The sequence below is a fragment of the Rhizobium sp. Leaf262 genome (assembly GCF_001422245.1).
Lineage (GTDB): Bacteria > Pseudomonadota > Alphaproteobacteria > Rhizobiales > Rhizobiaceae > Agrobacterium.
The window spans coordinates 1-223,163 of the sequence record NZ_LMMM01000007.1 but is presented as its reverse complement, the minus strand read 5'-3'; the positions used below and the strand labels follow the sequence as shown (position 1 = coordinate 223,163).

General features: G+C 57.2%; 233 protein-coding genes, 2 tRNA genes, 5 pseudogenes and 1 riboswitch (1 of these 241 running past the window's edge). Of the genes and pseudogenes, 142 read left to right on the top strand and 98 right to left on the bottom strand.

The features are described 5' to 3' along the window. Together ASF29_RS10065 and ASF29_RS24325 are read right to left on the bottom strand one after the other, a co-directional pair. Positions 1–64, bottom strand: the 5' portion of a protein-coding gene (locus ASF29_RS10065) for a TlyA family RNA methyltransferase (RefSeq protein ID WP_062450544.1). Its footprint begins 689 nt before the window's first position; only the first 64 of its 753 coding nucleotides appear in the window; it begins with the start codon at positions 62–64; the stop codon falls past the left edge of the window. Positions 65–71: 7 nt separating this feature from the next. Beyond that, entirely contained in the window at positions 72–248 is a 177-nt protein-coding gene (locus ASF29_RS24325) for a hypothetical protein (RefSeq protein ID WP_156462599.1), read from the bottom strand. Between the two features lie 88 nt (positions 249–336). On the opposite strand from ASF29_RS24325, the gene ASF29_RS10060 reads away from it, so the two are divergent. Further along, a complete protein-coding gene (locus ASF29_RS10060; protein ID WP_062450543.1) occupies positions 337–2,358 on the top strand; it encodes a methyl-accepting chemotaxis protein in 2,022 nt (673 codons plus the stop codon). Positions 2,359–2,466: 108 nt separating this feature from the next. Here ASF29_RS10060 and dxs read toward each other — a convergent pair whose 3' ends face one another. The 7 genes from dxs to ASF29_RS10025 all read right to left on the bottom strand — a co-directional run bounded on the left by dxs (position 2,467) and on the right by ASF29_RS10025 (position 8,763). After that, entirely contained in the window at positions 2,467–4,389 is a 1,923-nt protein-coding gene (gene dxs, locus ASF29_RS10055; protein WP_062450542.1) for a 1-deoxy-D-xylulose-5-phosphate synthase, read from the bottom strand. 91 nt (positions 4,390–4,480) lie between these two features. Continuing rightward, complete coding sequence (locus tag ASF29_RS10050) at positions 4,481–5,404, bottom strand: pirin family protein (RefSeq protein WP_062450541.1); 924 nt, start codon at positions 5,402–5,404, stop codon at positions 4,481–4,483. Between the two features lie 258 nt (positions 5,405–5,662). Then, entirely contained in the window at positions 5,663–5,917 is a 255-nt protein-coding gene (locus ASF29_RS10045; RefSeq protein WP_042618153.1) for an exodeoxyribonuclease VII small subunit, read from the bottom strand. A gap of 2 nt (positions 5,918–5,919) precedes the next feature. Further along, a complete protein-coding gene (locus ASF29_RS10040) occupies positions 5,920–6,855 on the bottom strand; it encodes a histone deacetylase family protein (RefSeq protein ID WP_062450540.1) in 936 nt (311 codons plus the stop codon). A 27-nt stretch (positions 6,856–6,882) separates the two neighbouring features. After that, entirely contained in the window at positions 6,883–7,446 is a 564-nt protein-coding gene (locus ASF29_RS10035) for a biotin transporter BioY (RefSeq protein ID WP_062450539.1), read from the bottom strand. Between the two features lie 19 nt (positions 7,447–7,465). Then, on the bottom strand, positions 7,466–8,086 hold the full coding sequence (locus tag ASF29_RS10030; RefSeq protein ID WP_062450538.1) for an energy-coupling factor transporter transmembrane protein EcfT: 621 nt from the start codon (positions 8,084–8,086) through the stop codon (positions 7,466–7,468). Next, positions 8,083–8,763: an energy-coupling factor ABC transporter ATP-binding protein gene (locus ASF29_RS10025; protein WP_062450537.1), complete on the bottom strand. Its 681-nt coding sequence runs from the start codon at positions 8,761–8,763 to the stop codon at positions 8,083–8,085. Before ASF29_RS10025 ends, ASF29_RS10030 begins: the two co-directional genes overlap by 4 nt. Before the next feature lie 113 nt (positions 8,764–8,876). On the opposite strand from ASF29_RS10025, the gene ASF29_RS10020 reads away from it, so the two are divergent. Next, positions 8,877–10,067: a winged helix-turn-helix domain-containing protein gene (locus ASF29_RS10020; RefSeq protein ID WP_062450536.1), complete on the top strand. Its 1,191-nt coding sequence runs from the start codon at positions 8,877–8,879 to the stop codon at positions 10,065–10,067. A gap of 226 nt (positions 10,068–10,293) precedes the next feature. Here the strand turns inward: ASF29_RS10020 and ribB are convergent, their stop codons facing one another. The 3 genes from ribB to ASF29_RS10005 form a co-directional block, all read right to left on the bottom strand. After that, on the bottom strand, positions 10,294–11,394 hold the full coding sequence (ribB, locus tag ASF29_RS10015) for a 3,4-dihydroxy-2-butanone-4-phosphate synthase (protein WP_062450535.1): 1,101 nt from the start codon (positions 11,392–11,394) through the stop codon (positions 10,294–10,296). A 9-nt stretch (positions 11,395–11,403) separates the two neighbouring features. Beyond that, positions 11,404–12,501 carry a chorismate synthase gene (gene aroC / locus ASF29_RS10010; protein ID WP_062450586.1) on the bottom strand — a complete coding sequence of 366 codons (1,098 nt, stop codon included), beginning with the start codon at positions 12,499–12,501 and terminating at the stop codon, positions 11,404–11,406. A gap of 192 nt (positions 12,502–12,693) precedes the next feature. Then, on the bottom strand, positions 12,694–15,837 hold the full coding sequence (locus ASF29_RS10005; RefSeq protein ID WP_062450585.1) for an EAL domain-containing protein: 3,144 nt from the start codon (positions 15,835–15,837) through the stop codon (positions 12,694–12,696). A 294-nt stretch (positions 15,838–16,131) separates the two neighbouring features. On the opposite strand from ASF29_RS10005, the gene ASF29_RS10000 reads away from it, so the two are divergent. Next, positions 16,132–16,392 (top strand): DUF1344 domain-containing protein, encoded by a 261-nt coding sequence (locus ASF29_RS10000; protein ID WP_062450584.1) that lies wholly within the window; start codon positions 16,132–16,134, stop codon positions 16,390–16,392. 6 nt (positions 16,393–16,398) lie between these two features. Here the strand turns inward: ASF29_RS10000 and ASF29_RS09995 are convergent, their stop codons facing one another. From ASF29_RS09995 to ASF29_RS09980, 4 genes are all read right to left on the bottom strand, one after another. After that, a complete protein-coding gene (locus ASF29_RS09995) occupies positions 16,399–17,007 on the bottom strand; it encodes a histidine phosphatase family protein (protein ID WP_062450534.1) in 609 nt (202 codons plus the stop codon). Between the two features lie 167 nt (positions 17,008–17,174). Next, entirely contained in the window at positions 17,175–17,993 is an 819-nt protein-coding gene (gene fabI / locus ASF29_RS09990) for an enoyl-ACP reductase FabI (RefSeq protein WP_062450533.1), read from the bottom strand. A gap of 150 nt (positions 17,994–18,143) precedes the next feature. Next, a complete protein-coding gene (locus ASF29_RS09985; protein ID WP_062450583.1) occupies positions 18,144–19,232 on the bottom strand; it encodes a DnaJ C-terminal domain-containing protein in 1,089 nt (362 codons plus the stop codon). A gap of 218 nt (positions 19,233–19,450) precedes the next feature. Further along, on the bottom strand, positions 19,451–19,855 hold the full coding sequence (locus ASF29_RS09980) for an RT0821/Lpp0805 family surface protein (protein WP_244473528.1): 405 nt from the start codon (positions 19,853–19,855) through the stop codon (positions 19,451–19,453). 102 nt (positions 19,856–19,957) lie between these two features. On the opposite strand from ASF29_RS09980, the gene pdxH reads away from it, so the two are divergent. Together pdxH and ASF29_RS09970 are read left to right on the top strand one after the other, a co-directional pair. Beyond that, positions 19,958–20,578 (top strand): pyridoxamine 5'-phosphate oxidase, encoded by a 621-nt coding sequence (gene pdxH, locus ASF29_RS09975; protein ID WP_062450532.1) that lies wholly within the window; start codon positions 19,958–19,960, stop codon positions 20,576–20,578. A gap of 100 nt (positions 20,579–20,678) precedes the next feature. Further along, the gene (locus ASF29_RS09970; RefSeq protein WP_062450531.1) at positions 20,679–20,987 is read left to right on the top strand and encodes a MazG nucleotide pyrophosphohydrolase domain-containing protein; all 309 of its coding nucleotides are present in this window, start codon (positions 20,679–20,681) and stop codon (positions 20,985–20,987) included. Here ASF29_RS09970 and ASF29_RS09965 read toward each other — a convergent pair. The 4 genes from ASF29_RS09965 to ASF29_RS09945 all read right to left on the bottom strand — a co-directional run bounded on the left by ASF29_RS09965 (position 20,984) and on the right by ASF29_RS09945 (position 24,508). After that, a complete protein-coding gene (locus ASF29_RS09965; protein ID WP_062450530.1) occupies positions 20,984–21,655 on the bottom strand; it encodes an HAD family phosphatase in 672 nt (223 codons plus the stop codon). The two genes, ASF29_RS09970 and ASF29_RS09965, sit on opposite strands and share 4 nt — an antisense overlap. 3 nt (positions 21,656–21,658) lie before the next feature. After that, complete coding sequence (locus ASF29_RS09960; protein WP_062450529.1) at positions 21,659–22,096, bottom strand: VOC family protein; 438 nt, start codon at positions 22,094–22,096, stop codon at positions 21,659–21,661. Between the two features lie 364 nt (positions 22,097–22,460). After that, the gene (gene tldD, locus ASF29_RS09950; RefSeq protein ID WP_062450527.1) at positions 22,461–23,876 is read right to left on the bottom strand and encodes a metalloprotease TldD; all 1,416 of its coding nucleotides are present in this window, start codon (positions 23,874–23,876) and stop codon (positions 22,461–22,463) included. A gap of 113 nt (positions 23,877–23,989) precedes the next feature. After that, on the bottom strand, positions 23,990–24,508 hold the full coding sequence (locus ASF29_RS09945) for an invasion associated locus B family protein (protein WP_062450526.1): 519 nt from the start codon (positions 24,506–24,508) through the stop codon (positions 23,990–23,992). A 328-nt stretch (positions 24,509–24,836) separates the two neighbouring features. Here ASF29_RS09945 and coxB point away from each other — a divergent pair, with 328 nt between their 5' ends. The 12 genes from coxB (at position 24,837) to ASF29_RS09885 (ending at position 34,479) form a co-directional block, all read left to right on the top strand. Beyond that, positions 24,837–25,733: a cytochrome c oxidase subunit II gene (gene coxB, locus ASF29_RS09940; protein WP_062450525.1), complete on the top strand. Its 897-nt coding sequence runs from the start codon at positions 24,837–24,839 to the stop codon at positions 25,731–25,733. Between the two features lie 17 nt (positions 25,734–25,750). After that, a complete protein-coding gene (gene ctaD / locus ASF29_RS09935; protein WP_062450524.1) occupies positions 25,751–27,445 on the top strand; it encodes a cytochrome c oxidase subunit I in 1,695 nt (564 codons plus the stop codon). A 118-nt stretch (positions 27,446–27,563) separates the two neighbouring features. Beyond that, entirely contained in the window at positions 27,564–28,517 is a 954-nt protein-coding gene (locus tag ASF29_RS09930; protein WP_062450523.1) for a heme o synthase, read from the top strand. After that, complete coding sequence (locus tag ASF29_RS25035) at positions 28,517–28,648, top strand: hypothetical protein (RefSeq protein ID WP_062450522.1); 132 nt, start codon at positions 28,517–28,519, stop codon at positions 28,646–28,648. Before ASF29_RS09930 ends, ASF29_RS25035 begins: the two co-directional genes overlap by 1 nt. Positions 28,649–28,676: 28 nt before the next feature. Then, on the top strand, positions 28,677–29,276 hold the full coding sequence (locus ASF29_RS09920) for a cytochrome c oxidase assembly protein (RefSeq protein ID WP_062450521.1): 600 nt from the start codon (positions 28,677–28,679) through the stop codon (positions 29,274–29,276). Between the two features lie 202 nt (positions 29,277–29,478). Then, a complete protein-coding gene (locus ASF29_RS09915; RefSeq protein ID WP_062450581.1) occupies positions 29,479–30,354 on the top strand; it encodes a cytochrome c oxidase subunit 3 in 876 nt (291 codons plus the stop codon). 84 nt (positions 30,355–30,438) lie between these two features. Further along, entirely contained in the window at positions 30,439–30,822 is a 384-nt protein-coding gene (locus tag ASF29_RS09910; protein ID WP_062450520.1) for a DUF983 domain-containing protein, read from the top strand. Beyond that, a complete protein-coding gene (locus ASF29_RS09905) occupies positions 30,791–31,567 on the top strand; it encodes an SURF1 family protein (protein ID WP_062450519.1) in 777 nt (258 codons plus the stop codon). Before ASF29_RS09910 ends, ASF29_RS09905 begins: the two co-directional genes overlap by 32 nt. 24 nt (positions 31,568–31,591) lie before the next feature. Further along, on the top strand, positions 31,592–32,638 hold the full coding sequence (gene ispH, locus ASF29_RS09900) for a 4-hydroxy-3-methylbut-2-enyl diphosphate reductase (protein ID WP_062450518.1): 1,047 nt from the start codon (positions 31,592–31,594) through the stop codon (positions 32,636–32,638). 39 nt (positions 32,639–32,677) lie between these two features. Continuing rightward, entirely contained in the window at positions 32,678–33,646 is a 969-nt protein-coding gene (locus ASF29_RS09895) for a homoserine kinase (RefSeq protein ID WP_062450517.1), read from the top strand. After that, the gene (rnhA, locus tag ASF29_RS09890; protein WP_062450516.1) at positions 33,643–34,083 is read left to right on the top strand and encodes a ribonuclease HI; all 441 of its coding nucleotides are present in this window, start codon (positions 33,643–33,645) and stop codon (positions 34,081–34,083) included. Before ASF29_RS09895 ends, rnhA begins: the two co-directional genes overlap by 4 nt. Before the next feature lie 87 nt (positions 34,084–34,170). After that, the gene (locus ASF29_RS09885) at positions 34,171–34,479 is read left to right on the top strand and encodes a Dabb family protein (protein WP_062450515.1); all 309 of its coding nucleotides are present in this window, start codon (positions 34,171–34,173) and stop codon (positions 34,477–34,479) included. A 51-nt stretch (positions 34,480–34,530) separates the two neighbouring features. Here ASF29_RS09885 and ASF29_RS09880 read toward each other — a convergent pair whose 3' ends face one another. The 5 genes from ASF29_RS09880 to ASF29_RS09860 all read right to left on the bottom strand — a co-directional run bounded on the left by ASF29_RS09880 (position 34,531) and on the right by ASF29_RS09860 (position 38,750). After that, on the bottom strand, positions 34,531–35,427 hold the full coding sequence (locus tag ASF29_RS09880; RefSeq protein ID WP_062450514.1) for a zinc ABC transporter substrate-binding protein: 897 nt from the start codon (positions 35,425–35,427) through the stop codon (positions 34,531–34,533). Positions 35,428–35,442: 15 nt separating this feature from the next. Then, positions 35,443–36,315: a metal ABC transporter permease gene (locus ASF29_RS09875; protein WP_062450513.1), complete on the bottom strand. Its 873-nt coding sequence runs from the start codon at positions 36,313–36,315 to the stop codon at positions 35,443–35,445. Further along, complete coding sequence (locus ASF29_RS09870) at positions 36,312–37,055, bottom strand: ABC transporter ATP-binding protein (protein ID WP_062450512.1); 744 nt, start codon at positions 37,053–37,055, stop codon at positions 36,312–36,314. The genes ASF29_RS09875 and ASF29_RS09870 overlap by 4 nt, the downstream gene beginning before the upstream one ends. Positions 37,056–37,338: 283 nt before the next feature. Next, positions 37,339–37,824 (bottom strand): peroxiredoxin, encoded by a 486-nt coding sequence (locus ASF29_RS09865; protein ID WP_062450511.1) that lies wholly within the window; start codon positions 37,822–37,824, stop codon positions 37,339–37,341. A 77-nt stretch (positions 37,825–37,901) separates the two neighbouring features. Beyond that, complete coding sequence (locus tag ASF29_RS09860) at positions 37,902–38,750, bottom strand: protein-disulfide reductase DsbD domain-containing protein (protein WP_082453445.1); 849 nt, start codon at positions 38,748–38,750, stop codon at positions 37,902–37,904. A 159-nt stretch (positions 38,751–38,909) separates the two neighbouring features. On the opposite strand from ASF29_RS09860, the gene ASF29_RS09855 reads away from it, so the two are divergent. From ASF29_RS09855 to ASF29_RS09845, 3 genes are all read left to right on the top strand, one after another. Further along, a complete protein-coding gene (locus ASF29_RS09855; RefSeq protein ID WP_156462598.1) occupies positions 38,910–39,515 on the top strand; it encodes a YqgE/AlgH family protein in 606 nt (201 codons plus the stop codon). Positions 39,516–39,608: 93 nt separating this feature from the next. Beyond that, the gene (locus ASF29_RS09850; protein ID WP_062450508.1) at positions 39,609–39,800 is read left to right on the top strand and encodes a CsbD family protein; all 192 of its coding nucleotides are present in this window, start codon (positions 39,609–39,611) and stop codon (positions 39,798–39,800) included. A gap of 162 nt (positions 39,801–39,962) precedes the next feature. Continuing rightward, positions 39,963–41,099: a putative zinc-binding metallopeptidase gene (locus tag ASF29_RS09845; RefSeq protein WP_062450580.1), complete on the top strand. Its 1,137-nt coding sequence runs from the start codon at positions 39,963–39,965 to the stop codon at positions 41,097–41,099. Here ASF29_RS09845 and ASF29_RS09840 read toward each other — a convergent pair. From ASF29_RS09840 to thrC, 4 genes are all read right to left on the bottom strand, one after another. Further along, positions 41,078–43,924 (bottom strand): sensor domain-containing phosphodiesterase, encoded by a 2,847-nt coding sequence (locus ASF29_RS09840; RefSeq protein WP_244473529.1) that lies wholly within the window; start codon positions 43,922–43,924, stop codon positions 41,078–41,080. The two genes, ASF29_RS09845 and ASF29_RS09840, sit on opposite strands and share 22 nt — an antisense overlap. A 71-nt stretch (positions 43,925–43,995) precedes the next feature. Continuing rightward, positions 43,996–44,586 carry a GNAT family protein gene (locus ASF29_RS09835; protein WP_062450506.1) on the bottom strand — a complete coding sequence of 197 codons (591 nt, stop codon included), beginning with the start codon at positions 44,584–44,586 and terminating at the stop codon, positions 43,996–43,998. Positions 44,587–44,633: 47 nt separating this feature from the next. Beyond that, positions 44,634–45,932: a pitrilysin family protein gene (locus tag ASF29_RS09830; protein WP_062450505.1), complete on the bottom strand. Its 1,299-nt coding sequence runs from the start codon at positions 45,930–45,932 to the stop codon at positions 44,634–44,636. Positions 45,933–45,952: 20 nt separating this feature from the next. Beyond that, on the bottom strand, positions 45,953–47,350 hold the full coding sequence (gene thrC / locus ASF29_RS09825) for a threonine synthase (protein ID WP_062450504.1): 1,398 nt from the start codon (positions 47,348–47,350) through the stop codon (positions 45,953–45,955). A 242-nt stretch (positions 47,351–47,592) separates the two neighbouring features. On the opposite strand from thrC, the gene ASF29_RS09820 reads away from it, so the two are divergent. Continuing rightward, positions 47,593–48,135 (top strand): hypothetical protein, encoded by a 543-nt coding sequence (locus ASF29_RS09820; RefSeq protein WP_062450503.1) that lies wholly within the window; start codon positions 47,593–47,595, stop codon positions 48,133–48,135. A gap of 132 nt (positions 48,136–48,267) precedes the next feature. Here ASF29_RS09820 and ASF29_RS09815 read toward each other — a convergent pair whose 3' ends face one another. Further along, the gene (locus ASF29_RS09815; RefSeq protein ID WP_062450502.1) at positions 48,268–48,957 is read right to left on the bottom strand and encodes an HAD family hydrolase; all 690 of its coding nucleotides are present in this window, start codon (positions 48,955–48,957) and stop codon (positions 48,268–48,270) included. Positions 48,958–49,099: 142 nt separating this feature from the next. Here ASF29_RS09815 and ASF29_RS09810 point away from each other — a divergent pair, with 142 nt between their 5' ends. From ASF29_RS09810 to ASF29_RS09800, 3 genes are all read left to right on the top strand, one after another. After that, entirely contained in the window at positions 49,100–49,780 is a 681-nt protein-coding gene (locus ASF29_RS09810) for a GntR family transcriptional regulator (RefSeq protein WP_062450501.1), read from the top strand. 179 nt (positions 49,781–49,959) lie between these two features. Next, positions 49,960–50,532, top strand: coding sequence for a biotin transporter BioY (locus ASF29_RS09805; RefSeq protein ID WP_062450500.1), 573 nt, complete (start codon positions 49,960–49,962; stop codon positions 50,530–50,532). Beyond that, a complete protein-coding gene (locus ASF29_RS09800; protein ID WP_082453444.1) occupies positions 50,529–50,963 on the top strand; it encodes a DUF1284 domain-containing protein in 435 nt (144 codons plus the stop codon). Before ASF29_RS09805 ends, ASF29_RS09800 begins: the two co-directional genes overlap by 4 nt. Here the strand turns inward: ASF29_RS09800 and ASF29_RS09795 are convergent. After that, positions 50,953–52,038 carry a hypothetical protein gene (locus ASF29_RS09795; RefSeq protein WP_062450498.1) on the bottom strand — a complete coding sequence of 362 codons (1,086 nt, stop codon included), beginning with the start codon at positions 52,036–52,038 and terminating at the stop codon, positions 50,953–50,955. The two genes, ASF29_RS09800 and ASF29_RS09795, sit on opposite strands and share 11 nt — an antisense overlap. A 367-nt stretch (positions 52,039–52,405) precedes the next feature. Here ASF29_RS09795 and ASF29_RS09790 point away from each other — a divergent pair, with 367 nt between their 5' ends. Beyond that, on the top strand, positions 52,406–53,551 hold the full coding sequence (locus ASF29_RS09790) for a site-specific DNA-methyltransferase (RefSeq protein WP_062450497.1): 1,146 nt from the start codon (positions 52,406–52,408) through the stop codon (positions 53,549–53,551). 409 nt (positions 53,552–53,960) lie between these two features. Here ASF29_RS09790 and ASF29_RS09785 read toward each other — a convergent pair whose 3' ends face one another. From ASF29_RS09785 to mutY, 3 genes are read right to left on the bottom strand one after another with little or no spacing between them, the layout of a single operon-like run. Continuing rightward, positions 53,961–54,248 carry a putative quinol monooxygenase gene (locus ASF29_RS09785; protein WP_062450496.1) on the bottom strand — a complete coding sequence of 96 codons (288 nt, stop codon included), beginning with the start codon at positions 54,246–54,248 and terminating at the stop codon, positions 53,961–53,963. 15 nt (positions 54,249–54,263) lie between these two features. Beyond that, a complete protein-coding gene (locus ASF29_RS09780; protein ID WP_062450495.1) occupies positions 54,264–54,875 on the bottom strand; it encodes an HAD family phosphatase in 612 nt (203 codons plus the stop codon). After that, the gene (mutY, locus tag ASF29_RS09775) at positions 54,875–55,975 is read right to left on the bottom strand and encodes an A/G-specific adenine glycosylase (protein ID WP_062450494.1); all 1,101 of its coding nucleotides are present in this window, start codon (positions 55,973–55,975) and stop codon (positions 54,875–54,877) included. The genes ASF29_RS09780 and mutY overlap by 1 nt, the downstream gene beginning before the upstream one ends. Positions 55,976–56,055: 80 nt before the next feature. Between mutY and ASF29_RS09770 the strand changes: the two genes are divergently transcribed. The 6 genes and pseudogenes from ASF29_RS09770 to ppdK all read left to right on the top strand — a co-directional run bounded on the left by ASF29_RS09770 (position 56,056) and on the right by ppdK (position 66,361). Beyond that, a complete protein-coding gene (locus ASF29_RS09770; RefSeq protein WP_062450493.1) occupies positions 56,056–56,565 on the top strand; it encodes a DUF721 domain-containing protein in 510 nt (169 codons plus the stop codon). A 137-nt stretch (positions 56,566–56,702) separates the two neighbouring features. After that, a complete protein-coding gene (locus ASF29_RS09765) occupies positions 56,703–57,383 on the top strand; it encodes a DsbA family protein (protein ID WP_062450492.1) in 681 nt (226 codons plus the stop codon). Positions 57,384–57,626: 243 nt separating this feature from the next. After that, entirely contained in the window at positions 57,627–61,091 is a 3,465-nt protein-coding gene (locus tag ASF29_RS09760) for a chromosome segregation SMC family protein (RefSeq protein WP_062450491.1), read from the top strand. Between the two features lie 345 nt (positions 61,092–61,436). Beyond that, positions 61,437–61,940 (top strand): annotated as a pseudogene (locus ASF29_RS25095) (MCP four helix bundle domain-containing protein); the annotation flags it as partial. A gap of 90 nt (positions 61,941–62,030) precedes the next feature. Further along, positions 62,031–63,295, top strand: a pseudogene (locus ASF29_RS23925) (methyl-accepting chemotaxis protein); the annotation flags it as partial. A gap of 339 nt (positions 63,296–63,634) precedes the next feature. After that, positions 63,635–66,361 (top strand): pyruvate, phosphate dikinase, encoded by a 2,727-nt coding sequence (gene ppdK, locus ASF29_RS09750; RefSeq protein ID WP_062450490.1) that lies wholly within the window; start codon positions 63,635–63,637, stop codon positions 66,359–66,361. A 3-nt stretch (positions 66,362–66,364) separates the two neighbouring features. On the opposite strand, the gene ASF29_RS09745 is transcribed toward ppdK, so the two are convergent. Continuing rightward, positions 66,365–66,634 carry a hypothetical protein gene (locus tag ASF29_RS09745; RefSeq protein ID WP_062450489.1) on the bottom strand — a complete coding sequence of 90 codons (270 nt, stop codon included), beginning with the start codon at positions 66,632–66,634 and terminating at the stop codon, positions 66,365–66,367. Between the two features lie 294 nt (positions 66,635–66,928). Here ASF29_RS09745 and ASF29_RS09740 point away from each other — a divergent pair, with 294 nt between their 5' ends. From ASF29_RS09740 to ASF29_RS09730, 3 genes are all read left to right on the top strand, one after another. Next, complete coding sequence (locus ASF29_RS09740) at positions 66,929–67,849, top strand: DUF1499 domain-containing protein (protein WP_062450488.1); 921 nt, start codon at positions 66,929–66,931, stop codon at positions 67,847–67,849. Positions 67,850–67,932: 83 nt separating this feature from the next. Next, the gene (locus tag ASF29_RS09735; RefSeq protein WP_062450487.1) at positions 67,933–68,181 is read left to right on the top strand and encodes a hypothetical protein; all 249 of its coding nucleotides are present in this window, start codon (positions 67,933–67,935) and stop codon (positions 68,179–68,181) included. After that, complete coding sequence (locus ASF29_RS09730; protein ID WP_062450486.1) at positions 68,178–68,597, top strand: type II toxin-antitoxin system VapC family toxin; 420 nt, start codon at positions 68,178–68,180, stop codon at positions 68,595–68,597. Before ASF29_RS09735 ends, ASF29_RS09730 begins: the two co-directional genes overlap by 4 nt. Before the next feature lie 9 nt (positions 68,598–68,606). Here ASF29_RS09730 and ASF29_RS09725 read toward each other — a convergent pair whose 3' ends face one another. Together ASF29_RS09725 and ASF29_RS09720 are read right to left on the bottom strand one after the other, a co-directional pair. Continuing rightward, complete coding sequence (locus tag ASF29_RS09725; protein WP_062450485.1) at positions 68,607–69,515, bottom strand: MBL fold metallo-hydrolase; 909 nt, start codon at positions 69,513–69,515, stop codon at positions 68,607–68,609. Between the two features lie 15 nt (positions 69,516–69,530). Continuing rightward, positions 69,531–69,828: pseudogene (locus ASF29_RS09720) on the bottom strand (cupin). A gap of 172 nt (positions 69,829–70,000) precedes the next feature. On the opposite strand from ASF29_RS09720, the gene ASF29_RS09715 reads away from it, so the two are divergent. Beyond that, positions 70,001–70,075, top strand: a tRNA-Gln gene (locus ASF29_RS09715). Between the two features lie 548 nt (positions 70,076–70,623). Here ASF29_RS09715 and ASF29_RS23920 read toward each other — a convergent pair. Then, a pseudogene (locus tag ASF29_RS23920) lies at positions 70,624–71,402 on the bottom strand (DDE-type integrase/transposase/recombinase). A 280-nt stretch (positions 71,403–71,682) separates the two neighbouring features. Between ASF29_RS23920 and ASF29_RS09705 the strand changes: the two are divergent. From ASF29_RS09705 to ASF29_RS09605, 20 genes are all read left to right on the top strand, one after another. Then, positions 71,683–72,426: a glycosyltransferase family 25 protein gene (locus ASF29_RS09705; RefSeq protein ID WP_062450484.1), complete on the top strand. Its 744-nt coding sequence runs from the start codon at positions 71,683–71,685 to the stop codon at positions 72,424–72,426. Positions 72,427–72,458: 32 nt separating this feature from the next. Then, positions 72,459–73,814, top strand: coding sequence for an O-antigen ligase family protein (locus ASF29_RS09700; protein ID WP_082453450.1), 1,356 nt, complete (start codon positions 72,459–72,461; stop codon positions 73,812–73,814). Next, positions 73,804–75,720, top strand: a complete 1,917-nt coding sequence (locus ASF29_RS09695; RefSeq protein ID WP_062450483.1) for a nucleoside-diphosphate sugar epimerase/dehydratase — start codon at positions 73,804–73,806, stop codon at positions 75,718–75,720. The genes ASF29_RS09700 and ASF29_RS09695 overlap by 11 nt, the downstream gene beginning before the upstream one ends. A gap of 46 nt (positions 75,721–75,766) precedes the next feature. Next, a complete protein-coding gene (locus tag ASF29_RS09690; protein ID WP_062450482.1) occupies positions 75,767–76,678 on the top strand; it encodes an NAD-dependent epimerase/dehydratase family protein in 912 nt (303 codons plus the stop codon). Positions 76,679–76,733: 55 nt separating this feature from the next. Beyond that, the gene (locus tag ASF29_RS09685; RefSeq protein WP_062450481.1) at positions 76,734–77,312 is read left to right on the top strand and encodes a sugar transferase; all 579 of its coding nucleotides are present in this window, start codon (positions 76,734–76,736) and stop codon (positions 77,310–77,312) included. Positions 77,313–77,538: 226 nt separating this feature from the next. Continuing rightward, on the top strand, positions 77,539–78,279 hold the full coding sequence (locus ASF29_RS09680) for an ABC transporter permease (protein WP_062450480.1): 741 nt from the start codon (positions 77,539–77,541) through the stop codon (positions 78,277–78,279). Continuing rightward, entirely contained in the window at positions 78,269–79,615 is a 1,347-nt protein-coding gene (locus ASF29_RS09675; RefSeq protein ID WP_082453442.1) for an ABC transporter ATP-binding protein, read from the top strand. Before ASF29_RS09680 ends, ASF29_RS09675 begins: the two co-directional genes overlap by 11 nt. Before the next feature lie 29 nt (positions 79,616–79,644). Beyond that, positions 79,645–80,670: a class I SAM-dependent methyltransferase gene (locus tag ASF29_RS09670; protein ID WP_062450478.1), complete on the top strand. Its 1,026-nt coding sequence runs from the start codon at positions 79,645–79,647 to the stop codon at positions 80,668–80,670. A 160-nt stretch (positions 80,671–80,830) separates the two neighbouring features. Next, on the top strand, positions 80,831–82,906 hold the full coding sequence (locus tag ASF29_RS09660) for a glycosyltransferase (RefSeq protein ID WP_162237888.1): 2,076 nt from the start codon (positions 80,831–80,833) through the stop codon (positions 82,904–82,906). A 79-nt stretch (positions 82,907–82,985) separates the two neighbouring features. Continuing rightward, positions 82,986–83,966, top strand: coding sequence for a hypothetical protein (locus ASF29_RS09655; RefSeq protein WP_062450475.1), 981 nt, complete (start codon positions 82,986–82,988; stop codon positions 83,964–83,966). Beyond that, positions 83,963–84,868: a hypothetical protein gene (locus tag ASF29_RS09650; protein ID WP_062450474.1), complete on the top strand. Its 906-nt coding sequence runs from the start codon at positions 83,963–83,965 to the stop codon at positions 84,866–84,868. The genes ASF29_RS09655 and ASF29_RS09650 overlap by 4 nt, the downstream gene beginning before the upstream one ends. Before the next feature lie 2 nt (positions 84,869–84,870). Then, entirely contained in the window at positions 84,871–85,425 is a 555-nt protein-coding gene (locus ASF29_RS09645; RefSeq protein WP_062450473.1) for an HAD family hydrolase, read from the top strand. Positions 85,426–85,472: 47 nt separating this feature from the next. After that, the gene (locus ASF29_RS09640) at positions 85,473–86,999 is read left to right on the top strand and encodes a radical SAM protein (RefSeq protein ID WP_062450472.1); all 1,527 of its coding nucleotides are present in this window, start codon (positions 85,473–85,475) and stop codon (positions 86,997–86,999) included. A gap of 7 nt (positions 87,000–87,006) precedes the next feature. Then, positions 87,007–88,002: a kinase gene (locus tag ASF29_RS09635; RefSeq protein WP_062450471.1), complete on the top strand. Its 996-nt coding sequence runs from the start codon at positions 87,007–87,009 to the stop codon at positions 88,000–88,002. Position 88,003: 1 nt separating this feature from the next. After that, positions 88,004–88,957 carry a GDP-L-fucose synthase gene (locus ASF29_RS09630; RefSeq protein WP_062450470.1) on the top strand — a complete coding sequence of 318 codons (954 nt, stop codon included), beginning with the start codon at positions 88,004–88,006 and terminating at the stop codon, positions 88,955–88,957. A 1-nt stretch (position 88,958) separates the two neighbouring features. Next, positions 88,959–89,771 carry a transketolase gene (locus ASF29_RS09625; protein ID WP_062450469.1) on the top strand — a complete coding sequence of 271 codons (813 nt, stop codon included), beginning with the start codon at positions 88,959–88,961 and terminating at the stop codon, positions 89,769–89,771. Further along, complete coding sequence (locus ASF29_RS09620) at positions 89,768–90,733, top strand: transketolase C-terminal domain-containing protein (RefSeq protein ID WP_062450468.1); 966 nt, start codon at positions 89,768–89,770, stop codon at positions 90,731–90,733. Before ASF29_RS09625 ends, ASF29_RS09620 begins: the two co-directional genes overlap by 4 nt. A 36-nt stretch (positions 90,734–90,769) precedes the next feature. Further along, positions 90,770–91,942: a DegT/DnrJ/EryC1/StrS family aminotransferase gene (locus ASF29_RS09615; RefSeq protein ID WP_062450467.1), complete on the top strand. Its 1,173-nt coding sequence runs from the start codon at positions 90,770–90,772 to the stop codon at positions 91,940–91,942. Between the two features lie 30 nt (positions 91,943–91,972). Continuing rightward, a complete protein-coding gene (locus ASF29_RS23915; RefSeq protein ID WP_082453441.1) occupies positions 91,973–93,283 on the top strand; it encodes a sugar phosphate nucleotidyltransferase in 1,311 nt (436 codons plus the stop codon). Between the two features lie 3 nt (positions 93,284–93,286). Then, the gene (locus ASF29_RS09605) at positions 93,287–94,225 is read left to right on the top strand and encodes an NAD-dependent epimerase/dehydratase (protein WP_062450466.1); all 939 of its coding nucleotides are present in this window, start codon (positions 93,287–93,289) and stop codon (positions 94,223–94,225) included. A 451-nt stretch (positions 94,226–94,676) separates the two neighbouring features. Here the strand turns inward: ASF29_RS09605 and ASF29_RS09600 are convergent. From ASF29_RS09600 to ASF29_RS09590, 3 genes and pseudogenes are all read right to left on the bottom strand, one after another. Beyond that, positions 94,677–95,735 (bottom strand): annotated as a pseudogene (locus tag ASF29_RS09600) (IS3 family transposase). Positions 95,736–95,904: 169 nt separating this feature from the next. Further along, positions 95,905–97,554, bottom strand: a complete 1,650-nt coding sequence (gene mqo / locus ASF29_RS09595) for a malate dehydrogenase (quinone) (protein WP_082453449.1) — start codon at positions 97,552–97,554, stop codon at positions 95,905–95,907. 448 nt (positions 97,555–98,002) lie between these two features. Further along, on the bottom strand, positions 98,003–98,416 hold the full coding sequence (locus tag ASF29_RS09590) for a hypothetical protein (RefSeq protein ID WP_062450464.1): 414 nt from the start codon (positions 98,414–98,416) through the stop codon (positions 98,003–98,005). Positions 98,417–98,660: 244 nt separating this feature from the next. On the opposite strand from ASF29_RS09590, the gene ASF29_RS09585 reads away from it, so the two are divergent. The 6 genes from ASF29_RS09585 to ASF29_RS09560 all read left to right on the top strand — a co-directional run bounded on the left by ASF29_RS09585 (position 98,661) and on the right by ASF29_RS09560 (position 104,025). Next, positions 98,661–98,737: transfer RNA gene (locus tag ASF29_RS09585), tRNA-Pro, on the top strand. Positions 98,738–99,015: 278 nt separating this feature from the next. After that, a complete protein-coding gene (locus ASF29_RS09580; RefSeq protein WP_082453440.1) occupies positions 99,016–100,065 on the top strand; it encodes a LacI family DNA-binding transcriptional regulator in 1,050 nt (349 codons plus the stop codon). A gap of 350 nt (positions 100,066–100,415) precedes the next feature. After that, positions 100,416–101,930, top strand: a complete 1,515-nt coding sequence (locus ASF29_RS09575; RefSeq protein ID WP_062450463.1) for a CDP-glycerol glycerophosphotransferase family protein — start codon at positions 100,416–100,418, stop codon at positions 101,928–101,930. Positions 101,931–101,940: 10 nt separating this feature from the next. Further along, the gene (locus ASF29_RS09570; RefSeq protein ID WP_062450462.1) at positions 101,941–102,615 is read left to right on the top strand and encodes an HAD-IB family phosphatase; all 675 of its coding nucleotides are present in this window, start codon (positions 101,941–101,943) and stop codon (positions 102,613–102,615) included. Beyond that, positions 102,591–103,256, top strand: coding sequence for an NTP transferase domain-containing protein (locus ASF29_RS09565; protein ID WP_062450461.1), 666 nt, complete (start codon positions 102,591–102,593; stop codon positions 103,254–103,256). Before ASF29_RS09570 ends, ASF29_RS09565 begins: the two co-directional genes overlap by 25 nt. Positions 103,257–103,290: 34 nt before the next feature. Continuing rightward, on the top strand, positions 103,291–104,025 hold the full coding sequence (locus ASF29_RS09560) for a class I SAM-dependent methyltransferase (RefSeq protein ID WP_062450460.1): 735 nt from the start codon (positions 103,291–103,293) through the stop codon (positions 104,023–104,025). 76 nt (positions 104,026–104,101) lie between these two features. Here the strand turns inward: ASF29_RS09560 and cysN are convergent, their stop codons facing one another. Genes cysN through ASF29_RS09545 form a run of 3 tightly spaced genes read right to left on the bottom strand, consistent with a single transcriptional unit; the run spans position 104,102 to position 107,327 of the window. Continuing rightward, a complete protein-coding gene (gene cysN / locus ASF29_RS09555; RefSeq protein ID WP_062450459.1) occupies positions 104,102–105,577 on the bottom strand; it encodes a sulfate adenylyltransferase subunit CysN in 1,476 nt (491 codons plus the stop codon). Further along, positions 105,577–106,530, bottom strand: a complete 954-nt coding sequence (gene cysD, locus ASF29_RS09550) for a sulfate adenylyltransferase subunit CysD (protein ID WP_062450458.1) — start codon at positions 106,528–106,530, stop codon at positions 105,577–105,579. Before cysD ends, cysN begins: the two co-directional genes overlap by 1 nt. 29 nt (positions 106,531–106,559) lie before the next feature. Next, entirely contained in the window at positions 106,560–107,327 is a 768-nt protein-coding gene (locus ASF29_RS09545) for a phosphoadenylyl-sulfate reductase (RefSeq protein ID WP_062450457.1), read from the bottom strand. 524 nt (positions 107,328–107,851) lie between these two features. Between ASF29_RS09545 and ASF29_RS09540 the strand changes: the two genes are divergently transcribed. The 5 genes from ASF29_RS09540 (at position 107,852) to ASF29_RS23910 (ending at position 112,372) form a co-directional block, all read left to right on the top strand. Next, positions 107,852–108,877, top strand: a complete 1,026-nt coding sequence (locus tag ASF29_RS09540; RefSeq protein ID WP_062450456.1) for a sulfate ABC transporter substrate-binding protein — start codon at positions 107,852–107,854, stop codon at positions 108,875–108,877. A 136-nt stretch (positions 108,878–109,013) separates the two neighbouring features. After that, a complete protein-coding gene (cysT, locus tag ASF29_RS09535) occupies positions 109,014–109,871 on the top strand; it encodes a sulfate ABC transporter permease subunit CysT (RefSeq protein ID WP_062450455.1) in 858 nt (285 codons plus the stop codon). Further along, positions 109,864–110,736 carry a sulfate ABC transporter permease subunit CysW gene (cysW, locus tag ASF29_RS09530; RefSeq protein WP_062450454.1) on the top strand — a complete coding sequence of 291 codons (873 nt, stop codon included), beginning with the start codon at positions 109,864–109,866 and terminating at the stop codon, positions 110,734–110,736. The genes cysT and cysW overlap by 8 nt, the downstream gene beginning before the upstream one ends. A gap of 11 nt (positions 110,737–110,747) precedes the next feature. Continuing rightward, entirely contained in the window at positions 110,748–111,785 is a 1,038-nt protein-coding gene (locus ASF29_RS09525; protein ID WP_062450576.1) for a sulfate/molybdate ABC transporter ATP-binding protein, read from the top strand. Positions 111,786–112,117: 332 nt separating this feature from the next. Next, the gene (locus ASF29_RS23910; RefSeq protein ID WP_082453439.1) at positions 112,118–112,372 is read left to right on the top strand and encodes a hypothetical protein; all 255 of its coding nucleotides are present in this window, start codon (positions 112,118–112,120) and stop codon (positions 112,370–112,372) included. A 460-nt stretch (positions 112,373–112,832) separates the two neighbouring features. On the opposite strand, the gene ASF29_RS09505 is transcribed toward ASF29_RS23910, so the two are convergent. From ASF29_RS09505 to ASF29_RS09495, 3 genes are all read right to left on the bottom strand, one after another. Then, a complete protein-coding gene (locus ASF29_RS09505; RefSeq protein WP_062450451.1) occupies positions 112,833–113,837 on the bottom strand; it encodes an NAD(P)H-quinone oxidoreductase in 1,005 nt (334 codons plus the stop codon). A gap of 92 nt (positions 113,838–113,929) precedes the next feature. Continuing rightward, positions 113,930–115,735 (bottom strand): EAL domain-containing protein, encoded by a 1,806-nt coding sequence (locus ASF29_RS09500; RefSeq protein WP_062450450.1) that lies wholly within the window; start codon positions 115,733–115,735, stop codon positions 113,930–113,932. 161 nt (positions 115,736–115,896) lie between these two features. After that, positions 115,897–116,136: a type II toxin-antitoxin system ParD family antitoxin gene (locus ASF29_RS09495; protein WP_062450574.1), complete on the bottom strand. Its 240-nt coding sequence runs from the start codon at positions 116,134–116,136 to the stop codon at positions 115,897–115,899. A gap of 312 nt (positions 116,137–116,448) precedes the next feature. Between ASF29_RS09495 and betI the strand changes: the two genes are divergently transcribed. The 3 genes from betI to betA all read left to right on the top strand — a co-directional run bounded on the left by betI (position 116,449) and on the right by betA (position 120,560). Continuing rightward, a complete protein-coding gene (betI, locus tag ASF29_RS09490) occupies positions 116,449–117,075 on the top strand; it encodes a transcriptional regulator BetI (RefSeq protein WP_062450449.1) in 627 nt (208 codons plus the stop codon). A gap of 16 nt (positions 117,076–117,091) precedes the next feature. Continuing rightward, positions 117,092–118,555, top strand: coding sequence for a betaine-aldehyde dehydrogenase (gene betB / locus ASF29_RS09485; protein WP_062450573.1), 1,464 nt, complete (start codon positions 117,092–117,094; stop codon positions 118,553–118,555). Positions 118,556–118,907: 352 nt separating this feature from the next. Continuing rightward, a complete protein-coding gene (gene betA / locus ASF29_RS09480) occupies positions 118,908–120,560 on the top strand; it encodes a choline dehydrogenase (RefSeq protein WP_062450448.1) in 1,653 nt (550 codons plus the stop codon). A 3-nt stretch (positions 120,561–120,563) separates the two neighbouring features. Here betA and ASF29_RS09475 read toward each other — a convergent pair whose 3' ends face one another. Then, positions 120,564–120,863, bottom strand: coding sequence for a type II toxin-antitoxin system RelE/ParE family toxin (locus ASF29_RS09475; protein ID WP_062450447.1), 300 nt, complete (start codon positions 120,861–120,863; stop codon positions 120,564–120,566). Further along, positions 120,860–121,144, bottom strand: coding sequence for a YlcI/YnfO family protein (locus ASF29_RS09470; protein WP_062450446.1), 285 nt, complete (start codon positions 121,142–121,144; stop codon positions 120,860–120,862). Before ASF29_RS09470 ends, ASF29_RS09475 begins: the two co-directional genes overlap by 4 nt. 150 nt (positions 121,145–121,294) lie before the next feature. Between ASF29_RS09470 and ASF29_RS09465 the strand changes: the two genes are divergently transcribed. Further along, positions 121,295–122,647 carry a chloride channel protein gene (locus ASF29_RS09465; RefSeq protein WP_062450572.1) on the top strand — a complete coding sequence of 451 codons (1,353 nt, stop codon included), beginning with the start codon at positions 121,295–121,297 and terminating at the stop codon, positions 122,645–122,647. 2 nt (positions 122,648–122,649) lie between these two features. Here ASF29_RS09465 and ASF29_RS09460 read toward each other — a convergent pair whose 3' ends face one another. Next, a complete protein-coding gene (locus ASF29_RS09460) occupies positions 122,650–123,429 on the bottom strand; it encodes a DUF3750 domain-containing protein (protein WP_062450571.1) in 780 nt (259 codons plus the stop codon). A 73-nt stretch (positions 123,430–123,502) separates the two neighbouring features. Here ASF29_RS09460 and ASF29_RS09455 point away from each other — a divergent pair, with 73 nt between their 5' ends. Then, a complete protein-coding gene (locus ASF29_RS09455; protein ID WP_062450445.1) occupies positions 123,503–124,507 on the top strand; it encodes an asparaginase in 1,005 nt (334 codons plus the stop codon). A gap of 2 nt (positions 124,508–124,509) precedes the next feature. Here ASF29_RS09455 and ASF29_RS09450 read toward each other — a convergent pair whose 3' ends face one another. Next, positions 124,510–125,169 (bottom strand): glutathione S-transferase family protein, encoded by a 660-nt coding sequence (locus ASF29_RS09450; protein WP_062450444.1) that lies wholly within the window; start codon positions 125,167–125,169, stop codon positions 124,510–124,512. Positions 125,170–125,493: 324 nt separating this feature from the next. Here ASF29_RS09450 and ASF29_RS09445 point away from each other — a divergent pair, with 324 nt between their 5' ends. Both ASF29_RS09445 and ASF29_RS24320 read left to right on the top strand, forming a co-directional pair. Next, positions 125,494–126,963, top strand: coding sequence for a diguanylate cyclase (locus ASF29_RS09445; RefSeq protein WP_062450443.1), 1,470 nt, complete (start codon positions 125,494–125,496; stop codon positions 126,961–126,963). 122 nt (positions 126,964–127,085) lie between these two features. Beyond that, a complete protein-coding gene (locus tag ASF29_RS24320; protein ID WP_156462593.1) occupies positions 127,086–127,229 on the top strand; it encodes a hypothetical protein in 144 nt (47 codons plus the stop codon). A gap of 13 nt (positions 127,230–127,242) precedes the next feature. Here the strand turns inward: ASF29_RS24320 and ASF29_RS09440 are convergent, their stop codons facing one another. Further along, a complete protein-coding gene (locus ASF29_RS09440) occupies positions 127,243–127,779 on the bottom strand; it encodes a MarR family transcriptional regulator (RefSeq protein WP_062450442.1) in 537 nt (178 codons plus the stop codon). Positions 127,780–127,891: 112 nt separating this feature from the next. Here ASF29_RS09440 and ASF29_RS09435 point away from each other — a divergent pair, with 112 nt between their 5' ends. The 6 genes from ASF29_RS09435 (at position 127,892) to ASF29_RS09410 (ending at position 135,213) form a co-directional block, all read left to right on the top strand. Beyond that, a complete protein-coding gene (locus ASF29_RS09435; protein WP_062450441.1) occupies positions 127,892–129,418 on the top strand; it encodes an MDR family MFS transporter in 1,527 nt (508 codons plus the stop codon). Between the two features lie 81 nt (positions 129,419–129,499). Further along, positions 129,500–130,510, top strand: a complete 1,011-nt coding sequence (locus ASF29_RS09430; protein WP_062450440.1) for a ligase-associated DNA damage response exonuclease — start codon at positions 129,500–129,502, stop codon at positions 130,508–130,510. Positions 130,511–130,610: 100 nt separating this feature from the next. Further along, on the top strand, positions 130,611–132,236 hold the full coding sequence (locus ASF29_RS09425; protein ID WP_062450439.1) for a cisplatin damage response ATP-dependent DNA ligase: 1,626 nt from the start codon (positions 130,611–130,613) through the stop codon (positions 132,234–132,236). 117 nt (positions 132,237–132,353) lie between these two features. Beyond that, a complete protein-coding gene (locus tag ASF29_RS09420) occupies positions 132,354–133,301 on the top strand; it encodes an alpha/beta fold hydrolase (protein WP_062450438.1) in 948 nt (315 codons plus the stop codon). An 88-nt stretch (positions 133,302–133,389) separates the two neighbouring features. Beyond that, positions 133,390–134,283 (top strand): L,D-transpeptidase, encoded by an 894-nt coding sequence (locus tag ASF29_RS09415; protein WP_062450437.1) that lies wholly within the window; start codon positions 133,390–133,392, stop codon positions 134,281–134,283. A 195-nt stretch (positions 134,284–134,478) separates the two neighbouring features. Next, the gene (locus tag ASF29_RS09410; RefSeq protein WP_062450570.1) at positions 134,479–135,213 is read left to right on the top strand and encodes a L,D-transpeptidase; all 735 of its coding nucleotides are present in this window, start codon (positions 134,479–134,481) and stop codon (positions 135,211–135,213) included. Between the two features lie 313 nt (positions 135,214–135,526). Here ASF29_RS09410 and ASF29_RS09405 read toward each other — a convergent pair whose 3' ends face one another. The 3 genes from ASF29_RS09405 to ASF29_RS09395 form a co-directional block, all read right to left on the bottom strand. After that, positions 135,527–135,916, bottom strand: coding sequence for a hypothetical protein (locus tag ASF29_RS09405; protein ID WP_062450436.1), 390 nt, complete (start codon positions 135,914–135,916; stop codon positions 135,527–135,529). A 230-nt stretch (positions 135,917–136,146) separates the two neighbouring features. After that, positions 136,147–136,986: a hypothetical protein gene (locus tag ASF29_RS09400; RefSeq protein ID WP_062450435.1), complete on the bottom strand. Its 840-nt coding sequence runs from the start codon at positions 136,984–136,986 to the stop codon at positions 136,147–136,149. 64 nt (positions 136,987–137,050) lie between these two features. Further along, a complete protein-coding gene (locus tag ASF29_RS09395) occupies positions 137,051–137,497 on the bottom strand; it encodes a MarR family transcriptional regulator (protein ID WP_062450434.1) in 447 nt (148 codons plus the stop codon). A 193-nt stretch (positions 137,498–137,690) separates the two neighbouring features. Between ASF29_RS09395 and ASF29_RS09390 the strand changes: the two genes are divergently transcribed. Further along, complete coding sequence (locus ASF29_RS09390; protein ID WP_062450433.1) at positions 137,691–138,113, top strand: organic hydroperoxide resistance protein; 423 nt, start codon at positions 137,691–137,693, stop codon at positions 138,111–138,113. A gap of 102 nt (positions 138,114–138,215) precedes the next feature. On the opposite strand, the gene ASF29_RS09385 is transcribed toward ASF29_RS09390, so the two are convergent. Beyond that, positions 138,216–138,662 carry a MarR family transcriptional regulator gene (locus ASF29_RS09385; RefSeq protein WP_062450432.1) on the bottom strand — a complete coding sequence of 149 codons (447 nt, stop codon included), beginning with the start codon at positions 138,660–138,662 and terminating at the stop codon, positions 138,216–138,218. A 118-nt stretch (positions 138,663–138,780) separates the two neighbouring features. Between ASF29_RS09385 and ASF29_RS09380 the strand changes: the two genes are divergently transcribed. From ASF29_RS09380 to ASF29_RS09370, 3 genes are read left to right on the top strand one after another with little or no spacing between them, the layout of a single operon-like run. Then, complete coding sequence (locus ASF29_RS09380) at positions 138,781–139,509, top strand: thioredoxin family protein (protein WP_062450431.1); 729 nt, start codon at positions 138,781–138,783, stop codon at positions 139,507–139,509. A 10-nt stretch (positions 139,510–139,519) separates the two neighbouring features. Next, positions 139,520–140,008 carry a DUF1579 domain-containing protein gene (locus ASF29_RS09375; RefSeq protein WP_062450430.1) on the top strand — a complete coding sequence of 163 codons (489 nt, stop codon included), beginning with the start codon at positions 139,520–139,522 and terminating at the stop codon, positions 140,006–140,008. Positions 140,009–140,048: 40 nt separating this feature from the next. Further along, positions 140,049–140,828, top strand: coding sequence for a VOC family protein (locus ASF29_RS09370; RefSeq protein ID WP_062450429.1), 780 nt, complete (start codon positions 140,049–140,051; stop codon positions 140,826–140,828). Positions 140,829–140,892: 64 nt separating this feature from the next. Here the strand turns inward: ASF29_RS09370 and ASF29_RS09365 are convergent, their stop codons facing one another. Beyond that, entirely contained in the window at positions 140,893–141,330 is a 438-nt protein-coding gene (locus ASF29_RS09365; RefSeq protein ID WP_156462592.1) for a hypothetical protein, read from the bottom strand. Between the two features lie 76 nt (positions 141,331–141,406). Then, positions 141,407–142,300 (bottom strand): LysR family transcriptional regulator, encoded by an 894-nt coding sequence (locus tag ASF29_RS09360; RefSeq protein ID WP_062450427.1) that lies wholly within the window; start codon positions 142,298–142,300, stop codon positions 141,407–141,409. A gap of 127 nt (positions 142,301–142,427) precedes the next feature. Between ASF29_RS09360 and ASF29_RS09355 the strand changes: the two genes are divergently transcribed. The 3 genes from ASF29_RS09355 to ASF29_RS09345 are packed head-to-tail and all read left to right on the top strand — an operon-like array spanning position 142,428 to position 143,984. Further along, positions 142,428–143,159 carry an SDR family oxidoreductase gene (locus tag ASF29_RS09355; protein ID WP_062450426.1) on the top strand — a complete coding sequence of 244 codons (732 nt, stop codon included), beginning with the start codon at positions 142,428–142,430 and terminating at the stop codon, positions 143,157–143,159. 1 nt (position 143,160) lies between these two features. Beyond that, complete coding sequence (locus tag ASF29_RS09350) at positions 143,161–143,634, top strand: carboxymuconolactone decarboxylase family protein (protein WP_062450425.1); 474 nt, start codon at positions 143,161–143,163, stop codon at positions 143,632–143,634. Further along, positions 143,631–143,984, top strand: coding sequence for an Atu4866 domain-containing protein (locus ASF29_RS09345; RefSeq protein WP_062450424.1), 354 nt, complete (start codon positions 143,631–143,633; stop codon positions 143,982–143,984). The genes ASF29_RS09350 and ASF29_RS09345 overlap by 4 nt, the downstream gene beginning before the upstream one ends. 163 nt (positions 143,985–144,147) lie before the next feature. On the opposite strand, the gene ASF29_RS09340 is transcribed toward ASF29_RS09345, so the two are convergent. Then, positions 144,148–145,710 carry a helicase HerA-like C-terminal domain-containing protein gene (locus ASF29_RS09340; protein WP_062450423.1) on the bottom strand — a complete coding sequence of 521 codons (1,563 nt, stop codon included), beginning with the start codon at positions 145,708–145,710 and terminating at the stop codon, positions 144,148–144,150. Positions 145,711–145,922: 212 nt separating this feature from the next. Between ASF29_RS09340 and ASF29_RS09335 the strand changes: the two genes are divergently transcribed. Then, positions 145,923–146,315, top strand: coding sequence for a DUF937 domain-containing protein (locus ASF29_RS09335; RefSeq protein ID WP_062450422.1), 393 nt, complete (start codon positions 145,923–145,925; stop codon positions 146,313–146,315). Positions 146,316–146,421: 106 nt separating this feature from the next. On the opposite strand, the gene ASF29_RS09330 is transcribed toward ASF29_RS09335, so the two are convergent. Next, positions 146,422–146,847 (bottom strand): helix-turn-helix domain-containing protein, encoded by a 426-nt coding sequence (locus tag ASF29_RS09330; RefSeq protein WP_062450421.1) that lies wholly within the window; start codon positions 146,845–146,847, stop codon positions 146,422–146,424. A gap of 103 nt (positions 146,848–146,950) precedes the next feature. Here ASF29_RS09330 and ASF29_RS09325 point away from each other — a divergent pair, with 103 nt between their 5' ends. Continuing rightward, positions 146,951–147,709, top strand: coding sequence for an SDR family oxidoreductase (locus ASF29_RS09325; protein WP_062450420.1), 759 nt, complete (start codon positions 146,951–146,953; stop codon positions 147,707–147,709). A 197-nt stretch (positions 147,710–147,906) separates the two neighbouring features. Here ASF29_RS09325 and ASF29_RS09320 read toward each other — a convergent pair whose 3' ends face one another. After that, a complete protein-coding gene (locus tag ASF29_RS09320; protein ID WP_062450419.1) occupies positions 147,907–148,734 on the bottom strand; it encodes an aldo/keto reductase in 828 nt (275 codons plus the stop codon). 83 nt (positions 148,735–148,817) lie between these two features. Then, positions 148,818–149,999 (bottom strand): MFS transporter, encoded by a 1,182-nt coding sequence (locus ASF29_RS09315; RefSeq protein ID WP_062450418.1) that lies wholly within the window; start codon positions 149,997–149,999, stop codon positions 148,818–148,820. 134 nt (positions 150,000–150,133) lie between these two features. Here ASF29_RS09315 and ASF29_RS09310 point away from each other — a divergent pair, with 134 nt between their 5' ends. Next, positions 150,134–151,027, top strand: a complete 894-nt coding sequence (locus ASF29_RS09310) for a LysR family transcriptional regulator (RefSeq protein ID WP_062450417.1) — start codon at positions 150,134–150,136, stop codon at positions 151,025–151,027. A gap of 6 nt (positions 151,028–151,033) precedes the next feature. Here ASF29_RS09310 and ASF29_RS09305 read toward each other — a convergent pair whose 3' ends face one another. Then, positions 151,034–152,323 carry a pilus assembly protein TadG-related protein gene (locus ASF29_RS09305; RefSeq protein ID WP_062450416.1) on the bottom strand — a complete coding sequence of 430 codons (1,290 nt, stop codon included), beginning with the start codon at positions 152,321–152,323 and terminating at the stop codon, positions 151,034–151,036. A 172-nt stretch (positions 152,324–152,495) separates the two neighbouring features. On the opposite strand from ASF29_RS09305, the gene ASF29_RS09300 reads away from it, so the two are divergent. After that, positions 152,496–153,191, top strand: a complete 696-nt coding sequence (locus ASF29_RS09300) for a YafY family protein (RefSeq protein ID WP_062450415.1) — start codon at positions 152,496–152,498, stop codon at positions 153,189–153,191. A 47-nt stretch (positions 153,192–153,238) separates the two neighbouring features. Beyond that, positions 153,239–153,607, top strand: a complete 369-nt coding sequence (locus tag ASF29_RS09295; protein WP_062450414.1) for a VOC family protein — start codon at positions 153,239–153,241, stop codon at positions 153,605–153,607. On the opposite strand, the gene tam is transcribed toward ASF29_RS09295, so the two are convergent. Further along, positions 153,604–154,374, bottom strand: a complete 771-nt coding sequence (gene tam / locus ASF29_RS09290; RefSeq protein WP_062450569.1) for a trans-aconitate 2-methyltransferase — start codon at positions 154,372–154,374, stop codon at positions 153,604–153,606. The genes ASF29_RS09295 and tam overlap by 4 nt on opposite strands. A gap of 236 nt (positions 154,375–154,610) precedes the next feature. Here tam and ASF29_RS09285 point away from each other — a divergent pair, with 236 nt between their 5' ends. After that, positions 154,611–155,498: a branched-chain amino acid aminotransferase gene (locus ASF29_RS09285; protein WP_062450413.1), complete on the top strand. Its 888-nt coding sequence runs from the start codon at positions 154,611–154,613 to the stop codon at positions 155,496–155,498. Between the two features lie 126 nt (positions 155,499–155,624). After that, complete coding sequence (locus tag ASF29_RS09280) at positions 155,625–156,065, top strand: hypothetical protein (protein ID WP_062450412.1); 441 nt, start codon at positions 155,625–155,627, stop codon at positions 156,063–156,065. A gap of 76 nt (positions 156,066–156,141) precedes the next feature. Here ASF29_RS09280 and ASF29_RS09275 read toward each other — a convergent pair whose 3' ends face one another. Then, positions 156,142–157,041, bottom strand: a complete 900-nt coding sequence (locus tag ASF29_RS09275; protein WP_062450411.1) for a LysR family transcriptional regulator ArgP — start codon at positions 157,039–157,041, stop codon at positions 156,142–156,144. A 92-nt stretch (positions 157,042–157,133) separates the two neighbouring features. Here ASF29_RS09275 and ASF29_RS09270 point away from each other — a divergent pair, with 92 nt between their 5' ends. The 3 genes from ASF29_RS09270 (at position 157,134) to ASF29_RS09260 (ending at position 158,719) form a co-directional block, all read left to right on the top strand. Continuing rightward, complete coding sequence (locus tag ASF29_RS09270) at positions 157,134–157,742, top strand: LysE/ArgO family amino acid transporter (protein WP_062450410.1); 609 nt, start codon at positions 157,134–157,136, stop codon at positions 157,740–157,742. Between the two features lie 89 nt (positions 157,743–157,831). Beyond that, positions 157,832–158,374 (top strand): GNAT family N-acetyltransferase, encoded by a 543-nt coding sequence (locus ASF29_RS09265; protein ID WP_062450409.1) that lies wholly within the window; start codon positions 157,832–157,834, stop codon positions 158,372–158,374. A gap of 45 nt (positions 158,375–158,419) precedes the next feature. Then, positions 158,420–158,719, top strand: coding sequence for a hypothetical protein (locus ASF29_RS09260; protein WP_156462591.1), 300 nt, complete (start codon positions 158,420–158,422; stop codon positions 158,717–158,719). Between the two features lie 143 nt (positions 158,720–158,862). Here the strand turns inward: ASF29_RS09260 and ASF29_RS09255 are convergent, their stop codons facing one another. After that, the gene (locus ASF29_RS09255) at positions 158,863–159,195 is read right to left on the bottom strand and encodes a hypothetical protein (RefSeq protein ID WP_062450407.1); all 333 of its coding nucleotides are present in this window, start codon (positions 159,193–159,195) and stop codon (positions 158,863–158,865) included. 222 nt (positions 159,196–159,417) lie between these two features. Here ASF29_RS09255 and ASF29_RS09250 point away from each other — a divergent pair, with 222 nt between their 5' ends. The 8 genes from ASF29_RS09250 to ASF29_RS09215 all read left to right on the top strand — a co-directional run bounded on the left by ASF29_RS09250 (position 159,418) and on the right by ASF29_RS09215 (position 165,058). Beyond that, a complete protein-coding gene (locus ASF29_RS09250) occupies positions 159,418–160,020 on the top strand; it encodes a superoxide dismutase (protein WP_062450406.1) in 603 nt (200 codons plus the stop codon). Between the two features lie 97 nt (positions 160,021–160,117). Further along, the gene (locus ASF29_RS09245; protein ID WP_062450405.1) at positions 160,118–160,963 is read left to right on the top strand and encodes a metallophosphoesterase; all 846 of its coding nucleotides are present in this window, start codon (positions 160,118–160,120) and stop codon (positions 160,961–160,963) included. Between the two features lie 180 nt (positions 160,964–161,143). Beyond that, positions 161,144–161,779: a LysE family translocator gene (locus tag ASF29_RS09240; protein ID WP_062450404.1), complete on the top strand. Its 636-nt coding sequence runs from the start codon at positions 161,144–161,146 to the stop codon at positions 161,777–161,779. A 182-nt stretch (positions 161,780–161,961) separates the two neighbouring features. Beyond that, positions 161,962–162,393, top strand: a complete 432-nt coding sequence (locus tag ASF29_RS09235; RefSeq protein WP_062450403.1) for a cytochrome c — start codon at positions 161,962–161,964, stop codon at positions 162,391–162,393. A 76-nt stretch (positions 162,394–162,469) separates the two neighbouring features. Further along, positions 162,470–163,387, top strand: coding sequence for a cytochrome c (locus tag ASF29_RS09230; protein ID WP_062450402.1), 918 nt, complete (start codon positions 162,470–162,472; stop codon positions 163,385–163,387). 28 nt (positions 163,388–163,415) lie between these two features. Then, positions 163,416–163,674: riboswitch (cobalamin riboswitch) on the top strand. 149 nt (positions 163,675–163,823) lie between these two features. Beyond that, on the top strand, positions 163,824–164,006 hold the full coding sequence (locus tag ASF29_RS09225) for a CbtB domain-containing protein (RefSeq protein WP_062450401.1): 183 nt from the start codon (positions 163,824–163,826) through the stop codon (positions 164,004–164,006). A gap of 13 nt (positions 164,007–164,019) precedes the next feature. Further along, on the top strand, positions 164,020–164,733 hold the full coding sequence (locus ASF29_RS09220; RefSeq protein ID WP_062450400.1) for a CbtA family protein: 714 nt from the start codon (positions 164,020–164,022) through the stop codon (positions 164,731–164,733). Between the two features lies 1 nt (position 164,734). After that, positions 164,735–165,058: a hypothetical protein gene (locus ASF29_RS09215; protein ID WP_062450399.1), complete on the top strand. Its 324-nt coding sequence runs from the start codon at positions 164,735–164,737 to the stop codon at positions 165,056–165,058. Positions 165,059–165,099: 41 nt separating this feature from the next. Here the strand turns inward: ASF29_RS09215 and ASF29_RS09210 are convergent, their stop codons facing one another. After that, a complete protein-coding gene (locus tag ASF29_RS09210; RefSeq protein WP_062450398.1) occupies positions 165,100–165,684 on the bottom strand; it encodes a type 1 glutamine amidotransferase family protein in 585 nt (194 codons plus the stop codon). 98 nt (positions 165,685–165,782) lie between these two features. Beyond that, on the bottom strand, positions 165,783–166,271 hold the full coding sequence (locus tag ASF29_RS09205; protein ID WP_062450397.1) for a GNAT family N-acetyltransferase: 489 nt from the start codon (positions 166,269–166,271) through the stop codon (positions 165,783–165,785). A 400-nt stretch (positions 166,272–166,671) separates the two neighbouring features. On the opposite strand from ASF29_RS09205, the gene ASF29_RS24310 reads away from it, so the two are divergent. Beyond that, complete coding sequence (locus ASF29_RS24310; RefSeq protein WP_156462589.1) at positions 166,672–166,845, top strand: hypothetical protein; 174 nt, start codon at positions 166,672–166,674, stop codon at positions 166,843–166,845. 111 nt (positions 166,846–166,956) lie between these two features. On the opposite strand, the gene ASF29_RS09200 is transcribed toward ASF29_RS24310, so the two are convergent. Continuing rightward, complete coding sequence (locus ASF29_RS09200) at positions 166,957–167,370, bottom strand: helix-turn-helix domain-containing protein (protein WP_062450396.1); 414 nt, start codon at positions 167,368–167,370, stop codon at positions 166,957–166,959. 229 nt (positions 167,371–167,599) lie between these two features. Here ASF29_RS09200 and dmeR point away from each other — a divergent pair, with 229 nt between their 5' ends. After that, positions 167,600–167,872, top strand: a complete 273-nt coding sequence (gene dmeR / locus ASF29_RS09195; protein WP_062450395.1) for a Ni(II)/Co(II)-sensing transcriptional repressor DmeR — start codon at positions 167,600–167,602, stop codon at positions 167,870–167,872. Positions 167,873–167,888: 16 nt separating this feature from the next. Next, positions 167,889–168,863: a CDF family Co(II)/Ni(II) efflux transporter DmeF gene (gene dmeF / locus ASF29_RS09190; protein WP_244473526.1), complete on the top strand. Its 975-nt coding sequence runs from the start codon at positions 167,889–167,891 to the stop codon at positions 168,861–168,863. Between the two features lie 120 nt (positions 168,864–168,983). Here the strand turns inward: dmeF and ASF29_RS09185 are convergent, their stop codons facing one another. From ASF29_RS09185 to ASF29_RS09165, 5 genes are all read right to left on the bottom strand, one after another. Then, positions 168,984–169,262, bottom strand: a complete 279-nt coding sequence (locus ASF29_RS09185; protein WP_062450393.1) for a hypothetical protein — start codon at positions 169,260–169,262, stop codon at positions 168,984–168,986. 221 nt (positions 169,263–169,483) lie between these two features. Continuing rightward, the gene (locus ASF29_RS09180) at positions 169,484–170,581 is read right to left on the bottom strand and encodes a glycine betaine/L-proline ABC transporter ATP-binding protein (RefSeq protein ID WP_062450392.1); all 1,098 of its coding nucleotides are present in this window, start codon (positions 170,579–170,581) and stop codon (positions 169,484–169,486) included. After that, positions 170,574–171,482 (bottom strand): proline/glycine betaine ABC transporter permease, encoded by a 909-nt coding sequence (locus ASF29_RS09175; protein ID WP_062450391.1) that lies wholly within the window; start codon positions 171,480–171,482, stop codon positions 170,574–170,576. Before ASF29_RS09175 ends, ASF29_RS09180 begins: the two co-directional genes overlap by 8 nt. Before the next feature lie 273 nt (positions 171,483–171,755). Continuing rightward, on the bottom strand, positions 171,756–172,769 hold the full coding sequence (locus ASF29_RS09170; protein WP_062450390.1) for an ABC transporter substrate-binding protein: 1,014 nt from the start codon (positions 172,767–172,769) through the stop codon (positions 171,756–171,758). 824 nt (positions 172,770–173,593) lie between these two features. Further along, positions 173,594–175,693: a S9 family peptidase gene (locus ASF29_RS09165; RefSeq protein ID WP_062450389.1), complete on the bottom strand. Its 2,100-nt coding sequence runs from the start codon at positions 175,691–175,693 to the stop codon at positions 173,594–173,596. Between the two features lie 236 nt (positions 175,694–175,929). On the opposite strand from ASF29_RS09165, the gene ASF29_RS09160 reads away from it, so the two are divergent. The 3 genes from ASF29_RS09160 (at position 175,930) to ASF29_RS09150 (ending at position 178,150) form a co-directional block, all read left to right on the top strand. Continuing rightward, complete coding sequence (locus ASF29_RS09160) at positions 175,930–176,331, top strand: DUF930 domain-containing protein (protein WP_062450388.1); 402 nt, start codon at positions 175,930–175,932, stop codon at positions 176,329–176,331. 116 nt (positions 176,332–176,447) lie between these two features. Beyond that, positions 176,448–177,368 (top strand): dihydrodipicolinate synthase family protein, encoded by a 921-nt coding sequence (locus ASF29_RS09155; protein WP_062450387.1) that lies wholly within the window; start codon positions 176,448–176,450, stop codon positions 177,366–177,368. Between the two features lie 56 nt (positions 177,369–177,424). Continuing rightward, positions 177,425–178,150 (top strand): polysaccharide deacetylase family protein, encoded by a 726-nt coding sequence (locus ASF29_RS09150; RefSeq protein ID WP_062450568.1) that lies wholly within the window; start codon positions 177,425–177,427, stop codon positions 178,148–178,150. Here ASF29_RS09150 and ASF29_RS09145 read toward each other — a convergent pair whose 3' ends face one another. Further along, entirely contained in the window at positions 178,151–179,317 is a 1,167-nt protein-coding gene (locus tag ASF29_RS09145; RefSeq protein ID WP_062450386.1) for an AI-2E family transporter, read from the bottom strand. Between the two features lie 98 nt (positions 179,318–179,415). Beyond that, complete coding sequence (locus ASF29_RS09140; protein ID WP_062450385.1) at positions 179,416–180,276, bottom strand: VOC family protein; 861 nt, start codon at positions 180,274–180,276, stop codon at positions 179,416–179,418. A gap of 204 nt (positions 180,277–180,480) precedes the next feature. On the opposite strand from ASF29_RS09140, the gene ASF29_RS09135 reads away from it, so the two are divergent. From ASF29_RS09135 to ASF29_RS09125, 3 genes are all read left to right on the top strand, one after another. Then, the gene (locus ASF29_RS09135) at positions 180,481–180,891 is read left to right on the top strand and encodes a universal stress protein (protein WP_062450384.1); all 411 of its coding nucleotides are present in this window, start codon (positions 180,481–180,483) and stop codon (positions 180,889–180,891) included. Positions 180,892–181,016: 125 nt separating this feature from the next. Continuing rightward, positions 181,017–181,685 (top strand): hemolysin III family protein, encoded by a 669-nt coding sequence (locus ASF29_RS09130; RefSeq protein WP_062450383.1) that lies wholly within the window; start codon positions 181,017–181,019, stop codon positions 181,683–181,685. Between the two features lie 70 nt (positions 181,686–181,755). Next, positions 181,756–182,259: a GNAT family N-acetyltransferase gene (locus ASF29_RS09125; protein ID WP_062450382.1), complete on the top strand. Its 504-nt coding sequence runs from the start codon at positions 181,756–181,758 to the stop codon at positions 182,257–182,259. On the opposite strand, the gene ftrA is transcribed toward ASF29_RS09125, so the two are convergent. Next, positions 182,240–183,241, bottom strand: coding sequence for a transcriptional regulator FtrA (ftrA, locus tag ASF29_RS09120; RefSeq protein ID WP_062450567.1), 1,002 nt, complete (start codon positions 183,239–183,241; stop codon positions 182,240–182,242). The two genes, ASF29_RS09125 and ftrA, sit on opposite strands and share 20 nt — an antisense overlap. A gap of 89 nt (positions 183,242–183,330) precedes the next feature. Between ftrA and ASF29_RS09115 the strand changes: the two genes are divergently transcribed. Then, entirely contained in the window at positions 183,331–183,741 is a 411-nt protein-coding gene (locus ASF29_RS09115) for a rhodanese-like domain-containing protein (RefSeq protein WP_062450381.1), read from the top strand. Positions 183,742–183,815: 74 nt separating this feature from the next. Here ASF29_RS09115 and msrB read toward each other — a convergent pair whose 3' ends face one another. After that, positions 183,816–184,226, bottom strand: coding sequence for a peptide-methionine (R)-S-oxide reductase MsrB (msrB, locus tag ASF29_RS09110; protein ID WP_062450380.1), 411 nt, complete (start codon positions 184,224–184,226; stop codon positions 183,816–183,818). 193 nt (positions 184,227–184,419) lie between these two features. Here msrB and ASF29_RS09105 point away from each other — a divergent pair, with 193 nt between their 5' ends. From ASF29_RS09105 to ASF29_RS09060, 10 genes are all read left to right on the top strand, one after another. After that, positions 184,420–186,777 carry a putative monovalent cation/H+ antiporter subunit A gene (locus tag ASF29_RS09105; RefSeq protein WP_062450379.1) on the top strand — a complete coding sequence of 786 codons (2,358 nt, stop codon included), beginning with the start codon at positions 184,420–184,422 and terminating at the stop codon, positions 186,775–186,777. Next, the gene (locus ASF29_RS09100) at positions 186,774–187,193 is read left to right on the top strand and encodes a Na(+)/H(+) antiporter subunit B (protein ID WP_062450378.1); all 420 of its coding nucleotides are present in this window, start codon (positions 186,774–186,776) and stop codon (positions 187,191–187,193) included. Before ASF29_RS09105 ends, ASF29_RS09100 begins: the two co-directional genes overlap by 4 nt. Then, positions 187,193–187,570, top strand: a complete 378-nt coding sequence (locus tag ASF29_RS09095) for a Na+/H+ antiporter subunit C (protein ID WP_062450377.1) — start codon at positions 187,193–187,195, stop codon at positions 187,568–187,570. The genes ASF29_RS09100 and ASF29_RS09095 overlap by 1 nt, the downstream gene beginning before the upstream one ends. 17 nt (positions 187,571–187,587) lie before the next feature. Then, the gene (locus tag ASF29_RS09090; RefSeq protein WP_062450376.1) at positions 187,588–189,150 is read left to right on the top strand and encodes a Na+/H+ antiporter subunit D; all 1,563 of its coding nucleotides are present in this window, start codon (positions 187,588–187,590) and stop codon (positions 189,148–189,150) included. Beyond that, positions 189,147–189,626, top strand: a complete 480-nt coding sequence (locus ASF29_RS09085; protein WP_062450375.1) for a Na+/H+ antiporter subunit E — start codon at positions 189,147–189,149, stop codon at positions 189,624–189,626. Before ASF29_RS09090 ends, ASF29_RS09085 begins: the two co-directional genes overlap by 4 nt. After that, positions 189,623–190,012, top strand: a complete 390-nt coding sequence (locus ASF29_RS09080; RefSeq protein WP_062450374.1) for a cation:proton antiporter — start codon at positions 189,623–189,625, stop codon at positions 190,010–190,012. Before ASF29_RS09085 ends, ASF29_RS09080 begins: the two co-directional genes overlap by 4 nt. Further along, positions 190,009–190,356, top strand: coding sequence for a monovalent cation/H(+) antiporter subunit G (gene mnhG, locus ASF29_RS09075; protein ID WP_062450373.1), 348 nt, complete (start codon positions 190,009–190,011; stop codon positions 190,354–190,356). The genes ASF29_RS09080 and mnhG overlap by 4 nt, the downstream gene beginning before the upstream one ends. A 412-nt stretch (positions 190,357–190,768) precedes the next feature. Then, the gene (locus ASF29_RS09070; protein WP_062450372.1) at positions 190,769–191,197 is read left to right on the top strand and encodes a MucR family transcriptional regulator; all 429 of its coding nucleotides are present in this window, start codon (positions 190,769–190,771) and stop codon (positions 191,195–191,197) included. 213 nt (positions 191,198–191,410) lie between these two features. Beyond that, positions 191,411–191,830: a hypothetical protein gene (locus ASF29_RS09065; protein WP_156462588.1), complete on the top strand. Its 420-nt coding sequence runs from the start codon at positions 191,411–191,413 to the stop codon at positions 191,828–191,830. Beyond that, positions 191,823–192,638 (top strand): DUF6456 domain-containing protein, encoded by an 816-nt coding sequence (locus ASF29_RS09060; protein ID WP_062450371.1) that lies wholly within the window; start codon positions 191,823–191,825, stop codon positions 192,636–192,638. The genes ASF29_RS09065 and ASF29_RS09060 overlap by 8 nt, the downstream gene beginning before the upstream one ends. A 31-nt stretch (positions 192,639–192,669) precedes the next feature. Here the strand turns inward: ASF29_RS09060 and ASF29_RS09055 are convergent, their stop codons facing one another. Both ASF29_RS09055 and ASF29_RS09050 read right to left on the bottom strand, forming a co-directional pair. Further along, positions 192,670–193,086 (bottom strand): SufE family protein, encoded by a 417-nt coding sequence (locus ASF29_RS09055; RefSeq protein ID WP_062450370.1) that lies wholly within the window; start codon positions 193,084–193,086, stop codon positions 192,670–192,672. Between the two features lie 216 nt (positions 193,087–193,302). Continuing rightward, positions 193,303–193,746 (bottom strand): DUF5330 domain-containing protein, encoded by a 444-nt coding sequence (locus ASF29_RS09050; protein WP_062450369.1) that lies wholly within the window; start codon positions 193,744–193,746, stop codon positions 193,303–193,305. A 480-nt stretch (positions 193,747–194,226) separates the two neighbouring features. Here ASF29_RS09050 and ASF29_RS09045 point away from each other — a divergent pair, with 480 nt between their 5' ends. From ASF29_RS09045 to ASF29_RS09035, 3 genes are read left to right on the top strand one after another with little or no spacing between them, the layout of a single operon-like run. Then, on the top strand, positions 194,227–195,759 hold the full coding sequence (locus ASF29_RS09045) for a HAMP domain-containing sensor histidine kinase (protein ID WP_062450565.1): 1,533 nt from the start codon (positions 194,227–194,229) through the stop codon (positions 195,757–195,759). After that, entirely contained in the window at positions 195,731–196,681 is a 951-nt protein-coding gene (locus tag ASF29_RS09040; RefSeq protein ID WP_062450368.1) for a peptidoglycan-binding protein, read from the top strand. The genes ASF29_RS09045 and ASF29_RS09040 overlap by 29 nt, the downstream gene beginning before the upstream one ends. Before the next feature lie 12 nt (positions 196,682–196,693). Next, a complete protein-coding gene (locus ASF29_RS09035) occupies positions 196,694–197,038 on the top strand; it encodes a DUF1491 family protein (protein ID WP_062450367.1) in 345 nt (114 codons plus the stop codon). Positions 197,039–197,098: 60 nt separating this feature from the next. Here the strand turns inward: ASF29_RS09035 and ASF29_RS09030 are convergent, their stop codons facing one another. Further along, positions 197,099–198,076 carry a DUF2336 domain-containing protein gene (locus ASF29_RS09030; protein ID WP_244473525.1) on the bottom strand — a complete coding sequence of 326 codons (978 nt, stop codon included), beginning with the start codon at positions 198,074–198,076 and terminating at the stop codon, positions 197,099–197,101. Between ASF29_RS09030 and ASF29_RS24305 the strand changes: the two genes are divergently transcribed. Both ASF29_RS24305 and ASF29_RS09025 read left to right on the top strand, forming a co-directional pair. Next, complete coding sequence (locus ASF29_RS24305; RefSeq protein ID WP_156462587.1) at positions 198,006–198,245, top strand: hypothetical protein; 240 nt, start codon at positions 198,006–198,008, stop codon at positions 198,243–198,245. The genes ASF29_RS09030 and ASF29_RS24305 overlap by 71 nt on opposite strands. A gap of 540 nt (positions 198,246–198,785) precedes the next feature. Then, positions 198,786–198,995 carry a hypothetical protein gene (locus ASF29_RS09025; RefSeq protein WP_062450365.1) on the top strand — a complete coding sequence of 70 codons (210 nt, stop codon included), beginning with the start codon at positions 198,786–198,788 and terminating at the stop codon, positions 198,993–198,995. Between the two features lie 27 nt (positions 198,996–199,022). On the opposite strand, the gene ASF29_RS09020 is transcribed toward ASF29_RS09025, so the two are convergent. The 3 genes from ASF29_RS09020 to ASF29_RS09010 all read right to left on the bottom strand — a co-directional run bounded on the left by ASF29_RS09020 (position 199,023) and on the right by ASF29_RS09010 (position 200,714). After that, positions 199,023–199,565: a hypothetical protein gene (locus ASF29_RS09020; RefSeq protein ID WP_062450364.1), complete on the bottom strand. Its 543-nt coding sequence runs from the start codon at positions 199,563–199,565 to the stop codon at positions 199,023–199,025. Continuing rightward, positions 199,558–200,145 (bottom strand): DUF1214 domain-containing protein, encoded by a 588-nt coding sequence (locus ASF29_RS09015; RefSeq protein WP_062450363.1) that lies wholly within the window; start codon positions 200,143–200,145, stop codon positions 199,558–199,560. Before ASF29_RS09015 ends, ASF29_RS09020 begins: the two co-directional genes overlap by 8 nt. Positions 200,146–200,288: 143 nt before the next feature. Beyond that, complete coding sequence (locus ASF29_RS09010; RefSeq protein WP_156462586.1) at positions 200,289–200,714, bottom strand: Rrf2 family transcriptional regulator; 426 nt, start codon at positions 200,712–200,714, stop codon at positions 200,289–200,291. Between the two features lie 119 nt (positions 200,715–200,833). Here ASF29_RS09010 and ASF29_RS09005 point away from each other — a divergent pair, with 119 nt between their 5' ends. Next, positions 200,834–201,799 (top strand): alpha/beta hydrolase, encoded by a 966-nt coding sequence (locus ASF29_RS09005; protein ID WP_062450361.1) that lies wholly within the window; start codon positions 200,834–200,836, stop codon positions 201,797–201,799. 82 nt (positions 201,800–201,881) lie between these two features. On the opposite strand, the gene ASF29_RS09000 is transcribed toward ASF29_RS09005, so the two are convergent. Together ASF29_RS09000 and ASF29_RS08995 are read right to left on the bottom strand one after the other, a co-directional pair. Next, the gene (locus tag ASF29_RS09000) at positions 201,882–203,318 is read right to left on the bottom strand and encodes a sorbosone dehydrogenase family protein (RefSeq protein ID WP_062450360.1); all 1,437 of its coding nucleotides are present in this window, start codon (positions 203,316–203,318) and stop codon (positions 201,882–201,884) included. Between the two features lies 1 nt (position 203,319). Further along, positions 203,320–203,751, bottom strand: coding sequence for a DUF2231 domain-containing protein (locus ASF29_RS08995; protein ID WP_062450359.1), 432 nt, complete (start codon positions 203,749–203,751; stop codon positions 203,320–203,322). A gap of 517 nt (positions 203,752–204,268) precedes the next feature. On the opposite strand from ASF29_RS08995, the gene ASF29_RS08990 reads away from it, so the two are divergent. Together ASF29_RS08990 and ASF29_RS08985 are read left to right on the top strand one after the other, a co-directional pair. Further along, the gene (locus ASF29_RS08990) at positions 204,269–204,562 is read left to right on the top strand and encodes a hypothetical protein (RefSeq protein WP_156462585.1); all 294 of its coding nucleotides are present in this window, start codon (positions 204,269–204,271) and stop codon (positions 204,560–204,562) included. 51 nt (positions 204,563–204,613) lie between these two features. Beyond that, positions 204,614–205,105, top strand: coding sequence for an SMI1/KNR4 family protein (locus ASF29_RS08985; protein ID WP_062450357.1), 492 nt, complete (start codon positions 204,614–204,616; stop codon positions 205,103–205,105). 107 nt (positions 205,106–205,212) lie between these two features. On the opposite strand, the gene ASF29_RS08980 is transcribed toward ASF29_RS08985, so the two are convergent. The 4 genes from ASF29_RS08980 to ASF29_RS08965 all read right to left on the bottom strand — a co-directional run bounded on the left by ASF29_RS08980 (position 205,213) and on the right by ASF29_RS08965 (position 209,349). Next, a complete protein-coding gene (locus tag ASF29_RS08980) occupies positions 205,213–205,542 on the bottom strand; it encodes a contact-dependent growth inhibition system immunity protein (RefSeq protein WP_062450356.1) in 330 nt (109 codons plus the stop codon). 1 nt (position 205,543) lies between these two features. After that, positions 205,544–206,278, bottom strand: coding sequence for a hypothetical protein (locus tag ASF29_RS08975; RefSeq protein WP_062450355.1), 735 nt, complete (start codon positions 206,276–206,278; stop codon positions 205,544–205,546). Then, entirely contained in the window at positions 206,275–206,979 is a 705-nt protein-coding gene (locus ASF29_RS08970) for a hypothetical protein (RefSeq protein WP_062450354.1), read from the bottom strand. Before ASF29_RS08970 ends, ASF29_RS08975 begins: the two co-directional genes overlap by 4 nt. 189 nt (positions 206,980–207,168) lie before the next feature. Then, positions 207,169–209,349: a transglycosylase domain-containing protein gene (locus tag ASF29_RS08965; RefSeq protein WP_062450564.1), complete on the bottom strand. Its 2,181-nt coding sequence runs from the start codon at positions 209,347–209,349 to the stop codon at positions 207,169–207,171. Positions 209,350–209,534: 185 nt separating this feature from the next. On the opposite strand from ASF29_RS08965, the gene ASF29_RS08960 reads away from it, so the two are divergent. Together ASF29_RS08960 and blaOXA are read left to right on the top strand one after the other, a co-directional pair. Continuing rightward, positions 209,535–210,011 carry a YcgN family cysteine cluster protein gene (locus tag ASF29_RS08960; RefSeq protein WP_062450353.1) on the top strand — a complete coding sequence of 159 codons (477 nt, stop codon included), beginning with the start codon at positions 209,535–209,537 and terminating at the stop codon, positions 210,009–210,011. A gap of 252 nt (positions 210,012–210,263) precedes the next feature. Continuing rightward, the gene (gene blaOXA / locus ASF29_RS08955) at positions 210,264–211,076 is read left to right on the top strand and encodes a class D beta-lactamase (protein WP_062450352.1); all 813 of its coding nucleotides are present in this window, start codon (positions 210,264–210,266) and stop codon (positions 211,074–211,076) included. A 15-nt stretch (positions 211,077–211,091) separates the two neighbouring features. Here blaOXA and ASF29_RS08950 read toward each other — a convergent pair whose 3' ends face one another. Next, entirely contained in the window at positions 211,092–211,427 is a 336-nt protein-coding gene (locus ASF29_RS08950; RefSeq protein ID WP_062450351.1) for a type II toxin-antitoxin system YafQ family toxin, read from the bottom strand. Next, positions 211,424–211,699, bottom strand: a complete 276-nt coding sequence (locus ASF29_RS08945; protein ID WP_062450350.1) for a type II toxin-antitoxin system RelB/DinJ family antitoxin — start codon at positions 211,697–211,699, stop codon at positions 211,424–211,426. Before ASF29_RS08945 ends, ASF29_RS08950 begins: the two co-directional genes overlap by 4 nt. A gap of 346 nt (positions 211,700–212,045) precedes the next feature. Here ASF29_RS08945 and ASF29_RS08940 point away from each other — a divergent pair, with 346 nt between their 5' ends. Next, the gene (locus ASF29_RS08940) at positions 212,046–212,345 is read left to right on the top strand and encodes a hypothetical protein (RefSeq protein WP_062450349.1); all 300 of its coding nucleotides are present in this window, start codon (positions 212,046–212,048) and stop codon (positions 212,343–212,345) included. Between the two features lie 82 nt (positions 212,346–212,427). Here the strand turns inward: ASF29_RS08940 and ASF29_RS08935 are convergent, their stop codons facing one another. Next, positions 212,428–213,180 (bottom strand): hypothetical protein, encoded by a 753-nt coding sequence (locus tag ASF29_RS08935; RefSeq protein WP_156462584.1) that lies wholly within the window; start codon positions 213,178–213,180, stop codon positions 212,428–212,430. A 143-nt stretch (positions 213,181–213,323) separates the two neighbouring features. Here ASF29_RS08935 and ASF29_RS08930 point away from each other — a divergent pair, with 143 nt between their 5' ends. The 5 genes from ASF29_RS08930 to ASF29_RS08910 all read left to right on the top strand — a co-directional run bounded on the left by ASF29_RS08930 (position 213,324) and on the right by ASF29_RS08910 (position 217,307). Continuing rightward, positions 213,324–215,987, top strand: a complete 2,664-nt coding sequence (locus ASF29_RS08930; protein ID WP_062450347.1) for a heavy metal translocating P-type ATPase — start codon at positions 213,324–213,326, stop codon at positions 215,985–215,987. Next, entirely contained in the window at positions 215,984–216,394 is a 411-nt protein-coding gene (gene cueR, locus ASF29_RS08925) for a Cu(I)-responsive transcriptional regulator (protein ID WP_062450346.1), read from the top strand. Before ASF29_RS08930 ends, cueR begins: the two co-directional genes overlap by 4 nt. 22 nt (positions 216,395–216,416) lie before the next feature. Then, positions 216,417–216,617: a heavy-metal-associated domain-containing protein gene (locus ASF29_RS08920; RefSeq protein ID WP_062450345.1), complete on the top strand. Its 201-nt coding sequence runs from the start codon at positions 216,417–216,419 to the stop codon at positions 216,615–216,617. A gap of 65 nt (positions 216,618–216,682) precedes the next feature. Further along, a complete protein-coding gene (locus tag ASF29_RS08915) occupies positions 216,683–216,952 on the top strand; it encodes a type II toxin-antitoxin system ParD family antitoxin (RefSeq protein WP_062450344.1) in 270 nt (89 codons plus the stop codon). Further along, complete coding sequence (locus ASF29_RS08910; RefSeq protein WP_062450343.1) at positions 216,942–217,307, top strand: type II toxin-antitoxin system RelE/ParE family toxin; 366 nt, start codon at positions 216,942–216,944, stop codon at positions 217,305–217,307. Before ASF29_RS08915 ends, ASF29_RS08910 begins: the two co-directional genes overlap by 11 nt. Before the next feature lie 40 nt (positions 217,308–217,347). On the opposite strand, the gene ASF29_RS08905 is transcribed toward ASF29_RS08910, so the two are convergent. The 4 genes from ASF29_RS08905 to ASF29_RS08895 all read right to left on the bottom strand — a co-directional run bounded on the left by ASF29_RS08905 (position 217,348) and on the right by ASF29_RS08895 (position 219,934). Continuing rightward, the gene (locus ASF29_RS08905) at positions 217,348–217,596 is read right to left on the bottom strand and encodes a hypothetical protein (protein WP_062450342.1); all 249 of its coding nucleotides are present in this window, start codon (positions 217,594–217,596) and stop codon (positions 217,348–217,350) included. 47 nt (positions 217,597–217,643) lie between these two features. Then, positions 217,644–217,814 (bottom strand): hypothetical protein, encoded by a 171-nt coding sequence (locus ASF29_RS24675; RefSeq protein WP_200925529.1) that lies wholly within the window; start codon positions 217,812–217,814, stop codon positions 217,644–217,646. 66 nt (positions 217,815–217,880) lie between these two features. Beyond that, a complete protein-coding gene (locus ASF29_RS08900; protein ID WP_062450341.1) occupies positions 217,881–219,596 on the bottom strand; it encodes a GH32 C-terminal domain-containing protein in 1,716 nt (571 codons plus the stop codon). 62 nt (positions 219,597–219,658) lie between these two features. Then, on the bottom strand, positions 219,659–219,934 hold the full coding sequence (locus ASF29_RS08895) for a hypothetical protein (RefSeq protein ID WP_062450340.1): 276 nt from the start codon (positions 219,932–219,934) through the stop codon (positions 219,659–219,661). A gap of 85 nt (positions 219,935–220,019) precedes the next feature. Between ASF29_RS08895 and ASF29_RS08890 the strand changes: the two genes are divergently transcribed. Both ASF29_RS08890 and ASF29_RS08885 read left to right on the top strand, forming a co-directional pair. Further along, entirely contained in the window at positions 220,020–220,592 is a 573-nt protein-coding gene (locus ASF29_RS08890) for a YcxB family protein (protein ID WP_156462583.1), read from the top strand. Between the two features lie 57 nt (positions 220,593–220,649). Next, positions 220,650–222,134 (top strand): protein adenylyltransferase SelO, encoded by a 1,485-nt coding sequence (locus ASF29_RS08885; protein ID WP_062450338.1) that lies wholly within the window; start codon positions 220,650–220,652, stop codon positions 222,132–222,134. 433 nt (positions 222,135–222,567) lie between these two features. Here ASF29_RS08885 and ASF29_RS08880 read toward each other — a convergent pair. After that, positions 222,568–223,163: transposase (locus tag ASF29_RS08880; RefSeq protein WP_244473524.1), on the bottom strand; the 596-nt coding region annotated here is incomplete at both ends.

Sequence of the window (223,163 nt, the reverse complement as noted above, 5' to 3'; positions counted from 1 at the left end):
TGGCAAACAGGCCGCGCGATACCAGAAGCTGGTCCAGCCGGTGATTTTCAGATGAATTAGACATGGCCGTGTCAATGACTGTCAAATGCCCGCAGTGCAAGCCTTTTGTGCGGCGAAAGAACGGAATCGGCAGCCACTAAATCCATGAATGCAACATCGAAAATTAGTATTCTCCGATTTAAGCGAAAATAAACGGCTTTGCTGCAGTGTGCGGCAAAGTCGGATGTGAAGTCATCCGCTTCTGCCATGATGGCGGCCCTCCCTGATCAATATCGTGCCGTGTGCCCGGACTGCCTTATGCTCAGTCCAGCCGGAAGTGTGTCGAAAGAGCTCTCGATGTCATTGAAAAATCTTCCCATTAACCTCAAACTGGTCATCACCTTCATTGCGTTGATGGGCGTATGCCTCGTGGCGTCGGCTTTTGTCTTCCTGCAGACGATGGAAGCGAAGTCGGTCTCCGAGCAGCAGACCAACACCGGCAAAATCATGCAGAACGTCGATGGCGCCCTGGCGGCGATGCTGGAACAGGCCGTCAACCAGCGCGGCTTCCTGCTGTTTCGCAGCGATAGCACATACAAGGACGTGCCAGCACAGCGTGAGCTGATGCTGAAGAAACTGAACGACGCACGCGCACTGGCCGCCAACGAACCGGAGATCATCAAGTCCATCAACGAGATGGAAGCGACTGCCACGGTGTTTTACAAGGAACTTGCAGAGCCGCAGATGGCAGCCCGCAAGAACACCGAAGCGCCGATCTCCGAAATCATCGAAATTGGTCGCAATCAGGCAAAGGGTCAGCTCGACAGCTTCCGTGCGGCCGCCGCCAAGATCAAGGATCAGCTGAACGCAGCCTCCGCAAGTCAGGTCGCTGCGCAGGAGAAGGCCCACAACAATCTTGAGATCGCCCTGCTGGGCGGTGGCGCGATTGCCGGTGTTGTCGCTGTCTTCCTGATTTGGCTGCTCTCGCGAGCCATCGTGACGCCCATCGTGGCCATGACGGATGCCATGGGTCGTCTGGCCGGTGGTGAGATGTCCGTTGACGTTCCAGCGCTCGACCGTGGCGACGAAGTGGGCAAGATGGCGCAGGCCGTTCTGGTCTTCAAGGAAGCCGGCATCGAAAAATCGCGCCTGGCTGACGAAGGCGACCGCATGCGCAACGCCACCGAAGCCGACCGCCGTCGCAACGAAGCAGAAAAGGCACGCGCCGAAGCTGAACAGGCCTTTGCCCGTGATGAGCTTGCCAAGGGTCTCGAAGCTCTGGCTGACGGTAATCTGGCGTATCGGATCGAAACACCGTTTACCGATTTCATCGAACCATTGCGCCTGAACTTCAACAACTCGCTGGACAAGCTTCAGCACGCGATGCGCAACGTCGGCGAAAACGCTGCGGCCATCCATGCCGGGGCTGCCGAAATGCTGTCCTCTGCCGACGATCTTTCCCGCCGTACCGAACAACAGGCCGCATCCATCGAAGAGACGGCTGCTGCACTTGAAGAAGTCACGACCACCGTACGCGACAGCGCAAAGGGTGCAGAAGAGGCGAGTGCTCTGGTTCAGCGTGCCCGGGCAGGAGCTGAAAACTCCGGCACCGTCGTTCGCAAGGCCGTCGCCGCCATGCAGGAAATCGAAAAGTCGTCTGGCGAGATCACCAACATCATCGGTGTCATCGATGACATCGCTTTCCAGACCAACCTTCTGGCCCTGAACGCGGGTGTAGAAGCGGCCCGTGCCGGAGAGGCAGGCAAGGGCTTTGCCGTTGTCGCGCAGGAAGTGCGTGAACTCGCACAGCGCTCTGCCAATGCCGCAAAGGAAATCAAGTCGCTGATCAGTGCATCCAGCGCACAGGTCGAAAATGGCGTCAACCTCGTTGGTGAAACCGGCAAGGCGTTGCAGCTCATCATTGCCGAGGTTGAGGAAATCAACTCGCATGTCAGCACCATCGTCACAGCGGCACGCGAGCAGGCAACCGGGTTGCAGGAGATCAACACTGCGGTCAACACCATGGATCAGGGCACGCAGCAGAACGCGGCCATGGTCGAAGAACAGACTGCGGCAAGCCACGCGCTGGCACGTGAGGCCGAAGCGCTCAACAGCCTGATCGGCCAGTTCAAGCTGGGTGGCATGGCGCGCAGCACGACGGCGTTCGCACCTTCCAGCGCTCCCGCTGCACCACGCTCTGCAGCCGTTGCGCCCAAGCCGACATTCGCAGCCAAGCCGCGGCCTGCTGCGAAAATTGCCCAGCCCACCGCCCGTGCGGTTCCGTCTCCAGCCCGCGCGTTGGGACAGAGCCTCGCCAGCGCCTTTGCCCCAGCTGCGGCTGCAGCTCAGCCTGCTACACAGGACTGGGAAGAATTCTGAGACAATCTGACAGCTTGAAACGAAAAAAGCCACCGGAGCGATCCGGTGGCTTTTTTCTTGTTCCGACGACAGCGCATAACTCGTCGTCATCCGGTATCGACAATGCCACTAGGACGCGGCGACGCCGAGGCCCGACTGCTTCTGTCCCAAAGCGTTGAAGACAGTCGACACGATGCCCGCCCGGTCCAGCCCCGCATTGGCATACATGATTTCCGGCTTGGCCTGCTCGACCCACTGGTCGGGAAGCGTCAATGTGCGGACCTTGAGGCCCGTATCGAGAAGACCGGCGCTGGCCATGAAATGCAGCACATGTGCGCCGAAGCCGCCTGCCGAACCTTCTTCGATGGTGACGAGAACTTCGTGGTGGCTGGCCAGTTGGCGAATGAGATCAAGGTCGAGCGGCTTGGCAAAGCGCGCGTCTGCGACCGTCGTGGAAAGGCCAGCCGCATCCAGATCTTCCGCAGCAGCCAGGCATTCGGCAAGGCGCGTGCCGAAGGAGAGCAACGCGACCTTGGAGCCTTCCTTCATAATCCGGCCCTTGCCGATTTCCAGAATTTCGCCACGCGCAGGCATCTCGATGCCAACACCTTCACCACGCGGATAACGGAAGGAAATCGGGCCTTCATCATAGGCGGCAGCCGTGCGAACCATATGTTTCAGCTCAGCCTCGTCAGCCGCTGCCATCACCACCATGCCGGGCAGGGTCGCCAGGAAGGTCGTGTCGAACGAACCAGAATGGGTGGGGCCGTCAGCCCCGACGAAACCGGCGCGGTCGATCGGGAAGCGGACGGGAAGACCCTGAATGGCCACGTCATGCACGAGCTGGTCGTAACCGCGTTGCAGGAAGGTGGAATAGAGCGCGCAGAAGGGTTTGTAGCCATCCGCAGCAAGGCCCGCCGCAAAGGTCACCGCATGCTGCTCGGCAATGCCAACATCGAAGCTGCGGGTTGGGAAGAGTTCGGCCAGCTTATCCAGACCCGTGCCATTCGGCATGGCGGCGCTGACGCCGACGATCTTGTCGTCCAGCGTCGCTTCCTGGATCAACGCTTCGGCAAAGACGCTGGTATAGCTCGGTGCATTCGGCTTGGCCTTGGCCTGCGCGCCGGTGATGACATCGAACTTGTTGACGCCGTGATACTTGTCGGCAGCAGCTTCGGCAGGCGCGTATCCCTTGCCCTTCTGCGTCACCACATGGATCAGCACCGGACCCTTCTGGTTGTCGCGCACATTGCGCAAGACAGGCAGAAGATGGTCGAAGGAATGACCGTCGATGGGGCCGATATGGTAGAAGCCAAGCTCTTCGAACAACGTTCCACCGGTGACATAACCCCGCGCATGGGTCACGGCACGGGTAATGGCGCGGTCGATGGTCTTGCCGAGATAGGCCGTCAGCTTCTTGCCGAAATCGCGGAAGCCCATATAGGTGCGACCGGACGCCAGACGCGCCAGATAGGCGCTCATGGCACCCGTCGGCGGGGCAATCGACATGTCGTTATCGTTGAGAATGACGATGAGGCGCGCGTCCAGCGCACCGGCATTGTTCAGCGCCTCGAAGGCCATGCCAGCAGACATGGAGCCATCACCGATGACTGAGATGACCTTGCGGTTGCTGCCATCCAGCTCTGCTGCCACCGCCATGCCGAGACCGGCAGAAATGGAAGTGGACGAATGGCCAGCGCCGAAATCGTCATATTCACTTTCCGCGCGGCGGGTGAAGCCGGACAGGCCACCTTCCTGCCGCAGGGTGCGGATGCGGTCTCGACGGCCAGTCAGGATTTTATGCGGATAGCACTGATGGCCGACATCGAAGATCAGCCGATCCTCCGGCGTGTTGAACACCTTGTGAATGGCAATGGTCAGCTCCACAACGCCGAGGCCTGCACCCAGATGCCCGCCGGTGGTCGAAACGGCGTCGATCATCTCGTCACGCAATTCCCTGGCCAGTTGCGGCAGGTCGCGATCATCGATCGACTTGAGGTCGGATGGGAATTTCACCCGGTCAAGCAATGGTGTCTCTGGCATTCCGGTCAATCGTTCGGCCTTCGTCTCTATCGTTCAATTCCTTGCTACCAGATGGTGTGTAGCGCGGCCTTCGGCAAGATTTAAATCCTTTTAACGATTTTCAAGCCTGCGGCAAAGGGACAAACTCTTCCTCATCCCCCGGAACGATGTCGAACCGCCCCGTTCTCCACTCCTGCTTGGCTTGTTCTATGCGTTCTTTTGATGACGAAACGAAATTCCACCAGATATAACGTTTGGAATTCAGCGCCGCGCCACCGAAAATCATGATGTGGCATCCACTAATTCCGCCTTTCAGCGTGATGTCGTCGCCCGCGCGAAAGACGATCAGCTGATCGGCTGCAAACACGTCGCCTGCCACTTCCAGACAACCAGAGAGAATATAGATCGCCCGCTCCTCGTGATCTGCGCCGAAGGGAAATTTCGCGCCCGCATTCAAGGTCAGGTCGACATAAAGCGTATCTGTCAGCGTCTTGACCGGAGAAGCGGCACCCGCAAACGATCCGATCACGACCCGCCCGAACACACCGGCGTCATCGATCATCGGCATGGCATCGCGTCCCGTATGGGAAAATTCCGGCGCGATTTCTTCCTTTTTGTCGGGCAGGGCAAGCCAGGTCTGCAACCCTGACATGGACAGCGGCTGACCGCGCAGATTTTCCGGCGTGCGTTCCGAATGCACGATGCCGCGCCCTGCGGTCATCAGATTGATATCGCCGGGGCGGATCGTCAGTTCGGTGCCGAGACTATCGCGATGCTTGATCTCGCCGTCGAACAGATACGTCACGGTGGAAAGCCCGATATGCGGATGGGGCTTCACATCCAGCGCTTCTCCGGCTTTCAAAATGGCAGGGCCCATGCGGTCGAAAAAGATGAACGGACCCACCAGCCGACGATCCCGCGTCGGCAACGCGCGCCGCACGGCAAAGCCACCAATATCGCTCGAGCGCGGAATGATCAGATTTTCGATCGCATCGCAGGCAAAGGCATCGCCTGCGGCGGGGTCTCTTCCGGGAAAAAACGACATGGCAAATCTCCTGCGTGACTGGCGGATAGATTACCACGATTTGGGAGGCTGTTGAGGGTCTGATGATGAACGCTGTGTTCTCATGTTGGGAGAGGAGATAGGGCCCAAATCTGCATCATCCTTCTCCGTCACCCTCGGGCTTGTCCCGAGGGTCTAACGAACCCCAACATCAAACGTGGATAGATCCTCGGGACAAGCCCGAGGATGACGACGGTAAAGGGTCAGACCATCGGTCATTTGCCGAAAGGCAACCTAAACTTATTCCCCGTCCAGCGGCTCCACACCAACCGGCTTTCCTGCCCGATCCAGACGGATTTTCTCGATACGCTTTTCAGCGGCTGTCAGCAGGGTTTCGCAATGTTTCTTCAGGGCTTCGCCGCGCTCGTAGATGGCGATGGATTCGTCCAGTGCCACATCGCCGCGTTCCAGACGGGCGACAATGCTTTCCAGCTCGGCGACAGCCTTTTCGAAAGAATAACCGCTGACATCGGCTGTGTTGGCATTTTCCGTCATGTTCAACCCTTCATCATTCTCAAAATATGCATGGCTGCCGATTCCGCCAGCCCTTCCAGATCATAACCGCCTTCAAGCAGGCTGACGACCCGGTTGGCGGCAAATTTGTCGGCCATCTCCAGAATTCGCCCCGTCGCCCAGTCGAAATCATCCCCCACCAGATTGATCTGCGCCAGGGGATCACGGTGATGCGCATCGAAACCCGCCGAGATGATGATGAGATCGGGCGAGAAATCGGCAAGCGCCGGCAGCACGCGGGATTTGAACGCCTCGCGAAAATGGTCGCTGCCGGTATTGGGTGAAAGTGGCGCGTTGACGACATTGTTCTTGATGCCCGTCTCGCGCTTGTCGCCACTCCACGGGTAAAGCGGCATCTGGTGGGTGGAGCAGAACAGAACCGATGTGTCGTTCCAGAAAATGTCCTGCGTGCCATTGCCGTGGTGCACGTCCCAATCGACGATGGCGACGCGTTCCGCGCCATGGACCTTCTGCGCATGGCGGGCGGCGATGGCGGCATTGTTGAACAGGCAAAAGCCCATGGCCTTTTCTGTCTCGGCATGGTGGCCCGGCGGGCGGCTGGCCACGAAAACATTGTCGGCAGCACGGCTGAACACATCGTCCACCGCCGCCATAGCCGCGCCAATGCCGGTCAGCGCCGCCTGCAGGCTTTTCGGCGAGGCATAGGTATCGGCCTCGATGCGGTTGATTTCGCCGTCCTCTTCCGGGATTTGCCGCATGACCGAGATTAGATGGCTCTCGGGGTGGGCCAGCAACACGGCATCTTCATTCGCCTGCGGTGCTTCTTTCCGCTCCAACCGCTCGAAATTCGGATGCTCAAGCGCAATGTTGAGCGACCGCAGCCGGTCGGGTCGCTCTGGATGGCCCGCAGGTGTAATGTGTTCCAGGAATATCGGATGCTCGTAAAGCCGTGTGGCCATGGCGGTGACTCCTGAAAATGGGCAGCGTTATGCGCGCTGCGGCAGCAGGGGATATCCCGCCATCACGGCGCGGCCAGCGAGGGCTGCGAGAACGGCCTTGAGCACATCGCCGGGAATGAAGGCCATGGAGCCGACGAATGCCTTGGAAAAGCCGATGCCGGTCGCAAAGCCGAGATAGGTGATGCCGAAAGCATAGAGCACGATGACGCCACCGGCGACGCTCGCCAGAAAGAAGCCGAAGCCCTGTGTGAGGGGTGATTGATCGCGATTAACCAGACGCTCAGACAGATAGCCGGTGGTAAAGGCCGCAGCGATCCAGCCAATCAGATAACCGGTGGTCGGCGTATAGAAAATCGAGAGCCCACCGCGACCGCCAGACAGAACCGGCAGGCCAATGGCGGCGATGAGAATGGTGAGCAGGACCGCCAGCGTGCCACGCTTTGCCCCCAGCACCACGCCGGCCAGCATGACGCCCAGCGACTGTGCGGTGATGGGCACGGGAATGAAGCCAAGCGGAAGCGGCGGCAACAGGCCGAGCGCGATGATGATGGCTGAAAACAGCGAGATCAGAACGAGGTCACGGGTTTTCATTCTCAAGAGGCTCCCATCTTTAAATATCAGGAGACGAGGTTTGGCCCCTGAAACCGCGCGCGTCAATGGCATCCGCGATAGCATCGGCATCCTTCAACGTCATAATGATGAGCGGAACAAGGATCGTGTGCAGCCTCACCTTCATTCCACGCGCACGGTGAGCATCGCGCAGCGTCTCATAGCGATTTATGACCTCAGGCACGAAACGCACGACAAGTCCGACCGCCAGACCAACATCGACAGCCTTGGCAAGGCCCACTTTTTCTAGCGGACGCAGTGCAAAGGTGATTTCATCCATGAACTGAGAAATGCTGACGCTGGCCGTAATCGCCGTTGCCAGCAGCGTCAGCGCCGTCAGCCGCAAGAGAGCAATCGTCGCGTCCAGCACTGAAATCAGCAGGAAGCTGAAAACGGCGATGATGGCGATGGTGAGCAGAACGGGTCGCAGTCGCGCCGCGGTTTCCCGAAACCCCAGACGTGCCTGCCACAGCACCAATCCCGATATCATAACGGCAGCGAAGAGGAGGAGGGGAGCACGCGTGAGAAAGAGGGCGATGCTGAACAGCGCAAGGCCCGCCAGCTTGATGCGCGGCGATAGCTGGTAAAGCCAACCGCTTCCTTCGACGTGGAGGCTTCTCATGTCAGGGCCAGTTCACGGTAAAGCCGGATCGCCTCGGTGGGGGATGCATCGGCGTGCAGCCTGTTCTGATGGAACAAAAGCACGCGGTCGAAACTCTCCAGCAGCGGCAGATCGTGGGTGATGACGATCAGGTCCTGCTCCAGCCCCGCCATTGTCCGCTCCACCAGCGCACGGTTCTTGAGGTCGAGCTGGTTGGTCGGCTCGTCCATGATGAGGATTTTTGGATTGGTTATGGTCAGTGCCGCCAAGGCAGAAAGCTGCAATTCGCCGCCGGAAAGCTCATGCGCGCGACGCTTGGCCAGAGGCTGGATATCGAAGCGCTGCAAGGTGGCATCGACAGCAGCATCGATGGCAGCCCTATCCAGCCCCTTGTTTTTCAGGCCGAAGGCGATGTCGTCTCTGATAATGGGCAGAATGATCTGGTTTTGCGGGTTCTGGAAGATGAAGCCGACATCCTTCAAAACCTCGGACGCGTCCTTGACCGTATCCAGCCCATTGACGCTCACATGGCCGCTGGTCGGTTTCGTTAGACCATTGATCATCCGCGCAAACGTCGTCTTGCCTGAACCGTTGAGGCCGATGATGCCGATGCGCCGCTCGGTTAGGGCCAGCGTCAAGGGCTCGACCGCCGCTCTGCCTTCAAAGGCCACACCCGCATCGTGAAAACGAATATTCAACTGCCAGTCCCCAAAATGCTGTCGACGTTTCTATAAACGTTGGAGGTGCCGAGCGAAACAAGGAACAAAAAAAGAACATTGATTTTTCGGCTGAGCAACCATAGGCTTTTACCATGGCGATTCTGATTTCGAACGAAGCAGCACGACGTATCTTTCTGGCGCGACAGGGGCTTTCCGCATCGCCTAGCCGCGCCATGAGCAAGGCCGACCTGTTGAAGCTGATCACCGATATCGGCTTCGTGCAGGTGGACAGCATTGCCACCGTCGAGCGGGCGCATCACCAGATCATCTTTTCCCGCAATCAGACCTACAAGCGCCAGCACTTGACGGAACTGCTGGAGAAAGACCGGGCGCTGTTCGAACACTGGACGCATGACGCCTCCATTCTGCCCGCGACCTTCTACCCCTATTGGAAACACCGCTTCCGTCGCCGTGAACCGATCATTCAGGAGCGCTGGCGCAACTGGCACGGGGAGGGCTTCGATTCCGCCTTCGAGGAAACATATCGGCGCATTGCCGAAAACGGCCCCGTCATGTCGCGCGATATGAAGGCGGAAGGGCATCAGTCCGGCGGCTGGTGGAACTGGCATCCGTCGAAAACGGCGCTCGAATATCTCTGGCACACCGGCAAACTGGCGGTGGCAGGCCGTGTCAATTTCCAGAAAGTCTATGATCTGGCGGAGCGGGTGATCCCGGCTGAGCATCACGACCTGGATGTGCATCATGACGACTTCGTAGACTGGGCCTGCCGAGAAGCGTTAACGAGGCTTGGCTTTGCCACCTCAGGCGAAATCTCAGCCTTCTTCGATATCGTCACGCCGCAGGAATCCAAGCAGTGGGTGAGCGATCACCGCGATGAACTCTGCGAAGTCTCGCTCGCTTCTTCCGATGGTGCCAAAGAACGAATCTCCTACGCTTTCGAAGGCTTCACAGGCGAGGCGGAAGCCGGGATCGAGCCACCCAACCGCATCCGCGTGCTCAGCCCGTTCGATCCCCTGCTGCGCAACCGCGCCCGCACGGAGCGGCTGTTCGGTTTCTATTACCGCATCGAAGTCTTCGTGCCGGAGCCGAAGCGGCAATATGGCTATTACGTCTTCCCGCTTCTGGAAGGGGACAGGCTGATCGGTCGCATCGACATGAAGGCGGAGCGTAAAGTTGGAACGCTGGATGTGAAGCGCCTCTGGCTCGAAAAGGGCGTTCGTCCGTCTTCCGGCCGATTGGCGAAGCTGGATGCGGAGTTAAACCGGCTTGCCAAGTTTACCGGTGTTGAGAGTGTGCGGTATCTGGATGAGTGGCTTGGGTGAAAGGGCAGTGGGTCGGGTGATCCGCAAAGGTTTTCGCGTCCGTCACCCAGCACTTGATGCGGGGTCTAGCCAGCTCAAGTCTTTGGGCTGAAAAGGCTATTCTCGACGCGCGGACGCGCGTCGGCTGAATCCCGCATCAAGTGCGGGATGACTGAGGTAGATGTATTTCCTGCGCGTCAGCTCAGACCGCTCTCCCCTTCGAAAAAGAGAATGACGGAAGCATTCGTCACCCAATATCCGTCGAGCTGATCTGAATGCCAAAACCCTCTAGCCCGACATAGTGGCGTTCGCGGGAGGTGAGAAGCTTGATGGAGCTTATACCAAGCTCTTTCAGGATTTGTGCGCCAAGGCCGATTTCCAGCCATTCGTCGTCCCGCGAGCGGGCCTGTGCGTGGGCCTCATCGGGGTCGCGGGACTTGCGACGTCCGGCCACCTGGCCGACACCAACAGAGCCTTCGCGCAGGTAGATGATGACGCCACGGCCTTCGGCTGCGATCTTCTCCATGTAGTGCTGCACGGGCTGTTTCTTGCCGAAGATATCGTCGGCCACGTTTTCCGGGTGCAGGCGCACGGGAATATCGACGCCGTCGCGGATATCGCCGAAAATCACGGCCATATGCTGCATCGGGTCCCAAGGCAGGGAATAGGTCTGTGCTTTGGCGGGGCCGAAAGGCGTGTCGAGCGTGAACTCCGATTCCTTTTCGACAAGCGTTTCCTTGCGTTGGCGATAGGCGATGAGATCGGCCACAGACACCTGTTTCATGCCATGGGTCTCTGCAAAGGCGGAAACCTGCGGGCCGCGCATCACAGTGCCGTCGTCGTTCACCAGCTCGCTGATGACGCCGATGAGTGGCAGGCCTGCGAGTTTGCACAGATCGACCGCCGCTTCCGTGTGACCGGAGCGCATGAGCACGCCGCCTTCGCGGGATATCAGAGGGAAAATATGGCCGGGGCGGGTGAAATCGGCAGCACCCGCATTGGGGTTGGCCAGATTGCGAACCGTCACGTTGCGGTCGCTGGCGGAAATGCCGGTCGTCGTGCCGTGTTTGAAGTCCACCGAAACGGTAAAGGCTGTCGTATGCGCGCTGTCGTTTTCCGCAACCATGGCATTGAGGTTGAGGCGTTTCGCCTCTTCACGCGGCATGGGGGCGCAGACGATGCCGGAGGTGTGGCGCACGATGAAGGCCATCTTTTCCGGGGTGCAGTGCACGGCGGCAACGATGAGATCGCCTTCGTTTTCGCGGTCGTCGTCATCCATGACCACGACGATTTCACCAGCCTCGAAGGCACGGATAGCTTCAACGACACGCTTCTGATCATATGCCATGCTAGGTTCCTATTTCAAACGCCCGGTCTGGCCGCGGTCTCTGAGATAATGGTCGGCAACCGTGCAGGCCACCATGGCTTCGCCAATCGGTACGGCACGGATGCCGACACACGGATCGTGGCGACCCTTGGTACGCACATCGACATTGTTGCCATCGGCATCGATGGATTGACGCTCTGTCAGAATGGACGATGTCGGCTTGATGGCAAAGCGCGCAACGACCGGCTGACCGGTGGCGATGCCGCCCAGAATGCCGCCCGCATGGTTGGACAGGAAAAGCGGCTTGCCGTCATTGCCCATCCGCATTTCATCGGCATTTTCCTCGCCGGTCAGTTCGGCAGAGGCGAAACCCTCGCCGATTTCCACGCCCTTGACGGCATTGATGGACATGAGGTTGGAGGCGATATCCTGATCGAGCTTGGCATAGATCGGCGCACCGATACCGGCGGGGACACCCTCAGCCACGACTTCCACCACGGCACCGATGGAAGATCCAGCCTTGCGGATGCCATCGAGATATTCTTCCCACACCGGCACCATCGCCGCATCCGGGCAGAAGAAGGGGTTCTGATCGACCTGATTCCAATCCCAGTTGGCGCGGTTGATCTTGTGCTTGCCGATCTGCACCAGCGCGCCGCGCACGTCGAGGCTCGGCACCACCTTGCGGGCCAGCGCCCCGGCAGCCACGCGCGCAGCGGTTTCGCGCGCAGACGAGCGACCGCCGCCGCGATAATCGCGAATGCCGTATTTAAGATCATAGGTAAAGTCCGCATGGCCGGGGCGGAAACTTCTGGCGATCTCGCCATAATCCTTGGAGCGCTGGTCGGTGTTTTCGATCATCATCGACACCGGCGTGCCGGTCGTGATCATCGTCTCGCCGTCCTCATCCATCATCACGCCGGAGAGAACCTTGACGATATCGTCTTCGCGCCGCTGGGTCACGAAGCGGTTCTGGCCGGGCTTGCGCTTGTCCATCCACGCCTGCACCTCGGAAAGCGTGAAGCGGATGCCCGGAGGGCAGCCGTCAATCACACAGCCCAGTGCCGGGCCGTGGCTTTCGCCCCAGGTGGAAACGCGGAAGAGATAACCGAAGGTGTTATGCGACATGTGATCAAACCGAGCAGCGGCGTTCCACTGGCGAAACGCGTTTTCAGAAACAGGCTTTTTCATAGTGTAAAAAGCCGGGAAGGCAAAAGCCTTTCTTTTGCCGCTTCGGTTCGCGCCACGAGGCCTTTGCGCGAACATGTTTCGCCCGCAGCCGTAAGACCAGTTGAGAGCTGTAAAGGCGCCCCTATTCCATCAAGAGACCTTGCGCCACTGTTCAGCCCCGGCAAATTCGGAGAAGTCCGCTGGCGAAAGCGGCTTGGCGAACGCATAGCCCTGAACGATATCGCAGCCCAGCTGCCGCAGCAGCGCAGCATGTTCTTTCGTTTCGACACCTTCTGCAATCGTCTCGACGCCGAGAGACTTGGCAATATCGATAATCGAGCGCACGAGGGACCGTTCCTGCGGCGAGGTGAGAATTGGCATGACCAGCTGCCGGTCGATCTTCAGCCGCTTCGGTTTGAGGCGCAACAGGCTGATGATCGACGTATGGCCTGTTCCGAAGTCGTCGATTTCGATGTCGATGCCCAGCGCCTTGATACGTTCGATATTGTTGGCGGCGATATCTTCGTTCTCGTCGAGAAAAATTGACTCCACCAGTTCGAAGGTCATTTGACCGGGCTTGATCGGCAGTTGCTTGAGACTTTCGATGAGGTTGTCGTCGTGCAGGCGGCGAACGGAGACGTTGACGGAGACGCGCGGAACGTCGATGCCCTTGAGACGCCATATTTCCTGGTCCTGCAAAGCATGCTGAAGCACCACATGGTCAATGGTCGAAACGACGTTGAGCTCCTCGGCAATTTTGAGGAACTTGTCGGGGGTCAGAATGCCCCTGACGGGATGACGCCAGCGCACCAAGGCTTCCACGCCGGTCAAGGCATGGGTGGTCGCGGAAAATTGCGGCTGATACCACGCCTCGAACTCTCCCCGCTCAAGCCCCGCAAGGATTTCGTCGGCTGTGCGTTTATGGCTGACGATTTCCGCTTGCAGGTTCTGAGTGAAGAATTCGTAACGGTTACGCCCCGTGGCCTTGGCCCGGTAGAGCGCCAGGTCGGCGTTGATGAGCGTGCGGCGGGCATCGCCCGTTCCTGCCTCATCGAATGCAATGCCGATGGAGACACCGCACCGGCAGATAAAGCCCTCGAAGTCGAAGGGATGACTGAAGGCGGAAATGATCTTCGTTGCGATCGACTTGATATTGTCCCTGTCGGCCAAAGGCATGAGGATCACGAATTCATCGCCGCCGATACGCGCCACGATGTCGCCGGCCCGCACTGTTCGCGTCAAAATCTTTGCCGCATGGATCAGCACCGCGTCGCCTGCGGCGTGCCCCAGCGTATCGTTGATCTGCTTGAAACGGTCGAGATCCAGATGAAGAATGGCAAAACGCTTGCGCTCGCCAGATAGCGGCACTGACAGCGCGTCCAGTTCCCGGTCCAGCTTGCGGCGGTTTGCAAGACCGGTGAGGGGATCATGCAGGGCGTTGTGTTCGATACGGGTCTTGGCGTGCTCCAGCTCGGCATTCTTGGCTTCCGCCTCGTCCTTGGCGTTTTTCAGCTGCTCCGAAAGCAGGACATCCGCGGTGACGTCGAACGCGATGCCCACGATCCGTTTTGTACCGTCGCGCCTGTTGTGCACGCGACCAACGGCCTTGATGTAGCGCACGGAGCCATCCGGCAAAAGCACACGCTGGGTCGTGTTGCGGTCGGAATCGTCATCGCGGCGCAGGCCGTTTCCAAAGGCGATGGGCCGTTCCTCCGGGTGCAGGCAGGAGAGGTATTCGTCGCGCGTCACATGGCGGTTGTCCTGAGGCGGCAAGCCATAAAGTTCGCACATGCGATTGTCCCAGATCGCGTTGGAGTAGTCGAATGCCGATTCCCAGATGCCGCAATGATATGCTTCGAGAGCCAGTCTAAGGCGACCGGACGTCTCTTCGAGCTCGTGTTCTCGGCTGGACAGCTCCTGCAGCGCAAGCTCCAGCTCGGCATTCTTGATGTCGCTCGTATCCTTGGCCTCGCGAAGCCGCTGCGCCATGATCATGTCTGCCGTCACGTCCCACAATATGCCTGTGGTCTGGTGGCTGCCATCCGGTTTGGTATAGCTCGAGCCAGCGGAACGCAGATAACGAACCGTGCCGTCGGCTGCGGGTATGCGGTAAACTTCGGACGATGTCTGCTGTCTCGAGGAACAATTGAAGAAGAACCGCGCAGCCTTCGAGCGGTCTTCGACAACCAGCGCCGTCAACCAGTCGGTCAGCAGCATGTTCTGTTCCAGCATCGGAAAGCCGTGGAGGCTCGATGCGCGTTCGTCCAGGTAACAGCGCGAGGTATCGTTTTCGATTTCCCAAATGCCGATACTGGAGGAATCGATGGCGAGCTTGAACCGTTGCGAGAGTTCCAGCAGCTTGGCCTCTCGCGAACGCAGCGTCTTGATGTTCCGGTTTCGCTCCGACAGCAGCAATGCCGCCACGATGATGGGCAGGAGCATCGATATGCCGGCAATAGCAAGCATCGTGCGAAGCGATTGATAATAGGGCTTTACTGCATTCCAGCCCGACGCAGGTGTCGCGCGGATTTCCCATCGCGAACCGGGCAAGTCCACGGCCTTGACGAGCGGGTCTTCATGCAGCGGCTCGATCACGCTGCTGACGATTTCATTGGTGACGGTATCGCGGATTTCAAAGCGGATATCGTTGGACGTGCTGTCTAACGGCGACAGCGTGTCGTAGCCGATCCCCTGAAGAAGCTTGCGTCGATCGACGACCGCCATCACCAGATCGTCCTTTTCGCCACTGGCCACGGCTGCGGGCGGTACGGTGACGATGACAAGAATGGTGCCACCTTCCGCAGCTTCGAATATCTGGGTTTCCGGCAGGCGCTGTTCCTGGGGCAAGGCGGCCAGCTTTGCCAGCCGCTCGTTCAGCATCGTATCCAGCTGCTCCGTGGGAAAGCCGGATGCGGTTTGGGACGTGTAGAGTTTGTGGAGCTGGAAATCCTTTGCGAAACCGATGGCAATGAAGTGATGGGACTGCTGCAACTGGTAATCGGCAATCTTGTCAAGGCTTGGCGACGTGTCCGGAGAAAGGGTCGCGTAGTGCCCCAGCGATGTCAGCGTCGTGACATCGCTGCTCAGCCGCATGACAAGACTATCGTGCAAAAGATCGAGGGCGTATTGCGCATGCGTTTCGAGATCTTCGCGCAATGAGGCGGCGCTGCGATGATCGACCAGATTGAAGGCGGTGAACATGATGCCCGCCATGGCAAGAGCCAGAAGCGCTGCAACAATCCTTCGTTTTATGATTTCGTTAAGGCGTGCCCCAATATCAGCCAAAACACTCACGTAATAATCCTTCGAAATATCGCATTTTGCTCTGCTATACAGCGCAAAATACAATATATTCTGAATCCAAAACTATATCGGGTGTTTCATTTCGGTCTAATTTAACAACTTGGGAAACGGCGCTTCATTTTAGCGTTCCATTGAATGAAACGTTGCCTAAAGGCTTGATTAAAAGTTAAAATCCGTTCATCAATTATACCGAAAATGTCATGCTTGCGGGCGAATTCCGCCACATTCGGGAGGCAAATCTTGTCGCATATCAAGTTTTTCAGCAGCCTTAAGAAAGCTATAGCGATGCGTTTGATGATTGCCGCACTTATGGCCACAGCAAGTCTGTTTGCTCCGTTCAACGCGTTTTCGCAAAGCGTTGACGTCGAATCGACCATCAGCAAGGTGGATGTGAAGGGCCTCACCATCACATTGGCTGATGGCAAGAGCTACAAGGTGCCTGAAGAATTCAATTTCGACGGACTACAGGCCGGTGTGAAGGTTGTTGTTTTCTACACCGAGGTCGATGGCAAGCGCGTCGTGGACGACCTGGAAGTCATCCAGTAGGACGTCTCAGGCTTCGAGCGTCGCCTCGACCCATTCGGCAGTGCGCCTTTCGGTTTCCACCCTTAATATTCTGTCCTGCGGGATAGGAATGTCTGCGGCTTCGTCCTTTTCCATGCCGGTTACGAGCCGGAAAATGGAGCGAATGACGCCACCGTGGCAGACGCAAACTGTCTGGCGATCGACTGATGTCAGCCACGCGCCGATCCGCCAGGAGAGTATCTCATAGCTTTCGGCGTCCTCGCCTGGTGGAATGAAATCCCATTTTGCAGCCTTGCGGGCTCTGACCTTTTCGGGATGTTCTCGCTTGAGTTCGGGAAGCGTATGGCCTTCCCAGTCGCCGAAGGAGACTTCGACCAGGCGTGCGTCGGTGCGGTATGCAGCCGGGTCTAGCCCCATGGCACCGCGCAGCAATTCCATGGTTTCGCGCGTGCGCCCAAGCGGGCTGGCGACATAATCGAAGTCAAGCGCTGTTGGTCCGAGAATGGCAGCGAGGGCGTGCCCGTTCGCGACAGCCTGTGTTCGACCGAAATCATTGAGGGGAATGTCTTTTTGGCCCTGAAGCCTGCGGATCGCATTCCAGTCTGTTTGTCCGTGACGGATAACATAGACCAGCAAAGCGGCACTCCCGTTCATTCAGTCCGTTAGGATCGACTGCGTCGCGTCGCGAAACGTCGGCGTCGTCTTCAGGCGTAGGGCCGGGATCGCATCGCGTTACGGCCTCTGGGCGTTGATCGCACATGTCGCGCAAGAGTGCTTTACACTTTTGCGCGACATGCAGAATTTCAGTCTTTTACGACGGAGATGTCCGGTGCGTCCACCGCTTTCATGCCGATCGTGTGGTAACCGGAATCGACGTGGTGAACTTCACCCGTCACACCGGTGGACAGATCGGACAGAAGATAGAGCGCGGACTTGCCGACTTCCTCGATGGAGACAGTGCGCTTCAGCGGCGCATTGTATTCGTTCCACTTGAGAATATAGCGGAAATCACCAATGCCGGAGGCAGCAAGCGTCTTGATCGGGCCAGCCGACACGGCGTTGACGCGAATGCCGCGATTGCCCAGATCTACCGCCAGATAACGAACGCTCGCTTCCAACGCTGCCTTTGCAACGCCCATGACGTTGTAGTTCGGCATGACCTTTTCCGCGCCATAATAGGTCAGCGTCAACAAGGCGCCGCCATCATTCATGACCGGTTCTGCGCGCTTGGCAACAGCCGCAAGCGAGTAGACCGAAATGTCCATCGTGCGATTGAAGTTGTCGCGGCTGGTATCGAGATAGCGACCGGTCAATTCGTCCTTGTCCGAGAAGGCGATGGCGTGAACGACGAAATCGATCTTGCCCCAATGCGCCTCGATATTGGCAAAAACAGCGTCGATCGTTGTTAGATCCGTGACGTCGCAATGGCCGGCCATAAAGGCGCCAAGGTCCTGCGCCAGTGGTTCAACGCGCTTCTTCAGCGCATCGCCCTGCCATGTGAATGCCAGTTCAGCGCCAGCATCCGCACATGCCTTGGCGATACCCCATGCGATGGAGCGATTGTTTGCGACGCCCATGATGAGGCCGCGTTTGCCAGCCATGAGGCCGGATGTCTGAGCCATTGGATGCTCCCTATACTTAAATCGAACTTGCCTATGGCATAGGCCGAAGGCCGGTTCAAGCAGGACCGGGATCATCTCCCGTTAGGGAACGTAACAAAGAGTGCTTTGTTCACGGCTTTCCACAGCGGCCGTCAAGACTGGTGCGCAAACTTACAGATAAAGCCCTTCGCGCATGTGACGCATGAGGTCCATGACTTTCGCATCGGGGGTGTCCAACAGAACGATGCGCAGTTCCACGACGAGATCACCGTTGCCGCCAAGCCCGTCCTCAAGGCCTTTGCCTTCGACGCGAATGGCGCGATCCGAACCGGACCATGCAGGGACCGTTACTTTCAGCTCGCCGAATGGTGACTGAACGGCGGCCTCGCAGCCCAGCACCGCATCTGCCAGCGAAATGGGGAGCGTGGTGTGGATGTCGAAATTCCTGACGGAAAAAGGACCGTCGCGGGAGACGAGCAATGTGACGACGAGATCACCGCGGCTGGCTTCCGGCAGTTTCAATCCCTGACCCTTGAGGCGAACGACGTGGCCATCGCTCATGCCGGGCTCGAGCTGAAAGCGAACCTCCCGGTCTTCCGGCATGTTGAGCGTCACCCACTTCTTGTCGAGAAGGTCGGACACGCTGACCGTGGCTTCGGCTGTGATGTCAGGCGCCTTTTCAGGCGTCGCTGCCGTACCGCGAATTTTGCGCAGGATTGCTGCGAAGAAGCTGGTGGCCTGCGCTGCCGAGGCTTCCGCTTTTTCCTTGCGCTGTGCAGCGCTTTCCTCGGTCGTGCTTTCGGAGGTCTCGGCTTGCGATTCTGCCACCTTGGCCTTCGCGTCGGCGCCGAAGATACGTTCCAGCATGTCTTCGGCCGATTCCGGCTTTGCTGAATCCGCTGATGCTGCGGCAGCTTCCGGCTTTGCGGTGCGGGCCTGGGCTTTTGCCAGTTCTTCCATCAGCTTGTCTGCAGCCTTGGCGCGTTCCGCTGCCTGTTTGGCGGCCTCGCGCTGCTGCATGATGGTCTGCTCACGCTTTTTGCCTTCCGCAGCACGCCGCGCCTGATCGTAAAGACCACGTTTCTTGGGGTCTTTCAACAGATCGTAGGCCTGGCCTATTTCGGCGAAACGGGCGGTCGCGTCCGGGTCGTTGCGGTTCTGATCAGGGTGAACGGCCTTTGCCTGTGAACGCCAGGCCGCCTTGATTTCGTCCGATCCGGCATCTTTTTGCACGCCGAGAATAGAGTAAGGATCACGCATCCAGATCACCAGTTACGCTTGCCGGTCGCAGCCTGAAATTTTCGTCATGAAAAGCCTGCAACACGAAGAACACCCGTCTTGAACGTGCATGCCGTCTTTTACGTTGCATCGTTCGGTTTAAATCGAGTTCGACTGTCGCAAGAAGTTGCTAATCAGACCTTTACGGCCTGCGGGCAGGGGCCGGTGCCGCGCCCCTAACGGAAGACAGGGTAAATGTTTTATTTCTGATTGAAGCGCGTCATCAACCACTCGCCCGTCTCGGAAAGACAGGCCTGACCGCTGTAGCTCGCGACGCCTTCGAAGGAGTGGCGGGTCGTGTCGAAGTCGCGGCACACGAAGCCGGTCGTTCTGTCTTCGCGAATGGCGGTCACCACACCTGCGCTGCCGGTGGCGGCATTGGCCCAGGGCAAAGGCGAGTCGGAAATCTTCGCCAGATCGGCTGACGTGACCGCGTTGCGGATCGTTGCGTCATCCGAAAGCGTTTGGGTATTGGGCTGGTTGGGAACAGATGCCGTAGACAAGGACTTATCGACCTTGTCTCCACCGAAAAGATCGAGACTGACGCAACCGGTCAACACGACGAGCATAGACACAGTTGCGAAACTGCGCGCGACCGATGACAAGAAGCTCTTTGTTCGACTGTTCGACTTTGCTATGACGATCACCATCTTTAAACCAGAATCCATCTCTGGTGTGCAAATCAGCTCAGGAGCATTTTATTCAATATGTCGGAAAGCCGGTTAACATCCAGTGACTTTACTGAGGAAAATGAACCTTTCTCACTTTTTGCGGACTGGTTGCGCAACGCAACCACCGAAGAAATCAACGATCCGAACGCCGTGGCGCTCGCATCTGTTGACGAGGAAGGCATGCCCAGCGTGCGTATGGTTCTGTTGAAACATGCCGATGAGCGGGGCTTCGTTTTCTACACCAACTTCGAAAGCCGCAAAGGCCACGAACTGCTTGGCCAAAAGAAGGCGGCCATGTGCTTTCACTGGAAAAGCCTGCGCAGACAGGTGCGCGTCCGCGGCCTGGTGGAAGTCGTCAGCGATGCAGAGGCGGATGAATATTACGCCTCGCGTCCCCGTGGAAGCCGCATCGGTGCCTGGGCATCCAAGCAGTCGCGTCCGCTGGAAAGCCGTTTCGCATTGGAAAAAGCCGTCGCGACCTACACGGCGAAATATGCAGTTGGCGACATTCCCCGCCCGCCCCACTGGTCGGGGTTTCGCATTCAGCCCCTGACCATCGAATTCTGGCAGGACGGTAAATTCCGCCTGCACGACCGCGTCGAATTCCGCCGGGATACGCCTCAAGGCGATTGGTCAAAGGTAAGGATGTATCCGTGACCCATCATCATGCGGCGCGCTCACCAACCGTGCCGCATGATCCTATCGACTCAAAGAGAGAATCATGGTGAATAGTGCTGCATGAACAAAGGAGGAACGTATGTTCTCTAACCTCATGCAGCAATTTGAACTTGCCTCGGAAAAATATGCCCGCGCCAATGATATCGAGCGAGACCCTGACTGGTTTCTTCTGAAATTACAGGAGGAGGTCGGTGAGGTCACGCAGGCGTGGAACCGGCTAAGCGGTCGCGGGCGCAGCAAAGGCAAGACGCAGGAGGAAATGCGTCAGGATTTGTCGGACGAAACCGCTGATCTCCTCGGCCACGTCCTGCTTCTTGCCCACAAAAACGGGCTTGATCTCGAAGCCTCCATCAAGCGCAAGTGGCTTTTCGAGCCCGGTGCTCTCTAGCTCTGTACGGATTTCAGAAGCGCTGCCACGTCGAAAAGGCTGTCGCAGATCGCCACGCATTTCTCCCGCATGGCATCCGTAGCGGGTGCGACATCCGGCACCATGATCGTCTGGGTGCCGGCACTCCATGCGGACTGGACGCCGTGATAGGAATCTTCAAGCGCCACGCAATCCTTTGGATCGATCCCGAGACGTTCAGCGGCGGTCAGATAGGGCAGGGGCGATGGTTTCGGCTCTGCGTAATCACCACGGGCGAGGACGTGATCGAAGCGGCGCAACACATCGAAAGGACCAAGGTGGCGATTGACAGACTCGTGACCGGATGATGTGGCAATAGCCCGAGGCAGGCGGAGCTCATCCAGGAGATCGAGGATTTCGAAAACACCTGCTTTCAGCGCCACGCCGTCCGCCATCTTGATCGCCAGATGCCGAAGCCACGCGTCGCGAAAGGCATCCATCGGAAAATCCTGGCCGTATTCTGTGCGTATGGTTTTCGTGATGACATCCCACGGACTGCCGCAGACCCGTTGATAGACATCGACAGCCATGCCATGCCCGCCTTCATCGGATGCGGCTAGAAATGAATCCCGGTAGTGCTTCTCGCTTTCGATCAGCAACCCGTCCATATCGAAAATGATCGCCTTCGGTCGACGCAACAGCCCAGCCATCGTTTAACCGAACCGGAATGGGCGCTCGCCCAGGCTTTCGAATGGCCGGATGAGATACCCGTCCGGATCGGCGACGACGAACTGCCGATTGCCAACCTCCGTCTCCCCGCGCCGATACCATTTCTCTTCCAAGGGCAGAAACAGTGGAACTCGGGCACGTTCCAGCCGCTCGAGAATGACCTCAAGCGATGGCACCACCAGTTGCAGGTTCATACCCCGGCCGAATGGGTATTTCATGGGTGCGGTCTCATCTTCAAAGGTACGCCCGGCACCGATCTGATCGATCATCAGCTGCGCGTCGCCCAGCGCCAGATAGGTAAAACCTTCTTCAGGTCTTTCGTAGACCACGTGAAAACCAATGAGATCGCAATAAAAAGAACGGCTTCTCGGCCAATCGCTGACGGCCAGTTCCGGAACAAGGGCATTCGCTGTGAAAGTCATTTTTGGGCCATGTCACCTTTAAAAATACAATTGCTATAGCGCTTATGCGCAGAAAAGGTAACTCCAATAGGCCGGAAACGTTGCAGGTCGAAAATCCATTCAACGCGAACGTAGCAGCCTCAAGGCAACAAATGTGAGGATGATCATGAGCGGTGTGCTTATGCCAAAGCCGATCATCAATCCCAAATCGGCCACCTGCTCCGCGTTCTCCGCCCCGTAAAGTCCGACGAGCTTTTCGGCAAGTGGTTGCGGAAATTGCGGAAACCAGTCAGGTCGCGTGCGCCACAGATGTGTGAGAACGCTTGAGGCGACCAAGACCCATATCGACAATAAAGCGATTTTAGCGGGTTTGCGCAGCGCGCCGTTACGCCTTCGTGCCGCCCACGGTAATCTGGTCCATGCGCAGATGCGGCTGGCCGACGCCGACGGGCACCCACTGGCCTGCCTTGCCGCAATTGCCGATGCCGGTGTCGAGCTTCATGTCGTTGCCGATCATTGTCACGCGTTTCATCGCATCCGGCCCGTTGCCGATCAGCATCGCGCCTTTGACCGGTGCGCCGATCTTGCCGTTTTCGATGAGATAGGCTTCCGTGCAGCCGAAGACGAATTTGCCGGATGTGATATCCACCTGACCACCGCCGAAGGACACCGCGTAGATACCCTTCTTGACCGATGCGATGATTTCTTCCGGTGTCTTGTCGCCACCCAGCATATAGGTGTTGGTCATGCGCGGCATGGGCACATGCGAATAGCCCTGACGGCGTCCGTTGCCGGTGGCTTTCATACCCATCAGCCGGGCATTCTGCCGGTCCTGCATATAACCGACCAGCTTGCCGTTTTCGATCAACACATTGTAACCCGACGGCGTGCCTTCGTCGTCGACGGTCAGCGAGCCGCGGCGATTGTCGATCGTGCCGTCATCGACCACAGTCACGCCGGGTGCTGCGACCATTTCGCCGAGAAGGCCAGCAAAGGCCGAGGTTTTCTTGCGATTGAAATCGCCTTCCAGACCGTGGCCAACAGCCTCATGCAGCATCACGCCCGGCCAGCCGGAGCCCAACACCACATCCATGGTGCCCGCAGGGGCATCGATGGCGGTGAGGTTGACCAGAGCCTGGCGCAAGGCTTCATCCGCGCCGCGCTGCCAGTTTTCGGTTGTAATGAAATCGCCAAAGCCGACGCGGCCGCCGATGCCGTAAGAGCCGCTTTCCTGTCGGTCACCTTCGCCAGCGACCACGGAAATATTGATGCGGGTCATAGGGCGGATGTCGCTGACGCGATGACCATCGGCGCGCAGAATATCCACCACCTGCCAACTGGCGGCAACGCTGGCCGTTACCTGGCGCACCTTCGGGTCTTTGTCGCGCAGATAGCTGTCGATTTCGGTGAGAAGCTTGACCTTCTCCTCAAAGCTCGGCGCGCCGATCGGATTGTCGTCGCCGTAAAGCTTCTTGTTCGTTCGCTGCGGGGCGGCTGCATAGGAGCCGGAATAGCCTCGCGTCACAGCGCCGACCGCGTCGGAGGCGCGACCCAGAGCTGCCAGCGAAAGCTCGCCCGCATGGGCATAGCCCACCGTCTCGCCGGCGACGGCGCGCAAACCGAAGCCCTGATCGGTGTTGAAGCTGCCGCCTTTCAGGCGACCATTATCAAATGTCAGCGATTCCGCCTGCGCGTGTTCCACGAACAACTCGCCATCGTCGGCACCGGCAAGCGCTTCGGCCACCTTGGCGCGCAACTGCCCTTCATCGCAATCGAACAGGGTCAAAAGGTCTTGGGTCATTGCGTGCTCCGGTCCTGGCTTGTCTTTCGCAACGGATTATCCGAACCGCGTGACGCGTTTCGGCCCGATGCTACTGCGCATTTAAGTGCTGGAACCGCCACGCGCAAGATTGATCAGGGCAGGGCGTCGTAGCCTTCGGCAAAGCCGCGAAGTTCGATGGGAATGCCGACGCGATCCTGATCGACCGCTTCACGCAGTGCAAAGACGGCGTTCTTGCCCGCACGCAGTACCTTCAGCAGCTCGTCGTCGATATCGACCTCGACATAGCAACCTTCAGAAAAGCAGCGTGTGAAATAAGCACGGCCAATATTGTTATTGTCGATGTATAGTTCCATCCCGTCCTTCAGCAGCACACCCAGAGGGGCGAGAATGCGCAGGATGCGAGACTTTCGGTCAGCAGTCTTAAGGATGACGACGGAAAGGCCGACTTCCGGACGGTCATCGGCGATGACGTTTTGCATCAAGGCACATTGCTCTTCCGAAGCGCCAGCTGGCTTGTCGCAAATGACAGACCACGCGCCATGCGTCGATTTCGGTGTGCCCGGCTGTTGCTGGGCAAAGCCCGCAGCGGGAACAGTAAGGGAAAGACCGGCGGCGAAAAGAAAAGCGCGCGCAATCGGGGACAGACGCATGGATACCTCAGAATTCGAATCAGTGCCGCTATTTTGACTTGCCGTCAGGGACAAGGAAAGAGCCGCAATCCTCAATTCCAAGCGAGTGCGGCCAAAATAGGACTTTGCCGGCAGATCGCTTCGGGGTTCAGGCACCGCAAGCCGTCCGGCCCTGTGGTTTTAAGGCTCTCGCCTCTGTCGAAACCGGAACCTTTAGCGTTAAAAATGCATGGGTTGCCAACCAAGGCGATATTGCGGCGAAGGGCAAACTATGATTTGAAGTCTACTCTATATGCATGGATTCTGCGTTTGAGATTGATCATGATCAAGCGCGTGAGGGAGAGGTACCGTGACTAACAGGATTTACGCAAGCTTGGTGGGCGCCATCTGTCTGCTCACGGCTGTCGGCGCCCGCGCCGATCAGCCGCGGGACTGGCAAATGGGATTGCAGGAGGCGGCAACGCCCATCATGCATGAGATTCGCTGGTTCGAACAATATACGCTTTGGTTCATCGTTCCGGTCACGCTGTTCGTGCTGGCATTGTTGATTATCGTTGCGGTGAAGTTCCGTGCAGCAAAGAACCCGGTACCTTCCAAGACGAGCCACAACACTGCCATCGAGATCGTCTGGACGCTGGCGCCGGTCCTCATTCTCATGTTCCTGGCCTTTCCCTCGTTCAACCTGCTCAATGCGCAGCTGACGCAGCCGGAAAATCCCGATCTGACGCTGAAGGCGACCGCCACGCAGTGGCAGTGGAACTACGAATACACGGCCGCCGAGGGTGCCGAAGCACTGGCATTCGACAGCTACATGCTGAAGGAGCCGGATCGCGCCGCCGCTGGCAAGCAGGATGTTGCCCGTTATCCGCGCCTTCTGGCCGTGGACAACGAAATGGTCGTGCCCGTTGGCAAGACGGTGCGCCTGCTGGTCACCGCCGCACCGACCGACGTCATTCACGCCTTCGCCATGCCTGCCTTTGGTGTCAAGATCGATGCCGTGCCGGGCCGTTTGAACGAGACATGGTTCAAGCCTGAAAAGGAAGGTCTTTATTACGGCCAGTGCTCCGAGCTTTGCGGCAAGGACCACGCCTTCATGCCTATCGCCATACGGGTGGTTTCCGAAGAGCAGTACAACACCTGGCATGCCGCTGCCGCCTCAGATCTGAGCGGTGCGAACCGGGCGCTCATGGCTTCCGTGGATGGTGCGCCAAGCACCGTTCAGGTTGCCGAAAACGAAACCAAGTAAGGTAAGGAGTGAGGACAATGGCTGGACCATCCGCACACGACGATCATCACTCTCACGCCCATGACGTTCATCATGACGACCACGCGCACCATGCGCATACGCCGACCTTTGTTCAACGCTGGTTCCTGTCGACGAACCACAAGGATATCGGTACGCTCTATCTGATCTTCGCAATCATCGCCGGTATCATCGGCGGCGGCCTTTCGGTCGTGATGCGTATGGAGCTGCAGGAACCGGGCATTCAGATTTTCCATGGTCTCGCAACCATGGTCTATGGTTTCGAGGGCGACGCCGCTATCGACGGTGGCAAGCACATGTACAATGTGTTCACGACCGCGCATGCGCTCATCATGATCTTCTTTATGGTCATGCCCGCCATGATCGGCGGTTTCGCCAACTGGATGGTGCCGATCATGATCGGCGCGCCTGACATGGCTTTCCCGCGTCTCAATAACATCTCCTTCTGGCTCATTGTTCCGGCCTTCATCCTTCTGCTTTTGTCGCTCTTCGTTGAAGGACCGGCAGGCGCCTACGGTGTCGGCGGTGGCTGGACCATGTATCCGCCGCTCTCGACCAGCGGCATGCCCGGGCCCGCGGTGGATCTGGCGATCTTTGCACTTCACATTGCCGGTGTGTCCTCCATTCTGGGTGCCATCAACTTCATCACCACCATTCTCAACATGCGTGCGCCGGGCATGACCCTGCACAAGATGCCGCTGTTTGCCTGGTCGGTGCTGGTTACGGCATTCCTCCTGCTGCTCTCGCTGCCGGTTCTGGCAGGTGGCATCACCATGCTTCTGACCGACCGCAACTTCGGAACGACATTCTTCGCACCTGAAGGTGGCGGCGACCCGATCCTGTATCAGCACTTGTTCTGGTTCTTCGGTCACCCTGAAGTCTACATTCTGATCCTGCCCGGCTTCGGCATCATCAGCCACATCGTCTCGACCTTCTCCAAGAAGCCGATCTTCGGTTATCTCGGCATGGCCTACGCCATGGTCGCCATCGGTGCGGTCGGCTTCATCGTGTGGGCGCACCACATGTACACGGTCGGCCTGTCACTGGAAGCGCAGCGCTACTTCGTTTTCGCAACCATGGTCATCGCGGTGCCCACGGGCATCAAGATCTTCTCGTGGATCGCAACCATGTGGGGCGGGTCTTTGACCTTCTCGACACCGATGATCTGGGCCATCGGCTTCATCTTCCTGTTCACCGTGGGAGGTGTCACGGGCGTTCAGCTGGCCAATGCCGGTCTCGACCGTTCGCTGCATGATACATACTACGTGGTTGCCCACTTCCATTACGTGCTGTCGCTGGGCGCGGTCTTTGCGATCTTTGCGGGCTGGTACTACTGGTTCCCGAAGATCACCGGTTACATGTACAGCGAAAAGATCGGCAACCTGCACTTCTGGGTCATGTTCGTCGGCGTCAACCTCATCTTCTTCCCGCAGCACTTCCTTGGTCTTGCTGGTATGCCACGTCGTTACATCGACTATCCGGATGCCTATGCACACTGGAATGCCGTGTCGTCCTATGGTTCTTATATCTCTGCCGTGGCGGTCCTCATCTTCCTCGCCGGTGTATGGGAAGCCTTCGCCAAGAAGCGCGTGGCGGGTGACAACCCTTGGGGTGAAGGTGCGACGACGCTGGAGTGGCAGCTGTCATCTCCGCCGCCATATCACCAGTGGGAACAGCTTCCCCGTATCCGCTGAGGCATTTTGTCTAGGCGTCTATCGGAGCTGGACATGATAAATGTCAGTTCCACGCTCAGATGAAAGATACCAAGGAGCGCCGCAACCATGCGCGGCGTTTCCTATGAAAGCAGGAAAAATGACCGTTATCGACAATCGCGACACGCTGGAAATGGATAGTCTCGTGCTTTCCGAAGCAGGCGCGCGCGATTATTTCGAATTGCTGAAGCCACGCGTCATGTCGCTCGTGGTGTTCACGGGCTTCGCTGGCCTCGTCCTTGCACCCGGCACCATCAATCCGGTTCTGGCCGTGGTCGCGATCCTCTGCATCGCCGTGGGTGCCGGTGCATCCGGTGCGCTGAACATGTGGTACGACGCCGATATCGATGCTGTCATGACCCGCACTGCCAAGCGCCCCATTCCCTCGGGCCGCATTGCGCCGAACGAAGCACTGGCCTTCGGCCTGACCCTGTCGGCCTTTTCGGTCGCCATTCTCGGTCTTGCGGTCAACTGGTTTGCAGCCGGGCTGCTGGCTTTCACGATTTTCTTCTACGCCGTCGTCTATACGATGTGGCTGAAGCGCTCGACGCCGCAGAACATCGTCATCGGCGGGGCCGCTGGCGCTTTCCCGCCCATGCTGGGCTGGGCGTGCGTTACCGGCGGTATTTCGCTCGACAGCACCATCCTCTTTCTCATCATCTTTTTGTGGACGCCTGCGCATTTCTGGGCGCTTGCCCTCTTCAAGATGCGCGATTACGGTTCCGTCGGCATCCCCATGATGCCGAATGTGGCCGGTGAGCGTTCTACCAAGAACCAGATGATCGTCTATGCGGTGCTGACAGCTGTTGCTGCGGTCGCGCCCTATTTTACCGGTCTGGCCGGGGTGGGTTACGGCATCTTTGCTGCGGTTCTCAGCGTCATCTTCATCATCTGTTCCATCTCGGTGCGGCGCATGCCCGATGGTGACGAGCGCATGATGCAGGCCAAGAAGATGTTTGCCTACTCGGTCTTCTATCTCTTCGCCATTTTCTCCGGCCTGCTGGCCGACCATCTGGCGCCGTCGTTTCTGACGCTGTTTGCAGGAGCGGCATAATGGAAACCATCAAGCTCAACGATGCGCAGAAACGGTCGAGACGAAACCGCAATGTGGCGCTCGGTCTTTTGCTGGCCGCGCTCGTCGTTCTTTTCTACATCATCACCGTCATAAAAATCGGCGATTTCTAACCGTCGACGCACAGGAGGGGGAGGCGATATGGCAACAGAAACGACCACGAAGAGGACGAGCAACGGTTCGATCCTTTTGCTGTGCCTTGTTTTCGTCTGCGGCATGGTCGGCATGGCCTATGCCTCGGTCCCGCTTTATCGCCTGTTTTGCCAGGTCACCGGCTATAACGGCACCACCCAGCGTGTGGAGCAATATTCCGACCTCATTCTCGACAAGACGATGAAGGTCACGTTCGATGCCAACACATCGACCGGTCTCAACTGGGATTTCCGCCCCGTCGACAGGCAGGTGGAGCCGAAGATCGGTGAGACCATCCAGGTGACGTTCAAGGCAACGAACCGTTCGCCTGTCGCAACGACGGGCTCCGCCGTCTTTAACGTCACGCCGATGGAAGCCGGAGCTTATTTCAACAAGGTGCACTGTTTCTGCTTTACGGAAACGACGCTGCAGCCCGGCGAAACGCTGGAAATGCCTGTCGTGTTCTTTATCGATCCCGAGATCGTCAAGGCTCGGGAAACGAAGAACATCCATACATTGACCCTGTCCTATACGTTTTATCCGTCCAAGACGGAAAAACCGGTTGCGTCCTTGCCGGTAAAGACTGAACGTGAAGAGACGAAACTTTGAGAGTGGGAGGCACGGCCGGTTCCGGTCGTGCTGTGGCTGTGGTTTTCTTCATGAAGATCATGGTATCGAGTGAGACGAGCGCTTGGGCTGCAAATCGGAAACGATTTCAGCAGCCCGATGGGTAGATGAAGAGAGTGAGAGCGTGATGCGCGTCCTGCCGGATGCGCGGCGCTTTAGGGAAGAGCCTGCGGGGATCGATCACATGGCAGACGCACATCAGAAGAAACATGACTACCATATCATAGACCCCAGCCCATGGCCGCTTATGGCCTCGGTCGGTGCGTTCTTTCTCGCCTTCGGCGGCGTCTGCTACATTCGCTACCTGAATGGCGGCTCCTTGAAGCTGTTCGGGCTGGAATGGGCGCATCCGTGGCTGTTCTATATCGGCGTGGCCATCGTGCTTTACGTCATGTACGCCTGGTGGGCCGATACGGTGAAGGAAGGACATGAAGGGCACCATACGCCCGTCGTCTCGCTGCATCTGCGCTACGGCATGATCATGTTCATCGCGTCGGAAGTCATGTTCTTCGTGGCATGGTTCTGGGCCTATTTCGATGCCAGCCTCTATCCGCATGAAGCCATTCAGGCGTCGCGTGTCGAGTTCACTGGTGGGCAATGGCCGCCCAAGGGCATCGAGGTTCTCGATCCATGGCATCTGCCGCTCTACAACACCGTCATCCTGCTGCTGTCGGGCACCTGTGTCACCTGGGCGCACCACGCCCTGCTGCACAATGATCGCAAGGGCCTCATCAACGGTCTGGCCCTGACGGTGGCGCTTGGCGCATTCTTCTCCTTCGTGCAGGTTTACGAATACGTTCACGCGCCGTTCGACTTCAAGAATTCGATCTACGGTGCCACCTTCTTCATGGCGACGGGCTTCCACGGCTTCCACGTCTTCGTGGGCACGGTGTTCCTGCTCATTTGCCTGCTGCGCGCCATGAAGGGCGACTTTTCGCCCCAGCGTCACTTCGCTTTCGAGGCCGCCGCCTGGTACTGGCACTTCGTTGACGTTGTCTGGCTGTTCCTCTTCTTCGCTATCTATGTCTGGGGTGGCTGGGGCGCACCGCTGGCACATTGACAGTCCGTGACGGATTGAACAAAGGGCGGCGCGTGCCGCCCTTTGTTTTTCTGCGGACCCTATAGGCCAAACGACGAGGTTTCGATGACGCAGGACGGCGAAACGTTTCCCCCGGTAGACCCGGTCAAAGTCGGTCTGCGCGGCTGTTGCCCGCGCTGCGGCCATGGACGGCTGTTCGACGGTTTTCTGAAGCTGAAACCCAGGTGCAGCGCCTGCGGTCTGGACTACGCCTTTGCGGATGCGGGCGAGGGACCCGCCGTTTTCGTCATGCTGATCGTCGGCTTTCTCATCATCGGCATGGCGCTGTGGTTCGACGCGCGCTTTGCGCCGCCCGTCTGGCTGCATGCCTTGATCTGGATTCCAACGGCCATTATCCTTTCGCTCGTTCTGCTCAAGAAAATGAAGGGCATCATGATCGCTCTGCAATATCGCAACAATGCCAGTGAAGGCAGGCTTGATCGTGACTGATAGCGCGCTTGCCAAGCCTTCGCATCGCGGCCTGTGGTTTGCAGCCCCGCTCGTCCTGCTTGCCCTCATCATTCTGGTTTCGCTCGGCACGTGGCAGGTCAAGCGCATGTACTGGAAAGAGGCGCTTCTGTCCGATATCCAGCACCGTATCCACGCTGCGCCCGCACCTCTTGCGGATATCGAAGCGCTGGCGGCATCCGGTGGTGACATCGAATACCGCACTGTCTCGCTTTCCGGCACCTACGACCATACGAAAGAGCAGCATTTCTTCGCGACCTTCGAGGGGCAAACCGGCTATTACATCTATACGCCCCTGCGCCTGAGCGATGGTCGCGCCATTTTCGTCAATCGTGGCTTCGTGCCCTACGACCTGAAAGAGCTGTCGAAACGTCAGGCGGGAGACGTGGGCGGCGTCGTTTCGGTGGAAGGTCTCGCACGGGCGCGGCTTTCAGCCAAGCCGTCCAGCCTGCTGCCGGAAAACGATCTGACGAAGAACATCTATTACTGGAAAGACTGGTCGGCCATGGCCAGACGCGCCGCTATTCCACCGGCTGAACTCGTTCCGTTTTTCGTGGATGCCAACGCCGCACCCAATCCCGGCGGCTGGCCAAAGGGTGGCGTGACGCTGATCGATCTGCCGAATAATCACCTTCAATATGCGATTACATGGTACGGACTGGCGCTCGCTCTTGTCATCGTGGTCGGTTTTGCCTATGTCCGGGGCGTAAGAAATTCCAGGAAATGACGCAGGGAGGCTGAAGGAGAAGGAATGAATATCGCCGTTTCCAAACCACCTCTGACCATCAGGCTCTGTGGCCCGCGCGGCTTCTGCGCCGGTGTCGATCGCGCCATCCAGATCGTCGTGCTGGCCTTGAAAGCCTATGGCGCCCCCGTCTATGTGCGCCACGAAATCGTCCATAACCGTTATGTCGTCGAGGGTCTCGAGGCCAAAGGCGCGATTTTCGTCGAAGAACTGAACGAAATTCCCGCCGAACATCGCCAGCAGCCGGTGGTCTTTTCCGCCCATGGCGTGCCGAAATCCGTTCCAGAAGATGCGCAGGCCAGAAACCTGTTTTATCTGGATGCGACCTGCCCATTGGTCTCCAAGGTTCACAAGCAGGCCATGCGCCACCAGCGTTTGGGTCGCCACGTCGTGCTGATCGGCCATGCGGGCCATCCCGAAGTCATCGGCACCATGGGCCAACTGCCAGAGGGTTCCGTGTCGCTGGTCGAAACGGTTGAGGATGCAGCCCAGTATCAGCCTGCAGATACCGAAAATCTCGGCTTCGTCACGCAGACGACCCTTTCGGTGGATGATACGGCTGGCGTCATTGCCAAGCTTCAGGAACGTTTTCCGGCCATGCAGGCACCTGCAGCAGACAGCATCTGTTACGCCACCACCAACCGGCAGGATGCGGTCAAACAGGCAGCGCCGGGTTGCGATCTCTTCATCGTCGTCGGTGCGCCGAACTCTTCCAACTCCAAGCGGTTGGTGGAAGTGGCGCTGCGCGCTGGTGCCAAACGCTCCGTGCTGGTGCAGCGCGCCGCTGAAATAGACTGGAACGAGATCGGCGACGTGCAGACGGTCGGCCTTTCTGCCGGTGCCTCTGCTCCAGAGGTCATCGTCGACGAGATTATCCAGGCCTTCAAGGCGCGTTACGAGACGACGCTCGATCTGGCCGTAACGGTGGAAGAGACAGAGCATTTCCTCGTCAATCGTGAATTGCGCGATATCGAACTGACGACGCAGGACATGGCCTTCGTCAATGGCACCGCCAGCGATGCCCTGCCGCCGAAACCAGCACCTGCGGTTTGAGTTCTCCCATCCCGTTTTCCCCGCACAAGAGATCATAAATTGGCAGTCTACACCGATATCAGCGAAGACGATCTGAAGCATTTTCTCACGCAATATGATGTCGGTGAGCTGACCTCCTATAAGGGCATTGCCGAGGGTGTCGAAAACACCAATTTCCTGCTGCACACCACGAAAGACCCGCTGATCCTCACGCTGTATGAAAAGCGCGTCGAGAAATCGGACCTGCCATTCTTTCTGGGCCTGAAACAGCACTTGTTCGCAAAGGGCCTGTCTTGTCCTTTGCCATTGCCGCGCCATGACGGTGAATTGCTGGGTGAGCTTTCAGGTCGACCTGCCGCGCTCATCTCGTTTCTGGAAGGCATGTGGCTGCGCAAGCCAGAGGCCCGCCATTGCCGGGAAGTTGGCAAGGCGCTGGCCGCCATGCATGTCGCGGGTGAAGGCTTCGAACTCAAGCGCCCGAACGCGCTCTCCGTCGAGGGTTGGAAGGTGCTGTGGGATAAATCCGAAGCCCGCGCCGACGAGGTCGAGAAGGGATTGCAGCAGGAAATCCGCGCCGATCTCGATGATCTCGCCGCTCACTGGCCGAAGAATTTGCCAGCTGGCGTCATCCATGCCGATCTGTTTCAGGACAACGTCTTTTTCCTTGGCGACGAGCTGTCCGGCCTGATTGACTTCTACTTCGCCTGCAATGATTTTCTGGCCTATGACGTGTCGATCTGCCTCAATGCCTGGTGCTTTGAAAAAGACGGTTCCTACAACGTAACCAAAGGCAAGGCGCTGCTGGAAGGTTATCAGTCCGTGCGGCCCATGAGCGAAGCCGAGCTCGATGCGCTGCCACTTCTGGCGCGCGGTTCGGCGCTACGCTTTTTCCTCACGCGTCTCTATGACTGGCTGACGACTCCGGAGGGGGCGCTGGTGGTCAAGAAGGACCCGCTGGAATATCTGCGCAAGCTGCGTTTCCACCGTGGCGTCAGCAATGTTGCCGAGTATGGATTGACCGCACCATGAAGCATGTCGATATTTTCACCGATGGCGCCTGCTCGGGCAATCCGGGGCCGGGCGGCTGGGGCGCGGTCCTTCGTTACGGCGAAACCGAAAAGGAACTCTGCGGCGGTGAGGCCGAAACTACCAACAACCGCATGGAGTTGATGGCGGCCATCTCATCGCTCAACGCCCTGAAATTGCCCTGCGAGGTCGATCTCTACACCGACAGCGCCTATGTGAAGGACGGCATCACCAAGTGGATTTTCGGCTGGAAGAAAAAAGGCTGGAAGACCGCCGAAAACAAGCCGGTGAAGAATGTCGAGCTCTGGCAGGCACTGGAACTGGCGCGTGAACGCCACAAGGTCACCCTGCACTGGGTCAAGGGCCATGCCGGACACCCCGAAAACGAACGCGCCGACGAACTTGCGCGCAAGGGCATGGAGCCGTTCAAACGGCGGTAACAGACAGGTGTTTTACTGGGGTTGCGGATCGTACCGGCTAGCCTAACTATCACTGAACAATAAAATAATCAGGAAGAGGGACCCCCAATGATCTCACATTGCGTTTTCGTGCGCTTCAAATCCGCAACGGCCAGCTCTGAAAAACTGGCGATTTACGAGGCGATCACCGCGCTCAAGGATGTCATCCCCGGCATCATCGACGTCAAATGCGGGCAGAATGTTTCGTCCGAAGGGCTGAACGGTGGCTTTCTCGACGGTTTTATCGTCACGCTTGACAGCATCGAGGCGCGTGACGAATATCTTGCGCATCCGCAACATATCGACGTCGGCGAGCGGTTGATCGGTCTGACCGATGGCGGAGCGGCAGGACTGCTCGTTTTCGATATGGCTACATGATAGCGGTCTGCGGCGGAACGACCGCCGTAGACCGTCCAGACCCTCGATGCGTCAGCTGGACTTGGTGATTGCTGCTGCAATCTGCTCTATATTGTATCGGAACATCTTTTCATAGGTCGGTGCAGGTCCCTTGGCCTTGGAAAGAGACTCGACATAGAGCTCGCCACCGGGCTGTGCGCCCGTGGCCTTTGCCACCTGTTTAACCAGACGCGGATCGTTGGAATTTTCGAAGAAATAGGTCTTCACATGTTCCGTCTTGATCTGTTCGATCAGCTTGGCGACATCGCCGGCTGACGCCTCTGTTTCGGTGGAAACGCCAAGCGGAGAAAGGAACGTTATCTTGTACTCGCGCCCGAAATAGCCGAAGGCATCGTGGCTCGTCAGCACCTTGCGGCGGTCTTCCGGAATGGAATCGAACTTGGCATGGGCAAAGCTGTTGAGATCGTCGAGTTTCTTCAGATAGGCCTGCGCATTGGCTTTGAAATCATCCTTGTCGGCGGGATCGGCGGCTGCAAGGGCGGTTTCGACGTTTTCCACCCAGATCTTGACGTTGACCGGGCTGTTCCAGACATGCGGATCGGTTACGGTTTTCCCGTCCTCGTCCATCTCGCGGGTCTTGATGCCCTGCGAGACCGTGACCGGGGTTCCCTTATAGCCCGATGCGGAAATCAGACGATCCATCCAGCCTTCGAGACCAAGACCACTGACGAATACGACATCTGCGGCCTTCAGGTTCTTGGCATCTGAAGGTGATGGCTCGAACTCATGCGGGTCGCCATCCGGCTTGACCAGGCTGGTGACGGTAACATGGTTGCCACCCACCTGTTTGACCACATCCGCAAGCACGGTGAAGGATGCGACGGTCTTCAACTGCGCAGCGGAAACGGGTGAGGCGTAGGCAATGAGGGCAGGGATGGCAGCAGTCAGGAGCAGAGTTCGCGATAGCATGGCAGGTCTCCGGTGTTAGCCCTTCAGATGCGGGCGGGTGAAATAGCGTCCGGCCAGCCCCGCAGGCGCGGCCAGAATGGACAGTCCGTAAAGCAGGGTCGCGGCCATGATGATGGTCGGGCCGGAAGCCAGCTCGAGATGGTAGGACACCACCAGCCCCAGATAGCCGGAGACGGCAGCACTGAGTGCGGCCAGCATCAACATGGAAGGCAGGCTGCGCGTCCACAATTGCGCAATGGCGGCAGGCAGCATCATCAGTCCCACCGCCATCAGCGTGCCCAGAGCCTGAAAGCTTGCCACCAGATTGATGACCACGAGGATGAGAAAAAGGACGTGATATGCCGGCCCGCGCCCGCCAACCGCCCGAAGAAAGCCGGGGTCGAAGCATTCCGTGACAAGAGGGCGGTAAATGATGGCAAGAACGACGAGGGTGAGAGAGGTGATGATGCCGATCTGGTAAAGCGCGAACGAATCGATGGCCAGAATGGTGCCGAACAGCACGTGCAGAAGATCGACATTGGAACCGCGCAGAGACACGATCAGCACGCCGAGCGCCAGCGATGCGAGGTAGAAGCTGGCAAAACTCGCATCCTCCTGCAACGGTGTGATGCGGCTGACGATACCGGAGAGCAATGCGACGGAAAGCCCGGCGATCAATCCGCCAAAACCCATGGCCGTCAGCGAGAGTGACCCGGCGATGAGATAACCGATGGCGGCTCCCGGCAGGATGGCATGGCTCAGCGCATCGCCCATCAGGCTCATGCGCCGTAACATCAGGAACACGCCGATCGGGCTTGCCCCCGCCGCAAGGCATAAGCACGCAACCAGTGCCCGGCGCATGAACCCGTAATCCTGAAATGGTGCGATGAAGAGATCATAGGCGGTCATGCTGCGGGCTCACACACTTCGCTTTTGTCGTCCCACCGCTCGGCCATGATGCGGGCGCGCAGGAGATTGACCGGGGACATGGCCTGTTGCGTCGGGCCCCAGGCGATTAGCTCCCTGGCAATCAGCAGGGTATCGGGAAAATGCCTGCGCACCTGGTCGAAGTCGTGCAGGACGGCAATCACGGTGCGGCCCTCCGCATGCCATCGGTCGACAATCGCGAGTAGATCGCGTGTCGTACGGGCATCGATGGCCGTAAACGGCTCATCGAGAAGGATCAGGCGGGCATCCTGCATCAACAGGCGGGCAAATAGCACCCGCTGGAACTGGCCAGCGGACAATGCGCCAATCGAACGGCGTTCGAAGCCGCCCAGCCCGACCGTCGCCAGTGCTGCCTCGGCGCGTCTCTCATGGTGCTTGTCGATGCCGCCAAAGGCCCCGGCAATTTTCCAGGCACCCAGAAGCACCGTGTCCAGCACGGAAATGGGGAAGCGTCTGTTGATGTCGGCGGCCTGCGGAAGATAGCCGATCTCGGCCTTGCCGAGATCGTGCATGATGCGACCTTCCGATGGCCTGATATCGCCGATGATGGCTTTCAATAGCGTCGATTTGCCCGCGCCATTGGGCCCGGCAATGGCTGTCAGGCTGCCCTGTTCGAAACGGCCCGAGACATGATGTACGGCAGGATGCCGATCATAGGCGACCGTAAGATTGTCGATCGAAAGAAAAGCGGCATCCGTCATGGCAGCAGAACCGCCCAATATATGGCGAGCCAGAGCGGTGAAAGAATGAGCAAAGCGATGGCGAGGCGGGAGGGCACCGACTGACGAAGCAGGTGCGAAAGCGAAAGTCGATGCAGCATCTATCTGCTCACAATAATGTTATATTGTTACTGTTATGGTATAACAATTGCGGCAAAAAGAAGGTGGTGTAAAGGACCAAAAAGGCGGGATAACGGAAAAGGAAATAACGGTGCGTGGAATGTATGCGGGCGGGAAAAACCCGCCCGCTTTCAACGTCTCTTTATCAGAGCTGTTCGATCATGGTTGCAGCCGACGATACGGTTGCCTGGCCTGGATTGTCTTCGACGTTCAACGACTTGACCACGCCGTCCTCGACCAGCATGGAGTAACGCTTGGAGCGAACGCCGAGGCTGCCGGCGGAAAGATCGGCGTCGAGACCAAGGGCTTTGGTGAAGGAGGCGTCCCAGTCTGCCAGAAAATGGATTTTTCCCTGTCCGCCGGACGACTGGGCCCATGCGCCCATGACGTGCCAGTCATTGACTGAAATGACGGCGATGTCATCCACGCCCCGCGCGAGAATGGCGTCGCGGTTTTCGAGATAGCCGGGCAAATGGTTCAAAGAGCAGGTCGGTGTGAAGGCGCCGGGAACGGCGAAGACAACCACTTTCTTGCCGCCGAACAAGGCATCTGTGGTGGTTTCGACTGGGCCGTCGGGTGTCTTTTCCTTGAAGGTTGCGGATGGAAGTTTATCGCCGATCTTGATGGTCATGCTGTCGCTCCTGTGGCAATGATCAGGCGCGACTATAGAGGATGAATTGGCGGTGCCGTCAACGGATTCCGCTGCCCTTACTCCGGGAAATCCAGTGGTGCTTCCATCACCTGCTCACCGGATTTAACCAGAATCGTCCAGTGCTGTCCGCGCGGATTGTAGGACTTCGGCAAGCCCTTGATGTTCATGTAGAAGGACAGCTTGCGCTTGTCGCGCACCATGTTCTGCGGCTCGAAATAGGCGTAGCCCGAGGGTCCGGCAACAAAGATTTCCGTTTCTTTGGGGGCGTTTTCGGGCAGACGCAGTTCGACACCCAGCAAAGTCTTGTCTGGCGTGATGTGGAAATTCTGGACCTTGAAGTCGTCATTCGGCGGATGGGGCAGGGCGACCTTGGCAGCGGCGACCGCTTCGGTTTCGTCCTGCGTCGCCGCTTTCCCGTGGTCCTTGCGCAGTTCGAAACTGGCCTCGAAGGGAATGCAGATGTTCAGACACACGCCGATAAAGGCCGTCAACCTTGCGTTTTTCTCGTCTGATCCTGGCTGCGCCTGCAGGACGAAGGGCAGGCTGACGGAAGCATCGTAGCCGATATCGCTGATCTCGCCATTCTCGATGAGTTTGGGAACGGGAAAGTCCAGAGATGTCAACGTTGCCCCGCTTGAGGGATCAATGGTGATTTTCGGGGGGATGCCCGCTTCTCCGGGCTCGCGCCAATAGGTGATCCAGCCTGGCTTGAGTTCGATCTGCAAAGCGGCTTCGATGCGTCCGCTGGCATCGGCAGGCAGGCTGACGACACGCATGCGCCCGCCCTCACTTGTCTCCCACTGCGTTATGTCGGCCTGTGCCGGGACCGGGGGGGAGGCCAGTGCAAGTATGATTGTCAATAGCGGCACGGGGGCGCGAAGAAAGAGAGAGAGCTTGGCGTTCATGCTTTCGGTCTAGCCTAACATCCGAAAAGGGGCCAGTTACGATTTTGAGCAGGTCATCATTTTCGGTTGATTGATTGGCCTCTATGCCCCATCCTTGCCCGATGACCAACCACTATGCCGTACCTGTTCACGCCAGAGTACAGCAGACCGGAGGCTCCAGTGACTTTTTCGACCCTGATGGACAAGAAAGAACGTGGCTTCCTGGACGGCCACTTTCTGATCGCGATGCCGGGACTGGAGGGCGGCTCGTTCGAGCGTTCGGTGGTCTATATCTGCGCCCATTCCAGCGACGGCGCCATGGGCTTCATCATCAACCGCCCGCAGCAGATCACCTTCACCGATGTTTTGCTACATCTAAAGATGATGGACCAGAATGATGCCATCATGCTGCCCAACCGCACCCGGGAGTTCCCCATCCAGTGCGGCGGCCCCGTCGAAGCGGGCCGGGGCTTCGTCCTGCACTCGGACGACTATAATGGTGATTCCAGCATTCCCATCAGCGACGACATCTCCCTGACGTCAACGCTCGATATCGTCCGCGCCATTTCCAGCGGGCGCGGGCCGGACAAGGCGACCATGCTTTTGGGTTATGCCGGCTGGGGACCGGGGCAGTTGGAAAACGAAATTTCCAACAATGGTTGGCTGAACTGCCCCGCAAGTGAAGATCTGATCTTCGATCGCGCGCTGGATAACAAGTATGAGCGTGCCCTCGGCTTGCTCGGGGTCGACCCGCGCATGCTCTCTGCCGAAGTCGGGCATGCTTGAGACCTATAAAATTTAGCGGAACTAAACTTTGCTCTTGACGTTTTTACCTCGGTCGCCAGCGCCAAGTCTGGTTAAAAACTAGGGAGAAATATCATGGGTAGCACATCCGATAAGGTTGCAGGCAAGGCCAACGAAGTTGCAGGCAAGGTCAAGAAGAGCGTAGGCTCCGCCACTGGTAACGACAAGATGCGCGCTGAAGGCGCAGCTCAGGAAACCAAGGGCAAGGTCCAGTCCACAGCTGGCAAGGCAAAGGACGCCGTAAAGGGCGCCGTAGACCGTATGTAATTTTTCTGCCGGGCGTCCCCCGCCAACGGCAGTTCTTCCTAAGCGCATGTGCCGATATCGGCTCATGCGCTTTTTCATCTCTGTCCTTTCATTTTTTTCCGGCATCCGACCATTCAGAGACGCGAGATTCTCTTGGCGGATGCCTTGCTTCTGGAGCGGGAAATGCAGCTATTTTCTTGCGCTGCCTGCGGGCAGCCGGTTCATTTCGACAATCGTTCTTGCGTGAAGTGCGGGCACCGACTGGTGTTCGTTCCCGAGACGCTTTCCATGGAAGCAATCGAGCCGGCGGGCGAACCAAACTGGTCGCTGGTCGCAAATCCTCAACGGCAGGTCAGGTTCTGCGCCAACGAGGTCAACGATGTCTGCAACTGGTCTGTGGCTGCTGAAAGTGACAGTCGCTTTTGTCCAGCGTGCAGCCACAACAGGCTGGTGCCGGATGCCTCGACGCAGGAGGGCATCGAACAGTGGCGTAGCCTCAGTCAGGCCCAACGCCATCTTTTTTACTCCATCCTGCGCCTAGGGCTTCCACATCCCAACCGCGACGCCGATCCTGAAGGCGGCCTTGTCTTCGACTTCTTGGTCGACGAAGTCGCGCCTGACGGTTCGATCATCCCGGCCATGACCGGCCATGATGAAGGCTTGATTGCCATTCGTGCAGCCGAATCCGACGACGCAACTCGTGCTCAGATCAAAAGCAATATGAATGAGCCATACCGCACCATGCTCGGCCATTTCCGGCACGAGGTCGGCCACTTCATCTGGAACAAGCTGGTGCGCGATGCAAACCGGCTGGAAGCCTGCCGAGCCGTTTTTGGTGATGAGCGTGAAGATTACGGTGAGGCGCTGAAGCGCAATTATGAGCAGGGGCCGCAGCCTGGCTGGCAGCAGACCTATATCAGCTCCTATGCCTCGGTCCACCCGTGGGAAGATTTTGCGGAATGCTTTGCGCACTACCTCCACATCGTCGATACGCTGGAAACCGCGCATGCGTTCGGTATCGCAATCGAGCCTGAGGGACATGAAGAGCTGGAAACGGACGTAGCCTTCGAGCCTTACAACGCAAGAAGCGCCAAACAACTGGTCAACGCCTGGGTGCCTCTCAGCGTTGCGCTGAACTCCATGCAGCGCAGCATGGGTGAAGCCGACCTATATCCCTTCGTGCTGACGCCAGCCGTGGTGGAAAAGCTGGAGTTCCTGCATAAGCTGCTGCATGGCCGCGTGCCGGAAGACCCGCAGCAGAATTGGCAGCCAGCCCCGCAGCAGCAGGCCGAGCAAAATCAGGCTCTCTTGACCACCTGAAAACGCTCGCGCAGCAGCCGGAGCGCCGCATCCGGCGTGTCCGGTGTGCCGAACAGGAAGCTTTGCCCGTAGTGACAGTTCATGCGGGCAAGCTCTGTCGCATCCTCCGGCGTCTCGATCCCCTCGGCCACAACTTGCATTTCCAATGCGCGCGCCATGGCGATGATGGAGCGCAGCAGCACGTTGCGTTTGTCGCTGGTATTGGCAACCAACGCTTTGTCCAGCTTGATCGTATCGAACGGGAAGCGCGTGAGGTAGGCGAGGGACGAGTAGCCTGTGCCGAAATCATCCAGAGCGAGGCTGAGGCCTGTTTCTTTGAGCTTCGCCAGCACCAGACGCGCTTGCTCCGGGTTTTCCATCACGATGGATTCGGTCAGTTCCAGCTTCAGCTGTGCCGGATTGCAACGCGTTCGCTGCAACATGCTGCGCACGTCATTGTAAAGCTCGTTGTTCAAAAGCTGGGCACTGGAAATATTCACCGATATGAAAATCGGCAGTTTGTCGATGGCGTGCTGCCAATCCATCAGGTCGGTTGCTGCCCGCTCCAGCGCAAACATGCCCAGCGGCTCGATCAGACCAGAGGCTTCTGCCACGGGAATGAACTCGCTCGGCGGAATGTTGCCGCGTTTGGGGTGTTCCCAGCGCATCAACGCTTCGAAACCGGCCAGATCGCCATTATCGAGTTTGATGATCGGCTGGTAGGCAAGCGACAGTTCTTTGCGCTCGATGGCGCGGCGAAGGTCGCTCTCCATCTGCAAACGGTCAGTGCCCGACGTGCGGAAGGCAGGACGGAACGGCTCGACCCGGTTGCCGCCCGCCCGTTTCGCCCGGTACATGGCCAGTTCGGCATCGCTCAACAGGCCGGTCGCATTTTCCTGCTGGTCGATCCATGAGACCAGACCAATAGAAGCGGTGAGAATGATTTCGCGATTTGCGAAATTGATCGGCACCATGATTGCTTTGTTCACGGCATCGGCAAAATCCGCCACGCGCTGAGGATCGCGTTCCGACACGAGAATGAGTCCGAATTCATCGCCGGACAGACGGGCCAATGTATCCTGCGGCTTCAGCAGGCGACGCAGACGGCGGGTCAGCGCAATCAGAATATTGTCGCCAGCGGCAATGCCCAGCGTGTCATTGACCAGCTTGTAGCGATCGATATCGATGGCCATGACGGTCGGGCGAACGGTTTCGCCTTCCGGGGCCAGATTGAGAACCGATTGCAGGCGGTCGAGGAACACCTGTCGGTTGGGCAAGCCTGTCAGATTGTCGTTCAGTGCATCCTGCAACAGCCGCTCGACTGAGTTCTTCTGCTCGGTTATGTCGGTAATCGTGCCGACACAGCGGATGATTTCGCCGTTGGAACCCAGCACGGGGCGCGCACGGATCTGCAGCCAGTGGAAATGCCCGTCTTCGGCGCGAATGCGGAATTCGTGGTTCAGGCGGCCCTTGCGGTGGTCCAGCAGCACATCCAGCGTGGCCTTGAACCGGTCGCGATCGTCAGGATGCAGGCGCGGCAACCAGTTGCGCGCAGCGCCATGCATGGTGCCGGGATGAAGGCCGAGTTTGATCGAGACGTCGGGCGTGGTCACGATGCGGTCACGCGTGACGTCCCAGTCCCAGACCGTATCGCCGCTACCCGTCAGGGCCAACGATTGCCGTTCCAGATCGGAGAACAGGCCCTGCTGATAGGCACTGCCGGCGAAGGCATGCTGAATGACGGTAAAGCCGATCAGGAGAACAATGAGGACGAGACCACCGCCAAGTGCTGGCTGGACAATGTCATTGTCCAACTGCCCGGTAACCGTCAGCCAGCTTCCGAACAGCCAAACCAGAATAAGCGCCCAGGATGGCACGAGCAGGATGGCGCGGTCGTAACGGTTGAAACCGAGATAGATGATCAGCACGATACCGGCGGTCGCCGTCAGCGCGAAGGAGAGGCGGGCGATACCGGATGCGATAGACGGATCGTAGATCGCGACGCCGAACAGCGCACCGAGCCCGATGATCCAGGCGAATGTCGCGTAACCCAGATGCGCGTGCCATCGGTTCAGGTTCAGATAGGTGAACAGGAAAACCACAAAACTGGAAGCGAGCGCGACCTCCGCACCCGCGCGCCATATTCGCTCGTCGCTGGAGGTAACGGTGATCAGCTTTTCCAGAAAGCCGAAATCGACGCAGATATATGCCAGAACGGCCCAGGAAAGGGCCGCAGATGCGGGCAGAACGGAGGTGCCCTTGACCACGAAAAGGATCGTCAGAAGAACCGCCAGAAGTCCGGCAATGCCGAGAACGATGCCGCGATAGAGCGTGAACGCGTTGATCGTGTCCTTGTAGGCTTCGGGTTCCCACAGATAGATTTGCGGCAGCTGCGGTGTGGAAAGCTCTGCCACGAAGGTGATGACGGCACCCGGGTTCAGCGTGATGCGAAACACGTCCGCATCCGGGCTGGGTTGCCGGTCCAGCGCAAAGCCCTCACTCGGCGTAATCGCGATGATGCGCTGCGAGCCGAGGTCGGGCCAGAACAGCTTGGAATTCACCAGACGAAAATGCGGAGCGACGATCACGCGCTCCAGCTGTTCTTCCGATACGTTGGCGAGCGCAAAAACGGCCCAATCACCCTGATGCGCGGGCGAGGAGGCGCGCACTTCGATACGGCGGCGAATGCCATCGGGGCCTGGGGCGGTCGAAACCTGAAAAGCTTCGCCCTGATTTGCGTAGATATCGGTCGTCGCCGTCAGATCGAGCGCGGTGTCGTCGCGGGAAATCTTGACCGGCTCGAAAGCATGGGCTTCAGCGGCGAAAAATACGCACAGCAACAACAGAGGCGTGAAGCGCGCTGCGGCCACAAGACGTCCAAAACGGCGCAACGCAAGGCTAATATATGTCATCTATCCTACTGCGTCCCGCCGGGATTTGGCTTGTCGGAGATGAGGGAGAACATGACATGGTCCCGCCATTCGCCGTTTATTTTCAGATATTCCCGCAAGAGACCTTCCCGCTGAAATCCGGCGTTTTCAAGCAGCCGTATGCTTTTGAAGTTCTCTGGAATACAGGCTGCCTCAATACGGTGCAACTGAAGTCCGTTGAAGATGTAGGGTATTACCAGCTTTAATGCGGCAGACATATGGCCTTGGGCAGCATATGGCTGCCCCATCCAGTATCCGATCATGCAGCTTTGCGCCGCACCTCGCCTGATATAACCGATTGTGATGCCGCCCAGCAGCGTCCCATCCGATTTGAAAAGCAAAAGCGAAACGGCGACGCCCGAGGAAAATTCCTGGCCGTTGCGCGTCACCCGCACGCGAAAGGCGCTTTCCGTCAGCTCGTCGCCGCGCCAGCTCGGTTCCCATGGCTGAAGAAACTGCCTGCTTTCCGAACGCAGCTTGTACCATTGCCGGTAATCGGAATAACGGGGCAATCTCAACAGATAATCGGCGCTACGAAGTTCCGGCGTATCATTGTGACGGGAAAGAAAACGCAGCATGTAAGGTCAGACCTCATCCCACTTGCCACGGACTGCGCCGTCGGCCGTTAGCCGTTTGCCTTTATTTTGATGGATGGCGATGCAGAAAGCTCCGCCGTGATGTCCGAAAGCGGCGAGAGGTTTTCCAGCGGGCCGATGGCAGACAAGGTCGGAACCTTATCGAAAAACAGCCGTCCGGCAAGATCGGTCAGACGCTCCGTCGTGATGTCGCCCAGACGCGTCATCATTTCGTCATTCGGGATAGGACGGCCATAGAGCATCATCTGACGGGCGATCTGTCCGGCGCGGGCCGCTGGGCTTTCCTGACCCATCAACAGCTGCGCACGAATTTGCGCGCGGGCACGGTCGATTTCTTCCTGATGGATGGTCTGCGACGACTTGCGAAGCTCGTCGATGATGACAGGCACGAGTTCCGGTAGGTCGCTGCTGCCGGTGGCGGCATGAATGCCGAAAATGCCGGTATCGGAAAAGCCCCAATGGAAGGCATAGACCGAATAGCATAAGCCGCGATATTCACGCACCTCCTGAAACAGCCGCGAAGACATGCCGCCGCCCAGAATATTGGCCAGAATTTGCGAACAGTAGAAATCGCGGGCATGGTAGGCCTTGCCCTCGAAACCGAGAAGCACCTGCGCATCCATGAGGTCGCGCGTCTCGCGGATCTCACCACCCGTGTAGATGGCTTTTTCCATGACCGGCGTCGCAATGGGCAATTGCGGCAGGCCGGCGAAGCGTTGCTCCACCTGCTTGACGAAGCTTTCGTGATCCACCGCACCGGCGGCGACGACGAAAATACGGTCGGTCGTGTAATTGCGCGCCAGATAATGGCGGATCTGGCCGGTCGTGAAGGACTGCACCGTTTCAGGCGTGCCGAGGATGGGGCGGCCAATGGTCTGGTCGCGATAGGCGACACCGGAGAAATTGTCGAAGATCACGTCGTCGGGTGTATCGGTGGCAGCACCGATTTCCTGAAGGATGACGTTCTTTTCGCGCTCGAGTTCCGCCTCCTCGAAGGCCGATTCCGTCAGGATGTCGGCAAGAATATCGACGGCGAGCGGAACATGGTCTTTGAGGACACGAGCGTAATAGGATGTCGTTTCGGTCGATGTGGCAGCATTGACCTCACCACCGACATTCTCGATCTCCTCGGCGATCTGGCGGGCCGTGCGCCGTGCCGTGCCTTTGAAGGCCATATGTTCGAGAAGATGGGCGATGCCATGTTCATCGTCGGTTTCGTTGCGGGAGCCGGATTTGATCCACACCCCCAGAGCAACGCTTTCGAGGTGTGGCATTCTTTCCGTAACAACGGTCAACCCGGAGGCAAGCCGGGTCACATTTACACTCATAGTCAGACTTTCCGCGCTACTTAACTCTTTGCGCGAGCATGTTTGCCGATAAAAGTTTCCACGGCGTCCAGCTCAGCATCCAGAGTGTCGAAACGCTCCTCCCGGTTCATAAGATCAGCAAGCCATACTGGAAGCGCGGGATCGATTGCGCAAGCGGATTTTACAGCGGCAGGAAATTTCGCTGGATGCGCGGTGGACAAGGTGACCATCGGCGCGCTTGATTTCTCATGCTTTTTCGCCACGTAGACGGCGGTTGCCGTGTGTGGATCCAAGAGGTAACCGGTTGCTTCCAGCGTTTCGCGAATGGTGTCTGCAACCTGCTTTTCGGTGGCGCGACCGGCACGAAAATCGCGCTTGATGAATTTCATCGCCTTTTCAGGAATGTCGAAAGCACCGGATTGCTTTAGCCCATCCATAGACCGTTTGACGGCGGAAGAATCGCGGTCATAAGCTTCGAACAGCAGCCGCTCGAAGTTGGACGAGATCTGAATGTCCATCGACGGCGAGGTGGTGGCATGCACGCCCCGCATCTCGTAGCGGCCGGTTTTCAGCGTGCGCGCCAGAATGTCGTTGTCGTTGGTGGCAATCACCAGCTTGTCGATGGGCAGGCCCATCTGCTTGGCAACGTAGCCCGCGAAAATGTCGCCGAAATTGCCTGTCGGCACCGTAAACGAAATCTTCCGGTCTGGACCACCCAGCGAAAGGGATGCGGTGAAGTAGTATACCACCTGCGCCATGATGCGCGCCCAGTTGATGGAGTTCACGCCCGACAGCTTGACGCCATCGCGGAACTTTACGTCGTTGAACATCTCTTTGACGAGGTTCTGGCAATCGTCGAAATTGCCGTTGACGGCGATGGCATGCACGTTGGATGCGGTCGAACTGGTCATCTGGCGCTGCTGCACCGGTGACACTTTCCCATGTGGGAAAAGGATGAAGATGTCGGTGCGGTCACGGCCTGCGAAGGCATCGATGGCGGCGCCACCCGTGTCGCCCGATGTCGCGCCGACGATGGTTGCGCGCTCATTGCGCTGCGTCAGCACATAATCCATCAGCCGTGCGATAAGCTGCATGGCCACGTCCTTGAACGCCAGCGTCGTGCCGTGGAACAGCTCGAGGATGTAGGAATTTGGCCCGGTCTGCACCAGCGGCGCGACCGCAGGATGGCGGAAGGTCGCATAGGCGTCATCGATCATCGCGCGGAAAGTGTCGGCCGGAATTTCGCCGCCGGTAAAGCGGTAGAGAACTTCGAAGGCCACTTCCTGATAGGACTTGCCGCGCAACGCACGAATTTCCTTTTTCGACATGGTTGGCCACTTGCGCGGAACATAAAGTCCGCCGTCACGTGCCAGACCCGCCAGAAGCGCGTCGGAAAAACCCAGCGATGGGGCGCTGCCCCTGGTCGATACATATTCCACGAAATGGTCCCTTGTCGTCAGCCGCTCATCTGCCGGAAGCTCGTCAAAGAGCAGTTATCGAAAGCATTTTGCAAAATTCGGCCAAATCCGAACGCAACCAATCGATTTTCTCCAGCGTCGCTGCTATAGACCATCGCCGACGGGCTTGAAAGGCCATTAAACGGGTTCTTCGGTCCTGTATCGGGATAGTTTTTAGAGGGTTGAACAGAGTGACAGGGAATATTTTGCGTTTGTCCGCCGCGATGTCGGTTCTTGCCGTGCTCGCCGGTTGCAACTCTTCCAATCCATCGGAATCGATGGCAGTGAATGCACCCGCAGCTCAGGCCGTTACCCCTGTCGTTCAGGCTACGTGCCCGCCGATCACCATTCTCGATGGCACCGCCGTTCGCCGTGTCTATTCGGGTGGAGCAAAGGACGATCCGTCCAAGCTCGTCTATCAGGCTTCGCTTTCCGACACGACCCGCTCCTGCAGCATGAGTGACGCCACATTGACGGTGAACGTGCTTGCTCAGGGCCGATTGGTGCCGGGTCCATTGTCCAAGCCCGGTCGCGTTACCCTGCCGATCCGCGTGACGGTGAAGGACGGTGATGGCGAAATCTTCTCGCAGGTCACCAATTTCCCGGTCGATCTGCCAGCCGGCGCAGCAGGCACCCAGTTCATCTTCAACAATCCCAACGTCGCCATCCCCAATGCCCCCGGTGGTGCATCGCGCCAGACCAACGTCTTCATCTCGTTTGACGAGGGCGCCGGAACCGCAGGCTCCAAGAAGGGTCGTCGCGGGTAATTTCGGCAGGCAGTTTGAATGGCTTCAAAGCCCTGCGGCTTTCCGCAGGGCTTTGTTCATCCGACTGCCAGCCTTTGGCGCTCTGGCTTATTCCAGGCAATCTTCAGGGATTAACGTAACTGCATTGGCAACTCATGCCACGCCAGCCCACTGAGACAGCGCTTCAATCGTCGCGGGCAAATCCTGCATACGGGCGATCACGGTTTCGGCGCCTGCTTCTGTCAGTCGATCCGCATGGCTTGGATAGCTGTGGGATGCGCCGGTAAAACCGATGACGCGCATGCCTGCCGCCCGCGCGCCGGTGATGCCGTGTACGGAGTCTTCGATGACGACCACGCGGTCCGGCGAGACGTTGAACTGCTTTGCACCGTGCAGGAAGATATCCGGCTTCGGCTTGACGCGGTCCGGGCCAAGGTCCTTGGCCGAGTAGATGTGCCCTTCGAAGTAGGGCTTCAATCCGACCTTGCTCAGCATCATGTCCAGCCGATGGCTTGAGGAGTTGGAGCAAATGCAGCGGGGCGTCGTCAGCCGGGAGAGGGCGAATTTAACGCCTTCGATCGCTTTCACATCGCGTTCCAGCCGCGCATCCAGAAGCTTTTCGGATTTTTCAAGCAAAGACGCTGACAGGGGAATGCTGGCTTCGCGCTCGACTTCAAGCAGGATGTTTTTCCATGTCATGCCGGAGAAGCGTTCGCCCATCTCTTCGGTCGAGATCGGATAACCGGCATCCGTCAACAGGCGTGATTCCACCTGGGCGGCGATGATTTCGGAATCGACGAGAACGCCGTCGCAGTCGAAGATGATGAGGTCGAAGCCGCTCATGGGCTCTCCTTAACGATTTGGGTCGGGAAGATGGGCGCTTTTAGACCATGTCGGCTCCAAGCTCAACAGATGCCCACGCAAACCAGCCTTGACGCAGTCATCGCTTTCTCGACAATCTTTTTAAGGCATCCTATGTCAGGTTATGGCCAAATCGTTGAAGAAGAAACCGGAAGACACCATCGCGGCAAAGATCAGTCGTACGCTTGCGGACCGCATCGTGCGCGGCGAGTTGTCGCCGGGCGCTCGCCTGCGGCAGGATCATGTCGCCGATGAATTTGGTGCTTCGCATGTGCCGGTGCGTGAAGCCTTCCGCAGGCTGGAGGCGCAAGGCCTTGCAGTCAATGTGCCGCGAAGGGGCGTGCGCGTTGCCGATTTTGGTCTGGCAGATGTCCAGGAGGTCGCGGAGATGCGTGCCGCCCTGGAAGTGCTGGCTCTCAGGCACGCCATACCAAAGCTGACGTCAGCCATTCTGGATGAGGCGGAAGCCGCAACACTGGCGGGTGATCGGGCCATGGATGTGCAGCAGTGGGAGGAGGCCAACCGCCGCTTCCATCGACTCATTACCGCACCCTGCGGCATGCCGCGCCTGATGGAGGCCATCGACGGGCTTCACGCAGCGAGTGCCCGCTTTCTGTTTTCTGCATGGCGGGCAGGGTGGGAGCGCCGGACCGACACCGATCATCGGGCCATTATCGATGCCTTGCGCGGTAGGCGGGAGGAGGAGGCGTTACGCGTTCTTGCGGGTCACGTTCAGTGGATAGGACAAAGAGCCGTCCGTACATCGACAGGCTCGACCCGCGACGCGTTTGCCATCGTCGGATAAATTATAGATAATTTTCAAACTTTCTATCTCGATGATATCGTTATGTTTGCTGGAAATCCATCCACAGGCGAACGCTCAGAGTGCGACTGGATTCCGCTAAACCCTTTCTTTCATGTGTGAATCGGCGATACAAATCTTCCTGTGTTTTCAAATTATCTATAATTCAACAGGAGGACCTGATGTCCATTCAAATACCCGGTGCAAAAAGATCATTCCTTCATCCTTCGTCCCGATCCTTCGTGCAGCAGGCGCTTTTTGTGGTTGCGGGAACATTGGTGCTTGCCGTTGCGTCCAAGATCGCGGTGCCGATGGTGCCAGTTCCCATCACGATGCAGACCTTTGCAGTGACCATGATCGGCGCTCTCTATGGCTGGCGCCTCGGCAGTCTGACGGTGCTGGCATGGCTGGGTGAGGCCATGATGGGCCTACCTGTTCTGGCGGGAACGAGCACTGGTCTTGCACCCTTTGTCGGACCAACCGCGGGCTATCTCATTGCATTTCCGCTCATGGTGGCGATGGTGGGCCTTTTGACGGAGAAAGGGGCCGATGGTCGTCGCCCGGTTTCAGCGTTTCTGCTGCACCTCGCTGCCAACGTCCTTTGCCTTGCTCTTGGCTGGGCATGGCTTGCGGGCGTGGTTGGCGCACAAGCGGCATGGATTGCCGGGGTTGCCCCCTTCGTCATCGGCGCAATCCTGAAGTCGGCTCTGGCCGCCGCTGCACTCGTTGCAATACGCGGCCGGACCGCCAAGTGACGGTTCGCCTCAGAGCCCACCACCTTCTTTGCATGCTGACCTATGTCGGCAAAGGTTACACTCCCGGCTTCACGGTCAATTATGACCGTGTCGCTGCGCGCCTGAACAATGGCGAAGACATCGAAATCGTCTCAGGGCCGGACGATATCTGCGCTCCGCTGTTGAACGATTGTGAGGCTCACTGTTTCGCGAAAGGCGTCGTTGTACGGGATACAGCGGCGCTCGCGGGTATAGGCGCATGGCTCGGCAAAAGCCTGGAGGTCGGCCATCGTCTGTCACCCGAAGGAAGCCTCATCGAAAAGCTGCGGTCTGGCTTTCAGGCTGGCAGTCTCCGGCAGGCATGCGAAGGCTGCCAATGGGCGGGGCTTTGCGACCGGGTCATGGCGTCGGGATTTTGCGGCGTCAAAGTCGCGCCAACGGTCAGTCGGTAATGTTCAGATCGGTACGCTCGGCGGCTTTCACCGTGGCGGTGACTTCCTTCGGTTCACGCTTGATCTTGTCGTCATAGGTCACCTTCACGGAATAATTGCCGGGGTGCAGCGTTTCCTGATGTGTCGTGCCGTAACGCCCTGAAATTTCCTTCTGGGTACCCTGCAAGTCCTTGGTCGTTTCAAGAATATCGATGCGCTGTGCGTCGGGGGCTGTCACGGCCAGGACGCCCGCGTCCAGATTGACGGTGACATTGGTCCGCTGGCCGGCTTTGACGGAAAAGGGAATTTCCGCGCTCACCTTGCCCAGCCTGGCACGCATCACGAAATCGCCCGCGGGCATCTGCATCATCTTGTCGACACCATAGGTACCGGTAAGCGTGTCGCGGGTGCCATCCAATGTTTCCGTTGGCAGCAGGGTTTCGAAGCGAATATTATCCGTCTCCACCGCGCGACCGCCGTCCTTATAGACGGCATTGGCAATGACGACGCCACTTGGAATGATAAGGTCCTCGCTGACGGTTTCGCCTGCTTTTACGGTGATCGTCTTTTCGGCGCGCGCCGGGCCGATGCGCCCGTCCAGCTTCAGCTCGCCCGCGGGAACGAAGATTTCTTTCGAGCCGTAGATACTGTCACTGAAAGCCGCACCCTGTGTCACGTCGACACGTGCCTGTGGCTCGGCCTCCTTGCTGTCCTCGCTCCGCTTGGGGACGATGGTCAGTTGGGCGGCCTCGAAATCGACCTTCAGTTCGACCACGGAGCCGTCCTTGATTTCGACGGGCATTTCGCGGCTGATGTTTCCAAGGCCTGCAACGGCAATGTATTTCCCGGGCGGAAGCTTTTCCTCGAACGTCGCATCATAGGCACCGCCGACATTCTCGTCACTGCGCCCGCCAGCACTGTCCACCTTGTAAAAATCCCAGCGCACCTTGTCGCTGTTGCCGAGAGACGGCCCGCCCTTCACCAGCGCGGCGTCGGTGCGCACGTTGATCTGCGGCTTCGGAGCAGGCGGCGTTGCGGTTTGTGCCAGGGCAGTGCTGGCGAAAAGCGTAGTAACGACAATGATGGAAACGCGCATTCTGAAATTACCCCTGCAACCCTTGACCCTCGCCCACCATACAGATGGCGCGCAAAATTCCGAAATCACAACGTTAAAAGTGACGTCCGGTTCCATTACTCACCATTGAATTGCCAACGACTGAAAAACAACGCATCGATTCTTGACTCCAGCGAGGGCTAAATGGCTTACGCGCTCGCTAATTTCGCAGCGATAATCTGGCGCTAGGTCAGCTCTTTCCTACCCTGGGCGATGCCGGTGATTTCCGCACAAAGCGTATTTTTTTACGCACTTAGCCCATTTTCTTACAGCGCGTTCAGTCTTTGATAACCAACTTCGGTAACCATAAGCATCAGTTTAGTTGAGTAAGCGTATGGAGCGAGTACCAATGGCATCAGTGTTTCCGCTGGCCGATTTTCGGCGTGCCGGTTTTGATCTTGCAGGTGACAGCGATGCCTGGAAAGACAGCATCATCAAGGGTGACTGCGTGGCCGCGCTCGAGGCACTTCCCAGCCAGTCCGTCGATGCGATTTTTGCAGACCCGCCCTATAACCTCCAGCTGGGCGGCACGCTCCACCGCCCGGACCAGTCTCTCGTCGATGCCGTCGATAATGATTGGGACCAGTTCGCATCCTTCGAAGCCTATGACGCCTTCACCCGTGCATGGCTTTTGGCCTGCCGCCGTGTGCTGAAGCCCAATGGCACCATCTGGGTCATCGGCTCCTATCACAATATCTACCGCGTCGGTTCTATTCTTCAGGACATGAACTTCTGGATTCTGAACGACATCGTCTGGCGCAAGACCAACCCGATGCCGAATTTCAAGGGTCGCCGGTTCCAGAACGCGCATGAGACCATGATCTGGGCCAGCCGCGATGCGAAGGCCAAGAGCTACACCTTCAATTACGAAGCCATGAAGGCATCCAATGACGATGTGCAGATGCGCTCCGACTGGCTGTTTCCGATCTGCAGCGGCGGCGAGCGCCTGAAGGGCGATGATGGCAAGAAGGTCCACCCGACCCAAAAGCCGGAAGCCCTGCTGGCCCGCGTCATCATGGCATCCACCAAGCCCGGTGATGTCGTGCTCGACCCGTTCTTCGGCTCCGGCACCACGGGTGCGGTGGCAAAGCGTCTGGGCCGCCATTTTGTCGGTATCGAACGCGAGCAGGATTATATCGATGCGGCGTTCGCCCGCATCGCAGCGGTCGAGCCTCTGGGCAAGGCGGAACTGACCGTCATGACCGGTAAGAAGTCCGAGCCGCGCGTTGCTTTCAACGTTCTGCTCGAAAGCGGCCTGGTTCGTCCCGGTCAGGTTCTGACGGATGCCAAGCGTCGTTACAGCGCCATCATCCGTGCCGATGGCACGATCGCATCTGGCGGCGAGGCTGGCTCCATCCATCGTCTCGGCGCGAAAGTGCAGGGGCTGGATGCGTGCAACGGCTGGACCTTCTGGCACTTCGACGATGGCGAAACCTTGAAGCCGATCGACGATCTCAGAACCGTCGTTCGCAACGAAATGGCAAAGGCCGGATAAGAGCGATCCACCGCTTCGCCCTGCCATGCGGGCCATCGATGGCCCGACATGCTTCATCCGGTTTTAGTACCTTCAGTCCCGGATGAAGAGTGAGCAACGCCCGGCGTTTCCCAGCGTCGGGCGTTGGTATTTGTGCTAACCGTATTTTCTAAAATATATCAATTGCATGGCAAGTTTGGAGCAAGTAAGAGAGTTTAGCACCTTTGTCCAAGGGAGAGACAATGAAGCCGCTCGACGCATCCGCAGCGAAATCCAAGAGGTTTCGTGCAATCGAGATGCAAGAATAAAAAAGCGGTATTTTCCCAATACGACATTAACAAATCTGGCCGCTTGCGGCCGGACTGGTGCAGGTTGAAGACCGCCATTTTCGCCTGCACCAGACATTCTCTTTCCCCACGCTCAACGATGTCTATTCGTCTTTGCGAATGGTGTAATCGCGTGGAATTCCCTGCGTCACAATAAACCATTCCGAGCTTTTGATACGCTGTTGATGCGCGTCAAAAGCGGCCTGATCTGAAAATATCTCCGAAACGAGATATCGCCCTTCCACATCCGGGCTGGCTACGACTTCGAAGGCCATGCAGCCCGGTTCGGCAAGGGTAAGTTCAATGTGCAGCGGCAACGCGTCAGCCACGGCTTGCCGACGATCTGGCGGAACATCGATATGGCCTTGCAGATAAATCTTTTCGTCTGACATGGTTTCGTTCCCGGATCAGGCCTTGATGCCGAATTCGGCCAGATCGGCCTTCAGCTTTTCAGCACCGGTGAAATGCACGGCCTGCCATCCGGCAGCTTTTGCGCCTTCGACATTCGGGAATGAATCGTCAATGAAAATGCTACTCGCCGGGTCCAGTCCGAAGGTCTGCGCGTGCAATTCATAGATCGCCACATCGGGCTTGATCAGACCGACATCGCCCGACACGGTCACGCCGCGTGACAGGGTAAGGAAGGGGTACATCTTCTGCGCTTCGCGGAACGTGTCTGAGGCGAAGTTGGTGAGCATGGTCACGTCGTGACCTGACGCGATCAGGCCTTTGAGAATGGCGACAGAGTCGTCATAGGAATGCGAAACCATTTCGTGCCAGTGCAGGCGAAAGGCGCGGATGGTCTTTTCGTGGTCGGGATAGTGCTGCAAAAGCAGGGCTTCGGCCTCTTCCCATGTACGGCCCCGATCCTGTTCCAGATTCCATTCATGTGTGCAGACGTTTTCGAAGAACCACGCGCGTTCTTTCTCATCGGGAATGAGGCGGCTGTAGGGAATGTTCGGGTCGTAATGGATCAGAACCTTGCCGATGTCGAAAACGATGTGATTGATCTTGGTCATCAATTTTTCCTGCTTTTATCGAATGCGAGAGGAATAGCCTGAGAGATGGCTTTTTTCATCACCGTCGGCAGCGCCTGGGCATCAAGATTTGTGACCGGCTCCCACCATTCGTCATTGGCGCCAAATCGCGGTGTGCCGTGGATTTTGGCGCGGTAGATCGAAAGCCGAAGCTCGAAATGGGTGAAGACGTGCGTAATCGCACCTGCCGCCTCCCAATCGGCGTCGAACGGTGCATGCTCCACGTCCGTGCCGCCATCGATCCGCGCTGTCCATGCGGTTGTCGGCACCTCCGTCATGCCGCCCAGCAGCCCGGTTTCGATCCGGCGGCGCAGCAGGATTTCACCTCTGTCATTCACCACCACGAAGGCGGCACCAACGCGCACCGACTTTTCCTTCTTGGCCGCCTTCACAGGAAAGCGCTCCGGCTCATCCTGTGCAAGCGCCAGACAATGGCTGTTGTAGGGACAGAGCGCGCAGGCCGGACGCTTCGGCGTGCAGATGGTGGCCCCAAGGTCCATCATCGCTTGCGCAAAATCCCCCGGACGGTCGGCAGGCGTAATCTCCGCCACCTTCGCCCGCATCACGCCCTTGGAACCGGGCAGCGGGGCGTCGATGCAAAACAGGCGGGAAATCACCCGCTCCACATTACCATCCAGCACCGCCGATTGCCTGTTGAAGGCAATGGCCGCAACGGCTGCTGCCGTATAATCGCCAATGCCGGGAAGCTTCTTCAAGCCCTCCTCGGTATCGGGAAACACGCCGCCATGCTCGTTGGCAACGGCTTCGGCACATTTCTTCAGGTTACGCGCGCGGGCATAATAGCCAAGCCCCGCCCACGCAGCCATCACGTCCTCGCTGGGGGCAGCTGCCAGATCCTCGACCCGAGGCCATAGCGCCAGAAACTTGGCGAAGTAAGGCTTCACCGCCTGCACCGTCGTCTGCTGCAGCATCACTTCCGATAGCCAGACGTGGTAGGGATTGGCCCGCAAACCCTTGGCCGTCATCGGAGGCGAGGTGCGCCATGGCAGGTCGCGGTGGTGCCGGTCGTACCATGCCAGCAGCATGTCCGCGTAAGGCGGGTTTTCGATTTTATGAAGCATGGTTTGCTGTGGCCCTCGTATTGCGCCTATACTTGGTTCATCCGCTTGCGCCGATCAAGCCGCGAGTTGCAGAGGTGAGAATGAAAAAGCCCCGCAAAGGCGTTATACAGATTGCCGAAATCGCAAACGGCATCATCGATCCGGTTCTGGCGAAACGCGCTGGAATCAGCACGTCTTTGCTCGGCTCCTGGGATGAAATCGCAGGAAGCGATTTTGCAGATTGCACCCGCCCGGAAAAAATCACCTGGCCGCGTCGTGACGAGGGACCGGATCGCGGCGGCTATCAGCCCGGCGTTCTGACCATTGCCTGCGAAGGTGCGCGTGCGCTGTTTCTGACCCATGCACAGGGTGAGCTTATTTCCCGCATCAACGGCTTTTTCGGCTTTCCCGCCGTGCGCCAGATCAGGATCGTGCAGAAACCTGTTTCGCAGACGCTGAACCGTCGACCCAAGCCGCAGCCGTTGCGCGGCGATGCCGCCAGACGGCTTGAAGGCATGATGGAAGGCATTGAAAGCGAGGCTTTGCGCAAGGCCGTGGAGCGCCTGGGAACCGCCGTTATGCAGAAGCGAAAAGCAGGCCGGACGATTTGAAGCAGTCTTTCGGTCAAGACTGTCCTTGACTGGTCACAATTCTTTGACAAGAAGAAGAGAAATGGCCGCTTGTTCTGAACAAGTGGCCGCGATATCGCAATTGCAGACGATTCCAGTCTTTCACACATAGGTGCTTGATGCATTTTCCTGAATTCAATATCACCCGCCGCAATCTTCTGGGCGGTGTCGCCCTTGCCGCAGTGGCCGCGGCACTTCCTTTTGCCCTGACGCCCAATGCGGCACTTGCGCAGGATCTGCCAGAATCCTCCGGCAATGTGGACATGGCCGAAGTGCTGAAGCCGGGTCCGCTGCCGGACCGCGCGCTGGGTGATGCGAATGCACCGGTTAAGATCGTCGAATATATGTCGATGACGTGCCCGCACTGCGCGCATTTCCACAACACGACCTTCGAAGAAATCAAGAAGAAGTATATCGACACCGGCAAGGTCTACTTCATCATCCGCGAATTCCCGTTCGATCCGCGTGCTGCCGCTGCCTTCATGCTGGCCCGTTGCGCACCTGAGCAGCAGTATTACCCATTCGTCTCGATGCTGTTCAAACAGCAGCAGACATGGGCAACCGCGCAGGATGCCCGCGCAGCACTGCTGCAAATGTCGAAACTGGCCGGTTTTTCACAGGAGACATTCGAGGCCTGCTTGACGAACCAGAAGCTTCTGGATGATGTGAACGCAACGATGCAACGCGGTGCGACGGAGTTTGGCGTCAACTCGACCCCAACCTTCATCATCAACGGAAAGCGCTACGCTGGAGACATGTCTGTGGAAAATATGTCGGCTCTTGTCGACAGCCTTCTGTAAACCCTTCCGTTTCGACATGACGGGCGGCCCTATCAGGCTGCCCTCATTCCTGTGCCTGTCACAGGAATCCAGTGCGCCCAAGGACTTGGGCGCGAAAGACTCTGCTTTTGAAGAGGATTGTTCATTCACGGCGCAGACGCGCCGTGGCTGGATTCCTGTGACAAGCACAGGAATGAGGGGAGTGGGGTTAGCCGCTGTCCTGCCAAACAGGCCCTTATTTCTCTTGAAAACGGGCATGGCAGCATGAAGTTCAACAAGCTGGGCCTGCTCGGCTTCAAATCCTTTGTCGAGCCTTCAGAATTCATCATCGAGCCGGGCCTGACCGGCGTCGTTGGTCCCAATGGCTGCGGCAAGTCCAACCTTGTCGAAGCGCTTCGCTGGGTGATGGGCGAGAATTCCTACAAAAACATGCGCGCATCCGGCATGGATGACGTCATCTTTTCCGGCTCCGGCAATCGCCCGGCCCGCAACACCGCCGAAGTCGGCCTTTACCTCGACAATTCCGACCGCACCGCGCCCGCCGCCTTCAATGATGCCGATGAAATTCAGGTCACGCGCCGTATCGAGCGTGAGAACGGCTCGGTCTATCGCATCAATGGCAAGGAAGCCCGCGCCAAGGATGTGCAGCTTCTATTTGCCGATGCCTCCACCGGCGCACGCTCGCCGTCCATGGTGGGGCAGGGGCGTATCGGCGAACTCATCAACGCCAAACCGCAGGCACGTCGGCAACTTCTGGAAGAAGCCGCAGGCATCTCCGGCCTGCATTCGCGCAGGCATGAGGCGGAACTGCGGCTGCGCGCCGCCGAGGCCAATCTGGAGCGGCTGGAAGATGTCACGGCACAGCTGGAAAGCCAGATCGAAAGCCTGAAACGGCAGGCGCGACAGGCCAACCGCTTCAAGATGCTGTCGGCGGATATCCGAGCCCGCGAGGCGACTTTGCTGCATATTCGCTGGGTGGAAGCCAAACAGGCCGAAGGCGAGGCGGAAAGCGCGCTTAATCAGGCAACAAATCTGGTTGCCGAAAAGGCGCAACGGCAGATGGAAGCCGCCAAGGCGCAGGGTCTCGCCAGCTTCAAGCTGCCGGAACTGCGTGAAAACGAGGCCAGGGTCGCCGCCGCCCTGCAACGCCTGCAAATCGCCCGCACGCAACTGGATGAAGAAACCAACCGCATCCTGCGTCGCCGCGATGAGCTTGCCCGTCGTTTGACGCAATTGGGTGAGGATATCGAGCGCGAAGAGCGCATGGTCTCCGACAATGCCGAAATCCTCGCGCGTCTGGATTCGGAAGAAGCTGAAATCCTGGAAATTCTGGCTGACGCGGGTCGCACCTCCGAGGAAACCCGCGAGGCTTTCGAAGAGGCCGCCGCCAAGCTGGCCGAGAGCGAGCGGGTTTTCGCAAGCCTTACCGCAGAACGCGCCGAAGCCTCCGCCAACCGCACGCAGCTTGAGCGCACCATCCGCGATCTGGCCGACCGGAAGGCGCGGCTTGAGCGTCAATCCGCGGAAGCTTCTGCCGAAATCGACACTATAGACGAAAAGCTCTCCGGCCTGCCGGACCCTTCGGAAAAACGCGAAAGCGTAGAAGCCGCCGAAATATCAGTCGAAGACGCGTTGATCGTGGTAGAAGAAGCGGAAACGGCGGTAGCGGAGGCGCGTTCGGCGGAAGCCATGGCGCGCGGCCCGGTGGAAGCCGCCCGCAGCCGCCTGAACGCGCTGGAAACCGAAGCACGCACCATCTCCAAAATGCTGGCCGCCGGTGCTGTCTCCGGTTCGTTTACGCCGGTGGCGGAAGAGCTGAAGGTGGATCGCGGCTTTGAAGCAGCTCTCGGTGCTGCCTTAGGGGATGACCTCGAAAGCCCGCTCGACCCAGCCGCCCCGGCCTATTGGACCGCGAATGGCGAAGGTGCTAGCGACCCGGCGCTGCCGGATGGCGTGTCCTCTCTGCTGGCCCATGTCGCAGGCCCGGACGCGCTGAAACGCACCTTGCGCCAGACGGGTATCGTCTCAAACGTTGATGACGCCAAACGCCTGATGCCCGCGCTGAAACCCGGCCAGCGCCTTGTTACTAGGGATGGCGCGCTGTTTCGTTGGGACGGCCATATCACCAGTGCCGATGCGCCCGGAAACGCCGCACTTCGGCTTGCCCAAAAAAACCGTCTGGCCGAACTGGAAAGCGAGGTCGAAGAGGCCCGTTACGCTTTAGAGGAAGCGGAAGAGCAGCTTGCCGCCAGCGCCGACGAGATTCGTCTGGTGGAAAGCCAGCTTGCTGATGCGCGGGAGCGTAGCCGCCTTGCATCTCGCCAGTTGGTCGAAGCCCGCGATGCACTTTCCATGGCAGAACGCGCCTCCGGCGATCTGCTGCGCCGCCGCGATATCGTCTCCGAAGCGATCAACCAGATCGGTGGCCAGATCGAAGATATCGCCGTTCAGGAAGAAAATGCCCGCATCGAGCTGGAAGACGCTGCCGATCTGTCCGATCTCGATCTGCGCCTGCGCGAAAGCCAGCTGGAGGTCGCGACCGATCGCAGCCTTGTGGCCGAAGCCCGCGCGAAGCATGAAGGCCTGAATCGCGAGGCAGAGGCCCGCCAGCGTCGCATCAATGCCATCGCGCAGGAGCGTGGCACATGGCAGGCCCGTGCCGCCAGTGCCAGCGGCCATATCGCCACCCTGCGCGAGCGCGAAGACGAAGCCCGCGACGAACTTGCCGAACTGGATATCGCGCCGGAAGAATTCGATGAGAAGCGCCGCGATCTCCTGACGCAACTGCAAAAGACCGAGGAAGCCAGACGGCAGGCTGCCGACCAACTGGTCGAAGCGGAAAACCTGCAACGCGAGGCAGACCGCACCGCGACCATCGCGCTGTCTGAACTGGCGGAAGCCCGCGAAAAACGTGGCCGCGCCGAAGAGCGCCTCGTCTCCGCCCGCGAGAAACGTCAGGAAGGCGAACATCGCATCCGCGAAGCGCTGAATGTCGAGCCTCATATGGCATTCCGGTTGACGGGCCTGGCAGTCGATGCGCCCATGCCTGAAATCCGCGATGTCGAGCGTGATCTGGACCGTTTGAAGATCGAGCGCGAACGGCTGGGTGCGGTCAACCTGCGCGCCGATGAAGAGCAGGCCGAGCTTTCCGAAAAGCTGGCGGCGCTGATCAAGGAACGTGACGACATTATCGATGCCGTGCGCAAACTGCGCGCCGGCATCCATAATCTCAACCGCGAGGGCCGGGAGCGTCTGGTCGCCGCCTTCGATATCGTCAACACGCAGTTCCAGCGGCTGTTCACCCACCTCTTCGGCGGTGGCACGGCGGAGCTACAACTGATCGAATCCGACGATCCGCTGGAGGCTGGCCTCGAAATCCTCGCCCGCCCGCCCGGCAAAAAGCCGCAGACCATGACGCTGCTGTCCGGCGGCGAGCAGGCCTTGACCGCCATGGCGCTGATCTTTGCCGTCTTCCTCACCAACCCCGCGCCAATCTGCGTGCTGGACGAGGTGGATGCCCCGCTCGACGACCACAATGTCGAGCGTTACTGTAACCTGATGGACGAGATGGTGGCGTCTACCGAAACGCGCTTCGTCATCATCACCCACAACCCCATCACCATGGCCCGCATGGATCGCCTGTTCGGCGTCACCATGGCAGAGCAGGGCGTGTCGCAGCTGGTTTCCGTCGATTTGCAGATGGCGGAGCGGTTGATCGAGACCGTTTGACGCCTCGGAGCCGGAAATATTGAGGTTTTCTCTGGCAGATGACGTAACGTGAACTACTATGTTTCATCTATTAATGAGATATAATCTTCGCACATATTCTCTCACAGGCTGTATTTCGTTTGCTTGTGAATAAAAACGATCACCTTTTGATTGGTGCAATCGTCTTCTTGGAACTGCATTTGAGAAAATAACGAGCAATCTGCATATTTTATATGCATTATAGCTGTATTTCACATCTAATTAATTGTTCAGTATCACCATAAATCTCCAAATCGTGCATCTTAGCGGGGCCTGTCGTAAGAGCTGCCGACAATCACGGTAGATGTTTCATATTGGAGGCTCACCATGTCTATTCGCATTAAGCTCCTCTCCTGCATATTCTTGCTTGTTGCTATACTTTCTGCGACGTCGGGCTTTGCACTTTATGCTTTGAACGAAGAGTCGGATTTGACGCGCAGCATCGTGGCGGATCGGGTGGTGCCCATGGGGCAGCTTAAGTCCATTTCCGATGATTATGCCGTCAAGATCGTCGATACCGTCCACAAGGTGGATGCGGGAACGATGACCGGGGCAGAGGGAAGCAAGAATATTCAGGATGCGATGCAGGATATCGATAAATCCTGGAAGGATTACACGGCAACCTATCTCACCGATGAGGAAAAGCGGCTGGTTGCCGAGTTCGAAACCCTGCGCCAGACCGCCGACCCGAAAATCAAGGCAATCGGAGCGCTTCTGACCAGCGGCGATAAGAGTGAGCTCAGCAATTTTGCCAAGGTTGAACTGTATTCTATCGTTGATCCGCTCAGCAATTCCGTCTCTAAACTGACGGCGATCCAGCTGACTGCCGCCAAGGAGGGCATGCAGATCGGTGAAGATTTGCGTCTGTTCATCCTCAAGACGATGGCGGTTCTAGGTGCTATCGCTCTGATCATCGCCGCACTATCCGTCTTCATCGTCGTTCGTGGCGTCCTGAAACCGATCCAGGCAATGACCGGCTCCATGTCGGCCTTGACGGAAGGCAATGTCGAACTCGAAATTCCCGGGGCGGATCGGACGGACGAGATTGGTCAGATGGCCCGCAATGTCGTCATCTTCCGCAACAACGCCATCGAGCGTGCACGGTTGGAAACCGAAGCCGAAGCCAATCGTTCGCTGTCGGAAAAGGAGCGGATCGCCCGCGAAGAACAGAAGGCAAGGGAAGCCGCAGATACGAGTTATGCCGTCGATAATCTGGCCGATGCCCTGTCGCGGCTTGCCGATGGTGATGTCTCCTATCGCATCAGCCAGCCTTTCGTGCAGCATCTGGATGCAGTGCGCTCTAACTTCAACGCCTCTGCTGAAAAGCTGCAGTCGGCGCTGAGCCGGGTGGCGCAAAACGCTCGCGGCATCGATGCCGGTGCCAACGAAATCCGCTCGGCTGCCGACGATCTGGCCAAGCGCGCACCGAACAGCAGGCTGCATCGGTGGAAGAAACCGCAGCAGCGCTGGAGCAGATCACCACGACCGTGAAGGACTCAACCAAGCGTGCGCAGGAGGCCGGTCACCTCGTGGCCAGGGCCCGCACCGGTGCCGAACAGTCCGGCAATGTCGTGCGCAAGGCCGTGGTTGCCATGGAGCAGATCGAAAAGTCGTCGTCTGAGATTTCCAACATCATCAGCGTCATCGACGAGATCGCCTTCCAGACCAACCTTCTGGCGCTCAACGCCGGTGTGGAAGCGGCGCGTGCTGGTGAGGCAGGCAAGGGCTTTGCAGTCGTGGCGCAGGAAGTGCGTGAACTGGCGCAGCGGTCTGCCAGCGCTGCCAAGGACATCAAGGCACTGATCACCACATCGAATGCGCAGGTTCAGGAAGGCGTGCAGCTGGTCGGCGAGACCGGTCGCGCCTTGGAGACCATCGTTACCGAAGTGCAGGAAATCAACCGTCACGTGGTCGCCATCGTGGATGCGGCGCAGGAGCAGTCCTCCGGCCTGCAGCAGATCAACACGGCGGTCAACCAGATGGATCAGGACACGCAGAAGAACGCTGCCATGGTGGAAGAGCAGACGGCGGCCAGCCACGGCCTTGCGAAGGAAGCAGCCTCGCTGAACCATCTTCTGGGGCAGTTCAAGTTGGGTCATGACGGGCAGGGCGCCTACAGCGCCGCGCCGGTTCGGACGGCCACGGCCAGCGAACGTCCGGCGCTGCTTTACGGCGTGCTTCTGCTGNGACGGGCAGGGCGCCTACAGCGCCGCGCCGGTTCGGACGGCCACGGCCAGCGAACGTCCGGCGGCATCGCCTGCACGTGCGCTGGGCCGCAAGATCGCCTCTGCCTTCAACGGAAATGCGGCAGTCAAGGCGGACTGGGAAGAGTTCTGAAACGGTTGAAGTGATGCCAAAACAGGCCGCCCGCGATCACCGCGGGCGGCTTTTGTTTTGGATGATGGCCCTGCGCGCCGTATTTATGCTGCACTGCAATGGCAAGTTGCCGTGACTGGCGTTCCCAACAAAGAAACAATGCTGTAAAGGGTTGAAAAACAAGAACGCTTCTGGGTGGAGAGCGTAGTATGAAAAAATGGGTCTATACCTTTGGCGATGGAAAGGCCGAAGGCTGTGCGGGTGACGTTGCGCTGTTGGGCGGCAAGGGTGCGAACCTTGCTGAAATGGCGAGCCTCGGCCTGCCTGTTCCACCCGGCCTGACCATCATCAGCGAGGCCTGCGCGCGTTATCATCAGGGCGGTCGCTCCTTGCCTGAAGAGCTGAAATTGCAGGTCACAAGCGGCATTTGCGCCGTGGAGAGCATTACCGGTTGCACGTTTGGTGCAGGTCCCCAGCCGCTGTTGCTGTCCGTCCGTTCCGGTGCACGTGCCTCCATGCCAGGCATGATGGACACGGTGCTGAATCTCGGCCTCAACGACCAGACGGTGCAGGCACTGGCGGAAAAATCCGGCGACGCCCGCTTTGCATGGGATAGCTACCGCCGTTTCATCCAGATGTATGCCGATGTCGTCATGGGCCTCGACCACGAAATCTTCGAGGAAATTCTCGAAGACGAAAAAGGTCGCCTTGGCTACGAATACGATACCGAGCTTTCCGCCGCCGAGTGGCAGCATGTCGTCTCACGTTACAAGAGCCTCATCGAAGAGGAACTGGACGAACCCTTTCCGCAGGACACACAGGTGCAATTGTGGGGCGCCATCGGTGCCGTCTTTGCCAGCTGGATGAACACCCGCGCCGTCACCTATCGTCACCTGCACAATATCCCGGGAGACTGGGGTACGGCGGTCAATGTTCAGGCCATGGTGTTCGGTAATCTCGGCTCGTCATCGGCGACAGGCGTTGCATTTACCCGCAATCCCTCCACCGGCGAAAAAGAACTTTACGGCGAATTCCTCGTCAATGCGCAGGGAGAGGATGTGGTTGCGGGCATTCGCACGCCGCAATCCATCACCGAAGACGCGCGCATCTGTTCCGGCTCCGACAAGCCGTCGATGGAAAAACTGATGCCGGAGGCATTCTCGGAGTTCCTCGCGATATGCGGACGGCTGGAAAGCCACTACCGCGATATGCAGGATATGGAATTCACCATAGAGCGCGGCAAATTGTGGATGTTGCAGACCCGTTCCGGCAAGCGCACCACCAAGGCGGCGATGAAGATTGCCGTCGACATGGTGGCCGAAGGTCTTGTGACCACCGATGAGGCGATCTGCCGGATCGAACCGTCCTCGCTCGACCAGTTGCTGCACCCGACCATCGATCCCTCCATCGAACGGCCCATCATCGGCTCCGGCCTTCCGGCCTCGCCGGGTGCTGCATCTGGCGAGATCGTCTTTACTTCCGAGGAAGCGGTTTCCGCCAAGGCAGAGGGTCGCCGCGTCATTCTCGTGCGCATGGAAACCAGCCCGGAAGACATTCACGGCATGCATGCCGCAGAAGGCATTCTGACCACGCGCGGCGGCATGACCAGCCACGCGGCCGTGGTGGCGCGTGGCATGGGCATCCCTTGCGTTTCCGGCGCAGGCTCCATGCGGGTGGACGTGCGCAACAACGTCCTGATCGGCGTGGGCTGCATGCTGAAGCGAGGCGATGTCATCACCATCGATGGTTCCTCAGGTCGTGTGATGAAGGGCGAAGTGCCGATGACGCAGCCGGAACTGTCCGGTGATTTCGCCAAGCTGATGGAATGGGCAGACGCCACCCGTCGCATGACGGTGCGCACCAATGCCGATACGCCCGCCGATGCCCGCGCCGCCCGTGCTTTTGGCGCGGAAGGCATCGGTCTTTGCCGTACCGAACACATGTTTTTCGAAGGTGACCGCATTCAGGTCATGCGCGAAATGATTCTCGCCGAGCACGAAGAGGGCAGGCGGGCGGCACTCGACCAGTTGCTGCCCATGCAGCGGCAGGATTTCACCGACCTGTTCTCCATCATGCACGGCCTGCCGGTGACTATCCGTTTGCTGGACCCGCCTTTGCACGAATTCCTTCCGAAGACGGATGGCGAGATCGTTGAGGTCGCAGCGGCCATGGGCATGTCGCAGACGCTGTTTCGCCAGCGGCTGGATGCCCTGCATGAGTTCAACCCAATGCTGGGCCATCGCGGCTGTCGTCTGGCCATTTCCTATCCTGAAATTGCCGAAATGCAGGCCCGCGCCATCTTCGAAGCCGCCGTGGAAGCCGCCCGCCAGACCGGTGCGCCGGTCGTGCCAGAAATTATGGTACCGCTGGTCGGTCTGCGATCCGAGCTGGATTACGTTCGCGCCGTCATCGACCGTGTGGCCGCAGCCGTGGCGCAGGAAACCGGCATGGCGCTCGAATATCTGACCGGCACCATGATCGAGTTGCCGCGCGCGGCCCTTCGCGCCCATGTCATTGCAGAAGCTGCCGAATTCTTCTCCTTCGGCACCAACGACCTGACGCAGACGACCTTCGGCATCTCGCGTGACGATGCTGCCCGCTTCATCGAGACCTATCAGCGTAAGGGCATCATTGAGCGCGACCCCTTCGTATCGCTGGATTTCGATGGTGTGGGTGAGTTGATTCGCATAGCCGCAGATCGTGGCCGTCAGACGCGACCGGAACTCAAGCTCGGCATCTGCGGCGAACATGGCGGCGACCCGGCCTCCATCCATTTCTGCGAGGATGCAGGACTGGACTACGTGTCCTGCTCACCCTTCCGCGTGCCGATAGCGCGTCTCTCTGCGGCGCAGGCGACGCTTGCCATGGCGCAGAAGCGTGACACCGAAACCGTCTCGAAGGTCGTGCCGCTCAGGGCGATTCCGGCGAAGGTGTAAGGCTTAGCGGTTCTGCACGATGATGCGGCGTTCCACCACGACCGGACGATAGAACATGTCGCGGCTGGACTGCGCCTGCCAGGCGCGGGCATCGGCACGGCGGTCTAGGTCCAGATCCAGCAGGCAACCGGCCATCTGGTCGGTGTTGGGGCGGAAGCCATAACCGCGGCAGGTGGCCTCGTCACGCGCCCGCCGTTCCTCCGGGCTCAGCGTCTGGCAAGCCGAAAGCGCCATGGTTGCCGCAAGGGCACTAAGGACGATGGAAACACGCATGATGGTCACTCCCTGATCACAGCGACTGTGGCTGCTTTGCGCTCACTGATACGACTGTTTGAGCGCAGAGAAAAGTCCGATGCCGGGCAAAGGTTGCGTTTGGAAAACACGTCGCAGAAAAGTGTTTGCCGTTGCGCCATCGAAGGGTGGAATTATTCCATTCCAATCAGAAACCCATTATGACGGAATATCCTCGGCGATTCCACGCGAAACGCCATCTTTGAAATATGACGGCATGTCGTGCACATCTGTTCAACGGTTGCAGCGGCGGGATGCCAAGCCAGGTGCCGTTTTATGACTGTGCGTTTCGTTCGGCCCGTGTCCTTTGCGGCATATCTGTCCCGATATCTCGGGCTGTCGGCGCTCGTGCTGTTTCTCATCGCTGCACCTCTGCACCGCTTCGGCCCGCTCACGCTGCCGGATTTCATTTCGCTGACCCTCATTTCCGCAGCCATTGCCACTGTCGCGCTGGTGCTCGCCATCATCGGCCTGCAACGCCTCTGGTCTGCCGGTGCCAAGGGTGGGCTCTGGTCGTTTTACGCCATTCTGCTTGCCGCCATCCCTTTGGGCGTCGTGGCATTTGCAGCGTTTCTCTATTGGCAGAAACCGCATATCTATGACGTCTCGACAGACATTGCCGATGCGCCGAACTGGCTTTCCATTCCAACCGCCAACCAGCAATGGCTGCCACGCCCGACCATCATATCCAAGGCAGATCGTGATGCGCAGGTCGCAGCCTATCCAAGCCTTGCAGGCCACCGCTATGAAGGCGCGATAGACCGCGTCTACACCGCCGCCCGCAAGGTGGCGAAGGCCCAGCGCATCCGCATTGCCCACACCGATGGCCTGATCGGCTCTCTGCCGGATGTTCAGCCCGGCGTGCCCAGGCAGGACCAGACCGAAGGCACCAACGACACGCCCATCGACGAGTTGCCCACCAACGTTCCCGTACCACTGGCCCGCCCGGCAGAGGCTCCGGCCCCCACCTTCTTCAATGGCAGCGGCGTGGTGATGCTACAGGGAGAAATGCGCAGCCTTATCTGGGGCCTGCGCTTCGATGTCCTCATCCGTCTGCGCGAAGACACCGAAACCACGCTGGTAGACGTCCGCGTCGCCTCCCGCTTCGGCCCGCATGATCTGGGCATGGGCGCGGATATCGCCGAGGCCTATCTGGATGCGCTGGATGCGGAAATGCAGGGTTTGAATGATAATTGATGTAACAATGCCTCTGGTCCAATCTCGTTGAGAAAAGACATTCGTTGCATTATGTTTCAGCTGATGATGAACGAGGAAACGTGATGGCAAGCATGACGATCCCCAACATTGACGAGACTCTCAAGCGGCGACTGAGCGTTCGCGCTGCTCACCATGGGCGCTCGATAGAGGAAGAAGCGCGTGACATCTTGTCAGCTGCCGTTTCTGTCGATGAGGCGCAGAGCAGAAATCTTGCAGAAACAATACGTGCACGATTGCAAAAGGGCGCCGTGGAGATTGAAGTTCCGCCTCGCGACGCCATTCGTGCCGCCCCAGATTTCGGTGACGCTTGATTGTCCTCGACACGAATGTGATCTCCGAGCTTCTCAAGACTCACCCCGCTTCGTCAGTTCTGGATTGGTTTGACAGACAATCCTCAGCGTCCATTTTCACCACTGCTGTAACGGAAGCGGAAATCCTCTACGGCTTGCGGATGCTTCCCGAAGGTCGTCGCAGGCGCGAATTGGAAGCAGCCATATTGCCGATATTTTCCGAGGATCTGAGGGGAAGGGTGCTTCCGTTCGATAGTGATGCAGCAAATATTTATGCAAAAATTGCCGCAGACCGTCGCGCGCTTGGCAGGCCCATCAGTCAGTTCGATGCACAGATCGCCGCCATCGCAATATCACGGGGCGCATCCCTCGCAACGCGAAACGTGGCGGATTTTGACTTGCTCACGCTTGAGATCATTAATCCATTTGAGGACTAAGCCCTGTCGTCAACGGGGCAAATAAACCCCACCGAGCGAAGGTGGTCCATCCGTCTGCACTTCGCCTTTTTCAATCAGGTCTTCGATATGCGCCAGAACGGAAAGCGCCGCTGCACCGTGCAGGCGCGGGTCGGTGCTTCGGTAGATGATCTTCACCATATCGGGTATGGTCCGGTCGCCCGCCTTGATACGCGCCAGCACGGCCTTTTCCCGCATGCGCCTGTGCGCCCGCAACCCGCGCATGAAGGCAGTTGGGTCGTTCACCGGCCCGCCATGGCCGGGCAGAAACATCCGGTCCTTGCGCTTCAGAAGCTTCGCCAGCGAGGCCATGTAATCGCTCATCGATCCATCCGGCGGCGCGACGATGGTTGTGGCCCATGCCATCACATGGTCGGCTGAAAAGACGATGCCGCTATCATCGAGCGCAAAGGCGGAATGATTGGCCGTGTGGCCGGGTGTATGCAGAGCCGTCAGCGCCCATCCGTCGCCTGAGATGCTTTTGCCATCCCCCAACGCGATATCCGGCACGAAATCCGTGTCGGAACTCTCGGCAAAGGGATTGCGCTCACCCTCATGCAGAGGTCGTGCAGCCCGATGCGGACCTTCGGCCACCGTCAGCGCTCCAGTCGCCAGCTTCAACCGCGCCGCCAGCGGCGAGTGGTCGCGATGCGTATGGCTGACGAAAATATGCGTGACCTCGCGGCCCGCAAGCGCCGCCATCAAGGCCTGAAAATGCGCCTCGTCCTCCGGGCCGGGATCGATGACCGCCACGGATTTGTCGCCAACGATATAGCTGTTCGTTCCATGGAAGGTAAAGGCCGAGGGATTGTTGACGGTGATGCGCTGCACACCATCCGCCACGGGCACGGCGATGCCATAGGCGGGATCGAAGTCACGGTTGAATTCGGGGTCTGCCATCGTCTCAGTCTACGCTCACTTATATTCGATCTCGATGAAGGACATCGGCTTGCTACCGCCGTTGACGACATTATGCGAAATACCGGCGTCGCGCCGATAAGGCATTCCCTGCGCCACATCCACATGTCGGCTGCCGTTTTCTTCCTCGATCAAAAAATGACAATCCGTCATTGGCACCACCACGTAACCGAGACCATGCGTGTGGTGGCCGGTATCCGCGCCCGGCTCGAAAATCCCAGCGAATGATTCGCACAGCGGCATCGTCGAGCAACGTTGTGGGAATGGCGGGTGGTCGGGCCGAGTATTTGCTCATGGGGACTTCACCTGAAAGTGCGGGGACGGCAAGTGTTCTTCTGAACTAACATGAAGCGTCTGGTGCACCCACAAGAAATATTGTCTACACCTCAACTTAATGATTGCCGCTGGCAGTGCGCTTTGATAATCAGGCCCGGTTCAGGCAGTGGCGCTTCGCTTATCTGCCCTGGTGGGGCGTCGCCAAGCGGTAAGGCACCGGTTTTTGGTACCGGCATTCCCAGGTTCGAATCCTGGCGCCCCAGCCATGTTTCTACTTTTCGTATATTTCAATGTCTTAATGGAGCAAAGCGTGCTTCTACCGGAACAGTTCAACGGACCAGATTTGCAGAACATGATGCGGTGAGGCGTAGTCTTTGAGATTGCGGGTCATTTCAGGCGGAAAGATAGTGATACCGCAGGTCAAGGGGACTTCCCATAAATACCACTCGTCTAAGTCATTAGGGTTCGGCGAGCAGGTCATAGTGCCCGTACCCCTTGGATGGGAGGCTACCGGCGTGTAGGGCAGTTCCGCCTGCAAGCAGGGCAGATACGTCGTCGGTGAGTCGCGACGACAAACCGCCCAATGTATCCATCCTGCGATCCACTCCAGTCACGGTTGACCATGGTTCCCACGCGACCGCCCTCAGCCCCTTTGGTTCGAATCTGATAGACTTCAAGAGGCGATCACCCGCCAATTAACGGGCTTCAAAAGTAAAATTTTTTCGGCACTATGATCGAGGAAATTTTGAGGATAGAGCTGGCTCGGTTTGTCTGACTAGTTTCGGGAGTTTTGCTAAGTGGATTTCCGCCTCGATTATGCCGCCACCATCATTGGTGCCAGCGCGTTGAAATAGGCATGATCCGGCGTCTGCCGGTCACGGGATGAATGTGGGCGTCGGCCATTGTAGAGGTCAGGTTTGTCATAGCGATCCAGCGCCTCCTCCACTGCTTTGATGTAGAAATCCGCTTCCATCGTGATCGCACCCGCCACCACAGAACCCTAGGGCTGAACGAGTCCACGACGGCGCAGAGGTAGAAAAAACCGGGAGCCACCGGGACATAGGCTATGTCCACTGCCCACACCTAATTAGGTTGAGTGACCGCCAGCTTTCGCGGGAGGTAGGGATAGTTTGTGACCTAGCACTGGTTTGGATGTGTTCGGGCGACGGTATATCCGGCGCACTAGGGCAAGATCGCCGCTAGGCAAGGGACGAGACAGATAATAGACAGTGCCACGGCTGAATTCGAGAAGCTTCGCTTGGCGCACGACGGAGAGTTTGTGCTCGCCATCTATTATTTCTTCCGCCCCAGCAATCCCGCCTTGCCGAGCGCTCCGGCCAAAAAATCGTTCTCCAGTATCACTTCGCCAATCTCGGCGTGCTGCGTTTTTACATCGACGGCTGGAGCCGCTGGTTCCGCTTTCGCTTCATAGCCGAAACCCCTGTTGCTCCTCAAGGAACTGCTCTTTCCACTGTTTGATTTGGTTGGCATGCGCATCAAACTGCTGGGAATAGCGGCGCGCGCCACTTTTCTCTGAAAGCCGGGCTGTGGTTCCGAGGCGGTCGTCTCGTCACGGTTCCCTGTTCTCGGCATCTAAGCCGAAGGCAGGTAGAAATTCCACTTATCCCGGCTGTTCAAATTTGCCAAGCCAGCTCTAAGTTCCTTAGTATGTAGTTGCGTAAGATGGTGATTGCAATGAATTCAACCCAGCGTTTTCACCCAATGTCGCTCAGGAATGAGAGTTAAGTTGGGGAAACTATAAAAAAGGAAGTAATAATAATGTTGAATTGATATAGGCTTTTCATAAGTCTCGTATGAGCATTCGTTTGTGTGCCAGAAGATTCTCGAGAAATCTGGCCAGGTGGGTTGAAGTTTGTCTGATAAGATTGCAACTTATATTATAAATCTCGACCGATCGTCCGATCGGTGGAGTGCAATCTCTTCTCAGGCTCGGTGCGTCGGTATGCATGTCGAGCGTGTAATCGGAGTCGATGGACGAGAAGTCGAAAATGAGCAGCGAGTGGGTTTTGACGAAAAAGCATTTATTCGTCGGAATGGTCGGATTTTGCTTCCAGGGGAATACGGTTGCTATAAAGCTCACATCCGGGCTTTGGAACTGTTTTTATCAAGCGCAAACACGAGCGCTATTATTGTGGAAGATGATGTCGATCTAGATGTAAACATAATACCCAGAGCGATGGCTATCCAAAAATCGTTGCCAACTGCTGAGGTAGTGAAGCTGCTCAGCCACAGGTCGAAATTTTTTCGAGAGATGGTTGTGACTGAGTATGGTGACCGAGTGGGAAAATGTCTTCATGGACCACAGGGGTCAGCAGCATGTTATCTAGTCACTAGGGTGGGCGCAGCGCGGTTGCTCGCTACGATTCAGCGCATAAATTTTCCATATGATATTGCTCTTGAACGTGGATGGAAAACTGGCGTAAAGATTTTCACCGTTCAGCAAAATATTGTTGAGTTATCTGATCGTTCGCATTTCAGTCAAATCGCTAGTAGGGAAGAGTACCGCGCAGTGAAGGTGAAAGGTCTACGCAAGATTATCACACATCTTATTCGCGCTGTTGAATATGTCCGACGAATTAGGTACGCGCTGTCGTGATTGGCATACGAGACTATAGTAATACGCTTCTCATGCAGTTTCTTGTTGTCACTCTCTGGGTGTTGATGCTGTCCGTCACGCTCGTGGAAAGCGATGCGTATCGATACGCGGCTATAGTTTTGATCTTTTACGCGTTGTTCGGTAGTGTTAGGGAGGAAAAATATTTTCCTGGCGATTGGTTGGCTGCGTTATGTGTCCTGTCCGGGACGGTCGTAATCACACGCTTTATTATCGATTTGGCAATGACTGGTGAAAGGGGAGCTTCGGAATGGCTGTACGCTTTTCCGATATTGTTCCCCTTTTTAGGTAGCGCGTTAATCAAGAGTTGGCACGCGAGCAAGGGTGTCTTCTTTGCTTTTTTTTTGCTCGCTATGATCATGATAATTGTGTCGACGCAGTGGGTTCCGATTGCAAATGGAGAAAGGGGTTTTCCACTTTTCCACCACAATCCGATTCATGGCGCGGTTGGATGTGGGTTTCTGCTTGTCGGTGCATTTTACTGGGCAGCCCATCATTACGAAGTTGGCAGTTCGCGAACAACCAGAGCTGTGGTTTCAATCATTGCGAGCATCATTATCCCGCTTGCTTTATTCAATATTTACGGATCGAAGTCGAAAGGCGTATGGCTTGCACTGATCCCGGCTTTAATTTTGATGTTTCTGTCGATATTTATGTACTTGCGTGTCAAGACAGCGCTTATTGTCGTGGTTATTGGCTTGGTTTTGCTTTGTGGCAGCATTTATTGGGTCAGCGATCACCTTGTCGACGTCGTCGGGCCGACCGTAAAGTCGACTATGTCGATGATTAAGAATTTTGATGGTGGTTCGTCGGTCTTTACTGTTCTCGAGCAAACCACTGCGTCGCAAGATACACCGCCTTCGATGAATGAGCGGTTGCAACTTTGGTCTAATGCGCTTGAAGTTATCGCAGCAGCGCCAGTCTTCGGTAGTGGTAACGGCTGGTTAACGCTCTGGCATTCTACACATTATGCGGCAATTCCTTACACGCTTCTGCACAATGGATATTTCGAAATATTAGTGCGCCATGGTCTTTTCGGCCTCATCATCAGTGGCGTGATTTTTTTGACCGGACTTCATCGTGTCCACCGTGCCTCTAGCCAGGGCATCATCAGCAAAAGTGCGTGCGCGTGCTATGTTACATGTGCAATCTTCTTCGCGTTCACCATTCTCAGCAATTCAAACAACAGGTTAGCACTAGGAGAATCTTTTGCGCTTCTTTTTGGTGCGGTCTGTTTTGCTTGCTCAAAGATGATGCGCCTTGGACTTGCGTCGCATGATGATGGTGTATCCAGCCGTGGACATCAGGAGGTGCTGCTTTATCCACTACGCACCCCGATAAAGCGAAAAGGAATGAGGCATGATCGCTGACAAATACGTCGAGCATATCCTCAATCTTCCACGCTCCACAAAGCGAGCGCTGGCTCTGATTGTTGATATATCCCTATGCATTATAACGATCTGGTTGTCCTTCTGTTTTCGTATGAATAACTGGGTTGCCCTTTCAGGCGTACAGCTCCTGACGATCCCAGTCTCGCTCGCCATCGCTCTGCCTATTTTCATACGAATGGGACTTTATCGTGCGATATTTCGTTTTATCGGGTGGTCTGCATTCATTACAGTCATCAAGGCTATTACGGTTTACGGCTTGGCTTTCATGGCAATTTTTACGGCGATAAGTTTTCCGGGCATACCCCGTACGGTCGGTATCCTGCAGCCGCTGCTTCTGCTCATAGCCATTGGTTTGTCACGCTTCACGACAAGATATTTTTTGTACGAAGCCTACAACCGGATACTGAGGCTCAGTAATCAACGAAATATTTTAATTTACGGTGCGGGCTTTGAAGGGCGACAGTTTGGTGGAGCGTTGAGTCATAGTGCCGACCTCAGGGTCGTAGGCTATCTTGATGATGACATAAATCTGCACGGAAGCCTTATTGCGGGCATTAAAGTTTACAGCCCCGCCAACATCGTTGATCTGAGCGCGCGTCTAAACGTAAGTACAATTCTTCTAGCGCTACCAAAGATTAACCGCCAGCGTCGAAATGAAATCATAGAGCAGTTGCGGGGCGCGCGCGTCGCAGTGCGTACCGTTCCGGATCTCAATGCACTGACCAGGGGTCATGCACAGTATACAGAGATGTACGAGCTTGATGTCGAAGATTTGCTAGGACGGGCGCCGGTTTTGCCCGATCAGGCTCTGTTAGAACGCAATGTCAGAGACAAGGTTGTTCTCGTCACAGGGGCTGCCGGTTCGATCGGCAGCGAGTTGTGCAGAGGGCTGATAAAGTCGCGTCCATCTATACTTCTGTTATTGGATCAAAACGAGTATGGGCTTTACTCGTTGGAAAACGAATTGTTGCGGAAAAATGGCGATTTTTTGCAGGTCATCCCCTTGCTTGCAGATGTTCGCGACGAACTCCGGATCAAGACAATATTAGAGACATGGAAACCCACGACAGTTTATCATGCTGCCGCTTACAAGCATGTGCCACTTGTTGAGCAAAATCCTGTTGAAGGCGTCAAGACGAACGTATTCGGTACGTTGACCGTCGCGAAAGCGGCTATTGCCGCAGGTGCCGAGAGTTTCATCCTTGTCAGTACCGATAAAGCTGTCAGACCTACCAACGTCATGGGAGCTACAAAACGTCTTGCGGAAATCATCCTTCAGTCTCTTGCGGCAAACGGAGCACGTACGAAGCTGACCATGGTGCGTTTCGGCAACGTTTTGGGATCTTCTGGATCGGTGGTTCCATTGTTTCGTGATCAAATAAGGGCAGGTGGGCCGGTTACTCTTACTGACCCAGAAATGACCCGTTTCTTCATGACGGTTCCTGAGGCGACGCAGCTCGTCGTGCAGGCAGGTGCAATGGGTAAAGGCGGTGATGTTTTTGTCTTGGACATGGGAGAGCCCATCAAAATTATAGATCTGGCGCGGCGTATGGTGGAGCTGTCTGGGTTGACTGTTCAGGACGAAATGAATCCAGGTGGTGACATTCGCATCGCCACAACTGGACTTAGACCGGGTGAAAAGCTCTATGAAGAAATGCTGATCGGAGACATGACGGAAGCGACAGAACATCCGAAAGTCATGCGGGCACATGAACAGTTTTTAGAATGGAGTATTCTCGAACGTGAGCTTGAGCGCCTTGCTGCCGTTACTAGCGAAGGTGACGCAACAGGCGTCAAGCGGTTTCTTTGCGAGCTTGTTGAAGACTACCGTCCTCTCGCAAAGGTTGCGGATTATGTTCTGCAGCGTCAAAAGCAGGCTGGGTGATCGAAGTATCGCTCCGCTCGTGACGCTCTGATGACTGGAGTTTTTGATGTTCCTTGTTACGGGTGGATCTGGTTTCGTCGGGCAATATCTCGTCAAGTCATTGAATCAGCATGGTATCGCGTTTCGCGCCGCGAGCCGATCGGTGATATCAGGACATGTGCCTATCGGCGAAATCAACGGCTCAACCGACTGGACAGGCGTGTTGCGTGGCGTTGATACCGTCGTCCATCTGGCTTCATGCAACCAGAATGTCATCGATAAAAGGGAAGCTTCGGCGGCTGATTTCAGGTCGGTGAATCTTGACGGCACCATGCGGCTGGCCGAGCAGTCTGCGGAGAATGGTGTTGGGCGATTTGTATTTATAAGTACGGTCAAGGTAAATGGAGAGCGATCACCTCCATTATCTCCTTTCAAGGCTGATGCACCGCTCAGGCCTCAAACTGACTATGCCCTCTCGAAGTCGGAGGCCGAGCAGCGTTTGACAATCTTGACGAAAGAGTCAGGTATGGAGCTCGTCATAATACGCCCACCCCTCGTATACGGATGGGGCGCGAAGGGTAGCTTCAATATTCTTGTGAAGCTTGTTCGTAGTGGTTTCCCTCTGCCTCTGGCGTCGCTAAACAATCGGCGTTCGATAGTCTACGTCGAAAATTTAGTAGACCTGATCCTCATGGCATCGTCTCATAAAGCAGCCGTTGGGCAGACTTTTATGGTAGCTGACGGTCCCGGCTTATCGACACCAGACCTTGTACGTCAGGTCGCGCGTGCGATGAACCGTTCGGTAAGACTTTTTCCGTGCCCTCTATATCTGCTGCGAAACGTTGCGCGTGCGACTGGCAAGGGTGCTATGGTAGAGCGGCTGATCGACAGTCTTGAGGTCAATATCTCTCACACCAGATCTGTTTTAGACTGGACACCACCGTTCTCCCTTGAGGAAGGCATAAGGAGGTCAATTTGACGACCTTGCCATCTGGGACACCCTTGGAGACGAAAAGCGAGAAAAAGGCTCAGCTATGACGACAGAGATAGAAAAACGGGTAAAAAGATTTTTCGATATCGCGGTTGCGGCCTTGGGCTTGGTCATGTTCTCGCCGGTGCTGATTGTACTTATCGTCGCCATACGCCGCACATCGCCTGGAGGTGCATTTTTTCTCCAGGAACGTGTCGGTCGTCTTGAAGTTCCTTTTTTCTGCGTTAAGTTGCGTACCATGGTGCACGGCACTCCTCACGTGAGTTCCCACGATGCTTGCCAGTCGTGGATTACACCGCTTGGCAAAAAGTTGCGGGCGCTGAAGCTGGACGAGGTGCCGCAGTTGATCAATGTCCTGAAGGGAGAAATGAGCCTTGTGGGCCCGCGCCCATGCCTGCCAAGCCAGCATGACGTTATTGTGGCTCGCCGGTTTCACGATGTTTTTGATGTTCGGCCCGGCATCACAGGCGCAGCTCAGCTTCAGGGGATTGATATGTCTACTCCGGAAAAACTTGCACAAGTCGACGCACACTACATCAGGACCGCTAGGTTCTCTAAAGATATAGGGCTGCTCATTGCTACCGCTTTCGGTTCAGGCAAGGGGGACGCCGTTTCACGGTAAAGTTATAAAAGTATGATTTCTCGTCTCCTCGACGATATCTCCATCGGTGGGCCTATAGGACTCGTTAGGAAAGGCATCTGTTAGACAGGTGCTATGTGTGTCCGGAGCGGCGCTTTAAGTGAAAGGTTGAATATTGTCGAACTTCAAGGGGGGAAGCCGTTCTACATTGAACATCTTGTCCGATCTCGGTAGGCAGGTCACAAAAAGTCGCCACCTGATATGGGCCATGGCTTTGCGTGATTTTCAAACGCGCCATGTTGGCACTGTTGGCGGCGCCATCTGGGCTATCGTTCAGCCGCTTGCTCTGGTCGTGGTGTTTTACTTTGTGTTTGCAATCGGATTTCGTGTTCAAAGCCCGGAGAATACGCCGTTCATACTGTGGTTCGTGGCGGGCCAGGTCGCATGGACATTCTTCAACGATAGTCTGATGTCCATCACATCTTCGGTGTCAGCAAATGCACATCTCATTAAGAAAACGGTTTTTCCTGCGGAGATATTTGCCATCATCCGGATTGTTTCAGGCACGATCTCACACCTGATATTTCTTGCTATCTTGATAACGATGTTACTCTTTATGGGAATTCCGTTTCAGTTCGAGCGCCTTCTCGTTTTTTATTATTATGTTTCCATGGTTATTTTCGTTCTAGGATTGGGTTGGTTATTGTCTGCGCTGCAACCCTTTTTTCGTGACATCGGTCAGGCTTTGGGGATTGTGTTGAATGTTTGGTTCTGGGCTACTCCAATCGTATGGCCCGAAAATATCATTCCAGAGCAATATCACTGGGTGCTCGATTATAATCCGGCTTATTACCTGGTCACGGGATATCGGCAGTCCATGATTTATCAGTCCGTCGTCTGGCCTGACCTATGGAACACTGCCTATTTCTGGGCCGTCACGTCGATCCTGTTTCTTCTCGGTGCCGTTGTATTCAATCGCCTGAAGTCAGAGTTTGTCGATGTCATCTAATGAAATTGTAGGGTCAAGATTGTCAGAAAAAATAGCTGTTTCGGTACGCAACGTATCAAAAAAGTTCCGGCTTTTCGACAATCACGGAGATCGTCTCAAGGAAGCACTGCATCCTTTCCGGAAGACGTATCACCGTGATTTCTGGGCCTTGAATGAAATCGGTTTCGACATCCGCAAGGGTGAAATCGTTGGAATTCTGGGTCGAAATGGATCGGGAAAATCCACATTGCTGCAAATGATTTGTGGCGTTATGCGCCCCACAAGGGGCGAAATTGAAACAAAGGGCCGCATTTCCGCGCTTCTTGAACTGGGGGCGGGTTTCAATCCCGAGTTCACAGGGCGCGCCAATGTCATTCTCAATGGCGCGATCATGGGCTTCAGTGCGGATGAGATGAAGCTCCGAATGCCAGAGATCGAGGCCTTTGCTGATGTCGGTGATTTCTTCGACCAGCCCGTGAAAACCTATTCATCCGGCATGTTTGTCCGTGTCGCTTTCGCAGCGGCAATCAACATCGATCCCGAGATACTGATCGTGGATGAGGCGCTGAGCGTCGGTGACGCCAAATTTCAGCACAAATGTTACAACAAGATCGAAGGATTTCGGACTGCGGGCAAAACCATTTTGCTGGTTACCCATGACATCGGACAGATTACGGCTCATTGTGACCGCGCCATTTTGCTGGACCGTAGCCGTTTGTTGATGGATGGGCCGCCTCGGGAGGTTGTTGACAAATATATCGAGATGTTATTCGCCGACGAGGCTGCGCTCCAGCCAGCAGAGTATGAAACCAGCGCCCAGTTCGAAACGCATATTTCCTATCCGGCACCTAGAACGATTGATGACGCCATGTCTGGCATGCGTCTCGAGCAACGCGGTGTTTATTGCAAGGATGAATCCCGTTATGGTAACCTCGATGCGGAAATTGTGGATTGTGTTGTTGAAGCAGATGGTAAAATCGGCGCTGTGCAGATTACCACCGGTTCGGAGATAACTTTGCATGTTAAAGTGCGTTTTCATAAAGCAATCCAGCCACTTTATGGTTTCGCGGTAAAGTCACTCGCAGGCATTGAGGTTTTTGCAACGAACACGTTTATGCGTAAACAGGTCATGTCTACGGTGCCCCCTGGTGAAGAAAAGACCATTAAGATTGCTTTTCATATGCCTCTCCAAAGTGGAGACTATTTTTTCGACATAGGCGTTGCCGCAGTTGATGGAACTGACGGGGGACTAGCAGCCGATGTTCGTCGCTCTGTCATGATGTTGCGTGTTGCACCGAAACAGACGAAAAGCACGCATAATGGGTTAGTGGATTTATCAGCCAAGTTTGATGGTTAGTGCCTGATTGGCGGGAATGGAGTAATGTATTGACCGAAGAGCACGGCAAGAGTGAAATTTCGTCCCAATTTCAATTAGAGATATTGCGGCAAGGTCCTGCTGTCAGAAAAGCCTACATGGCATCGACAGTGTCACACCTATGCTCGAATGGTTTTAAACGGATTAATATCCTTGAACTCGGCGCTTGGGCTGGCGCATCTACTATCACTTGGGCACAGGCACTCAGAAAGTCTGGAGTGACGGGCCAAGTCCACTGCGTTGATATCTGGAGCCCTTATTTCGATCTAGAGGCTAATGATAGCAGCTTATATGCGGCCATGAATGAAGTAGCTGAAACAGGCGAAATATTCCGGATATTTGAAAGCAATTTAAGAGCCGCTGGTGTGTCTGACATCGTTGGTTGGACGAGAGGTACTACAAAAGATGTGTTGCCGACGATAGCTGATCAAAGCTACGACATCGTTTTTGTCGATGCTTCCCACATTTATAAAGAAGTGCTGTTTGACATCCGCGAAGCCAAACGCATCGTTGCGGATGGGGGTATTATTTGTGGTGACGACCTCGAACTCTTTATTGATCAGGTCGATGTCGACGCGATGAACGGTTTCATTGAACGTGGTATAGATTTCAAGTTGGACCCTGGCACAAAGACACCGTATCACCCTGGTGTAACAAGAGCGATTGCTGAAACATTTGATAAAGTCTCAATGCTTGAAGGCTTTTGGGCGATACAACGTCATGGTGAAGGATGGGCGCTGGTCGATCTTTCTACATTTGACGGTGAGATTCCAGATCATTTAAAAAGAGAGCAGACGGAAGAGATTGCTTCCGTGGTGACAGCTGAATGCGGGTATAATATCGTTAGAGCCCAAGGGCAATTTATAGGCTGTCGCCAATCGCTTGGCCCTGTCGACTTTACGATCCCATTGAGTTCTTTGGCACTTCGATATTCTCAGGATGATTTTATAATGGGGAGGCATTACAACGATGTACTTATAGCCATTTATAAAAATGAAATCTCACGATTGGAGATTGAGTTGGCTCAAACAAAGTGAGGGTTCTCTCTGCCAAGTTTCGTACTAGCTTTAGATTGGCAGGTAGTTCATATATCCCAACAAACAGTGCACAAGGTGATTTAAATACAAATCCTTATAGGTGTATATCCACGATAGTGGTAGATGGTGATATTGGTTTTTCTTTATTTGGTTGCAGTGAGTGCGAGAAACAGCTTTGAAAGTTGCGGTGCCGTGGAGCCTAACACATTATATTCCACTCAATGGATACCATCCACTTTATCGAGCCCTGTTCGATTTTGCGCCTCCTGAGATTGAGCTTCATGCATGGGACAATGTGCAGCTCCAAAGATATCTGGAGAAAAATGGAGTTGTTTGCGCACGCCTTTCTGGGCAGATCAAAAAAGCAGCGAAGAGCGATTCTCTCGAATCTGGTAGCACAGGTCGCGCCTATGGTGATTTTTTCAGTTCGAGCAATAATGTTTTTACGCAAATTCTGCAGGGGGATATTGAGTTTCATCATACTGCACCCTTCCCAAGTCTTAAGCGCCCTTTCATTTTTCATTGCGAGGCTTTTTCGCCAGTCTTTTTACCTTTGGCGCAGCAGGGAAGCGGAAAATTCGAAAACCATGCTGAGTTGAAGGCGCACTATCAATCAATTTTTGCAAATCCTCTCTGCTTAGCGATCTTCTCGCATCTTCCTGAGACACTGCGAAGCTTTGAGCAGTTTTTTGATAATCACGAAATCAGTAACAAACTTCGGCTTTCCGGAATGGGGTTAAGCGAGAAGTCGCTTATTGGTTTGAACAATTGCGAAAAAATGACTGGCAGCATTCCTCGTTTTTTGTTCATCAATTCAGCACACCAGAATCCAGCAAACTTTTTTAATAGAGGAGGGCATATTGCCCTCATGTTCTGGCAAAAATTCCGTGCAGAGGGACGGCGAGGCCGGTTGGTGCTTCGTTGCGACAAGCCATCAGCTGCTCTGCTAAAGAAGCACGGCGTAGATACTGACTTCGTTGAGTCCGAAATCGGTAAAAGCATATTGTGGGCGAAGGGTTACCTGGAAAATCATGAGATGAACGCCCTCATGGAGGCGTCTGATTTTCTTCTATTGCCCAGCGCTTCGTTGCATTCGGCATCGATACTTCAGGCGATGAGCGCGGGAGCTATACCCGTTGTAACCGACACGGTTGGGACGTCTCTTTATGTGACCGATGGAGAGAATGGCATCGTTCTTAAAGGAATGCGAGATGCGATATGGGTGCAGGACGAGGATACTGGGCTTATCGTCGATAGATATGATCGTATGACATCGTCTCTGGACAATTTGCTTGTAGGACAGCTTTGGACGCGCATCAGCGATTTACTGAACCACCCAGATGCGCTTTCGCGTTTGCGTCATCAGATGCAAAGTCGCGTCAAAAGTGAATTTTCCGGAGCCAAATTTGCGGAACAATTCTGGGGGGATGTTCGAAGCATAGCCGAGGGGCAAGACTTTAAAGTCAATGACTTAGATTCTTGGGTATCTGATATTCAAAAATGTGTCTTGAAAAAAGAAGACTGGACAAGAGTGTTTGAGAGCGTCCCGAGGCCTGTCCGTAGGGTCTTCACAGGGGATGGAATCATTCTCGAGTTAGGCGGTTCGTTTGTGCATGCTAGAGGGAATCCATCTTTGCGTCTGGAGGATTTTTCCGCGCTCCAGTATTACATGAATCCGGTATCACCTCGCTTGGCTTGGGATTACAGCCTAGACACTTTGGTCGAAAAACTATTGCAACACGATAGTTACGAAGAAGGGTACGGAAAATCTGCTATTCGTGCTTGGGTATCCCAAAAATTGCTGCCTTATCCAGAGCTGCATTCCCGTGTCAATCGTCGATTTATTCAAGCTGTACGCCTTAGGAGATCACTTCGCTTATCACTCAATCGTGCGGCTGCTTACAGGAAAAGACGGGCTCAAAAATCTGATTTACTGGAAGATACAGAGCTCGTTGCTCAAGACATAGATGGTTTCAATGTTATAAGGCATTATCATCTTTTCATCGCGATTCCATGCGCGGACGGTGCCTTTGACATGGAGCGCGTTCGTCGCGGAGGATACTCTGTCTCGATGACTTCCTATTCGCTCGAAGGGGCAACTAGGAAAATATTGAGACGCAGTTTGCACAATCGAGGACGATGGACGCTCTTGCTACATCGAACTGCAAAGCGGGTAAAAAGCCCTATTATCCGCAGGGTTTTGAAGTCGATGGGGAAATATTTTTTGAAAATATAGAAAATACGGTCGATAGTATATCTTAAAGTGATCGGCCTTTCACGGCATCCATCTGGAACGCGACTTGGAAAAATTTTGTATGCAAAGTACTCATCACAATGCCAAGCCAAAAATCAATCTTTGGGTCTACAATCACCCTGCGTTTGGTATCAGCGATCAGGTTGCTTTCTTCGTCTCCGCGTTTGAGCAGAATGGTTACGAGGTCGATGTCAGTGATCGCCCAAACAATGCCGCTCTCAATGTCGTCATCGAGAATTTTGCTCCGCACACAAAGCGCGTCTTGATGGAATTCTGCAATGAAAATAGCGCCAGAGTGGCGGTTATAATGACGGAGCACATAGATTTTGTAGGCTGGAAGATTCTTATTCACGGTGATCCGTTGTGGAGTCAAAATGACTACATGCAGCCGACAACACAGGTTACAAGATTAAGAAATCTGATCGCGTTGCAACCTTATCTCAAATGTTTCTTCGTACTCGGGGATTTGCCCGAGCTCCAAAATATTGACGAGATGATTTTGGATGTCGAGGTCCATAAAATTCCTTTTCCGACAATGCCAGTGGTTCAGATTGAGGGTCGACCTCCTGACTGCGATCTTCTTTTTACGGGTGTTCTGACTGATTACCGTCAGAGTTTCTTGACTGGCTTGTCGGCAATGGGCTTGGTTATTCAGTCGCCACCGGGCTTCGTATCGCATGAGAAACGCGACGAAATGAACGAGCAGTCGAAGTTGGTTCTCAATATTCCACAACGCAGGAGCTGGCGGTGGCTGTCTTCAATGCGAATTTTGGCTGCTTTGCGCTGCGGCCGGGCGACAGTTTCGCTCGGAACAAATGACACCTGTGAAATGGCGAAGTGCACCTACCAGATCGACATTGAGAAGGAAGATTGGCGGGAACTTTTGAGGTCATATGTTGGAGACTGGCGTGGACTCTACGAAAGAGCCCATGCAGACTACACTGCGATGGCGGTGGACTTTGAGCGGAGACACCCGTTCCCACATGATATGGTGGAATACTGGGCAATAACCGACAGGCTGTCGGGAAAGGCGACAGCGTGAGCAAACGGATTTCTCTGCTGCTTCCTACCCGTGGTCGGCGCAAACTTGTTTATCGTTTTCTCGAGAGTGTTCTCACGACTGCAGCGCATCCAGAAGAGATCGAGGTCGTGATTTGTGTGGATGACGATGACGTCGACAGTCATAATATCGTTTTCCCCGGACTGGCATTGAAACAGATCGTGGTGCCACGACAGAATATGGGGGCCTATAATGATATCTGCCTTGAACAAGCGAGTGGTGATATATCCATTGCTGTCAACGATGACATGATCGTTAGGACGCACGGGTGGGACGATAAGATACGATCCATGGATGCGGAATATCCAGATGGTATCTACCTCGCCTATGGGAACGATCTGTTCAAGGGCCGAAAACTCTGCACGTTTCCCATCATGAGTCGGCGGATGACGGATCTGATGTTTGCAGCTTATCCACGCATCTATCGTGGTGCTTTCATTGATGTTCATTTGATGGATATATTCAAACGCCTGTCGAAAATGGGATTCGAACGCTTCATATATCTGGAGGATGTCGTTTTCGAGCACGTTCACTATCGTGTCGATGCGTCAGTCCTGGACAAGACTTATACGGAGCGCCCTCGCTTTGGTGATGACCGTGTTTTTATTGGTCTTATCGAGCAGCGTGCAGCTGAGGCTCTGCGATTGGCCAATGCAATTTCGTCTCCCGGTGTTGGGCCTTTGGCGGAAAAAGCGCCTACTTATAAGCCGGTACCCCTTGGCCTTCTGTCCGCGCCGTGGACAATCTTGCGTTGTTTCGGGCTGGACGTAGGTTTACCATTTGCATGGCGGCTCCGCTTGCTTGTATGGATGGTTGCAAGGTTCTACTATTCGGTGTTGAAATCGCCTAGTCATTCCGAGGGCAATAGGCGTCTTGAAAGCTGAGCATGAAGAAAGCCGCATTGTTTCTGGACCGTGATGGGGTAATCAATGAAGATCTGGGATATGTTCACAAGGTTGAAAACTTTCACTTCATAGATGGAATATTCAAGCTTTGCCAGTATGCCAGAAAAGCTGGAATGATGATTTTCGTGGTTACAAATCAGGCTGGTATTGGTCGCGGTTATTATACGGAAAGCCAGTTTTACGCGTTGACAGAATGGATGGTCAGTCGGTTTTCTGAAGAAGGTGTTGCGATTGACGGCGTGTATTTCTGCCCCTTCCACCCAATTCATGGTATCGGTGAGTACAAAATTGAGTCGCTCGATCGAAAGCCTGGAGCAGGCATGATTTTGCGGGCTGCCGCCGAACACAACCTCGATTTGGAGAACTCCATATTGATAGGGGACCGGGAATGGGACATAGCAGCTGCCCAAAATGCTGGTATCGGGACTTCTGTGTTATTAACAGATCAGAACAATCCTATGCCGCCGACGCCAGATATTGTCGTCGCGAGTTTGCACGATGCGGTGAGATTGCTTTTCCCACAGTCAGTTGAATAACCAGTATCCTGTCAAGGTGCAGTCTGGGTAATCGGTAGGAATATATGATGGATGCGCTTTTTGTTAACCCAGATTCATCGGCTAAGGCCTATCAGGATTTAGCCAAAACTTTTGCGGCGATAGAGCCGCCCACATGGTCGTTGCTACTTGCCGAGTCCTGTCGTAGCAAAGGCTATGGGGTAGGAATTCTGGACTGTGATGCTGAGCGCCTCTCTCTTGAAAAATCCGTCAAGCGCATTGAAGAAGCGAAGCCCCGCCTGATTGTTATGGTTCTCTATGGACAGAATCCTAATTCTGGTACAACCAGCATGATCGGGGCCATTCAACTGGCGCGCGCTATCAAGGAGGCTGGCATTTTTGCCCCGGTCTGTTTTGTCGGATCTCATACGAGCGCTTTGCCAAGGGAAGTTCTCGCTTACGACTGCGTGGACCTCGTTTTGCTAAACGAAGGCGTCTATGCCCTTCACAATTTGCTGGCTTCAAATCTAAAGGATGACATCACTTCCATAAAGGGTATCGGGTACAAGGAGGCAAACGGCATCAGCAAGCCTTTGTTGGTTCTCAATCCGCCCGAGCGCGTCGTGCCGCAGAGCCATATGGACGCCGATCTTCCTGGTTATGCTTGGGACCTTCTGCCATATGAAGAAAGACCACTCGATCTTTACAGAGCGCATTTCTGGCATGCTGGCTTCGATCATCACAAGCGAACTCCCTTCGCTGCGATTTATACCTCCCTTGGCTGCCAGTTTGCATGCAATTTCTGCATGATCAACATTGTCAATCGTGTCGACAATAACGAACTCATCGATGCGTCGCACTCGCGAGGGATGCGCTTCTGGAGCCCCGAATGGGTGGCGCGCGAGATGCGCAAACTGGCGGACATGGGCGTAGAGACGCTCCGTATAAGTGATGAGATGTTCTTCCTGAACCGAAAGTATTATCTTCCCATTCTGGAAAACTGCATCGTTGAAGACTATGGCTTCAACATGTGGACCTATTCCCGCATCGATACCGTCAGGCCTGCCGCATTGGAGACATTCAAGCGGGCAGGCGTGAACTGGTTGGCGCTCGGCGTAGAAGCGGGTAATCAGCTTGTGCGACAGGAAGTTTCGAAAGGTACCTTCAAGGAGGTCAATATTCGTGAAGTTTGCAAGACGATTGCGGATGCTGACATCAATATTATTTCCAACTACATTTTCGGTTTCCCAGAAGACAATCATGAAACGATGCAGCAGACTCTCGACTTGGCGCTTGAACTTAACACAGAGATGGCGAACATGTATCCTTGTCAGGCTCTTCCAGGGAGCCCGCTGTATCACACCGTAAAAGAGAAGGGTTGGGATTTGCCATCAAGCTACGAGGCATTTGCTTTCCTGTCCTATGAGAGCGAGCCGATGAGAACAAATTACCTCACCGCAGGAGAAGTTTTGAAATTCCGGGACGACGCTTGGCAAACCTACTTCACCAATCCGGCTTATTTGGATCTCGTTCAGAACCGTTTCGGCACGGGTCAGCGTGAGAATGTAGAGGAAATGGCTAAAATTTCACTCAAGCGCAAACTTCTCGGGAATTGATGATGCAATGATCATTACCAAAACACCATTCCGAATCTCTTTTTTTGGCGGAGGAACGGATTATCCAGATTGGTACCGGGAGCACGGTGGATCTGTGCTTGCGACGTCGATTGACAAATATTGTTACATTACATGCCGACGGTTGCCGCCCTTTTTCGACCACAAACACCGTATCGTCTATTCTAAAATTGAGAATGTGAAGTCCATCAACGAAATCGTCCATCCCGCGGTCCGTAACGTCATGCAATGGATGAATGTAACAGAAGGCTTGGAGATTCACCATGATGGTGACTTGCCAGCTCGCTCAGGGCTTGGCTCCAGTTCCTCTTTTACGGTTGGTCTTATCCACGCGATCAACGCGCTTCGAGGACAATACACGTCTAAAAAGCAACTCGCGCTGGATGCCATTCATATCGAGCAGGAAGTTATCAAAGAACACGTAGGTTCGCAGGATCAGGCGAGTGCAGCGCTGGGTGGCTTCAACAGGATTGACTTCCTTCCTTCTGGCGACCTTGTTCACTCGCCTGTTATTGTTGAGAAGGAACGTCAGGATGCGCTTGAAGATCATATGATGCTGTTTTTTACAGGCATGACCCGTATCGCATCTGAAATTGCCAAGGCACAGATTGACAATATGACCAATAGGTACAGTCAGCTTAAGCATATGCATGCTATGGTTGATGAAGGGCTTTCTATCCTAGGTAGCAGGAACGCAAGCCTTGACGGTTTTGGGAGGCTGTTAGACGATGCGTGGAAATACAAGCGTAGCCTTTCGGCAAGTGTGTCTAATTCTGCTATCGACGATCTCTACGCAGCTGGTATCGGTGCGGGGGCGCTTGGAGGCAAGATATTGGGTGCAGGCGGCGGTGGCTTCTTGCTGGTGTTCGCTCGGCCTGAGGACCAGCCTAGAGTCCGCGATGCGTTACATAATTTGATTCATGTGCCGTTTCGATTTGAAAATGGTGGCTCAAGCGTCGTTCTCTACCAGCCGAACGGTTTTTAATATGTTCAATAAACACAGTCGCATTTATATTGCCGGGCATACTGGCCTAATCGGCTCGGCCTTTGATCGGGTTTTGAGCGAAAGGGGCTACACTTCTCTGTTGAAGCGTACCCATTCGGATTTGGAACTAACCGATAGCATCGAAGTCGATCGGTTTTTTGAGGAAACGAAGCCCGAATACGTTATTCTGACCGCTGGTAAAGTTGGTGGAATCCATCAAAATCAGGCGACGCCAGCTACGTTTATCGACACCAATCTGTCCATACAGCTGAATGTCTTGAAGGCGGCGCACAGAGCAGGTGTCGAACGGCTTGTCTTGTTCGGCTCCTCCTGCATGTACCCACGCGATTGCCCGCAACCTATGGCGGAGACAGCTCTCCTGACGGGTCATCCAGAGCCGACGAGTCTCGCCTATGCGATTTCAAAGTTGGCCGGCGTCCAGCTTTGCCATGCCTATAACAAGCAGTACGAGAGCAAGCGTTTCATCCCCGTGATTCCCAACAGTGCATACGGACCAAATGACAATTTCGATTCCGGTGTTGGTCACGTGCTTTCAGCCTTGATGGCGAGAATGCATCATGCGAAAAAAGATGGTTTGGATAAGGTTGTGCTTTGGGGTACAGGCTCTGCAAAACGTGAATTTATCCATGCGGATGACATAGCAAAAGCTGTCTTACACTTGCTAGTAATGCCGGAACTCAATATTGATTTCCCTGTTAATATCGGTAGCGGAACGGATTATGAGATTCGTGAACTTGCCGCGGCGATTGCACAGACAGTTGGTTACAAAGGCGCCCTCGAATGGGACACCACAAAGCCGGACGGCGCACCACGGAAACTGCTCGATTCTGGTAGGTTGCGTGACACGGGCTGGGCACCGGATGTTGAGTTTAAGGACGGTCTGGCAGACACCTATAAATGGTTTTTGACAAACGGACTTGGGCGGGAGGGATAGAATGGAATCGAACTTCCTGCGTGACAAGGCGCATTGGGTGTGGCGCGAGACACTTGCCGTTCATAGGCGGGCACCTGAAACGCGCATCGCGTCATCGCTCTCTCCAATAGAAATATTCGTTTCGCTTTACTATGGCGATGTCTTGCGCTTTGATGCCAGTTACCCGCTGAACCCGGAACGTGATCGTTGCGTTATCAGCAAAGGTCACGGCTCTATCTGTATGTATCCAATCCTTGCAGATCTTGGGTTCTTTCCGGCTGATGAATTACAAAAGGTCGGTATGGCTGGCGGAATTCTTGGTGGAATTCCAGACCCGATCATTCCTGGTTACGAAACGGTGAACGGTTCGCTCGGTCATGGTCTTGGCGTTTCAACGGGTATGGCCCTTGGCCTCAAAACGAAGAGTGCCAATCAGCAGGTTTTTGTTGTTTGCGGGGACGGCGAGTTGCACGAAGGTGCTTGCTGGGAAGCCATCATGTTTGCCGCGCAGCATAGGCTCGATAACCTTAATCTGATCATCGACAACAACCATATTTCGATGCTTGGCTTCACCGATGACATCATCTCCCACGGGAACTTCGCAGAACGTCTGAGGGTGTTCGGCTGGGAGACACAAGAAGTTAACGGTCATAATGTGGATGCCGTGTGTGCAGCCCTTAAGGGTATGAAAGCACAACGCAATGGAAAGCCGAAGGCCTTAATCGCAAATACTCTCAAAGGCCACGGCGTTCCGGGTCTTGAGAACCAACCTCTATCCCACATCATCAACCCAAAACCCGAAGTCATTGACACACTTCTTGAAAGCCTGACGTGACCGAAAAAGCAATTGCTATGCGCGACGCGCTTCTCATGCGAATTTGGCAAGCGATGTCGATGGATGAGAAAATATTTTTCACATGCGCTGATTTCGGCTCGCCTGTGCTGGATAAAATCCGTGAAGACTTCCCAAGTCGTTTCGTCAATGTGGGTATTGCCGAGCAAAATCTGATCAATATATCCGCAGGTCTTGCGCTGGAAGGCTATAAGGTCTTCGCGTATGCGATCGCGCCATTTATTACCATGCGGTGTTTCGAACAGCTTAGGGTCAGCCTGGCTTTGCTGTCTGAAGTCAGGCCGATGAATGTGAATCTCATCGGAGTGGGGGCGGGATACAGCTATGTAGTCTCCGGACCGACACATCAGTGTTACGAAGATATCACGCTGATGCGCGCGCTTCCGAATTTTCGGGTTTTGTCGTCATCGGACCATGTTACCGCTGCGGCGTTTTTCGACGTATGTTCGAATAATAATGGACCCAAATATATGCGTTTCGACGCACAGGTCTTGCCTGTGATCTATACTGAAGAGTTGGGCGCTCCCGATATGAGTGCGGGCTATCGTGTATTGCGCGAAGGGTCCGGAATTTGCATGATTTCCACCGGATATATGTCCCACACCGCGATGAAGGTCGCGGACCGGCTGAAAGAGATCGGTATTGATGCAACGCTTATTGATCTCTTCAACATAACCGGATTCGACCAATCGGCTGTTATCGATCTCATTTCGGCGCACAAAGGGTTGGTCACTCTGGAAGAAGGGTTCCGTGGACGTGGGGGCGTTGACTCAATGTTTTTCGAAATAGTTTCGCGTGGACGCCTTGACGTTCGGCAGCTCAATATTGGCGTCGAAGGAGGGTATCGCTTTGAACTCGGCACCAGATTCGAACTGCATGAACAGGTCGGAATTGGGGAAAATGCCGTTTATGATGCAATTAGAGACTTCGCTGCGACATTGTAACGACAAGACGACATTCAGTCTGATGCAGGAACCGACATGAAAAAATTTCCCTTGATGCGTAATAACATTTTGCGCAGTGACCTTGACGCAGTGATCGAACATCTGAAGCAGGATGACCCTATCCTCACCAATGGTCCAAATGCGCGCGCTTTTGAGGAAGAATGGAGTGAGTGGCTTGGAGTCAAATATTCTGTTTTCGTAAACTCTGGCTCGTCTGCCAATCTCATGTCGATGACGCTTTTGAAATTCGATCATCCTGAAGGTGGAGAGATTATCGTTCCACCATTGACATGGGTTTCCGATATTGCGTCGGTGCTGCAGACCGGGTTCACTCCTGTTTTCGCTGACATTAACCCACGTACGCTTGCCATGGATACCGATAGGATATTGGAGAAAATTACTGAAAAAACCCGTGCTGTCTTCCTCACACATGTTCAGGGTTTCAATGGTTTGACAGACAAGCTGATCAGTGAACTTGAGAAGCGACGCATTCCGCTGATTGAAGATGTCTGTGAATCCCACGGCGCACGACACAACAATGCTAAGGTCGGCAGTATTGGCATGATGTCGAATTTTTCCTTCTATTATGCACATCACATGAGCACGATCGAAGGCGGCATGGTTTGCACGAATGATGCCGAAACCTACCAAAAACTACGTATGCTACGGTCTCATGGCATGCTTAGGGAGAGTAGTGACGTTGACGTCAAGAAATCATATCTTGATGCAAATCCAGATTTGAACCCAGATTTCATTTTTGCGTTCCCCGCTTACAATATGCGCAATACGGAAATTGGCGGAATTCTCGGTCGCCATCAACTCAAGCGGCTCGACGATATCGTGATCCGGCGCAGCGAAAATCAGAAGCTGTTTTTCGAATTGATTGATGATAGCCGCTATCAGACCGATTTTGAGTTTGAGGGATCAAGCAATTACGCGTTCAACCTTATTTTGAAAAAGGCTGACCCGGATCTGATGTCTCGACTATCGAAGGCGCTGAACGACAATGGTGTGGAGTTCCGTCGCGGCAGTGCTGGCGGCGGCAACCAGCTACGCCAGCCTTACCTCAAAGGCCGTTTGCCGGCAGAAGCCTATGAGAGTTGCCCGTTGACCGACCACGTGCATTTTTTCGGGATGTATATCGGTAATTTTCCAGACCTTTCTGCCGCCGAGATCAAGGAAATTTGCTCCATCATTAACGCGGCCTGATCGTGAACAAGAATTGGCTGGGATAAGTTGATGGCAAACGCGGTTATCCTCGCGGGTGGACTTGGGACGCGGCTGAGGCAGGTTGTCTCGGATGTTCCTAAGCCAATGGCCCCTATCGATGGCAAGCCTTTTCTGGCTCATCAGATGGACAACTGGATGCGGTCTGGAATCGATCGTTTTGTGATTTCGGTGGGCTATCTCCGGGGAGCAATAGAGGAATATTTCGGAGACAGTTATCGTGGCGTTCCCATAAGATATGCCATTGAGGAAGCGCCAATTGGAACGGGTGGCGGTCTTTTGCTCGCTATGGAGCAATTGGATGATGACGAACCGTTTTTTTTGCTGAACGGCGACACGTATTTCGACGTCGACGCGCGAGAGATGATGGCCCTTCATAATGCCAAGGCAGCAGGAATTACTTTTGCACTTTTCAGGGCAACCGAGCCTGAGCGGTTTGGCGGGGTGAATGCCGATGCGGAAGGGCGTATTACGCAGTTTTTGTCTGGCAAAGCCCTGATTGGGCAATTAGCCAATGGTGGCGTTTACGTCATCGATCCTAAAACCATTACTAAAAAATTCCGCCCGGAGGGTCGAAGGATTTCATTTGAGGACGACATCCTCCCGGAACTTTTCGCATCCGGTGCTAGGTTTTTTGGGTTGGAAAGCAAAGGTAGGTTTGTCGATATTGGGGTTCCGAAGGATTACGCGATTGCACGAAGCATCATGTTTCAACAATCTGGAGATAGTGGAATGTATGGTGCGGAGAAACTTCTGAAGAAAAATCTTGAAGCTTCAATTGCGGCGAAGCAGAAAATGCTCGCTTCGCGAGAGCAGATGGAAGTCTTTGCTCGAGCCGCCGCCGCGGTTGTCGATTGCTATAAGGCCGGGGGACGCCTTTATATCGCTGGCAATGGTGGGTCGGCAGCAGATGCACAACATCTAGCTGCGGAATTCGTCAGTAAGCTTGCTCGCGACCGTGCACCTTTGGCAGCGGAAGCGCTGACCGTTGATAGCTCCATTTTGACTGCGATTGGTAATGATTACGGTTTCGACAAAGTCTTTGAACGTCAGATCGAGGGAAAAATGCGCGTCGGCGACATATTTCTCGGTTTCACGACGTCGGGTCAATCAGTCAATATTTTGAAAGGTCTTGAAGCCTGTAAGCGTCTGGGCATCACGTCAATTGTTTTCTGCGGTAATGACGGTGGGATGGCAAAAGAAAAGGCCGACTACTGTATTATTGCACCGGGCGAAACAACCGGTGCAATACAGGAAATTCACATTGTTCTTGCGCATTCATTGTGTGGTTGCGTCGAGAATGTCATATTTGAAGGGCGATAAAATATGAGCTACAATATTCTTGTAACGGGTGGTGCCGGATATCTCGGATCGATTTTGGTGCCAGATCTGTTGACAGACGGGCACAAAGTCACGGTGCTGGACAATTTCATGTTCGGCCAGTCGACCCTTAATCACGTCTGCAGCCATCCGAACTTTTCTGTTGTAAACGGTGATATTCGCATCCGTGACAATATAGCACCGCTCATCCAGCAAGCGGACGTCATCATTCCTCTCGCTGCCCTCGTTGGCGCTCCACTGTGCACCAAGGATCCTGTCGGTGCAAAAACGATCAATCATGATGCAATCATCATGATGCTAAAGTTGGTATCCAAAGAACAGATCATTCTGATGCCGACCACGAACAGTGCTTACGGTTCTGGGGACGATAACAATTTCTGTACGGAGGAATCGCCGCTTCGACCCATATCAAATTACGCAATCGAGAAGGTCGCGGTCGAGAAAGAGTTGATGGAGCACCCAAACGCCATCAGTTTCCGCCTTGCAACGGTGTTTGGAATGTCGCCACGGATGCGCATTGATCTGTTGGTTAATGACTTCACTTATCGTGCGGTAAAGGATGGCGCTGTTGTGCTCTTTGAGAGTCACTTTAAACGCAACTACATACACGTGCGTGATGTGTCCAAAGCGTTCCGACATGGCTTGGAAAACCATGCTGCGATGAAGAGCGAGATATACAATGTGGGCCTCTCAGATGCTAATGTTTCCAAGTGGGAGCTTTGCGAAGCGATCCGGAAACACATTCCAAAATTCACTTTCGTGGAAGCCGCGCTCGGTAAAGATCCCGATCAGCGCAACTATATAGTTTCCAATGAGAAGATTGAGGCGACTGGCTTTACGCCAGACAACTCCCTCGACTCCGGCATCGCGGAATTGATTAAGGGCTATACAATGCTGCGCAACGCGCGCTACGGCAACGTCTAAGGCCATAATCTTTAACCCGCTCGCCGTCGTTCTGAATTAAAGAGCCTGTCCGTGGGCCTGGTGCGTATACTACGGTCCATTCAGAGGTAGTTCGGTTTGTCTGACAGCTTCGGGCGTCTCGCCACGTGGATTTCCGCCTCGACCATGCCGCTACCGTCATTGGTTGCGTGGTTCACTAAGTCCGGGACAGTCTCGGGCGTGGATTAAGGGTTGATTTTCGCAAGCGCCGTTCTTGGATGCGTTTCGGTATTGTGACATGCCACCGAAGTTTCATCCGGCTTCGGTTAGAGCCTCGGCGGTTTTTGATAAGCCAAATAGTGCGGTAGGAGCAACCGGCGGAAACGCGAAGCTTCCACATTTCGTAATGTTGGAGCCGGTTGCGGCGATGATATCGGCATTGAGGTGCTCCCCGATTTTGGGCCAGCGGGAGCTGAAATTTTTAGGGGTTTTGTCAGGTCTGCGTTGGTGCCAATGAGCCGTTCATGAGCGAAATCGGCAACTCGTTGCCGATCGCGCTATGTGGCCGGAACTCGTTAAAGTCTCTACTCCAATCCGCCATCTTTGCTCGTGCCTCGTCAAGGGTCATAAACCAGTGAGCGTTCAGGCATTCAGCCCGGAACTTGCCATTAAAGCTCTCGATGTAGCTGTTGTCCGTTGGCTTACCCGGCCGCGAGAAGTCAAGCACGACGCCTCTGTGATAGGCCCAGAAATCAAGGTCTCGGGAGATGAATTCGCTGCCGTTATCGACGCGAATGGTGGCCGGATATCCGACCTTCTGGCATACCCGTTCCAGTTTCTGAACCACGTCCCCTCCCTTATAATTGAAACGCGCATCCACCGCTGGCGAGAAGCGAGAGAAGGTGTCAACAACCGTGAGAACCCTGATCTTGCGACCCGTGGCCAGTTGGTCATGAACGAAATCCATCGCCCAGACATGGTTAGAATGGGTCGGCTCCGTGCGCTCAGCCCACAGCTTCGCCTTCCGGTGTTTGGGAACTTTGTTGCGGAGCTGGAGGTCCATCTCCTTGTAAAGGCGATAGATTCGCTTCGGATTAACAGGCCAGCCGTCACGCTTTAGCAGGACATGAACACGACGGTAGCCATACCGCACGCGCGTTCGGCAGATGTCCTTGATCTTCAGCTTCAGCTCGGCCTGCTCGCCAAGCCTGGACTTGTAGACATACAGAGACCGGTCGATCTTCAACCCGGCGCAAGCGCGCCGGATCGAGACCTACCAGTCTGCCTTGATCGTGTCGACAAGCTTGCGCTTGCGGGCAGGCCTCAGAGCTTTTTTGACAGCACATCCTGCAGCATGGCCTTGTCCAGGGACAGGTCCGCCACAATCCGCTTCAGCTTGGCATTCTCTTCCTCAAGCTGTCGCAGCCGCTTCCATCTCCGAGGGGATTAGACCCGCGTATTTTTTGCGCCAATTGTAAAACGTCGCATCCGAACTGCCCGCCTTGCGGCACGCTTCTCCGATCGACGTACGTTTGCGTATCATCCAAGCCATGCCGCTATTGCGAAGGCGGCGAGGATCGCGACCATATTCCTCTGTTGGGAGGCTGTTAGCCTCATCAAATCACCTGATTGGCCAACTCATCATGCGGCACCTAAAACGATAAAGGCACGTCCTGAGACGTGCCTTTATCACTGCGCGTCAAAGCACTGAGGTCGAAAAATCAAAGCGCCATATCTGGACGCTTCACGCCGGGTTCGCCCGTTGCACCTGGGGCTGCGCTGACGGCGCTCATGTCGATCTGCGGCGGGGTGGGCAGTTGCAGGTGTTCGCTCGTATATGCCCATTCCTGCATGACCTTTTCGGGGTCCGCATTCAGCTTGGTGCCATAGCTTGGAACGATCTGGCGGATTTTGGCCTGCCATTCCGGGGTGGCGACCTTGTCCTTGAAGACCTTTTCCAGAACGTTGAGCATGATTGGGGCAGCCGTCGATGCACCCGGGGAGGCACCGAGCAAGGCTGCGATGCTGCCATCCTTGTCGCTGACGATTTCCGTGCCGAGCTTCAGCACACCGCCCTTTTCAGCGTCGCGCTTGATGATCTGCACGCGCTGGCCTGCCTGCCAAAGACGCCACTCATCCTGCTTGGCGCCGGGGAAATACTCCTGCAAGGCTGCAAAGCGGTCTTCATCGGAAAGCATCAACTGACCGGCCAGATATTCCACCAGCGGGTATTCATCGATGCCGACGCTCATCATCGGCCATGCATTGCTGATGGTCGTGGAGGTCAGAAGGTCGAAATAAGAGCCTTCCTTCAGGAACTTGGTCGAAAATGTCGCGAAGGGCCCAAAGAGAACGACGCGCTTGCCGCCGATGACACGGGTGTCGAGATGCGGAACAGACATCGGCGGAGAGCCGACGGACGCCTTGCCGTAAGCCTTTGCCAGATGCAGCATGGTGACATCAGGGTTTTCGTTGACGAGGAACGAGCCACCGACGGGGAAGCCCGCGTAATCGTCACCTTCCGGAATACCGGACATCTGGAGGAGATGGATGGCACCGCCACCCGCGCCGATAAACACGAATTTGGCGTCGACGGTGCGCTCGGAATCATCCCTGGTGTTGCTGTACGTCACGCGCCATGAACCATCCGAGTTGCGCTCGATGGCGGTCACTTCGCTGGAGACCTGCAGATTGAAGTTCTGCTGGGATTTCAGGTGCGAAACGAACTGGCGGGTGATTTCGCCGAATTCCATGTCCGTGCCGAGAGGAGACCACGTTGCGCCGATTTTCTGGCCGGGATCACGGCCTTCCATCATCAGTGGAACCCACTTCTTAATCTGCTCAGGGTCGCTCGAATATTGCATGCCGGCAAACAGCGGGCTGGCCTTCAGCGCCTCATAACGCTTTTCCAGATAGGAAATGTTCTCGTCGCCCCATACGAAGCTCATATGCGGCGTGTGGTTGATGAAGGAGCGCGGGTTTTTCAGCACGCCATTGCGCACCTGCCAAGCCCAGAACTGGCGGGAAATCTGGAAGGATTCGTTGATTTCGATCGCCTTGGAAATATCGATGCCGCCATTGGCGGTTTCCGGCGTGTAGTTCAGTTCCGCAAGAGCGGAGTGCCCGGTGCCAGCATTGTTCCAGCCGTTGGAGCTTTCCAGCGCCACCGCATCCAGACGCTCAAGCATCTCGATGGACCATGTCGGCTCCAGCTCATGCAACCATACGCCAAGCGTTGCGCTCATGATGCCGCCACCGATCAACAGCACGTCGACTTTCTTGTCGGCAGATTGCGCAAGGGCGGGTGCACCCGGCACTGCGGCAGCAGCCAGGCCAGCAAGGGCCGTGCCCAGAACCTGACGGCGATTCATGGTGAAATTGTCGTGCGAAAACCCGCTGCTCAGGCCGTTGCCTTTATCGTTTTTTGTCACGTCTTTTCCTACTGATAATTGTCAATTTGTGCGGCGCAATAACGCACAAAAGTCTGTAAGACAACTCGACATGCTTTTCGCTTTCGTCTTGCGGCCTGCGCCGGACCTGCCATCTCAGGGCCGCAAAATCGCCACAGGCCATGGCCCGCAAGCGTCATGCTTGCGGCGTTTTTCCTTGTTTTTCTAAGCTCTAGCAATGAGAGCAGCCAAAGGAACGCACATTCGGCGCACAGGGGCTAATCGTTTGAATTTGCAGAGGTGCGATAAATGCATAGCTGATCTGCGCGCTCTCTTTCAGCTATGCGCTGGCTTTGGGCGAGCAAAATTCTGACATGAAAAAGCCTGCCGGAATGAACGCGGCAGGCTTTTCGGTTCATGGTGTACAGCGTTACTCTGCTGCGAGGAATTCCGCGCAGTAGCTTGGGCCGTTGACGCCGGGACGGTCAGAAACGGTGCGAACAGAACGAATCTTGTAATCGCTGCCGACCACGAGCTGAACCGTGCAGGAGAGGTAAGAGGTGCGTGCGGACGAAATCTGGCGACCGCGCTTGCCGTCCTTGCCTTCTTCGAATTTGGCTGGAATTTTCGCCGTCTTGTAACCGCCGCGCCACGTAAAGGTCGTGGTGTTGCCGCTATCGACATCGCTCAATGGCGGGCCGTACTTGGCAAAGAAAACGCCGGCGGACTGACCCACCCAGCGCGTTTCCACGGCATTTTTAGGTGCCAGCGAAGGGGTGGTGGTGGTGCATGCCGAAAGGGCCATTGCCAGCCCTGCCAATGTGACGCTGCGAACAAACCGCATTGAAATTTCCTTTATACCGTGTCGGACGATGGGAGATGATGTCCCCTAGCAGATTTGTAACGGCGCGGCAGGGGCGACGAAGGCGCAATTGAATATTTTTTGCCACAATTGCTTTTTTGTAACGTTTCCTAGGTGTTTTGCCCGATTTCTGAGTGAGTTGCGGGTGCGTTTGACGTGTCATAAAAAATACAAACGGGCCGCTTGTCGAAAACAAACCGCTGGTCTATAGCATCGCTGCTGGTCACGGAGTGTAGCGCAGTCTGGTAGCGCACGTCGTTCGGGACGACGGGGTCGGAGGTTCGAATCCTCTCACTCCGACCAGAGATGGCAGCTTTCCTTCCTTCGGCATTTCAAAATTTCACTGTCAAGACGCATGTTCGGCCAAGGCTGATGGTGTGGAGCCGCAACTTTCGAGACTATTTTTGGGCGCGCTGCCATTTTCGTCGCTTATTACGCGAAAATCGAGGGGGTGTCGCAGATGGAATATGCCATATTGCTAAAACTGCTATCGTTTTTTCACTGCACTGCGCCCGGAAACGTTCCCGCCTTCTTCGGTTAGACCAGCTATCTGTCCAAACCCGACACGCCAAGGTTCATGGATGCCCCATAATCGCAAACGCAAAAGTGCTGTTAAAATCACGTTGCAGGACGTTGCGCGGGAAATCGGTGTCAGCGCGATCACGGTTTCGCGGGCTCTGCGTGAGCCCGACAAGGTGTCAGATGATTTGCGCAATCACATTCTCGGCGTGGTCAACCGGATGGGCTATGTGCCGGACCCGCATGCCCGTGCGCTGGCCAGCGGCACGAGCACTTTCATCGGTGTTCTCCTGCCATCGCTGTCACACCCCGCCATAAGCGCTGTCCTGAACGGGATCGAGGCGCGGATCAGGGGCACGGATTATCGCATCCAGTATTCAAACAGCCACTACGACCCGGAGGAAGAGGTGCGGCAGTTGCGCGCTTTCGCGGCTCATAATCCCGCGGGAGTCATTTTGGCCGGCACGGAACGGCTGGAAAATCTGGAGACAATGGCCAACGAGGCGGGCTGTCCGGTCGTTCAGACCATTGATTGCTCTCTGAAGATGAATGGGTTGGCAGTCGGCATCAACCACAGGCTGGCCGCCGCCGCCGCGACCCGACACCTTCTGGCGCAGGGCTATCGCCGGATTGCGATGCTTGGTTGCGGACACGACATACGGGTTCGCCTGCGGCAATCGGGCTATTGCGAGGTCATGCAGCAGGCCGGACTGTTCGATGAGGGTCTGATCGTGTGGCAAGATGCGCCACCCAGCATTCACCTGGGATCGCGGTTGATCCGCCGGCTGATTGAACAGCGGCCAGATGTGGATGGTGTGCTGTGCCACAGTGATGATCTTGCCCTTGGCGTGATCTTCGAAAGCCAGAGGCTTGGCATTCGTGTGCCTGATGATTTCGGCATTTGCGGCTTTAATGATCTCGATTACGCGACGTCGACAGAGCCGTCTTTAACAACGGTGCGCGTGCCGCGTTTCGACATCGGCTACAAGGCCGCCGATATGGTCATCACGCTGGGGCAGGGCGGCATCGTTCAGCAACGTACCACCGACGTCGGCTTCGAGTTGATGGAGCGCGGGACGACCAGACGCATGAAGAAAGCGGCTTCTGCCTAGCAAGGTATCACACCCGCAATTCTCCCCACTGCTCAAAGCAATGCGTTTCTCCTAAAGGAACTTTGATGCCCAGGACGCGTTAGGTCCTCAGATCAAAAGGAGAATAAAATGCTAAAGGCAATGGTTTTGTGGGCAATGGGTGTGCCTCTGGTGGTGGTCGTCCTTATCTGGATGTTTTTCTTTTAGGCATCTCACGATAAACTTGAACGACGTAAAAGCGCTGGTGCAAACCGGCGCTTTTTATTTACGTGCTACATGCGCAGAGTCAGGTTGAGGAAAGCTTCTCTTCATAAGTCTGGAACCTGATTATGCCGCCCTGATTTCGCAGGCTGGCGCACGGGGACCTACTTATGTCTGATGCCGACTTGATGCCTCAATCGTTGACCGACGTTGCCGCGAGCCTTGATGCTTTGCGTGAGCAGATGGACGTCGTCAGCAAGCAGGTCGAGATGCAGGGCGAAATTCAGCTCGAAATCGCGAAGTTGTTGCAATCTCTGCATTCGAGTCAGCAGTCCATTCCCGAGCAAATCATCGGAGGTGTCGATGCCTGCCTGAAGGCCCGTGACGGCGATAAGCTGCCCGTGACCAAGGATGTCTTCTCTCAGCTTGATGCTCGTCTGTCACATCTCATGGTCGGGATGCACACCCTCAAGCAGGTCTCGAACCTGACGTTGCGGGAGATTAGGCCAACTGAACAGGTCGTCCGTGTGGTTTTCATCGTGCAGTCGATTCCCATGTGGGATGCTCTGGTGGGCGTATACCAGGCAATGGTGGATGACGAGCGTTTTCATCCCATGGTCGTTTCGATCAATCACAGCCAATTGGGTCGCGGTGAATTTACCGGCGAAATGGACGTTCATAAGGGTCTTGATCTTCAGGGGATTCCCCACCTGCGCATGAATGTTGCGCCTTATGACGCTCTCGATATCCTTCGCAGCCTGCAGCCAGACGTCGTTTTCAGGCAGCAGCAATGGGATGTGCCCGTGCCCGCCGGCCTCCGTACGAATGAGATTACCTTCGCACGTATCTGCGTTGTTCCCTATGGGATGGGCGTATTGGCAAATCCGGAAGCGAAGAACGAAGAGGAAGAGGCCTACGAGGCCAATTACGATCAGAACTATCATCGCATGGCGTGGCGGGTGTTTTGTGAGACCGAGCAAACCCAGACCTATTATCGTTCTTTCCAGCATTCTGATCCGGAGAAATTCATTCTCAGCGGCTACCCAAAGCTGGGCCGGCTGTTGGAGGAAAGGGGTCAAGGCGAGTGGCCATTAGCAGAGCCGAACGGTCGAACCTTTCGTGTCATCTGGGCGCCGCACCACTCGCTGGCCGTACACGGCGCCGGTTTCGGTGTCTTTCATGAAATGCATGCCGATATGCTGGAATGGGCCCGTTCGAGCCCTGATATCCAGTTTGTTTTCAAGCCGCATCCGGCGCTGGACTACTCTGCTCCGCGCAGCGGCGTGCTGACACAGCAGAGCTATAACGCGTTCCAGCAGTCATGGTCGGATTTGCCCAATTGCACAATCTGCCGAGGCGACTACGCCAAGCTCTTCGATGCATCTGATCTGATGTTGACCGATGGCGTCTCATTTCTGACCGAATACCATCTCTTCCGAAAGCCTTTGATTTTCATCGACTCCGGTGTTCATGCCGCCTTCAACGCGCTTGGACGTCTGGCCGAGCGTGCAGCGCATCGCGTCCACACATTCCAGCAGATGAAGCAGGCAGCGTTGGACTACAAGCAGGGCAAAACATGGCAGCTTGAGGAGGAGCGGGAAGAGTTGCTCAACGTCCTCCTGCCATCGCCGGTCCCGGCCACGCGCGTTATTCTCGATTCCATCTTCAACGGCATTCATACGTAAAGGTTGTCCTATGTATCGCCAGGCGACACACGCCCAGACGTTGACGTTTCAACGCAGTCCCGCCCTTCTCAAGGGTGAGGAGCTTCAAACGGCTTTTGCATTCGATCTCGACGGCACCATCACCCGCGCCGAACTTCTCCCGATGATTGCCTCGGAACTGGGTCTGGAAGCTGAGATGCGGCTTCTGACCGAACTGACGATGGCGGGAGCAATCCCCTTCGAAGATTCGTTTCGGCTGCGCTTTGCCATTTTGCGCAGCGCAGGGCTTGATCGCATCAGATCCATCGTGTCCCAGGTGGAATTCGACCCCTATATCGAAGAATTCATCCGCCAGAATGTCGAGCGCTGCTTTGTCGTCACCGGCAATCTGGACCTTTGGGTCCAGCCATTGATGGAGCGACTGCACTGCAAGTTCTACACCTCGACGGCGATCACCGATGCTAACGGCCAGATCACCGGCCTCGATACCGTCATGCGCAAAAACGTTGCCGGACTTGAGTTGAAGGAACGCTTCGACAGGCTGGTGTCCATCGGCGATGGCTTCAACGATATTCCGATTTTCGATGTCGCCGATATCGGTATCGCCTTTGCCGGTCTCCACAGCGCGCCTGATGCGCTGGTGTCGGTTTCAAACTATGTCGCGCTGGATGGGAAGTCCTTATGTCGCCTGTTAAACACGCTGTAATCGCAGCTGCCGGTCTCGGCTCTCGCCTGGGCCACGGCAAGCCGAAGTGCCTGGTGGAAGTCGAAGGGGTCAAGATTCTTCGCCACCTTCTGCATCTTCTCAGCGACGTCGAAGACGTCCGCGTCGTCGTCGGCTTTGAAGAAAAGGAAGTCATCAACGAAATCCGGAAAATCCGCCCGGATGTCATGGTCGTGCGCAATCCCGGTTTCCGCGCAACGACAACGCTTCACAGCTACGAGCTGGGTGCGCGCCACATCAAGGGCGATTGCCTTTTCATGGATGGCGACATGCTGATCGAGGAGGCAAGCTTCAAGGCCTTTCTCGCATCCTGCACACCCAACACGCCACGTCTGGCGATTACCAAGACCAAGACGCGGGACGCGGTGTTCACCACGGTCGAGAATGGAATTGCCACCAGTTTCCGACGTGATGATCCTACCGAATACGAGTGGGCGAATATCTCCTGGCTGCCGAACGCGTTTTTCTCGGAAATCGGCAACACGGCGGTCTACGAGCAACTTCGCCAGTTTCTGCCGATGGCGACGCAGGAATTGATCGCTTACGAAATCGACAGCGAGCAGGATTTGTTGCTGGCCAAGGAAAACCTTCACCTTTTCAGCCTCCACGCCCTCGCGGGTTAATGGGCGTGATAGTCGAGCACGAGAGCGGGATCGCATGAGCAGAATTTACGACACGAAAGAAACCATTGACGGCAGGCAGGTTCAGACTTTCTTCAATTCGCGTGCGAAGAAAGAGCCGAATGCCATCGATGCGGTGATGCTGCAATCCGCTGGCTCTACTCTTGCCACGGATCGCGACAAGTTCGAGCGTGAAAACCTGCTGCCGCAGCTCGACAAGTCCGGAAAAGTGGTCGAGCTCGGCTGCGGTGCTGGCAGGCTGGCGTCATTTTACAGCAATGCAGGCCATCAATATCTCGGCCTCGATTTCTCCGACGAATTGATCGCGCGCGCGAATGCGGACGCTGCCGGAAACGGGTCCGTCCACTTTCAGGTTGCCGAAGTCCCCTATGTGAAAATAGAAGAGCTGAAGCTCGATCCGCCTTTCGACATGCTCGTCGTCACTGGTCTGATGATCTACCTCAACGATGAAGCGGTGCTCGACTCGTTCAAGCTGCTGGCAAAGCTGGCAGCGCCGAAGGCCAAGATCTATGTCCGCGAATCCCTCTCCGACATGGATATTCGTCTGACGCTGAAAGAGCATTTCTCGGATGAACTGGATGACGTTTACAACGCCATTTACAGAACCACCGCAGAATTGAAGGCCGTCATCGATGAGACGCTCATCGCAGGCGGCTTCCGCTACGATGTCTGCGGCGAATATGCCTTCCCGTCTGCCTTGCGCAACCGCACGGAAACCACCCAGCGCTATTTCACGCTGACGCGCGACTAAACGTCGTTCGCTTCCCAGGCATGAAAAAAGGCGCCGGTTTTGACCGGCGCCTTTTCGTTTGAGCATTCGTCAGATGTCAATCCAGCTCGTTCAGCACGCGGGACGCAGTCGCTGCACTTGTGCGGCGCAGTTCGATTTCGTCTCTTCGGCTGGAAAGCAGCTCGCTGGCCAGCAGGGCTTCTGCGAGATCGGCGGGCAGGGAGATGACGACGCGTTCGCCCTGCGAAATCTTGCCCGTGTCACTGCGCTTGCCCAGGATCATGCCGCCGGCCACCGTGTTGTTGGTGTCGGGGTCGATCAGGATGAACGAGCCGGTCGAACGGTTCTGGTCATAGGGATCGAAGATCGCCGTTTCATCGAAGGACAGGCGCACCTTGCCGATGGCATTCATGGCCAGCGTGTCTGCATGTGGCAGCCACTGGCCGTTCTTCAGGTCCAGCTGTGTCGTTGGCTGAACGCTGACGCGCTGGCGGCGGCTGCCGCTTTTCAGCCAGTAGCGTTTCGCAGGCTCGATGCCACCCGGCTGAAGCGCCACGATCTGGGCGTCGAAGGCATGGCCGGTCTGCGGCTGGGCTTCGATGGAGACGATCATATCGCCGCGCGACACATCCACCTGACGGTCGAGGACGAGCGTGATGGCATCGCCTGCAACGGCAGCATTGCGAAGCAGATCGAAAGTCACGATCTGCTTGACGTTGGCCACCATGCCCGACGGCAGGATGACGACGCTGTCGCCCGGCTTGACGGAGCCGCCAGCCACCGTGCCCTGATAGCCACGAAAACTTTCGCCGGGACGGGACACGCGCTGAACGGGCAGGCGGAAGCCGCCGGTCTGCGTGGTGCGAACGGTTGCCAGTTCCAGCGTTTCGGCCAGCGTCGGGCCCTCATACCACGGCATGGATGGTTTGCCGGAGAGAACGACGTTCTCACCCTTCAGCGCCGACATAGGGATGGACGTGATCTGCTTGATGCCAAGCGAAAGCGCAAATTCGCGGAAGTCGTGGGCAATCAGCTCGAAACCGGCCTTGTCGTAATTGGTCAGGTCGATCTTGTTGACGGCCAGAACGAATTGGCGAATGCCCATCAAGGCGGCAATCGTTGCATGACGGCGGGTCTGTTCGAGAATGCCGGTGCGCGCATCCACCAGCAGCACGGCGAGATCGGCAGTCGATGCGCCGGTTGCCATATTGCGGGTATACTGCTCATGGCCGGGCGTATCGGCAACGATAAAGGCGCGCTTGTCGGTGGCGAAATAACGATAGGCGACATCGATGGTGATGCCCTGTTCGCGCTCTGCCTGAAGACCGTCCAGCAGCAGGGCGAAATCGGGCAGGCCGAGATCGTTCTGCTTGCCGCTGTCGCGGTGAAGCGTGGCGGCCTGATCTTCCTTCACCGCCTTGGTGTCCCAAAGCAGGCGGCCGATCAGTGTGGATTTGCCGTCATCGACGCTGCCGCAGGTGATGAGACGCAGCGGGCGCGTGTCGCGCACGGCCCTTGCGGGCTCGACGAAAGGCAGAATGGTGGCGGATTGTGCGTTTGCGTTCTGTGTCATCAGAAATAGCCCTCGCGCTTTTTCTTTTCCATGGAGCCGGACTGGTCGCGGTCGATTGCGCGGCCCTGTCGCTCGGAGACGGTGGCGATTTCTAGCTCGGAGATGACCTCATCCAGCGTCGTTGCCTGCGAATGGATCGCACCCGTCAGCGGGAAGCAGCCCAGCGTGCGGAAGCGGATCATACCGTGCTGGACCTCTTCGCCCGGCTGCAGTTCCAGACGCTCGTCTTCGGCCAGGATCATCATACCGTCGCGTTCGACATAGGGGCGCTCAGCGGCGTAATAGAGCGGCACGAGCGGAATGTTTTCGGCCTGAATGTAACGCCAGATATCGACTTCGGTCCAGTTGGACAGCGGGAAGGCGCGAACGCTTTCGCCCTGACGAACCATGCCGTTATAGATGTTCCACAATTCCGGGCGCTGGTTGCGCGGGTCCCACTTGTGATCGGGCGTGCGGAAGGAGTAGATGCGCTCCTTGGCGCGGCTGGCTTCCTCATCGCGGCGTGCACCACCAAACGCGGCGTCGAATTTGCCGGCGTCGAGTGCCTGACGCAGGGCTTCCGTCTTCATGATGTCTGTGTAGAGCGCCGAACCGTGGGTGAACGGCGTTACGTTTTCGCTCGCGCCACGCGGATTGGTGTAGGAAATGAGGTCGAGATCGTATTCCTTGACGATATTGTCGCGAAACTCGATCATCTCCTTGAATTTCCACCCCGTATTGACGTGGAGAAGCGGGAAGGGAATACGACCCGGGAAGAAGGCCTTGCGCGCAAGATGCAGCAGCACGGACGAATCCTTGCCGATGGAATAGAGCATCACCGGATTGTCGAATTCCGCCGCGACCTCGCGGAAAATGTGGATCGCTTCGTTTTCAAGGGCTTTCAGATGGGGATCAAGCGGCTGCTTTGGTGTGCTGACACTTTTGCTTTCCGTTTCCGGAACTGCATTGGACATTGTAAACTCCGGCACTGTTCTGATTGTCATTATCGTTGTGAAGCGGTGGGCAGGGGAGAGGCTGACGCTGCCTCGGCCACATGCAGACCGCACTCGCGCTTTTCGTCATTTTCCCACCACCATCGACCGGCGCGTTCTGGTTCGCCGGGCTTGATGGCGCGGGTACACGGCTCGCAGCCGATAGAAGGGTACCCGCGGGCATGAAGGGGGTTGATGGGAATGTTTTCCGACGAAACATGCGCCTTGATCACATCGATATCCCAATCCGCAAGCGGATTGATCTTGATCAGATTGCGCTCGGCGTCGAATTCGGCAAAGGGCGTGGTTGCCCTGTTGCCTGACTGGCCACGACGAAGGCCAGTAATCCAGAAACTTGCACCATCCAGCGCTTTGGCTAGCGACACCAGCTTACGTACGTGACAGCAGGCATGGCGGGCCTCGACGCTGTCATAAAAACCATTCAGACCATATTTCGCAGCATAAGCGTCGATATCATCCTGCTCGGGATAAAAGCGCTTGATGGTGATGTCGTAGCGTTCTTCCGTCTCGCCGATCAGATTGACGGTTTCGGCAAACAGGCGACCGGTCTCAAGCGTTGCAACCTCGATGAGCAGACGATGCGTGCCGATGGAAGCGGTGATGACCTGATCCTCGATCCCCAGGCTGGTGGTGAAAACCGCACGCCCGCCGACGCCTGCTATGAAGGACAGGCGACCCGCAAGATCCAGCTTGGCGAGTGTGTCATCAAGTGATGCGACATCTTGGTGGGAAAGCGTATGCGACGTGCTGAGGGTCATTCCACTGGGTTCCGAACTCTACTGCTCGAAATATCCCTGAAATCGTGCCGGTTGGACAGGAATGGCTATGCTTGTCTGAGCATCGCAAGAGCAAATATCTCTCGCTCGCGCAGCATATGCGCAAAAGACTCCCAAAGACGCAAATCTAGGCCATTTTCCCGCGGGCATAAAAATCAGATTTGCAAGGAAATGCAAGAGCAATCGCGATATTTTCTGTAATTTTTGTAGACAATAGCGTCGGCGCGCGATTTTGGTCTGGCCGTTCGCCGTGTTAGACTTCGGAATAACATTTCCGTCACGGCAATTTTTATAAATTTCGAGGCGGAAATGCGGTAAAAATGCGAACTGGTTTTGCGCGTCGCTTGCATATCCACAAATTCCTGTTGCGTGTTTTGCGCGAGAGGCTGCGTGTTTATTGTCGTGCAGTCGAGCGGAAGGGAAACACTTTTGCAATCGCTCCAAGCCCGATTGACCGGAATGATCGAACAAGTAGTGTTAGGCGCAGAGCATCTAGGAGGGTAACGATGTCCAAATTTCTTTCCAGTCTGAGCGCAATTGCGCTGAGCCTGTCATTCACTCTGGGTGCAGTCGCAACGGCTTCGGCAGACACGAAACTTCTCAACGTCTCATACGATCCGACCCGCGAACTCTACAAAGACTTCAACGAAGCCTTTGCCAAGAAGTGGAAAGCCGACACGGGTGAAGACGTCACCATTCAGCAGTCGCATGGCGGCTCCGGCAAGCAGGCCCGCTCGGTGATCGATGGTCTCGAGGCCGATGTGGTCACGCTGGCACTTCAGAGCGATATCGACGCCATCGTCAAGAACAGCGGCAAGATCAAGGAAGACTGGCGCACCCGCCTTCCGCACAATTCTTCGCCTTATACCTCGACAATCGTCTTCCTCGTCCGCAAGGGCAACCCCAAGGGCATCCATAACTGGGGTGATCTGGTCAAGGGCGATATCCAGATCGTAACGCCGAACCCGAAGACATCGGGCGGTGCGCGCTGGAACTATCTGGCCGCATGGGCCTGGGCCAACGAGGAGTACAAGGGCGATCAGGAAAAGATCAAGGCTTACGTCGGTGAACTCTACAAGCGCGCTCCGGTGCTTGATACGGGTGCACGCGGCTCCACCGTCACCTTCGCACAGCGCCAGATCGGTGACGTGTTGCTGGCCTGGGAAAATGAAGCCTATCTGGCCGGTGAAGAGTTCGGCAAGGACGCCTTCGATATCGTCGTTCCGCCCATCTCCATCCTCGCAGAACCACCGGTTGCCGTTGTCGACGCTAACGTCGATGCCAAGGGCACCCGCAAGCAGGCCGAAGCCTATCTTCAGTATCTCTATTCGGACGAAGGCCAGAACATCGCGGCCAAGCACTTCTACCGCCCGTCCAATCCCTCCGTTGTCTCCAAGGATCTGCTCAAGCAACTGCCCAACATCAAGCTCGTCACCATCGACGATCCGCAGTTCGGTGGTTGGGCCAAGGCACAGCCGGAACATTTCGGTGATGGCGGCATCTTCGACCAGATTTACAAGCCCGCAAAGTAAGCGGATGATGTAACACGCCGAACGGGTCCCGAAATCGGGCTCTGTTCGGATCGGAGACAAGATCGACCGGCCACAAGCCGGTCGATGGCGCATAAGAGGGCGGCTGACGATGGCCCCCGTTTTACCCGGAGCCTTGATGAGCAATACCCCATCGCCCGCGAAGTGGAAGTGGCGTCAGTCGAGCGTCTTGCCTGGATTCGGCCTGACGCTGGGTTACACCATCACCTACCTCTTTCTCATAATTCTCATTCCGTTGGCCGGTCTGGTCTGGTCCACCGCGAAACTCGGCTTTGCGGATTTCTTTGCGATTGCGACCGACAGCAGAACGCTCAACGCTTTGCGTGTCAGCTTCGGCACCGCCTTCATTGCCGCTTTCGTCAATGCCATCTTCGGTGTGCTCATTGCCTGGGTTCTGGTGCGTTACCGGTTTCCGGGCCGCCGTTTCGTGGACGCCATCGTCGATCTGCCCTTTGCCTTGCCTACGGCGGTTGCCGGTATTGCGCTGACCGCGCTCTATTCCAATCGCGGCTGGGTCGGTGCGCTGTTCGAGCCCTTCGGCATCAAGATCGCGTTTACGCCGACCGGCATCGTCATTGCGCTCATCTTCATCGGCCTGCCTTTCGTGGTTCGCACGGTGCAGCCGGTCATGGAAGAAATCGACCGTCAGGTCGAAGAGGTTGCCGCAACGCTTGGCGCAAACCGTTTCCAGACCATAACCCGCATTTTGCTGCCGGGGCTGCTGCCCGCCATTCTCACCGGGTTTGCACTGGCTTTTGCCCGTGGCGTTGGGGAATATGGTTCTGTCATCTTCATCGCTGGCAACATTCCCTATGTCTCGGAAATCGCGCCGCTTCTGATCGTCATCCGGTTGGAAGAATTCAACTATGCCGCAGCCACCGGCATTGCCACGATCATGCTGATCATTTCCTTCTCCATGCTTTTCATCATCAATCTCATTCAGGCGTGGAGCCGCAAGAGGTACGGTTATGCCTGATCAAGCGCAGACGAATCATCCCCGACCGTTCCGCGATCCGGCCAGCGAGGCCCTGCCTGCAAAGCTGGTGCTGTTTGCACTCGCCTTCCTGTTTCTCGCGCTGTTTCTCGTGTTGCCGTTGGTGGCGGTGTTCGTGGAAGCGTTCCGCAAGGGTGCCGAGTCCTTCTGGGAAGCCATCGTAGAGCAGGATGCGCTTTCGGCCATCCGACTGACGCTGCTGGTTGCCGCCATCTCGGTTCCACTCAATGTCATCTTCGGCGTGGCAGCGGCGTGGGCCATCGCCAAGTTCGAGTTCAAGGGCAAGGCGTTCCTCATCACGCTGATCGACCTGCCGTTTTCCATCTCGCCGGTCATATCGGGCCTCGTCTATGTCATCCTGTTTTCATCGCACAGCGTGCTCGGCCCCTGGCTGAAAAGCTATGGCATCGAAATTCTCTTTGCGGTGCCCGGTATCGTGCTGGCCACCATTTTCGTGACCTTCCCCTTCGTCGCGCGCGAATTGATCCCGCTGATGCAGGATCAGGGCACGGGCGACGAGGAGGCGGCGATTTCGCTGGGCGCATCCGGCTGGCAGACCTTCTGGTTCGTGACGCTGCCCAATATCAAATGGGGACTGCTCTACGGCGTGCTGCTCTGCAACGCCCGCGCCATGGGCGAGTTCGGTGCCGTCTCGGTGGTCTCGGGCCATATCCGCGGCGAAACCAACACCATGCCGCTGCATGTCGAAATCCTCTACAATGAGTATAATATCGGCGCGGCCTTTGCGGTGGCGACATTGCTGGCTGGTCTGGCGCTGGTCACGCTCATTCTCAAAACCATTCTTGAAATACGCTTTGGCGCGGGCAACGCCGCCGGCAAGCATTGAAGGGCATGTCCATGGACGTCAAAGTTTCCAACATCACCAAGCAGTTCGACCGTTTTCCGGCACTGGACAATGTCTCTCTCAACATCCGTTCCGGTGAATTGATCGCACTGCTCGGCCCGTCCGGCTCCGGCAAGACGACGCTTCTGCGTCTGATCGCCGGTCTGGAGCAGCCAACGCAGGGACAAATCTTCTTCGGTGATGAAGATGCGTCCCATCGCTCGGTACAGGAGCGCAATGTCGGCTTCGTCTTCCAGCATTACGCCCTGTTCCGCCACATGACGGTGGCTGACAATATCGGCTTCGGCCTGAAAGTCCGCCCATCCTCCAGCCGTCCACCGAAAGCGGAAATCCGCAAGCGCGTCTCGGATCTTCTGGATATGGTCCACCTTCAGGGACTGGAAAAGCGTTATCCCAACCAGCTCTCCGGCGGTCAGCGTCAGCGCGTGGCGCTCGCCCGTGCCGTTGCCATCGAGCCGCGCGTGCTGCTACTGGACGAACCCTTCGGCGCGCTGGATGCCAAGGTGCGCAAGGAACTGCGTCGCTGGCTGCGCGAATTCCACGACCGCACCGGCCACACCACCGTTTTCGTCACACATGATCAGGAAGAAGCACTGGAACTGGCCGACCGCGTGGTCGTGATGAGCCAGGGCAAGATCGAGCAGGTCGGCACGGCGGACGATGTCTATGACACGCCCAACTCGCCCTTCGTATTCTCCTTCATCGGCGAATCCTCGAACCTGCCGGTGGCGATCCGTGATGGCCATGTGCTGTTTCAGGGAGAAAGCATCGGTATCAGAGAAGCCAATGATGGCGAGGGCGATCTGTTCTTCCGCCCCGAAGACGTGGTGCTGACGACCGATAAGGATGCACTTTACGGCAAGGTCACCACCTGTCGCCGTCTGGCCGGTACGCGCATTGCCGAAATCGATATCGCCAACAACGGACATGAGCCGTACCACCTCGAAATTGAGGTCCCTTTGGACGCAACCGTCGCCGTGGGCAATGATGTGCGTTTCCGCCCGACCCGCTGGAAAGTTTTCCGCAAGTAGCAAAAGCGGGCAAAGGAAAAGGGCCGCTTGCGGCGGCCCTTCCATGAGTTTGGTCGTTGTTTCAGACCCGAAACGTTTTACAACGTTCGAAGGGAAGGCGGATCAGGCCGAGGGCTGCCTCGTCAAAATCAAATCCTTTCCATTGCCTGCGACGAAGACCGAAATCTCATTAGACATTGGATCACCTTCCTTTCACTACGTTGAACATAAGAAGAAGGTAATACGATTCGCGGGGATTGCAAGGGGCCGATATCCCTTAGCGCATATTTACAATAAAGCGTAAATTACGTATTTTGCGTAATAGTTTGATTTCCATCCGAGGAGGCCTCGTTATGGCCCGTGTATTACAGGTTCCTGCAACAGCTTTTTCCCGTAGCTTCGGAAAATATAGGGATGAGGTCCACAATGTTGGCGTTATCGAAGTCACGTCGCACGACCGAGTCGTGGGTGCCTACATTAGCGCCAAAGAACTTGAGCATTTCAACGAGCTTAAAAAGCGCGAACGACATGTCATCCGCGTAGAGGATGCCGACGATGAATTGATCGATGCAATCAAACAAGCTCGATGGGGCGAAGTATCCGAGTGATCTATCCCGTTCCGACCCAAGGTCTCGTCGTTCGTTATAATTATCTATGGCACAAAGATTACATTGAAGGTCTAACCGACAGCGGAAAAGACAGGCCGTGCGCGCTCGTTCTGTACTCCTCGAAAAAAGGACATGCGGTCGTCGTACCCATAACTCACTCTCCACCCGAACTGGGTGAGGAGGATATGTCGATCATAATTCCACCCGGTATTTGCAAGCTGATAGGTCTAGACGAGCACGTAAACTGGGTGCGTGTCAACGAACTCAATATGTTCGATTGGCCTGGAAATCATCTCCGTCCTCGCCCAGATGACCCCTCGCGTTTTGACTATGGCATGATGCCAAAAGACTTTTTTGAACAAGTGCGAGACCGGCTTGTAGATTTGATGACACAGCGGCGTGTGGTTCAGACGAAACGATAAGGCAAACAACAAACCTCACACGCCGCTTAGATAGTCTACTATCCAGCAACCCGCATCACGATCTTCCCAATATGACCGCTGCTTTCCATCAGCCTATGTCCCTTTGCCACATGGGCGAAATCGATGACATCGTGAATGACGGGGGCAACCTTGCCTGTTTCCAGCAAGGGCCAGACTTGCTCCACCAGCTCGTCGCGGATGGCGCGCTTCTCGTCGGCGGTGCGGGGGCGCATGGTGGAACCGGTAACGGTCAGTCGTTTGACCATGATGGGGCGCAGATCGACCTTTTCGGCAATGTTGCCGCCGAGGAAGGCGATGATCGACAGACAGCCGTCCTTGGCCAGGGAGCTGAGGTTTTTCTCGAAATAGGACGCGCCGATCATGTCGAGAATGACATCGACGCCCTTGCCGCCGGTCGCCTCTTTGATGACGGCGGCAAAATCCTCTTCACGGTAGTTGATTGCCCGCTTGGCGCCGAGCTTTTCGCAGGCGTCGCATTTTTCCTTTGAGCCCGCCGTGGTGTAGACCTCTGCGCCAAAGGCCTTGGCGAGCTGAATGGCGGTTGTGCCAATGCCGCTGGTGCCGCCGTGGATCAGCACGCTTTCGCCCTCCATCAGTCCGGCCATCTGGAAAAGATTGGCCCAGACGGTGAAAAAGGTCTCCGGCACGGCTGCGGCTTTCACCGCGTCATAGCCCTTGGGGAACGGCAGGGCCTGACCGGCAGGCAGCACGCAATATTCCGCATAGCCGCCGCCATTTGCCAGTCCGCAAACGTGATCACCGACGCGGAATTCGGTCACGCCGTCGCCGATTGCGACGACTTCACCCGCGACTTCCAGCCCCAGTACAGGGCTCGCATCCTTTGGTGCGGGATAATTGCCCTGGCGCTGCGCCACGTCGGGACGGTTGATGCCGGCGGCCTCTACCTTCACAAGAATTTCGCCTGCTTTGGGCGAGGGGAGTGGCCCGGTTGCAAACGTCATCACCTCTGGTCCGCCGAAGCTGGGCAGATCGACATATCGCATGGTCGTGGGCAAAGTCATGGCAGGCCTCCGTTCGATTCATAAGCGGTGAACCTAAGCGAGATGCCGCCCTGATGGAAGGAGACGTTTTGCCGCGAGGCGTTATCGTCGTATCAGACGGCCTCTCCATAGCTGCACACCACAAGGCCGGAATCGCTCTCTTTCGCAGCCTTCTTGATGGCAGCGATCTCGCTGCCGATCCGCTCGGGATTGCCGATGATGAGCCCCTTGGGCAGTTGCAGCACACCGATGGAGCAGCGTAGCAAGCCAAATTCCCGCTCGTTGCCAAAACGGTCGTGACCGGTGATGACGCCCGCCGCCCGGTCTTCATCAGAATAAAGCCCGACGACATCGTCGTGAAAGTCACTCAGCAGCCGTTCGAGAATTTCCGTCATCTCGTCCTTTGTCCAGTCACAGACGCCGATGAAGAAGTCGTCGCCGCCGATATGACCGAGGAAACAGTCGCCGGAGAAGAAATAACGCTTCATCAACGCCGAAAACAGCGAGATGGCGTGGTCACCGACATGGAAACCGTATTTGTCGTTGAATGGTTTGAAGTTGTCGAAATCGCAGTAGCAGAAGAAACGGTTGTCATCGCTGTCGCTGCAACTAACGTCGATGAAATTGCTGATGGCGCGGTTGCCAGGCAAGGCCGTCAGCGGGTTCTGCTCCTGCGCCAGCTTCAACTGCTTTTCATTGATGACCTTGATCAGAGACGCTGCCGAAACGACACCGATATAGCGCATGTTTTCTGTCAGGATGACACAGGCGCTGCCGCCGGTATTGGCAAAAACATTCATCAACTGGTCGGCATCGGCATCCAGCCCCACGATAGGCGCGCCATCGACGAAGTGCGAGATCGTGCGCTCATAGACCTTGTTTTTCAGTAGGTCGCGGCCAAAGGGCTGGTAGATATATTCTTTCAGGTGGTGCTCGTTGATGACGCCGCGCGGCTCGCCATTGGCATTGAGAACCGGAAAGAAGGCCTGCGCCGGATTGCGGCGAAACAACTCGAACACGCTATCGATGGTGTCGTTTTCATAGACGGTCGGTAGCCGCTCGATCTGGCGTCGAATGAGAATTTCGTCCAGCGTCTGGCTGCTGCGGCGCACCTCTCCCAAATGCTGGAGATGCGGGAAGGAGGGTTGCAACTCGCTGACGAAGGTGGTGGGGCGCGAGATGAACCAGCCCTGCACCAGATCAACGCCATGCTCCCGGCAGGCCAGAAACTCCGCTTCTGTTTCGATGCCTTCGGCGATAACGCGCACACCCAGCACATGGGCAATGTTGACGATATTCTTCACCAGATGCCGCTTGCGCGGATTGCGGTCCACGCCGTCGATAAAATAGCGGTCGATCTTCAGGTAATCGACAGGATAGTCGCACAGCAGCTTCATCTCGCCATGGCCGACGCCGAAATCGTCGATGGCAAGTTTGAAGCCTTCCTTGCGCATACGGGCAATCAACGCGCTGAATTCCGGCACGCTGGTATTGTCGAAGCGTTCCGAGAGTTCAAAGCAGATGGAGGAGGGCGGTATGGACGCCTTGCCGAGATGTTCCAGCAGCTTGTCGAGAATGTGATCGCCATGCGGGATCAGGCGCACATCGAGATTGAGGAACAGCGTTGCAGACTGAAATTCCGGCAAGGTGGAAAACTTGGCAAGCGCACGCCCCGCCAGCATCTGCTCCACCGTCACCAACTGGCCGTCTGCTTCGATCTGGTCGAGAAGGTCGAGCGGGCTGGAAAACCCGATCCGATCAAAACCGCGCATCAGCGATTCATAACCGAAAACCGTGCCGGTGGTGGCTTCGACAATGGGTTGAAACGCCGTTTCCAGCACGAGTTTTGCCATCGACGCCATCTGCCCTGTGGCAAAACGCCTTATGACGTCAGGGTCGATCGCCGTCGACATCGTCATTCTCATTTTCTCCCCGCGCCCGTCAGTCGTGCAGGCACTTTTTCATAGGGAGGATGGCGCGGAGTTATCAACAAAAGCTTTCCGGCAGATGAAGCTTTGTTGAAGTTTTTATGACAAAGCAGCGACAGGCTAAAACAGCATGACTGAAAGCACTTAGCGGATCAGCCGTGGCGCTTCAGCGCGTGCGCTGCATAGAGTTCCGCTACGTTCAGATGTTCATTGGCGTTAAAGGCAGATGCGGACCCGGCACGACCGGCATTGTCACTCTTGCCCGCAGTTTCTACCCACAGCCTGAGTGCGGCGCGGATGACTTCGCTGCCAGATGCATATTGACCGCACTCGACGGCCTCGCGCATCTTCGCTGCCTGTTCCGGGGAAATGGATACGGTAACCATCGGCATCATGTCTCTCCCTGTTGATCAGTTCGCCTCGGGGGTCACCCTCTGGTCGAACCGTCATGGCCGTTTTGATGTTCTCCCACCGGCCAATCGTGAGTGAACTTGGGTATGAGGTATATTAGCACATAAACAGGTGCACCGGAAGAAACGGCCAACCGGCACTTCCGTTCCCAGCGAAACGTTTATTTTGCGGGCGACACGAAACTGCGGTGTCTTTGCTCATCTCCAAACAGTCGAGGCGGCGCCGGACGTGCTGAAATTTATTATTGATTGATCAGTCAATCAATAATAAATTGGCCGCAAAGGAGAAGGCTCATGCCGAAACTTGGAATGGAACCGGTGCGCAAAAAAGCGCTGATGGATGCCGCCCTGCGCACGATCGGTCAGCAGGGGTCGCTGAATGTGACCATGTCCGAAATCGCCCGCGAGGCAGGGGTCTCCACGGCGCTTGCTCATCATTATTTTGGCAGCAAGCAGCAGTTGTTGCTGGAAACGATCCGCAGCCTGCTGCGGGCTTTGCGGCGCGACGCCATTGCGGCACTCAGCCAGGCATCGGGTCCGCGCGCGCGGTTGAGCGCCATCGTGCGGGTTTCCTTTCAAAGTGACCAGTTCACCAACGAGACGGTTGCCGCATGGCTGGCCTTTTATGTGGAGGCGCAGCGCTCCGAAGAAATGCGGCGTCTGCTGGTGATCTACACCCGCCGCCTGCGTTCCAACATCATGGACAGCCTCAATCGGCTGTGCCCGCCGGATGACGCAGCGCGCATTGCCGAAGGGGCGGCAGCGTTGATCGACGGGCTCTATATCCGCCACAGCCTTCAGGCCGCACCGCTCGGCCTTTCCGCCGCGCCTGCGCTGGTGGAGAATTATTTCGACACGCAGCTCAAACCCTTTTCCGACGCGCCTTCTCTGGAAGGCAAGCCGTCCATTCGCATTCTTTGAGGACCTTTAGATGACATTGAAAGCCCAGCCAAAAGCCTCCCATTTCATCAATGGCGATTACGTCGAGGATACTGAAGGCACGGTCTTCGAAAGCATCTATCCGGCCACCGGTGAAGTCGTTGCAAGGCTGCACGCCGCCACGCCTGCAATCGTGGAGCGCGCCATTGCTTCCGCCAAGAAGGCGCAGAAGGAATGGGCAGCGATGAGCCCCACAGCGCGCGGTCGCATTCTTCGTCGCGCCGCCGATCTCATCCGCGAGCGCAACCGCGCGCTTTCGGAGCTGGAAACGCTGGATACGGGCAAACCCATTCAGGAAACCATCGTGGCCGATTCCACCTCCGGCGCGGACGCTTTCGAATTCTTCGGCGGCATTGCGCCCTCGGCCCTGAACGGTGATTACATTCCGCTCGGCGGCGATTTTGCTTACACCAAACGCGTGCCGCTGGGAGTTTGCGTGGGTATCGGGGCGTGGAACTATCCGCAGCAGATCGCCTGCTGGAAGGCTGCTCCTGCGCTGGTCGCGGGCAACGCCATGGTTTTCAAACCTTCGGAAAACACGCCGCTCGGTGCCTTGAAGATCGCCGAAATTCTGGTGGAGGCCGGGCTTCCCAAGGGTCTCTTTAACGTTATTCAGGGCGACCGCACGACTGGCCCGCTGCTGGTAGAACACCCGGATGTGGCCAAGGTCTCGCTCACCGGCTCCGTGCCGACAGGCCGCAAGGTGGCCGCTGCCGCTGCCGGTCATCTGAAACACGTCACCATGGAACTCGGCGGCAAGTCTCCGCTGATCGTCTTTGATGATGCCGATATCGAAAGTGCTGTCGGCGGGGCGATGCTGGGCAATTTCTACTCCTCCGGCCAGGTCTGCTCCAACGGCACCCGCGTTTTCGTCCAGCGCGGCGCAAAGCAGCGTTTCCTCGACAATCTCAAAGCCCGCACCGATGCGATGGTGATCGGCGATCCCATGGATGAGGCAACCCAGATCGGCCCGCTGGTCTCCAAGGCGCAGCAGGCGAGGGTTCTGGCCTATATCGAGAAGGGCAAAGCCGAAGGCGCGACCCTCATCACGGGCGGCGGTATTCCCAACCACGTTGCGGGTGAGGGCGCCTATGTGCAACCGACCGTGTTTGCCGACGTGACCGATGGCATGACCATCGCCCGCGAGGAAATCTTTGGGCCGGTCATGTGCGTGCTGGACTTCGACCACGAGGACGAAGTCATCGCCCGCGCCAATGCCACCGAATTCGGCCTCGCAGGCGGCGTTTTCACCGCAGATATCAACCGCGCGCACCGCGTGGTGGACCAGCTGGAGGCGGGGACGCTGTGGATCAACACCTATAATTTGTGCCCGGTGGAGATGCCGTTTGGTGGGTCGAAACAGTCCGGGTTCGGGCGGGAGAATTCAGCGGCGGCGCTTAACCACTATAGCGAGTTGAAGACGGTTTATGTGGCGACGGGGAAGGTGGATGCGCCTTACTAATCCGTGCGCTCCCCTGCTAAGGGAGTATCGGGATCAGTGGCTCATCCTCGTCCTTCGAGGCCCGTTTCACGGGCGCCTCAGGATGAGGATGAGAGCACGCGTTTCGCCCTCCGGCATTCCACAGCAACGCATGTTTTCAACCAGACAATGCAACGTCGCTCCACCTCATTTTTCGAGGCTCGTTTCACGGGCACCTCAGGATGAGGATGAGAGTAGGCGTCTCGGCCTCAGGCACCCTTCAGCAGCGCACGTTCGTAAACGAAATAAATGCACAACCTCTCTCCACCTCATCCTGAGGTGCCCGTGAAACGGGCCTCGAAGGACGAGGTGGCCACAGCAAAGAGCAACCACAATGCAACAAGCAGATTTCGTCATCGTCGGTTCGGGTTCCGCAGGCTCTGCCATGGCCTATCGCCTGTCGGAAGACGGTAAATATTCCGTCATCGTCATCGAGGCAGGTGGTTCCGATTTCGGTCCCTTCATCCAGATGCCTGCCGCCCTTGCGTGGCCGATGAGCATGAAGCGCTACAATTGGGGCTACCACTCAGAGCCGGAGCCGAACCTCAACAATCGCCGTATCACCGCGCCACGCGGCAAGGTCATTGGCGGGTCGTCTTCCATCAATGGGCTCGTTTACGTTCGCGGCCATGCGGAGGATTTCAATCGGTGGGAAGAGCTTGGCGCGCATGGCTGGGCCTACGCGGATGTGCTGCCCTATTACAAGCGCATGGAAACCAGCCATGGCGGCGAGGAGGGCTGGCGCGGCACGGACGGGCCGCTGCATGTTCAGCGCGGACCGGTGACGAACCCGCTGTTCCACGCTTTCGTCAAGGCCGGTTCACAGGCAGGTTTCGAGCTGACAGATGACTATAACGGCTCCAAGCAGGAAGGCTTCGGCCTGATGGAACAGACCATTCATAACGGTCGCCGCTGGTCTGCCGCCAATGCCTATCTTCGCCCCGCGCTGAAACGACCGAACGTCTCTCTGGTGCAGGGCTTCGCGCGCAAGATCGTCATCGAAAACGGCCGCGCCATGGGTGTCGAGATCGAGCGCCGGGGCGGGGTGGAGATCATCCGCGCCAACCGTGAGGTTATCGTCTCGGCCTCATCCTTCAACTCCCCCAAGCTGTTGATGCTCTCGGGCATCGGTCCCGCCCAGCATTTGGCCGCCATGGGCATCGAGGTCATCGCTGACCGCCCCGGCGTCGGGGCCAATCTTCAGGACCATATGGAATTCTATTTCCAGCAGGTTTCTACCAAGCCAGTGTCGCTTTATTCGTGGTTGCCCTGGTTCTGGCAGGGTGTAGCCGGTGCGCAATGGCTGGTGACGAAGGGCGGGCTGGGTGCTTCCAACCAGTTCGAGGCCTGCGCCTTTCTGCGGTCTGAACCGGGCCTCAAACAACCGGATATCCAGTTCCATTTCCTGCCCGTCGCCATTTCCTATGATGGCAAGGCGGCAGCGAAAAGCCATGGGTTTCAAGTCCATGTCGGCTTCAACCTGTCGAAGTCGCGCGGCAATGTCACGCTACGCTCCTCCGATCCGAAGGACGATCCTGTCATCCGTTTCAACTATATGAGCCACGCCGAAGACTGGGAAAAGTTCCGCCATTGCGTGCGCCTGACTCGGGAAATCTTCAGTCAGAAAGCTTTTGACGATTATCGCGGCCCCGAGATACAGCCGGGCGAGGGCATTCAATCGGATGAAGACATCAACGCATTCCTGCGCGAACACCTGGAAAGCGCCTATCACCCCTGCGGCACCTGCAAAATGGGCGACCGCAGCGACCCGATGGCGGTGGTCGATCCTGAATGCCGCGTCATCGGCGTGGAAGGACTGCGTGTCGCAGATAGCTCGATCTTCCCGCACGTCACCTACGGCAACCTCAACGGCCCCTCGATCATGACGGGAGAAAAGGCATCGGACCATATTCTGGGCAGACAGCCACTGCCGCGTTCCAATCAGGAGCCCTGGGTCAACCCGCGCGCGGCGGTGAGTGATCGATAGAGATCAGTGGTAATCGTCTTCGCGCTGGTGGCGGATGGCGAGGATGGAGACGGTTTCTGCGTCCTCGATTTCGATAAGGGCAATATAGCCTGATGAGCCAAAAGGTATCAAAAGTTCTCTGCGTCGTCCGTTGTCGCCAGCGATTTTGCGTGTCGCAAAAGGGAATTCCTTGAGGTTCTCTATCGTGCCGATGATTTTATCGAGGGCTTTTTCTGCCGTCGGGAAATCCTTTTCCAGAAGAAATTGATAGAGCCGCGTAATGTCGCCTCTGGCGGAAATCGTATATCGAAGATTGAAACTCAACGGCCAAGCTCTGCCTTTTTAGCCGCAAGCATTGCCCGCAGCTCCGCATGAACTTCATCTGCTGAATAATAAATTCCCGTCCGTTGTGATTCTTCCAACGACGCAATCCCACGCGCGATAAACTCCGCCTGCGATTTGCGAATTTCCACCTGCTTGCGAACGGCTTCTTCCATGAATGCGGAAAGCGTTTCGCCGTCCTTCAAAACGCTTTCCGCCTTGTCGCGAAATTCCGGCTCAACGCGTAGAGAAGGCAGTGTGGCAGTTTTTAAGGGTCGGCTCATAGACAATCTCCGCATTGCAATTGCGATGCGCAATCCTGCTCCTTTTCTGACCAATTGTCAAAAGACGCGGTTGAAATCGATGCCGCGCGGGTCGATAACGGGGGTCTCCTGACACATGTCAAATTCCCACCTCAAAATGTCTGGATCATCATGCCTGCCAAGTCCAAAAAGCTGAAAATGCTGCGTCGTACCCGTGTCGTGTGGGGATCGTGGCGTATCTGGAAACCGCGTGCCGTCTTCTGGCTCGGTGCACTGGCCGTCGGTGTCGTCAGTGTCGTGTTTGCCATATTGGCGGATCATGCCCAGCATCTCTTTTCAGCGGCAGTCTCGTCCGGGCAATATAGCTATCTGCTGCCGCTGGTGATCAGCCCTTTGGGCTTCATGCTCTGTGCGTGGCTTGCATTTTCCTATTTTCCCAATGCGCAAGGCAGCGGCATACCGCAGGCCATTGCGGCTCGCCACTTCCATGATGACGAGGATCGATCCCGCCTGCTGTCGCTGAAGCTGGCCTTCGGCAAGATCGTGCTGACGATCGCGGGCCTGCTCTCCGGGGCGTCGATTGGCCGTGAGGGGCCGACCGTCCAGGTGGGCGCGTCAATCATGCTTCAGGCCGCGCGCTGGGGCGGCATGGCGCAGGCGAGGGGCCTTATCTTGGCGGGTTCTGCGGCGGGCATCGCGGCGGCTTTTAACACACCTTTGGCCGGTATCGTCTTTGCCATCGAGGAGATGGGCAAAGCCTATGAAACCCGCACCAACGGTATCGTGCTGACAGCCGTCATTCTGGCCGGTCTGTCATCGATTGGGCTTGTGGGTAGCTACAATTATTTCGGCACCAGCGCCGTGATGGCGACCACTGCAATCGATTGGCTGCTTGTGTTAATCTGCGGTCTCGTTGGCGGCGTGCTGGGTGCGCTGTTCAGTTCCACAGCCGTAAAAATCATGGCGCGCATTCGCCGCTGGAGCCATGTGATGCCGCTGAAACGGCTGTTGATCGTGGCCGCAATTTGCGGTCTCTTGTCTGCCATTATCGGCATCGTCTCTGGTGGTACGACCTACGGCACGGGTTACGAACAGGCCCGCGCCGCCATTGAAGGACACGCCGCTCCCGCCATTTTCTTTATCGAAAAACTGCTGGCGACCTTCATGGCGATGCTGTCTGGCATACCGGGCGGCTTTTTCGCACCGTCGCTCTCGGTCGGCACCGCACTCGGCAGCACGGTGGCGGATATGATTGGTGCCAGCATTGGCCTTGGTGCCATCCTCGGCATGGCGGGATATTTCTCCGGCGTGACGCAGGCACCGATGACGACCTTCGTCATCATTCTGGAAATGACGGGAAATCACCGCTGCATGATCCCCATCATGGCCGCTTCGATGCTGGGCTATCTCACCTCGCGCATCATCATGCCGGAGCAGTTCTATCATGGCATGGCGCGGGTATTTATCGCCAACGTCATCCGTACACGGCGCGCGACACACCCGCCGGAACATGGAAGTGCTTGAGTTCAAGCGCTGGTCGGCTGTCTCTGTGGCGCAGGCTCGAAGGAATTGACGCCGAAATAACCCAGCCCCGGGATCTTGATGCCGGGGTTCATGACGTCGATACCAGCGACCAGCCCGAAAACATTGATTTCCAGCCCACTGCGCTGGCCCGCGGACACGCCGAAGAAGCCGCCGAGCGACAGGCTGATGTCCCTCCAGTCATCGGCGACATGAATGAATTTGCCATTGGGCAGATAGTCCCGACCCACAGCATCCGGCGGCAGCACCACGCCAAGTTCCGGAACGCTGCGAAGCACATGGGCCACGAAGGTGTTGGAGTTGGGGCCGGGATAGATGCGGTAGCCGCCTGCCTTGCCATAGGGATAATCGGCAATGGCTTTCTGCATTTTGGGGATAAGCCGTTCGGCCTCTTCGCCGTGTAGCTCCACTACAAGGCGCGGCATGTTGGAGTACCAATAGGCATCCGGCGCATAGGCGTTGCGGCGAATAGGCGTACCCCAGCCAACCTTGTCGTAGCGCTCGTAACTGTTCGCATTCTTTTCCTTCATCACGATCCAGGCATGACTGGCAATCGAACCTTTGAAGCCGCCGGTCATTGCGGAATAGACGTAGATCGCAGCAGGCTTGTCTGCGGGTGCCTCGGGCAGAATGCCTGCCGATGACCAGCGGGCGTTGCGATACCCGGTGGGATGATCCTTCATGGCCCAAAGGCCGGCGGACGCCAGCGCAGGAAGAAGAAAGATGAGGAAAAAGGCAAGCAGCATCCGTTTGGCGACTTTCAACGACGGGTCCTCGTGCATCGATCAAAGAAGTCCGATAAAATGATCTCAATTCCGTATTTTTTGAGGCCGACCCATGCACAACCCCGTTACCGTCGAAGTCACCAGAGGACATCTCGTTGAAAGCCGCCATCGCGGTATGGCCGTGGTGATTGATGGTGATGGCGATGTCCTGTTTTCGGCAGGCGATATCGAAGGTGGCGTGTTCCCGCGCTCCGCCTGCAAGGCCATGCAGGCGCTGCCGCTGGTGGAAAGCGGTGCTGCGGATGCCTATGGTTTTGGCAATCGCGAACTGGCTTTCGCCTGTGCGTCCCATTCGGGTGAAGATGCCCATGTTGCGCTTGCCGCAGCCCTGCTGGCCAAGGCGGGCAGAGATGTCGAGACGCTGGAATGTGGAGCGCACTGGTCGCTGGATCAGAAAAGCCTCATCCACCAAGCTCGCACGATGGACAAGCCAACGGCGCTGCACAACAACTGCTCCGGCAAGCATTCCGGCTTTGTTTGCGCCTGTGTTCATACGGGCACCGACCCGAAGGGCTATGTCGGTTATGACCACCCGCTGCAGCAGGACATCCGCGCTACCATGGAGGGCCTGACTGGCACGGCGCTTGGCCATGATAATTGCGGCACAGACGGCTGCTCCATTCCCAATTATGCCGTACCGCTAAAAAATCTGGCGCATGGCTTTGCGAAAATGGCGACGGGGCAGGGGCTTGAGGCAGGTCGGGCCAAAGCATCCCGCCGCCTGATCGATGCCTGCATGGCCGAGCCCTTTTACGTGGCGGGAACGGGCCGCACCTGCACCCGGCTCATGGAGATCGATCCGGGCCGCATCTTCGCCAAGACCGGTGCGGAAGGCGTATTCGTCGCTGCCCTGCCGGAAAGAGGCATCGCAATGGCGGTGAAATGTGAAGACGGCACCACACGCGCCGCGGAAGCCATGATCGCAGCGCTACTGGCGCGCTATGTCGAAAAGGACAGCCCGCAGCAAAGCGCGCTGTCTGGCATGGCAAACCGCTCCATGAAGAACTGGAACGGCATCCATGTCGGCGATATCAGGGTAACAGGCATCCTGAACTGAAGTCAGGCCGCCTCGTTGTCCCGCGCAGCCCACATGGCCTTGAAGGCCGGGCGGGACTGGCACCGTTCCAGCCACGCCTTGACCGACGGGTTGGCATCGAACAGCGGCGTATGGGCCTGAGCGTATCTCACCACTTCGGCGGCGTTCAGGTCGGCCACGCTGAAGCGGTTGCCCACCAGGTAATCGGCACCGGAAAGATGCTGATCGAGAACCTTGAAGGGTCTGCGCAACATTCGCGCCGCCACGTCTATCACCGCCTGTCCGGCATCGCTGGAGGCAAGACCTTCCGCCACGGTGGAGGAAATCTTCAATGCGTTGGTTTCGATTTCCGTTGCCGCGAAGAAAGACCATTGCATCATATGCGCGTCTTCGGCCAGATCTGCCGGTGCCAGCGAGGTGCCGTGCTTGCGCGCCAGATAAAGGTTGATGGCCATGGATTCGTAGAGAAACATGCCGTCGTCATCGATACAGGGAATGGTGCCCATCGGGTTGACGGCCAGATAGGAGGGCGTCAGCGTGTTGATCTTGGCGTCCGCCGCAAGTGGGTCGGCCAGCCGTCTGGCCTGAATGACAGGCACATGCTTGTATTTTAGCCCCAGTTCGCCAGCCAGCCAAAGCGTGCGCGTGGCACGCGATCGATAAACCCCGTAAATCGTCAGCATAAAAACCCCCTTCGTAAGTCGACGTGCAACCTATGGCCGTTGCCCGGAAAACGAAAGACGAATGTTGAGGCGCGTTTTATTTTTTGATAACCTAAAGCATCTATAGATTGCATTCCGGGTTGATTCAATTTATCAGCTATATTGTCGAATTATTGTTCTGGGATAAATATATTCACAATTACAGAGAGTGTTTCAGCACATCTTAATTGAGCATAAGTGATTCTTATCTAGCATCACTTATGCCGGACTATGTCCGTGAAGTATGTCTTCCGTATGCAAGATCAATGATGTACGGGGAAACTTGAGTTTAGAGGTTCTTGCGAAATGCGTGAAGATAACGGTGCTCGTTCTTTGAGCATGCAGGCATTGACGACGGAGTTTCTGAGTGGCGGTGTTTCCGACATCCGCCTGACCGATCTTTTGGACAATATACCCGAGATGGTATTTTTGAAGGATTCGGAAGGCTATTATACCTATATGAACCCTGCATCGCTGGCCTGTCTCGGCCATGAGCCCGATTTTCTGCGCGGACGGCGGCTGACGATCTACGATATGGCACCGCCCGAAGTTGCGCGGCGGCTGGATGAGATCGATCAGCACATTCTGGAAACCGGTGAAGGCATTTACGAGGCGGAACAGCGCGTCGCTGGCAAGGAAGGGCAGGTGCGCTGGTATTCTGGAACGCGCATCCCCATTCGCAACGATCGGGGAGAGATCGTCGGTATTGCTGGCATATCGAGGGATATCACCGCAGCCAAATGGCAGGAAACACTGAGACGAAGCCACGCGACGCTTCTGGAGATGATCGTTCGTGGCAAGCCGTTGAACGTGATTCTCGAGGCCATCCTCGGCACGGTCGAGACCATTCTGGAAAACCTGTCGGGCTCCATCCTGTTTGTCGAACACAACCGCCTTCGCACGGCGGCGGCGCCGTCCTTGCCCAAAAGCTATACGTCACTGATCGACGGCGTCGAAATTGGCCCGGATGTCGGCTCCTGCGGAACGTCTGCGTGGCGGCGCGAAGCTGTCTACGTCAGCGACACGTTTCAGGACCCGCTGTGGAAGAACTTCGTCGAGACGGCCATGCTGCATGGCCTGCGCTCCTGCTGGTCGACGCCGATCATCGGCAATGGTGGCGTTCTGCTTGGCACCTTCGCGCTCTATTCCGGCACGGTCAGAACACCCTCACAGCTTGAAATCGAAATCATCGATATGGCGACCAACATTGCTGGCATCGCAATCGATCAGCGCCGCGCCGAAGAGCGGGTGCATTTCATGGCGCACCACGATCCTTTGACAGGGCTTTGCAACAGAAACCTGTTCTGGACGCAGTTCAGCCGGGCAATCCACGAGGCCAAGCGAGAGCAGCGGCTGGTGGCCATCACCTATCTCGATCTCGACAATTTCAAGCAAATCAATGATGTGCACGGCCACGCGGTGGGTGATGAGGTGCTGCGCAGTCTGGCCGAGCGGATATCCAGCTGTATCCGCGCATCCGATGTCGCCGTGCGGCTGGGTGGCGATGAGTTCGCCATTATCTTCTCCAATCCCAAGCACGATGAGGAAGGCATTCTGCGGCGGCTGGAAACCATCCGTCAGCGAGCCGCCGAGCCCATCGAGCTCGATACCGGCTCGATATCGGTGACCTGCTCTTCCGGCACGGCCTTTTACCCCAGCGATGGCGAGACGCCGGAAGCCCTGCTCGCCAGGGCGGACGCTGCCATGTACGAGGCCAAGAAAAACGGACGCAACGGCGTACGTTTCTTCGATCATTCGGCCGGTTCCGGTATCTGACGGCTGCGGCATATTGCCTTTGCGCCATCACCGTATGGCGCTGACGCCCGCCGATTGATCTGGCGCAAATTTCTCTTCTCAGGAGGGTCTAAGCTTTCTCCATCAATCTGATGGAGCGAATGATGACCAATCCCCACACGATCTTGCAGGCGGCAGCAACGCCGATCTTCGCAGGCCTTGCCATCGTGCTGTTGTTGTCTGTCCGCGAAATGGAGAGTTGGAAGCGAAGGCGGCTGGCTGGCCACCACGTCGTCAGGGAGCACTAACGTCCGTCGTACTTTATTGTTCGTCTTTGACGGTCGCCGCCAACAGCGCCATCGCATCCGGTGCAAGGCGCTTTTCGAAGCGGCCGATGAAGCGGTCGAACAGGCGGGCGAAGTCCGCCACGTCCTGTTCCGGCCAGTCGCTAACGACATCGCGGATGATGCCGATCTTGGCGTTGCGCATCTCTTCCAGAATGCTGCGCCCGAAGGGCGTGATCTCGATGACGCTGCGCCGCCCGTCTTCCTGCGAGGCTTCCCGCTTCAGCAAATCCCTGCCCACCATTTCCGCTACCACGCGGCTGCCGCGGGAGGGGTCGAGGCGCATAGCCTCGGCAATCGCGCCGACCGTCGCCGGAGTGTCCGCTCGGTTTACGATATCCAGCACGTCAATATGCGAAAGCTCAAGCCCCGGTGCCAGCTTGGCGATGGTCATCCGTCCGATGATACGCCGCCCGATCATCAGGCGCATGCGTGCCATCGTGCTGCTGATCGCCAGCACGTCATCCTGATCGATATCGTCACGATCTTGCGAAAGTGAAGCCGGCTTGTTCATTGCTCGCGAATCCCTCGTTTGTCGTCATCAACATATCACGATCCGAGAAATATGCCATTGACATATATATGCGGAAGGCACATAAATTTTCATCAAGCGTGAGAACCCTTCCATGGATATGTCTATTACCCCTGTGGCACCCCTCGTCGCGGATCGTCGTCGCAGGCTCGTTGTTTTCTTCTTTTTGATGTTCGCCATGTTCATGGCGACGCTGGACAACCAGATCGTATCCACGGCGCTACCGACGATCGTGGGCGAGTTCGGTGCGCTGGAACGTTTCGGCTGGATTGGTTCTGCCTATCTTCTGGCAACAAGTGCGGTCATGCCGGTTTATGGAAAGCTGGGCGACCTGTTCGGGCGCAAATATGTGATGATGGCCGCCATCGTCATCTTCACGCTTGGTTCTCTCGCATGCGGGCTGGCCTGGTCCATGAATTCGCTGATTGCCGCGCGCGTCCTTCAGGGGCTTGGCGGCGGTGGCATCATGGTGTCGATCTTTTCGGTCAATGCCGATCTGTTCGAGGCGCGCGAGCGGGCGCGTTACCAGAGCTATTCCAGCCTCGTCATCATGGCGTCGGGTAGCGTCGGCCCGGTTCTCGGCGGCACGATGAGTGATCTCTTCGGCTGGCGCTCTATCTTCCTCATCAATTTGCCGATTGGCATTCTCGTGCTCACGGGTCTGGCCTTCCTGCTGCCCTATCGCCGACCGGATCGGCAGCCGAAGATCGACTATCTCGGCGCGATGTTCCTTGCGCTGACGATCACCAGTGTCGTTCTCTGGGCCGACAGCGCTGAACTTTTCGGCTCCATCTTCGCGTGGAAAAGCCTAGCCATCGTCGCCTTTGCCGCCGTGACCGCGTTTTTGTGGATACAGGTGGAACGCCGCGCGCCGGAGCCCGTGGTGCCGTTGCGGCTCTTCAAGGACAGCACCTTTCCGCTGTTCATGATCGTGTCGCTGGTCAGCGGCGGTCTGGGCATCGGCATGGTCAATTATTACGCGCTGTTCTTGCAGACCACGACCGGACTGTCGCCCTCGTCTGCGGGCCTGTTCTTCATCGCCATCACCGGCGGCATCGTCATGGGGTCGCTGACGGCGGGTCGTCTGATTTCCAAGACGGGCAGCTACAAGATATTTTCCGTCATCAGCCTGTCCATCGGTGTGGTCGCCATGCTGTCGCTGTCGCAAATGCATGCGGGAACACCGCTCTTCATCATTGCCATCATTCTGTTCGGACAGGGGCTGGGCGTCGGGCTGGGCCAGCAGGCCCCCATCATCGGCGTTCAGAACTCGGCGCCCAAGGCGGATATAGGCGCAGCAAGTGGCGCGGTCGCCTTGACCCGCATGGGTGGTGCCGCCATCGCCATCTCGATCTATGGAGCCATCATCTCCTCTAACCTCAAGGGCGTTGCCGTGGATATTCCCGGCGTCGGCAAGATACAGGAACTGACGCCGAAGATGCTGGCGGAGCTGCCTGCGGCCTCGCAAAGCGCCGTTGCCAATCTCTATGCGGGTGCGTTCACGCCCCTGTTCTATGCGGCAGCAGCCACGGCCGCCATCGGGCTCATTGCGGCCCTTGCCCTCAAGAATGTCAGGCTGCCCGCCACCATTACGGAAAAGCCCGCCGCTGCTATCGAGTGATGTGATGCAAAAGGTTGCGGCGTCAGGAACGTGTTGCCGCCGCACGCGTTTCCTCCTCAACGCCGCAACCGATAGCACCTTATGAAGCCAGATAAATTGCTCTATCCTACGCCGAAGGGGCTTTATTGCCCGGTTGGCGATTTCTACGTGGACCCTGTGCGACCAGTACCACGGGCGTTGATTACCCACGGACATTCGGATCATGCGCGGGCCGGGCATGCTAAAGTTCTGGCGACGCGCCAGACGCTCGATATCATGCGCATTCGTTACGGCGAAGATTTCACGGGTTCCGAGCAGGCCGTGGATTTCGGAGAGACCATCGATGTGAACGGCGTGACCGTGGGTTTTCATCCCGCAGGTCACGTCCTTGGCTCGGCACAAATTTCTATTGCCCATGGCGGCATCCGTATCGTGGCGTCAGGCGACTACAAACGCGGCGTCGATCCGACATGCGCCCCCTTCGAGCCCGTGCCCTGTGACGTCTTCATCACCGAAGCGACATTCGGCCTTCCCGTCTTTCACCATCCAAGGCCCAGCGCTGAAATCGCCAAGCTCCTGACATCCATCCGGCAGTTTCCAGAGCGAACCCACCTTGTCGGCGCTTACTCCCTCGGCAAGGCGCAGCGGGTCTTGCGCCTTCTGCGCGACAATGGTTATCGCGAACCCGTCTATATTCACGGCGCGTTGGCCAAGCTTTGCAACTACTATGTGTCGCAGGGCGTAGACCTCGGCGATCTGCGGCCCGCAACACTGGAAAAGAGCAACCCCGCGCAGTTCAAGGGCGCGATTGTTGTGGGGCCACCCTCGGCCTTTCAGGAGAAATGGGCCCGCCGTTTCAACGAGCCGCTGATTGCCTTTGCTTCCGGTTGGATGATGGTGCGCCAGCGCGCCAAGCAGGGCGGCGTCGAACTTCCTCTCGTTATCTCCGACCACTGCGACTGGCCGGAACTGCTGGAAACGATCAAGGAAGTCGCGCCATCGGAGGTCTGGGTGACCCATGGGCGGGAGGAAGCTCTGGTTCGCTGGTGCGAGTTGCAGGGCATTCCAGCCCGCCCCCTCCATCTGGTGGGCTATGAGGACGAGGGGGATTGATGGCGCAGAGTTCGCAGCTTACTCCCCTTCCGGGGAAGATCGGCAGGGCAGAGGGATATGACCGACCCACAGTTGGCCAACATGGGGAGTACCCCATCCCATGAAAGCCTTCGCAACCCTTCTCGACCGCCTGGTCCTCACCCCGTCGCGCAACGGCAAGCTCAAGCTGCTGACCGATTACTTTCGCGACACTCCCGACCCCGACCGTGGATATGGTCTGGCTGCCATTGCGGGGACGCTCGATCTCAAGAGCGTCAAGCCGGCGATGCTGCGCGAACTGGCCCTGGAACGAATGGACGAGGTCCTGTTTCGCTACTCTTATGACTATGTCGGTGACCTTGCCGAGACGATTTCTCTGGTCTGGGACACCAGTCGAAACGGCGATCAGCTACCGGTGGAAGATCCGGGGCTGGGCGAAATCGTCGATCTCGTCAATTCTCTGGGACGCACCGAAGTTCGCTCGGCGGTCCGCGATCTCCTCGACAGGCTGGAAACGTCTTCGCGCTTCGCCTTTCTGAAGCTGGTGACCGGTGGTCTGCGCATTGGTGTTTCGGCCCGTCTTGCCCGCCAGGCACTTGCCGATTTTGCGGGCAAGGATATCACCGAAATCGAAACGCTGTGGCACGGTCTGCAGCCACCCTATGAGCCGCTTTTTGCGTGGCTGGAAGGGGCAGCGGAGCGTCCGGTTCTCGCCACGCCAGCGATTTTTCATTCCGTCATGCTGTCTACGCCTGTGGGCGACAACGATCTGCAAAACCTCGACCCGCAGGATTTCGTTGCCGAATGGAAGTGGGACGGTATTCGCGTCCAACTGTCCCGTTCAGGTGAGACGCGCAAGCTTTATTCCCGCTCGGGCGACGACATATCCGGGGCTTTTCCCGACATTCTGGAACGGATCAATTTCGATGGCGTCATGGATGGAGAGTTGCTGATCGGCGGTACCGCGCGCTCCAACAATGCCACGCGCACCTTCTCCGATCTGCAGCAGCGCCTGAACCGCAAGACGGTGACCGGCAAGATGCTGGAGGAATATCCCGCCTTCATTCGTGCCTATGACCTTCTGTTCGACGGTGAGGAGGACATTCGCGGCGAGGTGTTTCTGAACCGCCGCGAGAAGCTGTCCCGCCTGATCGAGGACGCCCCGCACGATCGTTTCGATCTGTCGCCGCTGGTTGCGTTCTCGACCTGGGATGAGCTTGAGACTCTGCGAAAAGCGCCGCCCGATCCGGTCATCGAAGGCGTGATGATCAAGCGCAAGGATAGCATCTACCAAGCGGGCCGCGCCAAAGGCCCCTGGTTCAAATGGAAACGCGACCCCTTCAACATCGATGCCGTCATGATGTACGCCCAGCGTGGCCACGGCAAACGCTCCAGCTACTATTCCGACTTCACATTCGGCGTCTGGTCGGAAAATGAAGATGGCGAGCAGCTTGTACCCGTGGGCAAGGCCTATTTCGGCTTCACCGACGCCGAACTGGAAGTGCTGGACAAATTCGTGCGTGATAATACGACGGAGCGTTTTGGCCCTGTGCGCGCGGTGCGCGCAACGCCGGATTTCGGCTTCGTCCTGGAGGTGGCCTTCGAAGGCATAAACCGCTCCAACCGACACAAATCCGGCGTCGCGATGCGCTTTCCGAGAATAGCCCGATTGCGCGCCGACAAGCTGCCGTCAGAGGCGGACAGGCTGTCGACACTCGTGGCGATGATCGACGGAAAAGAGGCCTGATCGCGTGCAAATTCCTGTTGCCATTTTCGAAATTCTCGAAAGCTTGAGTGGACAAGAGCCTGAATTTGGTGATGAAATGCCGTTGGGGGACGTAAACGCAAATCTGGATAGTCGCAGATGACAGACAGGCATGTAACCTCTTCCGGCAGCGTCTTACCAAGCCGCATCACACGTCGCTCGCTTCTCGCTGGCGCCGCGGGTCTTTCGATGGCGGCTCTGCTGCCCGTGCCGGGTGGTGCAAGTCTCATAATGCCTGAAAACCTGCCGCTGGAGGCGGGGGATTACGCCGAGGCGCGCAAGCGGTTTCACACGCACCTGCTGCGCAAGATTTCGGCACCGGAGAAATCGTCGCCCCTTGGCACACCCGATGGCGGTACGCGGGTGACCTATCCCGGTGGGCCCAACGGTTCCATCGAGCTCGTTGCGTGGCTTTCGAATTACACGCCGTCCAAGACGCTTAAGCCGGCAGTGCTATTCCTTCATGGCGGCAATGCCACGGGTGATGGGCACTGGGCGCTGATGAAGCCCTATTGGGACGCCGGTTTTGTCGTTCTTCTGCCCTCCTTCCGCGGTGAAAACGGCCAAAAAGGAAATTATTCGGGCTTTTACGACGAAACGGCGGATGCGCTGGCAGCCGCATCCTATCTGGAGAACCTGCCGGGTATCGATCAGGACCGACTTTTTCTTGCCGGTCATTCCAACGGCGGCACGCTATCCCTGCTGGCATCCATGACGCGCAAGTTTCGCGCCTCCGTACCCATATCGGCCGGAGTGAATTCCTGGCGTTACTTCAATCGTTACTCGGATGAGCTTTGCTTTGATGGCAGCAATCAGCAGGAGTTCATCATGCGCTCGTCGGTGTGTTTCGGGCCGAGCCTGAAATGCCCGACACTGCTTCTGCGCGGCACGGAAGAGCGTCCCTTCGACGCCGACCACAAGTTGCTGATGGAGCGCGTGCGTTCTGCGGGAATGCAGATCGACAACATGCTTTTGAACGGCACGCATAACGGTGTGGTGCCGGGCGCGGTGGTGGAAAGCATCCGCTTCTTCAATCAGTTTGCCTGAAGCGCGTCCGAACTGACCGTTTCTCCAGCTTCGCGCCAGCCGGGCAGGGCATTGTCATTGGCAACGATGACTCCTGTGAAGCGGTGCAATGACAGCTCTACCCCTGAAAACCTGCCGTCGCCTTCTGTCGCTTGCGGCGCTCGCGGTGATGCCGCTTTTGAGCGGCTGTCTTTTTGTGACGGATACCAGCCGCATGAACCCGGATGTTTTCGTGCAGGAAACGGCGCCGGTTTTCAATTATAACAATGCCGGTTCGATTCCCCGTCCGCCGTTGCCGCCGACGCCGGGCTCCATCAACAGTCGGCCTCCTGATCTTTTCCGGTCGCAGTTCCAGCAGCTCTACGGTCCACCTTCTCCGTCGCGCCCTCCCGCGTCCGGCCTGTCTCCGGCCTATAGCAACCAGACGCTGGGCTATGGGCTGCCGGTTTCCAACCCGCTGCATCGGGTGATGTATGACCAGATCAGCGATGATGGTCATACGCTTCCGGCCATTCCCTATTCCCGCGTCGATCCGCGCTTTCTGCGTCAGGACGTGGACTACCAGACGGCTGAAGCGCCCGGCACGATCGTCGTCGATACGAAGCAGCACTACCTTTATCTCGTGCAGTCTGGTGGCAAGGCGGTCCGTTACGGCGTCGGGCTTGGCCGCGATGGTTACGCGTGGGCCGGTCGCGGCAAGATACAGTGGAAGGCCAAATGGCCGCGCTGGACGCCGCCGGACGAGATGGTGCAGCGACAGCCGGAGCTCGCTTCGATTTCGGCTGCCAATGGCGGCATGATTCCCGGTCTCAACAATCCGCTCGGTGCCCGGGCGCTTTACATTTTCAAGGACGGAAAAGACACGCTGTATCGCGTCCATGGTACGCCGGATTGGCAGTCTGTCGGCAAGGCGACGTCGTCAGGCTGCGTGCGCATGCTCAATCAGGATGTCATCGATCTGTACGACCGGGTGCCGCAGGGCGCGCCGATTGTGGTTATCTGATCACGCCTGCCAAGAATGCTTGCTGAAACGGCCAGTGTTGCATCCGCGCAACTGGCCTTTAGTCATGTATTAACTACTATACCAATACGTGATCTGTCGTGGAACAAACGACGTACAGCGAGATTGATGGATGGTTCCCGCAAACCCGCGTAACATCCGCCCCAGTCGCTTCGATGTGAGAAAAACGGCCTTATGATGAGCACCGACACAGACTTTTCCAGACGTACCTTCCTTTCCCTTCTTGGCCTTTCCTCTGCATCGCTTTTGGCGGGTTGCGCGTCTTCCGGCGTCCGACCTTACAACAGCGTTGAGCCGGGCAGCCTTGCCAGCAACTTCGCGGGCGATTTCCGCTCCATGTTTGCCGGCGGCATTTCGGATGCAGAGCTTGCCGTCATGTACGGCACCGTAGAGGATGGCGGCTTCGTCATTCCCGCCGTGCCTTATCAGAAGATCGACCGCCGCTACTATCGCCAGCGCGTGGTAGATCCAACCGGCGAGCGCCCCGGCACCGTCGTAGTCGATACGCGTTCGCGCTTCCTCTATGTCGTCGAGCAGAACGGCTCTGCCATGCGTTACGGCGTTGGGATTGGTCGTGAAGGCTTCGCATGGTCGGGCGAGGGCGTCATCCAGTGGCGTCAGAAGTGGCCGAAGTGGACGCCGCCAGACGAAATGGTCGCCCGCCAGCCGGAACTGGTCAAGTTCTCCTCCAAGAATGGTGGCATGCAGCCGGGCCTCAAGAATCCACTGGGCGCCCGCGCGCTCTACATCTTCCAGAACGGCAAGGACACGCTCTATCGTCTGCACGGTTCGCCAGAATGGAACTCCATCGGCAAAGCCGTCTCTTCCGGCTGCGTCCGCCTGATGAACCAAGACATCATCGACCTCTACGACCGCGTGCCAAACAAGGCACGGGTCGTGGTTTGGCAGTAATGATGACGGTGAGGGCAGCTTTGTGCTGCCCTCACTTCGTTGAAGCGCGAACGTTGCTTTACGACCGGCCCGGACGTATCTCGGGGGTCCGACACTCCAGAACGAATTGGTTACAAGCCTTCACGGCAACCTGGCTGATTGTCGTAGAGGTTCCAGAGTTCTGTCAGGCGAAGGTTTGACGGCAATGCTCCAGATTCGTATATGCCAAGCACATCAGCCCCCGTTTAGTGGCGGTGCCGGACTTGTACCAAATTCGTCAGAGTGGGGTTTCCGTGCGTCAAGCCAGTTTAAGGAACGTGGTCAGCTTCCCGTTTTAATTCTTCGCTGACGTATGGCGTTTGCGTCCACCGACAATCCAATAAATCCACCCGAAGGCGTATGTACTCAAGATAAAAGCTGACATTGGTACGATGAAGAGGCCAACAAAAAATGCATAGAAACCGGGGACTGCGAGCCATTGAACCAATGCGTCATCGCTATCTACCCCCGGGAGACAGAAGCTTCCAGATGTTGCGCAGCTAAACGACGAAGCCGACCCCAATAATGCCAAGTTTATACAAATCAGGACTGCTGCAAAGCGATTGAAATTAATGCCGCGCTCCAGGTTTTCTCCAACGATTTTGCCAAATGCAGCAGAGACCAGAAGGCCGCAAACAAGTGCAATTATCGGAAATTTTGCTATGAGAGGAAAGATAATTGTCATTCCACATCCTCAATCTACGACGAAGGATTTTTTATAAGCTTCCATGTTGATCAAATGGTAAACGAGGATGCGGAGCCCTTACGGGTAGCCGGTTCGGGCAAAATCCGAAATTCACTTTTAGTGGGCTATTTCGTTTTAGCATAAGTAAGACGACAGTAAATTGCCGTACCTGACGCCGACCTCTCCATCGGCGCATTCACCCTGTCATGCATCGTCCACCGCTTTTGATTCTATTCAGCCACAGCGCGTCTGTCTTCCGGTATCGGATATCGCTCCCCATTATAGACAAGACGCATTGTCTGCGGCTTGCTGGTGACGGTCTTGTCTTTGCATTCATTGTCTTTTTCGACGAAGCTGGTCCTTGTGGATTTCGTTTCAACCAATGTTATGTCAGCGTAACCATTGGTTCTTTTAGAGCTCATCGCAAGCGTGCTCTCACTCGACTGAAACTCACCGGCGCAGTTCGTGTCCCATTCGCCCGCATTCTGTGAAACGATCAGGCCATCGAGTACCGGGCGGAGCGAACCATTTTCTATGACATACAGCCACAAGCCCACGCCATAATAAGGGTTTGGCCTGGAGCTGCCGGTGGTCGATATACGCAAGCCGAAGGCCGTCTGTTCTTGTGTGAGCCTGTAGCGCGCCGTGTCGAATTCGACTGCACTGATGCTTACAGCATCGTCTGTCATCCTGTCGGCAAGAAGCAGGCGATGTTTGACCGCTAAACTGGCCGTCTCGATCACCAGAAGTTCGAGGTCGCCTATGGTTCCGTCATCATTTGTGGACTTGATCAGGGGCACCGCGACCAATGCGAGTTGAGGATTTGCCGGCCAGACACGGCATTTCACCGTGTGCGGCGTGTCACCGATGGTTTCGCCGTCGTTGATCTGGATTGTCGATCCGCCGAATTGAAATGTCGTTTCGTCATTCTTCTGCGCGTCAGGATAAGCGGTGCGGATTATGGTCTCAACCCTGCCGCCGCAACTCGAACTCTCGCCTGCCTGTGCGTCGAGCGCTGGGACGCCCAGGATAGCGGATAAGAGGATAGCCCTGGCAAATTGAGCAAGCATTGGTGAGTTCCGTGGGATGGATTGGCCGTGCGTGACAGTATCGGGATCTCGCCACGTTTCAAACCTAGTCCTTCACCAAATTCTCCTTCAACGCATTCAACCGGTCCCGCAGCTGCCCCAGCTCGTCAAGGCTGCACCCCGTTGCCTCACCGATCGAGCGCATGACGTTGGCTGCTTTCTTTTTCAAATCCGCACCTTCTGGCGTCAGCGCAATCAGCACCTGACGTTCGTCCACCGTGCCGCGCTTGCGGGTGATAAGCCCGGCTTGCTCCAACCGCTTGAGAAGCGGGGAGAGTGTGCCGGAGTCCAGTCCCAGCATTTCGCCCAGCGTCTTGACGGTGGCGGTTTCCTTTTCCCACAGCGCCATCATGACGAGATATTGCGGATAGGTGAGGCCGAGCGGCTCGAGAAGCGGCTTATAGGCGCGGTTGAACGCATGGGCTGCGCCATACAGCGCAAAGCAGATTTGCAGGTCTAGCCTCAAAAGGCCTTCCATCGTTCCGTCGTCCATCGTGTGAGCTCCAAATGCGGCTGAGTAGGGAACAATTTATCCCGTCACTCGGTTCCTGCCGCATGCAACAAGCAATGCAATCTCCATATCACCAATCGCAGAAAGAGAAAACATTCTCAATGTGCAAAATTATATTGCGCACAATTTAATTGTGAGCTATATGAAGTCCAGCATCACACAAAGGAGCAGTGACATGGCAATTCTCTACACGACGAAGGCAACTGCAACAGGCGGCCGCGCCGGTAACGCCAAATCGGAAGACGGTGTTCTCGACGTCACGTTGACGGTGCCAAAGGCGCTTGGCGGTGACGGCGCGACCGGCACGAACCCCGAGCAGCTTTTCGCAGCCGGATATTCGGCCTGCTTCCTTGGCGCGTTGAAAAACGTTGCCGGCAAGGAAAAGGTAAAGATTCCTGAAGACACGACTGTGACAGCAAGCGTTGGCGTCGGCCCACGCGAGGACGGCACCGGCTTTGGCATCGACGTTTCGCTTTCCGTCAATATTCCGGGTCTGGACAAGGAAACGGCAGAAAGCCTGGTGAAGAAGGCGCATATCGTATGCCCATACTCCCACGCCCTGCGCACCTCTACGGAAGTTCCTGTTTCCGTCGCCTGAAGGCTTCAGAAATGACGACGATGGAAGGGCTGGCCTTGTGCCGGCCCTTTTTCGTTGAACGGCCAGACACGAAGGTCGCTATCTGGCCGTCTACCGTGAACGTCACCTGATATCCGCAAGATCCCGGCGAAGCCGATCTGCGTCGCCGCTGGCGATCTGAGCCTCGACCTCTTCGTGAGTCTGTGTCCATACGGGCAGGGCAGACATCAGAACCGCCATGCCCTGTTCGGTCAGTCGCAGACGCTTGCCGCGCTTGTCCCTCGGGTCTGTCTCGATGGACAGAAGCCCACGTTTTTGAAGAGGCTTGAGGGCCGCGGTCAAGGTTGTTCGATCCATTGCCAGAAGATTGGCCACCGGCCCCATGGGCGGTGGCTCCGGCCTGTTGAGCGACATGAGCAGGGAAAACTGCCCATTTGTCAGCCCGAGCGGTTTTAGTGCGGTGTCAAAGCGCCGTGCCAATGCACGGGCAGCACGCTGCGCATGCAGGCAAAGACACGTGTCCTTGACGAAAACAGTAGTGGAAAAAGGAATCGCGGTTGCGTTTGACATCAGCAATATATGTTGATATCAACGTAAATAGTCAAGCATTATGCTTGCAGGCTTTGCGTAATATGGTTTGCCGTGATGGCGCGTCTGCCGGGAGGGCGGGCGACAGGAGGAGAGTGCCATGCAAAATGCCGTCGTTTCCAAGGAGAAGTGGCTGGAGGCGCGCCGGGCGCTTCTGGCGCAGGAAAAAGAACTGACCCGCGCCCGTGACAGGCTGAACGAAGCGCGCCGCGCTTTGCCATGGGAGCTTGTTTCCAAGGATTATTCCTTTGATACACCTGAGGGCCGCAAGTCGCTGGAAGACCTTTTCGGCGCAAGCAGCCAGCTGATCGTTTATCATTTCATGCTCGCCCCGGACTGGGAAGAGGGCTGCGTCGGATGCTCGTTCTTCGCAGACCATGTCGACGGCGCGATCATTCATCTGCAACACGGCGACGCCGCTTTCGTCGCTGTTTCCCGCGCGCCGCTGGCCAAAGTCGAGGCCTACAGGAAGCGCATGGGCTGGAAATTTCCATGGGTTTCGGCAGAGGGAAGCGACTTCAACTATGATTACCAGGCATCCTTCAGTGATGACGACGTGGCATCGGGCACCATAACCTATAATTACACGGATATGCCCGCCATGGGTGAGCTGAAGGACCTCCACGGTATCAGCGTATTTGCCAAGGGAGACGATGGCCAGATTTACCACACCTATTCCACCTACGCCCGCGGTGCGGAACAGACACTGACGACGCTGATGCTGCTGGACCTCGTGCCCAAGGGCCGCAACGAGGAGGGCACCATGGACTGGGTGCGCCGCCACGACCAGTATGAGGACGCGCCGAAGGCCGCCAGCTGCTGCCACTGAGGAGAAGACCATGAAATGCGCAGAACCGCAGAAGGAACACCAGTTCCTGCACCGAATGGTCGGCAAGTGGAAAATAACATCGACCACCAGCGATGCCAATTACGATCCTGACGACCCGGAACAGTGCTTCACGGAGACCGTGCGCTCCATCGGCGGTCTATGGATCGTTGGCGACAGCAAGGGCAGGATGCCGGACGAATCGCCCATGACGGCGGTTCTGACCATCGGGTTCGACCCCGCCAAAGGCCGGTTTGTCGGCTCATGGGTCGGCTCCATGATGACCAATATGTGGGTCTATACGGGCTGGCTGGAGCCGGATGGAAAGACACTGGTGCTGGAGGCCGAAGGGCCGAAATTCGATGGCAGTGGCGATATGGCGCTTTATCGCGATGTCATCACATTGCACGATGATCATCACCGGACCTTTGCAAGCAGCAGTCGCCAGCCGGATGGCAGTTTCAAGGAATTCATGTCGTCGGAATTCCACCGCGTCGAATAGGCAATTCCGGGAGAAAATCCCGCCAATGTGGAGTGATACAATGTCTGGTACCCACGGAAAATTCATCTGGGCGGAGCTGATGACGCCGGACAAGGATGCCGCTGGCCGCTTTTATAGCCATGTCGTTGGCTGGGAACTGAAGGATTTCGGCTCGCCGGAAATGGGCTATAAAATCTTCGAGGCCAATGGCGTCGGCGTTGGCGGCATGATGGAGCTGACCGACGAGCACAAGGGCGAGGGCATCCCACCCAACTGGACGCGCTATGTGGCGGTGGATGATGTGGATGCCACAGCCAGGCTGTTCGAGGAAAAAGGCGGCAAGATCATGCGCCCGCCTCAGGACATCCCGGAGGTCGGCCGTTTCGCGGTGGTAACGGACCCCTTCGGCGCAGTGTTGTGCATCATGAAGCCAAAGCCGATGGATAGCAGCGGCTTTCCCGAAGACACCAGCGCGCTCAACGGTCACGTCGGGTGGAACGAGCTTTTCACCGATAATGTCGATGCCGCCATGGATTTCTACGGCACCGTCTTCGGCTGGGAGAAGAACCATGATGTCGACATGGGCGAAATGGGGCCATACCGCATCTTCGCCCACAAGGACAAAGCCTTGGGCGGCATCATGAAACGCCTGCCACAGGTGCCTGTCTGCCATTGGGGCTATTACTTCAATGTCGATGGCCTCGACGAAGCCATCACCCGCGTCAGCACTGGCGGCGGCAAGGTCATCAATGGACCGATGGAAGTGCCCGGCAACACGTGGATCGCCAATTGCATCGATCCGCAGGGCGCGTATTTCTCGCTGGTGTCTATGCGAAAGTAGTGTTCGATAAAGCGCAGGGGATTACGCGGCTCGGCCTCTTCCAGCGTCCGGGTCGCGTTCCCCTCTAGAATGATATTATGCGTGTTTCGACAATAAGAACGCATCCTGAAGGGCAGTGCAGTCGCGCATGAACCGTCGCGGTGGTGCCTTTCCACCGTCCGGCGCAGATCATGTCCGGCTCCGTCGCGGTTTGATCTGGAGCAGGGTGGTCCAGACCGAGGGCATCACAACCTGCCCTGAGCGCCGGGATCGCGCTTTCGCCATTGGCAGCAACATCGAATTCCTGCCGGGCTATTTCGGGCATTGTGCCGTCTGCCAATGTGATGTCGACGGGAGATTTGGGCCGGAGCGTTAGATGCCCAGCATTGATGAACGCTTCGAGCAATGCGGATGTCGGCGCGGACGGCAATCTGCTCCAGCTCAATTGTGCAACGAGCAGAGTAGCTGTCAGCGCGATCGAGCAGATCACGAAGAATGCAATTTTCGATACCCTGTGGCTCAAATTATCCCCAAACAATCCATGCCCACGCACTCTCTCTGGTTGATGAATTCGGATTCTGGCGCGGGTGTGACGTGTCTCACACCCTCGGCAACCGCATGTGATCGATAAAGGCCCTCAGCTTCGGAGCCAGATTTCTGCGGCTGGGATAATAGAGGTAGAAGCCTGCGAAGCTTGGAGAGTGGTTTTCCAGCATGGATACGAGTTCACCGCGCTCGATATAGGGGCGGAAGGTCTCTTCCATGCCGAAGGTGATGCCGGCACCGGCGCAGGCCAGCTTGATCATCAGCTGCATGTCATTGGTGGTGAATTCGGGCTCGACCGCGACGGCAAATTCGCGGTCATCCTCGGCAAATTCCCATCGGTAGGGAGCAACCCCCGGGCGCGGTCTCCAGCCGATGCATTTGTGATTGATCAGGTCGCGGGGATGGGCGGGCGGGGGGTGTTTGGCCGCGTAGCCCGGCGAACAGACGGCAAGCTGCCGCTGTTCGGTGGAAACCGGCACGGCAATCATGTCCTGTTCGATCAGCTCCCCAAGCCTGATGCCTGCGTCGTAATGTCCGGCGACAATATCGAACTCCTCATCCGTGACCACGATATCCAGCTGCACATGCGGATGCGCTTCGGCGAAACTGGCCAGCAGCGGACCGGACAGAGCGCGCTCGGCAATGGAGGAAACCGCCAGCCGCAACTGACCGCGCACCACACCGCCCAGAGAAGAAGTGGCCTCTGCCGCCTGCACGAGATTGCCGATGGAAGGCGAGACATCGACATAAAGCTGCTGTCCGGCTTCCGTCAGGCTGACACTGCGTGTCGTGCGATGCACGAGTGCAATTCCCATTGTCTCCTCGAGTTTGCGGATCGTCTGGCTGACAGCTGAGCGCGTCACGCCGAGGCGATCTGCGGCAGCGCGGAAATTCCGCTCGTCTGCCACCATGCAGAAGATCGAGAGAGCATTGAGGTCGATGTTCATTGGTTAGCAAATCTACCCAGCGCGTTAAACATTGAGGCGGTTATCGCGACAATGCCACTGGACTATCTTGCTTGCAACAGCAGTTCTTCCAGAAGGAGGAGCGCTGGAAAGCAAAGGAGATCAAATCATGGCATTGAACAAAGTCGTTCTCATCACCGGCGCATCCAGCGGTATCGGCGTCGGCATTGCCCGCGAGCTTGCAGCAGCGGGAGCAAAGCTGGTTTTGGGCGCACGCCGCGTGGACCTTCTTGAAGCGCTCGCAGAAGAGCTTCGCAAGCAAGGCGAAGATGTTGTCGCCCATCCCCTAGATGTGACCGATCGCGCCAGCATGGAAGCCTTTGCAGAGGCTGGCCGCAAGGCTTTCGGTCCAATCGACGTCATCGTCAACAATGCGGGCATCATGCCGCTGTCTCTTATGTCGTCGCTCAAGGTCGATGAGTGGGACCGCATGATCGACGTCAACATCAAGGGCGTGCTGTACGGCGTTGCCGCCGTCTTGCCCGAGATGACCAGCCGCAAGTCCGGCCAGATCATCAACATCGCATCCATCGGCGCTCTCGCGGTTTCGCCCACGGCTGCGGTCTATTGCGCCACGAAATTCGCGGTGCGCGCCATTTCGGATGGTCTGCGCCAGGAAAACAAGGACATCCGCGTAACCTGCATCCACCCGGGCGTGGTGGAAAGCGAACTGGCAGGCACCATCACCGATCCCGCCGCTGCGGAGCTGATGAAGGGTTATCGCTCCGTTGCACTGAAACCCGAAGCCATCGGCCGCGCCGTGCGCTTCGCCATCGAGCAACCTGACGATGTCGACGTCAATGAAATCGTCGTTCGTCCAACTGCAAACCATGGAGGCTAAAATGAAAATCATCTTTCCATTCGCCCTTGCCGTCGTAACGTTGGTGGCCGCCACTGCAGCCTTTGCCAATCCCGAGCAGCTGGAAGACAGGCTGCAACGCGGGGATCAGGTGATCCGCACGCTCAACAACGGCGAGCCGCAGCAGAATCTCGAACGCATGCGGCAGGAATTTCCGTTTCTTGCCGAAGCGACAGAAGGCTATGCGCTGGGTGAAGTCTGGTCCCGTCCGGGGCTGGACAACCGCACCCGCCAGCTCGCCGCCGTTGCCGTCATGGCGGCCCTGGGTGAGCGCAACTTGATGAAGGTCCACGCCGGATACGCGCTCAATGTCGGCGCGACCGATGATGAGCTGAAAGAGATGATCTACCTCGTCACGGTGCCGGCAGGCTTTCCGAAGGCGATTGCGGCCTCGCAGACGCTGTCCGAACTTTTTGAAGAACGCCGCAATGCGGCCAGTAAAGGAGCAGGCGAATGACCATTCTCTCCACATCCATCGCTGTCGCCCTGGCGGCAGCATCCATTGAAGCCGACCCGCAGCGGTCGGCCCCAGTCCTGAAAACCAGCACGGCGGACCAAACAGCCCAAGCGCAAAGCCATCCCTATATCGGCATGTGGGTAACGGGAGATGGCCGCATCCGGCAGGAGCTGCTGCCCAATGGCCGTTACGATGAGGCGCGAGGTACCCGCAAAAGCGCCTATCAGGGCCGTTACGAGGTGAAGGGCAACCGCATCGAGTATTGGGACGATACGGGCTTTACCGCGGATGGCGAGTTCCGTGACGACGTGTTGTATCACGGCGGAATGGTATTTTACCGGGAGAAGTAACGACAACACTCCCTCATTCCTGTGCTTGTCACAGTAATCCAGTCAGCCCAAGTCCTTGGGCTGAAAGAACGTCTTCGTCGCGCAGACGCGCAGCACTGGATTCCTGTGACAAGCACAGGAATGAGGGGCTGGGCTTCCGTCCCGCGCGGGAACGACGACAACCCTACCGCCGCAAACTCCCCAAAATACCGCGCACCAGCGCACGCCCGACCGAACTCGCCACGGTGCGGGCCGCGCTCTTCATCGCCGCTTCGATCACCGTTTCGCGCTGATAGCCGCTGGTTTTGCGAGCGCCGCCGGTGGTGGAGGCTTGCTTGGGCTCCTCGTCGCCGAAGCCGGGCAGTTTCCAGCGGCTTGCCGCCGTGTCTGGCTGGCTGGCCTGTTCTTCGGCGGCACGCTTTGCAGCCTCCGCCTCGGCGGCTTTCTGAGCCCGGGCGGCCAGAAGTTCGAAGGCGGATTCGCGGTCCAGGTCGGTGTCGTAGACACCGGCAACCGGGCTGGTGCTCATGATGCTGCGGCGTTCGTCATCGCTGACGGGGCCGACGCGGCCAGATGGCGGGCGAACCAGCGTGCGCTCCACGATGGAGGGCGCGCCCTTGTCGCCCAGCGTCGAAACCAGCGCTTCGCCGGTGCCGAGTGTTGTGATGGCATCTGCCGTGCTAAAGGCCGGGTTCTGGCGGAACGTATCGGCTGCGGTTTTAACGGCCTTCTGCTCGCGCGGCGTATAGGCGCGCAGCGCATGCTGCACGCGGTTGCCCAGCTGGGCCAGCACGGTTTCCGGCACGTCCAGCGGGTTCTGCGTCACGAAGTAAACGCCCACGCCCTTGGAGCGGATGAGGCGGACGACCTGTTCCACGCGCTCCACCAGCACGCGGGGTGCATCGTTAAACAGCAGATGCGCCTCGTCGAAGAAGAAGACGAGCTTCGGCTTGGTGGGATCGCCCACCTCAGGGAGCTCTTCGAAGAGTTCGGAGAGCATCCACAGCAGGAAGGTGCCGTAAAGGCGCGGATTCATCATCAGCTTGTCGGCGGCCAGAACCGAAATCGTGCCGCGACCATCGCTGGTGGTGCGCATGATATCGGAAATCTTCAGCGCCGGTTCGCCGAAGAAGTGTTCCGCACCCTGCTGTTCCAGCACCAGCAGCCCGCGTTGCAGCGAGCCGACCGAGGATTTGGAAATCAGGCCGAACTGGTTGGAAAGCTCCGACGCATGTTCACCCATGTAGTTGAGCAGCGCCTGCAAATCCTTGAGATCCAGCAGCGGCAGACCACCCTGATCGGCAATCTTGAAGGCGATGTTCAGCACGCCTTCCTGCGCTTCCGATGCATCCATCAGGCGCGCCAGCAGAAGCGGTCCCATTTCAGCAATAGTGGCGCGCACGCGGTGGCCTTTTTCGCCGTACAAGTCCCAGAAAATGACCGGAAACTGCTCGAAGGCGAGATCGGTAAAGCCGATCTGCTCGGCGCGTTTCGTCACCCAGTCCTTGGCCTCACCCTTGGCCGCAATACCGGAGAGGTCGCCCTTCACGTCGGCGCAGAACACCGGCACGCCCGCCTTGGCAAAGCCTTCCGCCAGCACCTGAAGCGACACGGTTTTACCCGTGCCGGTGGCGCCGGTGATGAGGCCGTGGCGGTTGCCGAATCTCAAGTCCAGATATTCGCCCTTGTTGAGGGTGTCGTCGGGATTGCGGCTCGTTCCGATATAAAGCTTTCCGTCCTGCAGCATCTGGCGATCCCTCCGGTATAGCGGGCAATGGCTGCCCTTTATCCATTCTTTGCAATATACTTATAGGAACTGTTTCCGGCCTCAACAACTGTTTGATAAGGTTGCGGGCAAGGCAGCGAAAAACGGGGGTAAGAGGCAAGGCACGGCCTTGAGTCTGTCTGTCAATTGTTTTACGTTGACGTGAACGTCATTTTCGCATCCAGGAGGAATATATGAGCGAAATCGTCACCCAGGTCGCCGATAGAGTGGGCATTGCGCCTGATCAGGCGGAAAAAGCTCTCGGCATGATGCTGGGTTTCCTTCAGCGCGAGGCCGATGATGCGCCGGTTGCCAAGATGATCGAATCCATTCCCGGTGCACCGGAACTGGTGGCCCGTTTCAACGGCGAAGGCCAGGGCGGCGGCGGTCTGCTGGGCGGTCTGATGAGCGCCATCGGCGGCGGCGGCATCATGGGTCTCGGCCAGCAGCTGATGAGCCAGGGCCTCGGCATGGGCGAAATTTCCGCTCTCGCCAAGGCAACGATTTCGATTGCCCGGGAACATGCAGGCGACGAAACCGTGGATCAGGTCATCGCTTCAGTTCCAGGTCTCAGCCAGTTCGCTTAATCGGATGGATCTATCGTGCATCCTTAAAGGGTGCACGATAAATAGGTCCCTCATTCCTGTCCTTGTGACAGGAATGCGTGCAGAGAGCGTGGCAGTCGTTCTGAACTCATTTCAGGCGCGGAGGGTGTTCGCTGAACGCTTTCCGCGCCTTTTCTATGTCCGCATGGTGCGTTTCGGCCCATATCCACACGCCACAAAATGCAGCGCCGAGGCTCTTGCCCAACGGTGTCAGGCTGTAATCCACATGCGGCGGAATGACCGGGTGGATGACACGCTTCACCAGCCCGTCACACTCCATCTGCCGCAGCGTTTTCGTCAGCATCTTCTGGCTGATGCCGCTGACATGGTGGCCGATCTGCGTGAAGCGCAGCGTGCCGTGCTCTTCCAGAACCTCCAGAATCAGCATCGTCCACTTGTCTGCCACCTTGGCGATGATGTCGCGCACCAGCGCCTCGATGACCGGATCGGTCTCATCAGGCGGAGGTGACTTGCGCTTTTCCTCTATGATGTCATCGGCCAGATGCCTTTTCATGCCGACACTCTCCTTCGGGTAAGTATAAATCTTTCGGGTGCCTACTACCCATGGGAGAGCAATCTATCTACCTTTTGTCCCAGTAACAAGGAAGGACATTCCCATGAACGTCACAGGCAACACCATCCTCATCACCGGCGGCGGCTCCGGCATTGGCCGGGCGCTGGCGGAAGCATTTCACGCGCTTGGCAACAAGGTCATCATCTCCGGTCGCCGCGCTGAGGTGTTGAAGGAGGTCTCGGCCGCCAATCCGGGCATGGCATGGGCCACGATGGATGCGACCGATGCGGCAGGCATCAAGGCTTTCGCGGATAAGCTTATCGCCGACCACCCCGATCTCAATGCCGTTATCAACAATGCCGGCATTATGAAGAACGAGGATATCAAGTCAGCACCCGATTATCTTGATATCGCCGAGGAAACCATCGCCACCAATCTCCTCGCGCCCATTCGCCTGACGGCGGCGCTGCTGCCGCATTTCCTGACGAAGCCGAAGGCCGCGGTGCTGACAGTCTCATCCGGTCTCGCCTTCGTGCCCATGGTGGCCACACCCACCTACAGCGCCACCAAATCCGCCATCCATGCATATTCCATGGCCATCCGCGAGCAGCTCAAGGGCACTTCGGTCGATGTCATCGAGATCATTCCACCCTATGTGCAAACCACATTGCAGGGCGACCACCAAGCCACCGACGAACGCGCCATGCCGCTCGATGCCTATATTGCCGAAGTCATGGACATCCTGATCAACCAGCCGGAAGCAACGGAGGTGGTGGTAGAGCGCTGCAAGCCGCTGCGTTTTGCCGCGCAGAACGGCAATTTTGATCAGGTGTTTGGCATGGTGAATGGGTTGCATTCTTGAGATGGTGAGGGCGGCGAATAGGTCGTCCCTTGAGAACACCGTCACCCCGGCCTTGAGCCGGGGTCCAGCCAACCCAAGTCCTTGGGTTGGAAAACTCTTTGACCTGACAGACGTCAGGTCGCTGGATTCCGGCTCAAGGCCGGAATGACGGAGAGTATTGGGCAGCTGTTGCCGTTAAGCCATCGACTAGCGCAGAACTACTTATCCCATTCCGGCGCCAGATGACCCGGATTGACGATCCGGCCATCCGCCTTCGCCAGTGCAAAAATTGCCTGCATCTCATCACTGGACAGTTCAAAATCAAAGATGTCGTAGTTCTCCTTCAACCGGCTTTCCGTCGCCGTCTTGGAAAGTGCGATGACATCAGGCTGCTGCACGGCCCAGCGCAGCGCGACCTGCGCGGCGGTCTTGCCGTGTTTTGCACCGATGTCCTTCAGCACCGCATCGTGCGGCACCTTGCCGTCAGCCATCAGGTAGTAGGCGGTGATAGAGACACCATGTCTGCGGGCGGCTTCGATGACCTTGGTCTGGTCGAGATAGGGGTGATACTCGATCTGGTTATTGGCAATCGGCACGTCGGAAAGCTTCACGGCTTCTTCCGTCAACGCGACGTTGAAGTTGGAAATACCGATGTTGCGGACCTTTCCGGCCTTGTGGACTTCGTTCAGCGCGCCGATGCGCTCGGATAGCGGCACATCGCTTTTTGGCCAGTGCAGCAGAAGAAGATCGACATAATCGGTCTTAAGCTTGGTCAGGCTTTCATCCACGGATTTTATGAAGTCGGCGTGTTTGTACTGATCGACCCAGACCTTTGTCGTGAGGAAGATATCGCCACGCGCAATGCCAGAATTGGCTATGACTTCACCCACGGAAGCCTCGTTCTTGTAAATCTGCGCAGTATCGACATGGCGAAAGCCGAGCTTCAGAGCTTCCGGCAGAATGCGATGGACGTCTGCATCAGGCATGCGGAATGTGCCGAAGCCGAGAGCGGGAATATTTGCGCCATTGGCGTTCACTGTGTGCATGGTTTTCTCCATTTTGGGAGTGGGCCCCGCGAAGATGCGGGGCGGGAATGGTATAGGGATAAGTGTGTCGGCAGCGGTTTGGTTCAAGCCGCGTGGGAGAGATTTGTCTGACGACGGTCGAGCGAGCTGCTTAAAATCGTCAGGCCAAGTGCGCCTGCGACCAGAATGGCACCCACCCACGGCGTTGCGCCAAGACCGAGCGATGAGGCGACAACGATGCCGCCGATCCAGGCGCCAACGGCGATTCCGAGATTGAAGGCCGCGATGTTGAGAGCTGAAGCCACATCCACCGCACCGGGGCGGAAACGCTTGGCCAGTTGCACCACATAAAGCTGCAAGCCTGGCACGCTGGCAAAAGACAGGAAGCCGAGAGCAACGAGCGTCACCAGAGCGGCAGGTGCAGACGGTGCGGTGAAGGTGAAAAGAACAAGCACGAGAGCCTGAAAGGCAAACAGCCATGCCAGCGCCTTGACCGGATCGCGGTCGGCAATACGGCCGCCGCCCAGATTGCCTGCGGCAATGGCGAGACCATAGAGTACGAGTACGAGGCTGACCGTGCTTTCCGCAAAGCCGGTGATGTCCTGCAAAATGGAGGCGAGGAAGGTGAAGGTGACGAAGGTGCCGCCGTAACCGAGAGCCGTCATGCCAAAGACGATCAGCAGCCGTCCGGAACCCAGAACCCGAATTTGATCCATGATGCTGGCGGCAGGTGCTTTCTTGAGATTATCAGGCAGCAGCGCTGCGATACCCAGTAAGGCGATGACGCCAAGTGCAGCAACGGCCCAGAATGTTGCGCGCCAGCCCAAGGTCTGGCCGATCAGCGTTCCCAGCGGTACGCCTGTGACGATGGCAACCGTCAGGCCCATGAACATCATGGCAATGGCCGAGGCACGGCGGTTTTCCGGCACCAGATCGGCGGCAATGGTTGCACCGACGGAAAAGAAGACGCCATGCGCAAAGGCCGAGATGACGCGCGCCACCAGCAGCATTTCATAGCTGGGGCTCAGCGCAGCAGCGGTGTTGCCGATGATGAAGAGCGCCATGAGGCCCAGCAGGAGGGGCTTGCGGTTTATGCCACCAGTCAGTGCGGTAATGACAGGGGCGCCGAAGGTGACGCCGAGCGCATAGACCGAAACGATGAGGCCTGCCAGAGGCAGGGTAATGTGAAGATCGTTTGCCACGGTGGGCAAAAGTCCGACGATGACGAATTCGGTGGTGCCGATCGCATAGGCCGCAATCGTCAATGCAAAGAGAGCCAGTGGCATGGTCGTGTCTTTTCTGCCCGGTGAACGGGCGATGGAGCTGAACGATGTGTTGGCATCAGATATCGGCTCAAACCACTTGTTTGATAATCCCGATTAATCGATAATCATCTGTGAAATGAAATCACAGGTGATGAATGGACAATCGCGCCGGAGAAATGGAAGTTTTTGCGCTGGCTGCCGATTTGAAAAGTTTCTCGGCGGCGGGTCGGCGGCTGAAAATGTCGCCGTCCGCCGTCAGCAAGCTGGTGTCACGGGTGGAGGAGCGGCTGGGCACACGCCTGCTGGTGCGCTCCACGCGCACGCTGGAACTCACGCCGGAAGGCGAGATGTATCTGCGCCGCGCCCGCCGCATCCTGAAAGACATCGAAGAGACAGAGGAGCTTGTCGCGGGTGGGCGGGAGGAGGCGCAGGGGCTTTTGCGGGTCAATTCGTCGGTTGGCTTTGGCGAGCGTTGCATTCTGCCTCTGCTGGGGGAATTTGCCGACAATCATCCCAAAGTGCGTCTCGATCTGACGTTGACGGATGGTGTGATCGATCTGATCGGAGAACGAACCGATATCGCCATCCGTGTCGGCCCCATGCGGGACTCGTCGCTGATGGCGCGCCGCCTTTATTCCAGCCGAAGGGTGATCGTCGCGTCGCCGGAGTACCTGAAGAAGCGCGGCACGCCACGCACGCCCACAGATCTGGAGCAGCACAATTGCATCGGCTTCAACTTCAAGCCCAGCCTCGACGAATGGCCGTTTCGCGACCCTGCAACCGGGACGGCTTACAGCAGAACCGTGACCGGCAGCATTCAGGTGTCGAGTGGCTCCATCAAGCGGCAATTGTGCCTGCTGGGTGTCGGCATTGGCCGCATTGGCGAATTTCATGTTCGCCCCGATATCGAGGCCGGAAGGCTGGTACCGATACTGGAAGACCATAATGGCGGCGACATCGAGCTGGTTCACGCCGTCTACGCCGGACACGAGCATCTTGCTGCCCGCATCCGCGCTTTCATAGACTTCCTCGTCCAACGGATCGAGTAAAATGCTTCAGCTCGTCAAACGCGGAGAGGTGATGATGCGCTTGAACAGGGCGGACATGGCGTCGCTGATGCCTTCCGTCGGGCTGACTTCGAAGTAGAGGCCGGGGGAGGCGCATTCCTGCATCTTGGAGCCGATCTGCGATTGGAATGGGCTGATCCAGGTGTTGTACCAGTCGTTCGTGGGCAAGGGCAGGTAGGTGGTGTAGAGAACTGCGATGCGGTAGCCCTTGTTTTTCAATGCTGTGCAAAGTTTGGTGTCGATGGGTTCCTGACAGCGCCCGCCGTTCAGCTTCTTGGTGCAGCCTGTCGGCTTGTAGCTGTCGCCGACGCCGTCGGAGACGAAGAACACGACCTTGTCGGGTGTGGCGGAGCTGGCGCCGTTGCCGGGCTTGCCGATCTTGTCGGCAATCTGCGTCATCGCCCGGTCGAAATCCGTCATCTGGTCGTTGTTATAGCCCTGAGAGGGAATGGACATGAGGTCGATATCCGCCGCCTTCTTTTTGGCATTGGCAAGATCGGCGCTCAGTGGTGAAACTTCCAGAAGCTTGGTGTCTTCGGCCTTTTCACCAAAGGTATAGACCGCCATTCGATATTGGTTGACGTTCTTTCTGGTCGCGACGGCAGTGTCCATCAGACTGGCGGTAGCCTTGGCCACGACGTTGATGCGCGTCGTCACGCCCAGTTTCTTGGCCTTGAAGTAATAGCTGTTCTGGTCGGCCACGCCGTCTTTGACGATGTGACAGGCAAAAGCGCATTTGTCGCTGGTATTTGCCACCAACGTCGCAACGTCGGATGGCGTTGCGCCCACGCCCATGGAAGGGGTATTGTCCAGCAGGAGATAAAAGTCGCTGAACATTTCCGTTTCGTATTTCGCCGTCGCCTTGCCGGAGACGGTGACGAACTGCTTGCCCAGAATGCGCGTCAGCGACGTGTTGACGGTCGCCTGAAAGGCGACGGCGGCCTGCACCACATTCCCGACCTTCTCCACCGACACATCGACGGATTCGACCTCGAAGTCGTTGCGGCCCACGGCATCGCTTTTGAAGAAGTTCATGGCTTCATCATCGGGAAGAACGATCGCGCCATCGCCGGACATTTTTCTGGCTGCTTCCACATGTGCGGACATTTTTGCGACCGCAGACAGCACGGCGGCATCGGCTGCCTGCTGCAGATCGGCCTTGACCTCCATGGCCTGGCTGATATCCAGAGCAACCCCGGCCGCGCCGAAAATGGGCACAACCATGAGTGCGGTAAGAATACCGAAGTTACCTGATTTATCTTGCCAGAAATTTCGCACGTTCTACCCCAGCGTTCGAATTTTTCGCAAGCATAGCCGGGTATAATTGAAAACTGGTTTCCTAAAATAACTAACGGCTGGTGAAAATATTGCATTAATACATTGATATTTATGTATTATATGATGCTTTTAAAGTTTTGTGGCAATAGCAACGGCGACGCAAGGAAACATCGTGTCACGCTCCCAGCGTCTTTTAGACCTTCTTCAATTGCTGCGAACCCATCGCAGGCCCGTCAGTGGCGCGGAACTGGCGAGCCAGACCGGCATCAGCCTGCGCACGCTCTATCGCGATATCGCAACCTTGCAGTCGCAGGGCGCCAATATCGAGGGGGAGGCGGGTGTGGGCTACGTGCTGCGGCCCGGCTATCTGCTGCCGCCGCTGATGTTCAGCGAGGCCGAAATCGAGGCGCTCGTGCTCGGCTCACGCTGGGTGGCAGGCAGGGCGGATGGCCCGATGGCTGTCGCGGCGCAGGCGGCGCTGGCAAAGATCGCCGCCGTCCTGCCGGAAGAACTGGGCGAGGAACTGGAAAACTCCACGCTTCTGATTGGCCCCGGCAAGGTGCTGGACATGGCGCATGTCGATCTCGGCATCCTGCGGTCGACCATCCGCGGCCAGCTCAAGGCGCGCATCGATTATGCCGATGAAAGCGGGCAGAGCACGCAGCGAATGGTATGGCCTTTTGCACTGGCATTTTTCGATCAGGTCCGGGTGCTGCTGGCATGGTGCGAACTGCGCCAGGATTTCCGCAGCTTCCGTGCGGACCGCATCACGGCCTTCGAGCCCGGCTCTACACGATATCCCCGCAATCGCCAGTCGCTTCTGCGCGAATGGCGCGCCCGCCAGCAAAAGACTACTGACAGAAACTGACAGTCGCTCGGTGCACGTTCGCTCCATCGTCACAAGGAGACAGAACGATGAACCACCCGAACTTCACAATCCTCTTCGTAGAAAATCCGGTCGAAAGCACCGCCTTTTATCGCGACCTGTTCGGCGTCGCGCCGGTCGAAGCGTCACCGACTTTTTCCCTTTTCATCCTGCAGGGTGGCCTGAAATTCGGCATCTGGTCACGCTACATGGCAGAACCCGCCGTCACCGTGACCGGCGGCGGGACGGAAGTGGTCTTTCAGGTCGCGTCAGACGGTGACGTCGATGCACACCATCAGGAATGGAAGGCGAAGGGGATGACCATCCTGCAAGAACCGGCCACGATGGACTTCGGTTATACCTTCGCAGCCGCAGATCCCGATGGGCACCGCCTGCGCGTCTACGCATTCCACGGCTAGCGCTTGACCGCCACGATGAACAGTCGTGGAAACCGCAGCAACCGCCGCCCGTCTGCCATGGGTGGATAGGCGGCGTCGATGCGCGACAGGTAGTCGGCGAGAAAGGCTTCCTGGTTCTCCGCGCCCGCGGCTTCTAGATAGGGTCGAAGCCCGGTGCCTTTCACCCATTCCACGATGGCCTGCGCATTTTGCATGGGGTGATTATAGATGCTGTGCCAGACATCGACACGCGCCGATTTCGGCGAAAGCCTGTCGATATAGTCTGCCGGTGATGGCAGGGGACGCCGCCGCAGCCTGCCATCCTCGAACGCCGTCCGCCACGGGCCGGATGCTCCTGTTTCCTGCATCAGCAGATGCGTCGGCTCGTTGAGATTATCGGGCATCTGCACGGCCAGCACGCCGCCGGGCTTGAGGTCGTCCATCAGCGAGACGAGAATGTCGGGATGGTTGGGCAGCCACTGAAAGACGGCGTTGGCATAAAACAGATCGGCCTTTTCCCGTGGTCGCCAGGTGGCGAGATCGGCCTTGATGAATTCGGTATTGGGCAGTCTCAGGCGGGCCTTTTCCAGCATGTCGGCATCGCTGTCGACGCCGGTGATGACATTGACGCCGAAACGCTCGGCCAGAAGCTCGGTGGAGTTGCCGGGGCCGCAGCCCAGATCATATCCCGTTATCAACCGCTCCAGCGGCACCTGCGCCAGCAGATCGCTGGCGGGACGTGTACGTTCATCTTCGAATTTGAGATATTGTTGCGCGGACCAAGCCATCTCGCACTCCTTTTGCAGGCAATCAACATCGCATGTGATTGTGACCGAAGACAGATATGGGTCATCAAAAAACGTGATGAGTTCATGCATGTGCGTGGTGAAATAGCGCAATAAATTCCAAGAATTGAACCTCTTTGCTGTAACTTTCCGTCAATTTTGATGATTGACGCCATTAAGTCTTGACGCATAAGCCTGGGAGGCATTCATTCCCCTGCAAAACAGTCAAGGAGAATGTCATGTCCGTCGATACAGCACCTCGCTCCCCCACCTGGACCTATGTCGATGGCCAGTGGTTGCCGGGTAATCCGCCGCTGATTGGGCCGACATCGCATGCCATGTGGCTCGCCTCCACCGTGTTCGATGGTGCCCGTTCCTTCAACGGCCTCGCACCGGATCTCGATCTGCATTGCCAGCGCGTCAACCGCTCCGCCGTCAATATGGGTCTGAAGCCCACCATGACGCCCGAAGAAATCGAGCAACTGGCGCTGGAAGGGGTGACCAAGTTCGACGGCAACACCGCCATCTATATCAAGCCGATGTATTGGGCCGAACACGGTGCCCCCGGCAGCGTCGTGGCACCGGATGCCGCCTCCACCCGCTTTGCCCTGTGCCTGTTCGAAGCGCCGATGGATGCGGGCGCACCCGTTACGCTCACCGTCTCATCGCTGCGCCGCCCATCGCCGGAAACGGCCATGACGGATGCCAAGGCGGGCAGCCTCTACCCCAACAGCGGTCGGGCCATTCTGGAAGCGCGTTCGCGCGGGTTCAGCGGCGCGCTGATGCTGGACATGAACGGCAACGTCGCCGAGACATCCTCCGCCAACGTCTTCATGGTCAAGGATGGCGTGGTTTTCACGCCGGTCCCGAACCGCACCTTCCTCGCCGGCATCACCCGCGCTCGCGTCATGATGCTGCTGCGGCAGGCCGGTTTCGACGTGCGCGAGGCAACGCTGTCCGTGCAGGATTTCCGCGAGGCGGACGAGATTTTCTGCTCCGGCAACTATTCCAAGGTCTCACCGGTGACGAAGCTGGACGAGCGTGAGTTGCAGGCCGGTCCTGTCGCCCGCAAGGCGCTGGATCTATATATGGAATGGGCGGCCTCCGCGAACGTTGAGGCGGAGTGAACACCGGATCACTCGGTGCTTTGTTTTGAGTTTGAATACAGCAGCCGCGCGTATGGTCGCGTGGTAGACGGTGTAATCGAAACCTTAGACTGATATTTGATAGGTTCACGTTTTAGGGGCTAGACGATGGGCGGCATAAACTGGGAGATCGTGTCAGCATTAGCAAATGTCGTAATGGCCATGACTGCGGTAATCGCCGCGTGGTATGGCTTACGTCAGTACCGTGCCTCTCTGCGAATTCAAGAACTAGAGCAGATCGACAACATCTATAGGTCTGGCATCGATGTCGTGACCAATAATCCCCCAAAAGAATGGGACTTCGCATCTATGAAGCGGGTGATAGATCACCTTGAACTTCAGGAGAGACGCATCGCTTATGGTCTTATCAGCGCCCGAGCGTTGGAGTTCTATCGTGATGCAGCCTCGATCAATGGCGATTTTGTTGACATACCTGCCGATAACCTAAAACTCATCAGGTCAATCTTGCAGGCTGATCTGAGAGGATACCGCCACCTTATTGCTTCATTACAAAAAAATCAGAAAACGGCTTATATCGTAGACTGGTGACAGTCCCTAAACTTGAGCGCGTTCTACCCCCTTCACCGTTTCAAGATGGTGTGCAGATCCATCCCAATTTCGTAGCTTATTGCACCAACACCCCACGCGCCGCATCCACCACGGCCTGCGTCAGCGGCTTCAGTTTGTCGGCGGCCAGCCGGTTGACCTGCCAGTAGAGCGGTATGTCGAGCGGGGTATCCGCCACCAGTTCCACCAGTCTTCCCGAGGCCAGATGCGGGGCGGCCAGCGCGTGCGGGTTCATGCCCCAGCCCATGCCCAAAAGGGCTGCATCCACGAAGCTTTGCGTGGAAGGCAGCCAGTGGGTGGGGTGCACCACCGGCGCACCGAAAACCTTCGACACCCATTGATGTTGCAGCCGGTCCTTCTGGTTGAAGGTCAGTGCTGGCGCCTGCGCAAGCCGGGCTTCCGTCACCCCGCCGGTAAAATAGCGGGTCATGAATTGCGGACTGGCTGTGGCGTGGTAGCGTAACGACCCGAGCGGCGTCACCCGGCATCCCTGCACCGGCTTGTCGAGGCTGGTTACGGCGGCCAGGACCCGGCCGCGTTGCAGCCAGTCTGCGGTGTGGTCCTGATCGTCCACCGCGATATTCAGCAGATAGTTCAGCTCCGTGGCGAAGCCGGAAATGGCATTCAGAAACCAGGTGCCGAGACTATCGGCATTGGTGGCGATGTGGAGGGTTACCTGCTGCCCCTGCTGGTCCGGTGACAGCAAAGCGGGCAATTGTCCGAAAAGCTCGGTTTCCAGCATGCCCACATGCTCCATGTGACGGCACACCCACTCGCCTTTTTCGGTCGCCGTGCAGGGGCTGCCGCGCAGAATGAGGACGGCACCCAGCCGCTCCTCCAGTTGCTTGACCCTTTGCGAAATCGCAGAGGGCGTCACATGCAGCGCCTGCGCGGCGCGCTCGAAACTGCCTGTCTGTACCACCATCGCCACTGCCCGCAGCGCCGCATAATCCAGCATGTTGAAATTAGCCTGTCTTAATCAAGGTAAGCAGCCTTAACTGGATTAAGTCTCTTTCGCCACCTATTGGGAGAATGGAAAGAGGGTGAGGGATGGATTTTTCGACATATATGACAGGCCTGACGATGGGGCTGACACTGATCGTGGCCATTGGCGCGCAGAACGCCTTCGTGCTGCGACAGGGGCTGCGCGGAGAACATGTTTTCGCGGTGGTGCTGACATGCGCTCTCTCCGACGCCGTCCTTATCACCGTTGGGGTCACCGCCTTCCGGCATGTCACCGCAATTCTGCCCGCGCTGGAACCGGCCATGCGCTATGCCGGTGCGGCCTTTCTGTTCTGGTACGGCGCAAAAAGCCTGCAATCGGCGCTGGGTCCGGCCAATGCGCTCGTCGCCGCATCCGGCACCGGCGCCGCGCTGTCGACGACGCTTGCCACATGCCTTGCGCTGACATGGCTCAACCCGCATGTCTACCTCGATACAGTCGTGCTTCTGGGTACGATTTCCACGCAGTTTCCCGGCTCGCAACAGGCTTTCTGGGCGGGTGCGGTCACGTCTTCGTTCCTGTTCTTCTTCTCACTGGGCTACGGCGCGCGCTGGCTGCGACCCGTCTTCGCCAACCCGCAGGCGTGGCGAATTTTGGAGGGCGTCATTGCGCTCACCATGTGGCTGATCGCCATCAAGCTTTTGACGGGTGGCTGAAACGTAATGCCATCAGCAAATCCATTTGTCTTTCGACAGGCGCTCATGCCAATCTGCATCCAGCCTCAATGCATTCAGGACTGCCCGCAATGACCTCCCCCGAAAAACCCGCCGTGACGATCCGCCCCTGTGAAGAGGCCGACATGGAAACCATCACGGACATCTATCGCCACGCCGTGCTGTATGGCAGTGCCAGTTTCGAGATCGAGCCGCCATCGGTCGAAACGATGCGTGAGCGCAGACAGGTGCTGCTATCGGGTGGCTTTCCCTATATCGTGGCCGAGGTCGAGGGCACGGTTGCGGGCTATGCCTATGCCGGACCGCATCGCGCCCGCCCGGCCTATGGCGCGACGGTGGAGGATTCGATTTATGTCGATCCCAACCGCAAAGGCCTCGGCATCGGCAAGACATTGCTGCTCGCCCTCATCGACGACGCTACAGCCAAGGGCTTCCGGCAAATGGTGGCGGTGGTCGGCGATTCCGACAATGCCGCCTCCGTCGGCGTCCACCGCGCCGCCGGTTTCGACATGGTCGGCACGCTGAAATCCGTCGGCTGGAAACATAACCGCTGGCTGGACATCGTGCTGATGCAACGCCCGTTGGGCGAGGCGGATACCACGCCGCGTTTCTAGACTCGATCGAGTTGGATACAAGACGCTAGCGTCATACGGTAGCACTTGACTGAAGAATTTTCAGCGCGTTACTCATCAGTATTAAAGCTGGGGGTGATAATGATACTGACTAGGATTGGTCTCGCAGGGGCTTGGCTGGTTTTGATTTCGGGCGGCTTGCGGTTGGTGATTGCGTTTTATGTCGCCTCGTTGGATGATTTAGCTCAAGCCGCGATGCTGAAAGCGCAGTACCTCGGATCAAGGCAAATCGGCGAAATAATCGATAGAACGACGATTGTTATGGTGTGCGCCATAGCGCTAGGAATTCTTGCAGAGATTAGTAGATCCATCCATCGCAAGGGATGAATGGCGAGACAGCTGCGCTGCAGAACAGATGACTGCTCTCAGTTATACCCATCTCGTACAAAATGGGGCGGGTCTTTCGGCGCCGCCCCTTTTATTTTTGCGCTTTAGTTCCGCAGAGTAACTTCGACGTCAAGTATTGATTATCAGGGCTTGGTCGAGCCCGGTAGTTCCACCTTCACCGTGTCGCCCGACAGTTCGCTGCCAAGTTCCACCGCCTTGGTTTTCTTGTCGTAGACGCAGATGTGGCTGATCGTCGTGGCGGTTCCCTTCGCCTTGCCTGTCAGGATTGCAAGCCCATAGTTCTCACTGCCGGTTGGATCGACCACAGCTTTTGCGTCCATGATCATGTCCTTGGACGCGTCGAGACACTTGGCCTGAACATCGGCGGCAAATTCCTGCCAGGCGCTGTCCGAGGAGGCTGCGGCGGGTAGGGCGATGAGGCTTGTCAGCGCCACGGCCAGAAGCTGTCGTTTCATGGTCATACTCCTTTTCTATGCTTCGCCCTGAAGCGAACGGATTTTCTTGTTTCGGTACGGCAGCGTCGGGTTGAAAAGTGTTTTCCGCAGGGCATGAGGCGAATTTTCCCTTTTGCCGGAACAATTTGATATTTCACAGGTTGCCTCGGATGACGTCCGCTCTTATGGTCCGGGCACACGGTTTCAAGGAGCGGTCACGCCGCTGCAACAAGGAGTAAAACCATGGCTTTTGAACTTCCAGAATTGCCTTACGACTACGACGCGCTTGCGCCTTACATGTCGCGCGAAACGCTCGAGTTTCACCACGACAAGCACCACAAGGCCTATGTGGACAACGGCAACAAGCTTGCCGCCGAAGCCGGTCTCGCAGATCTTTCGCTGGAAGAAGTGGTCAAGAAGTCCTTCGGCACCAATGCTGGCCTGTTCAACAACGCTGCCCAGCACTACAACCACGTCCATTTCTGGAAGTGGATGAAGAAGGACGGCGGCGGCAACAAGCTGCCCGGCAAGCTGGAGCAGGCTTTCGCGTCTGACCTCGGCGGCTACGACAAGTTCAAGGCAGACTTCATCGCTGCCGGTACGACACAGTTCGGCTCCGGCTGGGCATGGCTGTCCGTCAAGAACGGCAAGCTGGAAATCTCCAAGACACCAAACGGCGAAAACCCGCTGGTTCACGGCGCAGACCCGATCCTCGGTGTCGACGTATGGGAACACTCCTACTACATCGACTACCGCAACCTGCGTCCGAAGTACCTCGAAGCCTTCGTCGATAATCTCATCAACTGGGATTACGTTCTGGAGCGTTACGAAGCCGCTTCCAAGTAAGGTCTGCCTTACGGAATTCTGCAAACACCCGGCCTCAGTGCCGGGTGTTTTCGTTCTGTCATATGCGTGTCATTCGCCCGGCCTATGCGGGGGCATCATGACAGACACATCCGCACCGCTCTTCTCCTTCGGCATCGTCGCCGATCCCCAATATGCCGATATCGCGCCGCGCCCGGACATGGGCCGTTATTACGCGGAAAGCCCGCGCAAGCTGGCGGAAGCCATTGATGTGTTCAACGCCCATGACCTTGCCTTCGTCGTCACGCTGGGCGATATCATCGATCGCGGTTGGGAGAATTTCGATGCGATTTTGGGCTGTTATGACAGGCTCAGCCACCGCTCGGTTCTCTTGCCCGGCAACCATGACTTTGCCGTCGCGCCGGAATATCTGAGCCAAATCCACGCACGCCTTGGCATGCCGTCGCCATGGTATGATTTTTCCATCGGCCATTTCCGCTTCGTGGTGCTGGATGGCAATGACGTCAGCCTGTTTGCCCCGCCACCCGGCGACCCGCGCCGGGCGCTGGCCGAGAAGAGACTGGCCGGTCTGCAGGAAGCCGGTGCCACCAACGCGCAGGACTGGAACGCTTCTTTCAGCGACGAGCAATTGCACTGGCTGGCAAAAACGCTGGATGCAGCCGATGCGGCGCTCGAACACGCCATTCTGTTTTGCCACTATCCGCTCTATCCCGAAAATTCGCACAATATGTGGGACGCGCCTGATGTGCTGAACCTGCTGGCCGCGCATCCAAGCGCCAGGGCCTGGTTCTGCGGCCATAACCACACCGGCAATTACGGGCAGTTGGGACATACGCATTTTCTCAACTTCAAGGGCATGGTGGATACGCTAAGCGAAAACACTTTCGCGATTGCCGATCTCTATGCAAATCGCATCGAGATTCGCGGATTTGGCCGCGAAGACAGCCGCACGCTCACGCTGTGAACGCCTCATCTTACGACATGTTCGGTGCCACACGTTGTTGCGCTGGCAGGCGAAAACGCATCGCCAGCGAGATGATTTCACCACACATATTCATTTGATATTCCCCGGAAAACCGGATGATTTGGCGCGATATGGCGGACCAATCATTTCGCGACGGTTATATTTTCAGGAATACTCACGATGACTTACACCGAAAATCTCTGGCTTTATTTCTCGCTCCTGTTCGGCATCATCATCCTGCCGGGCATCGACATGCTTCTCGTCCTGGCAAGCTCGCTGACCGGAGGCCGAAAGGCAGGACTTGCCGCCACATCCGGCATCATGGCGGGCGGGGTCGTGCATTCGCTGTATGGTGCTGTCGGCGTCGGGCTTCTTGCCAGCCTCATGCCCATGCTGTTCACGCCGCTGATGATCTTCGGTGCCGCCTATATGGTCTGGGTCGGCATCGGCCTCATGCGCAGTTCCATCGTGGTGGAGGGGGATGAGGTGAGCGCCAGCGCCTCGGCCCGCCGGGCGTTCCGGCGCGGTATCGTGACATGCCTGTCCAACCCCAAGGCCTATCTTTTCATGATGGCCGTCTACCCGCAATTCCTAAAGCCGATCTACGGCCCGGTCTGGATACAGGGCATCATCATGGGGCTGATGACGGCGGGGACCCAACTTGCGGTCTATGGCACACTGGCGCTGACTGCGGGCAAGAGCCGTGATTTGCTGGTGTCTTCACCGCACATTACCATTCTCATTGGTCGCGCTGCGGGTTTGCTGCTGGTTGTCATCGCCGGTTTCACCCTGTGGGAGGCGATTTCCAGCCGGTGATATGCGCCTGATAACGCTTCAAAAAATCACCGGAATGTGACTTCTTTTTGCCATGGGAAGCGGGCATCTTCGTTTCGCCAATAGCATAGCTTCGGCGCACAGGCTCGGCTGTGCCTTGGCACGGTATTTTAGATCAATTGATAACATCCACCCCGCAGCATGCGGACCCCAGGAGAGAGACGATGAAGCTTAGAACCATTGCCGCATCCATTATGATCGGCTGTCTTTGCGCCGGTGCGGTTTCCGCAGCCGGCGAGGTCGAAAAGCGCGAAGGGCTGATGAAGGGCATCGGCGGGGCCATGGGCGCACTGGGTGCCATCGCCAAGGGTGAAAAGCCTTATGATGCAGATGCCGTCAAGACGGCTGTCACCACCATCAGCACCAACGCCAAGGCTTTCCCGGACCAGTTCCCGGCAGGCTCTGAAGGCGGCGCAGCATCGCCTGCCATCTGGCAGAACTTCGCGGACTTCAAGACGAAATCCGAAAAGCTCGGCACGGATGCCGATGCGGTTCTGGCGCAATTGCCGACGGATCAGGCCAGCGTCGGCGCAGCCCTCAAGACGCTGGGTGCCGATTGCAGCAGCTGCCACCAGACATACCGTCTGAAGAAGTAATCTGTCATCGCCAAGGTCCGCCATTCAACCGGCGGGCCTTTTTGCATTTTGAATTTTGATTGAATCGGAGAAGGCGATGGCTTCCATCTGGGCGAAGCTGGCGGGTGGCGCCGTTGTTGCGGGCGTTGCCGGGTTCGGCATTTTCATGTGGGTCACCGCGCCTCAGCGCCAGCCACCGAGCCATTGGGCCAATCTGGGTGAGCCCAATCTCGCAAACGGTGAAACCCTGTTCTGGGCAGGCGGCTGCGCCAGTTGTCACGCCGCCCCGGATGCCAGCGGCGATGGGCTGAAGACGCTGTCCGGCGGGCAGGCGCTGCCAAGCCCCTTCGGCACCTTCCATATGCCCAACATCTCGCCCGATCCGCAACACGGCATCGGCAGCTGGACGGTGGCACAGTTCGGCGATGCCATGACGCGGGGCGTGGGTAAGGACGGCGAGCATCTCTACCCATCCTTCCCCTATAATTCCTATGCGCGGATGACGCCGCAGGACATCAACGATCTCTTCGCCTATCTGAAAACGCTGCCCGCCAGCACCAATGACGCGCCCGGCCACGATCTGCCGTTTCCCTTCAATATCCGCCTTGCGCTGGGTGGCTGGAAGTTCCTGTATTTCGACAAGGGTCAACCGCGCGTCCAGTTGGCAAATGCGGGTGCAGACGTGGTGCGCGGCCAATATCTGGTGGAAGGTCCCGGCCATTGCGGCGAATGCCACACCCCGCGTGATGCGCTGGGCGGTTTCCTGAAGGGAAAATGGCTGGCCGGTGGCCCGAACCCGGAAGGCGAGGGCACCATTCCCGATATCACGCCCGGCTCTCAGGCCATCGGTTCATGGACCCAGGCCGATATCGCCAACTATCTGGAGACCGGCTTCACCCCGGAATTCGACAGTGCCGGCGGCTCCATGGTCAAGGTTCAGCAGAACATGGCCCGTATTCCCGCCGAAGACCGCAATGCCATTGCGGCTTACCTCAAGGCGCTGCCGCCGCAGTGATGGCCATTGACTCGGCGTAACATCCACCGGATAACAGACGCGTGATGGTCTTTCCGGGTTCGCCCGGAAAGTGAAAAGGGAACACGATAGAAGCGACTGCTTTGATTCGTGGCTGCCCCCGCAACTGTGAGCGGATAGCCTGAAGACGAAAAGCCACTGATCTGGCGCATCGACGCGAAATCCTCTCCGATTTCGTAAAGTACGATGCGAATACAGGAGGATCGGGAAGGTGTTTTCAAGGTTACGACCCGTGAGCCAGGAGACCTGCCATTGCGTGAAGTGTCGTCAATACCGGCGGGGTGTCCGGGCAAGCACGGTTGGCAGGTCGGTTCGTCCGGCCCAAAGACCATGTCTCTCTTTTCCCCGTGGTGAATGTTGAATGCGGTCGTGCGGCGTTTGATCAGAACAGCGCCCACCCGCACAGGAAAGGGTCACCATGTCTATCCAGCAGAATACGGCGTCATCTGCCGTTTCATCCAAAACATCGAAAATCGCGCAATCGCTGACGGCAGCCGCACTTGGCCTGTTCATCGTCGGCTTCGTGGGCTTTTCGCATGTCGAAGCCGTGCACAATGCGGCGCATGATACGCGCCACGCCAACGCCTTCCCTTGCCATTGAGGGGAGGGGAACCATGCCATTTTTCCGTAATATCGTCTTTACCGCCGTTCTGGTGGGGCTAATCGCGGGTCTCGCCGTCAGCGCCATGCAGGCCATCGGCACCACGCCGCTCATTCTTCAGGCGGAAACCTTCGAGAATGCCGGTGGCGAAGCTGCCCCCGCCCACAGCCATGATGCGGCAACACCTGCCGACCATCATCATGATGCAGAAGCATGGGCACCTGCCGATGGCTTCGAGCGCAACGCCTATACCATCGCCGCCAATGTGCTGACCGCTATCGGTTACGCGCTCGTTCTGACAGCGCTTATCTCGATGCGCAGCACGCAGGGCGGCTGGCGTGAGGGCCTGTTCTGGGGTCTTGCCGGTTTTGCCGCCGTCATGCTCGCCCCGATGATCGGCCTGCCGCCGGAACTGCCGGGCAGCCCGGCCGCTGCGCTTGAAGCACGGCAGATCTGGTGGATCGCAACCGTGGCTGCAACGGCAGGCGGCATTGCGCTGCTGGCCTTCAAGCGCAACGAGCCATGGGCCATCATCCTTGCCGTGGTGCTCATCGTTGCGCCGCATGTCGTCGGCGCGCCGCTGCCGCCGGAAGGCGAACATGCGCTGGCACCTCTGCCGCTGGAGCGCCGCTTCGTGGTTCTCGCCACCGTCACCAGCTTCGTCTTCTGGCTCATCCTCGGTTCCCTGAGCGGGTTGTTCCTCAAACGTTTCGAGACGGCGAAATAACATGACGCAACCTAGGGAAAACGCGGTGGAATGGAGTGACGAACTCCAAGCACTGCGTTTTCCCGTCCCCGGTCATGGCGCGCTCTGCGCCATGCATCGGCTGGCCTTCAAGGCGCTGCTCGCGTCAGAACCGGAGAAAGAGGCTTGCCTGCGGTTCTTCGGGGATAATCAAGCGGCGTTTCTGGCGGCCGCAACCACCAAAATCAACCGCCTTGCTTTGCCCGCTGACCGCAGCCTTCACATCAACAGCCGGGACCTGCGCCGGGCGATGAACGGTCAGGGTCGCGACAGCCCATCGCGTCTTTGCCGGGTGATGGATCGTTAGCATCACAGGTTACGCGCAGGCGAGCCTTTGCCGGATCGGCATCAAGCTTGTGGCTGCTCGGACAGGTGCTCCGCGGAAAAAGGCGCGATTTCTGCTTGCGCTTTCCCGCTCCAGAGATCGAGTGCCTTCAGCACTTCTGTTGCAAACGTAACCGGTGCCGTGCCGGGGGCCGTGATGATGCCTTCGTCGCTCACCGCCTGCGGCTGGTCACGATAGTAATCTGTGCCCTCATAGGCGTCGTAGCCCTGATGGGAGGCCAGCGAGTTGCCAGTATGGGCGACGGTGTTCAGCACGCCGGTTCCCGCCAGTGCACTTGCCGCAGCACAGATGCCCGCAACCACACGGTGCCGGGCGCGGAAACGGTGGACGAGATCGGTAAAATCAGGTGCGGCACCCTTTTCCCAGATCAGCCCGCCGGGAATGACCAGCGCATGGATCGTCTCCGGGTCGAGTTCGTCGTAGGACATATCAGGCGTGACATTCAGGCCGCCCATGGACGTCACCGGCCCGCCATCGGGCGTCGCCGTCACGATATCGACGCCGAAATAGCTGCGGGCCATTGCCGTCAGCATCGCCGGTTCCCAATCAGCATAGTCCTCAGTCAGCGCCAGGGCGATACAAGGCATTTTCATCTCCCGCAATCAACCACGCCTGCGATCATAAACCGAAAAGCGGGTGAGCAAAAAGTCCGAAACAGGGCGAATGGTTCCCTTGTGGAAACCGTCTAAGCCAACGCCTGCATGAAGCGCATGCCTGTAACAGGGCGGGGGACGAAGTCCATGTTTTCGTAGAATTTGTGGGCTGCGAAATTGCCCGTGGCAGCGCCCACCGACAGGAAGTCACAGCCGCAGCGCTTGGCCACATCCCGCGCGCGGCCCACCAGATGCTGGCCGGTGCCGTGACCGCGATGCCCGTCACGGACGAAGAGATGATGCAACTCCATGCCGCGACGGCCTTCCTGCGCACGGTAGAGCGGCACGAGAATGGCGTAACCGATCAACTCACCATCCGCTTCCGCCACCAGTGCGGTAATCCACGGCATCTGTGCGAATAGATCGCGCTCCAGCTTCTCCGGCGTAATCGCCGCCGCATCGCCATGGTGGGCGGCCAGCAGCGTGATCATCTCGTTCAGTTCAGGCAAATCCGCCTTGCGCGCACCACGAATGGTCACGACAGGCGGTCTCGGCAAAGTCAGAAGGCTGTCCTCAGTCATTTTCTCGTCCTTCGGTTTCTGGTGTAGTGCCGTCAGGACGTTTGAAAACAACAAAGCCGCCTGACGGCGGCTTGTTGACAAAGTGATCTGTCGAGCCGCCCTTAAAGGAAGGCCCAAAAATACGTGCAGGAAATGGGTGCGCGTGCGTTGATCATGGGGGATTAGATGCGCTGGAATTGGAATTGTGTCAAGTGCGATTTGAAGTGGGACTGGACGTCACCCTCATTTGCTCGAAGGGACGATGGATCAAGGCAGCTCTGCATTTCGCGCTGACGGGAAGAATTTGGTCAACAAATGCGCTGCACAATCGGAAAAACCGTAGCTACTGATGCGCGCGCGGGGAACCTATGCTCAACTCAAAGACTTATGGAATGCGCGCTGCAGTTCGGGAGGGTGGATTATGACAGTCGTTTTCGAAGTCATCCTTGGAGCGATGATCGGATGTGGCCTGTTAGGGATCGCTTTTTTCTTAGGAATGCGTAGCGCTGGCAAATCGCGCCTGCCAGACCAAAAGGAAAACAGCAGTTCCGAAACCGTCATGGGCTCGAGCATTCCGAACTCGTTTGGCAATTGAGCAGTCGCTTCATCAGTCATATTGTAGAAAAAAACGCTCAGCGCACGTCCAGTGAAAGCACGATATTAGAAGGTCGCTGACTTCAAGATGGTACAAGCACTTGAAGCATTCTCAATGCTCGTGCTCACACAATCCATGATCCGACAACGCTCGAATGACATAACAATCCTCGATCGAATGCCCGTCGCAGTGTGACACAATGCGCTCTAGCTCGTGTTCCAGCTTTTTCAGCTTGGCAATCTTTTCGCGCACGGTGGCGAGGTGGTCGGTGGCGATGCGGTCGGCACCGGCGCAGGGCATTTCGCGATGTTGGCTGAGCGCGATCAATTCGCGGATGGCATCGATGGTCAGACCGAGATCGCGCGCGTGGCGCACGAAGGCGAGACGTTCCAGATCGGCCTTTTCATATCGCCGCTGGTTGCCCTCGGAACGGTCTGCCTCGTTCAGCAGGCCCATCTGCTCGTAGTAACGGATCGTCGGCACCTTTACGCCCGTCCGCTTGGAAAGATCGCCGATGGAATACATTGTCGCTCACCTATATCTCTAGCTTCTAGAGATATAGGTGAAGAGAGAGGTCTGCGCAACGAGATGAGCGGTTTGCGTTGGTTTCAGCATTCGCGGTTTGCCTTGCTTAGTTTTGCCGTTGAGTCATGCATCGATGGCCTGCGCATAGCCTCGTGTTTCGGTCGCGTTGCTTTTTACGATCCGACCAGATAATATACCCCCCTATCCTATATTTCCGAGGCGGAGATCGATGTCCCATACCATCCGAGACAAGGACAAGCTTCTGGCGCGGATTCGGCGCATGAAGGGGCAGATGGAGGCGGTGGAGCGGGCGCTGGAGGGCGGGAAGCCCTGTGGTGATGTTCTGCAACTCCTCGCTTCGGTGCGCGGCGCTCTCTCCGGGCTGACGGGAGAGGTGATGCAGGATCATCTTCATGAGCATGTGCTGCATGCGGACAATGACGAGGAGCGTGCCAGGGCGACGGAAGAGCTGGCGCAGGTTCTCAAGACCTATATTCGGTGAGGTGAAGGCGATGGCAATGAGTGCACACAGCCATGCGAATGCGACGCATGATCACGTTTTTCTGGGGGCGGACCACGAGCGCAACGAACGCCGCGTCTGGGCAGTCATCGCGCTGACCACGGTCATGATGGTGGCGGAAATTGCGGCGGGAAGCTGGTTCGGCTCCATGGCGCTGACGGCGGATGGCTGGCACATGTCTACCCATGCCGGTGCGATGCTGATTTCCGCACTCGCTTATCTCTATGCTCGCCGTCAGGCCCAGAACGCCCGCTATACCTTCGGCACCGGCAAGTTCGGTGATCTCGCAGGATTTGCCAGCGCAGTCGTGCTGGGCGTCGCCGCCCTGATGATTGCATGGGAAAGCCTGTTACGCTTCTTTGCACCGGTCAAGATCGATTTCAACCAGGCCATTGCCGTGGCGATGATCGGCCTTGTCGTCAATCTCGTCAGCGCGTGGTTGCTGAAGGACGATCATCATCACAGGCACGATCACTCCCATTCCCACTCTCACGGTAGCCACGCCCATCACGGCGAACATGCCCATCATGGGCATCATGCCGGCAAGGACAACAATCTGCGGTCCGCTTACCTGCATGTTCTGGCCGACGCACTGACATCTGTTCTGGCCATCGTTGCGTTGCTTCTGGGCAAGTGGAACGGTTGGACCTTCCTTGATCCGGCCATGGGTATCGTTGGCGGCATTGTCATCGCGCGCTGGTCCTGGGGGCTGCTTCGGTCCACCGCATCGGTGCTGGTGGATGCCGTGCCCGAGGCGCAGGATGTTTCGCAGGAAATTCGCGACGCCGTCGAAACGGAGCAGGAGCAGATCACCGATCTTCACGTCTGGCAGGTGGGGCCGGGTCATCACGCGGCCATCGTTGCGATCCGTTCGCAAGCACCGCAGTCGCCGTCATTTTACCGGCAGAAGCTCGCTGCAATCCATGAGTTGTCGCATGTCACGGTGGAAGTCAGTTCAACGCATCCGGCCTGACGGAGCGGTAAAAGGCGGTGCCGCTCGATACGCGGCCTGCCTGTGAAATTTTAACGCAAAATAAACTTGAAATATGTCTGCTGGCGAAACGGAACACCGGGATTCGCCGGGTCGCTGATATCAGTGTTCCGTATAGGCCTGACGATACCAGGCAGAGTCGAGCTGCGAGGTCATTTCAACGGTGCCCTGGGCAGCGCCTGTCTCTGCGGTCGCGTCATTGCTGACGGTCCACAAAACATTGGCGAGCGATGTCGATTCCAGAACGTTCACGAAAGAAATTCTGCCGCCGGACAGCGCCGACTGCTGCTGTTCTGGCGCGACCGTTTCCGTCTGGCGCTTTTCAATCTGTTGAGAGCGGCTTTGATGCGCTGATCCGCCGATATTATTATCGATATTCATTGCAAGCCCCTTCCTTGAGCAATTAACGATTTGTTAACGGCTGAAGCTTGCGCGAAACTTGCGTGAATGCGTTTACGGCCCGATCGACGCTTGACAGCATCAAAAGTGCTGCTTCGTTTTTGCATTTTAGGGGCTTGCAAATCGAGAAATCGGCGATTTTGACCGATTCCCTTACGGAAGGTCCCCTCCGCTGCGTGAGTCGCGAAGGGGTGAGTCGGGAATTACGCCACTGATTTTTCCGAGTCCTTGGCGGTTTCGACGGGCTGCGGCTCTGGCTGCTGTTCCGGGCCCACCTCCTGCGTCGCAGGCGTCACCATGGCTGCCACCAGCGTCTCGATGCCGATGCTGCCGACCGTCTTGCCGTCCTCGTCCACCACCTGCGCGGTGGTCTCGTTGGCGTCGGTCATGTCGCGGGCGATGTTTTCCAGCGTGTCCGTTTCCAGAACCGACAGGCTTTCGGGTGCTGAGGTCGCGGGCTCCATGACGGTGGTGGCCTGAAGCACGCGGCCACGGTTCACGTCACGCACGAAGTCGCTGACATATTCATTGGCCGGATGCTGGATGATGCTCTGGCCATCGCCCTGCTGTACCATCTCGCCGTCTTTGAGGATGGCAATATGGTCGCCCAGCCGCAAGGCCTCGTCCAGATCGTGGGTGATGAAGACGACGGTCTTCTGAAGCTCCTGTTGCAGGTCGAGCAGCATAGTCTGCATGTCCACACGGATCAGCGGATCGAGCGCGGAATAGGCCTCGTCCATCAACAGAATGTCGGCGTCGTTGGTCAGTGCCCGGGCCAGACCCACGCGCTGCTGCATGCCGCCGGACAGCTGGTTCGGATAATAGTCCTCGTATCCGTCCAGACCCACGCGGGCCAGCCAGTGGCGACCCTTCTCGATGCTGTCCTTGCGCGGCACGCCCTGAATATCCAGGCCGTAGACGCTGTTTTCCAGAACCGTGCGGTGCGGCAGCAGGCCGAATTTCTGGAACACCATCGCCGTCTTGTGGCGGCGGAAATCGCGAAGGGCCGAGGTGCCCATGCTGCAAATATCCTGCCCGTCATAGAGCACTTCACCCGCACTCGGCTCGATCAGCCGGTTGATGTGGCGGATCAGCGTCGACTTGCCGGAACCCGACAGGCCCATGACGACGGTGATCTTGCCGCCCGGCATGGTGATGTTGATGTCGTTGAGACCGAGAACGTGGTTGTGCGTATCGTTCAGTTCGGCCTTGCTCATGCCGTTTCGAACGGCCTCGAGGTGCCTCTCAGGGTGAGAGCCGAAGATCTTGTAAAGATTCCGGATTTCGATGTCCTTAGCCATGCTGAACCTCGCGATATTTCTGCAGACGCTTGCCGAATGCCTGACTTGCGCGATCGAACATGATGGCGATGGCCACCAGCGCAAAGCCGTTCAGAAAGCCGATTGTGAAGAACTGGTTGTTGATGGCCTGAAGCACGTTCTTGCCCAGACCGCCGACGCCCACCATGGAGGCGACCACGACCATGGCCAGAGACATCATGATGGTCTGGTTGATGCCGGTCATGATGGTGGGCAGCGCCAGTGGCAGCTGCACATTGAGCAGCTTCTGTGTGTTGGACGAGCCGAAGGCATCGGCCGCTTCCAGCGTTTCCCGGTCCACCATGCGAATGCCCAGATTGGTCAGGCGGATCATCGGCGGAATGGCGTAGATCACGACCGCAATCAGGCCCGGCACCTTGCCGATGCCGAAGATGACGACGACGGGGATGAGGTAGACGAAGCTCGGCATCGTCTGCATCACGTCCAGACCCGGATTGATGAAACGCTGAAGCCGCTCTGACCGCGCCATGAGAATGCCCAGCGGCAGGCCGATGATGACCGCGATCAGTGTGGCAATCGCCACGATAGACAGCGTCGTCATCGCATCGCGCCACAGACCGACTGCCCCGATCAGACACAGCGAAATGGCTGTGCCGAGCGTGATGCGGAAACTGCGCCCAGCCAGATGAACCAGCGCCAGCAGGCCGAGAAAAATGATGATCCAGGGCGTCTGGATAAAAAAGCGTTCGGATGCGTTCAGGAACAGCTGCAACGGATGCACGACCGTATCGATGATATCGCCATAGCTGCGAACAATATCGCGAAAGCCGTCATCGATGGTCTTGCGTGCCACGCGCATCGTGCCGTTGCTGATGGCCGGAAACTTGCACAGCATATCCGGCAGGAGATTACAGAGGGCCATTTTTATTGTTTTCCCTTGTTTTAGATGGAGAGGCTTGTTCTTGATGGAGGGATTTGTGGGTGTGGCTTACCCCCCTCTGTCCTGCCGGACATCTCCCCCACAAGGAGGGAGATCAGCAGGACGCGCCGACATCGCTTCTGTCTCGCCGTAAGAGGTGTGCGAAAGCTTTCAGCGAGTCGATCTCCCCACCTGTGGGGGAGATGCCCGGCAGGGCAGAGGGGGGTAGCTACGCGTGAGGGGGCTGCGATCAAACCGCAGCCCCCTCCCAACCCATCAGATCGAAGCCTTGATCTTCTCAGCCACCTCGGGCGAAACCCACTTGGTCCAGATTTCCTCATGGTTTTCGAGGAAATACTGCGCACCGTCTTCATTGGTGCCCTGGTTTTCGTCCATCCAGGCCAGCACCTCGGCAACGGTGTCGTTGCCCCACTGGCGCTTCTTGATGTAGTCGACGGCCGGACCTGCCTTTTCGGCAAATTCCTTGGTTACGACCGTAAACACCTCAGCCACGGGATAGGCGTTGGGCTTGGGGTCGGCGCAATCGGGCTTGGCGATGCAGTTGTCATAGGCCTCGCGGTCCAGCTCTACGCCATCCTCCAGCTTGACCATGTCGTACTTGCCGAGAATAGCCGTAGGTGCCCAGTAATAACCGAGCCAGCCCTGCTTCTTTTCGTAAGCATTGGAAATCGAGCCATCGAGGCCAGCGCCGGAGCCGGTGTCAACCAGCGTAAAGCCCTTGTCGGCAGCTTTGCGCGCCTTGAAAAGGTTCGCCGTCGTGGGCTGGCAGCCCCAGCCGGGCGGGCAACCGAAGACAGCACCCTTGCTGGCATCTTCCGGTGCCGGGAAAAGCTCGGGATGCTTCAGCGCATCTTCGACGGTTTTGATGTCGGGGTGGGCATCGGCCAGATATTTCGGAATCCACCAGCCTTCAACGCCGCCATCGGTCAGGATTTTGACTTCCTGAATGAGATTGCCGGATTTGACGGCGTTTTCGTAAGGTGCGCCCAGCGTGTTCACCCACATTTCAGGCGCCATATCCGGCTGACCTTTTTCATTCATGGAGGTGAAGGTGGGTGTGGTGTCGCCGGTCACGACATCGACCGTGCAATCATAGCCGTTTTCCATGATGAACTTGTCGACATAGGCCGCAACACCAGCGGATGCCCAGTTCATTTCTGCGATGGAGATATTGCCGCAGGTCTCAGCGGCGTTGGCGGTGCTTGCGCCAGCAGCGGCGGCAAGGGTGAAGCCCGTGACAAGAATGGTCGAGGCGAGGAGTTTCTTCATTGTAAGACCCCCAAGTCTAATGCAGTGTTTATGTGAGGCATACCGGGGCACTGCAAAGCCCGGCCTGCCAGAAGCGTCGGCGCGACATCGAAACGACACCGCTGCCAGAACGCAGAGCTAAAGCCATGGAGCGTGGATTTCACGAGCATGCGCTTGCGAAAGCTCCAGGGCAAAATGACATGCGCGGAAAGATGAGTAAAAACCCATCAAAGAACAGCCGCTAAGACGCGACGAAGAAAGCCGCAGTCACCGCGGCGGAAAAGCGCATAAATATGTCAACGGTTTTTATAATACGGCGAGAAGATGATATTGCAACGCAAAATGCCGCATTGCAGCCATGCGCGGTGCTGCGGAACCATCTTGGATGATTTGTAATGCTTCGCTAGTTACCGTTTTTTACTGAGAAAGTTCGAAGCTAGACTGCATAAAAAATTAAAATGCAATTAATGTGAAATATATATTCAAATAACTTTGAATTCGGATTTTTGTGGAAAAAAATCTCAAATAAGTCATTTCGAGAAGTATTTTTCTCCCAAATGCGGAGAATTCGTCATCCTTGGGCTTGTCCCGAGGATCTAATCACGCTTCTGCGGATGCAACGTGACAGATGCCCGGGACACCTCGGACTTGATCCGGGGACCGAGCATGACGGAGGGAAGAGTGAGGCAAACATCCCACATGTTCCGTCATTCCGGCCCTGAGCCGGAATCCAGTCAGCCCAAGTCCTTGGGCTGAAAGAACTCTTCTCGACGCGCAGACGCGCGTCGGCTGGACCCCGCATCAAGTGCGGGGTGACGGAGGGGATGTATATGCGTCACAAAGCCTCAAACGGCAGCCTTACCCGCCACCTTCAACGCAAACGCATACTCGAACGCAATCTCCTCCAACCGCTGGAAGCGCCCTGACTTGCCGCCATGCCCCGCCGCCATATTGGTCTTCAGCAGAATAGGCGCTTCGCCCGTCGTGTGCTCGCGCAGCTTCGCCACCCACTTGGTCGGCTCCCAGTAGGTCACGCGCGGGTCGGTGAGGCCGGAGATGGCCAGAAGCGGCGGGTAAGGCTTTGCGCCGACATTGTCGTAAGGCGAGTAAGCGGCGATCCACTGATATTCCTCTTCCGACTCCAGCGGGTTGCCCCATTCGGGCCATTCCGGGGGCGTCAGGGGCAGGGTGTCGTCCAGCATGGTGGTCAGCACGTCCACGAAAGGAACGGCGGCGATGATGCCGGCGAACTTCTCAGGTGCCATATTGGCAACCGCCCCCATCAGCATGCCACCGGCAGAACCGCCTTCCGCGATGATGCCGCTGTAGGAGGTAAAACCGTCCTTCACCAGATGGTCAGCCGCAGCGATGAAGTCTTTGAACGTGTTCTGCTTATGCTCCATCTTGCCGGTTTCATACCACTCGAAACCCTTGTCCTTGCCGCCGCGAATATGGGCCACGGCATAGATGAAGCCACGATCGGCCAGCGACAGGTTGTTGGTGCTGAAGGAGGCCGGAATGGAGATGCCGTAAGCGCCATAACCATAGAGCAGGCAGGGGGCGGAGCCATCCAGCGGCGTATCCTTGCGGTAAAGCAGGGAGACGGGCACCAGCGCGCCGTCATGCGAGGTCGCCATCACCCGGCGTGTCACGTAGTCTTCCGGGTTGTGGCCGGACGGCACTTCCTGTGTCTTCAGAAGCGTGCGCTCACGCGTCACCATATCGTAGTCGAACAGCTGGCTCGGCGTCGTCATGGAGGAATAGCTGAAGCGGATGACATTGGTGTCGTATTCCGCCGCACCATGCAGCCCTAGCGAATAGGCTTCCTCGTCGAAGGCAATGGCGTGTTCTTCACCGCTCACCCGGTCGCGGATGACAATGCGTGGCAGGCCATCGCGGCGTTCCAGCCAGATCAGGTGGCGGGCATAGGCGTCGATATCGAGAATGAGGCGGCCCGGCTCGTGCGGCACCACTTCCGTCCAGTTTTCCTTGCCCGGTGCGGTGACCGGCGTCTGGCAGATGCGGAAATCCTTGGCGTCGCCGTCATTGGTCAGAATGTAAAAGACATCGCCGCCTTCACACAGCGAATATTCGATGCCTTCCTCACGCTCGGCCACGATCTGCGGCTCCGCGGTCAGATCCTTGGTGGAGAGAATGCGATATTCGCTGGTCTCATGGTCGTGAATGTCGATGAAGATGAAATCATCCAGCACGGATGCGCCCACGCCCATGAAGAAGCCGGAGTCTTTCTCCTCATAGACCAGACGGTCGGAGGATTGCGGCTGGCCGATGATGTGGTGGAAGACCTTGGACGGACGGTGGTTTTCGTCCTGAAGCGTATAGAAAAAGCTCTTGCCATCCGGTGCCCATGCGCCACCGCCTGCCGTGTTCTCGATGATGTCATCAAGGTCGACACCGCTCTCCATCTCGCGAATGCGCAGCGTGTAATATTCCGAGCCCTTGTCGTCATAACCCCATATACCCCGGGCGTGGTCGGAGGACTGGTCGAGACCGGCAAGCCGGAAATAATCCTTGCCCTGCGCTTCCTTGTCGCCATCGAGCAAAACATGCTTTTCACCACCACCGCGCGGGGTGCGGAAATAATGCGGCTGCTCGCCACCGGTCACGAACAGTGTTCCGTAGGCGTAAGGACCATCATTGACCGGCACGGAGGAATCATCCTGCTTGATGCGGCCCTTCATCTCCTCGAACAGCTTTTCCTGCAACGGCTTGGTATCGGCCATGGCCGCTTCCATATAGGCGTTTTCGGCTTCGAGATGCGTGCGGATGGCCGGGTCCAGCAGCGTCGGGTCCTTGAACATGGCCTGCCAGTTATCCGCCCGGAACCACGCGTAGTCATCCGTGCGGGTGATGCCGTGATGCGTGTCGCTCTGCGGCTTCTTATCGGCAACGGGCGCTGCGGGCAGGTTTTTGAAAATGGACAAGGGAAACTCGCTTTCGTGGGAAATCAGTCTGCGTAACCAAGGATGTAGAGTGCTGTCAGGGGTGGATCAAGGTTGAAAATCAGGCAGACAGGATGTGAGGCTGCACACAATTCCGTCCGCTTTCGATCACAATTTCATACTACATCGCAAATCTGACACATCCATGTCGATGGTGTCGATCAGTGGGTTTACCCAGCGAATCAAAAAGAAGAAACGAAAAGCCCGAACAGGATCACATGCAAAAGCTTCTCCCTGCCGCCCTTCTTGCAGCCTTTGTCAGCCTGCCGGCGGCCATGCCGGCACTGGCCATCGACGCCAATGTCCTTCGCCAGTTGAATGTTTTGGCTCCCGAAGAACGCCTCGAGCAGCGCTGCGATATCGAAGCGATGGAGCGCATTGCCAAGGAGCAGAAGGGCATGAAGCCGGACAAGGTCATCGCTTATGCCTTCGGCGATCCCGATGTGACGTCCGACAGCATCAAGGCGTCCGGCGCCGTTTTCCGAAGTGCAGGAGAATGGTATCGCCTGCGTTACAAATGCCAGATCACCCCATCGACGCTCGGCATTCGCAACTTCGACTACAAGGTCGGCGACAAGGTTCCGGAAGCACAATGGGCCAAGCATTATTTGTACGATTGAGCCAAAACGTCCCGTTGCCGATCGGCAACGATATCTAACTGATTTCTTATTGATATTGCCCCCTGCTGAATTGCCGCTTAATCCTTGTGACAGAGGGTTTTTCAGGGGCAGGTTGCATGAGTGTGCGTTTTCACGGGCTTTCGGCGTTTCCGTTGACACCTGCGGATGAGGAAGGGCGGGTCGATACCGAAGCGCTGTCGCGGCTGGTCGAACGTCTTGTCGCCGCCGAAGTCGATACGGTGGGTCTTCTGGGCAGCACGGGAAGCTATGCCTATCTGTCGCGTTCGGAACGGTTGCGCGCCGTTGAGACCGCAGCCGAATGCATCAAGGGCAGGAAGCCGCTCATCGTCGGCGTCGGCGCGTTTCGCACCAGGGAGGCTGTAGCGCTGGCGAAGGACGCAGAGGCTGCCGGAGCGAATGCGCTGCTGCTGGCACCGGTCTCCTACACGCCGCTGACGCAGGAAGAGGCCTATCACCACTTCGCCGCCGTCGCGAGTTCCACAGCCCTGCCTCTTTGCATCTACAACAATCCCTCGACGACGCATTTCAACTTCAGCGACGAGCTGCTGGTCAGGCTCGCCTATATTCCGCATATCCTGTCGGTAAAGATGCCGCTGGCGGCGGACATGGAATTCAAGGCCGAACTGGATCGTCTGCGCCCGCGTTTGGGCGATGATTTCTCCATCGGCTACAGCGGTGACTGGGGATGCGCCGATGCCGTGTTGCAGGGGGCAGACACCTGGTACAGCGTGATCGGCGGACTGTTGCCGGTGCCGTCCCTGCGGCTTCTTCGCGCAGCCCAGTCTGGCGACAGCGCCGAGGTCCAGCGCCTCACTGCTTATTTCGAACCGCTTTGGGCCTTGTTCAAGGAATTCGGCAGTTACCGCGTGGTCTATGCGGCAGCAAATCTTCTGTCGCTTACCCATCGTCAGCCGCCGCTGCCGGTCATGCCGCTCGGTGTCAGCGATTGCGCGCGCGTGGAAGAGACTCTGGCAAAGCTCAGCGAGCTGGATGCCCTGCCGTCTGCCACGCCATAATTCCGGCGTTTTACGGGCGGCATTCCATGCTCGATCCCGATGGAAACCTGTTTGAGATGATGAAACCTCTTTTGATTGCCGCGACCATGGCCGCGATAGCCGCCCCCGCTTTTGCCGGGACAGGCCTTGTCGAACCGACGCTGAAGATGCAGCCGGGAAAGGCATCCGCGCCGCGCGTCGCCATCACGCTGGATGCCTGCATGGGCAAGACGGATTTCCGCATTCTCGATACGCTGGTCAAGGAGCAGATCCCCGCCACCATCTTCGTCACGGCCCGTTGGCTGCGGCACAATCGGGACGCGCTGGCGGTAATGCTGGCGCATCCCGACCTGGTTGAAATCGAAAATCACGGTGAAAACCACATTCCTGCCGTCGATAAACCCGTATCGATCTACGGAATCGCCGCTGCTGGCTCGCAGGCTGCCGTGGAACAGGAAGTGGAGGGCGGCCGGCTCGCCATCGTTGCCGCCACGGGCCACCAGCCACAATGGTTTCGCGGTGCAACGGCCAAGTACACGGCCTCGTCCATGAGCACCATCAACCAGCTGGGCGAACGGGTCGCAGGCTACTCTATCAACGGTGATGGCGGCTCGTTGCTGGGCGCTGCCGTAACCGCCAAGCATATCGCCTCGGCAAAGGATGGCGATGTGGTCATCTCCCACATCAACCAGCCCACGCACGAAGCCGGCGAAGGCGTCGTCAAAGGCCTGCTGGCGCTTAAAGCCCGTGGCGTTGTCTTCACGCGCCTCGACAGCCCGGCCTTTACCGCACCGTCGAACTGATCAAGACGGCAGGTTCGGAACTACCCGGCGCGAGGGGAAGAGCTCGCGCGCGATCGTCATGCCGATGAGCGACAGGGGCAGGGCCAGCATGGCACCGGCGGCACCCCACATCCATGTCCAGAAAATGATGGCGACGAAGACAAGGAAAGGGTTGATTTCCATGTTCTTTCCGACAACCGCCGGAAAGGCCAGATTTTCCATCAGCAGGTGAATGGTGAAGAAGATGATGGCAGGCAGGAGACCCAGAATCAGGCTGTCATGGGTCAGGATACCGCCAATGGTCAGCGCCAGTGTCATGGCGGTAATGCCGAGAAACGGCACGAAGCTGGACAGAAAAGCAAACAGCCCCCACAGAAACGGCATGGCGAGACCACCGGCATAGGCAATGACGACCATCGTCGCACCCAGCGCGGCATACATCATCGAGGCGGTCGCGAAGTAGGAGCTGAGAACCTGCTCGATGGAGGCAATGGTGCGGATGGTACGCAGACGCTGATGGCGCTGCGGAAAGGCCATGATCATCGCCTTGCGCAGCCGCACGCGGCTATAGAGAAACAGCAGAAGCGCCGCGAAGAAGATAAGTCCCTGCACGATGGCTGGCGTAATATTGGAGCCGATGACGGAAATAATGTCGCCGCTTCGCGAAATCAGCGATTCCATCGACATGGAGCTCAAGCTGAAGGTGGCCGCCGAAACGTTGAGCCAGCGTAGGCTTTGCAGGTAGGGCACGAAGCGGTCGATCGCCTTTTCGACGATGCCGGGGCCTTCCGCGGCCAGCGTGGACAATGGATCGATCAGCGAGTTGATCACCACAAACAACACCAGCGCGACGGCAGACGACAGAATGAGCGCCACGGCAAAGCCGGGAATCCCATAGGAATTGAGCTTGCTGGCGGCGACGCCGAGGATCATGCCCACCACGATCGCCATGACCACGGGAATGAGAATGATCGACAGAGAATGGATCACACCCATCAGAATGATGGCAAAGATGCCGACGATGGACCACGCCACCGCCACATCCAGTGCTTCCCGACCCAACGGCTGCTGGCTTCTCTCGTCGTCCTGGGCAGAGCCCAGCGCCCCGCGCATGAACGGGTCTTTATGATCGGCGGCGATGATCGTCCGCTCCGCCTGTTTTCGGTTGGTAATCGTCTGGTCATTCATTGAGCAGTCCCCCATCAGGGCATATAACGCTCAACTTATATAGCGGTTCCAGTGACTTGAAGATTTGTCTCCGCCGTCAGGAGGAGACAAATCGCGTGTCAGGCGGAAAGCTTCAGCCCGATGCCCCAGGGGTCCTTGAGAGCGACGCCGTCGCTCTGCCGTTCGGTGGCAATTTCCAGCCGGTCGAGGGCAGCCAGCGCACTGTCCAGCGAGGCTTTCTCGTTGAATCGCAGGGTGTAACCGGACAGGCCCGTCATGCTGTCGGAGCGCGCCTGTGCGCCCCTGCTGTTCCAGATATTGGCAGCGACGTGATGGTGGTAGGCGCCGGCACCGAAGAAGCTTGCGCCGGGGTATCTGGCCATGATCTTCAAACCCAGCACATCCTGATAAAAGGCGTCGGCCTGCGGAATATCGCCGACCTGTAGGTGGATATGGCCAATGGCCGTGCCTTCCGCTGCCGTGGCAAAGGTTGCTTTCGGCGCGCTGTCGTAGAGTGCCTGCAGGTCGAGCCGCAGGGTCGACATGGCGACGGTGCCATCCGGTTGATAGCTCCATTCCTGCGGTGCACGGTCGCGATAGACCTCGATGCCGTTGCCCTCAGGGTCGGCCAGATAGAGAGCTTCGCTGACGAGATGATCGGACGCGCCCTGAAGCGGCACATTGTTGTTCGCCGCATGCTTCAGCCACAAAGCCAGATCTTCGCGGCTGGGCAGAAGGAAGGCCGTGTGAAACAGTCCCGCAGCTCCGCTGGGTGCGCGTCTGGCGTTCTGCCCGGCGGTCAGCGTCAGAAGCGGCTTGCCACTCACACCCAGAACCTCGCCATTGGCGGATTTCTCGATGACAGACAGTCCGATGATCTTCTGGTAGAAGGCAGATACCTTCGGCAAATCCTCCACCACCAGATGGGCGTGGCCGACATAGGCCGGTCGCGTCAGCGCAAACATCGTGTCTTCACTCATTTCATCCACTCCAATCGAACTTCGCCTTCGCGGCGATATGAAGCCAATATGCGCGCGATCAATCGTTCATGAAAGATGATCATTTGGTGATGCAGCGTACACTAATTGTTGACGATGAAAGCGGTGCGCTTTGACTCCGATCAATTCCATCCGTGTGAGGAACGTGTAAATTAGCGATGGATCAAAAGTCTGAAGGAGACAGCCATGTATGCCAAAATCCTTGTTCCCGTCGATTTGAGCGCCACTGAAAAGGCTGAGAAGATTCTCAGGAAAGCCGAGAGCCTGCTCAATCCGGATGGTGAAATCGTGCTGTTGAATGTGGTCGAGGATTTGCCCAACTATCTCGCCATAGACCTGCCGGTCGATCTCATCGAAAATGCCATCAAGGATGCCCGCGACAGGTTGGCCGCGCTGAAACAGAACGCGCCGCGGGTGGGGCTGGTGGAAATTCGCAGCGGCGCGCCCGCACGGGAAATCCTGGCGGCAGCTGTCGATTTGCATGCCGATCTCATCATCATCGCCTCGCACACGCCTGACCTGACCAACTATTTCATTGGCGCAACGGCTGATCGCGTCGTGCGTCACGCCAAATGCTCGGTGCTGGTCGACCGATAGATTGGTCACTCGGGATAGACTTTTGCGACAGGCGTGAATGCAAAGTGATCGCCTTTCGCACCGCTGGTCTTGTTCCCGTCTCATATTGCCTGCATGATCCGTGAACTACCATGCGGGAACAGAATATGAGTGAGCTTTGGCGTTTCGGACGCCGCTATGATCTTCCGGAAATCGTCGCCGATGGCATCGTCCATGGCGTTGGAATCGTCTTTGCGCTGATTGGCGCGACGGCGCTGATTTTCTACGTCACGCTATGGGGCAGTATCAGCGCCATCGCCGCCGTGTGGATTTACGCGCTCGGGCTGGTGGCCTGTCTGTCGATTTCCTTCACCTACAACATCTGGCCGCATTCCAACGTGAAATGGTATCTGCGCAGGCTGGATCATTCCGGCATCTTCATCCTCATTGCCGCAACCTACACGCCCATTCTTCAGCGCGGCATCGAAGATCCCTTCATTGCGGTAACGCTGGCTGGCATCTGGGTGGCGGCGCTGTCCGGTATCATGCTGAAATGCTTTTTTCCGGGCCGATTCGACCGCCTGACGATCCTGCTTTACCTCGCCATGGGCTGGAGCGGGGTGATGGTGGCCGATCGCCTGTCCTATCACCTGCCGCCGCTCAGCCTCTGGCTGATCGTCATCGGCGGGATCATTTATTCCATGGGCGTCATCTTCCATGTCTGGGAACGCCTGCGGTTCCAGAATGCCATCTGGCATGGCTTCGTTGTCACGGCTGCCGCCGTTCATTACGTAGCGGTCATGACCAGTTTCAGCATGACGCCGATCGTCGCCTAAAACCGCTGTACGCCGTTTGATCCTCATGCTCTATGCTGCCAGCAAAATTTGATTTGCAGCGAGTAGAAGCATGACCATCGAACGGCGCGACGCCACTCTCGACGACCTTCCGGCCATCATGGACATTTACAACGACGCGGTATTGAACACGACCGCGATCTGGAACGAGGTGCTGGTCGATCTGGACAACCGCAAGGACTGGTTCGAGGCCCGCAAGGCGCGCGGTTTCCCGGTCATCGTCGCCATCAGAAACGGTGCCGTGGCGGGGTATGCTTCCTACGGGGACTGGCGCGCTTTCGATGGCTACCGCCACACCCGCGAACACTCCGTTTATGTCCACAAGGACGCGCGGGGTGCCGGCATCGGCAAGTTGCTGATGCAGTCGCTGATCGAACATGCCACGGCCAATGGCGTGCATGTCCTCATCGGCGCCATCGAATCGGAAAACATGGCCTCTATCCGCCTGCATGAAAGGCTCGGCTTTCGCGTCGCAGGCCAATATTCCGAGGTCGGACGGAAATTCGACCGCTGGCTGAACCTCACCAGCATGGAACTCAAGCTGCCGGTCGGGTGAGGCTCTTCGTGCCGAATCGTTCGCGATAGGCCGCAGGCGTCGTGGAAAATTGCTGGCGGAAGTGGTGACGCAAATTGGCGGCGCTGCCAAGTCCGCTTGTCGCCGCAATGGCCTTGATGCCCAATCGGGTGGTTTCCAGGAGATCCTTGGCTTTGGAAAGCCGTTGCAGCAAAAGCCAACGGGCAGGCGTCGTTCCCGTTGCAGCTTCGAAGCGGCGCAGAAAGGTGCGGCTGCTCATGCCCGCCCGGTCGGCCAGACTTGCCACGGTATAATCGCGGCAAAGTTCGGCACGCACTGCATCCAGCAGCGGCCCCAATCTTGCCTTTTCATGCGTTTCGGGAACCGCTTTCTCGATAAACTGCGCCTGTCCACCATCGCGGTGCGGCACGACGACCAGACGACGCGCGACCATATTGGCAGCCTTCGTACCGAAATCCCGGCGGATCAAATGCAGGCAAAGATCGATGCCCGCCGCACTTCCAGCCGCTGTCAGCACGGTGCCACCATCCACATAAAGCACGTCCGGCAAAACCTCGATCTCGGGAAACCGCGCCTTGAGGCTGTCGGTGTAGCGCCAGTGCGTGGTGGCCTGCCTTCCGTTCAAGAGACCCGCCGCCGCCAACACGAATACGCCGGAGCACAGCGACAGAACCCGTGCCCCGTTCGCATGGGCTGCGCGAAGAGCCGTGCACAGGGCCTCCGGCACCGGCTCATGAATGCCGCGCCAGCCCGGCACGACGATGGTGCCTGCCTGTTCGATCAGGTCCAGTCCGCCATCTGTGGTAAAGCGCATGCCGCCCACCGCACGCATCTCCCCATCATCCACTGCGGCGACGGCGAAGCGATACCAGTCATCACCCATCTCCGGTCGCGCAAGGCCGAAGACCTCAACGGCCACGCCGAATTCGAAGGTGCAAAGCCCGTCATAGGCGATGGCAACGACAAGGCGGTTCTGTGGTGGTGCTTCGTGCGGTTTTGGCATGATGTTTACGATATATGGCAATCGTGCCACCTGCCAGTCTTTTTACGCCCGTTGTAAAATCCGGGCCATAAGTCAGGACAGGAGCACTCATGAGTTACGTATCGGACATTCCAGCCGCACCATCGCAGACAGCCATAGACCATTTCTCGCACAGGCTTGCCGTCGAAACCGATTGTGCGGATGTCTTTGCCTCGATGAAAAATGGGGAGCAGGACTTTGTTCTTCTGCATGTCGTGGGGTCCCCGGAAACGTTTGCCCGCAGGCATATCCCGGGTGCCATCCACCTTCGCCATGCCGACATGACGCGGGATCGCATGGCGCAGTGGCCGCCTGAAACGCTGTTCGTTGTTTACTGCGCCGGACCGCACTGCAACGGGGCAGATCGCGCCGCCTTGAATCTTGCCCGCCTTGGACGGCCGGTCAAGATCATGATCGGCGGTATAACCGGCTGGGCGGATGAGGGCTTTGCTTTTGCGTCAGGAGAGACGGAAGCAGCCTGACCGTGAACGTCCATTATCGAAAAAGCCACGCCATCCTCCAGGGATGGCGTGGCTTTTCATGTTGACGCAAAAGCTTAATCCTGCGGTTCGAACACCATCGAATGGCCGTTGATGCAGTAGCGCAGGCCTGTTGGCGGCGGGCCGTCGGGAAAGACGTGGCCGAGATGGCCGCCGCAATTGGCGCAGCGAATTTCCGTGCGCACCATGCCGAAGGCCGTGTCGCGATGTTCGGTGACTGCATCCGGTTTCACCGGCTCGAAATAGCTCGGCCAGCCGCAACCGGCATCGAATTTCGTGTCCGAGATGAACAGCGGCTCATCGCAGGCTGCACAACGGTAAAGCCCTTTTTCAGTGCTGTTCCAATAAGGGCCGGTAAAGGGGCGCTCCGTGCCGTGCTCGCGAAGAATGCGATATTGATCGGCGGTGAGTTCCTCGCGCCATTGCGCATCGCTCTTGGTGATTCTCGGGGATTTGAGATCGCTCATCGGGAGATCCTTTCGTTTGCGACAAAGATAGTGTCGAAGCGCGCGCGATAAAAGAGCAGGGCGATCTAACAGGTGATAAACACATCGTTTTGGCGTTTATGACCGAAAACGGTTGAGGTCCCGTCCTCCATGGCCTAATTGAATCACTCAAAATCGGGCCGCACAAAAAGCGCGGCGGGGGCTGGGAGACGAGATGATTGCCAATGTCACGGCGCTGACATTCGTTGTGCTGTTTTTGCCTTTCGTCATGGCAGTGTGTGCGCCGCTGGCGGTTGACCGGCTGGGCCATCGCGCCGTCTGGCTGCTGGCGCTGGCGCCCGCGCTCGCCTTCATTCACTTTCTGGGCTTTCTCCCCGCGATTGCGGCAGGGGAGGTCATCACCGGCGGCTATATCTGGGTGCCGAGCTTCAATCTCAGTTTCTCCTGGTTTATCGATGGACTGTCGCTGACATTTGCGCTGCTGATCACCGGTATTGGCGCACTCATCGTGATCTATGCCGGCGGCTATATGAAAGGCCACCCGCAGCAGGGGCGTTTTCTGGCATTTCTCCTGATGTTCATGGGCGCGATGCTGGGCGTCGTCGTCTCCGACAGCCTGCTGATGCTGTTCGTCTATTGGGAACTGACGTCGATCACCTCGTTCCTGCTCATCGGCTTCGACCACAGGCGCGAAGCTGCGCGCCGCGCCGCGCTGCAGGCGCTGGTGGTGACGGGCGGCGGTGGGCTCGCCTTGCTGGCGGGGCTGATCTTCATCTGGAACATCAGCGGCACCACGCAGCTTTCGCTTCTGGTCCACGGCAATGACGTCCTGCGCCAGAGCCCTTTTTACTTTGCCACCCTGCTGCTGGTGCTGGGCGGTGCTTTCACCAAGTCGGCACAGTTCCCGTTTCATTTCTGGCTTCCAAACGCCATGGAAGCCCCGACGCCCGTTTCTGCCTATCTGCACTCCGCCACCATGGTAAAAGCAGGCGTCTATCTGCTGATGCGGCTCAATCCGGTCATGGGCGAAACGGTTGCCTGGGAAATCCTTCTGCCCTTTTTCGGCGGATTGACCATGCTGGCCGGCGCGCTTCTGGCCCTTCGCCAGACCGACCTGAAACTGATGCTTGCCTACACGACCATGTCGTCGCTGGGCCTTCTCGTGATGCTCACTGGCTTTGGCTCGGATTATGCCATCGAGGCGGCGGTCCTTTATCTGGTGGCGCATTCGTTGTTCAAAGGCGCGCTCTTCATGGTCGTGGGTACCATCGACCACGAAACGGGAACGCGGGACGTTACGAAGCTCTCGGGTTTGCGCCGGGCCATGCCTCTCACTTTCGCCGCCGCATTCGTCGCAGCTCTGTCCATGGCAGGCTTGCCACCTTTGTTCGGCTTTCTGGCAAAGGAAGCGATCTATGAAGCGCTGGCTCATACCAATCCCCGTGCCATCCTCTTTACCGGTATCGCCATCCTCGGCAATGCCGCCATGCTGGCGGTCGCCTTTGCAGTGGGCCTGAAGCCCTTCATCGGCAAGCCACCGAGGACGCCGAGACAGGCACATGAGGGGCCGGTGCTGCTGTGGCTTGGTCCCGCTGCGCTGGCGCTTTGCGGCTTCGTTTTCGCCCTGCTGTCAAATCTCTTTCATGCCGGTATCTCGACACCTATGGCCGTTGCCATTGCCGGCGAGCCCCGTTTGGTCGAGATGTCGCTGATACCGCATATCGGCGTTCCGCTGGCCTTGTCGCTGTTTACTGTCGCGCTCGGCGTCATGATCTACACCAGGCTGGCCGCAGTGCGCGGTCTCATGGTCCGTACGCTGGCCGCCATCGGCCCCGGACCGGACAAGGCGTTCGATGTCGTTCTGTCGGCTTTGGTCCGGTTTTCCTTTGTGGTAACGCGAACGATCCAGCCCGGCAGGCTGGAATTTTACGTCACCGCCATCTTCGGCGTCATCGCGCTCGCTCTTCTGGTCCCGCTTTTCGCCTATGGCGAATTGCCCGCCATGCCCCTCTGGCCGTCGCAGATGAAGTTCCACGAAATCACCTTTATCGCCATTGCTGTCATCGGCCTCGTCGCGGTGCTGACAGCGGCCAGCCGCCTGACGGCGATCGTTGCGCTCGGCATTCAGGGCTTTGCAGTGGCTGTGCTTTTCCTGCTGTTCGGTGCGCCGGACCTGTCGTTTACGCAGTTCATGGTGGAGACGCTGTCGGTCGTCATTCTGACCCTGGTCATGACACGTCTTCGGTTGTCGCCATCCGATCATCGCGGCCTCGGCCAGAAGCTGTTGGACGGAACGATTGCGGTGGCCTGCGGCACCGGCTTTGCCCTGATGCTGCTCAAATCCACGCAGTCTCCATTCGATACCGCGTTGACGGATTTCTTTAGTACCTATTCCAAGGTCATCGCCCACGGCAACAATGTGGTCAACGTCATCATCGTCGATTTCCGCGGCACCGATACGTTGGGCGAAATCGCCGTCGTCATGGTCACGGGTCTGGCCATCCTCGCCCTCATTCGCATTCGCAGCGGGCAGAAACCGGCACAAGTGGACGAGACGGAGGGCAGGGCATGAACACGCTGATTTTCCGCACGGCCGCACCCGTCATCACCAGCCTCATGATCCTGTTTTCGATCTTCGTTCTCCTGCGCGGTCATAATGAGCCGGGTGGAGGTTTCATCGGCGGATTGATTGCGGTGTCGGCGCTGGCGATCTACGGGATCGCCTACGGCGTTGTCGCCGTGCGCCGCGCCATCGTCTTTCATCCTCTGTCGATTGCCGGTTTCGGGCTGCTGCTCGCCACGCTCTCCGGCGTGGTCTCGGCCTTTGTCGGCGTTCCCTTCATGACCGGGCTTTGGGTCACGCCAAGCCTTGCCGGTGTGGAGGTGCCGCTGGCAACGGTGATGTCTTTCGATATCGGCGTCTATCTCGTCGTGGTCGGTGGCTTCACGGCCATTGCCCTTGCACTGGAAGAAAGGGAGCGCGACTGATGGAAGCCGTTTTTTCGATTCTGGTCGGCCTGTTCTTTTCCGCCGCGATCTACCTGATGCTGTCGCGACACAGCATTCGCCTGCTGTTGGGCATCGCGCTGTTCGGGAATGCCGTCAACCTGTTGCTGTTTACCGCAGGCAGGCTGACGCGCGAGGTCCCGCCGATCATCGGTTCCGGTCAGGACACGCTGTCGCCAGCGGCTGCAAATCCACTGCCGCAGGCCCTCATCCTGACGGCCATCGTGATCTCCTTCTGCTTCTTCTGTTTTCTTTTGACCCTCGTCTGGCGAGCATTTCAGGAACTGAAAACGGATGACACCAACGAGATGCGGGCTGCAGAACCGGCCCGCGAACCTCTACCGCCGTTGGGCTATTGAAAGCGAACACCACAGACATGGCCGCATCCGGTTCTCCATCCATCGATCTTTCGGCAGCGCTGGTCATGCAGGCGACGCCGCTGTCCGACTGGCTGATCATCGCCCCGGTTGCCCTGTGCATCTGTGCAGGTGCGGTCTTGATGATGGTGCGTCACGCAATGCGCCTTCACAGTCTCATCGCGATTGCGGCGCTCGCCATTCTGGTCGTCATCGATGCGGCCCTTTTGTGGAAAGTCATGACGAATGGGCCGTTCACGATGGTCATGGGCCGGTGGCTTGCACCGTTCGGCATTGCCTTCACCGCCGATCTCACAGGCGCGGTTCTGGCGCTGACAGGGGCGATTGCCGCACTTGCCTGCGCGGTGCATGCTCGTGGCGATATTGACCACGCATCGACACGCTACGGGTTCTACCCTTTCCTCATGCTGCTGATGGCAGGCGTGAGTGGCGCGTTTCTGACCGGCGATATCTTCAATCTCTATGTCTGGTTCGAAGTGCTGCTGGTGTCATCCTTCGGTCTCATCGTGCTGGGGTCGAGCAGGGAACAGATCGACGGAGCCCTGAAATACGCCGTCCTCAATCTGATCGGCACCACGCTGTTTCTGATCGCGGTCGGTTATCTCTACGCGGTCTTCGGAACGCTCAACATGGCCGATATCGCTGTGAAGGTGACGGCAGACGATACCAGCGCCCCGCTGATGACGCTTGCCTGCCTCTTTCTGCTCGCCTTTGCGATGAAGGCGGCGGCCTTTCCAGTCAATTTCTGGCTACCCGCGTCTTATCATACGCCGAAAGTGGTCGTGTCGGCGCTGTTTGGCGGATTGCTGACCAAGGTCGGAATCTACGCCTTGCTGCGCGTCATGATCATGCTGTTCCCGGTGCAGCGGGAAGAACTCAGCATCGTCATTGCGGCCATTGCGGTGCTGACGATGATACTCGGCGCCATGGGGGCACTGGCCCAGAACGATCTGCGTCGCGTTCTGGGTTATGTCGTGATTTCGGGCATCGGCACCATGCTGGCTGGCCTAGCCATCGGTTCGCCCGCGGCCGTTGGCGGTGTCGTGTTTTACGCCCTCAATTCCGTGGTTCTGATGACGGCGCTTTATCTCGCCGTTGGTCATGCCGCCCGGCTGGGCGGTGCATGGATGCTGTCTGATCTCAGTGGCCTCTACGCCAGAACGCCGTGGTTTGCGGGGCTTGTTCTGGCGCTGTTTCTCGCGGGGTCCGGCCTGCCGCCATTTTCGGGATTCTGGCCCAAGGTGATGTTGACCAAGGCTGCTATCGATATCGGCGCCTGGTGGCTGGCAGCGTCCATCCTTGTCTCCGGGTTCCTTCTGACCATCGCCTTTGCACGCATGTTTCTGTTGTGTTTCTGGCGCTCCTCACCGCCGGGCATGAAGGAGGTGGCACCTCTCGAGACCGTGCCATCCTTCGTTCCGCTGGTGGCACTGACGGCGCTCGTCGTCGGCTTCGGCCTGTTTCCCGAGAGCATCATGCAGCTCAGCCAGCAGGCGGCGGACCAGCTTGCAGACCCGTCTGCCTATATCCGCTCCGTCTTTCCACCAAGGGGCATGCCATGAGCCTGTATGTCGTCGGTTTGCTTTTCGTCATTGTCTGGCTTGCCATCACCGGCAGCTTCACCATCGCCAATACGCTGTTCGGTCTGCTGGCCGCAGCCCTGTCTCTCGGCATCGTGCGCCATCAGCTCGCCAACAGCCAGACCCATTGGGGTCGCGTTCCCGCCATCCTGTCGCTGGCCGCGCTGTTCATCAAGGAGCTGGCGCTCTCCGCCTGGACGGTGGCCAGATTGGTCGTCAGGCCAAAGCTGGTGCTGACGCCGGGAATTTTTGCCTATCCTCTGACGGTGAAAACCGATTTCGAAATCACCTTGCTCGCCAATCTCATTACGCTGACACCCGGAACATTGTCGGTAGACGTTTCGCAAGACCGCAAGACGCTGTTCGTTCATGCCTTGGATTGCAGTGATGTGGAGGCGACCAGGACGTCGATTGCTGAGGGATTCGAGCGCAAGATCATGAGGGCGTTTCGCAAATGACACCTGAAACGCTGGTCTCCGGCGCAACCCTCATCGCTTCGGTCATCCTGTCCGCCGCCTTTCTGGCCACGGTCTACCGCGTGGTCATTGGTCCGACACTGCCCGATAGGGTGATCGCACTGGACATGCTGGTCGGCATCGCCATTGGGTTCCTTGCCGTCATCGCCATCCGCACCGGCTTCGATCTCTACGTGGATATCGCCATTGCGCTTTGCCTCGTCGGCTTTCTTGCGACAGTTGCGTTCGCCCGCTTCATCCTGTCGCGCCAGCCGGAAATAGGACAGCGACGCAAGGTGGTGCTGGATGGCACCGATATCCTGCCGTCGCGGGTTCGGGCAAAGCGTTCGCGCTCCCGCAGGAAGACCGGAAAGAGAGGCCGTTCATGAGCTGGGTCGTTGCCATTGCCGTCGCGCTGCTGCTCGTTTCCGGTGCGTTGTTTTCACTTGTCGCCAGCATTGGTATCAATCGTTTTCCCGATCTTTATACTCGCATGCATGCCGCATCCAAGGCAGGAACAGTCGGTTCAGGCCTGCTTCTTCTTGCAGTGGGCATCAATGCACTTGAACTGGCCATTTTCGCACGTGCTTTGATCGGATTTTGTTTCGTTATTCTCACTGCCCCAGTATCCGCACATTTGCTTGCCAAAGCTGCGCGTCAGGCCGGATACCCTCTGGCATCTGCAACTGTAATAGATGAGATGGAAGTAAACCGTAAGTTGAAGCGACGTTAATGCTTTATTATAAACTCCATTGAAATTTCAACATACAGTCGGGTTTTGTTACCCGTGATTTTTTATATGTAGAATAGGCTGCTTTTGGTCTGGATTATTCCAAAATAATAATTGGACTTTTTTTGGTTTGATGCTATCCACGACAGGTAAAGTAGATGATGTTGATTTGCGTCATGCGTTACCGATAGTCCGGTTCTATATTTTACTGGTAGCTAAGTTATTCTTGTTGGAGAATATCTGGATATTCTGTCGTTTTTCGCAGTCATCGTAAGCATCGCCTCTGTTCCATTCGGATCGAAAAAGAGGCGTTTATCTTTCGATAGACGCAAGTCAGTGGGCATGGGTTAACTTCATTTCGCGGGGCAATCGGGCTGGACCGATGCCGGTGAAGATATGAACAGGAGACAGATAAATGACGGAAACTACATACGGCGGCGCTCAGGATCTGCTTGTCGAGCTGACTGCGGATATCGTTGCTGCCTATGTTAGCCACCACGTCGTTCCGGTAACGGAGCTTCCTGGCCTTATTTCCGATGTGCACACGGCACTCAGCGGCACCTCCACACCTGTTGTGGCAGCCGTGAATGTCGAAAAGCAGAAGCCTGCGGTCTCTGTTCGCAAGTCGGTGCAGGATGATCAGATCATCTGCCTGGAATGTGGTGGTTCTTTCAAGTCGCTCAAGCGTCACCTTACGACGCATCACAACATCAGCCCGGAAGAGTACCGCGACAAGTGGGATCTGCCGGTCGATTACCCGATGGTCGCACCAGCTTATGCAGAAGCGCGTTCGCGCCTGGCAAAAGAAATGGGCCTTGGCCAGCGCCGCAAGTCCGGCCGGTAATCAAGCGCCCCTTCGATCAAAACGAAAAGCCGGTCCTCGTGACCGGCTTTTTTATGCGCGCTTATCAGATGGGATTAAGAAAATAATCCTTTTGCAAAATCCATATTGTAAATAAGCGAATTGAAACCTGCTATTTTTCTCATGTAGTCCAGAGATTGCATAGGCGATTTTCATGGTGTATGAATTAATTCCTATTTGTAGAGGAGTTGCAGCATGCCCCTGAATTCCGGTCTGTCCGGCACGGCCTCACCCGTTGCCCAACATTATCCCGTCTCCACCGCCTTTGCGCCGAGGCCACCCGTGTCCATGGCCAGCCGTGCCGCCTGCCACCGCGTTCGCCAGATTACCTACGACATGTTCCTCGATATCGTCGACCGTGACCTCGTGCGTCGCGACCGGCGTCACGCCATGGCGCATATTCGCCAGATTGCGCTCTACGTCAGCCATGTCGCGCTGTCCTTGCCCATGTGGCAGGTGGCAACCTGCTTCGGTCGCGATCAATCCACGGCCAGCATTACCTGCCAGAACGTCGAGGACCGCAGAGACGATCCCGCTTTCGATGCCTTCGTAACAGCAGTGGAAGAGGCCGTCAGGCCGCTTGCCGCGACGATCGAGGCACAGGATCATGAGTAAATCGCGCGGGAATGAGAAACAGATCAACGCGGCAATTGTGCGTGTCCTGCGTTTCATCGGGCGCGGGGCGGCCTCCATGACGCAGAGCGGAGCTTTCATCGAGATCGCCTGCGACCGTTCGTCCGAGACTCGGCGGCTGGATCGGGCCGTGCTCGACCACGGGCTTTCTGCCGGTCTCTGGCGCATCGCTGACGGCCATCTGCTTGCAGAGCCTGCCGCCAGCGCCTTCATCAAGCGCGCCATGCTGAAGGAGAGGGATGAAATCTTTCAGGAGCAGCACCGCCTGAGCGACGCGGTCTGCCTGGAGATCGAAGGCCAGCGACAGACCGTGCGGCGCAACGAGCTGTCGTCGCCCATGCTGGTCTTGTCACGGCTGAAGGATCGTGACGGTCAGCCGTTCTTTCCCGCCGACACGCTGGAGGCAGGCGAGAGGCTGGCGCGTGATTTCCATCGCGGTCAGCTCAGCCCGAGGATTACCGCATCCTGGGAACCACGTCTGGCAAAGCGCACGAAAGGGCAGGGCAATGGCGGGCAGGAGCTCAGCGACACGGCTCTGGCCGCTCGCACCCGCTTTTCCCGCGCCGCAGATGCCATGGGTCCTGAACTTTCAGGCGTTGCCATCGATGTCTGCTGTTTCGAAAAGGGTCTTGAACTGGTGGAGCGCGAACGACAATGGCCGGTGCGTTCGGCAAAACTCATGCTGCGCACCGCGCTGCTGGCCCTTTCCCGGCATTATGCGCCACCGCAACCACAGCGCAACCGCGAAAGCCACCGGTGGGGAACCGAGGATTACCGGCCCAATCTATAGGCAGGACTTGCGTCGTGATCCGACCGCCGCTTCACGCCGCCAGCAGCTGCGCCTCGCCTCGAATGCGGTTGATCATCGAGCGCAGGCCATTTGCTCGCTGCGATGACAGATGCTCCACCAGTCCGATCTTGCCGAAGACCTCGATGGCGTCGAGGTTGGCGATCTCGGAGGCGTGCTTGCCGGAATAGACGGCAAGCACGATGGCGACGAGGCCGCGCACGATATGCGCGTCCGAATCGCCTTCGAAGGTCAGCACCGGGTCGCTGCCGCCATCGCTATGGCTGACAACCCAAACCTGGCTGGCGCAGCCCTGCACCTTGTTTTCCGAGTTTTTCTTTTCGTCCGAGAGGTCGGGCAGTTCCTTGCCCAGCTCGATAACATAGCGGTAGCGGTCTTCCCAGTCGTCGAGAAAAGCAAAATCATCCAAAATCTTGTCGAGAGACGCCATGTGTCCGTTATCCGCTGTTTCAACTGCATCAGAATGCACGCTTCGTTACCATATAGGCGAAGGTCTCCGATAATTGAACCGCCGTGCAGACGAAAAAAAGCCCTGCAACGAACGGATCGGGCAGGGCTTGCAAGTCGGGCAGTCAGGCGGCTCAAGCATGAGCCGCAAGGGTGGAGAAGGCGCGGGCCTTCACGAACATGAAAAGTATGCGCCAGATCAGGTGGCGGGACGACGCTGTGGCATGGGAACGTAAGGTTGCGACTTGATGACGGTGCCGGTTTTGATGTCGTCGCTTTCATGATCCTGCGCAATGTCGATGGTCGTGGTGGCAGGCACGGGCGTTACAGGGGCGGCAGCGGTCGCGGTCTTCGCGGTGGGCTCGCTGCCAGCCAGCTGAGCGTCGATCAGTTGGTAGGCGACCTTTGCGCCTTCGCGGGCTCGTTCACCCAGCGCATGAAAGGTTTCGGCACCCTTCTCGCAGACTTCAGGCTTTTCGACGCAGATGGCGCTGACATAGTGGTAGGCTTCGCTGGCTGCCGAGACGGCGCTAGCGATGTTCATCGAGGAGGTCTGTGAATTGCTGTTGCTGGAGCTACCGAAATAGGACAGCGCCACCAGAACCAGCGAGAAGAAGATCGATGACTTGATCAGAAACCACATTGTGACACTACCCTGTTTGACGTCGCCCTTTGCGGGTCATCCGTGTTTGCCCTGTTGTTCGGGCTTGGAATCACCCTAGAGCCAACAGACCAACAGCGATTTGCAAAAACCGGCAGGATTTAATTCAAATTGTATCTATTTGTTCCGTGGCAGGACGACGAAAGCGATTTCCCTACAAGTTTAATCAAGGCCATTAAGCATAATTGCGGCGCTGGCCCGCAATTGCAGGGGATAACGGCGCGGGCGCCTGCCACAAAGATTAACGCAAAGCGAAAAATCCAAGAAAATCCTTCGCTTACCCGTCATTAACCATGAAACACGAAGTCTTGCGCAAATGCCCCGAAATGGGATTCCACAAGGCTTTAAGCCGGGTGGAGACCCCGTCTTTTAGCCTTTCTTTAAGCCGCGGGCCTCTATTGTCGGCCATGGTTAAGGGCCGTCACGCCCATTTTGGAATTCGGTGTTCAGGTATTGCGTAACATAACGGAAAAAGCGATTGCGTTGATCGATCATGCTACGGGCATGTGGCTTTCGCGCATGGAAGAAGATGCCAGCGAACGGGTTGCGACGGTTCATGCCCTGCGCCGCCTCGTGGCATTCGGCATCGCCGCTTTGCTGGTCCTGCCTGCCGTCTTCTGCCTTGCCTTTCCCGTATCCGTCGCGCTGCCCCTTGGCGTCGCTTCCGTTTTTGCCGTCTTTCTGGCCGCTGCCGCATTCCTTCTTGCGCTTCACAGACCGCAGAGAACCACTGAAACCGTATCCGCGCCCGCAACAGGCAACATGGTAGCAGCCTCGCAGGTGCCCGGCCTTTTGCTGGTGTTTGATGAGCATGGCGTTGTCAAAAGCGTGTCAGGCCGCGATGTCGGTCAATTCCCGTCGAAATTTCAGCATTGCGCCGGTCATTTCTTTGCAGAGCTTGTGCATGTTTCCGACCGCATCGGCCTGATGCAGGCATTCGATGCGCTGCGCCAGGGCAATGACAGCGCGATTGCCGATCTGCGCTTCGACAATACGGTTGCCACACGACAGACCCAGTTCCTCCACGCCCGTATGGATATGACGGCGCAGCGCGATCACATGGGCCGGTTGACCGGTGTCATTGGCCAGCTTCGCGATATCACCGAGAAAGAACTGTTGCGCAGCGAAGTCGCCCGCAAGGCGGCGGAAGCCGAATCGGCCAATGATGCCAAGTCCCGCTTTCTGGCTGCCGTCAGCCACGAATTGCGCACCCCGCTCAACGCCGTGCTCGGCTTTTCGGATATTCTTGCCGGTGAGTATTTCGGCAGGCTCGAGAATGATCGCCAGCGCGAATATGTCTCGTTGATCCGCCAGTCAGGTGCTCATCTCCTGTCGGTTGTCAACACCATGCTGGACATGAGCAAGTTGGAAGCGGGCCGCTACGAGCTGCAGATGGAGCCATTCCGCATTGCCGACGCCGTGGCCACCTGCGAAGCCATGCTGGGTCTTCAGGCCAAGCAGAAGGGCCTGACGCTCACCAGCCGCATCCAGCGCGATATGGGCGAAGTCATTGCCGATCAGCGCGCCGTACAGCAGGTTCTTATCAATCTGGCAGGCAATGCCATCAAGTTTACCGAATCGGGTGGTGTGGTCTCCATGGACGCATCGCTGGAAGGCGGCATGCTGAAGCTGACCGTCAGCGATACAGGCATCGGTATTGCCGCAGACAAGATGGCGTTTCTCGGCCAGCCCTTCATGCAGGTGCAGAACGAATATACCCGCCGCTATGAGGGTACGGGCCTTGGGCTCGCCCTCGTCAAGGGATTGGTGGAACTGCATGGCGGGCGCTTTGCAATCGCCAGCCGCGCCGGCGAAGGCACCGTGGTCACGATCCTGCTGCCGGTCGATGGCTCCGGTCAGACGATCGGTGGTGATCGCGACGGTACGGATGGTCCGGTGGAGTTTCCACCGCGCCTGCGGCAGCCGGTTGCGGTTGCTGATGAAATGAAGAAGGAGGATGTTGCGGATGGCCGCGCCAAAGCGAAAATCGCCTAGGAAAACACCGGCTCGCAAGGAGCCCGGTATCGTTTCTGTGGCAGCACTCGCCATAGGACAGCAGATTTTGCAGCATCCCAGACTGGTCGGCGGCTGCACGGCCTTTTTCGTCGTTTTCGGCTTCGTGGCCGCCAATGCGCTCTGGTATCAGCCGGGCCATCACCCATCGCCTTTCCTGCGCACCCGCGATGAAGAAAATCCCAACGGCATCGCTGGCTATCGCCTTGCGTCAGGCCTTGGAGAGCAGGGCAACGTCACGACATTTCGCATCGAACGACAGACGGATGCGCCGCAGCCCGTGCCGCCCTCCGCCCCAGCCGTGCGGCCCGATGATGCGCCCGCCTTGCCCGCCCAGACGGCACAGGCACCCCACCAGCCATCCGAACTGATTGCCGAAATCCAGCGCGAACTGTCCCGGCGCGGCCTTTATGAAGGTGCTGCCGATGGCATGATCGGACCGCGCACCACGGCGGCCATTCTCTTTTTCGAAGAGACCGTCGGCATGGAGCCGACCGGTGAACCGACGAGCCGTATTCTTTCAGCCCTGAAGATCGACAGCGCCACCACCGTTGCTGCCATACCCAAGGCGCTGCCGCAGGATCGCCCTGCCAGCGCAAATACCGGCGGCGTCGCCATCGATCCCGTTGCCGCAGCCATTCGCAGCGCCGAAGCCAAGCAGCCAAAGGCGCAATCGATCTCGCTGACATCGGGCGATACACCCAAGCCGGTGACGAAGGACATGGTGGCGAAGATTCAGCAGGGTCTCGTCAACATCGCCTATGCGGATGTGAAGGTGGACGGCATGGCCGGTGAACAGACACGCACCGCCATCCGCAATTTCGAGAAGCACTACCGCCTGCCTGAGACCGGCGAGCCCAATGAGGCCGTGCTGAAAAAGCTGAAATCCATCGGCGCTTTGTGATATCGCATCACGATGCGTCTCAAATCAGAAATTTTCGTTTCCGCCCTCATGCGCCGCGTGTTTTCCGCCGGCGACTTCGCCGCGATCGAGCAGAAGGGTGCGGATGCGGCAGGTGCCATCTTCATCCGCCAACGCCTGAGAAACGGCCTGCAAACCCTGTACGGGCCTGCGCCGCAGAGCTTTTCCGACGATGAAGAGGAGAGGGCGGAGCGCCGGTTCGAAACGCGCCTTTCAGGCGTAGACGCGGCTGACATCGACGCCCTCCTGGAAAAGGAGCGCCGCTTCGACAGCGACCTGTGGGTGGTGGAACTGGAAACCGACAGGATTGACGGGCTGTTTACGGTTGTTTCGCAATAGTCGGAAGCAGCCGCTTGCGGCGGTTCTCATGCCCGAGAGGGGACGAGGCAGTCCAGCCCATTAGCCCCTGACCACCAGACGCTGCGGTTCGTTTCCTGCTTCGCGTTGTGTATCGCTCTGCCTGTTGGGGTCGATGGTGTACCTGTCTGCCCGGCGCCAGCTTTCGATCCGGTCTTCGCATTGCCCGATGTCCAGATTTTCGATCATGGTTTCGGCTCGCGTCATATTGCCGTCCAGCGCGCTCAGATGCGGGTAGAAGCATTCCAGAACGAAGGCGGCATCGGCAAAATCCATACCAAGCCCGATCATCGTGGTGGCCAGTTGCTGGCCGGAAATGTCCAGCATCACCCGTTCGGAAAGCCAGTGGCTGGCCGAAAGCGAATCCGACAGGGCGGTGGAGAACTGCCGGGCGTTACGTTCGCGGGCAAAGCGCACCAGAAGCGCCTCCTGCACATCCGTCAGACGCCGTGCACCCAGGCTGTCGGTGACCGGGCGCTGAAGTTGCCGCGCCATGGTGCGAAGCTGGCGGCGCAAATCCTCTTCGCGCTCGGCGATCGTCTTTTCCATGGTGCGTGAAAGATTGGTGGCTGCTGCCTGCGGCGGTACGGCGGGGGAGGTGGCATTGCGCGAATGGCGCAGGCCAACCAGTGCATCGACAACCGTGGGCGACAGGTCTTCGCGGCGCACGATGGTGCGCGCATGCGCTCCGCCCTGCGTGCGGGCAATGGCAATCAGCGTGTCGTCGTCAAGGCATTTGGAGGAAACCAGAAACGGTGCGGATAGCCCGATGGGCTGGCTTGCGATGAAGAAGGCGACCGCGGAGGGAACGTTGGGATTTTGCGACAGCGCCGCCACCGCTTCCCGCTTCGCCTCAGGCGTCGAGGCGGTAAAAAGCGGCATGAAAAGCTCCGCGAACTGGCGAAGCTCGGATTTGGATGGATGAGAAAGCCCTTCGAAACTCGATACAGTGGCCATCAGCACCACATCTTTCTTCCTCTCGGCACTTGGCCTTTCTAACTCTCGAAACCGGTCGGTCAACGCAATACCCAATGTGACGCAAAACAAAACGATCCGTTCTAAATATAACAAACGTGTTGACGCGCTGTTAACCAGCCGTGGCGCAAAGCAGTTTTTTGCCGCCATGCACAGCAAATTTTTAAGACAATATTTTCGGAAAGATCTGGCTCTGATGCGCAACGGCGGGTAGCTGGCGCTAGCGGGGACTCGCCCGCCATGCCGAAAGCAGGCTAGGACGAGCCCCTGACCGCTATCATGGCGGCTGTTTGTCGTTAGACACGACGAAAATGACACACGTCAAACGTTCAGGCGCGCAAAACTTACCCGCGATTTTCTGGATTTGGAAAATTAGTTTTAAATTACAACGACTTTGCCGAAGGCCCTGTTTTTGAACTCACAGAAGCGTGACCTCAGCCTTACCGAAGCATCACCAGAATACAGACAATTTTAACGGGGAATGTGCCACACCGGGAATATTAGTGTTAACGACTGCTTAACCTATCCATGTTTGTAATCTCATAGGCAGCTGACAGATTCGGTGCTAGATTTCGAAGTCGAAATTTAGAGTTTACTGTAGCAAACGACAATGTTTGCGGCCGCCTCTCGTCTCACATGCCAGTCTGTGGACTGGAAATGCACAATGTTTGTGGTGATGGCATTCCCGCGCGTTTTCTGACGAACCGCGCGATCATTCAACAACCAAGCGTCATGCCCCTGAGAGGAGAAGACTATGACGGAAATCATTTCGTTTTATGCGGCGTCCCGCCGCCTTGGCCGATCCACGGATCTGCCGTCCGCCGTAAGTGGCCCCGCGCAACTCTTGTTCTTTACCGGCGTGCGGTACGAGCGCCCGGAAGCTGAGTTGCGGATCGAAAGCCAGACGAAGCAGCGCAAGCGCAAAGTCGTGGTCACGACAACGGATACGGCGATCGGTTCCTGAACCGTTCAAACGGCTTGCTGATCGAGATCAGGGCGTCTGCTCGCATTTTGCTTCGCTGAGAAATCGCGTCGCTTCCTCTACGAAGCTCGGTTGCGGCACCATGGTCCGCAGCACCGCATACCCCTTGTTCTGCCCTGCTTCGACCAGAATGGATTTGGAGAGGCCGGCCGGCTGGGCCTTACGAATGGCTGCCAGCTGTACCTGGTTGGCGACGAGAATATCCAGCTCACCACCCGCCGATGTGCGGTCGTTCATGCTGAAGATTTCATTGGACGCGCTGTCGAAAACCGCCACCGACCAAAACGGCACGACGCCGAATCCCGCCAGACGAACCGGTTTGGTGTCCACATCGAATGTGCATACGGCAACACGCATAAAGGGGTCGCCGCTGCCCAGTTCCGTCTTTTCGCGGTTGTCGTCCAGGAGATGAAAGCGGTTTGGTGCACCTTCCGCGACCGCACGCGTGTACGCGTCGCGATTGGAAAAATGCGGTGTGGCCAGCAGGATGACGAGATGCAGCACGGCTGCTCCGACAAGGCCGACGAATACGGCGAAAACGACCTTAAACATTGCCGCATCCTGTCTTCTGGATGTCCGGCATCTTGATGTCGATCAGGCCCGTGCTTCCCGCGACCGGCGTGTCGAGCAGCGTCAGCACCAGCTTGAACGGGCGAGAGGGCGGCACTGACAGCCAATTGTAGGTTTGCGCCGATGCGGCCACGGCAATGTCCATGCCGCCGCCCGGTCCATGTAGCAGTGTCCGTGAATTGAGCGCTATCGGCTTGCCCGAGCCGTCATCGAGGGGATTGCCGTGCTGATCTGCCGCGTAAAGCGTCCAGAAGCGGGAAGGGGGCACGGAGCCTGTCAGGCGGTAATGGCAGTCTCCCGTCAGCCGCTGCCCGGCACTGTCGGCCGACGCCGTAAAGCTCAGACCTTCAGCGGTACCGTAGAGCAGCTTGCCCGCATCCGCCCGGTGCGACTTCGCATAGGGGTCTGCCTCGATCGTCTGCGCCTCGGGAAAAGCATCCCACGCTCCGATCTTGATCGAGCCGAAACCTTCCGTCGCGTCCAGAGCCGCAAATGTGGATAATATTCCGCCGCCAAAAGCGATCAGAAGCGAAATCGCAACAAGAAATGGAACTCGAAACACGCTGTTTTCCCGTTTTGGAACAGGTGAGGGTTAGCATTGATTCCGCTTGGGGGAAATGGGCAGAACGACGCCAAGACAGGGTTTCGAGAAATCTCCACGCCCTTTGCAGTCGATGCTATCGATTGCCGCCTTAAGCTGTCCGTTCAACCGCCTTTCTCGTCAAGCGCGGTCCGCGCTATATCTGACAGGTTGGTAGCCTGAAAAGCCTTCGTCAGCGCCAGTTCCGCATCCTGAAACGCAGCCTGTAGTCTCGCATTCGTCGCTTTTTCTACAGGACAGGACGGGTGATCACTGGACAGTGGTGCCTCAAGGATGGTTTCGCCCTGAAGAGCGCGCTGCACGTCAAGCATCGTCAATTCATTCAGCGGTTTTGCCAGAGACCAGCCGCCGCCCCGGCCTCCTTCCGAGGCGACGATGCCGTGGCGTCGCAACTGGCCCATGGTTCGGCGCACGACGACGGCGTTGGTGTTCAACATCTGCGCAATTCGCTCGGAGGTCTCCCGTCCGCCGAGCAGTCCCATGTGAACCAGAACGTGAACCATTCGCGCAAGCCGGCCATCCTGTCTCAATCGTGAACTCCCACAAAGTGTAACAATATTTGTTACGGTATCTTGTTGTCGCTTATTCCGTAACATATATTGATACGGTAAGAAGTCTAGCAGGTGCAAATGCCTTGGAGAAAACAGATATGAAACAGCGTATGGTCAAAACCAGAACCTTGCAGATGAACATTCTGGAAGCGGGTGAGGGGCCTCTCGTCATCCTGTGCCATGGCTTCCCGGAAACCTCACACGCATGGCGCCATCAGGTTCAAGCCCTTGCGCAGGCAGGGTTTCACGCCGTTGCGCCGGATATGCGCGGTTATGGTCAGACAGATGTGCCAGAGGATTTTGAGCAATTCACCGTTTTCCACCTCGTGGCTGACATGGTGGCGCTGGTCGATGCACTGGGTGCGGAGAAAGCAACGATCGTTGGAAATGATTGGGGTGCGACGGTGGCTTGGCAGGCGGCGCTCCTGCGGCCGGACCGTTTCGACAAAGTGGTTGCCATCGGCGTACCGCTGATGGGCCAGCCACCGGTTCCGCCGAGCGCGATATTTCCCGCCACGGACCAGGCATTGCTGTACGCGCTCTATTTCCAGCAGCAGGAGGCTGTCGCTGAGCTTGACCGCGACCCGGAAACCACGCTGCGCAAAATATACTATGCCGCCAGCGGCGGGGCCGGGCCACGTCTACCGGGAGACGATACCCCGAACCCGTTCGGTATGGTTTCCCGCAAACGCGGGCTGTTGAGCGACCTGCCGGAGCCGAAAGGCGTGTTGCCCTGGCTGACGGCGCATGACATGGATGTGTTCGTACGTGCCTTCGCTGCCACCGGCTTTGGTGGTGGGCTCAATTACTACAGAAATCTCGACATGAACTGGCAGCTTCAGCAATCCCTTTCGGGTCTGAAGGTGACCATTCCTGCACTGTTTTTGATTGGGGAGCGCGATACCGGTCTAGCCATTCCCGGCATGAGAGATATGATCGAGGCCATGCCTGAACTGGTGCAGGAATTGACGAAAAGCCAGTTTGTTGCTGGCGCAGGCCACTGGCTACCGCAGGAAGCGCCCGATGCGGTGAACAGAGCTATCATAGAGTTTCTGAACGGCTAACATCTGTCCGCCATCGTATCGGTGGAATGAACACGCAAACGCCGCCAACCAGAGGCTTCGCGGCGTTTGTTGATATCCAGCGTCAGTTCGCAGGTGCAGGCGTTGTTGCCGGTGCCGGAGCTGGCGTCGTAACAGCTGTCGTGCCGGATACATCGTCCGTCGCGATTGGCGCCGGTGTCATCTTGCCGTCTGCGGCGGCCACGCGCCATACGGTATTGCCGGCATCATCTGCCACCAGCAGCGCGCCGGTGCCATCGATACCGACGCCGACCGGACGGCCTTTCGCCTTGTCGCCCTCGATGAAGCCGGTCACCACGTCCTGCGTTTTGCCGACGGGCTTTCCATTCTCGAAGGGGACATAGGTCACGCGATAACCGTTGAAGGCAGTACGGTTCCAGCTGCCGTGTTCTCCGATGAATGCGCCGTTTGCGTAAGGTGCGGGCAAAGCGGAGTTCAGCGAAAATGTCAGGCCCAGCGCGGCGACGTGGCTGGAAAGCGCATAGTCCGGCTTGATGGCCTTCTCCACCATATCAGGGCGCGGCGGGTAGACCCTGTTATCGACGTGGTTGCCGTAATAGCTCCAGGGCCAGCCGTAAAAGCCGCCTTCCTTCACAGACGTCATGTAGTCGGGCACGAGATTGGGGCCAAGCTCGTCGCGTTCGTTGATAACGGCCCACAGCTCCTTGCTCTCAGGATTGAAGGCAAGACCATTGGGATTGCGCAGACCTGAGGCAAACAGCTTGAATGCGCCCGTCTGACGGTCCACCTGCAGAATGGCGGCGCGGTTCTTTTCCGCCTCGAGCCCATTTTCAGTGATATTGGAGTTGGAACCGACCGAGGCGTAGAGAAACTTGCCATCCGGGCTCAGCGCCAGATCCTTGGTCCAGTGATGATTGATCGGCCCGCCGGGCAACTGCGTCAACACACGCGGCTCGCCTGTGATCTCGTTCTGGCCGAGTTGATACGGGTAGGCGAGAATCTGGTTGGATGTGGCGACGTAAAGCGTATCATCCGCAAAAGCGAGGCCGAAGGGCGAATCCAGCTTGGTCAGCAGATCGTGCCGCTCGTCCACGGTGCCGTCGCGATTGGTGTCTCGCAGCAGCGTGATGATATTGCTTTCCTTGGGCGTGCCGCCACTGGTTCCATGCGCAATCGCCATGATCCAGCCACGAATGATATCCTTCGGTCGTGACGCCGATTGACCACCCTTCGGCTCGCGCGATTGCACAACCAGCACATCGCCATTCGGCAAAGTGTGCACGGTGCGCGGGTTGACCAAATCCTTCTGGTAAACCGTAATCTTCAATCCCTCAGGGACCTTGGGCGTTTCGCCATCCTTCCAGCCCACGACTTCTGCGACCTTCAGATCGGGGATAAGGCTCATGGAGGGTTCGGGAAGAACGGGATCGGCTCCGATCTGCTGCGCAGTATCGAAATTGCCATTCTGATCGCTGCATGCTGGCAGGACCAATACGACGCCGGTGAGAAGAAGTGCGGGGGCAAGAATGCGGGTGGCCATATCATACTCTCCAGGCGAGACGTGCATATTTACGGGAAGATGCCGCAACCGCCATCAGTGCAACGACGAACGTAATAGCCGAAAGCAACAGCCCGTAAGGCACCACTGCCGTCCAGCCATCCCCGGCGTGGACAAGGCTGTTGACGAAAGCCAGCACCAGCATCACCAGAAACAGAATGATCGCAAAAAACGATGGTCTCATCGGCCGCGTACGCCTGCGCAGCAAATCCACCAGTCCTGCCAGAATGGCAACGCCGCCAAATACCAGTCCAGCAAACAGCAACCATGCGGAAAAATTCGACCACATCAGATTGGCCGTCTGCCAGAACGCGATGTCCGTGCCCAGCGCCAGCGAAAAGCAGACGAAGGGAAAAGGCACGAAATACAGTTGAAATGGATATGCAGAGGCTTCTGCACGCGACGCTTCACTCATGGTCCAAGCTCCAACCCGAAATCACCAAACCGCCCAAGTCTTTGTGGTGCCTGGAGGTTTTACATATGTGGAGCTAACGGTTCGACATGAGGATTGGTTGCAGAAGGGGCACCGACCGATCTGCCATTCAAAACGAAGAAAAGACCTTATCTCATCTCTGAGGCCGACAACATCAGTCCTCTCTTTCCTGAAACATCGATTTAAGAAGCCAGAAGACGGACAGCGTCAGCACAAAAAAGCCGATGGTGACGGCAGCCTGAGCGGCAGGGGATGGTCCTTGAGCCATGAAAACAGAAGCCCGGCTTGTGTCCGGCGGAAGCACGCCGAGGCCGACGACTGGCCCACTTCGGCCCCGCTTTTACGATCTTTGCAAGCATGTAGCCGAACGCTGTAGACAGTAGAAAGGCGGCAAAGACCTTTATGACCGTTTGCCAACAATGCATGAAAGCGTATCTGCTGCCACAATTAAAACACCCTTGAGTTGATCTTTTCCTTCGAGCTTGAGGAACATATAAAGATGCGGCTGACTATCTGTGTTGTTTTGCTTTTGATTTTGCCCGGTTTCTTGAATGCAGTGCCTGCTGCGCAAATGGCGGGTGATGGTAACTGGGGCGGGGCACTCGGCGTTCTCACCGGCCCAATGATCGTTTTTCTGTGCGCACATACGCTCATTTATTACGGCGTGGTTCTGGTCCGAAGCCCCGCAGGACTGAGATCGTTTTCGCAGACTAAATTGACTTATATATCCTTTGCACTCGCACTGATGAGTATCCTCGGCAGTCTTGGAGACCGAGCAAATCCACCTGTTTAGAACCGCGAAAGCCTGAGCTTTCAAGTCAGTCAATATGAGGAGAGAGAAGACATGACACTCGAGGAATTTGCTGCCACCATCGAAAACAGGGGCGGCGAGCGGGCGACGGAAGGTCAACTTCTGGCGTTCGAGAAAAAGCTGGGCAAGACCTTGCCAGCGGATTACCGCACCTTTCTGGGCATATCCGGAGGCGGCATGATTTTCGAGCCCCCTGTCGCCTATCTCGACGCACCGGGGCGTGATTTGCTGTTGCGCCACATGAATTCTCTGGCAGAAGTGGAAAAAAATTTCGCCAAGCCCAGCTCATATCCTCTGCCGGAAGGTTTGCTTGTCATCGGCAATGATGCAGGCGGCAATTCCATCATGCTCTGCGTTACACAGGACAGGTACGGGCAAATTTTCATGCTCGACCACGAAATGGTTGCCTATGAAGGTGACCCGGAACCTCTGGATGAAGCGGAAGAGAATGGTTTGATCACTCAATATTCTCAAAGCTTTAGTCAGTTCGTCAGCGATATGCGCATCGATGATGATGATGAGTGATGGCACCGCCTACTGGTAGAGACGACGACGCATGGCAGCGTTCTTGAAACACTTCTGGGCAACATACTCGCTACCGGCATGGGGTCAGCGCGTCACTCCTCCGCGTCTTAATCGCCCGTTTCAAAGCGCTGATAACTATCCGGGTCATCGAGGATCGTCTTTAGCATTTGGAAGAATTCCGGCACTGTTTGTCCGATGATGTCAGGTGTGAAGTCGAACCAGTATCGTCTGGAAAACTCTCCTTCGAGATCGTTATGGTAGCGTCCGAGGAAAGTCTCCATTTCATCAAGCAGCTGATGTTTTTTATCGGGTTCTGTGACACGTGAATAGCCAGCAAGCGCTTGGGGCACGGTGTCGAACTCGACGTCCATATCCTGATGCAGATAGTTTCCAATCAGGCTGAAAAGCGCAGGGAAATCGTCGGATACCGTGCTCATCTCAACGAACCTCCGAATTCACATCTTTCAGGCTGGACGCGTCCAACACCTTCCTAAACTCAAGATCGTGCCGCCCGACGAGGCGAACCTGGCTTGCCTCCTCGATGAGCCAAAGCGACTTATCGGAAAAAGATACGATTCTGTCGCAGGTCACCGTCTGGCCAGAGGTCAGTTCGACCGATCCTTTGCGACACAGGAATGTGTCATCACCGGACTTGAACATCAGCACGTTGCCGAAAAAACCGATTGCTACAGCGCTTGCCACGACAACGATGCTTGTAGGGACGCCAGCTTTTTGCGCCCATTGCAGAAGTATGCCGCCAACGATGCAGCACAGGATAATGGCGGCTATGGACAGCAATAACGTCATGCCTGCACCCCATAACAGAGGCATCAGGAAGATCGAGGTAGCGATCACTGCGACCAGATGTCGACGGTCCAACTGTCCGATCCAGTTGCGGAAGCTCCGAAAGTCGGAAAACTTGTGTACCTCGATGTTGACGAAGTATGCCATGGCGAAAAACAGTCCGAAACGGGTATCCGGCCAGGTGGAAAAAACCAGCCACATGGAGTGCCCATCACGCAAGAGTTCAGAAAGCCTTGGAAGATGCACGAGAAAGGCCAGTTGCGCGCCGAGCAACATGGCGCAGAGCAGCAGGATCATGACGACGACAAACATGAGAGCTGCGCCATATCTCGCTAGTCTCGTGGGTCGTTTGATGTCAGGCTCGCTCATGGGCTGTGTTCCGAAGTCCTGTCGACCTCTTCCAGGCCGAAGTCGCTCGTCTTGATGAGCCTTGGTTTCGCAGGTCCTTCCACGATGACGAACGGACCGCTGCCCAGCAGGACGATCTGGGTGCAAGGCACCATGTCACCTGAAAGAAGCCGAAGAGTATCGGATTTGCAATTGTAGACCGATTGCTGCTGATCCGTCAGGATAAGACCAACCATTATCCCGAAGAATAAGCCGGCTGCGATTCGTAAAGGAATGCGCGGTACGCCATTCCGTTCTGCCCGAATGTAAACGAGACGATGAAGAACGGTCGCTGCCGCGGTCAGACACATCTTTAAAAACGTGAAGGCGGAAACCATAAACAACAAGGGTGTCAAAAGTAATGCAATGCCCATGTAAGCATGGCGGACAGGTTTGCTGATAGCACGCAAGCGTTGCCGCGCTTCGTCAATGCCGGCAACGTTGTCTATGACCCAGGATGTGCCAGTGGCCACGGTCAGAATGAGAATCATAAAAAGAGAATTTGGATTCTGCGGGCCGTTTGCAAAAAACCGCCACAGCGCTTGGCTGTCTCCAATCACTGCTGGAAAGTGCGGCATGTGAAGAAGAAATCCGGCCCGCTCGCCAACAAGCCCGGCCAGAAGCGCAAGCACAAGACTGGCCACGTCGATAAAGCCCGATCTGATACGCGATTGCGACGCCATATTGCCTTTTGCTTATCACCCTGTGTCGGCATATTCGCTATCACAGGTAGATAATTTTTCAACCAGCATGGGGTCGCACAAGCGTGCTGCATCTCTGGCGATAGATGGGCAGATACTCACTCGTCGATCGAGATGGCGCTCATCCGGCAGAGGGCCATCCAACGAAAACACGCAATTCTGTGAAAAGCGCTACCGCTTCACCCCATCACTCCCCACATCGGCCACCTTCTGCACCGTCAGCGATGGCGCAGAGGCTTCCTTCAGCTTCTTGCCGATAGAGCGGATAACTCTTGTTGCTTCGGCGGAAAGAGAGCGTGGGCGGGTAAGGGCCGGTAGGGGATTGGCGTCGGCAGAGGCGATCTGGGCGCCGTGGGCCGCCGGTTGCGGGCGTGAGCCGGTTGGCAGCGGGTTGGGGATGCCGGGGATGGGGCGCAGCTCCATGCCCTGATGGGCATAGTCCATCAGTCGCTTGAACGTCATGGCGGGCAGGGCGCCGCCGGTCATGTTGTTCATGGAGGTGAAGTCGTCGTTGCCGAACCACACGGCAGTCGTGTAGTTGCCGGTAAAGCCGACATACCAGGCGTCGCGGTAAGACTGCGACGTGCCGGTCTTGCCGCCGGAGACGATGCCGTTGTCAAGTGCGCCGCGTCGTGCCGTTCCCTCCACGGGAATGGTCACCAGCATGCGGTTCATCTTGGAATTGGCTTCTTCCGACAGCACGCGATGCGCCGGCGGCTCGTCGCGGTCGAAGTCGTAGAGAACCTTGCCTTCGTAATCCAGCACCTGCTCGATGCCGTGACGGCGCGATTGCATGCCGCCTGCCGGGAACACGGCATAGCCGGTCGCCTGATCCAGCACCGTCAGTTCCGACGTGCCGAGTGGAATGGTCTTGTCGGTCCGCAGCGGTGTGGCAACGCCCATGGCTTTCGCCGTATCGGCGATGATCTGCGTGCCCAGAACATCCTTGGCAAGCCGCACCGGCACGGTGTTGTAGGATTTGGCAAGGGCTGTCTGCAACGTCACCTTGCCCGCATAGGAGCGGCCATAGTTCTGCGGAGACCAGCCGCGCCATGTCACGGGCGCATCTGAAATCAGCGTCTCCGGCTTGTAGCCCTTCTCCATGGCAGCGGAGTAGGTATACACCTTGAAGGATGAGCCCGGCTGGCGAAGAGCCGCCGTCGCGCGGTTGAACTGGCTTTCGCCATAGTCACGGCCACCGACCATGGCGCGAATGCCGCCGCCATTCTCGACCATCACCATCGCGCCCTGCTTGACCTTGTAACCGTCTCCGAACTCGCGAAGACTGCCCTCCATCGCCTGTTCGGCGGCCTGTTGAAGCCCGGTGTCGATGGTGGTGCGCACAACGACCGTATGGTCCTTGATCTTGCCGTCCTTGGCCAGCCGCTGCACTTCGTCAAAGGCCCAGTCGAGGAAATAATCCGGGGCTTTCACGTCTTCGCGGTCGATGACGGTGGCCGGATTGCGGCGTGCGCCGACGACCTGACCTTCGGTCATCAAGCCACCCTGCACGAGGTTGGAAAGAACCGTGTTGGCGCGGGCGCGGGCAGCGGGAAGGTTGACGTGCGGCGCGTATTTCGCCGGTGCCTTGAACAGACCGGCCAGAATGGCGGATTCCGCCAGCGTCACATCCGTCAGGTTTTTACCGAAATAGAACTGCGCCGCCGCCGCCGCACCGAATGTGCCGCCGCCCATATAGGCGCGGTCGAGATAAAGCGCGAGAATCTCTTTCTTCGACATGTTGGCTTCCAGCCAAAGCGCCAGAAAGGCTTCCTTGATCTTGCGTTCCAGCGAGCGTTCATTGGTCAGAAACAGGTTCTTGGCCAGCTGCTGCGTCAGCGTGGAGCCGCCCTGCACGACGCCGCCAGCGCGCGCATTCTCGCTCATGGCGCGGGCAAGGCCGATGAAATCGATGCCGAAATGGTCGAAGAAGCGACGGTCTTCGGTGGCCAGAACCGCTTTAATGAAATGATCCGGCATCTGGTCGATCGGTACGGAATCTTCGTGGATGATGCCGCGATGGCCGATGGTGTTGCCGTAACGATCCAGGAATGTGACGGCGAAATCACCGCGATAGCGCCAGTCCTTCTTGGTTTCCTCGAAGGCGGGCAGGGCCAGCGCCAGCATCAGCACGGTACCGGCTGTGCCGACGGTCAACGCGTCGTCGGTGATGTTGATGAGGAATTTCTTCCAGCCGCGCACGTGCAGTTTGCGCGAAGCGATGGTAACCTCTTCCCAGAAATCGAACACGCGCGACGCAGCCGTCCACAGGCCGGAATCGATCCATGAATCGATCCTCAGCAGAATATGGCGTTTACGGCGCGTTTGTTTCTTGTCTTTATCTTCCTGCACCTGCAACGAATTCCTGTTCGATTTTGGCAAGCGGATGCTTGACGCAGCAACCTTGCGCGGGTCATTCCTCACCACCACTCCGCCTGATTTTAGAATTATCCTAAAAGCTGGCCGATGGCGATATGACCAAACGGGCTAGTTCATGTTGCCGCCTGATGATGCAAAATGAAACGGAAATGTTAACGATGAGTGACGCGCCATTCTGGAAAACAAAGTCGCTGGCGCAAATGAGTAACAGCGAATGGGAAAGCCTGTGCGATGGCTGTGGCCTTTGCTGTCTCAACAAGCTGGAAGATTGGGATACGGGCGAGGTGGTGTTCACCTCCGTTTCCTGTCAGCTGCTGGACGGCGACAGCTGCGCCTGTTCGGATTACGCCGACCGTTTTGCCACCGTGCCTGACTGTATTCAGCTCAACCTGAAGCTTGTCAACGAAATCGGCTGGCTGCCGCCGACCTGCGCCTATGCGCTGGTGCGTGACGGCCACGATCTCTACTGGTGGCACCATCTCGTTTCCGGTGACCCGGAGACCGTGCATATTGCGGGCATTTCCGCACGTGGCCGCGTGGTCAACGAGAAGGACGTCGATGTCGACGACTTCGAAAACTATGTCGTGGACTGGCCTTTGACAGTGGGGGAGCAGCCGGAAGCGCAGCAGCGGTAAGCATCTGCTCCGTTTCTTTCGTGTACCCTCATTCCTGTGCTCGTCACAGGAATCCAGCTAGCCAAATCCTTGGGCTGAAAAGAGTCCTTCCGCCGCGCAGACGCGCGACGACTGGATTCCTGTCACAAGGACAGGAATGAGGAAGGAGAAATGTTTGTCCTATTCCTGCCGCATCAAACGTTTAATCCGCCCCTCTCTTTTCTTACGCCCGTTCCCGGCTATGATGCATGGCCGCAAAGTCAAGGATCATGCATGCGCAATCGTTTCGCGCTTCTGTTGCCAATCTGCCTTCTCGCAGTAGGGTCGCCCGTGCGTGCGCAATCGCTGCAGCCGTTCGAGTGCACCTTCGTGACATCTGTGGAAACCGGCGCTGTGATTACCCAGCAGGGCAGTTGCGACAAGCGCGTTTCTCCCGCCTCGACCTTCAAGGTGCCGCTGGCTCTGATTGGTTATGATTCCGGCATTCTGCTGGATGAGTTCAATCCCGTCTGGGAGTGGCAAACGGGAATGGAGGCCGCACCGCAGGAGCGCAAGAAGGTCGATCCGACAAGCTGGCAGAAAGAGGGCATTCGCTGGTATTCGCGCGAGATCACCAGCCGTCTGGGTCAGGAAAAATTTGCGGCTTACGTCAAGCGACTGGGTTTCGGCAATGCCGATGTGGCTGGCGAAGCGGGCAAGAACAACGGGCTGACCGACGCCTGGGTCGGCACGTCGCTGGCGATTTCGCCAGTGGAACAGATCGGCTTCATGCGCCGCCTGCTGGCCAACAATCTGCCCTTTTCCCGCGACGCGCAGAACAAGACCAAGGCCATCATTCCCGTGTATGACGGCGCCGAAGCCTGGAGCGCCCATGGCACGACAGGCACTGGCAATCTCATGGGCAGTGACGGCAAGCCCGACCCCAACCGCCCCTTCGGCTGGTTCGTCGGCTGGGCCGAACGCGAAGGCCAACACATCGTCTTCGTCCGCTTCCGCTTGGGCGACAAGCCCTCCGACAAGCCCATGGGACAGGTGGTGCGCGAAGAGTTCTTACGCGATATTCCGCGCTTTTCCGTGCATCGGTAAAGCTAGGTTCGGATACTATCTGAATAGTTCAGAGTGTGTTCCGGCGCGCGTGAACACCACCAGATTTGCCTGCTCTTCGGTGTGATAGATCAAGAGAAAATCACCGCCGATGTGGCATTCGCGATGATCGCGCCATTCGCCGGTCAACTCGTGATCACGCAAGTGAGCCGGTAAGGCTACATCATTTGCGATGAGGAGCAGCATGACCTCTTTTAGTTTCACCATATCGTACCGGCCCGAAGCGTTCAGCCGTTTCCAATCTTTCAGGAATTGCTTTGTGAACTCGCAGCTTCGCGGCAAGGTCGTCCGTTTGGATGCTGCTTTGCTCTCTTCGCCTTTGTGACCTTTCACTGTTTGCCGCCGTCCAGAGCGTCAAACATGTCTTCGGCCTTATTAAAACGAGCGCGTTTATGTGCAGCAATGGCGCGCGCCTCTTCCATCGCCGCCAGCGTTTCCGCATTCGGGCGAGTCAGTTCGATGGGGAGTGCCTTTTCCCGGGCAATTCGGGTCAGCATCATGCGCATGACATCGGAAACGGTCAGCCCAAGACTGTCGAGTACCGCCGTGGCATCATCTTTGACGGTCTGGTCGATACGCGCTCTGACATATGCGTTGGCAGTCATGGGCTTGCTCCTTCTAGCTTTTCAAATGTAGCTCAATTGAGCATCATTTTCAAGAAGAGACGCTGAGCGTTAAATATCGTCGTTTTCCCTCAACCTTCTCATCATGGGAAGCATTAAATCAGGTCTCGAAAGGGACATCCAATGAGACCGTCAAGACCATCATCCGGGCAGAGCCGGTTTCCGTGTTCGTGGGGATGACCCGTGCGTCCTGTATGCGGCGCGTTGAGGTGGCGGCGGGGAATTCGGTGACTTATTCATAAAATCGCAACCTCTCACCCATTTGGGCGATGTACCTTCACGCGACCGCTGCTAGTTAAGACACTATTAAGCGGTTGGGGCTGTTGGAATGTTTGAAGCATTTTTGGGTGCGGTATATTTTTTACACGCGGGCGTTTTTGCCATGTTCGTTATTGTCGAGCGCAACCGGAATGGTGGTGTATGGCGGCTGAAGCATGTGGTGCTGATGGTGGGGGCCGTCACCTGGCCCTTGCTGATTGCTGTGGCCTTGGCGGCGGCCTTTTTAAAGGCAGTCTCGGCGGCGTTTTCTGCTCTTGGTCTGATGGTGCATGGCGGCATTGGAGTCGAAAAGAAGGTTCCTTCGACACGAGCCTGTAACGACATGTCGTTTAAAAATTTTTCCCAATAATCGGGAAGAAACGATGCTTCATAAGTAAGATCGATGAGATGACGTCAAGGGAGCGTCTCTACGTCAAGCTTAGAGGGCGATCTTATTTGGTAGGCGTTTCTGTTTCAGACTTTTTGACGTAAACGCCGGAAAAACTCACACCCTGTCCACCGCAGCTGTCATTGTCTTCCACAACCATAAAATGGGTCAGCGAACGAAGACGGACACGACAACCGTCGAAGGATCCAGGTGTGCCACTGGCGGGCTCTGAACCATCGTAGTGGTTATCTTCATAACCGGCCAACATGCCTTCTGGCTGAAGAAACGCCGGTCCCATGATTGACCCGGTGTGATAGGAGGGCGGCCCGTTGCTGGCTTCCCCGTCAATCATCACGAAGCTGCTCTCTCCACCTGATATCGTAATGGTGGAATTTCCGGTCGTCCAGTCGCCCTGCATTTCGAGCGTATCGAACTTCGCGAAGACATTGGTTTCGAAGTCGAGGCAATTGGCCGGCAGAAAGCCCATCTTGCTGGTTCCCTTGGGCGAAACATAGAGAACACAGGACAACTCGTCCGTTCCAGAGGAAACGATCACCCTGTCGCCAGGAATAAGATAGGCATCCTCCCGGCATTTCGTCGCGTCACTTGCGCATTGTTTGTCTGTTGCGGGGTTCTTGACGAAATGGAGCTTGCCCGTTCCGTTGTCCAGCACCTGTGCAGTGTAAAGGCTCTTGGCCTGAACGACATCGTATTGACTGGAGCAGGGCAGGGACTGATCGCCGAACTGGATCCAGTTGGCATAGGCCTGGTTCATCATTGCCACTGTCAGAAGAAAAACCATAAGTGAAAATCGCATCGGCGTTTCCAATCTCGCGTTTTAAAAATGGCGGGCATCAATATCGTGAAACCGTTTTAGACGGCATGCCGAGAAATACAATCACATCCCTTGACCTTCCCATCATGGGAAGCATTACATGAGGTCTCGAAAGGGGAAATCCCATGAATGAGACAGTCAAGACCACCATCCCGGCAGAGCCGATTTCCGTGTCCGTGGAGGGCATGACCTGTGCGTCCTGCGTGCGGCGCGTTGAGGTGGCGGCGGGGAAGGTGCCGGGGGTGGCGGCGAGCTCGGTGAATTTTGCGACGAAGAAGCTGACGGTGGAACCGGCGGCAGGCTTTTCGGCAAAGACACTGGCCGCGGCGGTGAAGAAGATTGGTTATGAGGTTGCGCCCCAGACGATCACGCTTTCGGTGCTTGGCTTGAAGGGTGCGGAAGATGCCGCGCGGTTGAAGACCGTGCTGGAAGCCGCGCCGACCACTGTAAACGTGGAGGTGAATGCGCAGAACGGGACTGTGACCATCGAGAGCATGGGCGGTGCGCGTCAGCGTGAGGTGCTGGTGGAAACGGCGAGGCTCGCCGGATTTGCGCTGAAGGCTCCGGGTGCGGCGGCCCGCGACCACGCAGGGCATGAGCATAGCCACCATGCCGGTGACGAGGCGACGCTGAAGCGGGATGTCATTCTGGCGGCCATTTTCACCGCGCCGCTTTTCGTGCTGGAAATGGGCGGGCATCTTTACGCGCCCATGCACCATTGGCTGATGGGCGTTATCGAGACGCAGACGCTGTATTACGTCTATTTCGCGCTGGCGACGGTGGTAATTTTCGGGCCGGGCTGGCGGTTCCTGAAGAGCGGTTTTCCGGCCCTTGCGCATGGCGCACCGGAGATGAATTCGCTTGTCGCGCTGGGGGTGAGTGCGGCCTATCTCTATTCGCTGGTGACGACCTTTGCACCCGGTCTGCTGCCGGAGAATGCCCGGCATGTCTATTACGAGGCAGCGACCGTTATCGTGACGCTGATCCTGATCGGGCGGCTGCTGGAGGCCCGCGCCAGCGGCAAGACGGGCGATGCCATCCGCAAACTGGCGAGCCTTCAGGCCAAGACGGCGCGGGTGGAGCGGGGCGGGCAGACGCTGGATATTGCACCAGACGAGGTCGTGGTGGGCGACCTCATCATCATCCGCCCCGGCGAGCGCCTGGCTGTGGATGGCGAGGTGGTGGAGGGTGCGTCCTATATCGATGAATCGATGATCTCGGGCGAGCCGGTGCCGGTGGAAAAGACTGTGGGCGCGCGTGTGACCGGCGGCACGATCAATGGCAATGGCACGCTGACATTCCGCGCGACGAAGGTCGGCGCCGATACGATGCTGGCGCAGATCATCCGGTTGGTGGAGCAGGCGCAGGGCGCAAAACTGCCGATCCAGCTTCTGGTGGACCGGGTAACCGCGCTGTTCGTGCCTGTCGTGATTGGCGTTGCGGTGCTGACTTTCGTGGTCTGGGCGATCTTTGGGCCGCAGCCTGCCTTTACCTATGCACTGATCAATGCCGTCGCAGTCCTCATCATCGCATGCCCTTGCGCCATGGGGCTTGCGACGCCGACATCGATCATGGTCGGCACGGGCCGGGCTGCGGAACTGGGCGTGTTGTTTCGCAAGGGTGAGGCTTTGCAGGCCCTGCGGTCTGCCGGGATCGTGGTGGTGGACAAGACCGGGACAGTGACGAAGGGCAGGCCGGAGCTGACCGATCTGGTGGTGGCCGATGGGTTTGAGCGCCGGGAGGTTTTGAGGCTGGTTGCGGCGGTGGAGAGTCGGTCGGAGCATCCGATTGCGGAGGCGATTGTGCGGGCGGCGAGGGGGGAAGAACCCCTCCCCAACCCCTCCCCACAAGGGGGAGGGGCTAACCCGGCTGAACCGTTCGATGATGGAATGGTAAGCTCGCCACTTGGTCTCTCCCCCCTTGTGGGGGCAGAGGAGCGGTCTGCGCAGCAGAGCACTCGATCCAGTGAATCGATTGCAGCGACGAAGCCCGGCAGGGCAGAGGGGGTCTTCGCTCCCTCAATCACCAACTTCCAAAGCATTACCGGCTACGGCATTTCCGTCACTGTGGATGGCCTCAAAATAGACGTCGGCGCAGACCGCTTCATGTCCAAACTCGGCCTCTCCATCGCAACATTCGCGGATGCCGCACAAAAGCTGGGCAACGAAGGCAAAACACCGCTTTACGCCGCCATCGACGGCCAGCTGGCGGCGATCATCGCGGTGGCCGATCCGCTGAAATCATCCAGCATCCATGCCATCAAAGCCTTGAAATCCATGGGCATAGAGGTGGCGATGGTGACGGGGGATAATGCACGCACGGCCAAAGCCATCGCCAGCCAGGTGGGCATCGAAAAGGTCGTTGCCGAGGTCCTGCCGCAGGGCAAGGTCCAGGCAATTCATGATCTGCGCAACGGCGGTAAGACACTGGCTTTCGTGGGCGACGGGATCAATGACGCACCGGCGCTGGCTGAAGCCGATATCGGTATCGCCATCGGCACCGGCACGGATGTCGCCATTGAAAGCGCCGATGTGGTGCTGGTGGGTGGTGATCTGATGGGTGTGTTGCATGCTATCGAGATGAGCCGCGCCACCATGCGCAACATCCGCCAGAACCTGTTCTGGGCCTTCGGGTACAATGTCGCGCTCATTCCCGTCGCGGCAGGTGCGCTTTATCCGGGGTTCGGCATCATGCTGTCGCCCATGGTCGGGGCGGGGGCGATGGCGCTGTCCTCGGTCTTCGTGCTGGGCAATGCGTTGAGATTGAAAACAGCGAGGGTATCGACATGAATATCGGTCAGGCATCGGAGGCGTCGGGCGTATCGGCCAAGATGATCCGCTATTACGAGCAGATCGGCCTTATCACCCCTGCGGCGCGCACCGGCAATAATTATCGGACCTATGGCGAGCAGGATGTGCACAATCTGCGCTTCATCAAGCGCTCCCGCACGCTGGGTTTTTCTCTGGAGGAAACGGAAACGCTGCTGAAACTCTGGCAGGACAAAACCCGCGAAAGCTCCGCCGTCAAAGACATAGCACTCGCCCACATCAATGATCTCGAGCGCAAGATCGCGGAGATGAAAGCCATGGTCAAAACGCTCTCCCATCTCGCCCACTGCTGCGGCGGTGACCACCGACCGGACTGCCCCATTTTGGACGATCTGGCAGGCATCGACGCCTTAGTGATGCAGAAGTAATTGGAATAAAAAGGAAATCAACATGACAACCACCATCTTCACCGTACCCGACATGACTTGCGGCCACTGCAAGAAAACGATACGGGGCGCGCTTGCAGAGGCGCTTCCCGGCGCGGACATCGGCATCGACCTTTCTACGCACCGTGTGACGGTGACTGGCGATGCCGCGATGGCGGAGGAGGCGATGCGGGAGGTGGGGTATAGCCCGGAGCGGGTGGGGTGATGTTCTGGCAAAGGAGAAACGAATATGCTACTGAGTAGTAGTCGTTTTCCCAATGGAGAGTGGTTATGTCGGTTAAAGCGTCGGTTTCCATTTCAGATCAACAGGATAGCTTTGCACGCCAGCTTGTTGAGGATGGTAGGTTCTCCAGTCTCAGTGCTGTGGTTCAGCGCGGAATAGAACTTCTGCGTCAGGAGACCGAGTTACATGACGCTGAATTGGCGGCGCTCAAGGCACTGCTGGAGGAGCGCAGCAAAGGTCCGTTTATATCTCAGGAAGAAGGGGAAAAACGTACCGAGGCAATGATTGCAGCGAAAAAGGCTGCTTATGGCCTTTGAGATTATTCGCTCGGAGGATGTCGAGCGTGATCTAGAATTGCTCTTCGATCATCTCCTAGAGTCGTACTTAGCTTTTGGGGACGAGTTAGGAGATGCGTTTGAGCGGGCGAGCGCCAGGCTCAGGTCGATCGAAAAAGAGATTGAGCTTCTGGGGCGCGCACCGTTTCAAGGAACCTTATCGACTCATCTCTTACCCGGCTTGCGCAACGTGACGAAAAACAAAGCCATATTTTATTTCGAGGTTCTGAAGGATTGCCGGCAAGTCAAACTCCTTGCGGTTTTCTTTGGTGCTCAAGATCATCAACGGCATATGCTGAAGCGATTTTTGGCGCGCGGAGCAAATGAAAAAGGGTGATCCGAGATCACCCTTTAAAACCATCGGAATTTCTCGACGATCAAACCTCGTCGAACTTCCCACCCTCGCGGGATGGATTGCGATCCAGTACCTTTTCTTCGACATCATCTGGCAGAGCGTCGTCGCTTTCCTGATAGGGATCGTCGTCGGTTTCGGCTTCTTCGTCTCGCAGTTCCTGTTCGATCTGCTGGGAAAGTTCGCCGTCTTCTGGGAGGTCGTCTACTTCAAGGTCTACGATGTCCTGATCGAGGGCGTCTTCGTTTTCTGTGAGGGGCTTGCGCGGGTCCATGGTCGTGTTCCTGTCTTGTTTGGGGAAGGGGAGGATGCGCGCAGCTATTATGACTGCGTTGTCATGAACACGATCATTGCCAGATAGATGACGAAGGCCATGATGCCGACGCCAGCGATGACGAGGATGATGCCGCGGCCGGCGCGTTTTTTTTCGCCTTTGTTCTCATTGGCCTCGGATGGAAATAGAATGGGATCGGTTCCCTGAATCTTGGTCACGAAGCTCTCCTCTGGATAAGTTTCTTACCAAGACAACGATGCAGGGAGGCTAATGTTCCTGAGGGCTTACTGTTTTAGCGCCCAGATCGTGGCGTGGGCCACGGCCCCGTCGATGCTTTTCAGGTGGGCTGCGCGCACCGGCTCGAAGCTTTCAAGGCGCTTGGTGCCGACATAACGGCCATGGTCGGCAAAGACTTCGATGGAGCCATAATCGAGGAAAATACGCAGGCGGAAGGGGCGTGCACCCTCGGAAATATAGCGCGGCGAGGGGCCTTCGCGGCCGTCTTCATGGCGAATCCAGAGGCCTGTTTCATCACAGACCACACCAAGCTTCACACCGGGATGGTCCAGTTCCAACTCGAAAGGAAGGCCGGGCTTGGTGAGTTCGAACAGCAGTTCGACGGCGCCCGTCTGGAGCTCTACCCGCTCTCCCGCCGCCAGCCTTGTGCGGTCCAGAATGCGGTGGCGCAGGCTTTCTGCCGCACCGATGGGCGGCGTCAGCAGCGCGCCGTGGGAAAAATGCAGGCGGCGCGGAAGGGTCATGGCGGTGGGGAAGTCGATTTCCGGCGTCGCATCCGCCCAATTGGCTAGCCAGCCGATGCCGACGATAGTATCGCCATCCAGAAAGGCCTGAAACGCGTAATTATCCGTGCCGAAATCCAGTTCCTGGCCGAATTCCTTGACGAAAGTCTTGCCATCGAACCAGCCGACGTCGGCCATGGTCAGGTTCTTGCGACCGGTTGCGGCATCTTCCGAATGCATGAGGCCATAGGTCAGCACCCAGCGGGTGGAGCGGGCATTGGCCGGGCCATCCAGCGGCAGCAGGCAGGGGCATTCGATGGCCGTGGTCTTGTAGCGTGTTTCCACCCACAGTTTGCCGACATAGGTCCAGCCGGAGGCGGCTGTGGGGTCTTGCGTTTCATAAAGCAGAATAACGCCGCCGCCATCGCTCTGGCTGCCCAGCAGCATTTTCCAAAGGCCATCCGGCCCGCGCACCACATAAGGGTCGCGGAAGTCAGGCGTCAGGCCTTGGTTATCCGGACGGTGGCCTAGAATGACGTCGGCCTGACCGGCCATGATGAGATCTGACGATGTGGCGGTCAGCTGGATCTGCTGTTCCGGCACACGGTCCTGCACCTGCTCGGTAAAGAACACGCGGATGCCGGTGCCTTCCACCAGCGGAATTGTGGAGCCGGAATAGGCCCCGCCGCGCTTGTCCGGCCTTGTCGTCAGGTCTTCGGAGGGAAAGAGGAAGATCGGCAGGTGCCGCCAGCGCAGGTAATCCGAGGATACCGCATGGCCCCAATGCATGGTGTTCCAGCGCAGGCCGTGGGAATAATGCTGATAAAACAGATGCGGACGCCCCTCGAAACGGCCAAAGCCGTTGGGATCGTTCATCCAGCCGAAGGGTGGGCGAAAATGGTAGCTATCCGGCAGATCGGGGGCGGCATTATCCGGCTTGGTGTGGACGACTGTAATGCCGGTTTCCAGCACGTCAGACTGGACGAACCAGTAGATGACGGAGACGGCTGTGGTGACCGTATCATAGCTCAGCTCGACGCGACCGCCACCAAAGACCTGATAGATGCGGAAATTATATTCATCGACATTCGTGGAGGAGACCTCAGCGAACTTGCCGTTATGGTTGGAAAACGAAACAGCCCCCGGCTCATCGGCCTTCTTCGCCTTCAACCAGATATGGAATGTGGCGTTGACCGGAAGATCGGTTTGAATGGTGCGGATTGCGCTCTCGATCTCTACGGGCAAGGCGGTATCGTTCATTCCACTATCCTTTCGTCTCTATTGCGATCACAGGATAGGAACGAAAGTGGGCAGGTTAAAGTTCAAGCCTGCCGTATCCAGTCCGTAAGGAAGGATATGCATAGGGCGACAACAAGCAGCCCAAGAGAGGTTTTCACGGATATCTTCAGAAATAGCGGCGCCAGCAGAATATGAAACAAGGCGCTCACGGTCGCAAAAATCAAAACCATACCGATAAGAAAAAGTTGCCCCGATAGTGCTGGTTCGGCATTGGAATGTAATGTTGGTGCCACGATGAGAAAGCCAGCAGCAACCAGCGCCATGAGCCCCGCAAAAATCAGTGATTCACGACGATTCATCTTTCACCCATTCACAAATATCGCCCGCTCTGGTTTAACAGAAACCGCGGCGATATCCATGGCTGTGAAAAAGTAAGGGTGGGTGGTGCGAAAGTTTAGCTACGTGTTCGAGAGACGGGATTTCGTTGCGCTGACCAAGGCTATGGTGCGTCGGTCCGTTCTGGCCACCGTCCTCACGCTGTTCTTCGCGATCATTATTGCGACGCACATATTCATCTTTATGGCGTTGAAGGGCACGGAAAGTGTTCCACCTCACTATGTGAAGCTCTACGTGAACCTTCTGCCGCTCTGGTTTTTACCGCTCATATTTACTTTATTTGGCAGACAATTGGCGGGCTTGTTGGCAGCTTATGTCTTCAAGAAAAATGCGTCTGCCAACAAAGAGATTGTCATCGAATTGCTGGAGAGCGCCATTCTGGCGCGCTCCGAAGGCATTCGCAGTGAAGTGTCCTGGACGTCGATCGTGAAAGTTATCGAGACCGACCGGCATCTATTTCTCGCGCTGTCGAAACGTGAGGCGCTGACACTGCCGAAGCGCGCCTTTGCCTCTGATGCGGAGTTTGCCGAAGCACTGCATTTCGTTTCCTCTCATGTCAGCCCGCAGACGCCCATCGTAAAGCACATGCCCTTGCGAACAATAGACTTGAGAGCTGCCTGACTATCACCCAGTACGCTTCTTAGTCGTTGGCAAATCACGTCAGCCAGTCCCATATAGATGGAAACAGGGAGATTACCCGTGATCCATTTTGATAATTCCTATGCGCGTCTTCCGGAGCATTTTACCGCCGCTGCCTTGCCCACGCCGGTGGCGGCACCGGTGTTGATTGCGTTCAACAAGCCTTTGGCGGATGAGCTTGGGCTCGAGCTTGATGGCGTGGATGATGCGCGCTTGGCGGCGATCTTTTCCGGTAATGTCGTGCCGCAGGGGGCGGAGCCTTTGGCGATGGCCTATGCGGGGCATCAGTTCGGCAATTTCGTGCCGCAGCTGGGTGATGGGCGGGCGATTTTGCTGGGGGAAGTGGTTGATATCAATGGGAAACGTCGGGATATTCAGCTAAAGGGTTCCGGACCGACGAAGTTTTCGAGGCGTGGCGATGGGCGGGCGGCGCTGGGGCCGGTGCTGCGGGAATATATCGTGTCCGAGGCCATGCACGCGCTCGGCATTCCCGCCACACGCGCGCTGGCAGCGGTGGCGACGGGCGAGCGGGTGCAGCGCGAAACTGGTCTGCCCGGCGGCGTGGTGACGCGGGTGGCGGCGAGCCACATCCGGGTCGGGACGTTCCAGTATTTCGCGGCGCGTGAGGACCATGCGGCCATCAAGGTGCTGGCGGATTATGTGATCAACCGGCACTATCCTGACGTCAAACGGGCCGAGAAGCCCTATTTTGCCCTGCTGCAAGCCATTGCGGAGCGGCAGCGCGAACTGGTCTGCCGCTGGCTGATGGTGGGCTTCATCCATGGGGTGATGAACACGGACAATGTCGCGATCTCCGGCGAGACGATCGACTTCGGGCCTTGCGCCTTCATGGATGAATATAATCCTAACAAAGTGTTCTCCTCCATCGATGCGCAGGGTCGTTACGCCTATAACAGCCAGCCCGGCATTGCGCAGTGGAACATCGCACGGCTGGCGGAATGCCTGCTGCCGCTGCTGGATGACGATTCCGATACGGCGGTGGAGCTTGCCAATTCCGTGCTGGCGGAGTTCGCCAGCGACTTCCCCAAACGCTGGCTTTCCGGCATGCGGCAGAAGCTGGGGCTGAGCACGCAGGACGATGCCGATGAGCAATTGGTGCAGGATCTGCTGGGTTTGATGCAGCGAAACGAGGTGGATTTCACGCTGACATTTCGCAGGCTGTGCGATGCGGCGGATGGTAGCCCAGAGGCGTTTCGCGGCATGTTCACCGATATCGCCGGTGCGGACGAATGGCTGGCGCGCTGGCGGCAGCGGACCTGGCGCGAGAGCGAGACCGAGAGCGCCCGTGCGCAGGCCATGCGGGCGGTAAACCCGGCGGTCATTCCGCGCAACCACCGTATTGAGGAAGTGATTGTGGCTGCCGTGGAAGATGGTGATTTCGAGCCGTTTCATGCGATGGTTCGGGCGACCGCGCGACCGTTTGAAGAGGTGCCTGAGTTTGGGGTTTATATGCAGGCGCCGATGGGGCACGAGCGGGTGTTTCGGACGTTTTGTGGGACGTGAGGAGGAAGTTGGGCGGAGGCGGTGGGGCTTACCCCCCTCTGTCCTGCCGGACATCTCCCCCACAAGGAGGGAGATCGGCTGGGCGCACAGCCTCCACTCAGCCGCAGCGTTCGAGATGNAATATGCCTGGCCCAACGCATTGGGACGTGAGGAGGAAGTTGGGCGGAGGCGGTGGGGCTTACCCCCCTCTGTCCTGCCGGACATCTCCCCCACAAGGAGGGAGATCGGCTGGGCGCACAGCCTCCACTCAGCCGCAGCGTTCGAGATGGCCGCGAACTATCCACGAGCCAATCTCCCTCCTTGTGGGGGAGATGCCCGGCAGGGCAGAGCGACTGTCTTGGCAGTCAAGCGTTTTGCCATGGTTTATTCTCCCGAACGATGGCGTTGAGGATGGTGAGCAGCTTGCGCATGGTGGCCACGATGGCGACGATCNCTTGCCGGACGCCACGAGACGATCGCGGAATTCCTTCAGCAACGGGTTGTGGCGAGATGCGACCAGTGCTGCCATGAACAGCACGGCCCGCACCTTGGWGCGCCCGCCACCGATGAAGCTCTTGCCTTTCCACTTGCCCGATTGCCGTGTCCATGGCGCCAGTCCCGCAAGCGATGCGATCTGRCGTCKGTCCAGACTACCCAGTTCCGGCATTTCGGCCAGAAGCGTGCGTGCCGTGGCCCGTCCCACACCCGGCACCGAGGTCAGCAAGGCCTCGCGCACACGCCACAGGGGCGATTTGCGGATATGGTCATCCATGTCGGCATCGATGCTCTCCATCTCGCGGCGCAGTGCCGCCAACAACCGTTTGATGCTCTTGTGCGTGCTCTTGTCCAACGCCATCCGTAGCCGGTTTTCCTCCGCCACGATCATCTGAACGATCTGTCGCCTGCGGTCGACAAGGGCCGACAAGGCCTGGGTTTGCGCATCGCGCAGCGGGCGGATCTGCGGTTTCGTCGCCACGACGAAAGCGGCGATCAGGGCTGCATCGATCGTATCGGTCTTGGCACGCCGCCGATGGCACTGGCATAGGCCCG

Bases quoted from the DNA above. Each gene is read 5' to 3' on its own strand.
- ASF29_RS09920 (WP_062450521.1), top strand. From the start codon at position 28,677: ATGGCAACAGAAACGACCACGAAGAGGACGAGCAACGGTTCGATCCTT.
- ispH (WP_062450518.1), top strand. From the start codon at position 31,592: ATGAATATCGCCGTTTCCAAACCACCTCTGACCATCAGGCTCTGTGGC.
- ASF29_RS09395 (WP_062450434.1), bottom strand. From the start codon at position 137,497: ATGGACGACGGAACGATGGAAGGCCTTTTGAGGCTAGACCTGCAAATC.
- ASF29_RS24310 (WP_156462589.1), top strand. From the start codon at position 166,672: ATGACAGTCGTTTTCGAAGTCATCCTTGGAGCGATGATCGGATGTGGC.
- ASF29_RS09945 (WP_062450526.1), bottom strand. From the start codon at position 24,508: ATGCGTCTGTCCCCGATTGCGCGCGCTTTTCTTTTCGCCGCCGGTCTT.
- ppdK (WP_062450490.1), top strand. From the start codon at position 63,635: ATGAAAAAATGGGTCTATACCTTTGGCGATGGAAAGGCCGAAGGCTGT.
- ASF29_RS09930 (WP_062450523.1), top strand. From the start codon at position 27,564: ATGACCGTTATCGACAATCGCGACACGCTGGAAATGGATAGTCTCGTG.
- cysD (WP_062450458.1), bottom strand. From the start codon at position 106,530: ATGTCCAATGCAGTTCCGGAAACGGAAAGCAAAAGTGTCAGCACACCA.
- ASF29_RS09330 (WP_062450421.1), bottom strand. From the start codon at position 146,847: ATGAAAAGGCATCTGGCCGATGACATCATAGAGGAAAAGCGCAAGTCA.
- ASF29_RS09360 (WP_062450427.1), bottom strand. From the start codon at position 142,300: ATGAACATCGACCTCAATGCTCTCTCGATCTTCTGCATGGTGGCAGAC.
- ASF29_RS09145 (WP_062450386.1), bottom strand. From the start codon at position 179,317: ATGAATGACCAGACGATTACCAACCGAAAACAGGCGGAGCGGACGATC.
- ASF29_RS08905 (WP_062450342.1), bottom strand. From the start codon at position 217,596: ATGGACCCGCGCAAGCCCCTCACAGAAAACGAAGACGCCCTCGATCAG.
- ASF29_RS09240 (WP_062450404.1), top strand. From the start codon at position 161,144: ATGACTTACACCGAAAATCTCTGGCTTTATTTCTCGCTCCTGTTCGGC.
- ASF29_RS09105 (WP_062450379.1), top strand. From the start codon at position 184,420: ATGATTGCCAATGTCACGGCGCTGACATTCGTTGTGCTGTTTTTGCCT.
- ASF29_RS08935 (WP_156462584.1), bottom strand. From the start codon at position 213,180: ATGCGATTTTCACTTATGGTTTTTCTTCTGACAGTGGCAATGATGAAC.
- ASF29_RS09090 (WP_062450376.1), top strand. From the start codon at position 187,588: ATGGCCGCATCCGGTTCTCCATCCATCGATCTTTCGGCAGCGCTGGTC.
- ASF29_RS09590 (WP_062450464.1), bottom strand. From the start codon at position 98,416: ATGCGGTTTGTTCGCAGCGTCACATTGGCAGGGCTGGCAATGGCCCTT.
- ASF29_RS09095 (WP_062450377.1), top strand. From the start codon at position 187,193: ATGGAAGCCGTTTTTTCGATTCTGGTCGGCCTGTTCTTTTCCGCCGCG.
- ASF29_RS09495 (WP_062450574.1), bottom strand. From the start codon at position 116,136: ATGCCGATGGTTACCGTATCCATTTCCCCGGAACAGGCAGCGAAGATG.
- ASF29_RS09470 (WP_062450446.1), bottom strand. From the start codon at position 121,144: ATGAGCCGACCCTTAAAAACTGCCACACTGCCTTCTCTACGCGTTGAG.
- ASF29_RS09085 (WP_062450375.1), top strand. From the start codon at position 189,147: ATGAGCCTGTATGTCGTCGGTTTGCTTTTCGTCATTGTCTGGCTTGCC.
- ASF29_RS09065 (WP_156462588.1), top strand. From the start codon at position 191,411: ATGCCCCTGAATTCCGGTCTGTCCGGCACGGCCTCACCCGTTGCCCAA.
- ASF29_RS09265 (WP_062450409.1), top strand. From the start codon at position 157,832: ATGACCTCCCCCGAAAAACCCGCCGTGACGATCCGCCCCTGTGAAGAG.
- ASF29_RS24325 (WP_156462599.1), bottom strand. From the start codon at position 248: ATGGCAGAAGCGGATGACTTCACATCCGACTTTGCCGCACACTGCAGC.
- ASF29_RS10020 (WP_062450536.1), top strand. From the start codon at position 8,877: ATGGCGATTCTGATTTCGAACGAAGCAGCACGACGTATCTTTCTGGCG.
- ASF29_RS09525 (WP_062450576.1), top strand. From the start codon at position 110,748: ATGGACGTCAAAGTTTCCAACATCACCAAGCAGTTCGACCGTTTTCCG.
- ASF29_RS09005 (WP_062450361.1), top strand. From the start codon at position 200,834: ATGAAACAGCGTATGGTCAAAACCAGAACCTTGCAGATGAACATTCTG.
- ASF29_RS09230 (WP_062450402.1), top strand. From the start codon at position 162,470: ATGGCTTCCATCTGGGCGAAGCTGGCGGGTGGCGCCGTTGTTGCGGGC.
- tam (WP_062450569.1), bottom strand. From the start codon at position 154,374: ATGGCTTGGTCCGCGCAACAATATCTCAAATTCGAAGATGAACGTACA.
- ASF29_RS09695 (WP_062450483.1), top strand. From the start codon at position 73,804: ATGATCGCTGACAAATACGTCGAGCATATCCTCAATCTTCCACGCTCC.
- ASF29_RS09270 (WP_062450410.1), top strand. From the start codon at position 157,134: ATGGATTTTTCGACATATATGACAGGCCTGACGATGGGGCTGACACTG.
- ASF29_RS10035 (WP_062450539.1), bottom strand. From the start codon at position 7,446: ATGAAAACCCGTGACCTCGTTCTGATCTCGCTGTTTTCAGCCATCATC.
- ASF29_RS09245 (WP_062450405.1), top strand. From the start codon at position 160,118: ATGACAGACACATCCGCACCGCTCTTCTCCTTCGGCATCGTCGCCGAT.
- mqo (WP_082453449.1), bottom strand. From the start codon at position 97,554: ATGAATCGCCGTCAGGTTCTGGGCACGGCCCTTGCTGGCCTGGCTGCT.
- ASF29_RS09875 (WP_062450513.1), bottom strand. From the start codon at position 36,315: ATGACCGCCTATGATCTCTTCATCGCACCATTTCAGGATTACGGGTTC.
- ASF29_RS09965 (WP_062450530.1), bottom strand. From the start codon at position 21,655: ATGGCTGGGCTGTTGCGTCGACCGAAGGCGATCATTTTCGATATGGAC.
- ASF29_RS08945 (WP_062450350.1), bottom strand. From the start codon at position 211,699: ATGACTGCCAACGCATATGTCAGAGCGCGTATCGACCAGACCGTCAAA.
- ASF29_RS09125 (WP_062450382.1), top strand. From the start codon at position 181,756: ATGACCATCGAACGGCGCGACGCCACTCTCGACGACCTTCCGGCCATC.
- ASF29_RS09625 (WP_062450469.1), top strand. From the start codon at position 88,959: ATGGAATCGAACTTCCTGCGTGACAAGGCGCATTGGGTGTGGCGCGAG.
- ASF29_RS09880 (WP_062450514.1), bottom strand. From the start codon at position 35,427: ATGCTATCGCGAACTCTGCTCCTGACTGCTGCCATCCCTGCCCTCATT.
- ASF29_RS09225 (WP_062450401.1), top strand. From the start codon at position 163,824: ATGTCTATCCAGCAGAATACGGCGTCATCTGCCGTTTCATCCAAAACA.
- ASF29_RS09795 (WP_062450498.1), bottom strand. From the start codon at position 52,038: ATGCGCGTTTCCATCATTGTCGTTACTACGCTTTTCGCCAGCACTGCC.
- ASF29_RS09210 (WP_062450398.1), bottom strand. From the start codon at position 165,684: ATGCCTTGTATCGCCCTGGCGCTGACTGAGGACTATGCTGATTGGGAA.
- ASF29_RS09690 (WP_062450482.1), top strand. From the start codon at position 75,767: ATGTTCCTTGTTACGGGTGGATCTGGTTTCGTCGGGCAATATCTCGTC.
- ASF29_RS25035 (WP_062450522.1), top strand. From the start codon at position 28,517: ATGGAAACCATCAAGCTCAACGATGCGCAGAAACGGTCGAGACGAAAC.
- ASF29_RS09545 (WP_062450457.1), bottom strand. From the start codon at position 107,327: ATGACCCTCAGCACGTCGCATACGCTTTCCCACCAAGATGTCGCATCA.
- ASF29_RS09420 (WP_062450438.1), top strand. From the start codon at position 132,354: ATGACAGACAGGCATGTAACCTCTTCCGGCAGCGTCTTACCAAGCCGC.
- ASF29_RS09175 (WP_062450391.1), bottom strand. From the start codon at position 171,482: ATGGCCCTCTGTAATCTCCTGCCGGATATGCTGTGCAAGTTTCCGGCC.
- ASF29_RS09100 (WP_062450378.1), top strand. From the start codon at position 186,774: ATGAACACGCTGATTTTCCGCACGGCCGCACCCGTCATCACCAGCCTC.
- ASF29_RS09200 (WP_062450396.1), bottom strand. From the start codon at position 167,370: ATGTATTCCATCGGCGATCTTTCCAAGCGGACGGGCGTAAAGGTGCCG.
- ASF29_RS09805 (WP_062450500.1), top strand. From the start codon at position 49,960: ATGTCCATTCAAATACCCGGTGCAAAAAGATCATTCCTTCATCCTTCG.
- ASF29_RS09790 (WP_062450497.1), top strand. From the start codon at position 52,406: ATGGCATCAGTGTTTCCGCTGGCCGATTTTCGGCGTGCCGGTTTTGAT.
- ASF29_RS09415 (WP_062450437.1), top strand. From the start codon at position 133,390: ATGACAGCTCTACCCCTGAAAACCTGCCGTCGCCTTCTGTCGCTTGCG.
- tldD (WP_062450527.1), bottom strand. From the start codon at position 23,876: ATGACCCAAGACCTTTTGACCCTGTTCGATTGCGATGAAGGGCAGTTG.
- ASF29_RS08900 (WP_062450341.1), bottom strand. From the start codon at position 219,596: ATGAACGATACCGCCTTGCCCGTAGAGATCGAGAGCGCAATCCGCACC.
- ASF29_RS09220 (WP_062450400.1), top strand. From the start codon at position 164,020: ATGCCATTTTTCCGTAATATCGTCTTTACCGCCGTTCTGGTGGGGCTA.
- ASF29_RS09830 (WP_062450505.1), bottom strand. From the start codon at position 45,932: ATGAGTGTAAATGTGACCCGGCTTGCCTCCGGGTTGACCGTTGTTACG.
- ASF29_RS09815 (WP_062450502.1), bottom strand. From the start codon at position 48,957: ATGAGCGGCTTCGACCTCATCATCTTCGACTGCGACGGCGTTCTCGTC.
- ASF29_RS09070 (WP_062450372.1), top strand. From the start codon at position 190,769: ATGACGGAAACTACATACGGCGGCGCTCAGGATCTGCTTGTCGAGCTG.
- ASF29_RS09740 (WP_062450488.1), top strand. From the start codon at position 66,929: ATGACTGTGCGTTTCGTTCGGCCCGTGTCCTTTGCGGCATATCTGTCC.
- ASF29_RS09335 (WP_062450422.1), top strand. From the start codon at position 145,923: ATGAGCGAAATCGTCACCCAGGTCGCCGATAGAGTGGGCATTGCGCCT.
- ASF29_RS09385 (WP_062450432.1), bottom strand. From the start codon at position 138,662: ATGTCAAACGCAACCGCGATTCCTTTTTCCACTACTGTTTTCGTCAAG.
- ASF29_RS24320 (WP_156462593.1), top strand. From the start codon at position 127,086: ATGACCAATCCCCACACGATCTTGCAGGCGGCAGCAACGCCGATCTTC.
- ASF29_RS09910 (WP_062450520.1), top strand. From the start codon at position 30,439: ATGACGCAGGACGGCGAAACGTTTCCCCCGGTAGACCCGGTCAAAGTC.
- fabI (WP_062450533.1), bottom strand. From the start codon at position 17,993: ATGGCTCAGACATCCGGCCTCATGGCTGGCAAACGCGGCCTCATCATG.
- ASF29_RS09040 (WP_062450368.1), top strand. From the start codon at position 195,731: ATGGCCGCGCCAAAGCGAAAATCGCCTAGGAAAACACCGGCTCGCAAG.
- ASF29_RS09970 (WP_062450531.1), top strand. From the start codon at position 20,679: ATGTTCTCTAACCTCATGCAGCAATTTGAACTTGCCTCGGAAAAATAT.
- ASF29_RS09180 (WP_062450392.1), bottom strand. From the start codon at position 170,581: ATGGCTAAGGACATCGAAATCCGGAATCTTTACAAGATCTTCGGCTCT.
- ASF29_RS09635 (WP_062450471.1), top strand. From the start codon at position 87,007: ATGATCATTACCAAAACACCATTCCGAATCTCTTTTTTTGGCGGAGGA.
- ASF29_RS23915 (WP_082453441.1), top strand. From the start codon at position 91,973: ATGGCAAACGCGGTTATCCTCGCGGGTGGACTTGGGACGCGGCTGAGG.
- msrB (WP_062450380.1), bottom strand. From the start codon at position 184,226: ATGAGCGATCTCAAATCCCCGAGAATCACCAAGAGCGATGCGCAATGG.
- ASF29_RS09255 (WP_062450407.1), bottom strand. From the start codon at position 159,195: ATGAAACGACAGCTTCTGGCCGTGGCGCTGACAAGCCTCATCGCCCTA.
- ASF29_RS09025 (WP_062450365.1), top strand. From the start codon at position 198,786: ATGACGGAAATCATTTCGTTTTATGCGGCGTCCCGCCGCCTTGGCCGA.
- cysT (WP_062450455.1), top strand. From the start codon at position 109,014: ATGAGCAATACCCCATCGCCCGCGAAGTGGAAGTGGCGTCAGTCGAGC.
- ASF29_RS09400 (WP_062450435.1), bottom strand. From the start codon at position 136,986: ATGCTTGCTCAATTTGCCAGGGCTATCCTCTTATCCGCTATCCTGGGC.
- ASF29_RS09820 (WP_062450503.1), top strand. From the start codon at position 47,593: ATGTCGGTTCTTGCCGTGCTCGCCGGTTGCAACTCTTCCAATCCATCG.
- ASF29_RS09055 (WP_062450370.1), bottom strand. From the start codon at position 193,086: ATGGCGTCTCTCGACAAGATTTTGGATGATTTTGCTTTTCTCGACGAC.
- dmeR (WP_062450395.1), top strand. From the start codon at position 167,600: ATGTCCCATACCATCCGAGACAAGGACAAGCTTCTGGCGCGGATTCGG.
- ASF29_RS08985 (WP_062450357.1), top strand. From the start codon at position 204,614: ATGACACTCGAGGAATTTGCTGCCACCATCGAAAACAGGGGCGGCGAG.
- aroC (WP_062450586.1), bottom strand. From the start codon at position 12,501: ATGTCGCATAACACCTTCGGTTATCTCTTCCGCGTTTCCACCTGGGGC.
- ASF29_RS09865 (WP_062450511.1), bottom strand. From the start codon at position 37,824: ATGACCATCAAGATCGGCGATAAACTTCCATCCGCAACCTTCAAGGAA.
- ASF29_RS09985 (WP_062450583.1), bottom strand. From the start codon at position 19,232: ATGCGTGATCCTTACTCTATTCTCGGCGTGCAAAAAGATGCCGGATCG.
- ASF29_RS09500 (WP_062450450.1), bottom strand. From the start codon at position 115,735: ATGACGATGTCGACGGCGATCGACCCTGACGTCATAAGGCGTTTTGCC.
- ASF29_RS09350 (WP_062450425.1), top strand. From the start codon at position 143,161: ATGAAAATCATCTTTCCATTCGCCCTTGCCGTCGTAACGTTGGTGGCC.
- ASF29_RS09410 (WP_062450570.1), top strand. From the start codon at position 134,479: ATGAGCACCGACACAGACTTTTCCAGACGTACCTTCCTTTCCCTTCTT.
- ASF29_RS10040 (WP_062450540.1), bottom strand. From the start codon at position 6,855: ATGGCCACACGGCTTTACGAGCATCCGATATTCCTGGAACACATTACA.
- ASF29_RS09140 (WP_062450385.1), bottom strand. From the start codon at position 180,276: ATGAGTGAAGACACGATGTTTGCGCTGACGCGACCGGCCTATGTCGGC.
- ASF29_RS09885 (WP_062450515.1), top strand. From the start codon at position 34,171: ATGATCTCACATTGCGTTTTCGTGCGCTTCAAATCCGCAACGGCCAGC.
- ASF29_RS09760 (WP_062450491.1), top strand. From the start codon at position 57,627: ATGAAGTTCAACAAGCTGGGCCTGCTCGGCTTCAAATCCTTTGTCGAG.
- ASF29_RS09905 (WP_062450519.1), top strand. From the start codon at position 30,791: ATGCCAGTGAAGGCAGGCTTGATCGTGACTGATAGCGCGCTTGCCAAG.
- ASF29_RS09450 (WP_062450444.1), bottom strand. From the start codon at position 125,169: ATGCTGACGATTTACGGGGTTTATCGATCGCGTGCCACGCGCACGCTT.
- ASF29_RS08915 (WP_062450344.1), top strand. From the start codon at position 216,683: ATGTCGGTTAAAGCGTCGGTTTCCATTTCAGATCAACAGGATAGCTTT.
- ASF29_RS09050 (WP_062450369.1), bottom strand. From the start codon at position 193,746: ATGTGGTTTCTGATCAAGTCATCGATCTTCTTCTCGCTGGTTCTGGTG.
- ASF29_RS09310 (WP_062450417.1), top strand. From the start codon at position 150,134: ATGGACAATCGCGCCGGAGAAATGGAAGTTTTTGCGCTGGCTGCCGAT.
- ASF29_RS09575 (WP_062450463.1), top strand. From the start codon at position 100,416: ATGTCTGATGCCGACTTGATGCCTCAATCGTTGACCGACGTTGCCGCG.
- ASF29_RS23910 (WP_082453439.1), top strand. From the start codon at position 112,118: ATGGCCCGTGTATTACAGGTTCCTGCAACAGCTTTTTCCCGTAGCTTC.
- ASF29_RS09675 (WP_082453442.1), top strand. From the start codon at position 78,269: ATGTCATCTAATGAAATTGTAGGGTCAAGATTGTCAGAAAAAATAGCT.
- ftrA (WP_062450567.1), bottom strand. From the start codon at position 183,241: ATGCCAAAACCGCACGAAGCACCACCACAGAACCGCCTTGTCGTTGCC.
- ASF29_RS09680 (WP_062450480.1), top strand. From the start codon at position 77,539: ATGGCTTTGCGTGATTTTCAAACGCGCCATGTTGGCACTGTTGGCGGC.
- ASF29_RS08895 (WP_062450340.1), bottom strand. From the start codon at position 219,934: ATGAATCGTCGTGAATCACTGATTTTTGCGGGGCTCATGGCGCTGGTT.
- ASF29_RS09570 (WP_062450462.1), top strand. From the start codon at position 101,941: ATGTATCGCCAGGCGACACACGCCCAGACGTTGACGTTTCAACGCAGT.
- ASF29_RS09870 (WP_062450512.1), bottom strand. From the start codon at position 37,055: ATGACGGATGCCGCTTTTCTTTCGATCGACAATCTTACGGTCGCCTAT.
- ASF29_RS09915 (WP_062450581.1), top strand. From the start codon at position 29,479: ATGGCAGACGCACATCAGAAGAAACATGACTACCATATCATAGACCCC.
- ASF29_RS10050 (WP_062450541.1), bottom strand. From the start codon at position 5,404: ATGTCGTTTTTTCCCGGAAGAGACCCCGCCGCAGGCGATGCCTTTGCC.
- ASF29_RS08990 (WP_156462585.1), top strand. From the start codon at position 204,269: ATGCGGCTGACTATCTGTGTTGTTTTGCTTTTGATTTTGCCCGGTTTC.
- ribB (WP_062450535.1), bottom strand. From the start codon at position 11,394: ATGGCATATGATCAGAAGCGTGTCGTTGAAGCTATCCGTGCCTTCGAG.
- ASF29_RS09785 (WP_062450496.1), bottom strand. From the start codon at position 54,248: ATGTCAGACGAAAAGATTTATCTGCAAGGCCATATCGATGTTCCGCCA.
- ASF29_RS09315 (WP_062450418.1), bottom strand. From the start codon at position 149,999: ATGCCACTGGCTCTCTTTGCATTGACGATTGCGGCCTATGCGATCGGC.
- ASF29_RS09565 (WP_062450461.1), top strand. From the start codon at position 102,591: ATGTCGCCTGTTAAACACGCTGTAATCGCAGCTGCCGGTCTCGGCTCT.
- ASF29_RS09580 (WP_082453440.1), top strand. From the start codon at position 99,016: ATGCCCCATAATCGCAAACGCAAAAGTGCTGTTAAAATCACGTTGCAG.
- ASF29_RS09605 (WP_062450466.1), top strand. From the start codon at position 93,287: ATGAGCTACAATATTCTTGTAACGGGTGGTGCCGGATATCTCGGATCG.
- ASF29_RS09430 (WP_062450440.1), top strand. From the start codon at position 129,500: ATGAAGCCAGATAAATTGCTCTATCCTACGCCGAAGGGGCTTTATTGC.
- ASF29_RS09645 (WP_062450473.1), top strand. From the start codon at position 84,871: ATGAAGAAAGCCGCATTGTTTCTGGACCGTGATGGGGTAATCAATGAA.
- ASF29_RS09655 (WP_062450475.1), top strand. From the start codon at position 82,986: ATGCAAAGTACTCATCACAATGCCAAGCCAAAAATCAATCTTTGGGTC.
- ASF29_RS10000 (WP_062450584.1), top strand. From the start codon at position 16,132: ATGCGTTTGATGATTGCCGCACTTATGGCCACAGCAAGTCTGTTTGCT.
- ASF29_RS09135 (WP_062450384.1), top strand. From the start codon at position 180,481: ATGTATGCCAAAATCCTTGTTCCCGTCGATTTGAGCGCCACTGAAAAG.
- ASF29_RS08970 (WP_062450354.1), bottom strand. From the start codon at position 206,979: ATGGCGTCGCAATCGCGTATCAGATCGGGCTTTATCGACGTGGCCAGT.
- ASF29_RS09035 (WP_062450367.1), top strand. From the start codon at position 196,694: ATGCGTCTCAAATCAGAAATTTTCGTTTCCGCCCTCATGCGCCGCGTG.
- ASF29_RS09325 (WP_062450420.1), top strand. From the start codon at position 146,951: ATGAACGTCACAGGCAACACCATCCTCATCACCGGCGGCGGCTCCGGC.
- ASF29_RS09020 (WP_062450364.1), bottom strand. From the start codon at position 199,565: ATGTTTAAGGTCGTTTTCGCCGTATTCGTCGGCCTTGTCGGAGCAGCC.
- cysW (WP_062450454.1), top strand. From the start codon at position 109,864: ATGCCTGATCAAGCGCAGACGAATCATCCCCGACCGTTCCGCGATCCG.
- ASF29_RS09505 (WP_062450451.1), bottom strand. From the start codon at position 113,837: ATGACTTTGCCCACGACCATGCGATATGTCGATCTGCCCAGCTTCGGC.
- ASF29_RS09445 (WP_062450443.1), top strand. From the start codon at position 125,494: ATGCGTGAAGATAACGGTGCTCGTTCTTTGAGCATGCAGGCATTGACG.
- dmeF (WP_244473526.1), top strand. From the start codon at position 167,889: ATGAGTGCACACAGCCATGCGAATGCGACGCATGATCACGTTTTTCTG.
- blaOXA (WP_062450352.1), top strand. From the start codon at position 210,264: ATGCGCAATCGTTTCGCGCTTCTGTTGCCAATCTGCCTTCTCGCAGTA.
- ASF29_RS09380 (WP_062450431.1), top strand. From the start codon at position 138,781: ATGCAAAATGCCGTCGTTTCCAAGGAGAAGTGGCTGGAGGCGCGCCGG.
- ASF29_RS08920 (WP_062450345.1), top strand. From the start codon at position 216,417: ATGACAACCACCATCTTCACCGTACCCGACATGACTTGCGGCCACTGC.
- ASF29_RS10030 (WP_062450538.1), bottom strand. From the start codon at position 8,086: ATGAGAAGCCTCCACGTCGAAGGAAGCGGTTGGCTTTACCAGCTATCG.
- ASF29_RS09185 (WP_062450393.1), bottom strand. From the start codon at position 169,262: ATGAATATCGATAATAATATCGGCGGATCAGCGCATCAAAGCCGCTCT.
- cysN (WP_062450459.1), bottom strand. From the start codon at position 105,577: ATGACACAGAACGCAAACGCACAATCCGCCACCATTCTGCCTTTCGTC.
- ASF29_RS09405 (WP_062450436.1), bottom strand. From the start codon at position 135,916: ATGACAATTATCTTTCCTCTCATAGCAAAATTTCCGATAATTGCACTT.
- ASF29_RS09115 (WP_062450381.1), top strand. From the start codon at position 183,331: ATGAGTTACGTATCGGACATTCCAGCCGCACCATCGCAGACAGCCATA.
- ASF29_RS09440 (WP_062450442.1), bottom strand. From the start codon at position 127,779: ATGAACAAGCCGGCTTCACTTTCGCAAGATCGTGACGATATCGATCAG.
- ASF29_RS09640 (WP_062450472.1), top strand. From the start codon at position 85,473: ATGGATGCGCTTTTTGTTAACCCAGATTCATCGGCTAAGGCCTATCAG.
- ASF29_RS10060 (WP_062450543.1), top strand. From the start codon at position 337: ATGTCATTGAAAAATCTTCCCATTAACCTCAAACTGGTCATCACCTTC.
- ASF29_RS09130 (WP_062450383.1), top strand. From the start codon at position 181,017: ATGAGTGAGCTTTGGCGTTTCGGACGCCGCTATGATCTTCCGGAAATC.
- betA (WP_062450448.1), top strand. From the start codon at position 118,908: ATGCAACAAGCAGATTTCGTCATCGTCGGTTCGGGTTCCGCAGGCTCT.
- ASF29_RS09425 (WP_062450439.1), top strand. From the start codon at position 130,611: ATGAAAGCCTTCGCAACCCTTCTCGACCGCCTGGTCCTCACCCCGTCG.
- ASF29_RS09280 (WP_062450412.1), top strand. From the start codon at position 155,625: ATGGGCGGCATAAACTGGGAGATCGTGTCAGCATTAGCAAATGTCGTA.
- ASF29_RS09960 (WP_062450529.1), bottom strand. From the start codon at position 22,096: ATGACTTTCACAGCGAATGCCCTTGTTCCGGAACTGGCCGTCAGCGAT.
- ASF29_RS09320 (WP_062450419.1), bottom strand. From the start codon at position 148,734: ATGCACACAGTGAACGCCAATGGCGCAAATATTCCCGCTCTCGGCTTC.
- ASF29_RS09345 (WP_062450424.1), top strand. From the start codon at position 143,631: ATGACCATTCTCTCCACATCCATCGCTGTCGCCCTGGCGGCAGCATCC.
- ASF29_RS09850 (WP_062450508.1), top strand. From the start codon at position 39,609: ATGGGTAGCACATCCGATAAGGTTGCAGGCAAGGCCAACGAAGTTGCA.
- ASF29_RS08980 (WP_062450356.1), bottom strand. From the start codon at position 205,542: ATGAGCACGGTATCCGACGATTTCCCTGCGCTTTTCAGCCTGATTGGA.
- mutY (WP_062450494.1), bottom strand. From the start codon at position 55,975: ATGCTTCATAAAATCGAAAACCCGCCTTACGCGGACATGCTGCTGGCA.
- ASF29_RS09725 (WP_062450485.1), bottom strand. From the start codon at position 69,515: ATGGCAGACCCCGAATTCAACCGTGACTTCGATCCCGCCTATGGCATC.
- ASF29_RS09375 (WP_062450430.1), top strand. From the start codon at position 139,520: ATGAAATGCGCAGAACCGCAGAAGGAACACCAGTTCCTGCACCGAATG.
- ASF29_RS09370 (WP_062450429.1), top strand. From the start codon at position 140,049: ATGTCTGGTACCCACGGAAAATTCATCTGGGCGGAGCTGATGACGCCG.
- ASF29_RS09810 (WP_062450501.1), top strand. From the start codon at position 49,100: ATGGCCAAATCGTTGAAGAAGAAACCGGAAGACACCATCGCGGCAAAG.
- rnhA (WP_062450516.1), top strand. From the start codon at position 33,643: ATGAAGCATGTCGATATTTTCACCGATGGCGCCTGCTCGGGCAATCCG.
- ASF29_RS09685 (WP_062450481.1), top strand. From the start codon at position 76,734: ATGACGACAGAGATAGAAAAACGGGTAAAAAGATTTTTCGATATCGCG.
- ASF29_RS10045 (WP_042618153.1), bottom strand. From the start codon at position 5,917: ATGACGGAAAATGCCAACACAGCCGATGTCAGCGGTTATTCTTTCGAA.
- ASF29_RS09060 (WP_062450371.1), top strand. From the start codon at position 191,823: ATGAGTAAATCGCGCGGGAATGAGAAACAGATCAACGCGGCAATTGTG.
- ASF29_RS09340 (WP_062450423.1), bottom strand. From the start codon at position 145,710: ATGCTGCAGGACGGAAAGCTTTATATCGGAACGAGCCGCAATCCCGAC.
- ASF29_RS09560 (WP_062450460.1), top strand. From the start codon at position 103,291: ATGAGCAGAATTTACGACACGAAAGAAACCATTGACGGCAGGCAGGTT.
- ASF29_RS09700 (WP_082453450.1), top strand. From the start codon at position 72,459: ATGCAGTTTCTTGTTGTCACTCTCTGGGTGTTGATGCTGTCCGTCACG.
- ASF29_RS09780 (WP_062450495.1), bottom strand. From the start codon at position 54,875: ATGACCAAGATCAATCACATCGTTTTCGACATCGGCAAGGTTCTGATC.
- ASF29_RS09615 (WP_062450467.1), top strand. From the start codon at position 90,770: ATGAAAAAATTTCCCTTGATGCGTAATAACATTTTGCGCAGTGACCTT.
- ASF29_RS08910 (WP_062450343.1), top strand. From the start codon at position 216,942: ATGGCCTTTGAGATTATTCGCTCGGAGGATGTCGAGCGTGATCTAGAA.
- ASF29_RS09765 (WP_062450492.1), top strand. From the start codon at position 56,703: ATGCATTTTCCTGAATTCAATATCACCCGCCGCAATCTTCTGGGCGGT.
- ASF29_RS09355 (WP_062450426.1), top strand. From the start codon at position 142,428: ATGGCATTGAACAAAGTCGTTCTCATCACCGGCGCATCCAGCGGTATC.
- ASF29_RS09835 (WP_062450506.1), bottom strand. From the start codon at position 44,586: ATGCTGCGTTTTCTTTCCCGTCACAATGATACGCCGGAACTTCGTAGC.
- ASF29_RS09770 (WP_062450493.1), top strand. From the start codon at position 56,056: ATGAAAAAGCCCCGCAAAGGCGTTATACAGATTGCCGAAATCGCAAAC.
- ASF29_RS09235 (WP_062450403.1), top strand. From the start codon at position 161,962: ATGAAGCTTAGAACCATTGCCGCATCCATTATGATCGGCTGTCTTTGC.
- ASF29_RS09390 (WP_062450433.1), top strand. From the start codon at position 137,691: ATGGCAATTCTCTACACGACGAAGGCAACTGCAACAGGCGGCCGCGCC.
- mnhG (WP_062450373.1), top strand. From the start codon at position 190,009: ATGAGCTGGGTCGTTGCCATTGCCGTCGCGCTGCTGCTCGTTTCCGGT.
- ASF29_RS09540 (WP_062450456.1), top strand. From the start codon at position 107,852: ATGTCCAAATTTCTTTCCAGTCTGAGCGCAATTGCGCTGAGCCTGTCA.
- ASF29_RS09465 (WP_062450572.1), top strand. From the start codon at position 121,295: ATGCCTGCCAAGTCCAAAAAGCTGAAAATGCTGCGTCGTACCCGTGTC.
- ASF29_RS09215 (WP_062450399.1), top strand. From the start codon at position 164,735: ATGACGCAACCTAGGGAAAACGCGGTGGAATGGAGTGACGAACTCCAA.
- ASF29_RS09845 (WP_062450580.1), top strand. From the start codon at position 39,963: ATGCAGCTATTTTCTTGCGCTGCCTGCGGGCAGCCGGTTCATTTCGAC.
- ASF29_RS09295 (WP_062450414.1), top strand. From the start codon at position 153,239: ATGAACCACCCGAACTTCACAATCCTCTTCGTAGAAAATCCGGTCGAA.
- ASF29_RS09735 (WP_062450487.1), top strand. From the start codon at position 67,933: ATGGCAAGCATGACGATCCCCAACATTGACGAGACTCTCAAGCGGCGA.
- ASF29_RS08885 (WP_062450338.1), top strand. From the start codon at position 220,650: ATGGAAACAGGGAGATTACCCGTGATCCATTTTGATAATTCCTATGCG.
- betI (WP_062450449.1), top strand. From the start codon at position 116,449: ATGCCGAAACTTGGAATGGAACCGGTGCGCAAAAAAGCGCTGATGGAT.
- ctaD (WP_062450524.1), top strand. From the start codon at position 25,751: ATGGCTGGACCATCCGCACACGACGATCATCACTCTCACGCCCATGAC.
- ASF29_RS09745 (WP_062450489.1), bottom strand. From the start codon at position 66,634: ATGCGTGTTTCCATCGTCCTTAGTGCCCTTGCGGCAACCATGGCGCTT.
- ASF29_RS09160 (WP_062450388.1), top strand. From the start codon at position 175,930: ATGCAAAAGCTTCTCCCTGCCGCCCTTCTTGCAGCCTTTGTCAGCCTG.
- cueR (WP_062450346.1), top strand. From the start codon at position 215,984: ATGAATATCGGTCAGGCATCGGAGGCGTCGGGCGTATCGGCCAAGATG.
- ASF29_RS09285 (WP_062450413.1), top strand. From the start codon at position 154,611: ATGTCCGTCGATACAGCACCTCGCTCCCCCACCTGGACCTATGTCGAT.
- ASF29_RS09860 (WP_082453445.1), bottom strand. From the start codon at position 38,750: ATGAACGCCAAGCTCTCTCTCTTTCTTCGCGCCCCCGTGCCGCTATTG.
- pdxH (WP_062450532.1), top strand. From the start codon at position 19,958: ATGTCGGAAAGCCGGTTAACATCCAGTGACTTTACTGAGGAAAATGAA.
- ASF29_RS09250 (WP_062450406.1), top strand. From the start codon at position 159,418: ATGGCTTTTGAACTTCCAGAATTGCCTTACGACTACGACGCGCTTGCG.
- ASF29_RS09455 (WP_062450445.1), top strand. From the start codon at position 123,503: ATGCACAACCCCGTTACCGTCGAAGTCACCAGAGGACATCTCGTTGAA.
- ASF29_RS09170 (WP_062450390.1), bottom strand. From the start codon at position 172,769: ATGAAGAAACTCCTCGCCTCGACCATTCTTGTCACGGGCTTCACCCTT.
- ASF29_RS09630 (WP_062450470.1), top strand. From the start codon at position 88,004: ATGTTCAATAAACACAGTCGCATTTATATTGCCGGGCATACTGGCCTA.
- ASF29_RS09150 (WP_062450568.1), top strand. From the start codon at position 177,425: ATGATGAAACCTCTTTTGATTGCCGCGACCATGGCCGCGATAGCCGCC.
- ASF29_RS09155 (WP_062450387.1), top strand. From the start codon at position 176,448: ATGAGTGTGCGTTTTCACGGGCTTTCGGCGTTTCCGTTGACACCTGCG.
- ASF29_RS09275 (WP_062450411.1), bottom strand. From the start codon at position 157,041: ATGCTGGATTATGCGGCGCTGCGGGCAGTGGCGATGGTGGTACAGACA.
- ASF29_RS09080 (WP_062450374.1), top strand. From the start codon at position 189,623: ATGACACCTGAAACGCTGGTCTCCGGCGCAACCCTCATCGCTTCGGTC.
- ASF29_RS09000 (WP_062450360.1), bottom strand. From the start codon at position 203,318: ATGGCCACCCGCATTCTTGCCCCCGCACTTCTTCTCACCGGCGTCGTA.
- ASF29_RS08995 (WP_062450359.1), bottom strand. From the start codon at position 203,751: ATGAGTGAAGCGTCGCGTGCAGAAGCCTCTGCATATCCATTTCAACTG.
- ASF29_RS08930 (WP_062450347.1), top strand. From the start codon at position 213,324: ATGAATGAGACAGTCAAGACCACCATCCCGGCAGAGCCGATTTCCGTG.
- ASF29_RS08960 (WP_062450353.1), top strand. From the start codon at position 209,535: ATGAGTGACGCGCCATTCTGGAAAACAAAGTCGCTGGCGCAAATGAGT.
- ASF29_RS08940 (WP_062450349.1), top strand. From the start codon at position 212,046: ATGTTTGAAGCATTTTTGGGTGCGGTATATTTTTTACACGCGGGCGTT.
- ASF29_RS08975 (WP_062450355.1), bottom strand. From the start codon at position 206,278: ATGAGCGAGCCTGACATCAAACGACCCACGAGACTAGCGAGATATGGC.
- ASF29_RS09205 (WP_062450397.1), bottom strand. From the start codon at position 166,271: ATGACTGAGGACAGCCTTCTGACTTTGCCGAGACCGCCTGTCGTGACC.
- ASF29_RS09435 (WP_062450441.1), top strand. From the start codon at position 127,892: ATGGATATGTCTATTACCCCTGTGGCACCCCTCGTCGCGGATCGTCGT.